Annotated in this window: 187 protein-coding genes and 1 tRNA gene (2 of these 188 only partly in view); 60 read left to right on the top strand and 128 right to left on the bottom strand. The window is 45.3% G+C overall.

All coding sequences use genetic code 11. The features are described 5' to 3' along the window. Both BMX95_RS07970 and BMX95_RS07965 read right to left on the bottom strand, forming a co-directional pair. Positions 1-1,065, bottom strand: partial view of a DUF885 family protein gene (locus tag BMX95_RS07970; RefSeq protein WP_081201627.1) — the 5' portion only. It extends 645 nt beyond the left edge of the window; only the first 1,065 of its 1,710 coding nucleotides appear in the window; its start codon is at positions 1,063-1,065; its stop codon lies beyond the left edge, outside the window. A 171-nt stretch (positions 1,066-1,236) separates the two neighbouring features. Beyond that, on the bottom strand, positions 1,237-2,169 hold the full coding sequence (locus tag BMX95_RS07965; protein WP_177193684.1) for a dihydrodipicolinate synthase family protein: 933 nt from the start codon (positions 2,167-2,169) through the stop codon (positions 1,237-1,239). 177 nt (positions 2,170-2,346) lie between these two features. On the opposite strand from BMX95_RS07965, the gene BMX95_RS07960 reads away from it, so the two are divergent. Both BMX95_RS07960 and BMX95_RS07955 read left to right on the top strand, forming a co-directional pair. Then, positions 2,347-3,225 carry an AraC family transcriptional regulator gene (locus BMX95_RS07960; RefSeq protein ID WP_081201624.1) on the top strand — a complete coding sequence of 293 codons (879 nt, stop codon included), beginning with the start codon at positions 2,347-2,349 and terminating at the stop codon, positions 3,223-3,225. A 640-nt stretch (positions 3,226-3,865) separates the two neighbouring features. Next, positions 3,866-6,103 carry a DUF5723 family protein gene (locus BMX95_RS07955; protein WP_081201623.1) on the top strand — a complete coding sequence of 746 codons (2,238 nt, stop codon included), beginning with the start codon at positions 3,866-3,868 and terminating at the stop codon, positions 6,101-6,103. A 759-nt stretch (positions 6,104-6,862) separates the two neighbouring features. On the opposite strand, the gene BMX95_RS07950 is transcribed toward BMX95_RS07955, so the two are convergent. Then, the gene (locus BMX95_RS07950; RefSeq protein WP_081201621.1) at positions 6,863-8,995 is read right to left on the bottom strand and encodes a hybrid sensor histidine kinase/response regulator; all 2,133 of its coding nucleotides are present in this window, start codon (positions 8,993-8,995) and stop codon (positions 6,863-6,865) included. A 76-nt stretch (positions 8,996-9,071) separates the two neighbouring features. On the opposite strand from BMX95_RS07950, the gene BMX95_RS07945 reads away from it, so the two are divergent. Next, positions 9,072-9,476 carry an Hpt domain-containing protein gene (locus tag BMX95_RS07945; protein WP_081201618.1) on the top strand — a complete coding sequence of 135 codons (405 nt, stop codon included), beginning with the start codon at positions 9,072-9,074 and terminating at the stop codon, positions 9,474-9,476. Continuing rightward, positions 9,473-10,168, top strand: a complete 696-nt coding sequence (locus BMX95_RS07940; protein ID WP_081201616.1) for a LytR/AlgR family response regulator transcription factor — start codon at positions 9,473-9,475, stop codon at positions 10,166-10,168. Before BMX95_RS07945 ends, BMX95_RS07940 begins: the two co-directional genes overlap by 4 nt. A gap of 897 nt (positions 10,169-11,065) precedes the next feature. Here BMX95_RS07940 and BMX95_RS07935 read toward each other — a convergent pair. The 5 genes from BMX95_RS07935 to atpG form a co-directional block, all read right to left on the bottom strand. Next, positions 11,066-12,469 (bottom strand): MBL fold metallo-hydrolase RNA specificity domain-containing protein, encoded by a 1,404-nt coding sequence (locus tag BMX95_RS07935; protein WP_081201613.1) that lies wholly within the window; start codon positions 12,467-12,469, stop codon positions 11,066-11,068. Positions 12,470-12,583: 114 nt separating this feature from the next. Then, a complete protein-coding gene (locus tag BMX95_RS07930; protein ID WP_081201610.1) occupies positions 12,584-13,060 on the bottom strand; it encodes a DUF4442 domain-containing protein in 477 nt (158 codons plus the stop codon). 62 nt (positions 13,061-13,122) lie between these two features. Continuing rightward, on the bottom strand, positions 13,123-14,337 hold the full coding sequence (gene lysA / locus BMX95_RS07925) for a diaminopimelate decarboxylase (protein ID WP_081201607.1): 1,215 nt from the start codon (positions 14,335-14,337) through the stop codon (positions 13,123-13,125). Positions 14,338-14,456: 119 nt separating this feature from the next. After that, on the bottom strand, positions 14,457-15,665 hold the full coding sequence (gene scpB, locus BMX95_RS07920; protein ID WP_081201604.1) for an SMC-Scp complex subunit ScpB: 1,209 nt from the start codon (positions 15,663-15,665) through the stop codon (positions 14,457-14,459). 9 nt (positions 15,666-15,674) lie between these two features. Continuing rightward, on the bottom strand, positions 15,675-16,556 hold the full coding sequence (gene atpG, locus BMX95_RS07915; RefSeq protein ID WP_081201601.1) for an ATP synthase F1 subunit gamma: 882 nt from the start codon (positions 16,554-16,556) through the stop codon (positions 15,675-15,677). Between the two features lie 524 nt (positions 16,557-17,080). Between atpG and surE the strand changes: the two genes are divergently transcribed. From surE to lpxB, 3 genes are all read left to right on the top strand, one after another. Next, positions 17,081-17,875, top strand: a complete 795-nt coding sequence (gene surE, locus BMX95_RS07910) for a 5'/3'-nucleotidase SurE (protein ID WP_081201599.1) — start codon at positions 17,081-17,083, stop codon at positions 17,873-17,875. Then, the gene (locus tag BMX95_RS07905; RefSeq protein ID WP_081201597.1) at positions 17,875-18,168 is read left to right on the top strand and encodes a hypothetical protein; all 294 of its coding nucleotides are present in this window, start codon (positions 17,875-17,877) and stop codon (positions 18,166-18,168) included. The genes surE and BMX95_RS07905 overlap by 1 nt, the downstream gene beginning before the upstream one ends. Positions 18,169-18,357: 189 nt before the next feature. Continuing rightward, on the top strand, positions 18,358-19,467 hold the full coding sequence (gene lpxB, locus BMX95_RS07900) for a lipid-A-disaccharide synthase (protein ID WP_081201595.1): 1,110 nt from the start codon (positions 18,358-18,360) through the stop codon (positions 19,465-19,467). 5 nt (positions 19,468-19,472) lie between these two features. Here the strand turns inward: lpxB and BMX95_RS34905 are convergent, their stop codons facing one another. After that, a complete protein-coding gene (locus tag BMX95_RS34905; protein ID WP_165758972.1) occupies positions 19,473-19,643 on the bottom strand; it encodes a DUF6728 family protein in 171 nt (56 codons plus the stop codon). Positions 19,644-19,976: 333 nt separating this feature from the next. On the opposite strand from BMX95_RS34905, the gene BMX95_RS07890 reads away from it, so the two are divergent. Further along, entirely contained in the window at positions 19,977-22,550 is a 2,574-nt protein-coding gene (locus BMX95_RS07890; RefSeq protein ID WP_081201591.1) for a zinc-dependent metalloprotease, read from the top strand. A gap of 83 nt (positions 22,551-22,633) precedes the next feature. Here the strand turns inward: BMX95_RS07890 and BMX95_RS07885 are convergent, their stop codons facing one another. The 7 genes from BMX95_RS07885 to BMX95_RS07860 all read right to left on the bottom strand — a co-directional run bounded on the left by BMX95_RS07885 (position 22,634) and on the right by BMX95_RS07860 (position 26,018). After that, positions 22,634-23,095 carry a hypothetical protein gene (locus tag BMX95_RS07885; RefSeq protein WP_081201589.1) on the bottom strand — a complete coding sequence of 154 codons (462 nt, stop codon included), beginning with the start codon at positions 23,093-23,095 and terminating at the stop codon, positions 22,634-22,636. A gap of 482 nt (positions 23,096-23,577) precedes the next feature. Continuing rightward, positions 23,578-23,973 (bottom strand): group III truncated hemoglobin, encoded by a 396-nt coding sequence (locus BMX95_RS07880; protein WP_081201587.1) that lies wholly within the window; start codon positions 23,971-23,973, stop codon positions 23,578-23,580. 97 nt (positions 23,974-24,070) lie between these two features. After that, complete coding sequence (locus BMX95_RS35435) at positions 24,071-24,382, bottom strand: hypothetical protein (RefSeq protein ID WP_242673158.1); 312 nt, start codon at positions 24,380-24,382, stop codon at positions 24,071-24,073. A gap of 26 nt (positions 24,383-24,408) precedes the next feature. Next, positions 24,409-24,837, bottom strand: a complete 429-nt coding sequence (locus BMX95_RS35430) for a hypothetical protein (protein ID WP_242673157.1) — start codon at positions 24,835-24,837, stop codon at positions 24,409-24,411. A gap of 9 nt (positions 24,838-24,846) precedes the next feature. Beyond that, complete coding sequence (locus BMX95_RS07870; protein ID WP_242673156.1) at positions 24,847-25,413, bottom strand: ATP-binding cassette domain-containing protein; 567 nt, start codon at positions 25,411-25,413, stop codon at positions 24,847-24,849. After that, positions 25,397-25,714, bottom strand: coding sequence for a right-handed parallel beta-helix repeat-containing protein (locus BMX95_RS07865; RefSeq protein ID WP_081201584.1), 318 nt, complete (start codon positions 25,712-25,714; stop codon positions 25,397-25,399). The genes BMX95_RS07870 and BMX95_RS07865 overlap by 17 nt, the downstream gene beginning before the upstream one ends. Next, positions 25,701-26,018, bottom strand: coding sequence for a nitrous oxide reductase accessory protein NosL (locus BMX95_RS07860; protein WP_242673168.1), 318 nt, complete (start codon positions 26,016-26,018; stop codon positions 25,701-25,703). Before BMX95_RS07860 ends, BMX95_RS07865 begins: the two co-directional genes overlap by 14 nt. Between BMX95_RS07860 and BMX95_RS35275 the strand changes: the two genes are divergently transcribed. The 4 genes from BMX95_RS35275 (at position 25,941) to BMX95_RS07845 (ending at position 28,757) form a co-directional block, all read left to right on the top strand. Continuing rightward, the gene (locus tag BMX95_RS35275; protein WP_207631623.1) at positions 25,941-26,228 is read left to right on the top strand and encodes a cyclic nucleotide-binding domain-containing protein; all 288 of its coding nucleotides are present in this window, start codon (positions 25,941-25,943) and stop codon (positions 26,226-26,228) included. The two genes, BMX95_RS07860 and BMX95_RS35275, sit on opposite strands and share 78 nt — an antisense overlap. Positions 26,229-26,254: 26 nt before the next feature. Continuing rightward, positions 26,255-26,353, top strand: a complete 99-nt coding sequence (locus tag BMX95_RS35810) for a hypothetical protein (RefSeq protein ID WP_081201581.1) — start codon at positions 26,255-26,257, stop codon at positions 26,351-26,353. 142 nt (positions 26,354-26,495) lie between these two features. Continuing rightward, complete coding sequence (locus BMX95_RS07850) at positions 26,496-27,047, top strand: YciE/YciF ferroxidase family protein (protein ID WP_081201578.1); 552 nt, start codon at positions 26,496-26,498, stop codon at positions 27,045-27,047. A 207-nt stretch (positions 27,048-27,254) separates the two neighbouring features. Continuing rightward, a complete protein-coding gene (locus BMX95_RS07845; RefSeq protein ID WP_081201576.1) occupies positions 27,255-28,757 on the top strand; it encodes an MFS transporter in 1,503 nt (500 codons plus the stop codon). An 83-nt stretch (positions 28,758-28,840) separates the two neighbouring features. Here BMX95_RS07845 and BMX95_RS07840 read toward each other — a convergent pair whose 3' ends face one another. From BMX95_RS07840 to BMX95_RS07720, 24 genes are all read right to left on the bottom strand, one after another. Continuing rightward, on the bottom strand, positions 28,841-29,578 hold the full coding sequence (locus tag BMX95_RS07840) for a hypothetical protein (protein ID WP_081201574.1): 738 nt from the start codon (positions 29,576-29,578) through the stop codon (positions 28,841-28,843). Between the two features lie 293 nt (positions 29,579-29,871). Beyond that, entirely contained in the window at positions 29,872-30,147 is a 276-nt protein-coding gene (locus tag BMX95_RS07835; protein ID WP_081201572.1) for a zinc ribbon domain-containing protein, read from the bottom strand. Positions 30,148-30,424: 277 nt separating this feature from the next. After that, positions 30,425-31,759 carry an MFS transporter gene (locus BMX95_RS07830; RefSeq protein ID WP_081201570.1) on the bottom strand — a complete coding sequence of 445 codons (1,335 nt, stop codon included), beginning with the start codon at positions 31,757-31,759 and terminating at the stop codon, positions 30,425-30,427. Between the two features lie 57 nt (positions 31,760-31,816). Next, complete coding sequence (locus BMX95_RS07825) at positions 31,817-32,473, bottom strand: bifunctional 4-hydroxy-2-oxoglutarate aldolase/2-dehydro-3-deoxy-phosphogluconate aldolase (protein WP_081201567.1); 657 nt, start codon at positions 32,471-32,473, stop codon at positions 31,817-31,819. A 43-nt stretch (positions 32,474-32,516) separates the two neighbouring features. Continuing rightward, positions 32,517-33,527 carry a sugar kinase gene (locus tag BMX95_RS07820; protein WP_081201564.1) on the bottom strand — a complete coding sequence of 337 codons (1,011 nt, stop codon included), beginning with the start codon at positions 33,525-33,527 and terminating at the stop codon, positions 32,517-32,519. After that, on the bottom strand, positions 33,527-34,927 hold the full coding sequence (gene uxaC, locus BMX95_RS07815) for a glucuronate isomerase (RefSeq protein WP_081201562.1): 1,401 nt from the start codon (positions 34,925-34,927) through the stop codon (positions 33,527-33,529). Before uxaC ends, BMX95_RS07820 begins: the two co-directional genes overlap by 1 nt. Before the next feature lie 68 nt (positions 34,928-34,995). Then, positions 34,996-36,651, bottom strand: coding sequence for a UxaA family hydrolase (locus BMX95_RS07810; RefSeq protein WP_081201560.1), 1,656 nt, complete (start codon positions 36,649-36,651; stop codon positions 34,996-34,998). A 2-nt stretch (positions 36,652-36,653) separates the two neighbouring features. Beyond that, positions 36,654-38,165 (bottom strand): tagaturonate reductase, encoded by a 1,512-nt coding sequence (locus tag BMX95_RS07805; RefSeq protein WP_081201557.1) that lies wholly within the window; start codon positions 38,163-38,165, stop codon positions 36,654-36,656. Between the two features lie 160 nt (positions 38,166-38,325). After that, on the bottom strand, positions 38,326-40,266 hold the full coding sequence (locus BMX95_RS07800) for a glycoside hydrolase family 88 protein (protein ID WP_081201555.1): 1,941 nt from the start codon (positions 40,264-40,266) through the stop codon (positions 38,326-38,328). A 108-nt stretch (positions 40,267-40,374) separates the two neighbouring features. After that, the gene (locus BMX95_RS07795; RefSeq protein WP_081201554.1) at positions 40,375-42,018 is read right to left on the bottom strand and encodes a glycoside hydrolase family 28 protein; all 1,644 of its coding nucleotides are present in this window, start codon (positions 42,016-42,018) and stop codon (positions 40,375-40,377) included. A gap of 467 nt (positions 42,019-42,485) precedes the next feature. Next, entirely contained in the window at positions 42,486-44,186 is a 1,701-nt protein-coding gene (locus BMX95_RS07785; RefSeq protein ID WP_242673155.1) for a RagB/SusD family nutrient uptake outer membrane protein, read from the bottom strand. A 27-nt stretch (positions 44,187-44,213) separates the two neighbouring features. After that, positions 44,214-47,486 (bottom strand): TonB-dependent receptor, encoded by a 3,273-nt coding sequence (locus BMX95_RS07780; protein WP_081201552.1) that lies wholly within the window; start codon positions 47,484-47,486, stop codon positions 44,214-44,216. 147 nt (positions 47,487-47,633) lie between these two features. Beyond that, complete coding sequence (locus tag BMX95_RS07775; protein WP_081201549.1) at positions 47,634-48,728, bottom strand: FecR family protein; 1,095 nt, start codon at positions 48,726-48,728, stop codon at positions 47,634-47,636. Between the two features lie 79 nt (positions 48,729-48,807). Further along, entirely contained in the window at positions 48,808-49,404 is a 597-nt protein-coding gene (locus BMX95_RS07770) for an RNA polymerase sigma-70 factor (protein ID WP_081201547.1), read from the bottom strand. 135 nt (positions 49,405-49,539) lie between these two features. Next, positions 49,540-51,144 (bottom strand): glycoside hydrolase family 43 protein, encoded by a 1,605-nt coding sequence (locus BMX95_RS07765; RefSeq protein ID WP_081201545.1) that lies wholly within the window; start codon positions 51,142-51,144, stop codon positions 49,540-49,542. Between the two features lie 130 nt (positions 51,145-51,274). Beyond that, complete coding sequence (locus BMX95_RS07760) at positions 51,275-52,270, bottom strand: pectinesterase family protein (RefSeq protein ID WP_081201543.1); 996 nt, start codon at positions 52,268-52,270, stop codon at positions 51,275-51,277. A 41-nt stretch (positions 52,271-52,311) separates the two neighbouring features. Next, on the bottom strand, positions 52,312-53,226 hold the full coding sequence (locus BMX95_RS07755; protein ID WP_081201540.1) for an alpha/beta hydrolase: 915 nt from the start codon (positions 53,224-53,226) through the stop codon (positions 52,312-52,314). Positions 53,227-53,340: 114 nt separating this feature from the next. Continuing rightward, positions 53,341-54,075 carry a rhamnogalacturonan acetylesterase gene (locus BMX95_RS07750; protein WP_081201538.1) on the bottom strand — a complete coding sequence of 245 codons (735 nt, stop codon included), beginning with the start codon at positions 54,073-54,075 and terminating at the stop codon, positions 53,341-53,343. Positions 54,076-54,260: 185 nt separating this feature from the next. Continuing rightward, positions 54,261-55,649 carry a pectate lyase family protein gene (locus tag BMX95_RS07745; protein WP_081201536.1) on the bottom strand — a complete coding sequence of 463 codons (1,389 nt, stop codon included), beginning with the start codon at positions 55,647-55,649 and terminating at the stop codon, positions 54,261-54,263. A 58-nt stretch (positions 55,650-55,707) separates the two neighbouring features. Continuing rightward, positions 55,708-57,321 (bottom strand): DUF5123 domain-containing protein, encoded by a 1,614-nt coding sequence (locus BMX95_RS07740; protein WP_081201534.1) that lies wholly within the window; start codon positions 57,319-57,321, stop codon positions 55,708-55,710. Positions 57,322-57,356: 35 nt separating this feature from the next. Then, positions 57,357-59,186, bottom strand: a complete 1,830-nt coding sequence (locus BMX95_RS07735; RefSeq protein WP_081201532.1) for a RagB/SusD family nutrient uptake outer membrane protein — start codon at positions 59,184-59,186, stop codon at positions 57,357-57,359. A gap of 26 nt (positions 59,187-59,212) precedes the next feature. Then, a complete protein-coding gene (locus tag BMX95_RS07730; protein WP_081201530.1) occupies positions 59,213-62,434 on the bottom strand; it encodes a SusC/RagA family TonB-linked outer membrane protein in 3,222 nt (1,073 codons plus the stop codon). 336 nt (positions 62,435-62,770) lie between these two features. Next, positions 62,771-64,591, bottom strand: a complete 1,821-nt coding sequence (locus tag BMX95_RS07725) for a RagB/SusD family nutrient uptake outer membrane protein (protein ID WP_081201528.1) — start codon at positions 64,589-64,591, stop codon at positions 62,771-62,773. A 20-nt stretch (positions 64,592-64,611) separates the two neighbouring features. Beyond that, entirely contained in the window at positions 64,612-67,827 is a 3,216-nt protein-coding gene (locus tag BMX95_RS07720; RefSeq protein ID WP_081201526.1) for a SusC/RagA family TonB-linked outer membrane protein, read from the bottom strand. A gap of 639 nt (positions 67,828-68,466) precedes the next feature. On the opposite strand from BMX95_RS07720, the gene BMX95_RS07715 reads away from it, so the two are divergent. The 3 genes from BMX95_RS07715 to BMX95_RS07705 all read left to right on the top strand — a co-directional run bounded on the left by BMX95_RS07715 (position 68,467) and on the right by BMX95_RS07705 (position 72,271). Further along, a complete protein-coding gene (locus BMX95_RS07715) occupies positions 68,467-69,510 on the top strand; it encodes a LacI family DNA-binding transcriptional regulator (RefSeq protein WP_081201524.1) in 1,044 nt (347 codons plus the stop codon). A 359-nt stretch (positions 69,511-69,869) separates the two neighbouring features. Beyond that, on the top strand, positions 69,870-70,553 hold the full coding sequence (gene rpiA / locus BMX95_RS07710) for a ribose-5-phosphate isomerase RpiA (protein WP_081201819.1): 684 nt from the start codon (positions 69,870-69,872) through the stop codon (positions 70,551-70,553). A gap of 278 nt (positions 70,554-70,831) precedes the next feature. Then, positions 70,832-72,271 carry an aminotransferase-like domain-containing protein gene (locus BMX95_RS07705; protein ID WP_081201522.1) on the top strand — a complete coding sequence of 480 codons (1,440 nt, stop codon included), beginning with the start codon at positions 70,832-70,834 and terminating at the stop codon, positions 72,269-72,271. A gap of 107 nt (positions 72,272-72,378) precedes the next feature. On the opposite strand, the gene mobA is transcribed toward BMX95_RS07705, so the two are convergent. The 8 genes from mobA to nirB all read right to left on the bottom strand — a co-directional run bounded on the left by mobA (position 72,379) and on the right by nirB (position 84,786). Beyond that, a complete protein-coding gene (mobA, locus tag BMX95_RS07700) occupies positions 72,379-72,978 on the bottom strand; it encodes a molybdenum cofactor guanylyltransferase (RefSeq protein ID WP_081201520.1) in 600 nt (199 codons plus the stop codon). 38 nt (positions 72,979-73,016) lie between these two features. Further along, the gene (locus BMX95_RS07695; RefSeq protein ID WP_081201518.1) at positions 73,017-73,304 is read right to left on the bottom strand and encodes an Rdx family protein; all 288 of its coding nucleotides are present in this window, start codon (positions 73,302-73,304) and stop codon (positions 73,017-73,019) included. A gap of 95 nt (positions 73,305-73,399) precedes the next feature. Then, on the bottom strand, positions 73,400-74,893 hold the full coding sequence (locus BMX95_RS07690) for a rubredoxin (RefSeq protein ID WP_081201516.1): 1,494 nt from the start codon (positions 74,891-74,893) through the stop codon (positions 73,400-73,402). A gap of 107 nt (positions 74,894-75,000) precedes the next feature. Then, positions 75,001-78,519, bottom strand: coding sequence for a nitrate reductase (locus BMX95_RS07685; RefSeq protein WP_081201514.1), 3,519 nt, complete (start codon positions 78,517-78,519; stop codon positions 75,001-75,003). A 57-nt stretch (positions 78,520-78,576) separates the two neighbouring features. Continuing rightward, complete coding sequence (locus tag BMX95_RS07680; protein WP_081201512.1) at positions 78,577-79,863, bottom strand: MFS transporter; 1,287 nt, start codon at positions 79,861-79,863, stop codon at positions 78,577-78,579. Positions 79,864-79,898: 35 nt separating this feature from the next. Further along, positions 79,899-81,449: an alginate export family protein gene (locus BMX95_RS07675; RefSeq protein WP_177193683.1), complete on the bottom strand. Its 1,551-nt coding sequence runs from the start codon at positions 81,447-81,449 to the stop codon at positions 79,899-79,901. 219 nt (positions 81,450-81,668) lie between these two features. Beyond that, positions 81,669-82,019 carry a nitrite reductase small subunit NirD gene (gene nirD, locus BMX95_RS07670; RefSeq protein WP_081201510.1) on the bottom strand — a complete coding sequence of 117 codons (351 nt, stop codon included), beginning with the start codon at positions 82,017-82,019 and terminating at the stop codon, positions 81,669-81,671. Positions 82,020-82,284: 265 nt separating this feature from the next. Continuing rightward, positions 82,285-84,786: a nitrite reductase large subunit NirB gene (gene nirB, locus BMX95_RS07665; RefSeq protein WP_081201508.1), complete on the bottom strand. Its 2,502-nt coding sequence runs from the start codon at positions 84,784-84,786 to the stop codon at positions 82,285-82,287. Positions 84,787-85,113: 327 nt separating this feature from the next. On the opposite strand from nirB, the gene BMX95_RS07660 reads away from it, so the two are divergent. The 4 genes from BMX95_RS07660 (at position 85,114) to BMX95_RS07640 (ending at position 88,237) form a co-directional block, all read left to right on the top strand. Then, positions 85,114-85,800, top strand: coding sequence for a Crp/Fnr family transcriptional regulator (locus BMX95_RS07660; protein WP_081201506.1), 687 nt, complete (start codon positions 85,114-85,116; stop codon positions 85,798-85,800). Between the two features lie 24 nt (positions 85,801-85,824). Next, entirely contained in the window at positions 85,825-86,568 is a 744-nt protein-coding gene (cobA, locus tag BMX95_RS07655) for a uroporphyrinogen-III C-methyltransferase (RefSeq protein WP_081201504.1), read from the top strand. A gap of 347 nt (positions 86,569-86,915) precedes the next feature. After that, a complete protein-coding gene (locus BMX95_RS07650; protein ID WP_090519335.1) occupies positions 86,916-87,533 on the top strand; it encodes a GNAT family N-acetyltransferase in 618 nt (205 codons plus the stop codon). 491 nt (positions 87,534-88,024) lie between these two features. Continuing rightward, a complete protein-coding gene (locus tag BMX95_RS07640; protein WP_081201498.1) occupies positions 88,025-88,237 on the top strand; it encodes a YtxH domain-containing protein in 213 nt (70 codons plus the stop codon). A gap of 147 nt (positions 88,238-88,384) precedes the next feature. On the opposite strand, the gene BMX95_RS07635 is transcribed toward BMX95_RS07640, so the two are convergent. The 10 genes from BMX95_RS07635 to BMX95_RS07590 form a co-directional block, all read right to left on the bottom strand. Beyond that, on the bottom strand, positions 88,385-92,209 hold the full coding sequence (locus tag BMX95_RS07635; protein WP_081201496.1) for a PKD domain-containing protein: 3,825 nt from the start codon (positions 92,207-92,209) through the stop codon (positions 88,385-88,387). Between the two features lie 570 nt (positions 92,210-92,779). Beyond that, positions 92,780-93,547: a polysaccharide deacetylase family protein gene (locus tag BMX95_RS07630; protein WP_165758971.1), complete on the bottom strand. Its 768-nt coding sequence runs from the start codon at positions 93,545-93,547 to the stop codon at positions 92,780-92,782. A 70-nt stretch (positions 93,548-93,617) separates the two neighbouring features. Beyond that, entirely contained in the window at positions 93,618-94,169 is a 552-nt protein-coding gene (locus BMX95_RS07625; protein ID WP_081201492.1) for a serine O-acetyltransferase, read from the bottom strand. A gap of 34 nt (positions 94,170-94,203) precedes the next feature. Next, positions 94,204-95,034, bottom strand: a complete 831-nt coding sequence (locus tag BMX95_RS07620; RefSeq protein WP_081201490.1) for a polysaccharide deacetylase family protein — start codon at positions 95,032-95,034, stop codon at positions 94,204-94,206. Between the two features lie 153 nt (positions 95,035-95,187). Then, a complete protein-coding gene (locus BMX95_RS07615; RefSeq protein ID WP_081201488.1) occupies positions 95,188-97,173 on the bottom strand; it encodes a polysaccharide biosynthesis protein in 1,986 nt (661 codons plus the stop codon). A gap of 289 nt (positions 97,174-97,462) precedes the next feature. Next, complete coding sequence (locus BMX95_RS07610) at positions 97,463-98,674, bottom strand: DegT/DnrJ/EryC1/StrS family aminotransferase (RefSeq protein WP_081201486.1); 1,212 nt, start codon at positions 98,672-98,674, stop codon at positions 97,463-97,465. A gap of 102 nt (positions 98,675-98,776) precedes the next feature. Beyond that, positions 98,777-99,406, bottom strand: a complete 630-nt coding sequence (locus BMX95_RS07605) for an acetyltransferase (protein ID WP_081201484.1) — start codon at positions 99,404-99,406, stop codon at positions 98,777-98,779. A 168-nt stretch (positions 99,407-99,574) separates the two neighbouring features. Next, positions 99,575-100,951 (bottom strand): DegT/DnrJ/EryC1/StrS family aminotransferase, encoded by a 1,377-nt coding sequence (locus BMX95_RS07600; RefSeq protein WP_081201482.1) that lies wholly within the window; start codon positions 100,949-100,951, stop codon positions 99,575-99,577. A 131-nt stretch (positions 100,952-101,082) separates the two neighbouring features. Beyond that, positions 101,083-101,691, bottom strand: coding sequence for a sugar transferase (locus tag BMX95_RS07595; protein ID WP_090519333.1), 609 nt, complete (start codon positions 101,689-101,691; stop codon positions 101,083-101,085). Beyond that, the gene (locus tag BMX95_RS07590; RefSeq protein WP_081201480.1) at positions 101,675-102,850 is read right to left on the bottom strand and encodes a glycosyltransferase family 4 protein; all 1,176 of its coding nucleotides are present in this window, start codon (positions 102,848-102,850) and stop codon (positions 101,675-101,677) included. Before BMX95_RS07590 ends, BMX95_RS07595 begins: the two co-directional genes overlap by 17 nt. 150 nt (positions 102,851-103,000) lie before the next feature. Here BMX95_RS07590 and BMX95_RS07585 point away from each other — a divergent pair, with 150 nt between their 5' ends. Beyond that, on the top strand, positions 103,001-103,999 hold the full coding sequence (locus BMX95_RS07585) for a GNAT family N-acetyltransferase (protein WP_081201478.1): 999 nt from the start codon (positions 103,001-103,003) through the stop codon (positions 103,997-103,999). 124 nt (positions 104,000-104,123) lie between these two features. Here the strand turns inward: BMX95_RS07585 and BMX95_RS07580 are convergent, their stop codons facing one another. From BMX95_RS07580 to uxuA, 21 genes are all read right to left on the bottom strand, one after another. Next, complete coding sequence (locus BMX95_RS07580) at positions 104,124-105,149, bottom strand: polysaccharide deacetylase family protein (RefSeq protein ID WP_081201476.1); 1,026 nt, start codon at positions 105,147-105,149, stop codon at positions 104,124-104,126. A 68-nt stretch (positions 105,150-105,217) separates the two neighbouring features. After that, positions 105,218-106,447, bottom strand: coding sequence for a hypothetical protein (locus BMX95_RS07575; protein WP_081201475.1), 1,230 nt, complete (start codon positions 106,445-106,447; stop codon positions 105,218-105,220). Positions 106,448-106,458: 11 nt separating this feature from the next. Beyond that, a complete protein-coding gene (locus tag BMX95_RS07570) occupies positions 106,459-107,622 on the bottom strand; it encodes a glycosyltransferase (protein WP_081201473.1) in 1,164 nt (387 codons plus the stop codon). An 18-nt stretch (positions 107,623-107,640) separates the two neighbouring features. Then, positions 107,641-108,732: a glycosyltransferase family 4 protein gene (locus BMX95_RS07565; RefSeq protein WP_081201471.1), complete on the bottom strand. Its 1,092-nt coding sequence runs from the start codon at positions 108,730-108,732 to the stop codon at positions 107,641-107,643. Further along, the gene (locus tag BMX95_RS07560; protein WP_081201469.1) at positions 108,729-109,928 is read right to left on the bottom strand and encodes a glycosyltransferase family 4 protein; all 1,200 of its coding nucleotides are present in this window, start codon (positions 109,926-109,928) and stop codon (positions 108,729-108,731) included. The genes BMX95_RS07565 and BMX95_RS07560 overlap by 4 nt, the downstream gene beginning before the upstream one ends. Beyond that, a complete protein-coding gene (locus BMX95_RS07555; RefSeq protein ID WP_165758970.1) occupies positions 109,921-110,706 on the bottom strand; it encodes an FkbM family methyltransferase in 786 nt (261 codons plus the stop codon). Before BMX95_RS07555 ends, BMX95_RS07560 begins: the two co-directional genes overlap by 8 nt. An 84-nt stretch (positions 110,707-110,790) precedes the next feature. Next, positions 110,791-111,657, bottom strand: coding sequence for a glycosyltransferase (locus BMX95_RS07550; protein ID WP_081201465.1), 867 nt, complete (start codon positions 111,655-111,657; stop codon positions 110,791-110,793). Positions 111,658-111,665: 8 nt separating this feature from the next. Beyond that, positions 111,666-112,652, bottom strand: a complete 987-nt coding sequence (locus tag BMX95_RS07545) for a glycosyltransferase (RefSeq protein ID WP_081201463.1) — start codon at positions 112,650-112,652, stop codon at positions 111,666-111,668. A gap of 71 nt (positions 112,653-112,723) precedes the next feature. Further along, entirely contained in the window at positions 112,724-113,617 is an 894-nt protein-coding gene (locus tag BMX95_RS07540) for a glycosyltransferase (RefSeq protein WP_081201461.1), read from the bottom strand. 35 nt (positions 113,618-113,652) lie between these two features. Further along, a complete protein-coding gene (locus BMX95_RS07535) occupies positions 113,653-114,546 on the bottom strand; it encodes a glycosyltransferase (RefSeq protein ID WP_081201459.1) in 894 nt (297 codons plus the stop codon). A 58-nt stretch (positions 114,547-114,604) separates the two neighbouring features. Further along, complete coding sequence (locus BMX95_RS07530; RefSeq protein ID WP_081201457.1) at positions 114,605-115,927, bottom strand: GNAT family N-acetyltransferase; 1,323 nt, start codon at positions 115,925-115,927, stop codon at positions 114,605-114,607. Beyond that, the gene (locus tag BMX95_RS07525) at positions 115,924-116,883 is read right to left on the bottom strand and encodes a hypothetical protein (RefSeq protein WP_081201455.1); all 960 of its coding nucleotides are present in this window, start codon (positions 116,881-116,883) and stop codon (positions 115,924-115,926) included. The genes BMX95_RS07530 and BMX95_RS07525 overlap by 4 nt, the downstream gene beginning before the upstream one ends. After that, entirely contained in the window at positions 116,880-117,587 is a 708-nt protein-coding gene (locus BMX95_RS07520; RefSeq protein WP_081201453.1) for a WbqC family protein, read from the bottom strand. Before BMX95_RS07520 ends, BMX95_RS07525 begins: the two co-directional genes overlap by 4 nt. A 2-nt stretch (positions 117,588-117,589) precedes the next feature. Then, on the bottom strand, positions 117,590-118,669 hold the full coding sequence (locus BMX95_RS07515; protein WP_081201812.1) for a DegT/DnrJ/EryC1/StrS family aminotransferase: 1,080 nt from the start codon (positions 118,667-118,669) through the stop codon (positions 117,590-117,592). Positions 118,670-118,794: 125 nt separating this feature from the next. Next, entirely contained in the window at positions 118,795-120,600 is a 1,806-nt protein-coding gene (locus tag BMX95_RS07510) for an ABC transporter ATP-binding protein (protein ID WP_081201451.1), read from the bottom strand. A gap of 17 nt (positions 120,601-120,617) precedes the next feature. Then, positions 120,618-122,978: a GumC family protein gene (locus BMX95_RS07505; protein ID WP_081201449.1), complete on the bottom strand. Its 2,361-nt coding sequence runs from the start codon at positions 122,976-122,978 to the stop codon at positions 120,618-120,620. An 11-nt stretch (positions 122,979-122,989) separates the two neighbouring features. Next, positions 122,990-123,826, bottom strand: a complete 837-nt coding sequence (locus BMX95_RS07500; protein ID WP_081201447.1) for a polysaccharide biosynthesis/export family protein — start codon at positions 123,824-123,826, stop codon at positions 122,990-122,992. Between the two features lie 43 nt (positions 123,827-123,869). Next, on the bottom strand, positions 123,870-124,868 hold the full coding sequence (locus tag BMX95_RS07495) for an SDR family oxidoreductase (RefSeq protein ID WP_081201445.1): 999 nt from the start codon (positions 124,866-124,868) through the stop codon (positions 123,870-123,872). Between the two features lie 9 nt (positions 124,869-124,877). Then, entirely contained in the window at positions 124,878-126,173 is a 1,296-nt protein-coding gene (locus BMX95_RS07490; protein ID WP_081201443.1) for a nucleotide sugar dehydrogenase, read from the bottom strand. A gap of 28 nt (positions 126,174-126,201) precedes the next feature. Continuing rightward, on the bottom strand, positions 126,202-126,702 hold the full coding sequence (gene nusG, locus BMX95_RS07485) for a transcription termination/antitermination protein NusG (protein WP_081201441.1): 501 nt from the start codon (positions 126,700-126,702) through the stop codon (positions 126,202-126,204). Between the two features lie 983 nt (positions 126,703-127,685). After that, a complete protein-coding gene (gene uxuA / locus BMX95_RS07480) occupies positions 127,686-128,852 on the bottom strand; it encodes a mannonate dehydratase (protein WP_081201439.1) in 1,167 nt (388 codons plus the stop codon). A gap of 149 nt (positions 128,853-129,001) precedes the next feature. Here uxuA and BMX95_RS07475 point away from each other — a divergent pair, with 149 nt between their 5' ends. The 5 genes from BMX95_RS07475 (at position 129,002) to BMX95_RS07455 (ending at position 134,795) form a co-directional block, all read left to right on the top strand. Then, positions 129,002-130,021: a LacI family DNA-binding transcriptional regulator gene (locus tag BMX95_RS07475; protein ID WP_081201437.1), complete on the top strand. Its 1,020-nt coding sequence runs from the start codon at positions 129,002-129,004 to the stop codon at positions 130,019-130,021. A gap of 102 nt (positions 130,022-130,123) precedes the next feature. After that, entirely contained in the window at positions 130,124-130,948 is an 825-nt protein-coding gene (locus tag BMX95_RS07470) for a rhomboid family protein (protein ID WP_081201435.1), read from the top strand. Positions 130,949-130,987: 39 nt separating this feature from the next. Further along, entirely contained in the window at positions 130,988-131,947 is a 960-nt protein-coding gene (locus tag BMX95_RS07465) for an alpha/beta hydrolase (RefSeq protein WP_081201433.1), read from the top strand. A gap of 420 nt (positions 131,948-132,367) precedes the next feature. After that, on the top strand, positions 132,368-133,240 hold the full coding sequence (locus BMX95_RS07460; protein ID WP_081201431.1) for an AraC family transcriptional regulator: 873 nt from the start codon (positions 132,368-132,370) through the stop codon (positions 133,238-133,240). Positions 133,241-133,259: 19 nt separating this feature from the next. Continuing rightward, positions 133,260-134,795, top strand: a complete 1,536-nt coding sequence (locus tag BMX95_RS07455) for a hypothetical protein (RefSeq protein ID WP_081201429.1) — start codon at positions 133,260-133,262, stop codon at positions 134,793-134,795. A gap of 90 nt (positions 134,796-134,885) precedes the next feature. On the opposite strand, the gene BMX95_RS07450 is transcribed toward BMX95_RS07455, so the two are convergent. From BMX95_RS07450 to BMX95_RS07400, 11 genes are all read right to left on the bottom strand, one after another. Further along, positions 134,886-135,497, bottom strand: coding sequence for a NanQ anomerase/TabA/YiaL family protein (locus BMX95_RS07450; protein ID WP_081201427.1), 612 nt, complete (start codon positions 135,495-135,497; stop codon positions 134,886-134,888). A gap of 150 nt (positions 135,498-135,647) precedes the next feature. Then, positions 135,648-137,069 (bottom strand): alpha-L-fucosidase, encoded by a 1,422-nt coding sequence (locus BMX95_RS07445; RefSeq protein WP_081201425.1) that lies wholly within the window; start codon positions 137,067-137,069, stop codon positions 135,648-135,650. A gap of 146 nt (positions 137,070-137,215) precedes the next feature. Further along, the gene (locus tag BMX95_RS07440) at positions 137,216-138,385 is read right to left on the bottom strand and encodes a glycoside hydrolase family 88 protein (RefSeq protein ID WP_081201423.1); all 1,170 of its coding nucleotides are present in this window, start codon (positions 138,383-138,385) and stop codon (positions 137,216-137,218) included. A 57-nt stretch (positions 138,386-138,442) separates the two neighbouring features. Then, positions 138,443-140,302 (bottom strand): alpha-L-fucosidase, encoded by a 1,860-nt coding sequence (locus BMX95_RS07435; RefSeq protein ID WP_081201421.1) that lies wholly within the window; start codon positions 140,300-140,302, stop codon positions 138,443-138,445. A 172-nt stretch (positions 140,303-140,474) separates the two neighbouring features. Further along, positions 140,475-141,653, bottom strand: coding sequence for an alginate lyase family protein (locus BMX95_RS07430; protein ID WP_081201419.1), 1,179 nt, complete (start codon positions 141,651-141,653; stop codon positions 140,475-140,477). A 124-nt stretch (positions 141,654-141,777) separates the two neighbouring features. Then, positions 141,778-143,922, bottom strand: a complete 2,145-nt coding sequence (locus BMX95_RS07425; RefSeq protein ID WP_081201417.1) for a glycoside hydrolase family 31 protein — start codon at positions 143,920-143,922, stop codon at positions 141,778-141,780. 57 nt (positions 143,923-143,979) lie between these two features. Next, a complete protein-coding gene (locus tag BMX95_RS07420) occupies positions 143,980-146,532 on the bottom strand; it encodes a glycoside hydrolase family 95 protein (RefSeq protein WP_081201415.1) in 2,553 nt (850 codons plus the stop codon). 89 nt (positions 146,533-146,621) lie between these two features. Further along, entirely contained in the window at positions 146,622-149,102 is a 2,481-nt protein-coding gene (locus tag BMX95_RS07415) for a glycoside hydrolase family 2 TIM barrel-domain containing protein (RefSeq protein ID WP_081201413.1), read from the bottom strand. A gap of 162 nt (positions 149,103-149,264) precedes the next feature. After that, a complete protein-coding gene (locus tag BMX95_RS07410) occupies positions 149,265-149,978 on the bottom strand; it encodes a hypothetical protein (protein ID WP_081201411.1) in 714 nt (237 codons plus the stop codon). Positions 149,979-149,987: 9 nt separating this feature from the next. Next, positions 149,988-151,502, bottom strand: coding sequence for a RagB/SusD family nutrient uptake outer membrane protein (locus BMX95_RS07405; RefSeq protein ID WP_081201409.1), 1,515 nt, complete (start codon positions 151,500-151,502; stop codon positions 149,988-149,990). Positions 151,503-151,522: 20 nt separating this feature from the next. Beyond that, a complete protein-coding gene (locus tag BMX95_RS07400) occupies positions 151,523-154,639 on the bottom strand; it encodes a SusC/RagA family TonB-linked outer membrane protein (RefSeq protein ID WP_081201407.1) in 3,117 nt (1,038 codons plus the stop codon). Positions 154,640-154,964: 325 nt separating this feature from the next. Between BMX95_RS07400 and BMX95_RS07395 the strand changes: the two genes are divergently transcribed. Both BMX95_RS07395 and BMX95_RS07390 read left to right on the top strand, forming a co-directional pair. Next, the gene (locus BMX95_RS07395) at positions 154,965-155,558 is read left to right on the top strand and encodes a hypothetical protein (RefSeq protein WP_081201405.1); all 594 of its coding nucleotides are present in this window, start codon (positions 154,965-154,967) and stop codon (positions 155,556-155,558) included. A gap of 133 nt (positions 155,559-155,691) precedes the next feature. Further along, positions 155,692-157,842, top strand: coding sequence for an alpha-galactosidase (locus BMX95_RS07390; RefSeq protein WP_081201810.1), 2,151 nt, complete (start codon positions 155,692-155,694; stop codon positions 157,840-157,842). Positions 157,843-157,877: 35 nt separating this feature from the next. Here BMX95_RS07390 and BMX95_RS07385 read toward each other — a convergent pair whose 3' ends face one another. The 9 genes from BMX95_RS07385 to BMX95_RS34440 form a co-directional block, all read right to left on the bottom strand. Beyond that, a complete protein-coding gene (locus BMX95_RS07385) occupies positions 157,878-158,345 on the bottom strand; it encodes a CYTH domain-containing protein (RefSeq protein ID WP_081201403.1) in 468 nt (155 codons plus the stop codon). A gap of 31 nt (positions 158,346-158,376) precedes the next feature. Then, positions 158,377-159,267, bottom strand: coding sequence for a tetratricopeptide repeat protein (locus BMX95_RS07380; protein ID WP_081201401.1), 891 nt, complete (start codon positions 159,265-159,267; stop codon positions 158,377-158,379). A 99-nt stretch (positions 159,268-159,366) separates the two neighbouring features. After that, the gene (locus BMX95_RS07375; protein WP_081201399.1) at positions 159,367-160,053 is read right to left on the bottom strand and encodes a DUF5063 domain-containing protein; all 687 of its coding nucleotides are present in this window, start codon (positions 160,051-160,053) and stop codon (positions 159,367-159,369) included. A gap of 54 nt (positions 160,054-160,107) precedes the next feature. After that, positions 160,108-162,168 carry a glucosidase family protein gene (locus BMX95_RS07370; protein ID WP_081201397.1) on the bottom strand — a complete coding sequence of 687 codons (2,061 nt, stop codon included), beginning with the start codon at positions 162,166-162,168 and terminating at the stop codon, positions 160,108-160,110. A 56-nt stretch (positions 162,169-162,224) separates the two neighbouring features. Next, positions 162,225-163,370: a glycoside hydrolase family 88/105 protein gene (locus BMX95_RS07365; RefSeq protein WP_081201395.1), complete on the bottom strand. Its 1,146-nt coding sequence runs from the start codon at positions 163,368-163,370 to the stop codon at positions 162,225-162,227. Positions 163,371-163,414: 44 nt separating this feature from the next. Continuing rightward, a complete protein-coding gene (locus tag BMX95_RS07360; protein ID WP_081201393.1) occupies positions 163,415-165,148 on the bottom strand; it encodes a RagB/SusD family nutrient uptake outer membrane protein in 1,734 nt (577 codons plus the stop codon). A gap of 24 nt (positions 165,149-165,172) precedes the next feature. Further along, positions 165,173-168,289: a SusC/RagA family TonB-linked outer membrane protein gene (locus BMX95_RS07355; protein ID WP_081201391.1), complete on the bottom strand. Its 3,117-nt coding sequence runs from the start codon at positions 168,287-168,289 to the stop codon at positions 165,173-165,175. 514 nt (positions 168,290-168,803) lie between these two features. Further along, positions 168,804-168,968 (bottom strand): hypothetical protein, encoded by a 165-nt coding sequence (locus BMX95_RS34900; protein ID WP_165758969.1) that lies wholly within the window; start codon positions 168,966-168,968, stop codon positions 168,804-168,806. A gap of 194 nt (positions 168,969-169,162) precedes the next feature. Beyond that, complete coding sequence (locus tag BMX95_RS34440) at positions 169,163-169,348, bottom strand: hypothetical protein (RefSeq protein WP_133053960.1); 186 nt, start codon at positions 169,346-169,348, stop codon at positions 169,163-169,165. A 41-nt stretch (positions 169,349-169,389) separates the two neighbouring features. On the opposite strand from BMX95_RS34440, the gene BMX95_RS07345 reads away from it, so the two are divergent. The 13 genes from BMX95_RS07345 (at position 169,390) to BMX95_RS07285 (ending at position 184,649) form a co-directional block, all read left to right on the top strand. Beyond that, a complete protein-coding gene (locus tag BMX95_RS07345) occupies positions 169,390-169,782 on the top strand; it encodes a LexA family protein (RefSeq protein ID WP_317043934.1) in 393 nt (130 codons plus the stop codon). Continuing rightward, positions 169,766-171,028, top strand: a complete 1,263-nt coding sequence (locus BMX95_RS07340) for a Y-family DNA polymerase (protein WP_081201384.1) — start codon at positions 169,766-169,768, stop codon at positions 171,026-171,028. The genes BMX95_RS07345 and BMX95_RS07340 overlap by 17 nt, the downstream gene beginning before the upstream one ends. Before the next feature lie 3 nt (positions 171,029-171,031). Beyond that, positions 171,032-171,523: a hypothetical protein gene (locus BMX95_RS07335; RefSeq protein WP_081201383.1), complete on the top strand. Its 492-nt coding sequence runs from the start codon at positions 171,032-171,034 to the stop codon at positions 171,521-171,523. 3 nt (positions 171,524-171,526) lie between these two features. Next, the gene (locus BMX95_RS07330) at positions 171,527-172,324 is read left to right on the top strand and encodes an SOS response-associated peptidase (protein WP_081201382.1); all 798 of its coding nucleotides are present in this window, start codon (positions 171,527-171,529) and stop codon (positions 172,322-172,324) included. 401 nt (positions 172,325-172,725) lie between these two features. Then, entirely contained in the window at positions 172,726-174,876 is a 2,151-nt protein-coding gene (locus tag BMX95_RS07325; RefSeq protein ID WP_081201380.1) for an NHL domain-containing protein, read from the top strand. A gap of 383 nt (positions 174,877-175,259) precedes the next feature. Further along, a complete protein-coding gene (locus BMX95_RS07320) occupies positions 175,260-176,516 on the top strand; it encodes a T9SS type A sorting domain-containing protein (RefSeq protein WP_081201378.1) in 1,257 nt (418 codons plus the stop codon). 101 nt (positions 176,517-176,617) lie between these two features. Then, on the top strand, positions 176,618-178,018 hold the full coding sequence (locus BMX95_RS07315; RefSeq protein WP_081201376.1) for an aminopeptidase P family protein: 1,401 nt from the start codon (positions 176,618-176,620) through the stop codon (positions 178,016-178,018). Positions 178,019-178,207: 189 nt separating this feature from the next. Further along, positions 178,208-180,607, top strand: a complete 2,400-nt coding sequence (locus tag BMX95_RS07310) for a T9SS type B sorting domain-containing protein (protein WP_081201374.1) — start codon at positions 178,208-178,210, stop codon at positions 180,605-180,607. Positions 180,608-180,635: 28 nt separating this feature from the next. Continuing rightward, complete coding sequence (locus BMX95_RS07305) at positions 180,636-181,295, top strand: alpha/beta hydrolase family protein (RefSeq protein ID WP_081201372.1); 660 nt, start codon at positions 180,636-180,638, stop codon at positions 181,293-181,295. A 106-nt stretch (positions 181,296-181,401) separates the two neighbouring features. After that, the gene (locus tag BMX95_RS07300) at positions 181,402-182,184 is read left to right on the top strand and encodes a hypothetical protein (RefSeq protein WP_081201370.1); all 783 of its coding nucleotides are present in this window, start codon (positions 181,402-181,404) and stop codon (positions 182,182-182,184) included. A 93-nt stretch (positions 182,185-182,277) separates the two neighbouring features. Further along, positions 182,278-182,772, top strand: coding sequence for a hypothetical protein (locus BMX95_RS07295; protein ID WP_081201368.1), 495 nt, complete (start codon positions 182,278-182,280; stop codon positions 182,770-182,772). Positions 182,773-182,889: 117 nt separating this feature from the next. Beyond that, the gene (locus tag BMX95_RS07290) at positions 182,890-183,345 is read left to right on the top strand and encodes an SRPBCC family protein (RefSeq protein ID WP_081201366.1); all 456 of its coding nucleotides are present in this window, start codon (positions 182,890-182,892) and stop codon (positions 183,343-183,345) included. Between the two features lie 128 nt (positions 183,346-183,473). Next, entirely contained in the window at positions 183,474-184,649 is a 1,176-nt protein-coding gene (locus BMX95_RS07285; RefSeq protein ID WP_090519327.1) for a hypothetical protein, read from the top strand. 33 nt (positions 184,650-184,682) lie between these two features. On the opposite strand, the gene BMX95_RS07280 is transcribed toward BMX95_RS07285, so the two are convergent. Continuing rightward, on the bottom strand, positions 184,683-185,249 hold the full coding sequence (locus BMX95_RS07280) for a hypothetical protein (RefSeq protein WP_133053959.1): 567 nt from the start codon (positions 185,247-185,249) through the stop codon (positions 184,683-184,685). A gap of 205 nt (positions 185,250-185,454) precedes the next feature. Between BMX95_RS07280 and BMX95_RS07275 the strand changes: the two genes are divergently transcribed. Then, positions 185,455-185,528, top strand: a tRNA-Ala gene (locus BMX95_RS07275). Between the two features lie 267 nt (positions 185,529-185,795). Beyond that, entirely contained in the window at positions 185,796-186,329 is a 534-nt protein-coding gene (locus tag BMX95_RS07270; RefSeq protein ID WP_081201360.1) for a hypothetical protein, read from the top strand. Between the two features lie 139 nt (positions 186,330-186,468). Here the strand turns inward: BMX95_RS07270 and BMX95_RS07265 are convergent, their stop codons facing one another. Continuing rightward, entirely contained in the window at positions 186,469-186,936 is a 468-nt protein-coding gene (locus tag BMX95_RS07265; RefSeq protein ID WP_081201358.1) for a pentapeptide repeat-containing protein, read from the bottom strand. 204 nt (positions 186,937-187,140) lie between these two features. Next, on the bottom strand, positions 187,141-187,500 hold the full coding sequence (locus tag BMX95_RS07260) for a winged helix-turn-helix transcriptional regulator (protein ID WP_081201356.1): 360 nt from the start codon (positions 187,498-187,500) through the stop codon (positions 187,141-187,143). 91 nt (positions 187,501-187,591) lie between these two features. Here BMX95_RS07260 and BMX95_RS07255 point away from each other — a divergent pair, with 91 nt between their 5' ends. After that, entirely contained in the window at positions 187,592-188,560 is a 969-nt protein-coding gene (locus BMX95_RS07255) for an aldo/keto reductase (protein WP_081201354.1), read from the top strand. A gap of 88 nt (positions 188,561-188,648) precedes the next feature. After that, on the top strand, positions 188,649-189,131 hold the full coding sequence (locus tag BMX95_RS07250; protein ID WP_081201352.1) for a YdeI/OmpD-associated family protein: 483 nt from the start codon (positions 188,649-188,651) through the stop codon (positions 189,129-189,131). A gap of 10 nt (positions 189,132-189,141) precedes the next feature. Here BMX95_RS07250 and BMX95_RS07245 read toward each other — a convergent pair whose 3' ends face one another. The 5 genes from BMX95_RS07245 to BMX95_RS07225 form a co-directional block, all read right to left on the bottom strand. Then, on the bottom strand, positions 189,142-189,756 hold the full coding sequence (locus BMX95_RS07245; RefSeq protein ID WP_081201350.1) for an ATPase: 615 nt from the start codon (positions 189,754-189,756) through the stop codon (positions 189,142-189,144). After that, positions 189,753-189,998, bottom strand: a complete 246-nt coding sequence (locus BMX95_RS07240) for a hypothetical protein (RefSeq protein WP_081201348.1) — start codon at positions 189,996-189,998, stop codon at positions 189,753-189,755. Before BMX95_RS07240 ends, BMX95_RS07245 begins: the two co-directional genes overlap by 4 nt. A gap of 52 nt (positions 189,999-190,050) precedes the next feature. After that, positions 190,051-191,901, bottom strand: a complete 1,851-nt coding sequence (locus BMX95_RS07235; RefSeq protein WP_133053958.1) for a tetratricopeptide repeat protein — start codon at positions 191,899-191,901, stop codon at positions 190,051-190,053. A 214-nt stretch (positions 191,902-192,115) separates the two neighbouring features. Further along, on the bottom strand, positions 192,116-192,553 hold the full coding sequence (locus tag BMX95_RS07230) for an organic hydroperoxide resistance protein (RefSeq protein WP_081201344.1): 438 nt from the start codon (positions 192,551-192,553) through the stop codon (positions 192,116-192,118). 37 nt (positions 192,554-192,590) lie between these two features. Then, entirely contained in the window at positions 192,591-193,379 is a 789-nt protein-coding gene (locus tag BMX95_RS07225) for a DUF1223 domain-containing protein (protein ID WP_081201342.1), read from the bottom strand. A gap of 157 nt (positions 193,380-193,536) precedes the next feature. Here BMX95_RS07225 and BMX95_RS07220 point away from each other — a divergent pair, with 157 nt between their 5' ends. Both BMX95_RS07220 and BMX95_RS07215 read left to right on the top strand, forming a co-directional pair. Then, the gene (locus BMX95_RS07220; RefSeq protein WP_081201340.1) at positions 193,537-194,538 is read left to right on the top strand and encodes a sensor histidine kinase; all 1,002 of its coding nucleotides are present in this window, start codon (positions 193,537-193,539) and stop codon (positions 194,536-194,538) included. After that, positions 194,535-195,299, top strand: a complete 765-nt coding sequence (locus BMX95_RS07215) for a LytR/AlgR family response regulator transcription factor (protein ID WP_081201338.1) — start codon at positions 194,535-194,537, stop codon at positions 195,297-195,299. The genes BMX95_RS07220 and BMX95_RS07215 overlap by 4 nt, the downstream gene beginning before the upstream one ends. 216 nt (positions 195,300-195,515) lie before the next feature. Here BMX95_RS07215 and BMX95_RS07210 read toward each other — a convergent pair whose 3' ends face one another. Next, positions 195,516-195,854 carry a winged helix-turn-helix transcriptional regulator gene (locus BMX95_RS07210; protein ID WP_081201336.1) on the bottom strand — a complete coding sequence of 113 codons (339 nt, stop codon included), beginning with the start codon at positions 195,852-195,854 and terminating at the stop codon, positions 195,516-195,518. An 89-nt stretch (positions 195,855-195,943) separates the two neighbouring features. On the opposite strand from BMX95_RS07210, the gene BMX95_RS07205 reads away from it, so the two are divergent. Then, positions 195,944-196,687 (top strand): glucose 1-dehydrogenase, encoded by a 744-nt coding sequence (locus BMX95_RS07205; RefSeq protein ID WP_081201334.1) that lies wholly within the window; start codon positions 195,944-195,946, stop codon positions 196,685-196,687. 51 nt (positions 196,688-196,738) lie between these two features. On the opposite strand, the gene BMX95_RS07200 is transcribed toward BMX95_RS07205, so the two are convergent. Next, on the bottom strand, positions 196,739-198,043 hold the full coding sequence (locus BMX95_RS07200; protein WP_081201332.1) for an acetylxylan esterase: 1,305 nt from the start codon (positions 198,041-198,043) through the stop codon (positions 196,739-196,741). A gap of 163 nt (positions 198,044-198,206) precedes the next feature. On the opposite strand from BMX95_RS07200, the gene BMX95_RS07195 reads away from it, so the two are divergent. Together BMX95_RS07195 and BMX95_RS07190 are read left to right on the top strand one after the other, a co-directional pair. Next, a complete protein-coding gene (locus BMX95_RS07195) occupies positions 198,207-198,722 on the top strand; it encodes a hypothetical protein (RefSeq protein WP_081201330.1) in 516 nt (171 codons plus the stop codon). A gap of 21 nt (positions 198,723-198,743) precedes the next feature. After that, positions 198,744-199,415, top strand: coding sequence for a hypothetical protein (locus BMX95_RS07190; protein WP_081201328.1), 672 nt, complete (start codon positions 198,744-198,746; stop codon positions 199,413-199,415). 3 nt (positions 199,416-199,418) lie between these two features. On the opposite strand, the gene BMX95_RS07185 is transcribed toward BMX95_RS07190, so the two are convergent. The 3 genes from BMX95_RS07185 to BMX95_RS07175 form a co-directional block, all read right to left on the bottom strand. Further along, the gene (locus tag BMX95_RS07185) at positions 199,419-199,718 is read right to left on the bottom strand and encodes a hypothetical protein (protein ID WP_081201326.1); all 300 of its coding nucleotides are present in this window, start codon (positions 199,716-199,718) and stop codon (positions 199,419-199,421) included. A gap of 543 nt (positions 199,719-200,261) precedes the next feature. Beyond that, entirely contained in the window at positions 200,262-201,587 is a 1,326-nt protein-coding gene (locus BMX95_RS07180) for a citrate (Si)-synthase, eukaryotic (RefSeq protein WP_081201324.1), read from the bottom strand. 181 nt (positions 201,588-201,768) lie between these two features. Continuing rightward, entirely contained in the window at positions 201,769-202,869 is a 1,101-nt protein-coding gene (locus tag BMX95_RS07175; RefSeq protein WP_081201322.1) for an LptF/LptG family permease, read from the bottom strand. A 257-nt stretch (positions 202,870-203,126) separates the two neighbouring features. Here BMX95_RS07175 and BMX95_RS07170 point away from each other — a divergent pair, with 257 nt between their 5' ends. After that, the gene (locus BMX95_RS07170) at positions 203,127-203,912 is read left to right on the top strand and encodes a carboxylesterase family protein (RefSeq protein ID WP_081201320.1); all 786 of its coding nucleotides are present in this window, start codon (positions 203,127-203,129) and stop codon (positions 203,910-203,912) included. A 144-nt stretch (positions 203,913-204,056) separates the two neighbouring features. Here the strand turns inward: BMX95_RS07170 and tgt are convergent, their stop codons facing one another. Next, the gene (gene tgt, locus BMX95_RS07165) at positions 204,057-205,196 is read right to left on the bottom strand and encodes a tRNA guanosine(34) transglycosylase Tgt (protein ID WP_081201318.1); all 1,140 of its coding nucleotides are present in this window, start codon (positions 205,194-205,196) and stop codon (positions 204,057-204,059) included. Between the two features lie 325 nt (positions 205,197-205,521). On the opposite strand from tgt, the gene BMX95_RS07160 reads away from it, so the two are divergent. The 3 genes from BMX95_RS07160 to BMX95_RS07150 all read left to right on the top strand — a co-directional run bounded on the left by BMX95_RS07160 (position 205,522) and on the right by BMX95_RS07150 (position 208,050). After that, positions 205,522-206,661 (top strand): glycosyltransferase, encoded by a 1,140-nt coding sequence (locus BMX95_RS07160; protein WP_081201316.1) that lies wholly within the window; start codon positions 205,522-205,524, stop codon positions 206,659-206,661. Then, entirely contained in the window at positions 206,631-207,281 is a 651-nt protein-coding gene (gene rsmG / locus BMX95_RS07155; RefSeq protein ID WP_081201314.1) for a 16S rRNA (guanine(527)-N(7))-methyltransferase RsmG, read from the top strand. The genes BMX95_RS07160 and rsmG overlap by 31 nt, the downstream gene beginning before the upstream one ends. Positions 207,282-207,405: 124 nt before the next feature. Further along, complete coding sequence (locus BMX95_RS07150; protein ID WP_081201312.1) at positions 207,406-208,050, top strand: response regulator; 645 nt, start codon at positions 207,406-207,408, stop codon at positions 208,048-208,050. Positions 208,051-208,417: 367 nt separating this feature from the next. Here the strand turns inward: BMX95_RS07150 and BMX95_RS07145 are convergent, their stop codons facing one another. From BMX95_RS07145 to BMX95_RS07120, 6 genes are all read right to left on the bottom strand, one after another. Then, entirely contained in the window at positions 208,418-210,439 is a 2,022-nt protein-coding gene (locus BMX95_RS07145; protein WP_081201310.1) for a M1 family metallopeptidase, read from the bottom strand. 298 nt (positions 210,440-210,737) lie between these two features. Continuing rightward, positions 210,738-211,193 carry a PepSY-like domain-containing protein gene (locus BMX95_RS07140; protein ID WP_165758968.1) on the bottom strand — a complete coding sequence of 152 codons (456 nt, stop codon included), beginning with the start codon at positions 211,191-211,193 and terminating at the stop codon, positions 210,738-210,740. Between the two features lie 250 nt (positions 211,194-211,443). Next, a complete protein-coding gene (gene rsmI / locus BMX95_RS07135) occupies positions 211,444-212,109 on the bottom strand; it encodes a 16S rRNA (cytidine(1402)-2'-O)-methyltransferase (protein WP_081201306.1) in 666 nt (221 codons plus the stop codon). Positions 212,110-212,180: 71 nt separating this feature from the next. After that, positions 212,181-212,426: a phosphoribosylformylglycinamidine synthase subunit PurS gene (gene purS / locus BMX95_RS07130; RefSeq protein ID WP_081201303.1), complete on the bottom strand. Its 246-nt coding sequence runs from the start codon at positions 212,424-212,426 to the stop codon at positions 212,181-212,183. After that, positions 212,423-213,187 (bottom strand): CDP-alcohol phosphatidyltransferase family protein, encoded by a 765-nt coding sequence (locus BMX95_RS07125; RefSeq protein ID WP_081201301.1) that lies wholly within the window; start codon positions 213,185-213,187, stop codon positions 212,423-212,425. The genes purS and BMX95_RS07125 overlap by 4 nt, the downstream gene beginning before the upstream one ends. Positions 213,188-213,215: 28 nt before the next feature. Beyond that, entirely contained in the window at positions 213,216-214,508 is a 1,293-nt protein-coding gene (locus tag BMX95_RS07120; protein ID WP_081201299.1) for an aminopeptidase P N-terminal domain-containing protein, read from the bottom strand. Between the two features lie 425 nt (positions 214,509-214,933). Between BMX95_RS07120 and pckA the strand changes: the two genes are divergently transcribed. Together pckA and BMX95_RS07110 are read left to right on the top strand one after the other, a co-directional pair. Further along, on the top strand, positions 214,934-216,538 hold the full coding sequence (gene pckA / locus BMX95_RS07115) for a phosphoenolpyruvate carboxykinase (ATP) (protein WP_081201297.1): 1,605 nt from the start codon (positions 214,934-214,936) through the stop codon (positions 216,536-216,538). A 180-nt stretch (positions 216,539-216,718) separates the two neighbouring features. Beyond that, positions 216,719-217,246 (top strand): DUF922 domain-containing protein, encoded by a 528-nt coding sequence (locus BMX95_RS07110; protein ID WP_081201295.1) that lies wholly within the window; start codon positions 216,719-216,721, stop codon positions 217,244-217,246. Here the strand turns inward: BMX95_RS07110 and BMX95_RS07105 are convergent. The 3 genes from BMX95_RS07105 to trpS all read right to left on the bottom strand — a co-directional run bounded on the left by BMX95_RS07105 (position 217,243) and on the right by trpS (position 220,471). Further along, on the bottom strand, positions 217,243-218,721 hold the full coding sequence (locus BMX95_RS07105; RefSeq protein ID WP_081201293.1) for an alkaline phosphatase family protein: 1,479 nt from the start codon (positions 218,719-218,721) through the stop codon (positions 217,243-217,245). The two genes, BMX95_RS07110 and BMX95_RS07105, sit on opposite strands and share 4 nt — an antisense overlap. 7 nt (positions 218,722-218,728) lie before the next feature. Beyond that, positions 218,729-219,364, bottom strand: coding sequence for a deoxynucleoside kinase (locus tag BMX95_RS07100; protein WP_081201291.1), 636 nt, complete (start codon positions 219,362-219,364; stop codon positions 218,729-218,731). 99 nt (positions 219,365-219,463) lie between these two features. Next, complete coding sequence (gene trpS / locus BMX95_RS07095) at positions 219,464-220,471, bottom strand: tryptophan--tRNA ligase (RefSeq protein WP_242673154.1); 1,008 nt, start codon at positions 220,469-220,471, stop codon at positions 219,464-219,466. A gap of 200 nt (positions 220,472-220,671) precedes the next feature. Between trpS and gatC the strand changes: the two genes are divergently transcribed. The 3 genes from gatC to BMX95_RS07080 all read left to right on the top strand — a co-directional run bounded on the left by gatC (position 220,672) and on the right by BMX95_RS07080 (position 222,413). Continuing rightward, entirely contained in the window at positions 220,672-220,968 is a 297-nt protein-coding gene (gatC, locus tag BMX95_RS07090; RefSeq protein ID WP_081201289.1) for an Asp-tRNA(Asn)/Glu-tRNA(Gln) amidotransferase subunit GatC, read from the top strand. Between the two features lie 9 nt (positions 220,969-220,977). After that, positions 220,978-221,685 carry an ABC transporter ATP-binding protein gene (locus BMX95_RS07085; protein WP_081201287.1) on the top strand — a complete coding sequence of 236 codons (708 nt, stop codon included), beginning with the start codon at positions 220,978-220,980 and terminating at the stop codon, positions 221,683-221,685. Positions 221,686-221,849: 164 nt separating this feature from the next. Next, positions 221,850-222,413, top strand: coding sequence for a cob(I)yrinic acid a,c-diamide adenosyltransferase (locus tag BMX95_RS07080; protein WP_081201285.1), 564 nt, complete (start codon positions 221,850-221,852; stop codon positions 222,411-222,413). A 35-nt stretch (positions 222,414-222,448) separates the two neighbouring features. Here the strand turns inward: BMX95_RS07080 and BMX95_RS07075 are convergent, their stop codons facing one another. Then, positions 222,449-223,102 carry an ABC transporter ATP-binding protein gene (locus tag BMX95_RS07075; protein WP_081201283.1) on the bottom strand — a complete coding sequence of 218 codons (654 nt, stop codon included), beginning with the start codon at positions 223,100-223,102 and terminating at the stop codon, positions 222,449-222,451. A 236-nt stretch (positions 223,103-223,338) separates the two neighbouring features. Between BMX95_RS07075 and BMX95_RS07070 the strand changes: the two genes are divergently transcribed. After that, a complete protein-coding gene (locus tag BMX95_RS07070; RefSeq protein ID WP_014221625.1) occupies positions 223,339-223,560 on the top strand; it encodes a DUF2795 domain-containing protein in 222 nt (73 codons plus the stop codon). Between the two features lie 241 nt (positions 223,561-223,801). Here the strand turns inward: BMX95_RS07070 and BMX95_RS07065 are convergent, their stop codons facing one another. The 5 genes from BMX95_RS07065 to BMX95_RS07045 form a co-directional block, all read right to left on the bottom strand. Then, positions 223,802-224,614, bottom strand: coding sequence for an enoyl-ACP reductase FabI (locus BMX95_RS07065; protein WP_081201281.1), 813 nt, complete (start codon positions 224,612-224,614; stop codon positions 223,802-223,804). Between the two features lie 47 nt (positions 224,615-224,661). Further along, positions 224,662-226,320 carry a DNA repair protein RecN gene (gene recN / locus BMX95_RS07060; protein ID WP_165758967.1) on the bottom strand — a complete coding sequence of 553 codons (1,659 nt, stop codon included), beginning with the start codon at positions 226,318-226,320 and terminating at the stop codon, positions 224,662-224,664. An 82-nt stretch (positions 226,321-226,402) separates the two neighbouring features. Further along, positions 226,403-227,893 carry a tetratricopeptide repeat protein gene (locus BMX95_RS07055; RefSeq protein ID WP_081201279.1) on the bottom strand — a complete coding sequence of 497 codons (1,491 nt, stop codon included), beginning with the start codon at positions 227,891-227,893 and terminating at the stop codon, positions 226,403-226,405. A 142-nt stretch (positions 227,894-228,035) separates the two neighbouring features. Beyond that, positions 228,036-228,791, bottom strand: a complete 756-nt coding sequence (locus BMX95_RS07050) for a zinc ribbon domain-containing protein (protein ID WP_014221629.1) — start codon at positions 228,789-228,791, stop codon at positions 228,036-228,038. 107 nt (positions 228,792-228,898) lie between these two features. After that, a complete protein-coding gene (locus BMX95_RS07045; RefSeq protein WP_081201277.1) occupies positions 228,899-229,996 on the bottom strand; it encodes a Nif3-like dinuclear metal center hexameric protein in 1,098 nt (365 codons plus the stop codon). 139 nt (positions 229,997-230,135) lie between these two features. On the opposite strand from BMX95_RS07045, the gene BMX95_RS07040 reads away from it, so the two are divergent. Next, on the top strand, positions 230,136-230,686 hold the 5' portion of the coding sequence (locus BMX95_RS07040; protein WP_081201275.1) for a hypothetical protein. The gene runs 25 nt beyond the window's last position; only the first 551 of its 576 coding nucleotides appear in the window; its start codon is at positions 230,136-230,138; its stop codon lies off the right edge, out of view.

The following is a 230,686-nucleotide window of genomic DNA, read 5'->3' as shown; positions in this document are numbered from 1 at the left end:
TGTAAAAAACGGATTAACCAGTTGCCGATCGGGCGTCATCATGATCATGCGCCAGGTTTCTTCTGCCACCGGTGGAATGGTAACCAGGTTGTTCTTTTTTAGGAAGTCTACCGATTCGTTGTATAGTTTCATAATGGCCTCGGGTTGTTTGCCCGGCGGCACATAGGTATTCTTTACTTTTTCCAGCGCTTTCTTCCAGTCTTTACCAAAACCCATTTCCTGGGAGGCTTTCAACATTTCGGCATCGCACCAGGCAAACTCTTTATTGGCAATGTCGATCAGTTCTTCGGGGGTATAGGGGATATATTCCAGCTGCAGCTGGCGAATGATCTCGTCTTTCCCGATGGGATAGCCGATAATATGACTGCCATCGTCTTTACCACCCGGCGCCGCTTTTGCCTTCTCCTGCCACAATTTGCCGTAGGCAGACAGGGCACTATCCAGGTGTTTAAAGCTGTCGGGGATCCACCAGGTATAACCGGGATCGTAACCACCATAAAAGTCATTCACGTTTTTCAATGCAGACTGTAATCCTTTTACAATGCCCTGCGCCCGGCGGATCAAATTGATGGTGATCGTACTGTCTTTGGTCAGTGATCTGGAAAGCTGGTGAATGCTTTCCGTGATGGCTTTCATACTGGTGGCCCATTGTTGGGCATCGGGTTGGGTACCGCGGCGTCGGAATTTTTCTATTTCATAGATCCCGGTAGAAAACGAGAACCAGTTGCCCAGCTGTTCGCATTCCTTTTTCTCTACTTCCAGCAGCCGCAGTTGTTCATCAAGGTTTCGTTTGAATAGAAGATAATCTACCCGGCTGCCGGTTGGCAGGTTGTCGTATTTCAACTGTTGAACCTGTTTCTCATAATCGGTGACCAGCGCTACAAACCGGTTTCGCCGTTCCGGGGAATTCTCAACAAAATAAAACCGGTTGAGGCTGCCCCGATCGGCATCGTATTGTACCATCAGGTTGTTTACTTCACTGTTTTGCTGGTACAATGTCTGTTGAGACAAAGTGGATGCTGAGGTAAATAGCAGGCCAAGGATAAGTATATGTTGTTTTCTCATAAGCGATTCTTAGTTCCGAGTTGCAGGTTTCAAGTTCAGCGTTCCGGTTATTGGGTTATTGAGTTATTGGGTTATTGGGTTCCTAGTTCGCGATTATCGGCCCCTGTTTCAGCGTTTTCATTTCTGCTGTCTGCTTCTCCCGCCTATTGCCCATTGCCTTTTTCCTACTGCCTACTGCCTACTGCCCACTGCCTTTACCAACTCGTCAACCTCCAGCTTTGGTCTGGTAGCAATACCTTCTTTAATAATCTTCAACACCCGATCCCGCTCCTCCCCTATCAGTGTTAACCGTGGTGCCCGTACGTATTCAGAACCAAGTCCTACCTGCGCTTCGGCGAGTTTGATGTATTGTACCAGTTTTGGATGAATATCCAGTTCCAGCAAAGGCAGGAACCAACGATAAATGGCGCGGGCTTCCTCCAGCATGCCTGCTTTTATCAATCGGTACACGGCAACGGTTTCACGGGGGAATGCGGTTACCAGACCACCTACCCAGCCATCGGCCCCCATCAGCAATTCTTCCATAGCCAGTGTATCTACCCCACACAATATTTTGTACCGATCGCCAAAACGATTGATCATGCGCGTAACATTCGATACATCGCGGGTCGATTCTTTCACCGCCTGAATATTTTCACATTCCTGCAGCTGGTCAAAGATCCCGAGCGTTACGTCTACTTTATAATCAATGGGGTTGTTATAGATCATAATAGGCAGATCGGTTGACTGTGCCACCGATCTGAAGAAAGTCAGCGTTTCGCGGTCATCGCTTTTATAACGCATGGGCGGTAATAACATCAGGCCTTTTACGCCCCAGCTTTTACCCAATGCGGCCAGCTTTATCGCTTCTTTGGTAGCGCCCTCTGCAATGTTCAATACCACAGGAACCGGTCCGGCTATTTCAATGGCCAGCTTCACCAACGTTTCTTTTTCTTCGGTAGTAAGGGTGCTGGCTTCGCCGAGGCTGCCGCCCAGTACTATACCATCCACGCCGGCATCCAGTTGCGACTGCAATCCTTTTTCAAACAATGCCAGGTCAAGGGTGTCATTGGCAGCGAACTTGGTTGTGAAGGCAGGAAAAATACCTTTCCATGATATACTCATTCGTAATAATTTTTAATAAAAGTATTATGAAACAGTTAGTATAGGATAGCGGGTTTTAATCAGTTTGTTACCAATTTTAACTTCTGTCCATTCACCACTTCTTTACCGATATTAACCTCCTGCGCGACACTCTGAGAAAAAAATGGTAATATTGGTTAAACCAACCAAACTACTGCAATGAAAGTTGTACAGTTCACCATACCTGTTTCGCAGGAGCATTCCATCATGGTTCAGGAGGATAAGTTACCACATTTTTACAATCACCTGCACCGCCACAATGAAACCCAGCTTACCTGGATCATAAAAGGCGAAGGCACGCTTATTGCCGGCACCTGTATGCAGCGCTTTCAATCGGGCGATGTATTTATCCTCGGCGCTAACCAGCCCCACCTGTTTAAAAGCGACCCCGACTATTTTGTAAAGGACAGCCAGAAAGATATTCACGCCCTTACTTTGTTTGTTGACCTGTGTGGACCCTTTGGGAAGATCCTTGAACTACCGGAAATGAACAACGTTAAAAAGTTTATGGATGCTACCTGCACCGGTTTACAGGTACCGGCTTCGCACCAACTGGATATCAGCAAAAAGATGTTACTGATAAAAGAAGCCAGGAACGGCATCAGGCTGGCATTCTTTATTCAATTGCTACAAACGCTTTGCCGCATTAAACAATACAAATCGCTTTCCAATACACAATCAGAAAGCGCCATTACCGAATCGGAAGGGCTGCGCATGAATGATATATACCAGTATACCATGGCGCACTATACCGAGAACATTACGCTTAAACAAATTGCCAACGTGGCCCACCTTACCCCACAGGCTTTCTGCCGGTATTTTAAAAAACATACCTTGAAAACGTATGTCACCTTTTTAAACGAAGTGCGTATCAATGAAGCCTGTAAGAAAATAGTGGGAGCCAATTTCGACAGCCTGGCGGCAGTGGCCTATCAAAGCGGGTTCAACAATGCTGTTACTTTTAACCGGGTGTTTAAAAAGATAACCGGACAGCCCCCCAAGAAATTTTTTACCGATTACATGCAGAAAGTGAACTGATCATTCAACGATAAGATAACAGTGCGTTTTACCTGCGTCGCATATTCATTGCATTAAAAAGTCCCTACAACGTTGCGGGGACTTTTTATTTTCATTTTATAGCGGCTGAGATAATACACAGCGCCCATAAAGTGATCACTATAATTTTCAGAAATAGCTTCAGATAGTTCCGGGAAACCGATTGTGTTAAGGCTTTCATACGATTATGGGTATTGTGTTTGGGATACTCTGTGTTGCCCAGGGAGGTTATTGATTGCAGGAGGGCCGAAAGTAAGAAGAAAGTACCATTTATGCAATTTTTCCAACTTTCGGATAGGCGTTTCCTATACACAAAAATATTAGTACCTGCAAATGCAGCAATTACTAATATGTAATGGTCTTATGGTGGGCAAATGAATACAGTATCAATACAATAGAAGCCCCTTTTTTCCGTTTCACAGTGCCTCAAAAGGCCATTCCAACACGATTGCACAACTGCCAATAACATAAAACATTACTAACCAGTGCTAAATTGAATTTTCGCATATATAATCCATTATTTTCCAAAACACACACAATTTTAAATTACCTTGCGGCGCTTTTAATGATAGCATTAAGCAATATAATTTAACCGCATAACTAACTCCAAACTCCCAAAGTCATGAAAAAAAGCCTTGCGCTAGGCCTGATAAGTTGCGTACCCTTGTTTGGCTTATCCCAATCAATTGTTGGATACCCTTACGACAACTATTCCGGTGTTCACGGCATGCTGCAAAACCCCGCTTCTGTAGCTGGCAGTAAATACAAAGTGAACATCAACTTCTTCTCTTTTGGTACTGTAGCCGGAAACAATGCCTATGAGCTGAAAAACGACAAAGTTAAAAAGTTCGACTTTTCAGACCTCAAAGAAAACGAGGATTACATTAAATCGGCCAATGCCGACAAAAAGAACCTCTGGTTCAATACCGAGATCCTTGGACCTTCTTTCATGTTCACATCCGGCAAAAAAAGCGGTGTAGGTTTGTATACCCGCGCACGCATGCTGTTCAATGAGTTTAACCTTAGCGATAAAACTTTCCGTTTTTTCGGTAGCGGCAATGATGGCATTTATGATCAGAATATTCAGGAAAGTATGCTGCAGGTAAAAGCGCATGCGTTTGCTGAAGCTGGTTTAACCTATGGCCGTATTATCTGGAGCGCTCCGCACCACCAGTTGAAAATGGGTATTACCGGTAAGTATGTAGTAGGCATTGCTGCCGCTTCTTACTATTCAAATAAACTGGCCATCAATATTGCCAAAAGCGATATCATCAACCAGCTTGAAGGTGATGTAAACGTACGTTACTCCAACAACCTGGATAATGTAGATGACCAATTCGATGATGTACTGAAACATTTATCGGATAACCACGGTCTGGGTTTTGACCTGGGCTTCAGCTACGAATGGAGACCCGAAAGCAGTGAGTGGTTGAGCAATGACCAAACCCCTTATAAGGTGCGGTTAAACGCCTCATTAAACGATCTGGGATCGGTAAAATATAAGAACTCTGAAAATGGTAACAGCTATGCTGCCAACGCCTCAGGTAAAACAACCGACGACCTGGACAAACAGGATGGCGAAACCTTTGACGAGTATTTTACCCGTCTTCAAAACCAGGGCATTCTCTCTACCAAGGCGCACGAGGATAATATGAAAGTGAAACTGCCTACCACTTTCCGTTTCGATGCAGACTACCACATTTACAGACGTCTGTTCATTAATGTAGCTACTATTGTAAACCTCATTAACCGCGACAAGAACCAAACCAGTGCACAATATCCTACCACGTTCACTGTTACTCCCCGGTTAGAGAAAAAATGGTTCAGCCTTTATACACCATTATATTACAATACACTCAACAAAAAGGCTACCTGGGGTGCAGGCATGCGTTTAGGCCCGCTGTTCCTGGGTTCAGGTTCTATCCTGAGCAACGTGTTAGGAAAACAAAACGTTTCCAATACCGATATTCACCTGGGTTTTACTTTGCCAATCTACCAACGTGTAAGAACGCACAAACACAAAAGCCAACCGAAACAGGAAGTTAAAGAAGAGCCCAAACAAGAAGTTAAGGTAGAAAAGGTTGTTGAAACACGCACCGATACAGTTGTTAAGAGTGTTGAAGTGGTTAAAGAAGTAGTGAAAGAAATCACACACGATAAAGACAATGACGGTATTGTTGATGAAAAAGATGAGTGCCCTGATGTTGCTGGCGAAGTAGCGTTGGCTGGCTGCCCCGACAAAGACAAAGATGGCGTTGCCGATAAAAACGACAAATGTCCTGATGTTGCCGGTACTGCCAAATACAATGGCTGCCCTATCCCAGATACTGATGGCGATGGCATCAACGACGAAGAAGATAAATGTCCTGCTGTAGCTGGTCTTGCCAAATACAATGGCTGCCCTATTCCTGATACAGATGGTGATGGCGTTAATGATGAAGAAGATAAATGTCCTGCTACGCCTGGTAAACCAGCCAACGGTGGTTGCCCTGAAATTAAACAGGATGTTGTGAAGAAAGTGGCTATTGCTGCCAAGGCCATTTATTATATGTCAGGTAAAGACATCATCCAGAAAGTTTCTTACCCTAAATTAGACGTGGTTGTTAAGGTACTGAAAGCTGACCCTGCCCTGCAGATCAGCATTGAAGGCCACACGGATAATACCGGTAAACCAGAAACCAACTTAAAGCTGTCTGCAAAACGTGCCGATGCTGTAAAGAACTACTTTATTAAAAAAGGCATCGATGCAAGCCGCATCACTGCACAGGGTTTTGGTGATTCAAAACCAATTGCACCAAACAAAACGCCGCAAGGCCGCGCTAAAAACAGACGTGTTGAATTGCATTTGAATTATCAATAAGCAAAACGCGCTTAGTATAAAAAAGCCCACCCGATGAATCGGGTGGGCTTTTTCTTTTTATCTCTACATCGTAAAAATTGATGTTGTGCGTTTGACTTATCTGTTTGGGATAGGTATAAAAAGTAGGCAGCCCTTAAGACTAAGGGCTGCGAGTCACATGAGAAAATTATGCAGCAACCGTAGTTGTTTCCGGGCGATTGCTGCGGCTATGTTTTACCCGGAAAAGATGTATGATAAGTTATTATCGTTCGGTATAAAACTGTTTAGGATAGGCGTTCAATGGGGTTCAGACTTGTTCTAAAGCCCGGTTGGTATTAACGCGGAATTAACCCGGTAAACGAACTGGTATTTATTTACAGCAGTAATTAGAATTGGAATGCAAAAAAACTGGCTTGTTACATGTTGAGAACCTGTAGATTGATTGGTTCTCTCCATTGCCTGAAACGGCTGCAAGCTATAAATGTTAGAAGAAACATTCATTTGAATCTTTCTCATGGCTTTGTTTTTTCGGCTAATACTGACTACGCTATACAATTGAACAGGTATGCAAGATACAAAGGTTGTTGAATATAATGCGAACGAATACAGCTACATTCAAAAATTACTTATCAATTTCATCAAAATCAGGCTTAGAAGTTATCATGGCGGTGTCTTTGTGACAAATTTGGCCCTTTTAGGGGAGTGATTTTCTATGGTAGTTTACCACTACCTATGTCTTCAACAAGTCCAATACCCAATTACCTTAACCATACAATAACATTAAGCCCGCAAAGCAGATACTAAGTATGAGATCTTCGAATGAAGCTCTTCCGGTCTGAATGGTTTATGTATAAAGTCTGTAAATCCTTTTTGCAACAGATCGGCCTGCATATTATCATATACAGCAGCCGTAAAAGCAACAGCCGGAATAGAAGTGTTTATTTTACGTATTTCCTTTAACGCAGTAGCGCCATCCATTTCGGGCATTTCCAGGTCAATCAGTAACAGATCGAAAGTTCCTTTTTTAAACTGGGCCAGCGCGTCACGTCCATTGGTTGCTTCACTAACTAATATGCCCCACTTGGTAAGAAATCTTTTGGCAATAGACAGGTTTACCGGGTTATCTTCTGCAATCAACAGGCGGATGCCTTCCAGTGAATCGAAGTTTTTGATATTATCCTCCATGTAGCGTTTCCGGTTCTCACAGATCTTCAGCTCAACAGTAAAGTGGAATGCACTGCCTTTGTTTTCTTCACTCTCCAGCAACAGGTCGCTGTTAAACATGTTCACGATACGCTTTGTAATTGCCAGCCCCAAACCGGTTCCTCCATATTTGCGGGTGGTGTTTACATCGGCCTGGGTAAAGCTGTCGAAGATCTCTTTATGCTTGTTCTTCGGAATACCGATCCCGGTATCCATAACAATAAACTGCAGGGTTGATTTAGCACTTGAGGAGAACAGCTTTCGCACCGCCATGGTAATGGTACCCTGGTGGGTGAATTTAAGGGCATTGGCCAGCAGGTTGCTCAATACCTGGTTCAACCGGGTTTCATCCGTATAAAATTCCAGGTCGAGGCGGTCATCGATGTCAACCTTAAACTCCAGCCCTTTTGATTTTATTTGTGGGGAGAATTGTCCGGCCAGTTTTTGCATGAACTCTTTTATGTTCACCGGTACATCAGCCAGCTCTACTTTACCGGCTTCCATTTTATTATAATCCAGGATATCGTTGATGAGCATCATCATGTGCTCTGAGGAGAACTTCAGGATATCGAGGTGTTGTACCTGGCTTGGCAGGTGTTCTTCCTGCAGCAACAGGTTGGAAGCGCCAATGATGCCATTCAGCGGGGTACGCAGCTCATGGCTCATATTACTGAGAAAGCGTGATTTTGTTCGGGCGGCGGATTCGGCTTTTTCCTTTGCCTTCATCAGTTCAAACTCGGCCATCTTCACATTCGATACATCCAGGATACTGATCTTGGTGTAGCCGGTATCTTTATAGGTGAAGGGCACTACACTCACAAATCCATAAAAGGTACGGCCTGTTTTAGCCGTGAGGGTCAATTCACCCTGCCAGGGAAGCGATTCACCCGATAGGGATTCCTTTATGGAGTTGAACTGTTTTATATGATGTTCTTCGAACCACATCTCAATATTCGTCCCTTCAATCTCCTGCTTATCCTTCACATCAAACATTTCAAGCGCACGCAAATTGCAACTGTTAATAATGTTCGACTGGCTGAAAATAATAAATACCCCATCGAGCGAGGTATTGAAGATGGTGTCACCGAAAGTCTTTTCCTGCAGAATGGCCACCTCATTGTCTTTATTCACCTGTAGAATGGAGTAAGAGAAAATGATGGTCATGGCCAGTGAAATAACCAGGTTACCGCTGTACAACTGCGCATACAGGGCCTCGTTGATGGTTTGTATGTTATTTACATACGGACACAATTTTACACAGGCCAGTGAGGCTATAACGGTAATGGAGTATACCGATAACAGTTCTTTAAAATTTCTTCTGATGCTCACCACAAACGTTAGTACGACGAAGTAAGGAAAATACAGCAGGTACTCCCCTGCCCGCAGCCCCTCCAGGTAACATATTACAATGAGATAAAGGTTTATATTTACGACCGCAATAATGCGGCCCGTTTCCAGCTTTCGTTTAGAGCCAAAATAAAACGCCAGCAGGAAAAAATAAGCGGAGGTAATATTTACTAACGCGCTTATATATAGTTTGTGGTAGAAGTAAGAGAAAACAGAAATGAAGTTCAACAACAGGGCCAGCAAAATGAACTGATTGAAGCGGATGATCCTTTTGCGCATATCCTTGGTAACCCCCTCATGCAGGCCGGTATGCACTATATCGCTGTAAATAGAGTAGACCAGATATAATATTTTCTCCTTCATAGAGTTATTGGATTAGACAAAAAGGATTTCAGCCCGGATAGGTAATTTAACGAAAAAATGGATAAACTATTTTCCAATGAACGGAGCAAATTTCTCTAAAAAATTCATTTTCAACGAAAATATTGATTCCGACTATCTCTATAGTCTGTATGAAGATGATTACCAGTATATAGAAGAGATCTTTCAAACAACACTGGCACATTTTAATGAAGATTTAAATTCCATTAAAGTTGCTTATCAAACAAATAATATATCTGAATTAAAAAAGGCAATACATAAAATAAAACCAACGTTTGGATTTGTAGGTTTGCCGTTAGTTCAAAATATTTGTAAGGAATTTGAAGATATTTGTCAAAAAGCAACTTCTTCAAATGATTTATCGTCAGAATATCAGCAAATTGTGGTTACATTAGCAGAGAGTAAGGAGCTGATCGCATCAGAGTACAATAAGTTGAAAGAATTCAATTCCAATTTTTTATGAAATGGACCTGTGTCATAGTAGAGGATTTGCAGGTAGCTGCCGATTATTTGGTCAAATGCTGCGAAAAAAGTGCGGTGTTACAGGTGAAAGGACATTTCATCAATGTGGAAGAGGCCCTGGACTACCTGAATAAAAATTCTGTTGACATATTGTTCCTGGATGTTGAAATGCCCGGTGCTACGGGTTTCGACTTACTTGATCAGCTGGCATATTATCCCAAGGTTATACTTACCACTTCCAAATCAGAATACGCATATAACGCTTTTGAATATAATGTAACCGACTTTTTAAAAAAGCCGTTTACCTATCAACGTTTTCAGGAAGCCCTGAATAAACTCACTGCACCCGCTGGTGATAACAATATTACCAGCACCGCTACCGATCATATCTTTATTAAATGCGATGGCAAGCTGGTACGCTTAAACAACGACGACATCCTGTTTATTGAAAGTATGGGCGATTATGTGAAATTCGTGACCGCAGACAGCAGGAAGTACATAACACACAATACGATCAAGAATTTAGAAGAAAAGGTGAACCGCCAGACCTTCATCAAGGTTCACCGGTCATACATTATAAATATCAATAAGATAGACGACATTCGGGAGAATGACCTGTTTATCAAGGGGAACGAGATCCCCGTGAGCAAGGCCCACAAACCTGACGTATTAAAGCGTTTAAACATCATATAAACTTCATCGAAAATTTCTTCCTGTTTACCGGCATAATGCCCCCAAATGGCTAATAATTTTCTCTTTGCCAGTCTTCCTGACCATCTTTGTTCTAACACAGACCCGAAACACAGAACCCTAAATATATCTGTAGAAAGCATTTATTGTGACGGTTATCAATAATAAACCCTATCCTTAAAACGGAAGAAAAGTGGAATCCTTACACTCTTGAAAACTAGTGTGATTTTAATCTCCAGCCTGCTCATGATACGGATTTCATTAAAAAAGTTGCCGGGCCCCTAAAAAGGCCCGGTTTCTTTTTTATATACACCCACCTGATGTTTCCTATTTTGATCTTAATATTAAGGTAACATTAATAACCAGCTCAATAATATAAGATTAGCAATTAAGAGTACAACGTACACATATTATAGATTTGCCACATTTACCCAAAGTTTTCCACTAAAAATCGAAGCTTTCAATTTATTAGTCGAATAAAGTTGACCCACGGGTTAAGAATAGCCATCTTTGTTACAAGATCGTAATTCCTATAAAAAACCGAAAGAACCCGAAAGGGTGAATCCAGTCACAGGCGTCACGGAGCCTGAATATCCAGAAAAACCAAGTACCCGTTTTGTCCAACAATCCATGAAAACCAACAACAACAAATCTCCTCGAGAAAAAACCCTAAACGTCCAGTTTCGATGAAAAAACCAGGTATTTAAGATCCATTATCTGTAAGGAGAACCCTAGAAAATCTGAGCCTATAGATGAATTAAATTTTACTTAGAGACTACCCAAAGATTATTGAATTGAAAAAACCGCCCCGTGAGGCGGTTTTTAGTTTTTGCTCTATGTTCTGAGTTCTATGTTTTGAGTTGCCGCGTCGCAGTTCTCTGCCCTCTGCCTTTTCATCTTCTAAGTAAGTCCTATCTCATAATGCTGCTCCGGTATCTCCACATCTGCAAACCCTTTTTTTATCAATCGCTGCCTGAACTGTTGTTGTACATTATACTCGCCATGTACCAGGAACAGCCGCTTTACCAGCTTGGGGTCCTGATTGGCCAGGAACTGGCTCAGGTCTTCATAATCGCCATGGGCACTCATACTGTGTATAGCCCCTATTTCAGCGTGTACCTCATGCAAAACGCCATAAATGTGCACTTCCTTTCGGCCCGACAATAACCGCCCACCCAATGACTCTGGTTCGCAATAACCAGTCATCAGGATGGTGTTGCGGCTATTTTCAATATTGTTACTGATGTGGTGTTTTACCCGGCCGGCTTCCGCCATACCACTGGCAGAAATAATGACGCAGGGTTCATTACGGAAGTTCAACATTTTTGACTCCTGCACTGTTTTTACAAACTTCAATCCTTTAAAACCAAAGGGGTCCGAGTCTGTTTCCAGCACATGCTGAATGGTTTTATTAAAATAACGGGGGTAACGTTTAACCAGTTCCGTTGTTTTTATGCTTAACGGGCTATCTACAAAATAATCCAGCTCGGGCAGGCGCCGTTCCAATTCCAGCTGGTTTAAATGATACAACAGCTCCTGTGTACGGCCCACACTGAACGCAGGAATGATCAGCTTACCCTTCTTTTGCAAACAGGTCTTTTCTATCCATTGTAACAGCTGATCGGGTGTGGTAACATTCAGTTCGTGCAGGCTGTTGCCGTATGTAGATTCCAGGATGATGTAATCGGCCTGGGGAAACTCGGCGGGTGAACGCAGGATCACATCGCGGTACCGGCCCACATCGCCACTGAAGGTTAAATGGGTAATCTTGCCATTCTCATGTATTTTCAGGTTTACGGCTGCACTGCCAATAATATGACCGGCATCGGTATACATCAACTCAACATTTTCATCGATCTTATGCCAGGTGCCGTACTCCACTGCCTGCAGGTGTTTGAACGAGTTTTCCGCATCCTGCGTGGTATAAAGCGGTTGTAAATAAGGTTGTTTTTCAGCCGCTCTTTTCTTGTTCAGGTATTTTACATCGTCTTCCTGTATTTCGGCAGAGTCGAGCAGCAATATTTCGGTAAGCTCCTTGGTGGCTGGCGTACAAAATATTTTACCGGTAAAACCATCGCGGGTAAGCTTGGGAATAAGGCCACTGTGATCGATATGGGCATGCGATAAAATAAGAACATCGACATCAGCGGGTTCAAAACCCCAATTGCGGTTCAATGCATTGGTAGCCTGTCCCAACCCCTGGAACATTCCACAATCGAGCAAATACTTCCGGCCATTGCTTAACGTGAGCAAGTGCTTTGACCCTGTTACGGTACGGGCAGCACCATGAAAAGCGATCTTCATTTAAATAGTTTTAAGTTCTGAGTTTTAAGTTCAAAGTTCCAGGTTCAGCGTTCTGGGTTGCCGCGACGGCGTGTGGCGCGCAGCGGTGTATTGCTTACAGCTTAAGGCTTACAGCTATTTCCTCACTTTGAAGGACCATGTTATTAAACATTCTGCCACTTTTTCCCCCTGCTCGTTAACCCCTGTTGAGGTGGTTACACAGGTTTGCGATTCCCCGGTGGCAATGGCCTTTTCAATAACCCCCAACAACATAGCCCCATCATTACATACAAAGCGGGTTCGCCCCGTTGCCTTCTTGAAATAACTGGCTTCAAACTTTACCACCAGCATACTCACAGGCGGCTTTCGTTTATAAACATGCGCCATAGCCAGTGATCCCGAACTCATTTCAGCCGCCATGGCCAAACAGGCAAAGTACGTAGACCGAAATGGATTTTGCGAGAACCATTTATACGGAACCGTAACTACGCAGTGCTGCTCATCTATTTCTTTTACCCGCACTCCCGAAAAGAATGCTGCCGGCAGTTTGGAAAAGAGATACAGCCTGAATAATACCGGGTTCTTTAATGATTGTATGAATTTATTTGGCATGGAGGAAAGGTTATCAGAGAATGAATGTAAAAAAAATCCCGACGGTAACCGTCGGGAAATCCTTATAAAACTTCAATTTGATTTTTTAACAGGTCTTCAAACTCATCGCGTCTGCGAATAAGGTGCGCCTTGCCATCTTTCACCATTACTTCGGCAGGTTTCAGGCGGGAGTTAAAATTGCTCGACATTTCAAACCCGTACGCACCGGCATTGTAGAACACCAGGTAATCGCCTTCCCGTACTTCATGCAGCTTGCGGTCCCAGGCAAACGTATCGGTTTCACAAATATTCCCTACTACGGTGTATATTCTTTCAGGCCCGTTGGGGTTGCTGATATTCTCAATATGATGATAGGCCTCATAGAACATAGGGCGAATGAGGTGGTTGAACCCGCTGTTCACCCCGGCAAATACGGTGGCAGGCGTTTGTTTTACCACATTCGTTTTAACTACAAAGTAACCGCACTGGCTTACCAGGTATTTACCGGGTTCAAACCATACCTGGAGTTTTTTACCGGTTTCTTTTTCAAAGTTCTTGAAAGCCACAGCCATTTTCTGCCCCAGGGTATTTACATCCGTTTCCGGATCATCGGGCTGGTAAGGCACTTTAAACCCGCTACCAAGGTCAATAAACTCCAGGTCGGGGAAGTGTGAAGTGATCTCGAACATAACATCCAGACCTTCCATGAAAACGCCAATGTCTTTGATCTCACTACCGGTATGCATATGTACGCCGGTCACTTTCATTTTGGCGGTTTTTACAATGCGCTCGATGTGCCTGATCTGGTGTATAGAGATCCCAAATTTGCTGTCTACGTGCCCGGTAGAGATCTTGAAATTACCACCGGCCATAATATGGGGGTTGAGCCGGATGCAAACAGGATAGCTGCCGCCAAACTTGTTGCCAAACTGCTCTAAAATGGAGATGTTATCGATATTGAGATTTACGCCCAGTTCCTTGGCTGCAACAATTTCCTGAAAGTCTACACAATTGGGCGTATACAGGATATTCTTAGGATCAAAGCCTGCCTTCAGGGCCAGCTTTACCTCATGAATGCTCACACAATCAACCCCGGCGCCGAGGCTGTTCACATATTTTAAAACATTAATATTGGTAAGTGCCTTACAGGCGTAGTAGAAACGGGCGTTGATCTTTTGAAAAGCGGTTTGCAGCTTTTCATATTGCTCTTTAATTTTTTCGGCATGATACACATACAGGGGTGTACCGTATTCATTCGCCAACTGGATTAATAACTCTCGGGATAATTGCTGTGACATAGTATGCGAATATATGAATAAGTTGACAAGTTAATAAGTTGACAGGGGTGACAGCGTTAAAACAAAAAGGCGCATCCATTTTTTAATGAATGCGCCCCGTTTATATAGTTCTTTTGCTGTTATTTCTTTTCTTCGTCGTCCCCGTCTTTTTCCTCGTCATTGTCTTCGCCGTCCTCTTCTTCGGTTTCTTCCTCTTCATCGGCCAGTTCTTCGTCGCCTTCTTCATTCTCCTCGTCTTCTTCAGCTTCTTCTTCAATTTCATCCTCTTCTTCATCGGCCAGTTCTTCGTCGCCTTCATCCTCTTCTTCACCATCCTCTATCTCATCCTCCCCAGCATCCCCGCCATCCCAGTCCTGACTGTCCTGGTTTTCTTCAATCAGTTCGCCGTTGTCGTCAACCGCAAAAGAGACGGAGTCATCTGCCCCTTCTTCTTCTTCCTCGGGGGTAATATAGGGTTCTTCGGCACCTTCTTCATCGAATCCTTTTTCTGCAATTTCATCCAGCACTTCGCCGGCTTCTTCATCCAAAGCTTCTGCTTCTTCAGCTATTGCATCTTCGTCGGTATCCGGTTCGTATGCATCATCGCCGGCTTCTACATTTTCATCCGCCGATTGCATTTCTTCTTCTGCACCTTCGACTCCTTCTTCGTCGAATGTTATTTCGGTTCCATTTAAATGAACGCCATTTTCTGAAGGAAGAATGCCCTCTTCGGTAGCATTGCCTTCGGTGGGTGCGGCACTGATTTCGCCACCTACAATAGTAGGCGCTACAATACCGTCATCGGCGAGTACCTCTTTCAGTTTTGGCAGATCATCTGTTGTGTTCAGGCCGAAATAGTCCATAAAGTTTTTGGACGTACCATACACCAGCGGGTGACCGGGTTGGTTTTCGTTACGGCCTGTTATTACGATGAGGTCTTTTTCGAGTAATTTCTGAATGGCGTAATCGCTGCTCACCCCACGGATAGCCTCAATTTCAGACTTGGTTACCGGTTGTTTGTAAGCAACGATACTCAGGGTTTCCAACGCTGCTGTAGACAGGCGTTTCAGGAATTTATCACCGTTTAACTGGGCAACGGTTTTATGAAAATCCTTTTTAGTGAGGAACTGCCAACCACCGCCGCTTTCGCGCACCTCAAACGGATAGAACTCGGCCTTGTATTTTTCGAGAATACCTTCAATGGCCGCTTCAATCTGATCGAGCACGATCTTATCTTCCATAAAGCCAAAGGCCTGGTTGATGAGATCAGTGATCTCCAATGTAGTTAAAGGCTTTTCACTGGCAAAGATCAACGCCTCTATATGGGGTATCAGGTTGGAAATTTCCATTATTAAATTTTAGCCTTGTAATGCAGCAGCTCCGCTCACGATCTCTGTAAGCTCGGTAGTGATGGCTGCCTGGCGTGCCCGGTTGTAAGATATTTTATAGTTCTTCAATAACTCGTTGGCGTTTTCGCTGGCTTTATCCATGGCAGTCATACGGGCACCGTGCTCAGAAGCATTGGCATCGAGCACTGCTTTGTACAATTGTGTGTTCAGGATCTTTGGCATCAGCTCGGCGATCAACTCGTCTTTAGCAGGTTCAAAGATGAAGTCGCTTTTCTTGGCACCTTCTTTATTTTCCACTTTCGGGATAGGCAGGAAGCGTTCCAATGCAAAACGTTGCATGGCTGCATTGCGGAATTCGCTGTACACCAGTTCAATTACATCAAACTCTTTTGCTTCAAACGCTTTTACAGCGGCCTGGGCGGCAGCCTGTACGTTTTCGAAATTCAACTTCAGGAACAGGTCTCTGAAAGTATCGTTTACCTTGTATTTATTTTTCTGGAAGAATTCAGTTCCTTTTTTACCAATGCCCCAAATGGTCAGATTGCCTTTGGCATTCTGAGCGGCATATTTTTCCTGGATGGTATTGCGGGCCAGTTTAATTACGTTGGTATTGTAAGCGCCGCACAAACCACGGTCGCTGGTAATAACGATCAACAGCACTTTCTCTACAGGACGCTCAACCGCCAGGCTTGTACCTGTATCGCCTTCTGCGCTGCTTACAATGTTACTCAGCACTTCCTGCAGTTTGCGTGCATAAGGACGCATCTGAACGATAGCATCCTGCGCTTTTCTCAATTTGGCAGCACTTACCATTTTCATTGCCTTGGTAATCTGCTGCATATTCTGGGTTGCCTTGATCTTATTACGAACTTCTTTTAACTGACCTGCCATGTTGCAAAGTTGATTAGTTGATTTCTACCCGGCTATTTACCTCTATAACAAATTAACAATCAATGAAATAGAGTCAATAAACAGACCTGTAGTTTTAATCGGCTGCAAAGGTAGCGGAAAGCAGGCAATATTCCACGTCCTGCGTAAATTTTCCCCTCAGCCTCCGAAAGTGGGAAGATAAGCCGTAATGTAATGCAGACGCTGGTTACAAGTTCAAAGTTGAATGTTTAAAGTTGAAAGTTCCGCGTACTGGGTTCCTGGTTTTAAGTTCTGAGTTTTTTGTTAGTTGGCGCTTCCGCGTCCCGGCTGTTTACCGCTTCCCATTTGCCGCGTCGTGGCTTTCTGCCCTCTGCCTTCTGCCCTCTGCCCTTTTTCTACATATATATAATCTTCCAGCTATAAAAGCGTTCTAAGTAACCGCTGCGGGATCAGGAAAAGCAGTGACTGGCGGTACTTACTGTCAGGTACTTATTTCGTGTATTTAACGGATTTGATAGAAATTTTCAGCATTTTTGTTATAAGATATGGCAAAAAAGAAGAACGCAGCTAAGACCAAACCGGTTATTCTGATAACGAATGACGATGGTATAACAGCGCCGGGTATACATAACCTGGTTGAAGCAGTAAAGGATCTCGGTAAAATAGTAGTAGTAGCCCCTGATAAACCACAATCAGGCATGGGTCATGCCATTACTATCGGACAGCCCCTGCGCCTGAGTGCCGTATCTACATTTTTTGACGGAGTGGAAGCCTATCAGTGTTCGGGCACCCCGGTCGATTGCGTAAAACTGGCGGTTGACAAGATCCTGCACCGCAAACCCGATCTGTGTTTAAGCGGTATCAACCACGGCGCCAATCACTCCATCAATGTTATTTATTCAGGAACCATGTCGGCCGCGGTAGAGGCAGCTATTGAAAGCATTCCCTCCATTGGTTTTTCGCTGCTCGATTACAGCATCGACGCCGATTTCACGGCCGCCCGCCAATATGCCCGGCTCATTGTAGAGCAGATGTTGAAGAAAACACCGGAAAAACATACGGTACTGAACGTGAATTTCCCCCCGGTAGCACCTGAGCTTATAAAAGGCGTTCGCATTTGCCGACAGGCCTATGCGAAATATGAAGAGGATTTTGTTGAGCGTAATGACCCCAATGGCCGTAAGTATTACTGGCTAACCGGTGAATTTGTGAACTTCGATAAAGGGAAAGACACCGATGTGTGGGCCCTTAAAAATAACTATGTGAGCGTTGTACCAGTGCAGTTTGACCTTACCAATTATCAACTCAAAGATAAGCTCGAAAAAACCTGGAAACTGTAATGTTCAAGAAAGACAACCTCCGTTTTGGCATGTTACTGGGCTTTATTGCCCCTTTATTAAGCCTTATAGCCTATTACTTTTGGAAATTCTATCCCTATAGTATTAGCGATTGTTTAGGATTTATAGCATCCAACAAAAGCCAGATCACCGCTATTTCGGTGCCCTGCCTGGTGCTTAATATTGCCCTGTTCACCCTTTACATAAATACCCACCGCGATAAAACAGCAAAAGGTGTTTTTGTTATCACTCTTATATATGCGATTGGGGCTATACTGATAAAATTTATTTTGTAGTAACGTGTATTATTACGAACAATATTGCAGTTACAAGTTTCAGGTTACAGGTTGCAAAACAGCTGACAGCAGTTGTATTTTCCCTGTAACCTGCAACATGTAACCTGTAACCGGCATATCGTAACAGGTAAAGACTTGTTAACACGTCAACCCTGTCAACTTTTCAACTCCTTCCCTTACCTTTACCCCATGCGTTATTACATTATAGCTGGTGAGGCTTCAGGAGATCTGCATGGAAGTAATCTGATAAAAGAACTTAAAAAAGCCGATACAACAGCCGAGATCCGCTGCTGGGGTGGCGACAGAATGCAACAAGCCGGTGGACAACTGGTGAAGCATTATCGTAACCTGGCATTTATGGGCTTTTATGAAGTTGTTAAAAACCTGGGCACCATTCTGCGCAACCTGCAATTCTGCAAGGATGATATAGCCAAATACAAACCCGATGCCCTTATCCTTATCGACTACCCCGGTTTTAACTTACGCATAGCCGAATGGGCCAAACAACAAGGATATAAGATCATTTACTATATCTCACCGCAGGTATGGGCCTGGAAGGAGAACCGCGTTCATAAAATGAAACAATGCATTGATAAAATGCTGGTGATCCTGCCTTTTGAAAAAGACTATTACAAAAACAAATGGAACTGGGAAGTTGAATATGTGGGCCACCCGTTGATCGAGGTGGTGGAAGAAGCACAATTACAACCAGGTAGTACACCATTAGCCGATAAACCCATCATTGCCCTGTTGCCCGGCAGCCGTAAACAGGAGATCCTGAAAAAGCTGCCTATTATGCTGGAAGTAAGCCGCATGTTCCCCGCATACCAGTTCATAGTAGCCAAGGCACCGGGCCAGGAAGATAGTTTTTATGAATCCGTGCTGGCCACTTACCCCAATGTATCCTCGGTACGTGACGCCACCTATAATCTGTTGTTGCAATCCCGTGCCGCACTGGTTACCTCAGGCACGGCCACCCTGGAAACAGCCTTGTTCGGCGTTCCCGAAGTGGTTTGTTATAAAGGCAGTAATATCTCTTACCAGATCGCCAAACGGCTTATTAAGGTAAAATACATCTCACTGGTAAATCTTATAATGGATAAGCTGGTGGTAAAGGAATTAATTCAAAACGACCTTACCCCGGGCAACCTGCGCAAGGAGCTGGATGACCTGCTCACCAATGAAGCCACCCAGCAACAATTACGGGCAGACTATGCCGCATTGCAACACCTGCTTGGCCAGGGTGGACATGCGTCGGCAAGAGCAGCTTCTATTATTGTGGAGTACTTAACCCCCTAAACCAACTACTTTTTCATCATCACCAGCTTTACAATAATGACGATGATCGCAATAAGGAACATAAACAGGGAGATCCTGTTTATGCCGTGCATATAGCGCATCCAATTGGAATTGGGTGCGTTCGGGTCGCGTTTCTTCAAATAGAAATATTCCTGTAATTGTCTCCAGACTCCCATAATTAATTCACTGGTTTTTAGCGGTATTGTAAAGGTACGGAAAACAGCTGTAAGCAGTAAGCCGTAAGCAGTAAGCGAATACAGGCTTAAACCCAAAGGTTAAAGGCGGAACACACCTGCAAGCCAGTACACTCCAGCGCGGCCCTGGCTAAGCTGAGACCGATTGCCGCGCAGCGGTGTATTGCTTAAAGCTTGCGGCTTGAGGCTGTCTTCACCTTACCATAGCCGTCAGACAGCCCAGCTGTAATTCCATCCCTAAATTCCCGCTTCCATCCTAAAAGCGTCGGGCTTACCTAAAAGCATCAGTAAATTGATAGACCTAAAAAAACTAGTATGAAAAAAGTACTGATGGTCCTTATCATCTCCCCGGGTTTGTTGCTAACTGCTGCCCGGGCGCAGGATAAAAAAGGGGCCGCTGTGGCGCCAACCCCCACCACCGATACCGCCAAAAAGAAACCTGCCGGTATCACCGATAAAATAAAAAGCAGCCGTAAATACGATGGCCTGTTCACCCTGTACCAGGACACGGTTACCGGTACGGTTCAATTATATGTAAAGAAAAACCAACTGGGTAAGGAATATATTTACCAGAGCTTTTCCATCAATGGCCCTAATCAGTTATTCCTGAACCAGAGCATGCACCGGCAAACCCTGGTTTTTAAAATAGAAAAAGCATTTGACAAGCTGGAGTTCTCCCGGGTCAATACCCGGTTCTGGTACGACCCCAACAACCCGGTAAGTAAAACGGCTACGGTCGATAAACCCGAAGCAGTCTTCCTGGTTGAGAAAACCGTATCGGAAGATGCAGATGGGTACCTGATCAGCGCCGATGGATTGTTCATCAGCGAAAAGCTCGATCCCGTAAAACCCCTGTTCCCTCCCGGCATTCCGCCAACCGCCATTTTTAACCTGGGTAACCTGAACCCCGCCAAATCGCGTTATACCGCCCTTCGTTCTTTTCCCAGCAACAGCGATATCGTAGTAGACCTGGCTTATGACAACCCGGCTCCTTATAACAACGGCACCACAGACATTACAGATGCCCGTTATGTACGCGTTCGCATGCAGCACAGCCTGATAGAAATGCCGAAAAACGATTTCCAGCCCCGGCGCGATGACCCACGGGTTGGTTACTTCTCTCAAATGGTAACCGACCAAACCAGCATCAGCCCGGTTCCTTATAAAGACATTATCCATCGCTGGTACCTGAAGAAGAAAGACCCCAATGCAGCCCTGAGCGAACCTGTTGAACCTATCATTTACTGGATAGAAAATACCACCCCCGTCGAATATCGCCAGGCAATCGTTGACGCCGGTTTAAAATGGAATGAAGCATTTGAAAAGGCCGGCTTCAAAAATGCCGTTCAAATGAAAATAATGCCCGATGATGCCGACTGGGACCCTGCCGATATCCGTTACAATGTGATCCGCTGGGTTTCTTCTGCCCAACCTACCTATGGCGCTATTGGCCCCAGCTTTGTAAATCCCAAGACCGGACAGATCATTGGTGCCGACATTACCATTGAATGGTTTTCGGGCAGCGCCACACCCATTCTGGACGAATTATTCAAATCAGCTGCCACAACAGGCACCCTGCAGTTTGCCGGCATGGAGCCACAACACGAAGCTTTTTGCTCCCTGGCCAATGAACTGAAAAGCCAGCTGCTAACCGGTATGACTGTACTCGATGCCACGAATGCCAGCCCCGCGGAACTGGGTGAAATGCACAAACAGTTCCTCACCTACCTGGTTATGCACGAAATGGGTCATACCCTGGGGTTGAACCATAATATGAAAGCCAGTCAGATGTTATCACCTGCTGAAATAAACAATACCGAGCTTACCCATCAAATTGGTTTAATTGGTTCTGTAATGGATTACCCTGCCATCAACATCGCTGCAGACAGAAGCAAACAGGGTGATTACTATACCACCAAAGCTGGTCCCTACGACCTCTGGGCCATTGAATATGGCTACACCCCATTTAACGAAGGGGAAGAAGCTGCTGGCCTGAAAAAGATCATTGCGCGCAGTACCGATCCTAAACTGGCCTTTGGAAACGACGGCGATGACATGCGCGCACCCGGTAAAGCCATGGACCCGCACGTAAACATCAACGAGCTCACCAGCGATGCCATTGGTTATGCAGAAGAACGCTTCAAGATCGTGAACCAGTTAATGGGTAAACTGGTACAGAAATATACAAAGGATGGTCAGTCGTATGCTGAATTACGTACCCGCTATGGTACCCTGCTTGGTCAACGGTTTAGCATGGCATCGGCTATCAGCCGCTATGTAGGCGGTATTTACATCGACAGGAGTTTTCCCGAGCAGAAATCAACCAACAAGCCTTATACCCCTGTGCCGCTGGCTACACAAAAACGCGCCATCGACATGATGAACAAGTATATCTTTGCACCCGATGCATTTGATGCCGATGCCCAGGTATTCCCTTACCTGCAGCCTCAGCGCCGTGGCTTTACCCAAAGTAATTCGGGCGACGATTTCAAGGCTACTGAAAATATCCTGTATTTGCAAACCAGCAGCACCCTTTCACACCTGCTGCATGGCGCCACCCTCCAACGTATTACCAACAGCCGTTTATATGGTAACCAATACAGTGTCGCCAGCATGATGGGCGATTTGCAGAAAGGTATATTTAATGCAGATATTACGACCAACGTAAATGTTTATCGCCAGGACCTGCAAACCTATTATGTACGCCAGCTAGTGTCCATCATAGATCCCAAGAACCAGCAGTTTGAAGATGTATCAAAAGCAGCTGCGTTGTACACGTTAAAAAAGATCAAAACACAACTAACCACTGCCGTTTCAACCAACGATGAAACAAAAGCGCACCGTGCCAACCTGGTGTTCCTGATCCAAAACGCAATAGAACCTAAATAATAAAAGGCCACCTACGTAAATAAAAAAAGTCCCGTAAAAAACGGGACTTTTTTATGCTAACATCAAAACAACACAATCAAACATTACTTAAAAAACCTGGCCAGGGAAACTGCTTTTTTATTTCTACTCATTACTTCTTTCAAACCTTTTTCAAGTGTACTTACCTTATTGCGGGGCTCTTCATCACTCAGGGCCATCGACAGATCGCAATACCCGCTTTGCAGATTAAATATCATGATCAATACGATCACCTTCTGCCCCCAGAAATTAAACGCATTATTATGCACCAGTTCAATTGATACTTCCTCTATATTTTCATCGAACAACTCGTATCCATAATCCTCTATGGAACGCAATTTTTCTTTGCCATGCTCTTTTTGAATAGTGACCGTGATAAATGCGCTCAGGGGCTTTTCTCTTCCCTTTTCGAGGTTTAACAATAGAATACGGGGAATATTCCGGTTGATATAATTTTCTAATCGAAGAAACAATGCTTTGTCAACGATATAAGGTCCGAGGTGTTTTTGCAGACTGTAGCGTTGCATAGCTCAATTAGTTTTGAGGTAATAAAATTTTTGCTATGCTAATAATCAGAGGTCCGTATTACATATTAAATATATGAAATATCTATGCTGTACCAAAAATTAAATACTCCTAATAAAATAGGATGGGTTATTTATCAATAGGTATTAGTCCCTAGTACCGGTTAAACAATACGGCGATTCTGTCGAAACAAGGTAGTCGAAATTTGTAAACCACCTGCATCGTATGTTACTTTTACATCAGCAGGCAAGCAATTAAAGCGTACCTCAGAAATCCCTAAACTCTATCAGAACCCTTTGAAAATAGACCGTAAAGAACCGACCCTGGAGTTCCCGATCTAAGCCCGTTTGACCTCCGACACCCTATGTGCTTACAAAACCCTTTCCGAAATCCAGTGAAAGACCAGTAAATACTTCGCCTCCTGGAAACTGCCAAAAAGAGATTGCCTCCCGACCTGTCGGGAGGTTTTTTTCTAAGGGAGCCATTACATGATAGACCTGGGATCGTTGGAAGGATGCACTTTTACCTGCATCATGGTAGCAATGGACCGGGCCCGTTGTTTTATCAACTCGGTTTTATCGCCCTCGAACAATTCATCAACGGTGGTTAACCATAGCTTTAACCAGTGTTGAAAATGATCGGCAGAAAGCGGCGATTTCTGGTGCAGCTGTACATGGGCCGCCATAGGATTCCCTTTAAATCCACCAGTTTGAAAAAGAATGTTTTCCCAAAAATCATACATGCGGGGTAAATGCACTTCCCAGTTCACCTTTGCCACATCGTTAAAAAGATAACCAATGGTATCATCGGCCCGCACTTTTGTATAAAAAGTATCTACTAACTGTTGAATGTCGGCTCTGTCTTTTATATCTGGTTTCATCTGTTATTTTTCATTGTTTTTTTTGGTAGATGGAACTTACCATTCCAAATTTTTCATTGCAATTTTATATAATATTGAAAATTTTGGAATGGACGTTTCATAAGTCCTTACGGTTAAATTTTCTTACTGACCACCAAAGCGGCGTTATTGCCCAGCCCAGCATGATGTCTATTGTTGCTACTATACCCCATTGATTACCAAAGAAATCCTGAAATATAGCACTGGTGGCACCCATTAAAGCCGAAATATCGAGTTTCAGCAGTATCAGAATGCGCGCCAGGTCAACAGGATTTAAACAACTAAATACCACCATTGGTTTTTCCATTGGGTAATCCATGAGCTGGAACAACAGGAATAATACAATGCCATCAAAAATAAGTGTAAAATAGAACCATAATAAGATCGCCACCCCAATTCCTTTTGCTTTATCGCGGGTTAATACCGATGCCAGCAAGGCAATGCCACAAACACCATGGTCAGCAGCACTCCCATGGCGGTCATCGTCAATCCGGTATCGCCGGGAGCGTAAATAAGGACCGGAATGCCACAACCAACCAGGAACGCCATGCACACCGAAGAAGCCAATCCGGTAAAGATGCTTAACCAGATATTGACGCGCCGCAAAGGCTGCGACACCAGCAGTTCAATAAATTCGGCGGCATTATAGACATAGATGGTTGAAAACACGATGCTTACCAGGGGCACAATGATCAACACCAGGTTCAACAAACTCAAAATGCCTTTGGATGGATTGTCTTCCAGGTTGAATACACTCAGCGAGATCACCGCCAGGAAAATCGTATAGGCAATGATGATGCGGTTACGCAACAGATCGAGCAATACGTATTTAATGATCTTTTTCATGGTGGTAGTTTAAATGACAGAGGTCTGCATTACACGCGCAATGGCGCGTGACAAAGTTTTTTCACCCGTATCCAGCTGCAACTGATCGAGCGATTTATGAAATTTCAGTTTACCTTCTTCCATATAGATCACTTCGGTAATGATATCATCTAAATCGCTTAGGAAATGCGAGGTGATCATTATCAGTTTGCCCTGCTGTTTTTCCTTCCTGATCTTTTCTTTCAATATTTCAGTAGATAAGGGATCGAGGCCGGCTGTAGGTTCATCAAGGATCAATACGTCCGGATTAAACAGAAAAGCCAGCGAAGCGCTTACCTTTTGCCGGGTGCCACCGGAAAGCGTACCCATTCTTTTATGCAGCATGCCATCGAGTTTAAACAAATGGATCAACTCTTCATCCAATTGCACGGCATTTTGTTTTCTAATGTCTTTCATCATATCGAGCACCTGCGCAATCGTCATATTCTCGGGATAACGGCCTATCTGGGGCATATAACCTATAGCAGAGCGGTACTGCCAGTTATGGGCAATGTTCCTTTTATTGAACGTGATGAACCCGCTATCGGGTACTACCATTCCCAATAAACACTACGCCATCGCTTTTGATGGTCATGATCTCGTATTTCTTTTGTCCATCCAGCACCGGATAGTCAATGCCTTTTATGTACAGTGATTTATTTACTATAATGGTTGGTTGCCGGTAGATGCCTCTTTCAACCATGATCGTATCGCCGGGCCCTGCATTGTTCATGGCCTCCTGAAGCCATTTCAATGGTCCGGCCGGGCGAACGACCCAGGTTTTGGCAGTAGCTATGATAGTAATTAGTACCAGGCTTACAACCAGACAGCCGTTTTTCATATAGTTATTGAATCTCATTCCATTGAGCATTTGTTCCGTTTACCTGTTGTTTGGCTTGTTGTCTGTTTGCTTCATTTACAAACGCAGCGGTATTACCGCCCATTGGGCTATGTAGCTCGTTGCCTTGCAGCAGGAAACTTTCGTTAGCCGGAACAAACTTCTTTTGAGCGGTATAATCAAGCAGGAAAATGCCTGCTACATTGGTTTTTTCTGTAGATCCGGATTTCAAAAACGAGGTGATGCAGTGTATGTCATCAAACTTAAACACCTTCCCTTTTTTTGTGATGACCTCACCGCCAAACCGCTGATCGAGGATGGTCATTTTACAAAAGTCGCAGGCAAATCGAATTTTCTGCACCTGCTAAAAGATAACCAGGAATTGCATTTCGCATTCACTAAGTTATTGTCTGAACGCATGCGGTTCAAATTAATGACCATTCGCGAGCTGGCCTATTATAATCCCGAACACCGCATCAGCACCCTGCTTTCTCAAAGAACAACAAACATACCTGTCCGAAATGCAAACAAATAAGACTAACCAGGCAGCAGATAGCCGATATGACGGGACTTCGGGTAGAGACTGTTATCAGGGTCATGCGTCATTTGCATAACAAAGGTGAACTGCTTATAGAGAAAGGGAAAGTATACACTCCTTAACAGCCTGAAGGGGAATTGGTAACACAACACTGATCCACAATTTGACGGGAATAATAATTGCAGCCATACAACAAGCAAACACTGTTAAAAGAAAAATCAACCCGACCCTTTCCATTAATTAAATACCTAAAATACTTTTTCTATGGCAATGCAAACGAACACAGGAACCCAGCGCACTATGGCTATGTCTGACTCTAAACTGCATCAGTTCTTTTTACAACAATTACAGGATGTATACTGGGCAGAAAAGAAGCTGGTGAAAACCTTACCCAAGCTATCTGATGCCGCTACTTCCCAGCGGTTGAAACAGGCTTTTAATGATCACCTGGAACAAACCATTAACCATGTAACCCGCCTTGAAAATGTTTTTCGCCTGCTGGGCGAAGAACCCAAAGCATTGAAGTGCCCTGCCATGGCAGGTATTGTTGATGAGGGTTCCGACATCATCGATGAAACTGATGATGGAAGTGCCCAACGCGATGTAGGTTTGATTTTTGCAACACAAAAAGCTGAACACTATGAAATAGCTACTTACGGTGGTTTGGTACAGTTAGCCCGTACCATGGGCCATGATGACTGTGCCGAATTACTTGATCAAACACTGGCAGAAGAAAAAGTATGTGATAACTTACTTACAAAGATCGCAGAGGAAGATGCCAATGTGAAAGCAAGCACCGAAAAGTTTGACAGTTAAATAGTAACAATCAATCGTCGGCAATTATATAAAGGGTGTCCGCCAAATGGTGGATGCCCTTTTATTATTCCCCACATTCTTAAAGAAATTATAAATAATAGTTTTACCTCATACTAAGTATCTACCCGTAATAATATCCACAGATATAATGCGTTTCTTTGTAGTGCGTTATTATTGCAATTAATTGCATCCAATAAGAGGCGTGTGATGAAACTTTTACCATCTGATCAATTAACCAACAACCAGGTAAAGTCCGGGTTGCATTTGATATTAAAGGATGGTCTTGCTACAGAGACCATGAATACGTTAACAGCAGGTACGTTCCTGGTTGCCATAGCCTTATACATGGGCGCCTCCAACGTGCAGATCGGGGTACTGGCGGCTTTACCTACTTTCACCAATATATTTCAACTGGTTTCTGTTTGGTTGGTCCAGCGTTTCAACAACCGCCGCGCTATTACTGTTACCGCCGCCATTTGCGCACGCATTCCCCTGCTCGTCATTGGCATTATTCCTTTACTATTTTCCGACATTGCCAGCGTTTCGGCACTTATCTTTTTATTGTCGTTCCAATGCCTGTTTGCTTCAATTGCCGGTGGCAGCTGGAATTCCTGGATGCGCGATCTTATTCCACAACAAATACTGGGCAGCTATTTTTCACACCGCAGCCGCCTGATGCAGATCCTGAATGTTACACTCAGCCTGTTTATTGCCATGGGCGTTGATTATATCAAGGCACACTACCCCGCGCATGAGATCACGGCTTATGCGGGTATGTTTATATTCAGTGGCATTGCCGGGATGTGGGGTGTATATGCCCTGGCGCGTACACCTGAGCCCAAATCAAAACCTATTCAGGATAACATTGTAAAACTGTTCAGCAAACCGCTTACTGTTCATAATTTCAGAAAGCTGTTGGTCTTCAACTCCTGCTGGATCTTTGCTTTTAACCTGGTAACGCCCTTCTTCTCTGTATACATGATGAAAACCCTGGGGCTGCCGCTGTTTTATGTTATTACTTTAAATATCGTTAGCCAGGTAAGCAGTATTACTTCTATAAAATTGTGGGGAAGGTGTTCAGACCGATTTAGCAACAAAACCATCATTCGCATTTGTGCACCGGTTTATATTGGTTGCGTTATGCTTTGGTCGGTGGTGGGTGCTATGAGCCCGATAGTACTGTTGCCTTTGCTGGTGATCATGCATGTGCTGATGGGCGCTTCCAACGCCGGGATTACCCTGGCGCTTCAAAATATTGGTTTAAAGCTGGCTCCTGCCGATGAAGGCATCGTATACCTGGTTACCAAAAATATTGTTACCGCCGTATTTTCTGCTACCGCTCCGCTGGCGGGTGGTTTACTGGCCGACTTCTTTACCAGTCATTTTGTGATCCATTTATTTGGCCGGGGACAATGGAACCTGTTGTTTATGTCCGGAGCCGCCGTTGGTCTTCTGTCTATGAAGCTGTTAAAGACCGTTCAGGAAAATGGTGAACTGGATAAGAGGTTACTGGTAACGGAGCTGCAGCATAATTTCAAAAAACAACTCCGCAACTGGCACCACATGCCGCTCTTACGCCGCTGGTTCTACCTGCGTACTGCCATTGTGTTGAAAAAAGGATTATCACTTGAATTTGATGATCTTATTCAATTCAAAGGCTATAAAGAAAGACAACAAAACATAGAGCCAATCAGACAACAAAACAGTTGATCGTCGTTCTATTCCCCTCAAATAAAAAACTCCCGGCATAAAGCCAGGAGCATAAAGCAACAAGTTAACAAACAAACTAAACTTTACAGATCGATTCCCAGACCTGCCTGTGCATTTACCGTACTCATATTACTATTTCCAATTACGGGTACAGCGTTAGAGTAACTGGGCATACGAGCGGGCATTTTGGCTGTTGCATTGAAAGAGTTAACTTCTAACTGCACATGCAGGAACCTGGTCAATTTATATTGCAGTCCTACCCCGGCCTGATAACAAAATGCCCACTTGAGATCAACTTCACTGTACTTCGACTCACTTAAAAAGACCCCGCCTACATCATAACTTTTACCGGTAAATGCCGGAATCGCTGATTTGCAGCCACCTGCCAATAATTTAGCTGTTACATTTAATTTATGGGCCGGAGTTAATGGTATAACAAAAAAACCGCCGCCCATTATATTTATCGCTTTCCAGGTTTCTGCGGTTATTTGGAAGTCGGCAGGCCCGTCGCCATTGGGCAGTGATCTGATATATTTACCGTAGCCATCCCAATCCTGTTTATGTTCACTATAGCCTGCTGATACCAACACTGCTATTGACCGGTTTAAATAATAACCTAGCGACAGGCTGGCGCTTACGCCGGTTTTTGCAAGACCGGGTGGGTTCTTTAAATTGAAGATATCAAAGTTCTTATCGCCGAATTTACCTACCGGAAAAGAAGGACCAACTGAGATTTCAGTGAGGAAGTGCGGATGATTTAACTGGGCATGTAGCAAGAGGGTGGCCAGCAGGAAACCTGCCAGCAGTACTGTTTGTTTCATGGTATTTTTTAATAAGATTTATACAGGACTGATCCTGCAACCTTTTCCCTGCCCATGTGGTTTTATTGCCTTATTGACACACACTAGCTGTATCCCGTTGCAGCACCTGCATAAAAATCCCAATCCCCTGGGTGCAATGGCCATAACCATAGAACCGCGGGCGTAACTGTTCAACAGCTCTGCTACCAGAAACTGCACAACTAAATCCATTGCCATTCACGCAGGAACAGCACACGATAATTTAATGGGGTAAAAAATTGCTAAGCAAGATGGTCATGTAAACGCCTTTGCCATTATTCAACAGCCAGGGGATGCGATTTCCAGCGCTCCAGTTTGTGGATGTTACGGGTATAAAATCCGGTCAGGAAACCGGGATAGCCGACTTCTTTTAATTTCCCCTTTACCCGTTCCTTCATATCATCAACTGTAATGTTGCTCGCTGTGAATTTCCCATCCAGAAGACAGTGACTGCAATACATCGTGCTTCTGGTTCCGTCTGCATGAGTGCCACCAGCATCCCGTTTCATAGGCGTACCGCAGGATTGACAGCATTTGTAGGCTCTTTCCATAACAGTCGATTTATTGAATGAATGATTATTTCTAATTTACAAAATATTGGCGAAGGATGAACAGTAAAATGCAATTGTTTCCATTTTTTTTGAATATTATCAGTGCGTGTGTCAAAATTTGCCCCTATTGCGGCGTTTTTACGCATTTTTTTACGACTTGCTCAAAATTCAATGTTAATACGTTTAATACGTTATAGCAATAAAAAGCCCCCAAAAAAACAAAGCGTGCCACGGTTTGGGACCGTGGCACGCCTGTTAAACAATTATAAAGTTATTTTTACAGTTCTACTCGTTTCATCTTTGGCACCAGGAAGTGCATAATCAGCCAGGCCAGCAGGTAAGCGCCACCGCATACCGCAAACATGATGTAATAAGCTACTTCAATTTTTCCCAGGTTGCGATAGTAAACAAACATGTTCTTTTGTACCGCTGCTGATAACAGGATACCGCCCACGGCACCAAACATACCGCCAATACCAGTTACAGAACCGGTTGTATGCTTGGGGAACATATCGCTCACAGTGGTGAAGATGTTGGCGCTCCATGCCTGGTGAGCTGATGCCGCGATACCGATCACGATAACGGCCAGCCACATATCTATGCCACCCAGTAATTGTGCAAATATGATGGGGATAACAAAGAATGCATAAATAAGCATGGATGTTTTACGGGCCTTGAACGGCGCCCAGCCCTTGTCAATGAGTCTCATTGGTAACCAGCCACCGAACACACTACCTATCGTTGACATAGAATATACGATCGCAACCGGTAATGATACAGCTGTTCCCTTTAAACCATACTGGCTGTTCAGGAAATCGGGCAACCAGAAGAGATAGAACCACCAGATGGGGTCGGTCAATAATTTACCGATGGCGAATGCCCAGGTTTGGGGGAAGCTCAATAATTTGATCCAGGATACGCTTGGTTTTACCTGCTCCAGGGCAGGTGTTTCGTCTTTATCGCTATGGATATAATCGTATTCTGCCTGAGAACATTTCTTTTGTTTCTTGGGTACTTCATAATAAATGAACCACAGGATCAGCCACAGAAAACCCAATGCACCGGTGAGGATGAACGCCCATTGCCAGCCTAAGGTAACTACGATGTATGGAACGGCTATCGGTGCAACAATGGCTCCTACATTGGCCCCGGAGTTGAAGATACCTGTTGCCAGTGCTCTTTCTTTTTTAGGGAACCATTCGGCCACAGTTTTAATGGCAGCAGGGAAGTTACCGGCTTCAAACACCCCTAAAAATGAACGGGCAACGCCAAAACCAAACACGGTGTTTACCGCGGCATGGGCAACAGCAGCAGCACTCCATAAAAAAGTAGCCACAGCATATCCCATTTTGGTACCCATTCTGTCTATAATGCGGCCGGCCAGCAATAAACCAACGGCATAAGCCACTTTAAAAGCGATCTCCACATTGGCATAATCGGCATCGTTCCAATGCAGGTCGTTGGTAAAAGTTTCTTTTAATAAACTGATAACTGCCCGGTCAAGGTAGTTGATCGTGGTGGCAAAGAACACCAATCCACAGATCGTCCACCGGTATTTTCCAATGGATTGTTGGATCTCAGGTCCCTTTGTTTCTATCGCTATAGCTTGCATGTCAGGTCCTTTTAGGATAAAACGGCGTCCCGACGCGTCGGGATGCCGTTTCAATTTTTATTTGATGTTGTTTAGTATCGCCAGAACGTCTTTCGTCAGCTTTGTCAGTTTATCGTATTCTTTGTTCTGTAAAACATTTTTACTGATCAACTTGCTGCCCATCCCTACTGCACACACGCCATTATCGAACCATTCCTGAATGCTTTCCTTAGTGGTATCTACACCACCGGTTGGCATAAACAAAATACCGGGGAATAATTCTTTAATAGCTGAAATATAAGAGGGTCCTACCACACTGCCCGGGAAGATCTTCACCAATTTAGCACCATTCATTTCGGCGGTGAACACCTCTGTCGGTGTTAAACAACCGGGGATCCATAACAAACCGGCATCCTGCACCACTTTGGCTACCGGTGGAAATACGACAGGACTAATAATAAAATCGGCGCCGGCATTAATGAACAGCTCTGCATCGGCCACTGTTTTTACCGTTCCAATACCCAACAGCATGCCGGGCATGGTTTCGTTCACCACCTTGCGCATCTCTTTAAAGTTGGCTATGGCTTCGGCTCCACGATTGGTATACTCAACGGCTTTGATACCGGCTGCATACAATGCTTTTAACACCTCAATGCTAACTTCCTTATCCTTGTTAAAATACAGCGGCAACATTTTCTGTTGCGTGATCTGATTTATTATATCCTGTTGATTCATCTGTTCTTATTATTTTTTGGGGCCAGATGGAACTTACGTTTCATCATGCTTTTTTAATAGTGGCGGTTATATCGGCTACCGATTTATTGGTAGCGTCACCTTTAATGAACAATTTCTGAAATGCAGCAGCGGTTGCAAACTCCACAATCTCCTGGGCTCTTTGTTCTTTGTAAAAGCCATAGATCAAACCAGCCATATAACAATCACCGCTACCTACTTTATCAACTACTGTTTCGGTGGTGTAAACCGATGAAACATGCAATTGCGAATTGGTGTATAAAGTGGTATAATATAAAATGCCATTATGATCGAAGCGGAAGGTATTGGCCACGGCTTTGCAGCGTGGGTATTGCTTTATGATCTGTTGCGATGTTACCAGCGCCTGCTCCAGGTACATTTCTTTTGTATCTGTTGTAACCAGGTCGGGGTGAACAGGGATCTGCAGCATTTTTTCGGCAGCCCATACATTGCCCATGATCAGGTCGCAGTAAGGGGCCAGCCGCATCATTACTTCATGCACCGGTACGCCATATTGCCACAATTTGGCCCGATAGTTCAGATCGATGGAAACCGTAATGCCTTTTTTATTACATACCTGCATTACTTCTTCACATACAGCTGCTGCATCGGCATTCAGTGCCGGGCAGATAGCACTAACATGGAACCAGCTCACTCCTTCGAGGATCGCATCCCAGTTGATGGTGCCTATTTGCAAACGGGCAAAGGAAGAATCGGTACGGTCGTAAATAACACCGGCATTCTTTACATCCAGGCCCTGTGGCAGGTAGTATAAACCGATCCGCTGTCCGCCATATTGAATGGCCGAGGTATCGATATTACTTTGCTGCAGGGACTTTACTATCTGTTGTGATAAATAGTTATCGGGTAAACCGGTCATGTATTTCACCGGTATATTCCAAAGGGCCAGGGCACGGGCTACATTCAATTCAGCACCACCTACGTGTACGGGCATCGATGCATTTGCCAACCATTGACCTTCAGTATCGGGCGATAACCTTAACAGTAATTCGCCAAAGCTTAACACATTGCCCATTACCAGTTGAAATAGTTTTTAGCGTTGTTAAAACAAATGTCCTGGATCACCTGGCCTATCCAATCGATATCGGCAGGTAATTCGCCATTCTCTACGTCATCGCCGAACATGTTACACAACAGGCGGCGGAAGTATTCGTGGCGGGGGAATGACAGGAAACTTCTTGAGTCGGTTAACATCCCTACAAACTTGCTCAGCAGTCCCATGTTGGAAAGGGCGTTGATCTGTTTGGTCATGCCATCTTTCTGATCGAGGAACCACCAGCCTGAACCGAACTGTACCTTTCCGGCTACGCTGCCATCCTGGAAGTTACCGATCATGGTAGCCATCAGCTCATTGTCGGCAGGGTTCAGGTTGTACAGAATGGTTTTTGCCAGTTGGTTGTCTGTATCGAGTTTGTTCAGGAATTTAGACAACTGGCGGGCTTGTGAAAAGTCGCCGATTGAATCCCAGCCTGTATCAGGTCCGAGTTGTTTCAGCATGCGGCTGTTGTTGTTACGCAGCGCACCCAGGTGGTATTGTTGCACCCAGCCTTTTTCCCAATCCCAGCGGGCAAACTCAACCAGCATAGCTGATTTGAATTTCAGGTTCTCTTCCTGAGAGAGCTCTTTACCGCTTCTTATTTTATCGAATGCGTTCTTAATTTCTGTTTCAGTATAGTCTTCCGCATAGATCTGCTCCAGACCATGGTCGCTTACTGAGCAGCCCATGGTAGCGAAGAAGTCGTGCGTTACTTTCAAGGCCTTCAGGTAATCGGCATAGCTGCCCACTGAGGTGTTGGAAGCAGCTTCTACTTTACCTACATATGCATTAAAGTTAGCGGCATCGTCCACATTCATGGCCTTATCGGGGCGGAATGCGGGTAATACTTTTACTTCAAAATTATCGGCTTTGATCTTTTTATGGTACTCAAGGTTATCGATGGGATCGTCGGTAGTACAAACCACCTTTACGTTCATTTTTTTCAGCAGGCTGCGAACGGAATATTCTTTTGTTTGCAGTTTGGCTGTACACTCATCGTAGATCTTTTTGGCGCTTTTTGCGTCCAGGATGTCGGTTACACCAAAGTAGCGTTGCAATTCCAGGTGCGTCCAGTGGTATAATGGATTGCGTAAAGTATAAGGAACGGTGGCGGCCCATTTTTCAAACTTCTCAAAATCGCTTTTACCACCAGTCACATAATCTTCATTAACACCGGCAGTACGCATAGCGCGCCATTTGTAGTGGTCGCCATACAGCCATACCTGTGTTAAGTTCTGGAACTGGGTATCATTGGCAATTTGATCGGGAGGCAAATGGCAATGATAATCTATAATGGGCATTTGCCTGGCAAACTCATGATACAGCTTTTGCGCAGTGGGTGTTTGCAATAAAAAGTGCTCGTCAACAAACTTTTTCATTGGTGAGTGATGAAATGTGAAAAGTAGGCATGCCACGGTTTGAAACCGTGGCATGCCTGTTTATAATATTATAATGATACTCCTCTTTTCCAGGGGATGAAGTCATCCTGACCATGACGAACCGCACTGATCTCCAGTTCTCCGCTGGCCACTTTTATCACATAATCCAGTATGCGCTCACCTGCCTGCTCAATGGTTTCTTCACCTTCAATGATGGTTCCGGTGTTGATGTCGATGATATCGCGCATTTTGTTATACAACACGGTATTGCTCGATAATTTAACTACCGGTGCAATGGGGTTACCTGTTGGTGTTCCCAAACCGGTTGTGAACAATACGATATTAGCACCGCTGGCTACTTCGGCTGTGGTCGATTCCACATCGTTACCGGGTGTGCACAGCAGGTTCAAACCTGGTTTTGTTACTTTCTCAGGATAATCCAGTACATCGGTTACGGGTGAGGTACCACCTTTTTTAGCAGCACCGGCCGATTTAATGGCATCGGTGATCAACCCGTCCTTGATGTTACCGGGTGACGGGTTCATATCGAAACCACTGCCTACGGCTACCGCTCTTGCATTGTAAGTCTTCATCAGACTTGAAAATCTTGTAGCGATATCTACTTGTACGCAACGGTCGCTGAGGCCCTGCTCTACTCCGCACAGTTCAGGGAATTCAGACAAAATAACTGAACCGCCGAGGCCTACCAGCAAATCCGAAGTATAACCGATAGCGGGGTTGGCTGAGATGCCGGAGAAACCATCGCTGCCACCGCATTCCAAACCGATTGTAAGCTTGCTCAATGGCGCTGGTTCGCGTTTGGTTTGATTGGCAATAATGAGCCCTGCGAAAGTGTGTTTGATGGCAGCAGCCAGCAGATCAGATTCAAGCCCGATCTTCTGTTGTTCCAGTATGTATAAGGGTTTGCTGAAATTAGCATCCCGCTTTTTGATCTCTTCTTCCAGGATAGACACCTGTGCATTCTGGCAACCCAGGCTCAGTACGGTAGCACCGGCACAGTTGGGGTGCGTAATGTAACCAGCCAGCAAACCGCACAATGCCTGTGCATCCTGACGGGTTCCACCACAACCACCTTCGTGGTTCAGGAATTTGATACCATCTACGTTGGGGAACAAACGCTGTGCATTCTCTTCGCTGGCGCTTGTACGTATATCGGCGCTCAGAATGTCTTCAACGCTTTTACCCGTTTTGTACAACTCGATGAGTTGTTGTGCCTGGTATTTGTATTTTTTGTTACGGCCATAACCCAGGTCGCGTACCAGTGATTCCTGTAATACGTCGAGGTTACGGTTCTCACAAAATACCATGGGAATAACCAGCCAGTAGTTGGCGGTCCCTACTTCGCCATTGGGACGATAGTAGCCATTAAAGGTGCGGCCTGCAAACTTCGATACATCTGGTTTTTTCCAGTCTGTATTGCGCTTTTCGCTTATTTCGAAGTCGTTTGCTGCGTGTTTTACGTTACCGGTTGAAATAAGACCGCCTTTTTTAATGGGCGACTGTGCCTTTCCAACCAATACACCATACATGATGATGGAATCGCCAGCCTGCAGATCGGCTGCTACAAACTTGTGTTTGGCGTGAATATCATCTGTCAATGTATATTCCTGTCCATCTAACGTTACGGTTTCACCTTTCGATAAATTGGTAAGTGCTACTACCACATTATCTGCTGCATGTACTTTTAAGACCTTTTGATTCATATTTATGCCAATACTTTTTTGGTCTGATGTTGAATTGTTTTAGCTGCCCCGTTTTCCAGTAATGCGGCCATGTTGTCTTTTACAGCCTGGGCAAAGCCAGGGATGGCGCTCAGGTCGGCTCCCCACAGGTTGGTATCAGCCAGTACCTCATCGGCCAGCTGGGCTGGCTCCAGTTTGCTCCATTTTTCAAAGAAATAAGGAGCAAAATCGTCCTGGATATGGTACTCTTTTCCCTGCCACTCGCCGTAGAATTTGTCCTGTTTCTTATTTACAGGCTTCAAAAATAACAGATAAGCGGCAAAACCAAGCGCAATATTCTCAGGCACTGTTTTTACCCGTTCTGCATATTTCAGGATCACGGGCACATTACGCATCTTCATTTTTGAAGTGTATTGCATGGTAATGTTTATCCAGTGGTGTTCGATATTGGGATTGGCGAAACGATCCAGTACTTTGCTTCCAAACGTTTGGGTAACGCCCTGTTCTACATCATATGGAATTCCGGTAGCTATCTCATTTAACATTAAACGGCTGATAAATGTTTGCATGGCCGCATCGTCCATAGCCTGTTTCACAGTGCCGAAGCCAGCCAGGTAGGCCAGTCCGCACGACAAAGTATGCGTACCATTCAACATACGTAATTTCAGTTCTCTGAACAGGTTGATATCGGGGGCAATCACCACGCCTTCATCCACTGAGGCAAAAGTCAGCACTGATTTAATGTGCTCACCGCCCTCGATGGCCCAAAGCCGGTATACTTCGCTCATGGTAAGCAACTCGTCTTTGTATCCAAACTGTTTTTCCAGGTTCTCGCGGGTAGCGTTATCGGGTTTACCGGGTACAATTCGGTCAACCAGGGAGCTGCAGAAGTAGTTGCAGTTTTCCAGCCACTGAATGAAAGTGTCATCCAGACCATTCAAATGCGCCAGTTCCAGTACAATAGATTCCAGCTTTTTACCATTATCGGGGATCAGTTCGGTGGGAACGATCACCATACCGCTTTGGCGGCTGCCGTCGAACGCTTTGTAGCGCTCCAGTAAAAATGCCAGCAGTTTACCGGGGAAGCTAACGGGCGGCAGGCGATGGATATCGTCCTGTACCAGTTGAATACCTACCTCGGTAGTATTGGAGATAATGATCTGCATGTTGGGGTTGTGGGCGCATTGGAGAATTTCGCTCCACTCGTCTTTTGCGCTCAGCACACGGCTGATAGATGAGTTGATGATGTTCTCAACTACCGTTTTACCACCTTCCAAACCACGTACGCATTGAGTATATAATCCATCCTGTTTATCAAATGCTGAAGAATCGCTGTCGGTTGACTTCACCACTACCACCCGGCCATTGAAAACGCCCTGGCGGTTGGCTTTGTCAATGAAATAATCCGGTAAGCCGCGCAATAATACGCCAGTACCAAACTGCAATACTTTTTCAGGGAGATCAAAAACTGAATCTGCAGGTGCTTCTATATCCTGCGCACTGATATTTTTCAGGTTGTACCTCGAAAGGATCATACTCTACGCTTTAATTTTTATAATTCTTTTTTGTTATTCGTGGGCTCAAAAATGACCATCCCATAAAAATGCACACTATTCTTCAAAATTCTGTCCTGCACTTCCCTACCACCTGCCAGCCATGCACCCTTTAGTATGATGACAACCAGCCGGTAATGTATTACTTCTTTACGCCTTGCTGCAATACCCATTTAGCTAATTCATAAGCTGCTTTGGCATTTTCATACTCCGCGGGTATTTTACGGCCATCGGTATACTCGTTATACAGCCAGGGATCACCTACTGCAAACACGGTTCCCTTGCCTAATTTGGCGGTCGCCATCACAATATCGTTATCTGCTTTTACCAATGGTTTGGCAGGCGTTTTTGTTTCCAGGATGCTGATCTCCTTCAGGTAAACCTTTTTGGTTTGTTTGAACACCTCGTTGCCCGCGGCAATAGATACTACCCCTGTTTCGTACTGGCTGCCCTGTACAAAGTTGCGGCCGCGGTTACTGAAGGTGATGCCGAATGCGTTGGCCAGTTTATTGAAATGAACCAGGTCGCAATTGGCACTGTCGTTAGCCATTAAGATCAATACGCCGCCTTTTTGAACCCAGGCAGTGATCGCCTTCACGTGTTCTTCGTTCACATAATTGGGGTTCTTGTTATCTTTCAATCCATCGGGATCACAAATGATGTATACATCGGTTTTAGCCAGGTTGGCTGCTGTAGGTGCCGCTTCCAGCGTACTGAGTTTGGCGCCGTAGCTGCTGAAGATATCCCCCAGTAAACTAAACCCGTTGTTGCTCATTTCATTCCAGGTATAGTGGGTGGGGTATTGAAACCCGTTCAGTTCTTTTTTGTCTTCGTGGTTGAAGTAATAGTCAACCGTAACCGTTTTGCCTTTGCCGGGCATTTCGGCTGGCATGTTTTCCATTTCAGCACCAGCCAGTAAATACGCACCGATACCTTTCCAGTCGTTCACAATTACCGGTTCACCCATATAGTATTCAAAGCTGCCGTCGCGGTAAGGGTTACCACCCAGGCCAGATACTTTTACAGTGCCTTTTAATTGCACTTCGCCTTTGTCGTTTTTGTCAACAAATGTTTTTACAATTCCTTCGTATCCTTTTTTGGCGTTTGCCCAGTAAGTAGCGGGCAGGTAGCCTTTGCGAATGCCTTTGGCTATGGTATACACCAGCATGCTTGATGCGGATGCTTCCAGATAGTTCTTTGGGGTAGTTGGCATATCAACTATATCGTACCACAAACCGGTTTTGGCGTCCTGTACATTGATAACGGCTTTGGTAAAGCGGTTCAAAATGCCAACGAGGGTATCGCGGCCGGGGTGATTGGTGGGGAAATAATCCAGTGCATCTACCAGTGCCATTCCGTACCAGCCCAATGCGCGGCCCCAGAAATGCGGAGAGTTACCGGTTTGTTTGTTGGCCCATTTTTGCTCTTTCGATTCGTCCCAGCCATGGTACAACAACCCGGTTTTGGGATCGCGTGTATGCCGCTCAATGGCTGCAAACTGGCGGGTAATATCATTGAAAGCGGTATCTTCTCCAAACAGCATGGCATACTCGGCGTAAAAGGGCTGGCCCATATACAAACCATCGAGCCATACCTGCCAGGGATACACTTTTTTATGCCAGAAGCTGCCTTCTTTTGTACGGGGGTGGTTTTGTAACTGGCTGCGTAATAAATCGGCCGCTTTTTTATACTTCACCTTTTCGGTGGCGCGGTATAAGGTCAGCAGCAGTTTGCCATCGTTTACATTATCGATATTGAATTCATGGGGATCGTAGCCTCTGACAGTACCATCTTCATTCACCCATGCATCCATACTTTTTTGGATGTATTTGAAGTAGGTGGCATCGCCGGTTGCTTTCCACAATGCTTCCATTCCTTTTAATACAACGCCCATATCGTAGCTCCAGTGAGCAGGCTTTTTAGCCAGGGTATCGTTCCACCAGCCCATTACAGAAGCTGCCATTCCCTGTGACCAGTTCTGTTTTGCTGTAGTAGCTACTCCCGACACGGCTGTTCCCTGTTGGGCATAGCTGTTCACCGTTACTAGTGTACTAATGGCAATCAACGTACGAGAAAACTTCATGTTAGTATTTTTTTGTTGCAAGTCGCAATTTGCAAGGTTCAGGTTGCAAGAGCCCAGGGTGTGCCACGGTTACATGTGCACGGCAAACGAACCGTGACACACCTTCTTTTATTTTATGGTTACATTCTGTGCCGATGCGCCAAATTCATACTGGATCTTTTCTTTGGCTTTTGAAGCATCGGTATTTTGTATGTTAATATTCTTTGTTCTGTCGCCAGCCACGCGGAATAACAACTCAGCATCTTTTTTATAGGTCAGTTTATCAAAAGTGAGGCGGTCGCTGTTGATGATGTCTACCACCGGATTGGTTTCCTTGCTCAGGATGGTAACATTTTTAAGGGTAATGCCCGATGCTTCCTGAATGTCGATGCCTTTGTCGGCCTGCAGCATCATATTTTCGAGGTGTACCTCTTTTACATGCATTTCGGGAATACCGCGGATGAAGATGCCTTTGGCCGCGCCGTTACAAACCACATTCTTTACTACAAAGTTCTGGAACTGAGGCGTTGCTTCTGTTACGGGCAGGGTTTCTACTTTGGGCAACTCGCGTTTTTCACCAGCCAGGGCAACAGGGTCAACCGACATATAATACATATCGAACAGGATGGCCTCGCCGGGAATATCGATCATCTGAATATCGTTGATGTAGATATTTTCAACAATGCCACCACGGCCGCGGGTTGTTTTAAACCGCAGGCCTATATCGGTGCCAATAAACGTGCAATTGTCCACCCAGATGTTGCGGGCGCCACCGCTCATTTCACTGCCAATTACAAAACCGCCGTGCGCATGATATACCTTACAATCGCGGATGATCACATTTTCGGTGGGCATACCTCTTTTTCTGCCGGCTTCATCACGACCGCTTTTCATACAAAGGCCATCGTCGCCTACGTCGAATGAACTGTTCTCGATCAAAACCCGGTTACAGCTTTCTACATCGATGCCATCGCCATTTTGTGCAAACCAGGGATTTTTTACGGTAACGTTTCTTACGGTGAGGTCTTCACTCATAAGCGGGTGCAAACACCAGGCTGCCGAGTTTTGAAAGGTTACACCTTCTAATAATACCTTTTTGCATTTGGTGATCACGATCAGGTTGGGACGCAGAAAATCTTTTATGCTTTTATAGAATTCCGGTGTTTTGTCGGGTGTTATTTCACCGGCGTTCTTCATTTTAGTAGCCTGTAACCATTGTTCACTGGGGTACCAGGAATTGCCGTCGGCACTTACCACCCCACCTTGTGAGGTCCATTTTTTCCACTGGCTTTCTGTGAGCTTTTCTTTTCTTACCTGGCGCCAGGCTTCGCCGCCGCCGTCGATAACACCAAAACCGGTAATGGCGATGTTGGTGGCATTGGTGGCCGATACAGGGCTCTGGTTACGCATTTGGGGAATACCCTCCCAGTTGCCTTCTACCAGCTGGTACTGGTTAAAATCTTTGGTGAATTGTAACATGGCCCCTTTTTTCAAGTGCAGGTTCACATTACTTTTCAGAACGAGGGGACCGGTAAGCCAAAGACCGGCTGGCACAACCACTACCCCACCCCCTTTTTTATTACAGGCATCAATGGCGGCATTGATGGCCTTCGTGTTTAACGTTTGACCATCGGCAATTGCTCCAAATTTGGTAATATAGGTAGAATCTTTTTTGAAACTGGTTTGCTGGATAACCGGTAGTTTTTGGGCCATTAAGCCGGTTGAACAAGCCATTAAACCTAATACTGCTGCTGCTTTAAACCAATTGTTCATTACACGATGTTTACTTCAAAAAATTTTAAAATGCAAAGGTTTTGGACCCAGCGGGACCAACCCGTTGATTTAGCGATTTGCGCGTACGTTTGCAGTAGTTTTTGTTTATGGAAAAGGTAATAAAATTTGCAATATGTATGCTGCAAGGCAATCGAATTAAGATAGAAGTTACAGGCTACAAGTTGCAGGATACAGGGGAAAAACGGTCCCTGAAGCCTGAAACCTGCAACCTGTAACTCGAAATACCTGTTTTTCAAGGGCAAGTGTACACAGATATTTAAACCCACCGAAACGAATATGGATTTTTATTTACGCAAACGTTACCGGCAACGATAACATACCCGGCGGGAAATAAAATGCTGGCAATCAACGTAAAATTACCCAGAACCATACCCCTTTACGCGACTGCCAGCAAAATTGTGAAAGAAACCTCCTGTAGTAAAACCTGGCTTGTGACTCTTTTACTGCTATTGATAACCCTGATTTTGGGTGAATTCGTTCTTATTAGTAACTGCATCTATTTGTGATTGCGGAATTGGCCGCACTGTATGGTACGCCTTTATGTATTGGGCGGCATCGGGGTTTAGTCTGGTAACCCGGTCCATTAATTTATTCGTCCGTTTCAGGTCGAACCAGCGCAATTGTTCACCACACAGCTCGCGTGCCCGTTCATCGAGGATGAAATCGAGGGTAACCTGGGCGGGTGTGATCTGCATGGCAGCCTCATGGCCTGGAATGGCTGCCCGGGTACGCAAGGTGTTCAGTAACCCTGCTGCTACATCGGGCTTGCCGAGGTTGAAATTGGCCTCGGCCGCAATCAGGTACATTTCGGCCAGCCTGATCACAAATACGTCACGGGCACTTTGGGCCTCATTAAACGAACCACGGGTGGGGTCCATGAACTTCTTCAGCGAGATATAGAACTTTCTGTTTGTTGGAACACCAGCGGCATTGTACACCCGCGAAATATCGTAAGTAGTATAATGTTTGGCATTCATCGAAGCGGCCGTAAGCGTACTTTTTGAAGTATAGCAAACGGTATCGCCCAGCTTGAAATCGAAAGTATCTTTTGTATTGAAAGAGTTACCGGCAGTACGGGCTTCTTTATTGCACAACCAGGCCACCTGGAAGGAAGCCTGGTACCGGGCATCGTCGTTTTCATTGAACAGGTCCAGCAAAGCCTTGGTGGGCATATACCGGTTAAACGGACGGCCATTGGGGATATCGCGGATCAGCAGGCTGGTATTCACCTGATCATACACCTGCGTGAATAACATATGACCGTTGTTGCTTCCACGGCTATGGCCACTGGGATAGGCAGATGAAACCAGGTCGTTATTGGCCAGGTTGCTTGAATAATCAATGGACCAGATCACTTCCTTGTTCTTCAAATTGCTCATGCTCCACAAATCGGCGAACTTAGGCAGCAACATATAATCCGGATTCTTAATCAAATCATCTGCCATGGCAGCCGCTTCTGCGTTCATGCCACGGGTTAAATACATCCGCGCTAAAAATGCTTTGGCCACAGGAATAGTAGCCGTAGGCCGGCCGTAGTCAGTAGCAGTAGCCGGTAAGTTCTTTACGGCAAAATTCAGGTCTTCAAATATCTGGGTGTAGAAAGTTTCAACCGGTGTTTTGTTGGCGGTTGATTCAATTACTCCGGGTGCTGTAGCCTCGGTTGTAAAGTGTACACCGCCCCAGGTTTCTACAATATGCCAGTAATAGAAGGCACGCATAAAGCGCAATTCAGCTTCGCGTTGTGTTTTTTGCTTTGCTGTATAATCCGGGATGCCGCCAATTTTGGAGATACCCGTGTTACATAAATATATAGCTGCATAAAAATTATCCCACTCCAGGTTCAATGCCGTTGTGTTACTACCCTGCAGGTTATCATACCGGGATAATTGTGGGAACACGTCGCCCGTACCATTGGTCCAGATGTCGGTACCCATTTCCGATAACCCATATCCTTCTTCTTTTCCATACCAAAAACGGGTATAGGTATAAGTAGCATTCACCAATGTTTCAAAACCTTTAGCAGTTGTATAAGTAACATCGGGTGTTAAACCGGTAGGGTTATATTCTGATAGCTTTTTATCGCACGCCGTAAATACCAGGGATCCCGCCAGCACGAAACCCATGACTTTATTTATACTGTTTTTCATTTTAATTATATCTAGAATGAATAAAGTTTAGAATTCAATATTTAACCCGGTAACCAACAATTTGGTCAATGGCCGTTCGAATGAACCTTCACCTTCCGGATCATAATCCTTTTCTTTGGCAAATGTGAAGTAGTTCTTGGCGCTTACATACCAGCGTAAATTGCTGACATGGAACTTTTGGGTAAATGTTTTGGGAAGCGTGTAACCGAGGGTTATGTTCCTGATCTTTACAAAAGAACCATCCTTGTAACCGAGCGTGGTAGCAAATGGCATGGCGGCTCTTGAAATATTTGCATTCGGGCGGGGATAGTCGTTTGTTGGGTTTTCCGGTGTCCAGTAGTTGACGTTGGCGCCATTTTCAATAGCGTTTGGTTCAAATTTGTTGGCATAATCCGAAACAAAGGTTTGTCCTATCCGGGCGAATACATATACATTCAGGTCGAAGTTCTTATAGCTGACATCATTGCTGAATCCAAGCGTATAATTGGGCACCGCTGAACCTACTACAGTCCTGTCATACGTGGCATCCAGTTTACCATCGGGCTGGCCTTTATCACCACTCAGGTCGGCTACACGAATGTCGCCGGGTTTATAACCAAAACTTCTGGCCAGTGCAGAATCGGCTGTTTGCCAGATGCCTTCTTTTTTAAAGTCATAGAACGATCTTACGGGTGAACCGATGAACAGGCCACCAGCCACATCATTTTTACCATTCAACAGGTCAGTAATACGTTCTTTATTACGGGTGTAAGAAATAGCGCTTGACCAGGTAAGGTCTTTGGTTTGTACATTCACGGTGCGCAGCGAAACTTCTATCCCATTGTTACGGGTTTTACCCACGTTCTCTACCACTCTGGTATGGCCCGATGAACCCGGCAGCGGGCGCAGCAACAACAGGTCACGGGTTTTTGAATCGTAATAATCAACACTGGCGGTGATCCGGTTCTTGAACAAACCGAAGTCTAACCCGATGTTCTGCGTACCTGTCAGTTCCCATTTCAGGTTGCGGTTACCGTTTTGCGGGTCAAACCCATAGGCCAGCATACTGATATCGTTGAATGAATAAGGTATCAGGATTAAACCTGTGGTAGTAGAGTAAGGTTTAACGGCTGCATTACCGGCTACGCCATAACTGGCGCGTAATTTCAGGTCGCTGAATATACTCTGCTCCTGCATAAAATTCTCATCGATTATCCGCCAGGCTACTGCCGCAGAAGGGAAGAATGACCAGCGGTTCTCTTTCAATAACACAGAGGAGCCATCGGCCCGGCCGGTTAACGTTAACAGGTATTTTCCTTTATAACCATAATTCACCCTGAAGGCGCCTGATACCAGGTTGTTGCCGATGTAATTACTCCAGATACCCAAATTCAACGGATTGTTCAACAATGCATTCCAACTCTGGCCCGGGATAAGCTGCCCTGTTCCCTGCGCATAAGAGCTATCCTGTTTGCTGGAAATATAACTGGTAACAGCGGTGAGGTCCAGGGAATGATCGCCGAACTTCTTATTCCAGGTAATGATGTTTTCCCAAATAAGATCGGCCTGGGTGGCATTGGTAATTTTTGCAAACGACCCGGTTGAGTTAAAGCGGGTAATGGTGTTTTCACCCAGGAACGAACCATTGCGGGAGCTACCGTTGGTTATGCCCAGGTTCGAACGCAAGGTAAGGCTGCTGAAGGGTTTCCATTCTGCATAAGCAGAAGATAAGATGCGGGTAGTATTGGTTTCATTGATATATGCGCCTGGTTGTTCTTCCAGCAGCGGGTTTACCTGGTTGGCATTACCCGGCAGCCTGATCAGTGAACCATCAGCCGCATATGGAACGTAGTAAGGTATTACTTTGTTAGCTACGGTCAATACGTTATCGGTACGTCTGTTTTCATCGTAATAAGTTAGCTGGCTTTGCAATCCTACTTTAAACGTTCCAATAACAGTTTGATCGATGTTCAGGCGTAACGTATAACGACCGGAGAAATCATTGTTCAGTAATCCTTTTTCTTTAAAATAATCGAATGAGAAGAACACTTTTGTTTTATCACTACCCGAGGCAACATTCACCCCGTAATCCTGCTGGGAACCGTCTTTTAATAAGAGGCCGGGCCAGTAGGTTGAAGTTCCGTCTGTTGCTGCTGTAAAATCTGCCTTAAACAGGCTGGCATCATCTGCCGGAGATTTCCAGGTACCGGCAGTGCGGGCGCCCTGGCGTTTTAACTCGGCATATTGGGGACCGTTCATTGGAACGGGATAACCTGTTTCCTTATTCACCCCATAATAAGCATTGGCCGCCACTCTTACTTTTCCACTGGCGCCCCGTTTGGTGGTAATGATGATTACACCATTGGCACCGCGGGATCCATAAATAGCCGTGGAAGAAGCGTCTTTCAACACTTCCATCGACTGAATATCGTTGGGGTTAATATCCTGAAAGTTTGCATATTGGATCCCATCTACTATAAACAGCGGTGTATTTTGTGCAAGGATCGACCGGTTACCCCGTACGGTTACATTCACGTTTGAACCGGCGCCGCCACTGGTACGGGTGATGTCTACCCCGGCCACTTTACCCTGTACGCTTTCCATTACGTTGCCTGCTGCTACTTTTTTTACTTCATCGCCTTTGAGTGATACTACGGCTCCGGTAAGGTCTCTTTTCTTTACGGTACCATAGCCGATCACTACAATGTTCTCGAGGCTCGATGCGGCAGAGGCCATCGACAAATTGACCTGCGTTTTGTCGCCCACTTTTATTTCCTGGGTATCGAATCCTACATACGAGAACACCAGTACATCGTTATCATCGGCAGTGAGGGCGAACACACCCTGCTCATTGGTGGTGGTGGCTTTTGTCGTTCCTTTTATGGTTACCGTTACGCCTGAGAGCGGCGCTCCGTTTGGGTCGGTGATCTTTCCCGTTATCTTTCTTTCAGCGGCCTGGCGGGCAGCGTCTTCATTGATCACAATGAGGCCGCTGGCCATAAACCGGTAGGTCAATATAGTTTGGGAGAATAAATTGTCGAGCGCCTGACGAATGTCTACATTCTCCAGGTTGATGGTCACCTTTTGTCTGATGGCCGACAATTGATTATTGTACAGAAACCGATAGTTGGATTGCTTCTCGATATTAACGAGGATGCCGGCTATTTCAGCATTCTTGTACCGGAGGTTCAGTTTATCCTGACCGAATCCCCGGGCCGACACCTGCAGCACACCAACAAGTAATAAGAAAGTAGTTATTTTCATAACAAGCAGCGCATTGGAAAGCAACGGGCTTTTTATGCCCGTTCTAAAACTTTTCATACATTAGTATTATTATGGGTTAAGAAATCACTTCCCCGCCCGCCTGCCAGCGGGTTGTGGAGAAAACACATCAGAACAATTTTAACCTGTAATACGCGGAGAATGCTGCCAACATTCTCCGTTTTTTTGGTTACGTGGTATCCATATTTATTTCGTCGATTTTATAAATACTTCATTGTTAACTATTCTTACATCGAAGGGAACCGCTTCTTTTAAGGCCATAAATGCCTGCTCCACGGTTTCATTTTGCAGGGAACCATTGAACACCAATTGACGGGCAGCTGCATCATCAAAATATACCTTGATATTGTACCATCTTTCCAGCTTCTGGGCCAACTGCTCAAAATTGTCGCCACGAAATTCGAGCCGGTTGTACACCCAGGCGGTTTCAATATGTTCACTTTCCTTTATGGTACTGTCGATGTGAATGATTTGTTTTATAGCCGGCTGGTTAGTGGCCGTTACCGCTTCTTTGGCTGTTACCCCTTCGGTACTGCTGGCGGGTAATACAATTTTTTCATTGGGATGCAGGTAAACAGGAGCGGCCTTTGCATCGCCCTTCCGGGTTATTTGTACCAGTCCCCTGATGAGGGTGGTTTCAATTGTTTTTTCTTCCGGATACGATTTTACGTTAAAGGCGGTTCCCAGCACCCTGATGTCGATAGCACCGGCATGTACAATGAATGGCTTTTTCTGATGTGTGGTAGCAGACATCACCTGTACCACATCGAAGTAAGCTTCACCTTCGAGCGTGATCTCGCGTTCCGGCCCATTGAAATTCGCATATACAATACGGGAACCGGCATTCAGCCAAACGGTAGAGCCATCTGGTAAAATGGTGCGGGTTTTACTTCCTTTGGGTGCCACCACTTCATTAGCGGCCAGGCCCTGCTGTTTGTTATTCCAGGTTACCAACAACCAGGCACTTACTGCCAGCGTGGTAACGATAGCTGCCGCCCAATATAGTTTACGCCGTTTTTTAATATGTACTACCGGGGATGCAGGCTGCTCAATGGCGGCTTCTGCTTCGGCCAGTTGTAAAATGCGGTTGAGTTTGTCGCTGGTGACAGGTTCTTCGCTTGCAGGCGCATTTACCGACCATAACTGGTGCAGTATATCGTATTGTTGCATCAGCTCGGGATGCTGTTGCAATAGTTCATTCAACTCTTCTTTATCCTGTTCAGTAGCATCGCCGCTCAAATTGCGAGACAGTAAGAACCAAATTCTTTCGGGTGTTTCCATTTGCGCCGTTGTTATCTGTAAGGACAGGCGTTTGGAAAAAGACCATTAAGTGTTTTTAAAATATTTTTTAGGGGAAATATTATCGTGAGGTTGTATTTCTCTCTGCCTTCTGCCCTCTGCCTTCTGACCTTTTACTGACTTGCAACTCGGTACATATCTTCTTAATAGCGATGGCCATTTGAACATCGACGGTATTGAGGGAAATATTGAGAATTTCGGCTACTTCACGGTGTTTGAGGCCGTCTTCCCGAACCAGTTTGAAGATCATTTTACAACGGGGAGGTAAATTTTCTACTGCCTGGTGCATGCGTTTCATCATTTCGGCAGTGACCAGCAGGTTATAGGGATCGGTAACAACCTGACCGGTTTCTATATCCAGGTCATCGAAAGGCGCCTTGATCAGTTCCGTAGCTTTTTGGGAAATGGCATTCAGGGCCCTGTTCTTTACTGCTACATATAAATATACGGTGAGATTCTCTACTTCGTTTATGCGCTGGCGATTACTCCATATTTTCACAAACACATCTTCCACTATTTCTTCTGCCAATTCCGGCGAACGGGTGATTACGCGGGCAAAATGATGCAGTCGTTTACTGAATAATTTGTACAGCTCCGCCAGACATTGTTCGTTTCCGGCATGGATACCCTGTTGAATATGTGGCAGGCCAATGGTCATACTTTTTCAATATGCAATCAATCGGGGTTAAATGTAGGCATTTTTTATTTATAATGAAAGACCTGTCAGGTGGACTTTGACATCTTGATAATTCAAGCTAATGCAGTCCACCTGACAGGTCTTTTACATATTATATTATTCAACTCTAAACCAATCTATATCTGCCCAACCTGCATCGTTGGTGATGGTGGTGCGGGTACAGAACAGCCCCACCTTGGCGCCGATCCATCTGCCAGGCACAGCGGAAAACACCTCACCGGCGGAAGTAAAATGCTGTCCATCTTCACTGTACGAGAAATTACATTTGGCGCCGTTGCTTACCTGTACGCGTAAATAAGTAGTGGCGCCGGATATTTTTCCAATCATCTTTTCCTGTTCTGGTTTACCGCCTTCGGCTTTATTACAGATCACAAAGGAAAGATAAATGCCATCTTCTTTTTTGGTCAGTCCAATAAAGGCATAATCAGATCCCATCACGATCAGTCCGGTTTTTTCACCAGCCAGCCGGGGTTTAAAATCCAGCTTAACGGTTGCTGTAAACTCAGGGGCCGGGAATTTCTGCATCAGCACGTTGGGCACAAACCACATGTTTTTGGTTGAATCGGGTACCATGCCAGAAAATAAACGCAGGTAACCATTTCCGGGAAAAGCCCAGAAGGGTTTGGGATTGGCCTGCCATTGCCATTGCAATCCCATTTTGAGATCGTTAAATTCGTCTGATTCCTGCGGCGTTTGTACCGGGTATGTTTTTCCAACATTCGGCTTTTTATATGTTGCTACCGGCTCGCCTTTTCCATCGCCATCTTTGTCTATACCGATCACGGGCCAGTTATTCACCCACTTCATCGGTTGCAACAACACTACCCGGCCGTATGCTTCCAGGTCCTGAAAATGCAGGAACCAGTCTTCACCGGTTTGCGTGGTTACCCAGGCGCCCTGGTGCGGGCCATTGATAGCAGAACTGCCCTGGTCCATCACTACTTTTCTTTCGTAAGGACCGTATACATTTTTCGACCGCATTACCAATTGCCAGCCGGTGGGCACACCACCTGCCGGGGCAAAGATGTAATAATAGCCATTGCGTTTATAAAACTTAGGACCTTCCAGTGTGGGGTCGGTATCGTGCCCATCGAAAACCAGTACACCGCCATCCAGTACTTTGGTACCCGTAGCATCGAGCTGTTTTACCACTAGCACACTTTTTATACCGGCGCGGCTGCCTGCATAGGCATGAACGAGGTAAACTTTGCCGTCATCATCCCACAGCGGACAGGGATCTATCAATCCTTTGCCGGCTTCTACCATAATGGGCTCCGTCCAGGGACCGTTGATGTTTTTTGATTTCAACACATAGATACCGAAATCGGGATCGGGATAATAAATGTAGAACTCACCATTGTGATAACGGATGGACGGCGCCCAAACCCCATTGCCATGTTGAGTTTTTGAAAAATGCTCGAAGGGCGGCTGGCGTTTTAAGGCATGGCCAATGATGGTCCAGTTTACCAGATCTTTTGAATGCAGAATTGGCAATCCGGGAACTCCATCAAAACTGGATGCTACTAAATAATAATCGTCGCCCACCCTGCATGCATCGGGATCGGAATAATCGGCATACAACACCGGATTTTTATAGGTGCCGTTTTTGTTGTCAGCCACCCATACTTTCGATACATAGGGTTGTTGAGCAATGGTGGTTAAACTTAAGAGAGATAAACTCAGTACAAACAGTTTCTTCATTTATGTCGTGTTTCGTCAGTTGTCTATGATGAAAAGCAAAGGGCAAAGGGCAGAAGGCAGAGGGCAAAGATGAAAGGCAGACAAAACTCAACGCGGCCTCCCCACCCACATTTTCAACCCTGTTAACTAATCAACGTGTCAACTGCTCCTGCGGAGCCCAGTCACCAAAGATATTTTTCAGGGTATACTCCTTCGCTTCCTTTTTGGTTAGCTGATGCGACCAGCCAACGCGGTCGGTTGTATTGGCGCCGGGGCCACTGCTTTCGTACTCTGCATAGAAGGCTGTTTTTTCATTCTCGGGATTGCGCCAGTTGTCCCAACCAGCGGCGGCAATGTGCTCACCCATTTTTGTATTGATGTAAACGGTTCTTGCATGCGGGCGCCAGGGACGGCCCAGTAATACTTTATGCGCAGCTGTATCTGCAATGAGCGTGCAATCAAAAAACACAAATCCATATGCCTGCCGTGGGGTGGTAGAAGCGGCTGTGATATAAGAATTCATCAGGCTTTTGATGGTACAATTTTGAAACACCACGGTGGCCGGTCCGAAAATAAAATCGGTGGTACCTTCTATAAAACAATTTTTATAATACTGGCGGCTGCTATCGATACCAACATACAAGGTATCCTGGTTGCCCAGTAAACGACAGTTCAGGATCTCGCAACGATCGCCTTCAGCATGCAGGGCAACCGCCTGCCCAACCCGGCCTGCTGTATTTTGTATAGTAAGATTTTCAGCCCTGAAATCATTGCCTTTTACTATTACGGTGTAAGAATTAAAAGTGCTGTATTTATCGCGACCCGATGCGGTATCCCGGCCATGCGGCAGCGGCTTGCCACTGAAATCGTCATTGGTGATGATGGTGCTATCGCGGCTCTCCCCTACCAATGCAATGTTTGTTTTCCATGACGGCACTACCAGTTTTTCATGATAAACTCCTTTTTTGATAAAGATGATTACACGTTTCTGGGAAAAATCGCGCATGGCATTTACGGCTTCCTGAATAGTTTTATAGTTTCCACTCCCATCCTGTGCAACCGTTAAATACTTTGGATACGTTTGTTGCTGCGCAAAAGAATAAATAACGGGCACGAGTAAAAATAAGAGAAAGCAGATTCTTTTCATCCCTTTGTTATTGAGTTTGTATGTTATTGAGTTCGTATAAGCTATTTCACAAATCCCATTTCCATTAGCCAGGCTTCACATAAAGCGGTCCATTGCTGGGTAGAACCGGGATTATTGCGCAGGGCAATGTTGTGCGCGCCCTGGGGAAATACATGAAAGCTGGTGGGAATATTTTTGTCGAGCAATGCCTGATAGAACATCAGGCTATTACGGGGATCAACTGCTTTGTCATTGAATGCATCTGCAATAAAGCAGGGCGGTGTGGTGGGTTTAACCTGCAGTTCCATGGAATATTTATCAATCATTTCCTTTGAGGGATTGGCACCCAGCAAATTTTCAGCACTGCCTTTATGGGCGTATTTTCCTAAGGTGATCACCGGTGATACCAGGATGGTAAAATCCGGACGATAAGAAACATTATTTAATGAATCGCCGATGGCGGCCACATCATCAGGGGTATTGCCGAGCCAGGCCGCCAGGTGGCCGCCCGCCGATACGCCCATAATGCCAATTTTGTTTGATTGTAAATTCCATTTACCGGCATTGGCACGAACGATGCGCAGGGCACGTTCTGCATCCTGTATTGGCCCCAGTTCGCGATGTACCAGGTCTGGTGAAAGTGGCAGGCGGTAATTCAATACAAAGGCAGTAATGCCCATCGTATTAAACCACTTGGCCAGTTGAAAACCGCTTATCTGAAATGACTCATGGTGATATCCGCCACCCGGACAAATGATGACGGCGCATTGTTTATTTTCCTGGATAGAGGGGAAGAAAGCCGTCATACCCGGCGTACCTACCTGAAACAATCGTTCGTTGTTGATACTGTCCTTTAATTTCATGCCTTTTGTATTGGGCATTTTGCCGGCAGGCCACAAAGGAATAAACTCCTGTGCCTGTGCAACCAATGAGCCCAGTACCAATGCAACTAGTAATGAAGTGAGCTTGACATTCATATGGCCTGTTTTGATAAAATTAACCCTTAGCGAGATAAAGACGCAGCACCTCTTTATATAGTTGCTTTCGTACTCGTGAATCCGCAAAGGGCAGAGGGCAAAGAAACCCTTCAATTACTTCCTTATTCTTTCTGCCAGTTCAAGATTCAAGCTTCTGATATTCTTTAAAACGATCTGGGCAATCATGCGGGCGCCCAGTTCGCTGAAATGGGTATTATCTTCTTTGCCCTGTGGATAGTTAGGGTGTTCCCCCGGGGCCAGTTGATTGAACAACAACTTCGATTTTTCTACGCCCCACTGCTGGTACAAGGCCTGCCCTTCTTTATCCAGGTCAATCAGCGGCACGTTGTTTTCTTTGGCCACGTTGCGCACAATTTGCGCATATACATCGTGCGTGCCTGTAATGTGACCAGCTGAATCGAAACTTCGGCGGGCCACGGGTGTCAGCAATATCGGATTTACCTTTTTGCTGCGGGCATCGGTAATATATTTAACCAGGTTGGTTTTAAATACTTCTTCTGTGGTGTAACTCTTTTTTGTTTTTACCTCATCATTGTGCCCGAACTGCACAAATACATAATCTCCTTCCTGCATGGCATCTACCACCGGCTGCCAGCGGCCTTCTTCCATAAATGTTCTGGTACTTCGGCCGTTCTGTGCGCGGTTATCTACTTTTACCGTGGAATCGAAGAAATAAACAAAGGGCATTCCCCACCCCGTTTCCGGGTAGTATTTTGTTTCTTTTATCGACATCGTTGAATCGCCTATCAGCCAAACCGTGATCTTCTTTTTGGGTGGCAACGTAAATGCAGCTAACAATACTAATCCAATGGCAAGAATCCTTTTCATCTTTGTTTATTTTGTGATTTCAACAGGGCAAAGAAAGGGCAAAGGGCAAAGGGCAGAAGGCAGAGGGCAGAGGGCAGAGGGCAGAGAGAAATACAACCTCGCTATCAACCCTGTCAACCCTATAAACCCCGTCAACCTGTTAACTTGTTAACTTGTCAACTTGTTAACTTGTCAACTTGTCAACCCTACTTAACCAACCCATTCAAATACACCTCTATGTTCGTATAATTTTTATCCAGTTTATAAGCCGATGCATCGCCGGCATCTGCAGGATTCAATGCATGTTTTGTTTCCCATGCATCGGGCATGCCATCCTGATCTTTATCAGGTACCGCAGGTAATGACTTCAACGCCGGCCATGCGTTTACAGTGGATTCAAATGCTGTTCCATGTGCGTAATGGCCCTGTACATCGACAAAGCTACCGCCGCGTTTTTTTACCTCATTGACGATCCGCGCGTCGAGGGTATCTCTTTTTAAACTACAACCCACCTGCTTCAACACCAACTCATAGGCTTCTTTGGCTTTTTGGGTGGTGACGGGCATAGCTACAAAAGGCGCTTCGGCTTTTGCCAGGGCCGGATCATCGCCCTCCTTTTCACCCAAAAAAACGCCCTGCCAGTTGTTATTGGTCACTTCAGTTGAACCATCCATAAAATTCCCTTCTAAAAAATATTTCCCATAGGGCAATTTGGTATTCCGCCAGGGGTTCACTATCCGGTACATTACATTCTTATTGGTATTGGGACCGTAGCGATAGTAATTGTTAACCATATTGTATGTGCCGCCTTCACCGGCATAGGCGCTGTTAATACCCCAGTCGTAGATCACATTGTTACGAAAATCAACCTTCTCTTCGATACCCTGGCGATTGCCATTGAACCGGGGATTGCGGCTGTTGCAATGGGCAAACAAATTGTGGTGGCCCGATAAATGTTTGCCACCCCAGATGCCACCATAACCATGGTGCTCGTAATCTTTATCGCCCTTTTCAAAATGGTAACTGTAATTCAATGGTTCCGCAATAAGGTTCCATTGCAAGGTGGTACTGTCGCCATTGTACACCGAGAAAACCTCATCCGTGCTCCAGCTTACTGAGCAATGGTCCACAATAATATTCTTGTGCCGGGTGCCGCCAAAAGCGTCGTCGCCCCCATTGCCATCGACCATACCGCCGCGCTGGTTTTTATCACCCATCCGGCACCGCAGGTACCGCACAATGATGTTATCACCAGCCAAACCCACTGAGTAATCGGCCAGACAAATACCATCGCCGGGCGCCGACTGCCCGGCAATGGTTATGTTTCCTTTTATTTCCAGTTTCGATTGTAAATGAATGGTACCTGAAATGGCAAATACCACCACACGCGGTTCATTTGCTTCCACTGCATTCCGTAAACTTCCGGGGCCATTATCATCGAGGGTGGTCACCACATACACTTTTCCGCCCCGGCCGCCAGTAGTATACTGACCATACCCTTCTGCACCCGGGAAAGCAATGGTTTGTGCTTTGGCTGAAAAAAACATGGATAAACAACAAAAAACTGTACCAATAACATTTATTCTCTTTATCATACGCAAATAGTTCTTACAAAACTGCACCAAAAATACCAGTCCTGGTATTTTTCAATTGTTAATATCTCCACCTGGGGTCACCGCTGCTGGACCTGCCCGTAAAATTCACATCCTTAAAGATGAAATTACCCGCGGCGGGATCTACAAATAGGTCATTACTGGTTATACCGGAATTAATGATACTTGAAAGTGGGGTACCCGTAAATACCGCATCAGTTGTTTTATAGGTATTCTGGCCTACTGATGGGGCCGTTACTGAGCGAATATCACCTGCCGCGGTAGGTAAGACTGTTTTGCCTATTACATTATTGGCAAACGAGAAAGCACCTGTAATAGTGAAAGTGTTATAATCTATCAAATAGCGTTTATCGCCGGTGGTATTATAAAATGTATTATTGTCCACCTGAGCCGATGCAGAATTTATAGTAGTGACCATATTGATCACACAATAGCCTATATTATAAAAAGTACTGTTTGTAACAACAATATTATTAAACTTACCAGCAGAAGCACCATTGTGAATAAAGGCATAGTTGCCTCCGTTCCCTACATCATATACAATACATTTATTTACTGTCAATTTCTCAATATTGATTGGATTGGCTCCCTGTAACCGTATCGGAGTGTTAACCATATTATGGATAATACAATTCTCAAAATTGATCTCAGCTGTAGTAGTTGTTGTACCCTGGTTGAAGAAATAGCTTCTTTTGGTCAGTGCGGGATCCCCATTCTGATAACCGGTAACATCGAGGTTTTCGAATTTTATAAGGCCGCCACCATTAACGGGCAGGGTTACCTGGCTGAAAGAAATGACGGGCCGCTGTGGTCCTGGCTGTCCCCAAATGGTAAAGGAGGCATTGTCTGGCAGCAAAAACGTCGAATTGCTGTTATATTTTGTTCCCTGCTGTAAAACAAATATAGTTCCAGGTGCAACCGGAGTCTTTAACATAGCAGCCAGGTCGTCGGTTGGCTGTACCTGTATTACATTAGGCCCGGTTGGCGTACCGGCAAATGTGGTAAAAGACAAATATCCCTTTTGCGCCGGCCCAACAAAAATAGCCGCATCGTAGGATGTTTTTGGCAATAGCCCCGCAATGGTTTTTATACCTGCAGCCTTGTCTGTTGCATCCAGATTCACCTCTATGGGAGAACCGGTAGCAGGTGTAAGCGTTATTTTAGTAACACCGGGATTCACCAGCCACCTGAGTGTAACTTTGTCTTCCGTAAGCTCCCCATCAAAAAACGGTCTGAAGTACTGTTCACCTCTGAGCGGGGTCATGCCACTGCTGTGGTACCAATGAGATTCTTCACTGTTTCCGTAAGCCAGTGTTTTTATCCGCCCATAGTATTTTTGTCTTACCGCCAGTTGCCGGTCGTTTACAGTTACCTGGGTATTTTTTGTATTTATTGCAAATTCAGGGGCTGCCGAAAACAGGGAGTCGCGCGACAACTCCAATGTATATTCCACCTCTTTACCTGAAGTAAATAAGGCTGGGCGCCAGGAAAGGGTTGCTATGGTATCGCCGGCGGTTACAGAAATATCGATGGGCATAAACTGACGGACCAGTTCGTTGCTGGCATCTTTCTCTTTTTTGCAGGAGCTGATTGCCTGTGCAAACAAAAGCACCGGAACAATCAACTTTATTAAATTGTATGATGAGTTATTCATTTCAATAGTTTTTTATCACGGTTTAAGGTGTGTTATTAGTAACCCCAGTTTTGCGCCATGTTGTAGTTGGTACCTGTTGACGTGTTGGGTATGGGCATCAATTCCTTTTTCTCTGCCTCAAAATACCGTGCATACCCTTTTAAATTACCGGTGATGTAATCTTCATTTACCGCAGTGCGCCAGTTTTTGGTAGTGTAACCGGAAGGGGGATCACTTTTTCCTATACCGGGGGTGAACAGGGCCTGTGAAATAGGCATACCGCCATTGAAATCAAGTGTCTTCACTTCTTCTGTTGAACTTACCAGGTTGTAATTGGCCGGTTTGGTATATACATACAGGGGTAAACTGGCATAACGCCCTACTCCATTCATGAAGTCGCGTAATTTGGTCTTTGTTTCTTCGATCCTGGAGCCCAATAAATTCCAGCGGATGAGATCGTATTTACGAATGCCCTCGCCACCAAATTCCAGCAGACGTTCCTGTACAATGGCATTAAAGAACCCATCTTTGTCCGTGGGGGTTGTGCCCATACGGCTTTCAAAACCAACAAAGGCACGTCTTCTTACGCGTTCATAAGCAGTGATGGCATCGGCCGATGGACCGTTGTTGATCTCATTGTCGGCTTCGGCATACATCAATAAGATATCGGCAAAGCGCAGAATAGGCCAGTTGATTGCCAGGTTTTGTGAAGGACCCGAAATGGTGGTCCATGATCTTCTGAACTTACCATCGGTCATAGTACCGGCAGGGTTCATCCACTTTTTGCTGTTTGAATCAATTTCAAAAACGTTGATGGTCACATCGCGGCGGCAATCCCCAATGGAGTCAAACTCGTAGAAATAAGTAGGGATGATATTGATACCACCGCCACCACCGCCGAACCTTGATTTGGCATCATGGCGAAGGCCGTTGTAATACCCCAGTTTGCTGTCTGTAGAAGCGTTACTGCCATAAGCGCCTATCTCAAATATCAGCTCATGCGCATCATCGAGGCGGGCAGCAGTATGCAGGGTTTTAAAAATGTTTTCATAAACGGGGTTCAGCGAGTGTTGTTCGGGATGCGCCATGATGTCCTTACACTCATCATAGGCGATCTGATAGTACTTTTTATAATCAGCGCGCCGTTCATTTTTATGGGTATCGCCGCGCAGGGAGTAACCACCGCGTGCCAACGCAATCCTGGCTCTTAATCCTTTTACGGCTCCTTTCGTTAACCGCAGGTTCTGGTCGGGGGATTGCGTGCGCCAGGGAACATATTCAGCCGCCAGTCTAAGATCTTCTAACAATACGTCATACAACGTATCGGTACTTACCCTTGGCAAATATAAATTGGGCACATCTGCAGAAGGTTCAAACTGGGCCGGCATATCGCCCCAGTTGCGGATGGCTTCATAAAAGAATTGCGCCCTGAGTGTTAACGCCTCGCCCAATAACTTTTGCAGAGTGGCTTTTTGCACATCGGTACCATTTGCATACAAGTCTGATTTGGGAATATACTTGATACAGATATTGGCCCGCTCAATACCCTTGAACAACTGGTTGAAAGGTTCTTTCAGGTCAGCGTTGTCGGAGGTTGCGCCATAAGTACTGATACCCCGGCGATCGTTGGCATTATAGTCGCCAGAGGTTTTCATATCATCTGCCGACTGGGGGAACAAAGTAGCAATACGGCTGCCATACCCGTTATCGCCGATCAGCATGGCATAAATACCAATAACGGCAGAGTTCATGTTCGATACACTGCTGAATATAGATTCCTGTGTTAGTACTGAGGGCGAATCGGTATTCAGATATTTTTTACAGGATCCTGTAAATAAACCAACGAGGGCTACAGCAAATAATATATTGATAGTATTCTTTTTCATCTGTACAATTTTTAAATGCTTTCCTATTAAAAACCAACGTTTACACCAGCGAGGAAGAACCGGCTGCGGGGATAGGCCGCATAATCGATACCCGGGGTAAGCGGGTTGCTGCGCCGGGTATTGGCTTCCGGATCGTACCCGGTATATTTTGTAAATGTGTACAGGTTATTCACCGTTGCATACACCCTGAAGCGGGTAAACACTTTTGTTTTGTTCAACAGGCTCTGCGGCAGCGAATACCCAAACGTAAGGTTACTGATCCGCAGAAAAGAAGCATCTTCAATGGCGAAGGAATGCAGGAAGTAATTACCTAATGAAGGCGTCCAGTATTTGGCATTCACATTCATTTCATTTAACGTAGCCGGATCGGTTACCCGTTGACCATTCTCATCAAACAATTTATACCGGTCGTTCATAAGCGACAGCATGTTATTGTCTTTATACTGGAAAGTAGTGGTAAACTCCAGTTTGTTGGCATTGTATTCTTTATTACCAACCGACCAGTTTACAAAAACGCTCAGATCGAAGCCTTTGTAAGTAAACTGCTGGTTCAACCCGCCATAGAACCTGGGTTGGGCATTGCCCAATACAGTTTTGTCACTTTCCCCGATGAGGGAATCTTTTGAATCGGATAATTTTTTTAGCTTCAGATCACCAGGCTGCGGATTGCGGTTACCCAATGCAGCTCCACTGCTATTGGGTACCCCGGCTTTTAAAGTATAAGCTTTGGTGGAGGAGTTATAATCAAAATCATCAGGTGTATAAAACCCATCGGTCACATAACCATAAAACTGGCCGATCGGTTTGCCCACTTCTACTTTAAAATCATACATGTCGTTCACCCAGCCGGATCTCACCAGGTATGAATTCAGTGGATTGCCCAATGGATAGTTCCCCAGGCTTATAATGGTATTTTTGTTCGTCGAAATATTAAAGGCCGCATTCCAGCTGAAATCTTTGGTATTCATGATGGTGCTGTTCAATTGCAGTTCAACACCGGTATTACGGGTTTTACCCACGTTCTGGATCTGATCTGTATAACCGCTGGTAACGGGTACTTTCACACTCAGCAGCAGGTCGCGGGTATTGTTGTAATAATAATCGATAGAGCCATTAATACGGTTACGCAAAATGGTAAAGTCAAGCCCCACGTTTCGGGAAATGGTTGTTTCCCATTTCAATCCGGGATTGGCCAGGGCAGGCGGTGCCAACCCCGGAGTTACAGCTTCTTCAAATGCGTAACTGCTGGTATTGGTTCCGAATGTAGTTCTGAAAAGATCGTTGTCGATGCGGTTGTTACCCGATGTACCTATACTGGCCCTTAACTTCAGGAAAGTAATGGCAGAAAAGTTCTGCATAAAGGGTTCCTGCGAAATGGTCCAGGCTGCAGCTGCTGCGGGGAATGCGCCAAATGCGTTTTTATACAGGAATTTATTGGAACCATCGTACCGCAACGTACCTGTTACATAGAATTTGTTCTTATAATAATAGTTGGCCCGGCCGAAATAAGAGACCAGGCGGGTTTCGTTTTGTGAAGTAGTGGGCGGGTCCTGAATGCCTCCTGATGGCGGCATTGCTTTTTGAATACCCTGGAATGCCTGATCAACCGTAAGGTCAACAGGGATCCATTTTACGGTGCTGTTAAACGTATTTGATTTGGTTTGATACGTTTCCTGTCCAGCCAGTACATCAAACTTGTGATCATTGATGGCTTTGGTATACGTAATGGTGTTGGAGTTGGTGAGGGTAAAATTGTCGCCGGTGTTGAGATTCACCACAGGCATATTGGCGTTTGAACGCGCTACGCTGGTCACTGCTCCGTTGTAAATATTTGTTCTGGCATTGCCCCCGGTAACCCCTATTACCGTTTTGGCTGTAAGACCAGGGATGATATCATAACTGAAGTAACCATTTACATATACATCGTTGCGATAATCGTATTTCAACTCGTTATGCGCCAGCATCACCGGGTTAGTAAGGTTGGTAAGCGTGTTGTAATTCGGATCAAACTCATCTACTGTGTTATTGCCTTCTTCACCGGGGGCTATAAATGGTTTATACCTTACTGCATTGCGCAAGCGGTTGGTGCCCTGCGAACCGGTACTTGATGTACCTACGCCATCAACACGCTGACGGCTGTAGCGCGCGTTAAAGCCCATGCGTAATTTATCTGTGGCGCGGTGATCGAATTTAAAAGAAGCCAGGGTCCTTTTGAAACCCGATTCCAGCATGATGCCATCTTCTTTTGTATTACTGAGCGTTAAGTTAAAGGTAGAAGCTTTTGAACCGCCTGTTACGCCAACCACATGGGTATTGTTCATCGCATTACGGCCAAACACTTCATCCTGCCAGTCGGTAAATGGCATGTTCTTATATATATCCAGATCTTCCCAGCGGCCATATGTTTTTTCAAATGCAGTACGGTCATCGGCACTGCCATTGTAACGCTGGTATTGATACATGATAAACTCATACGGGTTCATTACATCCAGCTTGTTTACGATCTTGCGCACCCCGGCATAACCATCATAGGTTACGCGGGTTTTCATATCCCTTCCGCCCTTGGTGGTGATCACTACCACGCCATTGGCGCCACGGGCTCCATACACCGCTGTTGAAGCCGCATCCTTCAGCACGTTTATGCTTTCAATTTCCTGTGGTGAAATGATGGAGAGCGCATTCTCGAGTGGAATACCATCTACAATGTACAGGGGTGAGTTGTCCTGTGAAATGGAGCCGCCGCCACGCACCCGTATCAAAATGTCGGCACCGGGCCGGCCTTCAGTAGTGCTTACCTGTACACCTGCCAGGCGGCCGGCCAATGCTTCAGCCACACTGTTTACCGGTACATCTTTCAGGTCTTTTGACGTTACGGAAGAAACAGAACCGGTCAGGTCTTTTTTCTTGGCAGTACCATAACCGATCACCACTACATCTTCAAGACTGTTGTCTTCTTTTTGCAGTTGAATGGTAATGGAATTGATGCCGTCGGCAGTAGTCTCCAGCTGTTTATAACCCAGGTAGCTGAATACCAACGTCACTTTTCCCGATTCTCCGGGAACGGTAAAAATAAATTTACCGGTACCATCGGTTGTGGAACCATTGTGTGTGCCTTTTACCAACACACTTACACCGGAAAGAGGCGAACCTTTGTCATCGGTGACTGCTCCTTTAATTTGTCTTGATTGTGCGAATAGAAAAATGGGCAAAATGAGGGATAGGACTACAAACGTAATTCTTGTGGTCATATGGCGGTTTCGTTTTGGGGTTATATATACAGGACACTCGTTTAGGCTTTTGCTTGTATATATTAGTTAAATAGCAATCGTATGGAAACTGGTTCCAATCTCAATGATAGTGAGGTATTTTTTAAAATGGTAGTTTCCCCATGCATTTTTCTATGCAATCGTTCCCGGCTTCGCCCGCCGGAGCCTTAGCGTAAGGAGGGCTCATTGCCTTTTGCTCCGGCAGGCAAAGCAATGGGAAGCTCGGGAAATTCAAAAGCCCCTGATGATATTCATCAGGGGCTTTGAATATGCGTTGATCGTTAAGCGTTACACATTCAGCTTAAGGCCTTTAGCCTTTTAATAATTTGGATTCTGCACCAACCTTCCCTGATAGGAATCTATAGTTGCCTGATCGAAGGGAAACAATTCACTTTTACCGGCAACAAAGAGATAGCCTACGCCCGCACCTATTGGTTTACTGTCGATAATATTCTGCGATAGATTGGCCCGCCAGGCCAGCGCCGTATAGCCACTACCGGCTGGCGGTGTTTGCTTCGGTCGCCAGAATGGTTGTGCATTCGCAGCCGGATTAGTGCCCCCGTAAATTTGTATTTCCTCGCCATTGTTCTTCCAGTAAACAGAATCCGGTACATAGGTATAAGGACCAGTACCTGTTCTGATCTGTTCAATTTTCGCTCTTGCTTCTATCAGTTTTGCGGACAACAGGTTCCAGCGCAACAGATCATATTTGCGAATACCTTCATGGCCAAATTCAAGATAGCGTTCATTGGCTACTGCATTAAAGAAACCAGTTTTATCTGTTGGCGTAGTACCAATTGAACCTACATTACCGCGGTATGCTCTTTTTCGAACATCTTCAAGCGCTTTGATAGCCGCTGCCGATGGACCGCCGTTTATTTCATTATCGGCTTCTGCATACATCAGAAGTACATCGGAGAAACGGATCACCACCCAGTTGTAACCAACATTCAATGCGGTGCCCGGCAATAAAGGCACCCGCCAGTCGCGACGATACTTACCGGTATTCAATTCATTCAAACGGCGCAACGCTTTTACATTGTTTGCGGCAGCAACGCCGTACCAGGTAATGGTAACATCGCGGCGGGTATCAACCGAATCGAAGGCATAAAAATAGTTGGGTAACATAATAATGCCACCGCCGCCTGCGCCGTAACGCGAGTTGTTCGATAAATTAGGCCCATCATAATTCCCCATGCGGCTGTCGCTGTTGCCGTTACCACCACCGGCGCCTATTTCAAACAGGATCTCACCCTGTGGATCAGGTGTAAAGGAAGTAACGTTGCGCCAGATGTTTTCAAAGTTGGGGTTAAGGGTATGCTGATCGGGCCGCGCCATCAGCTCCTCACATTCCTTCTTAGTGATCTGATAATATTTCAGGTAATCGTCGCGGCGCTCCATCTTACCATTGCTGCGCAGGGAATAACCGCCTCTGAACAAGGCTATTCTTGCACGCAGAGCTTTCGCAGCACCTTTGGTGATGCGTTCATTGCGGGTAACTTCGGTACGCCAGGGCAACAGATCGATGGCAGCGGCCAGGTCATCGAGTATTTTATCGTACGTGGAATCGCGATCATTCCGGGGCAGGTACAGATCGGTTTGTTGATACGAAGGGATCATCGGCGCCGGCACATCGCCCCAGATCCTGATCAGCTCGAACAGGTATTGCGCACGCAGGGTAAGTGATTCGGCATACAGGCGACGCAATTCTTTTTTCTCTGCATCGGTACCTTCACTGTACAACTTCATTTGCGGGATCTGTTCAATACACAAATTCGCTCTCTCCAGTCCGCGGTATAATTGCCGGAATGGATTGGAGATCTCTGTATTGGTCAGTGACAACTGGTAACGGCCAATTCCCCGCCGGCCATTGTCAATATTCCCGCTTACAATACCTTCATCGGAATCGTAAGGGTAATACATGCTGATGCGAATGCCATAACCATTATCGCCCTGTAAATCGTCATATATCCCAATAACCGCCATGGTGGCATTGGGGATATCGGTAAATACTTCAGGTACCGTGTAACCCGACTCTGGTTCTACTTCAGTATATTTTTTACAACTATTGGTAAACGCTATTATGGTAACTATGGTGGTAACGGCCATTAATTGATACAAACGGGTATGCTTCTTCATACGTCAATCGTTTTTTGTTTTTAGAAAGTAACATTTAAACCAAACACCCAGGTACGGGAACGGGGATAGGCAGCAAAGTCAACACCGGGTGTTAACGGGTCGGAACGCCGTGCCGTAACATCAGGATCAAACCCCGAATAACTGGTAAGGGTGGCCAGGTTGTTCACCGTTGCAAACACCCTGAAGGTGGTAAGCTTTATTTTATTGATCACCGTTTTTGGCAGCGAGTACCCTACTGTAATATTGTTGAACCGCAGGTACGAACCATCTTCGATGGCCCAGGAGTGCAGCCACCAGCGTTGCACGCGAACGGGCGTCCATATTTTAGCGTTCTCATTCAAGGCTGCCAGTTCTTTGGGATCAGTAACCCGTTGCCCGTTTGCATTGATATTGGTGAACCGGTCCTTCATAATATTCAACGTATTCAGGTTGGGGAAAGCCCCATCGGTCCACTCAATTTTATTGGCATTGTAAATGTCGTTACCATATACAAAGTTCACAAACACGCTCAGGTCAAAACTTTTATAAGTGAACTGGTTGTTCCAGCCGCCGGTAAATTTGGGATTCGCATTGCCTATTACCACGCGGTCATAATCGGCTGTTATCTGTCCGTCAGGTTCCCCATTTGGACCACTGATGTCTTTCCATTTTAACATGCCCGGTTGTGCAGTTCCATATACGCCGTTATTGGCAATGTTTGCTTTTAGTTTATAGGTTTGGGTGGCGCCATCGAAATCGAAGTCATCCACTTTAAAAAAGCCATCTGTAACAAAGCCATACATTAACCCGGCCGGTTCACCCACTTTTACCAGGTAATCATCTACCCCATCACTGCCCTGCCAGCCTGAGTTACGGGTCATCTGGCTTACACCGCCCAGGCTCTCTACTTTATTTTTATTGAAGGAGATATTGAAGTTGGTATTCCAGCTAAAATCTTTTTTCGAAATGGGAATGGCACTTACCTGAAATTCTATACCCCGGTTGCTGGTAGCCCCCAGGTTTTGTAATTGCGTTGTATAACCCAATGTAGGCGGAATATTCACGGCAAGTAACAGGTCTTTGGCCGTATTCTTATATACATCTACCGTAAACTGCAGGCGGTTGTTGAGCATGGCCCAATCCAGCCCAAGGTTCATAGTGGTATTACGCTCCCATCTTAAATCGGGATTTTGCAAGGCAGTTGGCGCTACACCGGGTTGTATAATATGGTTGAATGCATACTGACCGGTTACGCCATACAACTGCAGGTATAACAGGTTATCGATGCGGTTGTTTCCCACCGATCCATACCCGAAACGGAGTTTGGCATCGTTCAGCCAGGAAAGGTCTTTCATAAATGCTTCCTGGCTAAACCGCCACGATACCGATCCTGAAGGGAAGACAAGCGTTCCATTGTCTGAACTGAATTTTGAAGAGCGATCGGCACGCAGGCTGAAGGAGGCCGAGTATTTATCATCGTACGAATAACTGGCCCGGCCGAAAAAAGAAGAGATGCGGCTGGGTGGTTGTTTAAAAGTAGTAGGCAATGGTTGTGCAGACCCCGGTGGCGCAGAGCCGGCGCCCATATTCTCCAGTGCTTTTTCTGCAGTAATATCCGACGGGAAATAGCGCGTTTCAAATGTACTGTTGCGCACCCGCTGGTCTATTATTTCCTGTCCTGCCAAAATGCTGATATCATGATGTCCTTTGTAATCGTTGACGGCATATTGCAGGGTATTGGAGTTGCTGAACGTATTGTTGTACTGCTCCCCTACCGATGCGGTGGGCAGCGAAGCAAAGTTGCGGGCCGTGGCCGTGATCTTACTAAAGAACTGATCGGTTTCCACAACGGCATTATCAAAACCAAAAGTAGACCGGAAGCTCAGGTTCTTTACAATGGTATAATTAAAAAACCCGCTCAGGTAAGTGGCCTTTGTATATTGACGCCGGTATTCTGCCTGGGTAAGCAGTACGGGATTGGTAGCCCCACTGGAAGCCAGGTAATACGCATCGTCGAAATCATCGATATCAGGGACTGCTCCACCAGAAACAGAAGGGAAAAGGAATGGCCGGTAATTGATGGTATGCCGCAGCCGGTTGGTGGCGCGGGTTCCACTGTTGGTGGTTCCGGCACCGCGGATGGTTTGATCGAGATACCGCGCATTGAAACCTATTTTTAATTTTTCCGAAGCTTTGTGTTCCAGTTTAAAATTAACCAGGTAACGATCAAAACCCGATTCCAGCTGCACCCCATCTTCCTTGTTACCGGTAAGACTTAAGTTATAAGTGGTGTTCTCGCTGCCGCCATTTACCGATACATTCTGATTACTGTATTTTGCGTTGCGGCCAAATACTTCATTCTGCCAGTTAACGGCCGGCATATCCTTATATACATTCAAGGTATCCCAGGTGCTGCCATAGGTTTTAACAAAGCTGGTACTGTCGTCTCTGTTACCCCGGCTTCGTTCATACTGCCACACTACAAAATCATAGGGGTTCATTACATCCATCATTTTAGGCAGTTCGCGCCAGCCAAAGGAACCATTATAAGAGATCTGTGTTTTACCGGGGCGGCCGCCCTTTGTAGTGATGATCACCACGCCATTGGCAGCACGCGCACCATAGATAGCGGTAGTGGAGGCATCTTTCAATACATCTATGGAAGCAATATCCTGGGGCGAGATCACGCTCAGGGCATTCTCTACCACTACCCCATCGACAATGTACAGGGGTGAATTATCCTGCGTAATGGAACCGCCGCCGCGTACGCGCACAATGATATCGGAACCGGGTGCCCCTTCCGAAGCAGTTACCGAAACACCCGCCAGGCGGCCCTGCAATGCTTCGGCTGCGGATGACAGCGGCACATCTTTTATTTGTTTGCCGGCCAGGGAGGAAACGGAGCCGCTTACCTTACTGCGCGGAACGGTTTGATAACCGATCACCACTTCCTGTAAAGTGGTGGCATCGCGTTCCATTTGTATGGTCATTTCTTTTTTATCATCTGCGGTTATGGTTATGGGTTTTAAACCCACACTCGACAGGGTAAGACTTATTGTACCCGCACCGGTTACCGGTATGGAAAAATGGCCTCTCACATCGGTCAGAACGGTGCGGCCTCCTTTCACCTGCACGGATACGTTAGGCGCCGGTGCGCCCCGGTCGTCGGTGACCGTTCCGGAAATGGTTCGTGTTTGGGCTAAGAGAATAAATGGAAAGAATAATAGCAGTGCTAGTAGTGGTTTAAATTGGTTCATATGGCGACTCTTTTGGTTTGAAAACAGCTGTAAGCCGTAAGCCTTAAGCTATAAGCAATACAGTTATTGGAAAAAGTATACGAGAATCATTGAGCAGTTCCGGGTTTAAAGTTTTAAGTTTAAAGTTGGAAGTTCAGCGTTCACAGATCTTAGTCTTAGTTTTTAGTTCTTTGTTTTGGGGCATGCGGAAGCGTGTGTCCGCCTTTGGCGGCGGCGCACAACGGTGTATAGCTGTATTAGGCTTTCAGCTTTTAGCTTAAGGCTATTACAGCATAGCAATACCACCTGCATACAGCTCGTAGCTGCAGCATGTGCTTAATTGCCAACAACGGCAATGTCTGTCTGCGAAATGTAACAATTAAGGTAAGTACGGTAATCAGATCAAATCCCTCGCTTCAGGTGCTAACTTCCAGTCAGGGAATTCCGTGAAAATTTGAAGCAAATATCAATACCAGTGATCAACATGTATAAGAAAATGAAAATGTAGCCTGCGAATATTAATCCAATTCTAACGAGATATTTTTGAATAAATCGTTTTCTTTAAGCCTTTTTCTATGCAATCGTTCCCGACAACGATTTCAAAATAGTAGCACCCTACTAAACAAAAGAGTATTTTTTTCGGTATTTTGCTGCCACACCGTGAAATTTGAAACCGTAACCATAAAAGATATTGCCAGGGCGCTGGGACTTTCAACCTCTACCGTGTCGCGTGCATTGCGTGGTAGTTACGAAATAAGCCCGGAGACAAAGAAACTGGTACTCGAATACGCCGAGAAGATCAACTACCGGCCGAACCCGATCGCTTTGAGTTTAAAAGAACGCAAAAGCCGGTCGATCGGGGTGGTAGTGAGTGAGATTGCTAATACGTTTTTCTCGCAAGCGATCAATGGTATTGAATCCATCGCCTACAACCGGGGGTACCACGTTATTATTTCCCAAAGCCACGAGTCGTACGAACGGGAAAAAGTAACCATTCAACACCTGGCCTCGCGCTCGGTAGATGGATTGCTGGTATCCCTTTCAAACGAAACCATTGACCTTTCGCACCTGAAACAGCTGCACGATAAAGGCCTGCCCATGGTTTTCTTCGACCGCATCACCGATGAAATAAACACCCACAAGGTTACCGCCAATAATGTAAAAGGTGCTTTCGACGCTACCCAGCACCTGATCAATAAGGGATTTACCCGCATTGCGCACATCACCAACTCTCCCAACCTGAGTATCACCAAAGAAAGGTTGCAGGGCTACCAGGAAGCGCTGAAAAAGAACAACCTGCCATTCGATGAAAAACTGGTGCACTACACCCTGCACGGCGGTATGATCTATGAAGAAATTCAGGACGAGATCCAGAAAATGTTCACCGCCCGCCAAAAACCGGATGCTATTTTAACGGCCAGCGACCGCATTACCACTTCCTGCCTTACCGCCCTGAAAGCCGCCGGCAAGAAAATACCCGACGATATCTCCGTCATTGGTTTTACCAATACCAATATTGCCGAACTGTTCAATCCACCGCTTTCGGCCGTACGCCAGCCGGCCTTCGATATGGGACAGGCAGCCACCGAACTGCTGATCTCTATTATCGAAAGCAAACGCCCGGTTACCGAGTTTGAAACCCGGATCCTGGATACCGAGCTTTTTACCCGGGAATCATCGGAACACTTCCCCCCGACCACCTAACTTATTCATTATTAATCAGATTCAACTTTTGCCCCCCGGGATTGCACCAAATTTTCCTGAGAAAATGGTCCGTATCCTAGGAATTCAATGTGTTTTCCCAGGATTTTACCCTATTTCCCCAGGATTTTGATATGTTTTTCTGGGATTTTAGCTTGTTTTCCCAGGATTTCACCCTGTTTTCCCAGGAAAATGATATGTTTTCCCGGGATTTTAGCTTGTTTTCCCGGGATTTTGATACGTTTTCCCAGGATAAAACGGCGCAGTCAGGTTCTCCTTATATACTTTTCAACACCTCACCCTGGCTGGAACATTTTTTTAATCCATGTTCAAATAACAATTATAAAAATTACCTTCACCTTATGCTTACGCAGGACGAGATCAAGCAGTTAGTAGCCAATCAGGCTGCTCAACTGGTTCAAAATAATATGACCGTTGGTATTGGTTCAGGCTCTACAGTTTACTGGCTTATTATGGAGCTGGGTAAACGGGTAAAAAAAGGCTTGTTGTTCCAGGCTATTCCCACTTCTAAAAAAACAGCAGCCCTGGCAGCCCAGCAAAACATCCCCCTCGCCGAACTGAATGACGTAAATGCGATCGACCTCACCATCGATGGCGCCGATGAAATTGATCCCAATCTGCAAATGATAAAAGGCGGTGGGGGCGCCCTGCTTCAGGAAAAGATGGTAGCCGCAGCTTCCCGCGAACTGCTCATACTGGCCGATCATTCCAAACTGGTGCAACACCTGGGCAATTTTCCTTTACCACTGGAAGTAATTCCTTTTGGCTGGAAACAGGTGCAACGCGAGATCCGCGAAAGCTACCAGGTAGAGGCCGTGTTGCGCATGCAGGATGATCAACCATTCATTTCCGACCATGGCCATTACATTCTCGACTGCCCCTTTCAACAAATCGAACACCCCGATATTCTAACCTACGAGCTCAACGGCATTCCCGGTGTCGTCGACAATGGCTTGTTCGTAAATATGGCAGATCTGGCATTGATAGGCTTTCCGGATGGAAGAACGGAGACGATGCATAAATAAAGTTCCGGGTTTAAAGTTTAAAGTTTTAAGTTCAAAGTTTAAAGTAGGGTTCAGCATTCATGAACTGAGTTCTCAGTTTTTGGGTTCAATTTTATATTTCTCTGTTTTTCATTCATCATTCTTCATCTTTCAGATTGGGCTGTATTTCGGCTGTTTTCTTTCTGCCCTCTGCCCTTTTCCTGCCTTTCCTCTCTGCCTTCTGCCCTCTGCCCTCTGCCCTTCTTCCATAAAACAGATTCAATTTTCGTAACTTCGGCTATATCAGATTCCCACCAATCATGCAAAAGAACAAACTAACCGGCACTGACCATAAGTACCTGCAGATTGCCGGCAGCCTGGAACAGATGATCCATAACGATATTCTGAAGATCGGCGACAAACTGCCTTCGGTGCGTATGTTGAGCGATGAATATGGCATCAGTATGGGCACTGCCTTTCAGGCCTATTACTACCTCGAAGGCAAAGGACTGATAGAATCGCGGCCCAAATCGGGTTACTATGTGCGGTTCAACCAAAAACGTTTTCCCGCCTTACCAGCAGCGGCCAAACCCGAAGCTGTGGCCGAAACCATCAGCGTTGATGAAATGGTAGCAGCCGTTTTTAAAAAATTAAGCGCTACCGATATTACCAACCTGGCGCTGGCAGCACCGGCTATGGAACTGATCCCCGCTGCCAAACTGAATAAATCGCTGGTACATGCATTCCGACATTCGGCCAGTAGTTGTCTCAATTACGAAGATGTACAGGGAAACCTGGAACTGCGTAAACAGGTTGCCCGGATGGCGTTTAACTGGGGCGGTAAGGTCAATGCCAATGAGGTGGTGATCACGGCTGGTTGTATGGAAGCGCTATCATTATCGCTGCAAACAGTTACCCGTCCGGGTGATACGGTGGCCATTGAATCGCCTACTTTCTTTGGCATCTTCCAGGTAATGCAATCGTTGGGCTTGCATGTGATTGAAATACCAACCGATGCCGTTACGGGAATCGATCTGAACTACCTGGAACAGGCAATTAAACAATCGAACATCAAGGCTTGTGTGTTTGTGCCCAGCTTCAACAATCCACTTGGCTGTTGTATGCCCGATGAAAATAAAAAGGCATTGGTGGAACTGATCACCAAACACCGCATTCCATTAATAGAAGATGATATTTATGGGGAATTGTATTTTGGTCAACACCGGCCCCGCTGTTGTAAAACTTATGATACCGAAGGCTGGGTAATGTACTGTTCTTCTGTTAGCAAATCGCTGGCACCCGGCTACCGTATTGGCTGGACGATCCCCGGCCGCTTCAAAGAACAATTCATCCGGTTGAAAATGCGACACACCATCAGTGGCGTTACCCTCACCCAGCACACCATGGCGCATTTCCTGGGCATTGGCCGGTTCGATTATCATTTGAAAAAATTACGTTCAGCCCTCCATACACAACAGCTTCGGTATGTTCAGGGCATCATCGATCACTTTCCGGCCGATACTAAAATATCAAGGCCACAAGGCGGATTTGTATTGTGGCTGGAATTGAATAAAAAAGTGAACACCTTTCAATTGTACCAGGAGGCTATTAAATACCAGGTTTCCGTTGCGCCGGGTAGAATATTTTCCATGCGCGACCGCTACAGCAATTATATGCGTATTGGATATGGGCAGCCATGGAATGATGCCGTGGAGAGAGGAATTCGTATACTAGGGAGCCTTGCGAAAAAGTTAAGCTAAGGAGGTCATGCAGCGGCAATTGTGAGTAGTCAGTAGTGAGTGGGTTTCCGATTTTTCAGACAACTGCACTTTAGCGAGCCTACTCACCACTCACTATTCACTACTCACTAAGCTGGTGGATGCTCAAAAAACATCTCGATATCGGCATTGGAATTATAATTACGGAAAACGTGCTGTGAGCGCATGGGTAAACGCAGTGTTACGCCTTCGTCGAAGATGGCCTGCAGACTATAATTTTTCAGTCGCCCGATCATAATGCGACCGGCTACTTTTTCCAACCCGGTGCGGGTATAGATACCGCAAAAAGGCTGGGCAAAGTCCACATCCTGGTATACATAAAAATCTGACTGATTATCGCGCATGTATTCCTGCAACAGGAAATGAATGGTACCGGCATCGAGGTCGAGCATATCGCAGGCCAGTAACAGCAGGTCCTTATCGGGATATTGCTGGTGAACGCTGAGCAGCCCTCTGAGCGGGCCTTCTACGTCGGCATTGTCAACCACCAGCAACTCGGGAGAGATCTCTTCAACATATGTGTGCACCTGGTGCTGATTTACCGAATATACCACCGGCAGGTGAAACATAGCCAGTTTTTCATGCATATGTTTGGCCCAGATGGTATTACGAATCGGCAACAACCCCTTGTCGGAGCCCATACGTTTGCTTTCGCCACCACATAATATTACACCTAACAAGTTATCCATACTATATATACTTACCGGAAGGTGATCAATCAAAGCAATCAGTCCTGTACTTTGCGGTCTGCATGACCCAGGCTTTTGCCGGGGGCCACTACATCACGTACCAATTGCTTCACTTCTTTAATTTCAGGGAAACCGCCCATTTCTTTTCGATCAAAAACCTTTTGCTCCCCGATGCAAATAGTATACCGGCCACTTACCTCGCTGGGTTTTAGCAACACACCCTGCAATTCATCTGCAAAGGTGGTCAACAACTCCTGTGCCATATACGCAGCCCTGAGTAACCATCCGCATTTAGGACAATATTCTATTGTTACAGTAGGTTTCATGAAACAAAGATAAGGGTTCAGTGCCACCGGGAAAGCTAACCTAAGTCACATTTTGGGGAAGAAAACAGATTGTTAAATATGGATATTAACTATTGTTAGTTTATGCTTTTTGCCGCTTCGCCCTGCACCGCCTCGAACTCCGTTTTCGGCGATTCGCAAACCGGGCACAGATAGGTAGCCGGCAACTGATTGAACGGGGTACCGGCGGCAACGTCATTTATACTATCGCCGTACTGCTCATCATATACGGTAAAGCAATGCCGGCACTGGTGTATAACGGGTATGTTCACCACTACTTTTGTTGCCGTATCCTGTACTACTTCCTGCCGGTAAACATTGTGCAATATTTTATCGGCTTCGGTAGTAAGGTCATAAAAATATTTGCAAAGCGAGATCAGGTAGGCGCCCAGTTCTTCTTTCTGCACCCCCTTTCTGAATAAAATATATTCGCGCGAGTTGGGGTTGAAATCTTTGGTGTACATGATATCGTACCGGTTCATGGCCACACTTTTATTACGGCTTGCATTCTGCTGCTTGGCTATCACAACCGCCCCAAACAAACCAAATAAGCCGGACTTCGATTTGGTTTTAATGGCAAAACTAAGTCCGTGCGTACGTACATCGTCTTTATCGAACTGACGAATGATGTATCGTTTCAGGTTCAGTCCTTCTTCACTCAGGTCTTCTATCTGCCAGTTCAGTTCATTGGCGGCATGGTGTACATTGATGCGGTACGTGTTCAACACATACTCCCAGGCCGTACGATCGTTTTGTGCAATACCTTTTATGATAAGCGATTTCCAGGGAGTAACATACAACTGACCTACTTTGGTTTTCAAACACAGCGAAGCAATATCCTTCAAAAACGAAACGGGAAAACATTCATCGCGCCGGTAAATACCCAGCCAGGTTTTTTCGCCATAGCGGTTAAAGCCTTCATAATAAGGCAAGGCAAATTTCGGGATGGCCAATTCGTTGGTAAGCGGCTGCGTCACGAACAGCTGTTTACTATGCACCATTTCATACAGGGCATCACCATCGGTCAAAGCGGGGTTGGCAGCAATTGCTTCTTCCAGCAGCCAGGTCATGCGGGGAATATCGTCGGAATAGATCAACCCTTTCCAGCAATAAATAACCGTGGTCTTTGGAAAACGTACATATAAGTACCAGTAATTATTTACCGGTGATGAAATGAAATTGATATTACCGGTAAAGAAGGGAATAAAACTCTGGCTGGCATCAACCAGGTTTAGTTTCATTTTTGGCCAGTAATCGAACAAACCCAGAATGTCTTTATACACGCCCTCGCTTAACCAGTTGGCATTTTGAAATACATCTTCAGCCACATAGGAGGTAAGTATATTAGCGTATTCATCATGATTGGCTTCATAAAAAACACCCAGCTGGTCCAGCTCTTTACGAAACTCTTTTTCGTTGGAGCTATCGGCCACGAAATACAATTGCTGGCGGTTTCCAAACTGTACCTGGTCTACCCCACATCGTTCTGCAGCTTCCATCCACGTATGCAGGTCACCGGCCGCCATAATACCGCCAGGAAGATTGATCTTTATATGATGGTACTTTCGCATAATGAGTTCTTCGTTTTAATTGTTGCAGGCCCCCCTCCTTACCTCCCCACGGTGGGGGAGGATGCCTAATAAAGATTTCATGTTTGACGCTTACCCTTTTTAACCTGCTACTTTGCAAGTACATTACTCGTCACTCCTGCCAAAGTTTCTTCGAGTATCCTTTGTACTTCTGGCCTACACGATCCACAACCCGTACCCGCTCCTGTTGATGAACACAATTGTTTGAAGTCGGTACAACCTTCATTTATTTTATTTTTCAGGTTATCGCTGCCCACATTGTTGCAACTGCATACCAGCTTGCCCAGTACCGGCTCGGCTTTTTTACCACTGCGTAATAGTTGCAAGCGTTTTTCATTCAGCTCAATCTTATTGGCAATTAGCTCCCTGAATTCCTGGAACTCCGTTTTATCACCGATCAAAATAGCACCTACCAGCCGGTCCTGGTGGATGATGCATTTTTTATAATACCGTTTTGCTTTATCGAGGAAAATGATCTCTTCGTAATCTTCATTCGGGCATTCGGGTATACCAATGCTGCACAGATCAAAGCCATGGATCTTGATAATGTTCATGAACAGCGTGCCCTTGTAGTAACTGGCAATATCGCCCTGCAGATAGTGGGCAACCACATGCGCCTGTTGTTCAGCCCCGGCAGTAATACCATATAGGATGCCTTCAAATTCGGCAATTTCTCCAATGGCAAATACATTTGGATCGCTGGTTTGCAGCCGCTCATTTACAATTACACCCCGTTGACAATGCAGTCCGGTTTCTTTTGCCAGCTCTATATTAGGCACCGTTCCAATGGCAAATACCAGCGCATTACAATCGATCACCTTTCCGCTTTTCAGGCGAACACCGGTCAATTCAGTGCGGCCATAGAACAACTGCACTTCATCATCATAATAAATATCACAACCCTGATCAACCATTTCATCGTGCAGGAACTGGCTTCCCAATGGATCGAGCTGGCGATCCAGGAAACGCGAAATGCGCTGGATAATGGTAACTTTTATGCCTACTTCGCGTAAAGATGCCGCCAGCTCTAACCCCAGCAAACCACCGCCTACGATCACTACATGTCCATCGGCAGGTACGTGGTTTTTAAATTCATCGGCATCGGTACGGCTGCGCATGGTGAAAATGCCTTTTAAAGCAGGCACATTACGAGGCATATTTGCCCGGCTGCCGGTAGCCATCAACAACACATCGTAATAAGTGGTGCGACCGGTTGAATCGAGTACACATTTGTTCTCCCGGTCTATTTTCTCTATACTGACGCCTTTGTATAACCTGATATTGTATGACGATTCTTCCGATTCTTTCATTTTGATCAGCTGCTCCCAGTTTTGGGTACCACTGATATAATCGGGCAACATGACGCGGTTGTAAAAAGGAAAATTCTCTTTACTGAAGATCACTAGTTCATCTTCCTTATTCAATTCGCGGTACGATTTTACAAACCCAAAGGCACCGGCACCTGCCCCAATGATCACAATCCGCTGACGGGGCTTTTTATAGGGTGCTACCTGAACGGCACAGAATTTAAAATCCGGTTCTTTTGAGATGGGATCTACCTTATCGCTGGTAACGTTATTCGCACGGTTCAAATCGCTGTTCAGGATCTTGCCCCAGTGCATGGGAATGAACACCACACCCGGCTTTATCGTATTCGTCACCTGGGCCTTTACCCGTACTTCACCCCGGCGCGAGCTTACTACAGCGATGTCGCCATCTTTTAAATGCAGTTGGCGCGCATCATCGGGATGTATTTCCAGGAACGATTGCGAAATATGTTGTTTCAGTTTATTCACCTTACCGGTTTTACTCATCGTATGCCACTGATCGCGGATCCGGCCGGTAGTGAGAATAAAGGGAAAATCGCCATCCGGTTTTTCACTGGTATTTTCATCGGGAACCGGGTGAATGATGGCTTTGGTGGAGGGGGTATAAAATGTTTTGTCGGTAAACAAGCGTACAGTGCCCTGGCCTGTTTCTCCTTTCGGATACGGCCATTGCACTGACCTCCTGTTTTTTATTAAACCATAATTCAATCCGCTGATATCGATGTTAGTGCCTTCCGTCAATTGCGCATGTTCGTCATATATGGCCGATGCATTGTCGTAATCGAAACCCTGGTAGCCCATTTTTTTGGCAAACCGGCAAATGATCTCGGCATCGGGCAATGCTTCACCGGGTGCATCAACAACCTTGTTCAAATAAGAAATGCGGCGCTCAGAGTTGGTCATGGTGCCTTCTTTCTCCGTCCAGGTGGCAGCAGGCAGGATCACATCGGCATATTTCAGGGTCTCAGGTTTGTTACTCATTTCCTGTACCACCACAAATTTGGCTTTCCTCAAACCTTCTTCAGCTGCCCGCACATTGGGCAAACTGATCAGCGGGTTGGTGCAAATGATCCAGATCGCTTTCAATTTGCCTTCATTCAATGCATCGAACATCTCCGTAGCCGTTAACCCGGGTTTGGGCGAGATTTGTTTTCCGCCCCAGAATTTTTCTACCTCCTCCCGGTGTTTGGGATTGGCAAGCACGCGATGGGCCGGCAACAGGTTCGATAACCCTCCTACTTCCCGACCACCCATTGCATTCGGTTGACCGGTCAATGAAAACGGACCAGAACCGGGTTTACCAATATGACCGGTAATGAGGTTGAGGTTGATCAAACTCAGGTTCTTGTTTACACCAACTGCACTTTGATTAAGACCCATCGTCCACAAACTCATAAAGCCTTTGGCATTCCCAATGTGCTGTGCTGCCAGAATAATAAGGGCTTTGTCTATTCCGCAGATCTCAGCTGCTTCAGCCAGCGTTCTTTGAAAAACGATCTTTTTATATTGTTCGTAACCCTCGGCATGGTTCTTTACAAAATCAAGGTCTACATCCCCATTCTCGATCAATAAACGGCCAATAGCGTGGTTCAGGGTGATATCAGTTCCGGGATTCAATTGCAAATGAACATCGGCCAGGGAACAGGTATCTGTTTTACGCGGATCGGCCACAATGATCTTTACATGCGGATTGCCCGCTTTATGCGCCTCTATCCGGCGCCATAAAATAGGATGACACCAGGCCGGATTGGCACCGGTTATAAAAAAACAATCGGCCAATTCTATATCCTCATAACAACCAGGCACACTGTCTTCGCCCAGTGCCATTTTGTAACCCGCCACCGCACTGCTCATACACAGGCGCGAATTGGTATCGATATTGTTACTGCCAATAAAACCTTTGATCAGTTTATTGATCACATAGTACTCTTCGGTAAGGCATTGCCCCGATACATAAAAAGCTACAGAATCAGGTCCATACTTATCAATGAAAGTTTTGAATACAGCCGCTGTACGGTCCAGCGCATCATCCCACGATACCCGTTGCAGGGGCATGTTCTTGTTATAACGCATTTGCGGGTACAACAAGCGGTCGCTTTTATCATTTACGGTATAATGCAGGTTCATCCCCTTGCTGCACAACATACCCTTGTTCACCGGGTGATTCTTATCGCCTTCAACCGTAATGTTCCCCTTCTTATCTTTATTTACCACTATACCACAACCCACCCCGCAATAGCTGCAGGTAGTAGTCACTGAAACGGGATGCTGATTATTCATACTAATGCTTTTGATAAAACCTATTCTATTGTCTTAAGAGCATACACGCATTACCTGCTAGGCCGCTACTACTGCCGGTTCCAGTTCTTCTTTTGCTTCTCTCTTACGGAACCGGGTAATAAATATTACAACTGAAATAACGATCACAATAATGCCTATGTAACGGAAGGCTTCTATATAAGTAATAGATTCCGATTTAAACAAAAACCCGAAGGCCATACCACCCAGATTGCCACCAGCGCCCACAATACCAGCAACCAGACCCACATTTTTATCGCTTATAAATGGTACAATACCGTAAGTGGCGCCATTGGCCATTTTCAGGAACAGGGCAAACAATAACATGGAGGCAATTGCCAGCACCAGCGTTCCAGCCTGGGCAAACACCAGCAGTCCCAGTCCTTCCAGCATCAAAACAGAACCCAACAACAAACCCTTGCCACGCATTCCATACTTGTTCCCCACTTTATCTGATACAATACCACCCAGTGCGCGGGCAAAAAGATTCATAAAGCCGAAGATCCCTGCCCAAAATCCGGCACTGCTTTGATCCAGCTTGAATGTATCTACAAAATGTAAGGAGGCTACGTTATCGAAGGTGATCTCCATGCCGAAACACATACCATATGCAAGTGCCAAAGCCCATACGCGCCAGTCGCCCAGTATCGACCAATCGGTTTTGGTTTTTGCGCTACCCGTACGGCCAATCTCTTTATAGTTACCGGCAGGCGTATCTTTCGTAAACCTGTAATATAAAAATGCAATGATGAGCATCATTATACCCGGTACTATCATGGCTAAACGCCAGGCGTTGTGCGGCGTATAACCAAAGCCAACGATAGCGGCAAAGATCAACGGCATAACCATGTTTGTAACACCGCCACCCAAATTCCCCCAGCCACCGGTAACAGCATTGGCTGTACCTTTTATTTTTGCGGCAAACATCATAGAGGTATGAAACTGGGTAATTACAAATGAAGCGCCGATGACACCAATTGCCAGGCGGAACAATAGAAAGGTGGTATAATCATTTGCCAGTCCTACCAGGAAAACCGGGATAGAACCCACCAACAGCAACCGTACTGCAGTAATACGCGGCCCCCAGGTGTCGCACAACCGGCCAATGACCAGGCGCGCAACAATGGTAGATGACACGGAAGCAATAATGATATTTCCAATCTGTGCTTTTGTTAATCCAAGATCGGCACGTATTGTTGGCATCAGCGGAGCCAAACCAAACCAGCCAAAAAAGCAAACAAAGAACATCAGCCAGGTAATGTGGAATGTTCTCATTTGAATGCCGCTGAGCGAGAAAATTTTCAGTTTATCGAGTGGTTGATTCATATTTTTTAGATTGAAGTGGAGGGGGGCTCCCTAATTTATTTGCTGCTAGATTTAAAAAAATCCGGACGTATATTGATCATCAGGTACGCCCAGTTGGCATTGTGCCTTGCCTGGTCCATAGTGGTTCTTTTTACATACTCGGTACTGTTGTTTGCCTTCATGTATGAGTACCCGAGCTCCAGTGTAGTGAACTTATTGAGTGAATAATTGGCGATGAAATCAAATTCGTAGCCTAAATTCTTATCGATATTCGCTTTTTCGGGATCAGCTGCATTCGCCATATTCTGCGCCAGCATAAAATTGTGTGCATCGAGGCTTACAAAAAATCTGGTGGCCTGGTATTTCACTTTAAAGTAGGCATCCTGCAAACCACCTACAGGCGAACCTGTTCCTACGTAGTAGTAATCCATATAGCCCCAATGTTTATGCGGCGTACCATACAGGGGGTCGAAACGATGCGTTTCGTTGGCCGGTGTTGTTGCACTGTTTCCTGATAAATAGTCGTAACCGGGACCAAAGCTGAATTTACCTTTTTGTAAAGTGAGCGAGGCGGTGTAATGGGAAGCATTCAGGTCTTTTCCATCGCGGTCTTTACCACTTTGAAAATAAGCGCCTACCTGCCAGAAATTTTTCAAAGCGGTTGCGTTGCCAAAAGAGCCATTGATCATTAAACCGTATGTAAGCCGGCTGTTCACTCCTTTCACATCGTATCTTCTGCCATATACAAAACCGTTAGCATCGCTGCCGGCAGAATCGAGCCGGTATTTTGCGAAATCATCTTTAAAGAAAAGCCCTGCGAATTTCACCTCTCCAAACTTGCGGCTTATATACAGCATCTGGAAGCTTTTATATTGCTGGTTCATGCCATTGGTGCTTACATTATTAGCCAGCACGGGTGCACCCGCTTTGCTGCTGGCAGCACCCACGGCTCCATTGGGCGACAGGGGTAACATACCCGCCGGTGTGGCCACCAGTTCACCCAGAGAGTTGGTAACATAGGGAGGAACGTTGCCTGCCACATAGCCGGTTCCGGTATAACCAAATGCATCGGTATTTTGATTGAACCCGGCGCCCAGGTCAACCTGCCAGCCATGGTGCATTGCTTTTACCAGTAATGCATCGTGGCGGCGGCCTTGTTGCAACCAGTCCAGGTCGCCCAACAACCGCACATCATCATATATTAAAGCCTGACGGCCGATCTTAAAAGAAAGATTGTCGATACCCTTTGTCTTTATGGTGGTATCAGCCACATTCATAAGCGTTACTTCTGCCCAGGCTTCATGCACCATCAGTTTGTTTCCATCGGCATTATTAATGGTAGAAGCATCCTGTCCCCATACCCGTACATCCTGAACAGAAAAGTTGAAGTTTATCCGGTCCCATTTGTAGCCGAAGGTTAAGCGGGCCCGTTGAGAGGTTAAAAAAGCAGGGTCAGTACCTTTTGCATTAAGTGTTCCATAGCCATCACGCACTTCTGTACGCGTACGCAACTGCCCCGTCAGGGAAAATTGCGCAACGCCGTTGGTGGGTCTTCCCAGGAAATACACAATGCCGGTTACTGCCATGAAAATTAATTTTTTCCTCATACTTTTGTTTTGGTTTTTTAAAGATGATCCATTCGTTTGATGTGATTTACTTTCCCCCGGACAGACTGCCATCTGCCGGGGTTTTTAATCGGCTGCGTCGTTTTTCGATCTTATCATGCAGTGAATTTTGGTTACAAAATTGGAAGAAAATATGGCGGGCAATTATTACCAAAGTCATAAGCAGGCAACCGTTAGAACCATCAACCAAAACATATTTCGTTATTCTTCAATTCCTATATATACCAGGTCATTTTCAATTTTAACCGGATAGGTTTTTAAATCGCCGCAATCATCACCACTCAAACATTTTCCGGTGGAAAGGGAGAAGGTTTTTTTGTGAAAGGGACATGCCACTTTGGGTTCGCTGTTTTGTGTGCCTATCATTCCCCGGCTTATGGCCATTTGCATGCGGTGCGGACACATATTTTGTGTGGCATACCACTCACCCCGACGACTGAAATTGAACAAGGCAATTTGATCATCGTGATACTTTACACAAACACCCCCGTTATCAGGCACATCAGTGGTACGGCAGGCTAAAAACCAGGTAAGTACGTTTTCTTGGATCATAACATGTCATTGAGTTTTACAAAAAAGAGTCCCTGTTCAGCTCTCGCTGATCAATTTTTCTTATGGCATTAAATGGGGAAATAAAAACCCGCTGCATTTTTTTGATGCAGGCAAACAATCGTTAGAATACGTAGCCGCAGCCAGTCAATAAACCGGTCGGCCACATAGCAAGTGTGTGTGAGTGTTTTAGTGTATCAGAAGAAATTATCAGAAGAATGGCGGCCCCGCGGCCCGGCCAACAGATGATGCGTGTTGTTTGATTATGCTACTTCCACTCCTTCGCTTTTTTCTGCTCCCGCATGGGTTCAAAAGTGATGGAAGGATCTTTTACTTCGGGTGCATTTACAAAATGCGAGAACCGTTTGCGGATCTCAGGATTTTCCACTGCTTCTTTCCATTCGCATTTATAATTGTCTACCAGCAATTGCATTTCTGCTTCCAGCTGGCCGGCAATACCCAAACTGTCGTTTATTACCACATTTTTCAGGTAATCGATACCCCCTTCCATTTTGTTCAGCCAGGTAGCTGTTCGCGTTAATGGATCGGCTGTTTTTATATAGAACATCAAAAAGCGATCGATGTATTTTATGCAGGTTTCCGAATCAAGATCGGTGGCCAGCAACAGGGCGTGTTGTGGTTTTGAACCACCGTTTCCGCACACGTACAGGTTCCAGCCTTTTTCCGTAGCGATGATCCCGAAATCCTTGCTTTGCGCTTCGGCACACTCGCGGATACAACCCGATACGGCCGATTTCAATTTATGCGGTGCGCGCAAACCGCGGTATCTTTCTTCAATCCGGATAGCGAAGCTAACACTGTCGTGCAAACCAAAGCGGCACCAGGTACTGCCCACGCAACTTTTTACCGTACGCAATGCTTTACCATATGCATGACCGCTTTCAAAACCTGCAGCGATCAGTTCACTCCAAATAGCGGGCAGATCACTTACGTGCGCACCAAACAGATCGATACGCTGACCGCCGGTTATTTTTGTATACAGATTGTATTTCCTGGCCACCTCCCCTATTACGATCAGTTTTTCAGGCGTAATTTCTCCGCCGGGAATACGAGGTACTACAGAATAGGTACCACCTTTTTGAATATTGGCCAAAAAGCGGTCGTTGCTGTCCTGCGCAGTATCGTTTCCTTTTGCCAGGATCATTTCATTCCAAAGACTGGCCAAAATAGAAGCTACCGGTGGTTTACACAATTCGCAACCATCGCCTGTACCCAGTTTATTCAACACTTCGTCAAACGTCATGAGCTTATGCACCTTCACCAGGTCGTATAGTTCCTGACGGCTGTAATTAAAGTGTTCGCATAAAACATTGCGTACATATTTTCCCTGCGATTTAAGAGTATGCGTGATAAGGTCTTTTACCATGGGCACACAGCCACCACAACCGGTACCGGCTTTGGTACATTTCTTAACAGCATCCATGGTTTCGTTGCCATCGCATACCGCCTGGCAGATATCGCCTTTTGAAACGCTTTCGCAACTGCAGATCAGCGCGTCGTCGGGCAAACTGGTTATACCTGCTCCGCCTTCGCCGCCAGATCCGCCACGGGCGCCCAGGATCACATCTTCAGGATTGGGCGGTAATACCACTTTATTCTTGGAGGTTTGCAGCAGCATGTTGTATGCATCTGCATCGCCCACCAGGATACCGCCTAATAAATATTTTCCGTCGTTTGAAATATTGATGCGTTTGTATACACCCTTCATACTGTCTTCCAGCACAATGCTGCGTCCTTCGGTATGCGACACAAACGGATCACCAAAGCTGGCCACGTCAACCCCTATCAGTTTCAGTTTGGTGCTCATATCGAAACCGGTGAACGATTTGTCGCCGCCCATCAGGTTGGCAGCTACCACTTCGGCCATTTCATAACCGGGTGCCACCAGCCCATAGATCATACCACCATGCAGCGCACATTCGCCAATGGCAAAAATGAATTGATCGGCAGTTGCCAATTTATCGTTCACCACAATTCCACCGCGGTGGCCTGTTTCCAAACCAGCCAGTTTTGCCAGCTCATCACGCGGCTTGATACCGGCTGAGATCACCAGCATATCAACATCCAGTTTGGTATCGTCTGAGAACTGCATACCATTGATAAACTGATCGCCCAGGATCCCGGACGTGTTCTTACTTGTATGAATGGAAAGCCCTAAAGATTCAAGCTTTGCTTTTAAAATGTTGGAACCGGCCTCATCAATTTGCCGGGGCATAAGACGGGGAGCAAATTCAATAACGTGGGTATTGGTTACGCCCAGGTCAATCATGGCTTTAGCCGCTTCCAGGCCCAGCAAACCGCCGCCAATTACTGCACCGGTCTTTGCTTTTTTAGCATAGGCGGTCATCAGTTCCAGGTCCTCGATAGTGCGGTATATAAAAACACCTTCTTTTTCAACACCGGGGATAGGTGGTACAAAGGCTGCAGAGCCGGTGGCCAGAATCAGATAGTCGTAAGATTCAGTAATGCCATGGTGAGAACGAACGGTCTTTTGTTCGCGATCTATATAAGAGATGGGATCTCCTAAATACAGTTTAATGTTTTTTTCTTCATACCAGTCAAGACCTGCCATGGTGAGGTCCTCGGCTGTTTTACCGGCAAAGTATTCACTTAGATGAACACGATCGTAAGCCGGACGGATTTCTTCCCCAAAAACAACAATTTCAAATTGCCCTGATTGGGCTTTGGCTGTAAGCTTTTCACAAAACTTGTATCCAACCATTCCATTGCCGATAACTACAATTTTCATAATCTGCGGTTTTAAGTGTCAGTTAATTCGCAGGCAATCGTTACATTAATTTAAATCACATATAAGAACAAGATGGCAATTCACTAAATTTCTATCCATTGTTTTGTGATCTCTGTAATAAAAATACGCTCTTTTTGTTGTAATTTTTACTCAGTTCTCAAATATAGATAATATATTTATTTTACTAATGTTTAATTATATAGATTTTTGTCTCACTTTTGAGGTACGAACCAGAAAGCATTAAGTCAATCATAAGCTATTGCGATTTTGCGAACAGGTTCGGCCCAAAAAGCATACATTAATTATTATTACATATAATTTTTACCGGTGAAACGAAACAAACAGGGTTGTGATCTGAAGAGCTGCTTTTTATGCAGATTGTGTTCAAAAGAATGGCTGCCGGCTGTTGACGCCCATCGCCAGAGCTTTCATGTAAATAAAGGCGAACTGCTTTTTACCGAAGGCACCGAGGTTACCGGCATCTACTTTATATATAAAGGAACATTCAAGGTTCATAAAAAATGGACGGAAGATAAGGAACTGATCGTTCGCCTGGCCCGAAGCGGCGCCATACTGGGTCATCGCGGCTTAGGTAATGATGTTTTTTATCCTGTGTCGGCCACTGCATTAGAGCCGGGCGAAGTGTGTTTTATCGACATTGGCTTTTTTCAATCGACTTTGAAAGTAAACCCACAATTTTTATATGAACTAATGATGTTCTTTGCCGGTGAATTGAAAGAGTCGGAAAAAAAGATGCGCAACCTGGCGCACATGCCGGTTAAAGGAAGAATTGCCCAGGCCTTGTTATCTATTCAGTCAACCTTTGGCACATCACCTGACGGTTTTCTGGATATCAACCTGAGCCGTCAGGACCTGGCTTCGTATACCGGCACTACTTATGAAACAGTATTCAGGCTCATGAACGAACTGGTGCAGGAAGGCAGCATAGCCTTATCGGGCAGGAACATTTATATAACAGATGCCGATAAGTTACTTACATATACCGTTCAATAATCTCTTTATTAAAATTATTCTTTAGTGGCAGCATTAACTGTAGAACCCGAATTAATTGTAGCAGGCGCCGGCGCAGGCGATCCCGAACTGATCACCTTAAAAGCATATAAACTTTTACAGGAAGTACCGGTTGTGTTATATGATAACCTCGTCAATAAATCATTGCTCGATTATACCAAACCTGGCTGCGAAAACATTTATGTAGGTAAACTTCCTTATGGCGATTATACACCGCAGGAACAAATACATGAACTCATAAAAGAGAAAGCCTTTTCAAAAGGCAGGGTGCTTCGGTTAAAAGGCGGCGATCCTTTCATTTTTGGCAGAGGATTCGAAGAGATATTGTACGCACGACATCATGGTATAAAAACAACGTTCATCCCCGGTATTACCAGCATGCAGGCCAGCGGTTTTTATGACATTCCTTTAACCTTCCGGAACATCAGCGAAAGTATTTGGGTAGTTACCGGTACCAGGAAAGATGGTTCTTTATCTGCCGATCTGCAACTGGCTATACAAAGCAAAGCCACCGTTGTAATTTATATGGGCATGAAAAAACTGCCTGAGATCTCCAACATATACATCGATAAAGGTTATGGCGATATGCCTGCGGCTATTATTCATTATGCTTCGTTGCCGTATCATAAACTTGTCAGGGGCGCAATCAAAGACCTGCCACAACTGGCAACAGAACAACACATCACTCACCCGGCACTTATTATTATTGGTCCCGTTACCGATACTGCATTACTGGCCGGCACTGAATAACCACTAATAAACCTATAATACATATTAACGGTTATCATATATCGTTATACATTACGACAAATTCATACTTCAAATCGTAGTTTATTACAGGATTCCTGTCAAGGATGCATAAGCTAAGTACTTCTCTGTATAATCAGCTATATGGTGAATAGTATTCACATAAGATTCACATTTTTTCTGTTGTCACGCACCAGCGTTTCGGTGTTTTAAACGAGGTATTCTGTCACAAGTAGCAACAGGAAGAAATTTAGCGATACTCGCCTTAAATTCTTCTGAATTTTATACAAGGGCTCTGGTTAGGCACTCTCCAGGTTTCCGGCTAAAACTACCGGAAGCTATCATTAGTTATGCAAATAACATGCTCTACACCAGGTATTACAGGCGGGAAGGATGGGTTCCTTTCCTCTACCTGCCTGCACCCGAAGAATGAAATAGTTTATACCAAACTCTTTCCACATTCTTCGTATACATTATCGTTACGCCCATTTAGCATTCCCCGTGATATGCCCGCCATTTATAGCTGGGCATGGAAACTGAGCCGTGCGGCCAATACCGTGGCAGCCAGTTACCTGTATGCAGGCAGTTCCGACTTTGCCCGCTCTTTTATGGTTTTGCTGAATAACCGGTTGGCGCTTTGCCAGGTCGATATTTGCTCCGCTGACAAAGACGGGTTATATGATACCTTTCCAGATTCATCTGGCAGTTATGTTATTCGACTATTGATGAATTCCAATAAGAAAACAGTTCGCCCCTTACATCTCAAAGCCCTTCAAACCTGTTTGGAATATTTCTTTTTATTCCCGGAGATCAAACAGATCATCGCTGAACCCGAAGCCGGGAATAAAATGTACAACGAGATCTTGTTAAAGGCCGGATTCAGGCACCAGGAACAGGTGTTTAGTCAATATACAGTATGTAACCTATTAGTTTGTACAAGACAAAGCTTTATACCAGAAGTCCATTAACCTTGTCCCAACCTTGTCCTAACCTTGTCCTAAAAACTAAGAGCTAAAAGTGAGTAAAAGAGCTGTCAAGTGCTTTCCATAAAACCTCTTTACACTCTTTTGCTCCTTACCGCTCTTGGTTTACAACCTTGTCCAGTATTGCACCTTGTCCTAAGTTAAACTTGTCCTATAGCGCAACCCCACTAATTCTCCTTAGTTTGCTTGCCTTATCCTTCAATACCTTATCCACCCATGGAACCATGGGCATCAAGCAGTCTAAAAGAATCATTAAACCCAGGGAGGGAATCAATGTTGGTTCCCTCCCTTTTTTGTTGGTGCCATTGTATTGATTGCCGGCACCCGTAAACAACGTAACCCGTTGTTCCCTCAATGGGGATTTTTATGGACAGTAGCTCTTATATACATTCCTATTAGTCAAATCATTAAATGCGGAACAGGATTTGAAGAAGATACAGTACAACATATCTATTACTTATTTAAAATTTATAATCATGACTACAACAACTAAAGTTATTCTGGGCCTGGTAGGCGCTGCTGCTGTAGGCGCTGCAGTGGGAATGTTATTAGCTCCTGAAAAAGGAACTGACTTAAGAAGAAATATTAAAGATTCTGCCGGCAAATGGTCTGATAAACTGAGCGACATGTGGCAAAATGGTAAAAAAGCTGCCGAAAAAGCCTCTTCTCGGATGCAAACCGAAATGTAAGATTCCGGTTTCAACACCGAAAGACCATATCCGGGCAGGCCGTTGGCCTGCTCTTTTTTTGTTCCTATCTGTCGGAAATAAAAAACCCCCTTCTGGCCTCTCCGCCAGCTGGTGGGGAGGTTGGAGGGGGGCTGTTTAAAATCTGGATTACTGTTTTACCAGTCTAACTATCACTTTTATACTTCCCTGCCATACTATTGCTGTATATGTTCCCGGTCTCCAATAGGCACCCACGGTAACATTGGCCACATTGCTAACATTATAAATGGAGGTTACATAACCACCCGTTGAATCGTAAATGTGAATAAAGATGGAATCCGTATTCGCACTGGTGATCATCAATGTGAACGTAGTAGTGGAAGGATTGGGCTTCACTTTTACAGTTAAGATACCCAGGTCTGGTGGCGGCGGCGGTGTTTTATCGGCAACTACCTTCACCGTAACCGTATCAGTAGCCATTGCCCCTTTATCGTCGGTAACCTGTAGCTGGAATAAATAAGTACCTTCAATGAGGTTGTTAAGCATCGTGGTGGAAGCAGACGGGGTTGACAAACCAAAGGTTGGCGGCCCACTTACTTTCGACCATTTGTAACTAACGATCCTGCCGTCTGAATCGGATGATTTCGATCCATCCAACAGCGTGCTGTTCTTTGGAAGGGTCATGGTAACATCAAGACCGGCATTGGCACCAGGCGGCTGATTGCCTGGTGATGCTACAGTATCTTTTACCAGAATCGTAACAGTATCATTGGCCGTAGCATTGCCGTTATCAGTTACTGTTAACCTGAATACATAAGTGCCAGCTACCAGATTTTTCGCCTGAGTAGTGGAAAAACCCGGAGAGACAATCAGGGATGTATTAGGCCCGCTCACTTGTGACCAAACATATTTGGTAATACTTCCATCAGGATCCGTTGATTTGGAACCATCCAGAGTAGCACTGTTTACCGGCAGGGTAATTACCTGGTCCTGGCCAGCATTGGCAGCGGGCGCCTGGTTGGCCGGTGTAGTGGAATTACTTACGATTACATTCACATCATCAGAAGCAGTGAGGCCCTTATCGTCTGTAACCGTTAAGCGTAACACATACGTACCCGCAACCAGTCCGGTCACTAAGGTTGATGCAGAACCGGCGTCGTTAAAATTAACATTGGAAGGCCCGCTTACTCTTGACCAGGCATATTTTACTATAGTGCCGTCGGGATCTTTTGATGCGCCACCGTTCAGCTGAGCGCTGCTGGTAGGCATTTTAATATTGATATCACCACCCGCATTGGCCACAGGCGCCACGTTAGCCGCCTGCACGGTGATGGTTACATCATCTGAGGCAGAAGCGCCTTTATCGTCGGTAACTGTTAATCGGAACACATATACACCCACCGCCAAACCGCCTACCGTTGTTGTTGCGGCTGCCGGGTTGGTAATGCTGTATTGCGAAGGACCACCGATTTTTGTCCATGCATAGGTTTTGATGGTGCCATCAGTATCTTTCGAAGCTGCACCATCCAGGGTTACTGTGTTGTTGCTGGAGGATACAATGCTGTTATCAGCGCCGGCATTGGCAATTGGCGGCTGATTGCTGGCAGGTGGTGGTTGTGTACCAATGGGATCAGAAAAGAGCTGGTCCATAGGAACATACTCCTTTTTTGTACTGGCACTTGTCCAGTATAAACCCATTCCTTTACGGTCATCTGTATTAAAGTGTTCCAGTTTGATATCATACTTCTGGCCGGCCACCAGGTTAACGGCGGTTGCATTTAACTGGCCGGGATACATTTCTTTCCAGCTGTCGAGGATCAGTTTGCCATCCACCCACAAACGTACCCCACCGCCTGTTTCTGCAGTGAAGGTATACGCTTCGGTATACTGGGCCATTACTTTTCCCGACCAGCGTACAGAGTAAGTATTGCCGGTTATTTTATAATGCACACCCAGCTGCGTCCAATCGAGGAAGCTTACGTTGTGATCGGTTCTGGTAAATACCAGCTTTGATAAATTGGCGTCAGAAAAATACTCGCCTTTCAACCCCCTTCCGTCACCCCAGATGGAGGCAGCAAACGGAGCAATATTAGCTTTACCTGATTTTGAAAGCATATAGGGCGTACCGCTAACAGGCTGCACCCTGATATTTTCAGCGGAGCCTGCGAGGGAACTCAACAGATAATCTACTGCGCTGGCTAACAAAGAAAGCGCGCCACCCGCTATGCCCGATGTTGTACATTGTATTACATCCAGGTCTTTTGTTGCCACTGGCGAGGCATTCATGATACCTGCCTTTTTGTGGCCGGTAATGGTGCAGTTCCTGATGAACACGGGTCTTTCGCCATCCAGCGGACCTTCATCCAGCACAATGGCGTAATCAAGACCGGCGGCATCGATCACCATATTCTGGAATTTCAGGGCGTTGCTGTTGCCTGATGATGCCTTGATCGTTATCTGGCTATTGTAAACATAACCACCCGTGTACAGATAGGTGTTGGTATACGCGCCGTGGTAAATGCCCAGGCCACAATTATACACAATGGAGTCCCTTACAATGTGGTTCTTCAGGTTGTTCTGCCAGGAAACCAAACCTGCATGGCAGTTATGGGCTATATTATTCTCGAATTCCCAAACGCTTTCAATCAATCCTTCCATCCAGTAATAAGCGCCGCCGGCCCTGAAGTCGCCGGTTGTGCCTATACAAACGTTGTTGTTACAAACGTTGTCGTCGCCGGGTCCCAATAAGAACCCGCTGGATGCAAAGGTGGGTGCGTCTTCAGAATCTACATCGAGCGCTTCGTGAATGAACTTGCTGATGGCTACCAGGTTTCCATCCCATACAGTGCCATGCGTAAAGTCAAGCACGTCCCACCAGAAGGCAATCTCCATTCCATTATAGGCAACGTTGCCTTTCAGTGTGATACCGTTCGAAGAGTGTGGAACATAACAGTGGCTACCGGTGTCGCGAATAACACAACCTTCAACCATCGTGCCTACAGTACCGTTATCACAATGGTGAAAGTGAATACCATATCTTCCTGGAACAAATTCAGCGGTACTGTCGCCACCCCGGTTTTTGCGGGGACCAATGTACCTTACCTGAATGTTCGAAATTGTTTGTGGTACGGATGAACGAATGAAGATGTGCGTTCTGCCGTTGGCAGTTCCTTCAATGCGCACATTTCTGGTGAGGTTGATTACCTCTGCACTCCACATGTTGTTGATTTGCGGATGCGCACGCAGGGTCCCTGCGCTTAAGGTAATGGAGGAACCTGAAATACTTTTAATAGTCCGCTCATCAAAGCCACTTAGATAAGCGTTACCCACAGTAGGTGACTCGGTTGGAGCGATGCTGATCTCATCTTCAACCTGCCAGCCTGCTGGGGAGCTGTTTAAATTAATGGTAGTGGCGCCCAGGGCAACGCTGCCGGCCGCACGAACAAACGCAGTTTTCTTAGTTCCTATCAAATCCAGAATACCCGAACCCATAGCCCATAAGCCAACATCTGTAGTCAATACATCCATTCCGCCACCAACGAACTTGCTTTCGTTGATATTAATAAATTGTAACTTTTGAATTACACTGGCAGAAGAGGGACGCATCGTTAATTTTCCTTCTACTACTACATTGCCTGTAGATTGTAACGTAGTGCTTTTGTTGCTGTCGAACTGTAATGTGGCTCCGCTGCTTACAGCTACGCCTGCATAACTAGCAGTGGTTAAGTCATACGTAACTGTATGCCCTGATGAGATGAGTGGGATATCTGTAGGCACGGGTAATTTTCCACCCCATGTACCCGGATCAGACCAGCTGCCTGATTTTACTGTGGAGATAGAACCTTCAAGTGCGAATGTTTGTCGTGGCGCACACTTAACTACGCTGGCACGGATTTCTTGCTTCTTCGCCCCCAATTGGGCAGTAATAGCTACTCCGGTAGCAGTCAAAGACGCATCACGGAGGAACTTCCTTCGAGTAGTGTTGTGATTCATAGGGATATTTTTACGTTTTTCTTAAAGAGTAATTTCACGAGTAGCTCAACAAACATGATGCCCAAAAAAACAAACACTAAAAGTTTCATAAAAAAATAGACTTAAGTCAAACACATTGTCCATTTTAGAATATGACACCTTTTTTAAAATATTCATCCTCACAGAACTCACTACTGTATTGGCATTTATTATAAACTGCACACAATAAAAAAAAGTATGACCGGGAATTTTAGATTTTTAAAAATAGTAATCATGGGTATGCCAGCAACGGAAACATACTATTTCATTATGGAATTATTACTAGTTTTCAATAAGCACTTGTACTTAGTTAAATGTGGAAAACAGCTGACCTGGAAGAATCTGAGAAATTAAGGATGGAAAAGGAATTGTACGATGGTTGAGAAAAACGAGCAGCAGGTGAAGTGGCAAAAAATAAAAAAGCCAGTCCCATTAAGACTAAAACTTAATAGAACTGGCAGACATATATACTATAAAGAAGAAGAAACCTAAAACAGATGCCCGTTACCGATAATTGTATTAGAAACAATTTACCACACGGGTCTTTTGAAGTTATTTCATGATGCTTTCGAAACGGTTGAAGATCTTAATGAAACCCCACACCGCTACTTTGAATTTCCAGAAGGGAAACAAACCGCTTACGTGAATACGGCTGATGAAGTATCTGTTTTGCAGGGGCTGTTTATCTACCCAATTACTTACGCGGAAAGCCAGGCGTACATCATGCTGCTGCAGCAGTTCAAACAAAGCCTGACGCTTGTCATCATTCGTTTGGCTGTAGGCACCAAATGTATAAGCATGACAGGGTTGAACGGGTATGCCCAGTTCCTGCAGCCTGTCTTTTGTTTTTTTAAGGTCTGTTGCTATTTCCGGCAGGCTCAGTTTTGAATAGCTCTGGTGACTGAAAGTATGCAGGCCGAATTCCACCATGTCTTTACTCATTTCCAACGCTTCCTTTACCTGCATAAACTCCCCCATGGGGTTGGGCACCAGGTGTTTGTTATCCGGAGACTGAATAAAACCAGCTACGAGGAAGATGTTCGCCTTAATATTATATTCTTTCAGCAGCGGGTATAAAGCTGTGTAATTATCGCGGTAGCCATCGTCGAGCGTGATCATAACCGGTTTGGCCGGCAATGGCTTTTTTTGTTCTATATGGGCCAGTACATCACTGATGAAGAGGGTGGTATACCCCTTTTCGTTCAGGTAACTAAAATGCCTACGCAGTTCGGCCGTGTTCACGGTAAGGAAATCAAAATCGTTACCGCCGCTTATTTTGTGGTAATTCAAAACCGGTAATCCGCCAAATGCAGATCCCATCTTAATTATATATAACGCCGCAATTACTATTAATAACGCTATTATTAAATATACTACCATTATCAGTGCATCATTTAACCGGGTTATTTACATATCCTTCTACCGCATTCTCTTTAGGTATTATTTCAAGCGCACGATTACTTAAAACCAGGCTATTGGCCGGAATATCTGAATTAATATAGGAGTTGGGGGCAATCAGCACGTTGTCGCCTATTTTAATATTACCCACCAGTACCGAACCGGTACCGATCCATACATTATTTCCAATAACCGGGCTGCCTTTCATTTTACCCCGGTTGGTTTGGCCAATAGTTACCCCATGTTCCAGGTTGCAGTTATCGCCAATTACAGCCTTGCCATTCACCACTATCATTCCAAAATGGCCCAGGTATAACCCCTTCCCTATTTTGGTGGTAATGGGGATCTGAAAGCCATATTTGTATTTATAACGCTGGTATAACATGCGGTAAAAAATACCGGGAAGGGAATATTTCTTATGGCTGGCGCATTTCCTCAAAACATAAGTGTACCTAAAACCGGGTACGGCGAGACCTTTAAAAAACGCTTTTCTGTCGTTCCTGCCAAAGTACCGGTAAAGGTCTGACCTGATCAACTCGTCCATTACCTCGTGTTTTCAATTTTTAAATCGGGATACGTTACTTCATTATGCGTTCAAAACGCTTAACTATTCTAATAAAACCTATGGTGGCCATTTTAAACTTAAACAGGTCGTAGGAACCGGTTACCGTTAGCCGGTTCAACAAATACGGGTTCATGCCCTGCATGGGAAACTTATTCAGCCGGTCGCCTACTTTAAAGGCATAGCGAACCCCATATTTCTTCAGGATGCCAAACACGGCTTTCTGTTTTACAGGCTCATGCGACATATGCGCAGCAAATGAATAGGCAAAGACCGGCTGGTAAGGAATACCCAGGTAATCGAGCCGTTCTTTGCTCAGGCGCATATCTTCATCGATTTCCTCCAGCGTCATATGGTGATAGCTCTTGTGATACATGGTATGCAGGCCATATTGAACGCGTTCACTGCAAAGCTCTTTGGCTTCTTCCACCAGCATAAATTCCCCTTCGGCCCGGGGCCCCAGGTTATCGGGCGTTTGTACAAAGCCCGCTACTATAAAAATATTGGCCTTACAATTGAATTCTTTTAATAAGGGATACAGGTCGGTGTAATTATCCCTGAAACCATCATCGAGCGTGATCATGATTGCCTTGGACGGCAGCGGTGTGCCTTTTTCCAGGTGATCGATCATATCACTTAAAAAGATGGTAGTGTATCCCTTTTTTGTGATGTATTCAAGCTGCTCGCGCATGCACGAAGCAGAAACAGTTAAAAAGTCGGGTTTCTTTGTACTGCTGATCTTGTGGTAAACCAGCACAGGCAATCCCTTATAAAAAGGTCCTGCATATAAATACATCAGGATGAAGGCTACAACCAGGATTGCTACTGGTATTATCAGGTATACCATGGAACGGGAATATTGAGGTTAATTAATTGCTGACGACGCTCACAGGAATAACACCCACGTAAAAAAAATGAACAGGCAACAACCATCATAATACATTGCTTCTCGGGTTCCATCAATATACTATGGCTGCTGCCTGTTATCATGGTTGGTGTTTCAATCGGCGGCCGTTGCTGTAAAGGCCTTATTAAGTTGTAGATCAAGTTTTTCGTATTGAGAATTCTTGCTCTTGAATTCCGGTACCAGCTCTTTCATCTTTTTCACAATTCCATAGTTATCTTCCAGCCGGCCCATACTGATCAATTCTTCAATATCTCTTACAACTTTATGTGAGCAAGGTATGATCTTGGCAATTTTGATCTTCTCGTGGTGCGTTGGCAGTGTTTTCTCTTTTTCATTCAATAACTCTTCATACAATTTTTCGCCGGGACGTAAACCACTATATACGATCTTGATGTCTTCATCGGGTGTTAAACCAGCCAGGCGGATCATCTTCAACGCCAGGTCAACGATCTTTACCGGTTTACCCATATCGAATACAAAGATCTCTGAACCTTTACCCATGATCGCCGCTTCCATTACCAACTGAACTGCTTCGGGGATGGTCATGAAATAACGGGTGATCTCCGGGTGTGTTACAGTAACCGGTCCACCCTGTTGAATTTGTTGACGGAACCGGGGAATTACCGAACCATTGGAACCCAGCACGTTTCCAAAACGGGTGGTAATGAATTTCGTTTTGGTGCCGTTTGCTGCATTTTTATCCTGGCCGTTGATGAGACCCATAATGGTCTGATCTACCAGGTTATCGGCAACCGTACTCAACGACTGCACATACATTTCAGCGATCCGTTTGGAGGTACCCATTACATTGGTTGGATTTACCGCCTTATCGGTTGAGATCATTACAAACTTGTGTACGTTGTACAGCACCGACAGGTCAGCAATGATCTTTGTACCCATTACATTGGTAAGAATGGCTTCAGACGGGTGTCTTTCCATCATGGGCACGTGCTTATAGGCAGCAGCATGGAATACAAAATGCGGGCGGTATTCGCGGAAGGGGATCTGCATACGGTTGCGATCGCGAATATTTCCTATAAAGATCTTTATATCGGAGCCGGGGAATTTCTCTTCCATCTCCAGCTGAATTTCATGCAAAGGTGATTCTGCCTGATCGCACAGGATCACTGCTTCCGGACCGAACGACAATACCTGGCGTACAATTTCAGAACCAATGGAACCAGCCGCACCGGTGATCAGAATTCTTTTACCACTTAACTCACCGGAGATTTGCTCATTGTTGATATTGATGGGTTCGCGTTGCAACAGATCTTCGATCCTCAATTCCTGAATTTGTTTCAGGCTCAGCTTGCCATAGATCCATTGGTCAGAAGGGGGAACCGTTAATACTTTTATCCCGAACTGTAAACATTTTTCAATCACCACTTTTTTATCCTTGCTATCGAGCTGTTCGTTCATCAGGATCAGCTTATCGATCTTCTTCTTTGTTTTCAGTAAAGGCAGCTCCCTGATGTGATAAACTCTCTTCTGCTGAATGGTTACGTTTGCTTTGTTGATATCGGTCTCTACAAAACCGGCAATTACGAATTTATTGGTGATGCTCGATTCAACGGCCTGTTTAACCAGCATGGCTTCGGTATCACTGCCAAGGATCAGCACATTTTCCTTCAACACAATGGCATTATGTTTTACATAATAATAAAAGCCACGAACCGCAGAACGCAACATCATATGCAGGGTACAGCTGATAAAAAAGTTTATCAACAACACACCCGGAATGTTCAGCGAGTTAATATGATATTCTCTGTTTACAACGAATACAACAGCAATGGGATATAACACACCGGTGATAAGTACCGCCAGGGAAATCCGCATCATGTCGTATACATTCGAAAAGCGCAGCATGCCCGTGTGTATGCGCATGAAATAAAACACCGGCAACGACAGTGCGCAATAAAGAATGGTATATACAAAAAAGTGCCCGCGCAATATTGCGGAGAACTCAAATTGTTTTATGACAAAATATGATAACGTAAATGAGAACCCGGTAATAACCAGGTCTATTATCAATATTACCCATCTGGGTACAGGCCTGGAGAATGACAGAAACTTCTTCATGCTATTAGCAATAAGTTTACAATGTTGATTGTTCCTAACACGTGGATTTTCCAGGAAATAAATGGAATGACCATGTGCGTTATGCAATGGATGGCCAAGCGAAACATGGATATTACGCAGGAAATATGGATCCGGGGTTAACCTGAATGCACAGAAAAATGGATTGTAAACTCTAGGAAGTTCAAAGGATTACCACTACAACAACAACAGGCGGATTTTTACACCAGGATATTGATCAAAGGAGGCTAATTATAGAAGGACAACAGCTGGATTTGAAAATGAGGACATTTCATAGGAACGTTGCGAGGGCTGTAACTAAAGCGAAAGTTACGCAACTAATTGGATTATTCGCAATATTTTTGGATGATTTTTTCACTTTCACCACTTCCCTGATGCGCGCCACCACTCGGTTTAACTCAGTATCAGTTAAATTTGAACCCGATGGTAAACAAAGCCCTTTATCGAACAGACCATCGCTTACCCCATTGCCATAATACGGGTAGTTTTTAAATACCGGTTGCAAATGCATAGGCTTCCATAACGGCCTGCAATCGATATTATCTTCATGCAAAGCGTTCTGAATATCAATAACTGAATACTGATCACTGTCAACCAGGATGGTTGTTAACCAATGGTTGGAATAATAATCTTTACCCGGGTCGGTAATAAACGCTATTCCTTTTATATCCTCCAGGGCTTGTTTGTAAAAGTCAAAATTGTACCGGCGCCGGGCAACCCGTTCAGGCAGTACTTCCATTTGACCACGGCCAATACCCGCACATATATTACTCATCCGGTAGTTATACCCGATTTGTGAGTGCTGGTAATGGGGGGCATGATCCCGGGCCTGGGTAGCTAAAAATCGGGCCTGCTTTATATATCCTTCATTGGCCGATATAAGCGCACCACCACCTGAAGTGGTTATTATTTTATTCCCGTTAAAGGAAAGAATGCCCAGATCGCCGAAGGTACCTACAGCTCTCCCCTTGTATGTTGAACCCAATGCCTCGGCAGCATCTTCCACTACTGGTATCTGGTACTGGCGGGCAATGCTCATGATCTCATCCATTTGAGCAGGCATACCATACAAATGCACTACAATGATCGCCTTGGGCTTTTTACCATTTTTAATACGGTCCTGTATAGCCAGTTCCAGGTATTCGGGCGACATGTTCCAGGTGGTTTCTTCACTGTCGACAAATACAGGTGAAGCTCCCTGGTATACGATAGGGTTGGCGGAAGCTGAGAAAGTCAGTGACTGGCAAATTACTTCGTCACCGGCTTTAACGCCCAGTATTATTAATGCCAGATGCAAGGCTGCTGTTCCGGAACTCAATGCTGCCACATGCACATTATTTCCCAGGTACGCTTCCAGGTCGTGCTCCATACCAGTTACATGAGGGCCCAGCGGCGCAATCCAGTTTGTAGCAAATGCTTCCTGAACATACTCCAATTCCTTTTCTCCCATATGCGGGGACGACAACCAGATTTTCTCTTTCATTGAATGCAACTTAAATTGGCAAAATAAAATGCTTTTGCAGATAAAACAAGTTCAGCCAATCAGGTTATTTAAATATTATCTACAAACTATTTTTTTCTAAAATCATACCGGCTCATTCATCTTAATGATCCGGCCGGGATTGCCCACCACCACTGCATGATCCGGCACATCCCTGATTATAACAGCACCCGCACCTATCATTACCCACTTACCTATGCGAATTCCCTGTTTTACACAGGCGCCAATACCCACTTGCGTGCCCTCTCCCACCTGCACATCTCCTGCCAGGGCAACATTGGGTGATATATGTACAAAGTTGTCCACTACACAATCATGATCAATGGAACAATTGGTATTTAATATAACATGTTCTCCTATGACGCTGTGCACATTTACCGAAACATTAGCCATTATCACAGTTCCCTGACCAATTGAACTACGTGGTGAAATCACTGCTGACGAATGAACTGCATTGGTAAATTGTACCCCATTTAATTTTTGAGCTACTATTTTTCGGATGCGGTTACTTCCTATAGAAATGATAAACTCATCTTCCGGTACTACTGCAGCCTGCTGCAAAGTATTATACACAGAATAATCCAGTAACGTTTTTACGTTCGGATTGTCATCAATCAATCCATTGGGAATCCGGCCCTGGCTCTCCAGTACTTCACAAATCACCTTCGCATGGCCACTTGCGCCATACAATAATATTCGATTGGTAAACGACATAAGTTGATAAGGGCAATTCTCAGAAAGGATTTTAACAGAAATAGTAAACAGTACTCAATTAGGTAAATACAAAGAAAGGCATCAAATATGTGGCGTAAAAATACACACTTATATTTGATGCGCAATATTATAATTGGGTAAACCCTTATTTTTTTAATCAAATTACCACTAAGCGGTAAACCGATAATACCGGCCAGCCTTGCGTTTCACAAAGCCTTCGGCATAGCTGTATGTCTCTTCATCATCGATTTCCCGCTCATCGGACATTGTGGCATTCTCTAACCCGCCCATCATAATCATTACCGGGAATAATATGGAACGAAGCAGCGTTTTCACCGGCCGCAGTTCTTTAACTGACTCAATAACTGCTTCTGTTACAGTTTTGCATTGATCGTTGGTCAGCTGAGGATAAATGGGAAGTGATATCTCGTTATTATATAAATTATAAGATGCAGGATAGTCCTCGATCTTATAACCAGCCTGCTTAAACACAGTAAGCATAGGCAATGGTGTAAAATGCACATTTACAGCAACAGACCGGCCTGATATGCCTTCAATAATTTTATTGCGTTCTTCCTCATTACCGTTCTTGATACGTAATGGATACAGATGATAAGAAGAAGCACAGCCGCTTTGCTGATACGGCGGACAAATAGCCCAATCGTATTTTGAAAAGATGTTGTTATAGAAATCAAATACCCGCTTTCTTTCAATCAGCAACAGGTTCTCATATTTTTTAAACTGCGCCAATGCTACTGCGGCCAGTACATCGGGCATGTTCATTTTAAAACCAGGATAAATAACATCGTATTGCCAGGCGCCGGCCTTTGTTTTTGTAAAGGCATCTTTTGTTTGGCCATTCAAACTCCAGATGCGAAGCGTATTATACACTTCTTCGCTATTAAATGGCGCCGGCAGATTAATGGCAATAACACCCCCTTCGGCAGAAGTAATATTTTTTACGGCATGCAGCGAGAATACAGTAATGTCGGCACAGGAACCTATGGGCTTGTTCTTGTATGTGGCGCCCAGCGCATGGGCGGCATCGTCCATGACCATGATGCGGCCCAACTGGTGTTGCGCATCCGATGCCGGCCGGAATTTCTTTTTTATGTCCTCCTCATTCACGATGCTGTAAATGCCATCATAATCGCAAGGCCAGCCTGCAAAATCAACTGCAATGATCGCTTTTGTTCTTTCGGTAATGGCCTCTTTTATTTTTTCGCAATCGATATTAAAATCACTTCCTACATCCACCATAACCGGCCTGGCACCTACATGCATTACAGCCAATGCCGTAGCGCAATAGGTATAGGCTGGCACAATTACTTCATCGCCTTCTTTAATACCATACCAATGTAACATCAATATCATACCCGATGTAGCTGAGTTAACAGCCAGGGTATGATCAATATTGCAGAACAAAGCCATTTCCATTTCCAGTTCTTTTGTTGCAGGGCCAGTGGTCAGCCAGCCGCTTTGCAAAATAGAGGTGACCTCTTTAATTATATCATCATCGATATAAGGGGGTGAAAATCGAATCATAATCAGAGCAACTTAGGGTTTATAGTGTTTAATCGTTCATAAGTTAACCACGTAATAATAAGTTACGATTATTTTAGCAGAATAACCGGGTAATACAGAGGAATATTTGGAGGAGGGATCAGGTGAAACCTTTAGTTTCCCTGGAACTTGGTCATGGTTACGTGGCCTTGTTGACTAACGCCTTCACTTTTAACAACCTTCATAATAGTAAAAAGGACAATCTTACAGTCTAACCGAAAACTTACATGATCTACATACCATACATCCAGTTCAAACTTTTGCTGCCAGCCAATAGCATTGCGTCCATTTACCTGTGCCCAGCCGGTGATGCCGGGCCGCACGTCATGTCTTCTTTTTTGAGTAGTGCTATATAAAGGTAAGTATTCCACCAACAAAGGACGTGGACCTATTAAACTCATTTCGCCTTTAATGACGTTGATCAATTGCGGAATTTCATCAAGTGATGTTTTCCTGATGAACTTTCCAATAGCGGTCAAACGTTCCGCATCTGATAATAAGTTGCCCGCTGCATCCTTCCTATCGTTCATGGTTTTAAACTTTATCAGTTTAAATATGCTTCCGTTTTTACCGGGTCGTGGCTGTACAAAGAAAGGACTGCCCTGGTTGGCGATATATAATAAAGCGGTAACGAGTATAAACAGCGGCAGTAGTAAACTGAATGCGATCAGGCTTACTACAAAGTCGAGGCATCTCTTAAAAAAATTACGATACAATTGCATGAGCTTTTAAGTGGTCGTGATATTCTTTTAACAACAATTCCCAAAGGTATTTCTGTTCGTAGCGGTCCACGATCATCTTGCGTGCATTGGACTGCAAAGTAAGATATAAAGAGGTATCGGTCAATAGCCGGTTCATGGCATTTTGCAGGTCCGGTACACTCTTGGCCGGAATGATCAGCCCATTTCTACCGTCTTCTATAATCTCATTACACCCATTGATGTCGGTCACTATAGAAGGCAGATTGAAGCAGCCGGCCTGCATGGGCACATTAGGAAAACCTTCGCGGTACGAAGGAAAGGCAAGCGCCTGGCTGATCATCAAAAACGGCCTGATGTCCTGCTGAAACCCGGCATGAATGATCGACTTATCTGTTTCAATGATGGTGTGTGTAGCCGGAGCCAAAGGATCGCGTTCCGGTTCATACGGCCCCACCAGCAGCAATTTAATATTCGGGTGTTTTCCCTTTACCTCGCTGAATGCTTCTACCAGTTCTTCAATCCCCTTATCCTTTACCAGCCTGCCTACAAAAACAAACACAAAGTCTTTATCGGTTAGTCCGAATTTCTTTCTCAACTCACTGGCCGTTTTACTCAATTCTTCCCCCGGCTGAAAAAAACGGGTATTGATGCCATTGCTGCTTCCATTGCCGAGCACCTTCATTTTTTGTTCCCTGCAAAAGTGATTGTCCAGAATGAAGCCGGCCAGCACTTTCGAATTCGGGTATACATGTGTGGCGCAACTGTAGGTAAGCCGTTCTACAAAATCAAGCACCTTTCTTTTCATCCCGGTATTTTCCATCAATGGCATACCGGCTACGGTGTGCATGCGTACAGGCACACCCGCCAGACGGCTGGCCATCATACCCAGTAACCCCGCTTTGGGTGTATGCGTATGCACAATAGCAGGCTTTTCTTTTTTCAACAATCTGTATAACTTCCACAATGCTTTAATATCTTTCACGGGAGTAATAGCCCGCGTCATGGGTACAGGAGCGGTTCGTACGCCCTCACGGGCACCAACCTGCTCCAGCATTTTGTCGGGCGAGGAAACTGCAAGTACTTCAAAATGATCAGACATATACCGGAGCTGGTCTTTAAGTAACACACTTAAAGACACAGGCACGGTAGTTATCCGGATCAGTTTATTCGATGATTTCATGTTATCTGTTTGTGTATGAGGTTCGCCAATTCGGGTACGCTATAAAGATTGCTTACCTTTATACAGCTGCAATATTGTAAAGAAGAAAAAATGTTCGTAATTTATTTTTCAATTCGTTAACCCGGCTACAACAATCATAATCTACTTACCATGCAAATACGACCCGCCACGCCCCAGGACAAACCCGCAATGATAGAACTATTAAAAAAATCTCTGGGTGAAGGGCTTATACCCAAATCAGAATTTCTGTGGAACTGGAAACATGAACAAAACCCCTTCGGCCCTTCTTTCGTATTGCTGGCCGAAGAAAACGGAATGCTCATTGGGTTAAGAGCGTTTATGCAATGGCAGTGGAAATGGAAAGACACTACTTATAAAGCCATTCGGGCCGTAGATACTGCTACCCATCCTGATCACCAGGGAAAAGGTATTTTTAAAAAGCTGACCCTGCAACAATTGGAACTGTGTAAACAACAGGGCGTACATTTCGTATTTAATACGCCCAATGATCAAAGCAGGCCTGGTTATCTAAAAATGGGCTGGGTGCAACAGGGCAGAATGCCCTTGAAATTTAAAATAAGAAACCCGGTAGCATTGGGCCTTGCGCTTGCCTTCAAAAAAGGGAAAGGCGTTTCAACCACCGAAGATCCCACACCTACCCAAACCTGGGACCCCAGGGTGTTTGCTTTAATGGATAAATATGTTCAGAATACCGAACAATTAAATACTGTGTTATCCGCTTCGTATATCCGGTGGCGCTACGCCGACAACCCGCTGTTCAGCTATAATTATTTTACCGACTTCGAAAACTTCCTGCTCATCGGCCGCATCAAGCAACATTCTTTTACCAGAGAGTTGCGCCTGGTAGACTGTATGTTATTTAATAACCCTTCATCAAACAGGCGCATCAACTCCAGCATCAGCAAGGTGGTTCTCCCCTACTGCAAAAAACATAAAATACAGGTCATTTCATTTTCAGGACAGCAATATCAATCACATCAAGCTGCTCTTAACTGGATGGGAATAATACCTGTTCAGCACCGTGGTCCCATTGTTACCTTAAGAGATTTGAACATGAATGAAAAATTTCCCGAATTACTGGACATTAAAAACTGGGGCTATTCTCTGGGCGATATGGAACTTTTTTAATCGTTCCGCTGCCAGGTTTGGTAAGCCGGGAAAGTCCGACTGTTCTTTATTTTAAGGGAAGAAATCCTACACCAGGCAGGTACATATGTGGCTGCCTGGTATTAATCTTTTACATGCAGTAGTCTTATTGTAATACTTTGTCTGCCTGTTTTACTGCTTTGGGCGCTGCTTCACGTACCAGGTATTGATCATACTCGCCCATATTCCAGCTCGTCATCCCATATTTCTGCTGGCATTTTTTAAATTCTTTCAACAGTACTTCCAGGCTTTGTAAATTCTGTTCGGGATAATCACCAAAATTTTCGGGGTGCCACCACAGGTGATAGACTTCTTTTTTCTGTGCCGCAATGCGGATCTCCTGGCACGACCTGCGCAAACGCATTTTATTGGCCAGCTCCGATTTCGGATTCCAGGGCCGTAAGAACCGGCTTGCCGGCAATTGCAATGGTTCACCCGGTGTAACCTTTATTTTACTTAAAGGATAAGAAGTTCTTACTCCACCTACCTGTATATACGCATCTGCAGTACGGAATACCCGGCGCATGAAACCAGCGCCGCCATTGGTAACCGGCGACCAGAACCACCCATCGGGATTGGAACGAACCGTTTTGATCCCATTATCGTAACAGATCTTCAGGTACTCGGGGTTGAACTGGTTACGCGGAAATACCAGCGAACGCATAGGCGCTTTGAATTTTTCAGCTGCTTTAACCGCTGCTTTCAAATCAGCGTCGAAGGCCATTTTCTCCCGTTGTTCTTCCAGGCAATAATAATGGCTGAACGTATGGGTGGCCAGTTCCTGTCCCGGGTACTTCATGATCATTGCTACTTCTTCCGGTGCAAAATGCGCCCATTGATATTGTGAGTCCATTCCATGCTGACGAACCCATTTATACGCTGAATATTTTTCTACCGCATAATCAGGTTCAATGGAAGGCCTAAAGGTTTCCCATTCCTCCCGGTTAGCAGCAAACAAACTACCAACCGTTGCCCAGGTTACATGCACATCGTATTTGCTGAACAGTTCCAGCATTTGCGGAACTATACGCAATGTATTTTTATAATTGGCTTCCCGCTGCTGCCGGTCTCTTTTATCAAAAACACCCCAGTGCAATTCAAAATCGAGTGATACGGTGAATATACCTTGCATATCTCAGTTTTAAGTTCTAAGTTTTTAGTTTAAAGTTCCGGGCCTCGCCCGCCCCCACCTCCTACTTCCTACCTCCTACTTCCGGCTATCGCCAGTTTCACATTTTTAACCGGTGGCGTTTCCTCCTTCGCTTCCATCGCCTTCCTCCTCTTCATTACCTGCAGGTCTTTTTTATAATCGAGGAACATCACGATCACAAACAACAAAAAGTACATGATCATACTTTTTTGCCGGATGATGATGCCCATATTCGACATGGTGTTGGACAAAGCAAACGAGGTGGCTATAAATGCAACTGCAGTTGTCTTTAACAAGGCGGTGCCTTTGCGCAGGAATTTTATAAATCCTTTCTGGAACAATTTGGCAGTAAGTGCCAGGTACAAAACATTTTCTACCGATACCAGCAACCCCATGCCGCCCGGTGAATCAACAAACAGGGGGCGAAACCAGAAGGTAAATAATTTCAGTGCAAGCGGGTAATTAGAGATATCGATACCCGACCCTGCTTTCGACAACTCGTACGAGCGAACGGCTGAAAACTGGTTAAAGCTCTGCAATACGTTGTCGCCATCTATCTTTGAGAAGGCCATGATCTTATCGTACAATAAAACCATTGCGCCTATACTCGCTCCAAACACCAGCAGTTTTTGCCATACCGGTACTTTTTGCCGGCCGGTAAACATCCCCACCACAATACCAACAGCCATAAACAAAAAAACGTGCGGGCGTACATGATAAATGATCAGCAACCCTAATATCAGTTGCAACTTGCGGGTCTTTAACTTACTAAGGCCATACATCGTCATGCCCAGTCCCCAGAAGATGATCGATCCTTTACCCAGCGAAACAGTCCAGAAGTGCATGTTGGGCAGAAAGAACAACAGCGGGATCAGCTCCATGCCCCAGATCTTATGTCGGTACTTCGTATTCTCTTTAAAATACACATAGAAGTATACGAACCCCCAATACCCCATGTAGGCAAACAGCACAAACATCATTTCGAAAGTAAAGCCCAGGTAATTAACGAACGGGTAAGCCGTAAAATCAATAAAGGGCGTACCTGTATCGTATGCGCTGAACCAGTTGGCATAATTCTGTGCCGCCCGCAGGTAGTAGTCCTGCGAGTCGGAACGAGCAAACAACTGGAAGACGTAATAAATGATGCAAAACAGCACATGGAACCAGTACAGGTTCTTCATTAACCCCACCTGGAAGAAGGGCAAACGCCGTTTCATCATTTGCAGTAACGGCAACGTTATTGCATAAAACAGGATCACTAAAAGTATTCCACCTATCACAGTCCTGAGTTTTATTTTGTAATCAAATCGTTGTAAATGGTCTCCAGCTCGCCCACCATTTTTTTCATGCTGAAAGCGTTGATCACTGTTTCTCGGGCAGCTTGTTTCATGCTGGTTACTTCGGCGGGTTGTTGTATCAGGGCCAATAAACGCTCCACTAGTTGCATGGGTTCCTGAACCGGTACCAATACGCCATTCTCACTATCCTTTATTACTTCAGGTATACCACCGGCGGCAGTACAGGCCGGCACACAATTCATACTCATTGCTTCCAGCAGGGCAATGGGCAGTCCTTCAAACTCCGAGCTCATCATAAAAATATCCATGGCGGCGAAGTACGGACGGGTCTCGGTTTGTAGTCCGGCAAAAAACACATATTGATCAGTACCGAGTGTTTTTGCTTTGGCGTGGATCTCTTCCTTCAATGGACCATCTCCTACAATTATAAAAAAAGTGTTGGGGTCTTTTGCATGCACCGCCTGCGCAATTTCCAGCCAGGTGCCCAACCGCTTTTGTGCCCTGAATACACAGGTAATACCAATTACGGTGGCGGTTGGCGGAATATTAAATGCTGCGCGGATATCGTTGCCTGTGTTTTGGGTACGGGAATACTTAAGTGTATCTGTACCATTGGCCACTACCTGTACCAGCGGTTTTGCTTTTCCATAATTTGTTTTAATGGAGTTGGCCACTTCTGCTGATACGGCTATAACACGTTGCTGACTTCCAAAGGTAAATTTGTTTAACAGGTAGGTCAATTTATGATAGCGCTCCCATTTATTGTGTTCGGTATAAACAACCGGCACCCCGGTCATTCTGCCTACTATACGGGCAGCCATACCAGCCCAGGGGAGATGGCAGTGGATGAGTTGGATATTATGTTTGCGCACATACGCCGCTATCCTGCGTACGGCCAGTAATATTTTAGCATTGTTCTTTGCGGGGATACAAACCACTTTCCCACCCTCTTCTTCAATGGCCGACACCATCTGGTTCTTCCAGGGCAGAAAGTACATATAATGAAAGTCGTATTTCTGTTTATCGTGCTGACGCAAGGTTTCGGGCAATAACATCTCTGCTCCGCCTCGGCCCAGTGATTTAATAATGTGCAATACCGGAACGGGTTGTTGGTCCTGGTACGTTTGACGGATATATGTTTTGTTCAATGTATCCATGTTTTTGTGGGGGGGGTCTTATTTCTTTATATCGTTATATACTTCCAAAAATTTAGCAGCTATGCGGGTATTCAGGTACTCGTTCATCACCAGTTGCCAGGCGTTTTGCACCATTTGTTCATTGGCCGGCGTTTTATCTATCGCTTTCAGCACATTGTCAACAAAGGCTTCTTCATTGCCTTTTGACACCAGGTAACCCGTTTTATTGTTGATCACTACTTCGGGGATGCCGCCCACTTCATAAGCCACCACCGGGGTTTTACAATAAAAGGCTTCCAGTATTACACCAGGCAATCCTTCAATGATGCTGGGCAATAACAAGACATCGGCATTCTTTATAAACTGCATGGCATCATTGCGGAACCCGTAAAAATGTACGTGTTGTTCGAGTCCTTTTTGTTTTACCAGTTCTTCTATTTGCCCTTGCAAGGGCCCGCTGCCCACAAAATGTAAACTGGCACCAGGTTGTTTTTTCAGAATACCTTCAAAGATCCCGATAAGGCGAACATGGTTCTTTTCATAAGTGAACCCGCCTACATGCACCAGTACCGGTTTCGATGCGCCGGGCAATACATTTCCTTTTCCGGCATCGTTCAATTCAGCTTCTTCAATTCCAATTGGCACGGTTACTATCCGCTCTTTGAATTGCGGGAACAGATTCGCGAAATCTGATGCGGAGGTCCTGCTTACAGAAACAATCCGAGTGGCGTATTTAAAGAAAAAGCCATTCAATAGTTTAGCCGGGGCAGATTTTATGTACAGGCTAATGGTACTGGCGTTTCTAAAAACAATGGGTTGTTTCCATTTGAAGAACAACTTCGAGAACACCGCATATTTTAAAGTATCGCCTGCATTGGCCTGCACCACATCGGGCTTTTCCTCTTTGATGAGCTGTGCCAGGTTGCGCCAGGCTTTTATATCCCACATGCGTTTTTTGGGTGAACCGTTCAGGTGTTTTGTTTCACCGCTAAATGGCAAAGGCGCTTTACCCGGAAAAACAAATACCAGCATTGCTTTATCGCCTTTTTCGTTTATGTGGGTACTTAGTTGAGAGGCAAACATTTCCGCCCCGCGCAATTGGGGTTTCTGAACCAGTTGAAGTATTGTCAATTTTTTACAATGATCATGTTGAGTAAATAATTTTCCAGCTTACCGGCTATTTTCTCCAGTTCAAAATTTTGCCGGGCATGTTCATTCGCTTTTACGGCAAATGCGTTGGCTACTGCTACATTATCCTTGAACCACAACAAAGCCTGTTTTATACTTTCTACCGATCCCTTTTCAAAAAAGTAACCGGTTTCCAAATGAGTGATCACTTCTTTATTTACGGCAATATCACTGGCCAGCACCGGCAACCCGGCAAACATGGCTTCTACAATGGCACCGCTGAACCCTTCACTGTGCGATGGAAAAACAAAACAATCATACTCATTTATCAGCGTTGGTATCTCGCGGCTTCCCAACAACACTACCTTGTTCTGCAATCCCAACTCATCGATCAGCGCTGATAACGATTCGCGTGCCGGGCCCTCACCGGCTATGTGTAACACAGCGTTGGGGCAGGCGGATAAAAACTCATTGAAAGCCAGTATCAGATCGCGCTGGCCTTTCACCGGTACCAACCGGCCAACGTTTAAAAACCTGAGTGGCTTTCCCGGTTGTACCAGGGGAACATGAAACCGGAATAGATCACTATCCCGGCCTCTGTTTATTACTTCAATTTTATTGAGCGCAATGCCTAATGCTTTTGCATTGGATCTTTTTACTTCTGCTGAGTTGGCAACAAATCCCTTACAAAACCGGGCCGTTGTTTTATTGGCCCATTTAAAAAACGACACCGCCATTTTTGCCTTTACAGAAAGGGCCGTGTTGTAAGTATCGGAATAGAGTTCACTCACAAACGTGCCTATAACCGGAATATGGCTGAAACGGGCAACCAGCCGGGCAATCAGTTCTGACCGGGTTAAGTAGGCTACAATTATATCCGGCTGTTCTTTTTGAACAACTGCTTTTAATTGTTTGTAAGCCTCGGTAAATCCGTATTTCTTTTTCAGTCCTACTGAATAAACAGGAATGTTGTGTGCGGTAAACTTTTGTTTTAACAGATCGCCGGCATATAAGTGGCAAACCACCGGCTGCATATTTTTAAACCGGATGGCATTGGCAAAAAGGCTTTGTTCAGCACCGCCGGTTTGTAAGGTATCTATAACAAATAATACTTTTTTACTCATGCGGGTTGGGGCGTCATTGTCTACGGCAACAGTCACGTTCCTGAAATCAGTTCCGGTAATAGTATCGCTATGCATATTCTACAACCTCTTGTTTGGTATCGGTAAATGTTATTATTATATCTTCTCCTTTGCAAAAAATATCAAAATCCCTGCTTGAGATCGCTTTAAAAAAGGCGGTAGCGCAACCGGGCCGGAAGGCATCGTGCAACTCAATTACTATACAGCGTACTTTAGGCAGCCAGTTTTCGTAATTATGGGTAAACAACTCTTTCTCGGCCCCTTCAATATCGATCTTGAGAATATCGATCGTTTGTAAATTATATCGGTCAATGATGTCGTCCATGGTAATAGCATCTACACTTCCCACCTGTTTCTGATTCCCTTCTACCGTTCTGAAGCCATATTCGCCCAGGCCGCTATCAATGATACCCAGGTTCTTTTGGGAGTGCCAGATGGCATTTTGCAGGCAATCGACCTTTGGATAGGTCTTTACATTTTTTACCAGCTGGTCGAAGTTTTTCTTTTCAGGCTCCACCGCAATAACATGGGCATGGGGGAATTTCGATTTAAAGTGCATCACTGAAAAACCAATATTCGAACCCAGGTCAATAATGGTATTAACGTTCTTATTGGTGATCCTGGGAACGTTATACTGTCCAAATACTGCTACGGCCCGAAAAACCTTGAAATCACTGGAGTGCTTTCTGATGTGATAATGCCGTCCTTTCCATTTTACTTCATATTCTTCTCCCGAGGCGCTCATGGCTAATCCAATCATTAGTGATTTAACGATGCCAACTTTGTAAACATAACGAAGTGTCGTAACTACCTTTTTCTTGAACTGTGAAGTCATATGTTTCTTTTTTTCTAAACGATTCAGCATTCGGTAGCCGGTTCCTGGGTTCTATTACAGTGTTTTGGGGGTTTTAACAGGTTTTTACTTTACAAATTTCAGTGTACCGGGGTCCAGCGTTCTGCCGCCAATTCCCCTGATGCCATGCCAGATGCCCAATAAGCGGAATTGCACCCTTTTAAAACGGTCTGGCGCCAGGATAGCTGCTGTGAGCAACAGTTTCACCTGGTGGTAGAGATAAGCAATGAACTCCAACAGGGAGAAATGCTTTTTAATAATGAACGTATGATTGCGGGCCGAATAATAGTTGCGCCATAAGGTGGCTTTGGTAAACTGTCCGCCGCCGCCTAGCAACTGGCGATCATCGGCCCCGTTCTTCAGCACCCCGATCCTGTAGCCGGCCCTTCTGATGCGGATGGAATATTCCTGGTCGTCGCACATCATAAAGAACTCTTCGCACAGGGGGCCCAGTTGGCGCACCACATCCGCTTTTATAAGGGCCCCGTCAATCATGGCATAATCTATTTCCTGTAACCGAACGTTGGGATCGGCATGTACCTTGGCACCCATTTTAAAGTTGGCGCCATGCAGGCCCAGCATCACAAACGGGGTTTCTTCTATGCTTTCAACCAGTTCTTTCAATGCATTGGGTGCATAGAAAGTATCATCGTCCAGGATCCAGAAATAATCATATGCATTACGGGTTAGCCCATACGTCATGGCTTTTGCAATGGCGCCGGCCGAGCCGGTATTGCTTTCCATGTAAATGCAATGAATACTATTTTTCCCTTGCAGTGTTTGCAGGTATTCTTTTGTTCCATCTGTACTATTGTTATCAACGATAACAATTTCAGTGGGCGGCACCGTTTGGGCCAGTATGTGCGCGATGGCCGTCTTTAACGTCTCGAGCCGGTTATATGTCACTACAATTGCGCAAACCCTTGTATTCATAGTATCCTTTAAATTACATTAAGACTAAGTTCCAGGTAATCAAAAACATCAAGTACATGCGTAGTGATCACTGGTATATGAATAGCCAGTTTTTTCGACTTCGCATACTTCAATGCCTTTTGGGTCGTAAACTTAAGTGTGCCGGGATCTAACGTTCTGCCTCCCTTGCCTAATATTCCATGCAAAATGCCCATCAGTCTGAAGCGTACGCGTTTGAAGCGGTCCGGGGCAAGAAGTGCGGCGGTGATTAACAGTTTGGATTGTAGCAGGCAATAACCAAATAAATTTACGAAAGAGAAATGTTTCTTTATGATAAATATGTGGTTGCGGGCAGAATAATATCCACGCCACAGGGTGGCACGGGTAAACTGGCCGCCGCCGCCCAGGTACAATCGGTTGTCGGCACCATTTTTCAGCACGCCGATCTTATAACCTTTGCGTTGCATACGTACCGAATACTCATGATCGTCGCACATCATAAAAAACTCTTCACATATAGTACCTACATTTTTAACCACTTCTGCTTTTATCAGCGCACCGTCGATCATGGCGTAGTCTACTTCCTGCAAACGCACATCGTCCTTCACCTGTATTTTCCGGCCCATTTTTATGTGGGCGCCATGCAGGCCGATCATAGAGAATTCGCTGTTCCCGATGTTCTCCACCAGGTCCTGCAAAGCATTGGGTGCATAAAAGGTATCGTCGTCCAGCACCCAGAAATAATCATATTTATTATGCGTATTGGCTAAGCCGAATTCCATGCCTGCGGCAATGGCCCCGGCTGAACCGGTGTTATTATCCATATAAATGCAGTGGATATTGTTTTGTCCATCTATCGACTGCAGGTATTCAATAGTACCATCGGTACTGTTGTTGTCCACTACAACAATCGTTGCAGGTTTCAGGTGTTGGGCCAGTACATGGTCCAGGGCCGTTTTAAGGGTATCGAGCCTGTTGTATGTAACCAATATGGCACATGTGTTCGAAGACATCATTCGGGAGATTTTTGGGTTTAATATTCTCGTTGGCCGGTGGTCTAATGGTGGTCGTATTGATGCATTGTCTTTTATATTCTTTTATACCATCTGCTCAGTCCGTAATCACGCACTGCTTTGAACGTGTTTTGGGTAACCAGTCTGCCATACCGGAAACCGTATTTATAACTTACCAGGGTTTTTGCAATGGACACGAACAGGATGGAAAAGAAAGCCAGGTAATAACCGTTTTTAACCATCACCCGCATCGAATTGCGGATGCTGTAATAATCCCGCCACAATACGCTCTCTTCTTTTTTCCGAACGGTAGCCGTCTTTTTAAAATTCAACCGGTTCCATTTCTTCCGCAGATCAAGGAACAAACCGGAATGCACGAGTATTTTATAACCGGCTTTTTGCTGTGACAGATCGTGATCGAGGTCTTCAAAGCCAAACCACAATTTCGGGTCAGGCACAATTCCTTTCAGCACGCTTTCGCCTTTGATCACTTTTATCATACCGCCGCCGATAGTATCCACTTCCAGGTATTCGCCTTTTTCCAGCTCTTCATTGGTGGTTCTTATTACCAGCCCGGTGCGTTTGTTTATTTTATGTCCCACTACACCCACCTGGCCACAATTTCCCTCGTAGGATTCTCCCAGCTGAAGCAGTTTTTCGAGTGTATCTCTTGTGTAGGGCGGATCGTTGTCATCGGCCCACAGTACCCATTTATAACCTTCCTGAGCCAACGTTTGCAAACCTATTTTGCCACCACCGGCAAATCCTGAATTATGCCCCACCTTCAAATGCGCTACCCCCGGATATAATTGCGCCAGTTTGTTTTTGGTATCGTCGTTGTCATTGTTGTCAACAACGAGCAACTTATCGGGTGGCCTCGTTTGATCGAGTATCTTCTGAATGGTGTCCATCAAAATATCAGGACGGTTATACGTAACAATAAAGGCTGCAAACGTTTTCTCGGTCATATGGTGTTTCTTTTATGGGTTTAATTTTCTCAAGCTTAAATAGCCTGCTTGTAATACCTTCTTAAACCATAATCACGAACCGCCTTGCAGGTATTTTTCATAACCAGGCTGCCATAGCGCAAGCCATGTTTAAAGCTCAGCAGGCTTTTTCCAAATGATACTAGCAGAATTGATAAGAATGCCAGGTAATGGCGGTGCTTTTTCATAATGAACAATGCATTGCGAATGCTGTAGTAATCCCGCCACAATACTTTTTCATCTTTTTTACGGGCAACCGTGTTCTCCACACGCATCCGGTTCCAGCGTTCGCGGCAGCCTAAAAACAGATCGCTGTGTACGAGTATTTTGTAACCGGCTTCTTTCTGCGACAGATCAAAATCAAGGTCTTCAAACCCGAAGAACAATTTGGGTTCCGTAAGAATGCCATCCCGGATGGATTTTGCATTTACGATCTTACATTGTCCGCCGCCAATGGTATCTACTTCTATAAAGGAATTTGTGCGCAATTCTTCGTTGGTTGCCCGTTGCAGCAATCCGGTGAATTTATTGAAACGGCTGCCCACCATCCCCACCTGGCCACATCGATCCCCGAATGTCTCACCCAGGTGTACCAGTTTTTCAAATGTATCCGGTGTTGGCGGGGGATCGTTGTCATCGCCCCAGAAGATCCACTGGTATCCTTCCTTAGCTAATGTTTCCAGGCCTACTTTATCGCCACCGGCAGGACCTGCATTGTACCCCATTTTGATGTAAGCCACTTCCGGATATAACTCATCCAGCTTTTGCCTGGTTTCATCTGTAGAACCGTTATCTATCACCAGTAATTTTTCAGGGGGTAACGTTTGGGACATGATCTTATGAATGGTATCCATTAAAATTTCTGCACGGTTGAATGTAACCACAAATGCAGCGAATCTCTTAGTATTCATAATATTTCTTTAGGTGCGTAGATTTATAAAGTCTTTTCTTTTACAGATAAGATTTGAGTTATAAAAAAAGTATCTTAATGCTACTCGTTAGTTTACCATGTTTGATCAGGTTCTTCGCAAACTTTTTCTTTTCGCGCCACATTGTTTTTTCAATCTCCTTTTTCTGGTCCTCATTAAACAACGCCGACCGTTTCATCAACTTCCTGGTTTCAATGGAGCCTTTGTATTTCTCTTCCATGCTTCTGCCACTGAAAGCACCGCCGGCATGTTTACGATAATTTCCGCCTATAAAATCCAGCTCGGCGAGCTTGCCGTATTTCGACAAGGCAGCGAACAGGAACAGATCGCCATAGGTAACATGAATGAAATCTTCATGCGTAACCGGGATACAATTGCGAAAAACAACCGACATGGTAGGAATGTGCTGATAAAAAATGCTCTTCCAGTCAAACACCCTGAAGTCGCCGGCTTCCTCTCTCAGCACCTCGTCATTTTCCGAAACTGTTCTTACTTCGTGAAAGCACAGTACAAACTCCCCATTCGCTTCTAAAAAATCAACCTGCTTTTGCAGTTTATGCGGATCAGTCCAGTAATCGTCGCCTTCACAAACAGCTATATATTTTCCGGTTAGGCGAGGCCAGCAGAACTCATACGCATTTCGTTGCGGGCCTACATTCTGTTGGTGATAAATAGGTTTTATTATACCCGGATGCTTTTTTTCAAATTCCTGGATGATACTACGGGTATCGTCGGTTGAACAATCTTCGCCAATGATCACTTCAAAGGCAAAACCGGTTTGCTGCATCATTACGCCTTCGAGGCACCGGCGAATATATTTGCCGTGGTTATAGGTTGGGATGCAAATGGAAACCAGGGGCGTTGTTTGTTTTGTAACCTGTTCAAACTGCTGGCGGGTGTATTTGTATTGTACAAACCCGTTTTCCAATTCAGCTCCCTGTTGCCAGCCCATTCTTGTTACATTCCCTATCCCTGGATTATTCTTATGCATTTCAAGATTCACCTGTTGCAGCCCCAGCTGCGTGAATCCCTGTTCAAGCGCCAGCCAGGCAGATTCATAAGCCCGGTTCTTACCCCAGTACCGTATTTCCCCAATGAAAATGTGTAACAGGGCCTGGCCGTCTTTTATATCGGTAAAGAATACATTTCCTATGTAGGTATCATCGTCACACAAACAAATGGCAAATCGTTTTTCATTTTCCCTGCGCAGTGCCGACGCCAGCCATGCTCTTTCAATGTCAGGAGTAATGTATTTGTCGGGCCGCTTACCGGTAAACCGCCATATTTTGGGATCATTGCGCCATTGGTACGAAGTGAGTGCATCTGCTTCGCGCAAGGGCCTTATGTATACATTGTAGCTCATTTGGCAAGTTGAATAACAGCTGCCATGCTTTGCATGTCCGTTTCCTGGTAGCGGTGGTCAACTGGCAGGGGCAACAAGCTTTCTGCCAGCTTTTGTTCCGTTTCAAACCCATATTTACTTCCTTCCTTTACTTCGGCCCAAAAGGTGGGCACATAAATTCCATTGCTGTACAATTTTTCCCGGTCTGTTTTATAGGGGGTAATTAACGGATAAACCATGGGCACGCTCTCGGGATCGGTAATAATGGCAAACTGGTTTAGGTTTTTGAAAATGTAGTGTAAACTGTTGAAGTTGGCCCTGCGGGCAGCCATCACTTCCTGGTAGTTTATATGAGATAACAGGTATTGACTAATGGCAGACATGCCGGTTATTTCAGGGCCGCATAGTGTTTCGTTCTCCTGAAAAGCAGCATATCCTTCCTGCACCTGCCCATTGAACCGCTTTATCAGGTGATCAACTACATACGCTTCGTTGTTGCCTGCTACTGGTTGAACCGGAATAGCATCGGGCGGGTATAAATACGCGCCGTCCGGCACCCCAAAAAACTTTCTGCATGAATTAAAGTACCACGAACGGCCATTTCCTTTTGTAAAAAATGCCTGGGTGCAGTCTACGATCAGCTGACTGCCATACCTGGTCGAAAGTTTGTTTACCGCCGTATTCTTTAACCCAAAGTAATTGGTGTATAAAAAAAACTCGTGTTTTCCCAGTTCAGGTAGCGCAACCGGTTCCAGCTTATCATCGATGGCATAATATTTATATACTATACCCGCGGACTCAAACGATTGCAAAACCACTTTACACGTGTAATAAGGAATGTAAACCAGCGTTGGTTTACATTCTTTTAATATGAAGTGCAAAGCCGATCGGCCGCTTTTGAAAGTATAAGGTACCTCGTGGTACGAATACCCGCCTTTATTTAACTCCAGGCCAAAATATCCTCCCACTGGTTTCATACAAGCTGATAATCGTTTAACAGGTCTTTAATTGCTGCCGGTTCGTTGAACATCATCACATCTATGATCGACAGGGCGGATTCAAAATGTGGTCTGCGCTGGTTATACGCTTTTAACCCCGGTTGCAGAAATTGTAACTGAATGTTGCTGGCTTCAAACTTACCGGCATCAAACAGTTCCCTGCCACCCGGTGGGTTAATGTACGTTGTTGCCCGCAATTGCTCACACATTCTCAACGCCCACTCCCCTGCATCCCTTACCTGCGAATAATCAAATTTCATTTGCGACGACACTTCTATTTCCAATTCCAGCCCTATATAGTCACAGGTGGTTTTCAGGCAATGGCCATTCATACCGGTGATGGTATCCTGATGTGTCGAAAAACAATCCCCGATCAGGGCGCGGACCGCCTTGTAACAGGGGGCCGTTTTTTTATAATGTTCAATTTGCCGGAGTATTTTGTCTTTATGGTTATCCGCATCGGCCGGTTGTATTTCCCTGATCAGTGATTCCCTGGAATGCGCTGCCAGCGGCATAATGATGTATTGAAAACCTTCCCCGGGTTTTAAGATCCGGTTCCGGTTGATCCATCCATGGCGGATGTACTGTACATCATCGAATAAAATGAACCGGTCGGCAGCGTGGATCAATTGAAAATAGCCGATGTACGGATAAAAGTACGGTTGCATAATAGCTGCCTTCATTGCTAATGATTCTGTGTTCTTAATAATACTCGAACGATCATATGCATCTCTTCTTCTGTAAGCTCGTGATGCATGGGTAAACACATAATACGCTGCGCTATGCACAAACTATTGGCGCATTCATATTTTTCAACGAACCGCAGCGTATGCAATGAAGGATAGAAGTAGCGGCGCGGATAAATGCCATGGCCAATCAAATGCGCCTCCATTTTCTTCAGCACCGTTTCCGATGGCAGAATGATAGGGAAATACGCATAATTATGACAGGCATTTTTGTCGATGGCCTGCATTTGCATATCGAGCCCTTTCAGCAATTCGGTATAATGCAAATACTGCGCTTTTCTTTTCCGCAGCAGGTCATCTACGTACTTCAAATTTGCCAGACCCATGGCCGCATGAAATTCCGAGTTCTTACCATTAATGCCTACGCAGGCAAAATCTTCAGGACCGTTAAAGCCAAAATTGCGCATGTACGCCATTTCCTTTAGCAGATCGGCATCCTGGGTAAAAACAGCGCCACCTTCTATGGTATGGTATAATTTGGTGGCATGAAAACTGGTAATGCTGATATCGCCATACTGAAAAACAGATCTTCCTTTGTATTTCGTGCCAAAGCAATGCGCAGCATCGTAAATAACTTTCAGGTTGTGCCTGGTTGCTATTTCCTGGATGGCATCGATATCGCATGGGTTGCCAAACACATGCGTAGCAAGAATGGCGGAAGTTTGTGGCGTAATGGCTGCTTCAATTAATGCCGGGTCAATGTTAAGGGTGTGCGGGTCGATGTCTACAAAAACCGGTTTCCATCCTTCCCACAAAATACTACTGGTGGTGGCAATGAATGAAAATGGCGTTGTAATGATCTCTCCTTTTAACCCGAGCGCTTTAATAGCTATTTGCAATGCAGACGAGCCGTTGTTCACATACAACATGTGCGGCACATTCAGGTATTGCTTTAACTGCAGCTCTAATTCATTGACAAGCGGACCGTTGTTTGTGAGCCACTGGCGTTGCCAGATGCCCCTGATGTAGCTCTCATATTCTTCGAGCCGGGGCATAAATGGTTTGGTGACTGGTATCATGGGGGTTCTGATTACTTTATTGATGGCTCGAACAGGTGTCAGAAAAATCCAGGTTAACGTGATGTATAGGCACCGTGACATGCCCGTCTGACTTTATTTTTAAAGAGCGATCAACTAAGCAACAACTATATCCCCTGTAGTGAAACCATTTTTTGAAAGCGGGATGATTTGTTTACCATTTCTTCGAATGAACCGGAAGCAGTTACCGTTCCTTTTTCGAGTAAATAAATGGTATCTGCTTCTTTTATGGTAGATAAACGATGTGCGATCAATACAATGGTATACGTACCCCGTAACTGTTCAATATTCTCCTGAATGATCTTTTCTGTTTCCGAGTCAAGCGCAGACGTAGCCTCGTCAAAGATCAGCACCTCGGTGTCTTTGTACAACTCGCGGGCAATGGAAATGCGCTGACGCTGGCCACCAGAGATCAGGATCCCGTTATCACCCAGCCGGGTTTGTTCTTTCTCCGGCAACGCGTCTACAAAACCGCCGAGGGAAGCCATCCGCAACACTTCTTTAAAGCGTTTTTGATTTTCAGGTGTAGGCTCGGCCCAGAAGGTGATGTTATTGAAAATGGTATCGTTAAATACTACAGGCTCCTGTGAAATATAACCCACTTTATCGCGATACGTGTTGAGGTTGTATTGCGACATAGGCAGTGCATCGATGTACAACTCTCCGGTATCGGGCCGTATTAATCCGGCAATCATATTGGCCAGGGTTGTTTTACCCGCACCGCTTTCACCTACCAGGGCAATGGTCGATTTTTTCTTTACTTCCATATTAATGCCATCCAGCACCCGAAGGCTGTCGTACGACAACGACACATCCTTCAACTCGATCTTGTCCTGAATGGTCTGGAATGAAACCGGACCATGTACTTCCTGCAACCCTGCCATTTCATTCGTTAAAGAAGTAACGGCGTTGATACCACCGCTGTTCTCGATAAAGCCCTGCCAGTAGTTCTGCGTCATTACCAGGAAGCTGAGCGCGCGGTAAAACAGCAACAAGCTCAGGATAATGCTTCCCAGGCTGGCGCCCATCCAGTTCAATTGCGCAAAGATCACCATCATAACTATTATAACGATGATGGGCTCTTTAATGCTGGTAGCAATGGCCGTCATATGACCGATCTTCCGGTTCAACCCTTCCGCCTGATTGATCACATTCTTTAACTTCTTTGAATACTGGTTAAAGGTGTTGGTCGATTTCAGGTATTTGAAATAATGGGTGGTTTGTATAAGAAAGCTGTTGAAATCGCTTCCTTTCTTCGACAACTCGTTAGAGGCCCGCTTGGTAGTTTTATAAATATTGTTGTAGATCAGGTTGGACAATACCGCGCCAACGCAAACCAACACCGCAAACTGATAGTTGGCCAGGAATGCCAGGAACATATAGGTCAGCAACATCACCGATGCCTGGGCCGCAGTAAAATAAAAACTGAACGACTGAAACAAACGCTGTACCTCGGTGGTGAGCGTGTTCTGGATCTTTCCCGAATCTATTTTCAAAAAGGCGCTGTACGATAACCCTTCCAGGTTATTTACCAGCTTGTAGCGAACTTTCTTAATGAACTTTTCGCGTAAGCCGGCATAAAACTTCATCTGGAAGTATTTCATAATGCCCTTAAATACAAACAGGGTAACCAGCGCCATCAGAACAGTAGTCACGGTTAATTCAAATCCCATCTTGCGAATGAGATTGATCATGTGCTGTAACTGTCCCATCGACTCTGAATGGTCGGCAGTTGTCTGAGCGGTTTGTCCTTCGCCCACTGCTTTTAACAGGGGAATGAACATAGCCAGGCCCATACCATCCAGGAAGCTGATCAAAATGCTCAGCCCCAGAAAGAACAGCAACTTGTGCCCAATGATGCCGTAGTAGTATTTGAAATAAGTATAGAAATTATTTTTGAGCGAGAATTTCATCGGTCGTTTATTTTGCTTTACGCTATCTTCAATTTTCTGTCTGAACTTTTCTTCTTCTTTTTCGATTTCCCCATTTGTCCGTACTCGTAGCCATAACCATACACATGCTGGAAGCCGTAACCAGATTTAATGCCGTTTATGATCAAAGAAATATGCGGCAGTTTTTGGTCCTGGTGCAACTCGTTGATCAATTTCAACGATGGCCGCACGGTATACTTATGTCGTAATACAAAGAAGGTCAAATCGGCCAGTTTACCCAGGGACAATGCATCGGAAACCGCTTCAACCGGCGGCGTATCCATTACAATGTAATCGTAATGCGCCTTCAGGTAATCGAACAACGATTTCATGCGTGGGTTCAGAATGATCTCGCCGGGGTTCAGCGGCAAAGGAGTACCGGCGCTGAGGAAGGTCAGATTTTCGAGTTCAGGCACTGATTGCAATACATCGTCTATCTGTACTTCACCGCGTAAATAATTGGTGATGCCTATCGATTTTTTAAACCCTAACCGTTCTGACAGGCTTGGGTTGCGAAGGTCAAATTCCAGCAGCGCCACTTTCTTACTGCTGATGGCCAGTGAGCTCGCCAGGTTCAGGCTTACAAAGCTTTTTCCTTCACCACTCACACTGGAAGTAACCATCAATACTTTCTGATCAGGACCATACCCCATGTAAGAGATATTCGTACGCAGGGTCCTGAATTGTTCGGCAATGGGCGACACGGTTTCTTCTGCAATTACCAGGTCGGCCTTGCTGTCATCGAGAATGATCTCACCCGCAATAGGCAGCGAAGTAATGCCGTGTACGTCTTCGCGGGTCTCGATCTTATTATTCAGCATAAACTGAACTACTATGATCAATACCGGCAGCAAAAGACCCAGTATAAAACCCATGGCATACACCATATAGGGTTTGGGGTTCACGCTTCTGCTAACGTTCCAGTCAACAATACGGGTACCGGCAATCCCTGCAGAAGCATATTCCATTTTCTTGTCTTCTATCTTCTGTTGCAGGAAGGTATACAACTGATCTTTTACACCTAATACCCGGTTCGTCTGGTTCAGGTCTTTTTCTTTTTCCGTCATCCCCTGAAAGCGGCCGGTAGCATTTTGCTCCTGGGAAGCAATAAAAGCATTGCTTGTTCTGATCTGCTGGCGAATGCTGCTAAGGCTTGTTAAAATGCTGTTCCTTGCATTGGCCAGTCCTGAATTGATATCAGGCAGGCGGATATCCTGAGGTGTCCCGCGGTCGAGGATCTCCTTTTTTCTAACCACCAGTTTATTATATGCATCTACAAAAGCGCTCAGGCTGGGATCGGCCAACGCGGTAACGTTGGGGATGATCTGCTCCTGACCGCTTGAAAGAATGCTGTTCTCTACCTGGGTCAACAGGTTTTCCCTTAACTGGTTCTCCCCCTTTCTGCTATCGAGGGTTACCAGGTTACCCAGCAACTGGTTGGCCGATGTAGGCACATCGTTCACCTTATTGGTAGCCTTGAAGTCTTTTACTTTATTGGCTTGTTGCGCCAGTTCTGACGACACGGTGCCCAGGCGGTTTTCGAGAAACTCGATCTCCGTACGCAGGGCTTTGCTTTTGAATTCGAAGTTGGCTTCATCATAATTATGCAGCAGCACTTCTACTATCTGTTTGGCCCGTTCGGGAATTTCATCTTTTACGGTTATCTGCAACATGGCCATACCACCCTTGGGCACAGCCGTAGCTGAAACCCGGGAGGCATATTTCCCTACAGCGCCGTCCCGGCCGGGAAAGCGAAGCAGGTAAATACCTTTACTGACGGCAACGAAAGGTTTGGGCTCAATAGTGATGGTATCGTGTTTAAATACCAGGGGCACATTGTAATAGCCTTTTACCACTTCCTTTTCCAATTGCAGTTTATAGCTGTCTTCGCTCACCAGTAATTTATAAACGGGTGTAGCTTCGTCGATATCCCAGCGTTTTAACTTAATGGTAAAGGGCAATGAATCGAGGTGCAATTGTTTATCGAGCACGCGGCCTTTTGTCATTACCTCCACATCGAGGTGCAGCGAGTCAACTACCTTTTCGATCAATGCAGCAGCTTCCAGTTTAAATATTTCACTATTTAAATCGGGGGCTGCCTGGGCAGCGGCAGCCTGGCCTGAGCCAAAAGCCGATCCACCCAATATATTTGATTTCACTTCGCTCGGCGACTGCACCTCAATAAAGGTAGACACCTGGTACAACGGGGTTGTATACCGTATATACACGAAGGCGGCAGCTAAACAAACGCCGGCAGATAAAATAAGCCAGTAATAGCTTTTTGCCAGTTTACCGAAAAGTCGTTTTGCATCAAAACCACCTTTAGCTTCTTCTGGCTCGTCGTGATACTTCTGCTCCATAGCTGAAAGTTTTATTTGGTTGTATTGTGAATGGTAAAGCCGAGAGTTACTACCGAAATAACGATGGTGAACAGGGAGGCAACCAGGCCAGATTCTTCTTTGAAGATAGAACCTGAACGTGCCTGCACATAGATCACATCATTTGGCCGCATCAGAAAAATATCCGGATCTTCCAGCACACTGGCCTTTCTTAAATCGAATTTCCTGATCGTTCTTTTTCCGTTGTAGTCACGATACAGGCGAACATCGAAGCGTTTGGCACTGTGCGGCAGATCACCGGCGGCGGCCAGGGCTGTGAACAACGTCGCATGTTGCGACGGTATCACAAAAGAACCCGGGGTCTTTACCTCACCCAATACAGTTACCTTAAAAGAAGTGAAGCTCACTTCTACCAAAGGCTCTTTCAGGTATGGGCTTACTGCACTGTATAATTTTTGTTTTGCCTGACTGATAGTTAAGCCTGACAGCCTAAGGCGGCCAACAACCGGAATTTCTACTTCGCCTTCTTCATTAACCACATAATCGGCACCGGCGGTGGCGCCTCCGCCCCCACCTGCACCACCTACACCAACCGCAGCTGCGGCCACGTTGGCGGCTCCGGCCATAGTGTGTTTATTGAAGTACGCGGCGCTCTCCTGGTCCCGTACAATAAAATTGATATCGAGGCGGTCGCCCCGTTCAATAATACGTTCTGGCACAGGCATTGCTTTCAATTCATATGTTTCCGCATCAGGCAGATCATTGAAGTAATTTAACTTCTTGCCGGTACTGCAAGAAGTGGTAAGCATAATAATAACAAACGCTACAACGCTGCACGCAAGTGCAGGATGCAAGTGGTTTCTATTCATTTGTACGTTATTTTATTAATGGCGCATTAACCAGGAGGCCGGATTATGAAGTTACTTTCAGGTAAGACGACTGCTTATACCACTCTACGGTGGTTTGTAATCCTGTTTGAATGGTTACTACAGGCTTGTAACCGATCAGTTGTTCAGCCTTGCTCACATTGGCCAAGCTGTGACGCACATCTCCTTTGCGCTCTTCCCGGTAACGGGGCGCCAGATCGATGCCGATAAAATCTGTTATGTGTTTCCACAATTCGTTCAGCGTGGTTTTATCACCTACGGCTATGTTCACTACTTCATGCGTGTTCACTGGCGCTAACGCAGCTTTGATATTTGCCTGCACCGCATTTTCAACGAATGTAAAATCGCGGCTGGTCTCGCCATCTCCATTGATGAAGGGCGCCTCGTGGTTCAACGCACTTTGAATGAACAAAGGAATAACGGCTGCGTATGGCCCACGAGGATTCTGACGGGGCCCGAAAACGTTGAAGTAACGCAACCCGATGGTATGAAAATCGTACGTACGGCTGAATACCGATGCATACAGTTCATTTACATATTTGGTAACAGCGTATGGCGACAGCGGATTACCTATTTTATCTTCTACCTTGGGCAAACCCGGGTGATCGCCATAAGTGCTTGAGCTCGCGGCATACACCATTCTTTTAACACCCGCATCCCTGGCCGCTACCAGCATATTCAAAAAACCGCTCACGTTCACTTCATTACTGGTAATGGGATCATTGATGGAGCGCGGCACAGAACCCAATGCGGCCTGGTGCAACACATAATCAACCCCGTCTACTGCGCGGCGGCAGGTATCCAGGTCCCGGATATCACCTTCTATCAAACTAAACTCCGGACGGGCTAAATAAGGTTCAATATTCTCCATGGAACCCGTACTAAAGTTGTCGAGCACCCGCACTTTACCAACGCCATGCGTTAATAAATATTCAACAATGTTTGAACCTATAAAACCAGCACCTCCGGTTACCAGGAAGGTAGCCTTGCTAATATCCGCTGTATGGTATTTCTGATTGTACATAATTAATAGTTATAAGCGTGCATCAACTAAATCTTTTCCTAAATGGGCTTTCACATCAAACAGCACACACTGGTCGCTGCATAACTTCTTGATGGTTTCATAACCAAACTGTTTATGCGCTACCGCCAGTATCACCGCGTTGTATTGCGACTGGGTGGCCGGTAATTCCTGTACGGTCTTTACGCCATACTCATGCATTACTTCATCGGGATTGGCCCATGGATCATATACATCCACATCTACGTGGTAGCTTTGCAGGTGGCGGATGATATCGATCACCTTGGTATTGCGAACGTCGGGGCAGTTTTCTTTAAAGGTGATCCCTAATACCAGGGCTTTGCTGCCGTAAACCGGAACACTTTTCTTCACCATCAGTTTTATCACTTCACCGGCTACATACGCACCCATGCCATCGTTCAACCGGCGTCCGGCCAGAATGATCTCAGGATGGTAACCCACTTCCATAGCTTTTTGTGCCAGGTAATAAGGGTCAACGCCTATACAGTGACCACCCACCAAACCGGGGCGGAATGGTAAAAAGTTCCATTTTGTTGAAGCGGCTGCCAGTACTTCCTGGGTATCGATATCGAGCAGGTTGAATATTTTGGCCAGTTCATTGATGAAGGCAATGTTGATATCGCGTTGTGCATTCTCAATTACTTTAGCTGCTTCCGCAACTTTTATAGAAGGCGCCATGTGCGTGCCTGCTACTATGATGCTGCTATAGATATCATTTACAATTTTCGCAGCTTCGGGGGTTGAACCGGAGGTTACTTTTTTAATTTTTGTAACGGTGTGTTCTTTATCGCCGGGGTTGATACGCTCGGGTGAGTAACCGGCAAAAAAATCTTTATTGAAGGTAAGTCCCGAAACTTTTTCCAGAATAGGTACGCACTCTTCTTCCGTTACACCGGGGTATACAGTTGATTCATATATTACAATATCGCCTTTCTTCAATGCCCGGCCTACTGTTTCACTCGCTTTTACCAGCGGGGTCAAATCGGGGCGGTTATATTTATCAACCGGTGTAGGAACGGTTATGATAAATACGTTGGTGATCTTAATTTCTTCCAACTGATCGCTCACCCACAAGCCGGCTGTATTATCTAACTTCTTTTTAAGTACCTCAGCAAGTTGGTCACTGCTGATCTCCAGGGTGTGATCGTTACCAGATCTCAGTTCGGCTATACGTGCTTTATTGATGTCAAAGCCTACGACAGGATATTTTTTTGCAAATTCAACTGCCAGGGGTAATCCTACATATCCCAACCCGATTACCGTTAAGTGATACTGCTTCGCTTCCATTCAATATTTCATTTAGATGTTAGTTATTTTATTGCGAACCTTTTGACAGGTTATTTTTATCAATTGCTACCAGGGCAAAACCCAATGAAGGCAACATCACTTTTACACTTCGGTTATTCACTTCCATCACGTGGCCGGTTTGTTGCTCCAGCGGACCGTTAATAATAGTTACTTCATCATGTATGTTTACATCAATTCGCTCTACCTGTATATGCTCGTAATTTTGCAGGAACTGCTTCACTATATCAATTTCTTCATCGCGAATTACTGCTGGTTTTCCCTGGAATGTTACGAATCCGATTACGCCATCTGTTTGAAGTACGGGAATGTGTGCTTTGGGCGCAAGGCGTACGAGTACGTACGATTTGAATAAGGGCTCGAATATAATCTTTTTCCTATCGCTCCAGTTTCTTTCGATCTTTTGAATCGGACAATAATTCTCAATTTCTTTCAGGCCCAGCAGATCTGCTACTTTCTTCTCCCACCGGGGCCTGGTGTATAAAGCAAACCAACGTAAATTTGTATTCATTTTTCCGGTTATATACGTTTCAACGCAAAGCTCCCGCTTCCCTCAGTCACACGCGCTACTGAGAAACAAAAAAATTTAAACTCAAAATCCAATAAAAGGCAATAGCTACATGACCATCCCTTCTGCGTTTGTCACGAGAATATCAGATCGTAATAGGCTATTGAGGTCCAATAAATCAAAAACGGTACACAAGTAAATAGTAAACCAGAGGCTATTCGAAAGGATTGGTTCAGAGGCTTTCGAAGGAAATCGGGCCAATGGGGTGATTCGAAAGGAAAATCGGGTAACGACCGGTAATTACAGAGGATGTTGGACGATCAGAGGTTAATGAAGTCGCTCAAAAGTAGAAAGTTTTTTGATATTATGCAATATCGGCCGTCTATTTTTATATACCATAATGTGGTAATTTCTAAAATACCCAGTCAGCTTTACAATGAAATAGATACCTATCAATCAATTAGTAATACGTACATATTGTTGGTTTACCGGCACCTTATTAATAAACTGTAATCATTGGTATAACATTAAGGGCAGAGGGCAGAAGGCAGACAGAAACAGCCAAAGGCAGTAGGCAGTGGGCAGTAGGCAGTAGGAAGGAAGGCAGAAAGTTGACCCGACTACGCCCCGACTACGCCAAGGCTCCGGCGGGCGAGGCCGGTTAACAGGTTAATACGTTAACACCTAAAAGGAATCCCCTCCTGGGAGAGCTTGTCCCGCTTTGCGGGTGGCAGGTGTGGGTTTAGGTTCCAAATAAAAAAGCACAAGACCTCAAAAGAGATCCTGTGCCTTGTATCTTGAGTATTTCTGCGTAGCGTTGTACCAGCTTATAGCTAAATGCTTACAGCTTGGGGCTGTATTTGGCTTTTGGCTGTTTTTTGTCTGCCGTCTGCTTCGTCCCCCGAAGCCTTGGCGTAGGAGGGCCTATTGCAGCTTTCGGCTATTCCCATTGCCCATTGGCTGCTAGCCCACTGCCTACTGCCCTCCTACATCGACCTTCCTATCCCCAACTCCAATCCTCTCAATTCCGCCAGGCCGCGTAAACGCCCAATGGCCGAATAACCGGGGTTGGTCTTTTTATTCAGATCATCCAGCATTTGGTGGCCGTGGTCGGGACGCATAGCCAGGTTAACCTGCCGCTTTTGCATTACCAGAACCAGGTTTTTCACTACGCTGTACATGTCTACGTCGCCTTCCAGGTGGTTTGCTTCGTAAAAATTACCGTCTGCATCGCGCTGGGTGCTGCGTAAGTGAATGAAATTGATGCGGTCGCCAAATTGTAACACCATAGCGGGAAGGTCGTTATCGGCGCGTACGCCAAAGGAGCCGGTGCAAAAGCAAAGGCCATTGCTGGTATTGGGCACCGCTTCGAACAACTGTTGTACCTGTTGGGCGGTACTTACCACGCGGGGTAAACCGAAAATAGCATATGGGGGGTCATCGGGGTGAACCACCAGTTTTACGCCCACCTGATCGGCTACGGGCGCTACCTGTTGTAAAAACTCGATCAGGTTTTGCTGCAGTCTGCTGGCGTCTATGCCTTCGTAGGTATCGAGGGCGGCCTGAAACTGTTGCAGGCTGAAGCTTTCTTCACTTCCGGGCAAACCAGCGATTACATTGCGCTGTAACAGGTTCTTTTCATCGTCCGACATGCCGGCCAGTCGCTCTTTTGCTTTGGCCAGTTCATCGGCAGAATAATCCTTTTCTGCGCCGGGTCTTTTCAGCATGTACACGTCAAATGCCACCATGGCAGCTTTTTCGAACCGGAGGGCTTTACTGCCGTCTTCAACGGTGTAGGCCAGGTCGGTGCGTGTCCAGTCGAGCACGGGCATAAAATTGTAGGTAACCACATAAATGCCGCAGGCTGCCAGGTTGCGAATGCTTTCACAATAGTTGGCAATGTATTGTTTGTAATTTCCCTTTTGTGTTTTGATGTCTTCATGCACAGGAACGCTTTCTACCACCGACCAGGTTAATCCGGCGGCTTCAATGGTTTGTTTGCGTTTCAGGATCTCTTCTTTGGTCCAGGCGGTACCATTGGGTACATGGTGTAATGCAGACACAACACCAGTACAACCAGCTTGTCTAATATCAGCCAGACTAACCGGATCGGAAGGGCCGAACCAGCGCATAGTTTGTTCAAATTGATACATAAGTAATTGTTTAGAGCGCAATTTTTACAAGGATACAATTTGTAATGAATACATACTTCAGAATAGTTAGCAATTTCTTTGCAAACGATTTCGAAAAATGTTGCAAAAATAGCCCGTAATTCTCAATCTTTGCAAGGGAAGCCGCCTATATGGATCAAGTGAATTTAAAGAAGTTAGCGAAAGAATTGAACCTGGCCGTTTCAACGGTTAGCCGCGCTTTGCGCGACAGTCATGAAATCAGTTCGCAAACCAAAGAACGGGTGCGCGAACTGGCCCTGAAGCTTGGGTTCCAACCCAATCCCCATGCCAGCAGTTTACGCCAGAACAAAAGCAAGACAATTGCCGTCATCATTCCGGAAATAGAAAATAACTTTTTCTCCCAGGTCATCAATGGCATTGAATCGGTAACGCCCAGCAAAGGTTACCATGTGCTCATTTACCTGTCGCACGAAGATTACAACAAAGAGCGCGATATTCTACAACTGCTGCGTAATGGCCGGGTAGATGGCATTATGATCTCGGTATCGAATACCACCAGCAATTACGATCACATCGATGCCTGGCGGCAGGCGGGCATTCCCGTGGTACTTTTTGATAGAACCAGTGAAGAGCTCGATGTGCCCAACATAATGACCAACGACGCCGAAATGGCTTTCAAGGCAACGGAACATTTGTTGAAAAGAGGTTGCAAAAACATCGCTTTTTTGGGAATGGCAGGCAATCTTTCCATTTCAAACCGGCGCAAAGTGGGCTACCTTTCGGCACTGGAAAAATTTAAAATAGCTACGCCACCCCAGATCGTTGAACTAACATCGAAAGATTATACCAACCGCGAAATATTACGAAAACTGTTTCAGGACCAGCCCCGCCCCGATGGCATTTTTGCTGCCATTGAAAAATTTGCGGTAAACACGTACGAAGTATGCAAGGAAATAAACCTGCATATTCCGCAGGACGTGAAGGTGATCAGTTTTTCGAACCTGCAGGCGGCCGCCTTATTCGACCCTGCGCTTTCTACCATCATTCAACCAGCGTACGATATTGGCCGTGAAGCAGCCAGCATTTTGTTTAAACTGATAGAAAAGAAGATGCTGATGCCCTACGAGAAAAAAATGATCCTGCCTTCGCAGCTAATTGAGCGGGCTTCTACGGCTGTTACCGGTCAATAAACGCGCTATTACCCTTTTGTAAAGCGTACAGTCCGTAATTAACAATTATTTGCAACCTTCGCTTATCGTTAGTATGTTTATTACAATGAACTTATTCATATTATGAACGGAATTGCAGGATATATCAGTTGGATAGTTATCATCGTAACCGGTGTAGTTTCCTACCAGGGGTTTAAAAACCATTTCTTTTTTGAGAAATACGAATTTGGGGTCGACAAGGTTCGATTGTACAAGGATTATAAAAGACTCGTTACCTCTGGCTTTTTGCATGTGAACTGGATGCACCTTATTTTCAATATGCTGGGCTTGTTTTTCTTTGCTGATTTGCTTGTCGGCGCACTGGGGCCATTGGGGTTTTTACTGGTGTATTTTGCCAGCATGGTAGGCGGCAACCTGCTTTCCCTGCTGATCTATAAAAACCAGGGCGATTACACGTCCGTAGGTGCTTCCGGCGCCGTAAATGGCGGCATTTTTGCCATCATTGCACTGGATCCCGGTATCAGGATCTTTTTCTTACCCGGCTGGCTGTTTGGCCTGCTGTACATTGGCCTTACCATTTATGGGGTACGTTCAAAAAGAGACAACGTGGGGCATGAAGCGCATTTGGGCGGCGCCATGATCGGTATGCTGGTGGCTATCGCCTTGCAACCAGCTGCACTGATTGAAAACTGGCTGACTATTTTAATCATCGCGGTCCCCACCCTGGGGTTCATTTACCTGATCATAACCAGGCCGCACATCCTGCTTATCGACAACCTGTTTTTCAATATGCACAAGAACCACTACTCGGTAGATCACAAATACAACGAGCGTAAATTCAATCAGCAACAGGAAATTGACCGGATCCTCGACAAAATAAGTAAACGGGGCATGAATAGCCTGAGCCAGAAAGAAAAACAAATGCTGAGGGAGTACAGTAAGAAATAACCACTCCGCCACAGATTACCATACCAAGATAAACCGATTATGAAAAATTTCAGGCTTGTGCCTTTCCTGTTCCTGCTTGTAACGCTTCCATTTATGGCGGCAGCAGCTATCGATACCACTTATACGGAAACAAATGTTGTACTGCATACGGCCAGCGGCGATATTTCCGGCACCTTAACCATTCCAACAGGTGCGCCGGCCAAAATGCCGGTGGCTCTTATCATTGCCGGTTCGGGCCCAACAGACCGTAATGGCGACAACCCCATGATGAAAAATGAGGGCCTGCAAAAACTCGCCTATGGCCTCGCTTTCAACAATATTGCTTCGCTGCGGTTCGACAAACGCGGTATTGGCGAAAGCAAAGCCGCCGGAAAAACCGAAGCCGACCTGCGGTTTGAAGATTACATAAACGATGCCCGCGGCTGGATTGAATGGCTGAAGAAAGACCAACGCTTTTCAAAAGTATTTGTAGCCGGCCATAGTGAAGGGTCACTCATTGGCATGATCGCTGCACACAACACCGCGCATGGGTATATTTCCATCGCCGGCGCTGGCCGTTCTGCCGATAAAATACTGAAAGAACAACTGGCAGCCCAGCCACCGGTAGTAAAAGACTCCAGCTACCCCATTATCGACAGCCTGGTGCTGGGAAAACAAGTGGCCAATGTGCCCAAAATGCTGTTTGCATTGTTCAGGCCCAGCGTTCAGCCTTATATGATCTCCTGGTTTCATTACGACCCACAGGCGGAGATAAAAAAACTCACCATCCCCATTCTAATTCTCCAGGGAACCAACGATTTACAGGTAAAAGAAGAAGACGCTAACCTGCTGGCAAAATCGAACACCAAGGCACAAATATTGTTGATAAAGAACATGAACCATATCTTCAGAATAGTGGAAGGCGACAGAAAAGCCAACCTGGAAACCTACATAACTCCCACACTGCCCATCAGCGACGAACTGGTAAAATCCATTTCGGAGTTCGTAAACAAGCATTAAGATAGCTGTCAAATCCCTTATTTACTGGCTTCGGATATACTCCGGAGCCCTGATATCTTTATTTCAGATATAGCGAAGTCTCGTACATGTTTCGTATATGTTCCGTACATGTCTCGTATATGTCACGTCTCTTTATAGGTACGAGACATGTACGGAACATATACGGAGATTGAATGGAACAACAGCGAGATTAGGCTAAATCTGACAGGAATCTGGCATAAATCAGATCAGAACTCACACCGGAGTTTGCCAGGTGTCGACGCGACTGTTTTATGAATTAGAAGGTTGCAAGACGCAGCAGGAAAATCTGCATATGTTACGGAAACGTTAGCGTAGAGTTTTTTCGCCACTGCTAAAAGTTAAGCTAAATTACCCCTGATTGCAGTATTTATTGCCATTTGAAGTAAAAGCAGCTTAATTATGAGGCCCCAGTTATTAAAAGTATCCAAAGAGATCCGCCATTCTTTCAGCGTTCGTCAGGATCTTGTTCCTTACATCAACAACCGCTGGCACTACCACCAGGAAGTTGAACTGATCCACTTTAGAAAGGGTGAAGGTACCCAGTTTGTAGGTGACAGCATCAGAAATTTTAAAAACGGCGATGTGGTAATGGTAGGTTCAGGTTTGCCGCATTACTGGCGTTTTAATGACAATTATTTTAATGAAAAGGAACCCGCCGCAGCCGACATCAGGGTTTGCCATTTCAACGAAAACTTCTGGGGAGAACAATTCCTGCAACTGCCGGAAAACATCAAGATCAAAAACATTCTCGAAAAAGCAAAACGTGGCATCCAGATCACTGGTAAAACCCGGATAGTAGTGGCCGAATTCCTGGATGTTTTGTTACATACCGAAGGACCGCACCGCATTTTACTGCTCACCCAGGCCTTAACAGCCATTGCAGAATGCCCGAATTTACAGGCCTTGTCGAGCATCGGGTTTAAACACGAACTGCCTGAAAACGAGAACGACCGCATCAACGCCATTTACGATTTCTCCCTGCGGAATTTCAAACGCCCCATTCAGTTAGATGAAATTGCTTCTGTAGCAAATATAAGTCCCAACTCATTTTGCCGGTATTTCAAATCAAAAACAAGCAAAACCTTTTCGCAATTCCTGATTGAAGTGCGGGTAGGCTATGCCTGTAAATTACTGATCGAGAACAAAATGAGCATTAAACAACTTTGTTTCGAAAGCGGGTTCAATAATTTCACCAGCTTTCACAAATATTTTAAACTCATCACCGGTAAAAGCCCCCTGAGTTACCAGAAAGAATTTATCCAAAAACAGTAAATCACGCTACATTATTGGTATGATCAAACACCCTCGACAACTGCTTGTTGTATCGACCGCTATTGTGCTGGCTGCAGGTTTTCAACCCCCAGCCGGTAAATGGGAATCGAAATTCGTTACCCTAAACGCCAATGGCACCTTACAATACCACCCCGATGAAAAAGGAAATATCTTACCCGATTTCAGCCGTGTAGGTTATTACCAGGGCGACCAGCCCATCCCCACTGTTCCCGTGGTAAAAACCATTTCAGCGGGTGAGGATAACAGCCAGGCCATTATTCAGGACGCTATTGACGAGCTTTCGAAAAAAGCACCTGATAACAATGGTTTTCGCGGTACCATCTTATTGAAGAAAGGTGTCTACAAGATCCCCGGTACCATTCGCATTGCCGCCAGCGGCATTATTCTGCGCGGCGAGGGCGATGGAGAGAACGAAACCAAACTAATTGCCACCGGAAACACCCAACGCTCGCTCATCATGGTTAGTGGAACCGGAAATATAGAAGAACAGCCCGGCACCCGAGTTGCTATCACCGATGCATACGTGCCTACCGGGGCTACTTCCTTCCAGGTTGAATCGGCCGCCAACTTTAAAACAGGTGATAAAGTCATTTTGTTCCGCCCCGGTACTGAAGCCTGGATAAAAGACCTGAAAATGGATGTCATCGATGCACGCGACGGCACCAAACAATGGCAACCCAAAGAATATGACCTGCGGTACGAACGCATCATCACTAAAGTACAAGGCAATACCATCACCCTCGACAATCCGGTGGTAATGTCGCTGGAAAAGCAATACGGCGGCGGGTTTATTTATAAATACAATTTCAATGGCCGCCTGTCGAAAGTAGGCATCGAGCAATTGCGCTGTGAATCTACTTACGATAAAGACACGTCGGAAGACCATGGCTGGACGGCTATTCAATTCAACAGAATCGAGAATGGCTGGGTGCGGAACGTAACCTCCCGTTATTTTGGGTATGCCTGTGTTCACCTGAACGACCTGGCCAAATGGATCACCGTGACCGACAGCCGCTGTCTGGATGCCAAATCGCAGATAACCGGCGGCCGCCGCTATTCATTCAACAATGACGGGCAACAAAACCTGGTTATGAATTGCCAAACCACCGAAGGCCGTCATGATTATGTTACCGGCGCCCGCGTTTGCGGACCCAACGTTTTTTATAACTGCACCGCAAAACAAACACATGCCGATATCGGCCCGCACCACCGTTGGGCTTCAGGCACCCTGTACGATAATATTGTTACCGATGGGGAAATAAACATCCAGGACCGTGGCAACTGGGGCAGTGGTCATGGCTGGTCTGGCGTTACGCAAATATTGTGGAACTGCACCGCCAAACGCGCGGCCGTTCAAAGCCCATGGGCCGACGGAAAAAACTATTGCATTGGATTGAAAGGCGACAAATACGACGGCAGATTGAAAGGACGTCCGGATGGGGAGTGGGAAGGGCAGAAGAAAGACGGTCTTGAACCAGGATCACTTTATATAACCCAGTTGCGAGCGAGAAAGGCAATGGGCAATGGGAAATAGGCAATGGGAAAACAGTTGAAAGTTGAAAGTTCAAAGTTCCGATAATCAGAAACCTTGAACTTTCAACTTTGAACCTTAAACCTAAAACTATTAAGACGCAGCTCTTACTTTAATCACCAGTTTCTTCACTACCTTATTTCCCCCAGGTGTAATGTTAGGTCTGTGTGCTTCGCCGGGGAAAAAGATGATAAAGGTGCCACCGGGTATGTTGTAGAATTTTCCGGGGGCGGTATAATTGGCTACATCTCTTGTTTCATCATATGGTTTGGTGGTAGACGTTACTTCCGCCACAGGCCATTTACCCATTCTTTCCTCTCCTACCAACACACACTGTACATCGATGTATTTGCGGTGCGATTCCCAATTGGTTTTATCGAAATCTTTGCTGGGATCTTCTGTTACCGATGCAAATACATTATCGCCATCGATAGGATATTTTCCTTTGGCTATTGTTTGCAGGTTTTGCTCTTTCAAAAAGGCAAACGCTTTATCCCAATACGCTTTATTGATGCGGTACTGACGGGCAAACTCTTCTTTGTTGATTGACTTATGCGGCTTCAGCGGTGCCCCTTTCAACCACTCTTGCTTCTTGAACCATTTTTCCGCTTTCTTTTTTGTAATCACCGTATCGGCCCCGGACTGGGCATTAACAAAAGCAAAAGAAAAGGCGACTAATAGTACAGACAAAAATCCTTTTTTCATATGCGGGAATTATAGCTGTAAATATAAGCAAATGTGCCACCCCGCTAAACGAGATGGCACATTTTAATACGAAGACCTGATTTGACCTGTCAGGATCGCTTAAACCAACTGATAATTTTAAAACCCTATGGCGAACCTTACAGGTCAACCTTACAAACCACTGGTGCCCGCGCCGGTAAAACGCTTGTCGGCCACTGCGCCTTTTACCTGCAGTTTAATTACCGTGGCAATTTTATCGGGTGCCTGTTCCGGTACTGTAATTACCAGTCCATCTTTTGAAGCGGCAGTAGCCAGCTTTTTATTACCGGCTAATAAAGTAGCCGAGGTAACCGGTTGGGTCAATCCTGATACTACCAGTTTTTTATCGGCAGGCCAGTTAAACACGCTCAGGTATAAAGTGGTGTTTCCGTTCTGTTCTTTTTTTGTACAACGTCCCCAGGTGAATGTGGGAAAGGGGCTGGCTTTTGTACTGTAAACTGCTTCGCCGTTTACTTTCATCCAGTCGCCTACCTGTTTCAGCCGGGCGATGCTTTCATCGGGGAAAGTGCCATCGGCCCTGGGACCAATATTCAATAAGTAATTACCGCCCTTTGAAGCAATGTCTAACAGATTTCTGATAATCACTTCTGTGCTTTTCCATTCGTGGTCATCTTTTTTGAAACCCCAGGTACCGTTCATGGTCATGCAGGTTTCCCAGTCTTTACCATCCAGTTCGCTTTCTCTGGGGATTCTTTGTTCCGGTGTTTTATAATCACCAGCAAAGTTGGGACGCTTTAACCGGTCGTTGGTGATGATGTTGGGTTGCAGCGCCAGGGTTGCATTTAATTTCCCGGCAAACTCATCGGTCATACCAGTAGGGGTATCCCACCACAGTACGGCCACATCGCCATAATTGGTGAGCAGTTCTTTTACCTGCGGCACGGCTACTTCATCAATGTATTGCGCCATGGTTTTGGTGGTTTGCGTAGGGTCCCAATGACCCTCATGCGCGGCTGTATAGGCATCTATTTTGGTTGAATCGGGATTGTCCCAGCCTTCGCTGGCAGCTTTGCGGGAGGCGGCGCCACCCGGGTTGTTCCAGTCCTGCGCCTGGGAATAATAAAAGCCCAGTTTAATACCATATTTGCGGCAGGCTTCTGCCAGGGGTTTCAACAGGTCTTTGCCATAGGGCGTTGCATCTACCATATTCCATTTGCTGGCGTTTGATTTAAACAAAGCAAAACCATCATGGTGTTTGGCGGTGATCACTATGTATTTCATACCGGCATCTTTGGCCATTTTTACCCAGGCATCGGCATCGTATTTAACCGGGTCGAATTGCTTTGCAAATTCCTGGTAATCGGACACCGGTATTTTCCCGCGGTTCATGATCCACTCTCCTATGCGTTTAATGGGCTGGCCATTGTAATAACCGGCTGGCACGGCATACACGCCCCAGTGAATGAACATCCCAAAACGGGCTTCGCGCCACCACTCCATTCGCTTATCGTGCGATTCCTTTGCCGCTGTTTGTGCAAATGACGTTTGCACCAAACAACATAACAGCACCCATGCAGCAACTACTTTTTTCATATTAGCTTCTTTTTATGTGCAACTAACGAAATATCACTTTAGCAATTCTCCCTACTACCTGCATTTTATTAAATTATATTAACCGATTGCTGGTTACCGGTTAGGGCCTCCCCCCTTCCCCCTCCAATAGAGGGGGGTATCTTTCCCTACTTCGATCTCAGCAACGCTTCTAAATAATAGTAATCACCATAGTTCAGCGGAACATCCACTTCACTATTAGCTGGCTTAGAACCGGTGCTGTGTAACAAAATAAAGCCTTTATTCTCACCTATGGGCGAACGATAATTGTTGGTGAGGTTTTGCAGGATGGTATTGGCTACCGTGAGGTATTCTTTTTTATTCTTGCTGTATTTGGCCAACTCGTACAAACCGGAGGCAATCACCGCTGCGGCAGAGGCATCGCGTGGTTCATTGGGAATGCCGGGCGCATTAAAATCCCAGTAAGGAATCTTATCTGCCGGCAAATTAGGATGGGTTAAAATGAATTTGGCCACCTTCTCTGCCTGCCGGAGATAAACTATATTTTTTGTTTCGCGGTAACACATGGTATAACCATACAAGGCCCAACCCTGCCCACGCGCCCAGGCGCTTTCGTCGGCATAACCCTGGTGTGTGTTCTTTTTTACCACATTGCCGGTTACGGTATCATAATCCACTACGTGGTAGGAACTATAATCAGCCCGGAAATGATTCTTCATAGTAGTGTTGGCATGGCTTACCGCTATTTTATAAAATGAAGAATCGCCGGTGAGCCGGGTAGCGGCAAACAACAATTCCAGGTTCATCATATTATCGATGATCACGGGATAGCCCCATTGCTCTTTGTGATGGTCCCAGGAACGGATACAACCCACCTTTGGATTAAACCGGGTTGATAACGTTTTGGCCGACTGAATGATCACCTCTTTATACGCAGCATCTTTGGTAAGCTGATAGCCCGTGCCGTAACTACAGTAAATTTTAAAACCCATATCGTGGGTGCCGCCATTGAGTTTTTCTTTTTCTTCCCTCGCAGTAAAGTCCGTTGCGTTTGTTTTCCACTCCGGTTTATGGGTGAACGCATACAGCATCCATAACTCACCGGCAAAGAAACCACTGGTCCAGTCTTTGGCGGGAACCAGTTTCAGTTTTCCATTTTCCAGGGTACGGGGTGATACCAGCTCGGTATTGCCGCCTCTTGTTTCGGCCACACTGGTAAGCATTACCTGGGTTTGTTTTTCGGCATCTGCAAAAATGGGCGCCAGTTTTACCTTTTGCGCCTGTGACAGCAATCCTATAGTCAGCAAAGCAATTGTTCCAGCAAATTTTTTATGCATTCTTATAATTTTGTAGTTAATCCGTGCCACGGTTTGAAACCGTGGCACGGGTCCTGATTATTTAGCTATCAACGGTAACTCCAGCAATTTCATCAGTTCTCCTTTGTCAATAGAAACTGGTTTAATGATCAGTTCGTGTGTACCGGCGGGTAATTCAATAGTATCCATATTATCCAGGGTAAGCACTTTTGTATCGGAGCCGCTGCCGGTTATTTTTATTTCTTTTGAATGGTTGCCGGTTTGTAATACAAACGTGCCGCCATTGCCTTCACCAGCAAGATATTTCATATTTATGGTAAACGTGGCCGGTTTTGTAGTGCGGAATGTCCAGCTTAACCATTGGCTGGCTGACTTCCAGTTCTGTACATAATACCTGCCGGTTTTGCCATCGCCGTAGCTGAATTTCTCCCCGTGCAATTGTGCATCAAATGCCAGCAAACGCTGTTCCGGAATGTTGGCAGAAAATACCCTTATTGAATCTGCTTTTATGGTTGCCTTTAGTTCAAGTGCTATTACAGTGTTCAACGTATCGGGCATTTTTGCCGGCAGACTGATCACCACATCATTTGCATTTACCCTGGTTGCCGTTAACGCTTTCTTATTGGCAAGCAGGTATACTTTAGCCCATTCACTCTGCAGCCCACCTACATACAGTTTATTATCTGCCGGCCAGTTGAACACATGCAAATAAAGGGTGTTGCCCTTCATCGTTGATACACCCCAGCTTTGCAAAGGGAGCGAACTGGCTACTGTTCCATAAATGCTCTCGCCGTTCTTCTCCATCCAGGCGCCAATGCCTTGTAAGATGGTCAGGTCTTTGGTATCGAAGGCCCCATCGCCTTTTGGACCAATATTCATCAACAGATTGCCGCCACGGGAAGCCGATTTCGCCAGCAACTGTACGAAGGCGCCAACAGGCTTGTGACTGTTATCGAATTTATGATAGCCGTACGATTCGTTGGTGGTAGGGATCGCTTCCCAGTCTCCTGTGACGGGGAAAAACTCCAACGGACGGTCGGCAGTATTTTTATAATCACCAAAACTTACCTCTGCACTTCTGGCCAGCCGGCCATTTACTACCACATGGGTATCGGCTTCGCGAATGGCTTTCAGCATGCGGATGTTTTCTGACAACGGTAATTTGGAAGGGGTATCGAACCACAAAATATCGGGATGGTATTTTGCCAGCAGTTCTTTTATTTGCGGGATCGCTTTTTCGTTTACATATTTCTGTGCTTTGGGCAGCAACTCAGGATGTACGTTAAACCAGTTTGCTCCACCGTACAACCCCTTATCTCCACCGGGATTGTTATACTCCCAATCGTTCCCCGGCGCATCGGGATGCTCCCAATCGAACGCATGCGAATAATAAAACCCGAATTTAATCCCGTATTTATGACAGGCTGCCGACAACTCCGCCATGGGGTCGCGCCTGAATGGGGTCTGCTGCACAATGTTGAAATCTGAAACTTTAGTGTCGAACATCGCAAACCCATCATGGTGTTTGGAAGTAATGATCATGTACTTCATGCCGGCCTCCTTTGCATGACGCGCCCAGGCATCGGCATCAAATAACACGGGATTGAACTGATGCGCTAATGTCAAATAATCTGCACGGGTAATTTTTTCTTTGCGCATCAGGTGTTCTGCATAGCCATCTACTCTCTTTCCCTTCCATTCGCCACCGGGCAATGAATAAATGCCCCAGTGAATGAACATGCCAAAACGCGCCTGTTGCCACCAGGTTATGCGTTCGTCATGATTCTTCATGGAGGCAGTCCACCAGCTGCTTACCGCTTCGTCAATTGCCTGCTGGTCACGTTGACGGCCACGATTGAACATCTCTTTGTCTTCATCGCCCTGGGAGAATGTTCTTAGTGTTATGAAGAAGGATAGTATAATTAGTTTATTCTTCATTTTGAGTTTCTTAGTTCTGAGTTCTCGGTTTTCGGCCTCCCCCCAACCCCCCTCCGGTGGAGGGGGAGCTGTTAGCCTCGCGACTAAATTCATTATTCCAAATTTTAAGATCTTAATTCTCTGTTTGGGTTCGGGCTGTTTTTCCACTGCACATTGCCTACTGCCTACTGCCTTACAGCCAGATCAACGGATGCCTTACCGGTAAATTTCTAATTACCTCTTCTACCTCGGGTGCATGGTCGAGTTTTTTCCAGGTGTTGAACCAGTCATTGTTGCCGTAGGTATTGGCGCCGAAGAGTAAGAAGGGTTGGGCTACGGGCCAGTTGTCCCAATACATTACATCGGGCTTTTTGGGCCATTTGCTTTTATCGGCAATAAAAGGATACAGGTACTCTACCCCTTTGCGGATATTGCGGCCATCGGGTGTGTTGTAGTTCCACAGGTTGTCTTCTTTGGTTGAAAGGATCTGGCAAATGGTGGTCATGGCATCGAGGTTAAAGATCGAATAGCCATACGGTTTTGTTCTGCGCAGCTCCTGGGGAAAGCTGCCATCAGCCGCCATCTGATTGGGCAGCAAAACGGTTTTGTACCGGTCGCGACAAAACTGCATCAGCTTTTCATTATGGGTGAACTTTGCAAAACAAGCCGTTTGCATTACCCAGCACGTTCCATGATTATTAGTGGCATTCATTTCATCTTTACCATATTGATGGGTAGTTAACCATTGCAGGTATCGTTCAAACCAGTTTCTGATAGCTGCCAGCAATTGACGGTCCATTCCTTTTGCATTTTCCATATCTGCCAGTCCCTGCACTACTTCCATCAGCTGAATGGTATCGATAATGCCTATACCTCTGCCGGTGAAGCGGCCCTTGATAGCCTGTGCATATTGCAGGTTGGGATTCATCATAGTGGCCGGATCCACAAACCAGGCTTTACAATGTTGCAATGCCTGTTTTACATATTTGTCATCGTGGGTAAGCTCATACGCAGAGGCCAATGCGCCAATGATTTGACTTAACCGGATCATGGCCAGTCTATGCTCTACAAAATTAACGGGATTGGTCATGCCATCGCGTTGCACATAGGGACTATCGGGCGATTGCGGATTGGGCCACCAGTAATCCCCCTCTGAAAAGAAATCGTGTTTACCTCCGGCGCTTCTGGGCGAACTTTGAGCCGTTACCGTAACCGGTTGTTGTTGCAGGGCCCAACCTGCCTGCGCCAGGATCTGTTTACGCAGGGTTTTCATTACTTCCCCTTTGTAGTCGGGTTTGGTGTCTGCTTTCCAATGAATGTTTGTTATGGCGATGCAGAATGCCCAACAAATGATTATTCGGTTAATATTCATGATTAGTATTTTTTACTTGAAAGGCAGTAGGCAGTGGGCAGTAGGCAGTGGGGAATACAGGGTTGCCGATTGTTCGGAAGTCTAAATAATCGCGAACCCACTCACTACTCACTACTCACTGCTCTCACTTCGTCATATATTCAAACGTTACATTACCCACTGTATTCGGTTTTCCCTTTAGTGGTGCAGAAATGGAACCTTTCCATTTACCTGCCTTGTCTTTTTCAACTTTTATTTCGCGCCAGCTGTAGTCGCCTTTTTCATAATTATAGGTTTCGCCATCATCGTCGTACAACAGCCAGGAACCGGGTTTATTCCCATAATAGCGAACCGTTAGATCCACTTTTTCCCCCGCGACGGGTGCATGTAACATCGGTTTCATCATTGGAATGATAGCCCCGTCTTTTACATAGACCGGTATTTTATCCAAGCCGGGTGTTACAGTTATTACTTCGCCATCACCAGCAAAGGCGCCGGTATAGAAGTCGTACCACCTGCCTTTGGGCAAAACCACTTTACGTGTTTTTTGTCCCGTGAACAAGGGCGCTACCAATAAATAATCACCAGCCATGTATTGGTCCCTGATCTCTTTTGATACGGCTTCTGCATACGGGTTATCTTCCAGGCTGGCACTGCCATTTTCCTTTTTTGATTCGGGTACAAAACCTTCTTCCAGGCTCATAGCCCTGAAAGGCGGGATTCCCTGAAAATGATACCGCGCAAATGCGGTATACCAATACGGCATCATTTGCATGCGCAATAAAGCCAATTGCTTTACCGGCTCAGCCACATCCTCATACGACCAGGGTTTGGTACCGCTGGCCCAGGCATTGATCATAGCCATGGGTGAAAACACGACTGTTTGAAAACGGCGCAGCCATTCTTCCGATGATTTAGAGGCCCTTGCTTCGGGCGTCCATAACACGCCGGCAAAACCGCTGTTGATGAGCGCCGTTATAAAATCTTCGTGGTTGTAATAATCGTTGTAGATAACATAAGGGAATGAAGCGCCACCCGCATTGGAACCCCGCACCAGTCCAAAGGTCCTTTTATTCTGCTGGTGATACAATTCAGCACTGTACCGTTGAACCAACAACCCAAAGGTCTGGCGCATTTGCTCGGCAGTTACCCCTGATGGAAAGGTTGCCACATCGGGCCACAGGTAATAATCATAACCATCCACTTCATCGATCTTATATCCGCTCACGCCTATATTGACCTGGTTATTTTTCAACTGATCGAAAAACAGGGTACGGCCCTGCTGTGTCGTAAAATCAGGCACCAATCCATTCCATACTGTGTGCGATCCACTGTATGGAACAATAGCTTTATAAAATGGCGCCTGGGGTGATACATAGGGATTGGTCCAAAGATTTACCCGGATATTTTCTTTTAACAGATCCTGCACAAAACCAGCCGGATCGGGATAACGCGTACTGTCCCAGGAGAAGCTACAGGGATAGCTTTTGCTTTGCCAGCCGGGTTCCAACCCAATAAAATCAAGCGGAAAGCCTTTCTCCCGGAATGCGGCTACTTCTTTTTTTACTTCGTCGGCCGTGTATAATGTTTTTACCCGTTGTGTGAAACCCAATCCCCAGCGGGGTGGTAAACAACCACCGCCATTAAACAGGTTGAAGCGGCGAACGGCATCCAACGGGGTTGGCCCGCCGAAAACATATACCTCTACGCCAGCTGCCGGCACCAGTATTTCCACTGCATCTGAATAAGGCCGGGCACTCCAGCTTTTATCGGTATTCCGGTCTTTGGCAACAGGCGCGTTTTTACTGTCTGCCCGGACTGCAGTTCCGGCATAGATATTTAAATAGCGGGCAGAATTAATAAACACGCCATATCCTTTTGATGAAACATAAAAGGGCGATGGTGCATGGGTCCTGCCATTGTCTTTTCCGCCATAATGATCCACATGCAATTGCAAAATCTTACCCCGTTGGTGTACGGTTTGAAAATTCAACCCAAAACCATACAGCTGTTCGTCCTGTTGCAAAGGGAACCGCAGGTAAGTTTTACCATCCACCACCTTTATTGAAATATCGCTTTGTTCTAATGGAAATCCGGCATGAGCAATGGTTGACAACGCTTCTTTATTGGGTGTGGCGCCTGAAGCTTTTAACAGGTCATAATTTTCAGGCACCCCTGCTGCGGCCTTCCATACACCCGGGGCTGTTTCCGTCCAGGAGAGTTGGGCGTAGGAGAGAGCAGCCTGGAATACAAGTGCCACTATTAATGCTATTTGCTTTATATTTTTCATATGGCTTTTTTTGTGAGTGGTGAGTGGTTAGCAAGTTCACTCACAAATCACTATTCACTAATTAACCGGTACTATAGTATACGTCTTACCCTTCTCTGTCACAAAATCAATACCATACCGCTCTCCCACTTTTAGTTCCGTCAGCGTCGCCTTCGGCTCCTTTTCATAGGGAGGTTGGCCGTAGGAAGTATTTAACGGGTTCATATTGTTGCCTTTTGATTTGTTCGAAGTGACTTCGACTTCTTTAATAGGTTGTAGTGCACTAATGCGGCACAGTCCGCCCGAACCGGAAGTGATGGTAGCTTTTACCAATTTCCCTTCTTTCCAATCCATGGCAACGGTAAAATTGCCGCGTGCTTTTATTCCTTTTATAGAACCGCTCTTCCAGGCATCGGGTAAGGCTGGCAATAAAGCCAGCTCACCATTATGACTTTGCAGTAACAGTTCGGTTATACCGGCGGTAGCGCCAAAGTTGCCATCTATCTGAAACGGCGGATGCGCATCGAACAAATTGGGATATGTGCCGCCGCCACTCATGGCATCTCTTGTTACCGTAGGATCGATATACGTGAAGGCATCACTTAAGATCTTATAGGCATGGTTGCCATCCTGCAAACGCGCCCACCAGTTTATTTTCCAGGCCATAGACCAGCCGGTACTTACATCGCCCCTAAAGATCAATGATTGTTTGGCCGCTGCTGCCAGCGCTGGTGTAGTGGCCGGATTGATCTGACTGCCGGGATACAAACCAAACAAATGCGATAAATGCCGGTGTTTATCATTGGGATCGTCCCAGTCTTTGAACCATTCCTGCAACTGTCCATACTGCCCAATATGAAAGGGGTATAGTTTCTCTTTTGCTTTTATTACCTGTTCACAAAATGCTTTATCTGTTTTCAGAATACTACCTGATTTTATAACCGCGGTGAACAACTCCCGAATGATGCTCATGTCCATGGTAGTAGCCATGCCCACCTGGTATTCCTTACCCTTTATCTTCATGGTGTTTTCGGGCGAGGTAGATGGATTGGTAACAAGCAATCCATTGGCAGGATCGGTTACCAGCCAGTGCAACATAAACTGCGCAGCGCCTTTCATCAACGGCCAGGCATTTTTCAGAAAGGCTTTATCACCAGTGTATAAGTAATGCTCCCAAATATGTGTACTTAACCAGGCGCCGGCCATTGGCCAGCAGCTCCAGCGGGGCATGCCCTTCGGGTCCCAATCGAAACCACCGGGTGGCGATGTTTTTGCCCATAAATCGGAATTATGATGCACTACCCAGCCTTCAGTAATATTATAATTCACCTTTGCCGTTTGCGCACCATTTACTGCCAGCTCTTTTAAGAAATCGAATAAGGGCTGATGGCACTCAGATAAATTGGTATTCTCTGCCAGCCAATAATTCATCTCAGTGTTGATATTCGTGGTATAGTTACTGCCCCAGGGTGGTTGAACGTGATCATTCCAGATGCCCTGCAAATTGGCGGGCCGTGATCCGGGTCTTGAACTGGATATTAGCAGGTAGCGGCCAAATTGATAATACAGCACCTGTAATTGTTGATCGGTGGGGTTCGAGGCATATTGTTTTAACCGTTCATCAGTTGGCAGCTTTGCAACGCCATTGTCGGCGCTCAATTTTAGTTCAACCCGTTTGAACAGGGACTGATAATCGCGGATATGCATCGCTTTTAACTGTTCGTACGAAAGCGCTACCGCCTTTTGCAGATTCGCCTTTGCTTCAACTGCCGGATCTTTGCCTTCCAATCCCGGTGATTTATTAAACCCATTAAAGCTGGTTGCTTCCGATAAATAAATGGTGACGGTATTGGCGCCGCTTACGCGCAATTGATTGCCGGCTTGAACTACGTTGCCGCCTTCGGTTTTTATTTTCACATGTACTTCGAAGTTCATGCCTTCGCCATTCGCCGAATCATAAATTACCTGTTGCGGTTCGTAGTCGCGGTTGGCTACAAATTTAGGGGCTTTGCCGCGCAGCACCAGGTAATCAGCAGTGGAAGTACTTACTTTGAAATGCAATTTACTTGTGAGATCCAGCACGCCGTCTATGCTGCCTTTTTTATCGGCGGTGATCCGCATCACCAGCACTTTGGCCGGATAACTGATAAAGGTTTCGCGTTGGTATTGTACGTTGCCTATTTTATATCGAACGGTTGCCACGGCATTGTTCAGGTCCAGGTTGCGGTTATAAGAAGCCGGCAGGGTATCTTTCGATTGCAAACGCCACCACAGATCGGCCATAGGTAAATAACGGGCTGAATAAGGGCCCTGGATTTTTTTCCATAACGCAGCCGCTTTTTCATAATCGCCTTCAAACACAGCCTGCCGCACCTGGGGCAATACCGTTGGGCCATTGGGATTGTTACCCGCTTCGGGATAACCCGACCACAAGGTATTATCGTTTAACTGCAGCCGTTCGGTACCTACGCCACCGAAGACCATCGCCCCGGTTTTTCCATTGCCCAATGGCAAAGCTGCTTCCCAGGCCACGGCCGGTTTATTGTACCACAATTGCAAACCAGCATCGCGCTGCTGTGCATACAAGGTTGTAGTGACCAGGAAAGAGAATATCGTTAGTGTAATTTTCATATGTCATATTTCGTGAGACCTGTCAGGTCCAATTAAGCCTAATACTTGTTCAAGCTCAAATGATGCATCCGCCAAAGGCGGACAAGCTCTTACAGGTCTTTAAATACGGTCTTTAAGCCTTCGCTTTTTGCACCTATCATCGATTTACCACCATTGGTTTGTACGCGGATGATGGCGCGGCCATTATATGCCTGAACCAATCTTGAACCGCTTGATGTGCCCTGGTTATCGATGAGTTTGCCATCGCCAGCCAGGCTAAAGCGGATCCAGTTGGCAGCATCCAGACAAAGCATGCCTTTATTATCTAACAGTTTTACCTGCATGGTTGCTATACCGTTTGCCTCGCTGATCTTTTCCAGCATCAGTCCTGCAGGCTTGCCCCATTTCTCTGTTTGGTATTGAAATCTGATGGAATCTCTTACTTCCACTTTCCCAGTACGGGCAATCACCTTTACTTCCTGCGCGCCGCCTTTTAATGCTATGTTCCAGCGCAACCCTGCTGCGGGGAAATCCTGGCTATTGCGTTTTTTGATTCCGTAGCTTTTACCGTTCACAAACAATTCTGCTTCGGTACAGTTGGAATATACTTTTATCATTTTCTCTTCATCTTCATTTCCCCAGCGTACCGGCCAGGAATGACCGTAAATATGCACCATTGGCCGGGTAGTCCAATAAGATTGAAATACGTAGTAGGCTTCTTTTTTGGTGAGATCGCGTTCTACCACGCCTTTCTGGTTCATATAAGGAACAGGATTATCGGGCCGTACAGGGGTTGAGAAATCCTTGAAGGGCCATTGTGCTGTACCGGTTAACCAGGGCATGTTTTCCTGTTCTTTCAGGTGCCAGTCAACCAGGTTGCAGAGGTAGGTCTCGCTCCAGTCGCCATCTTTCGACACCCGGGCAGCACCGCCATACAGGCTTGCATCGCCCGCCCGCTCATCGGCACCTCCGCCGGTTTTTACTGATTGCAACGCTTTATCGGGACTTTCTGAATGACGGCCGGCATGACTATCGCCACCCCATTCCACATGTAAAAAATGAGTTACCTTTTTGAATTCCTCTTCTGTAGCCTGTTTATATTCGGTAAACAAACCCCGGTACCAGCCTGCCCAAATGGAGGGAGAATATACATCAACGATATCTTTACAAAAATCGCAACGGCGAATGGCTGTTTTGCGCGAAAGGTCCAGGTGATGCGACAGCTCATTCAACTCCTTCATGAAACTCCTGATCTGTTCTTTATCAAACTCAGGAAAATCACCGGGCCAGTCGTTCTCATTTCCCAATCCCCAGATGATGACTGCCGGATGGTTGTAATGCTGCTCAATCATATTGGTGAGCATGCGGCGCGCCTGTTCTTTGTATACAGGTCCACCGAGGCCACCACGGCACCAGGGAATTTCTTCCCAAACAAAAATGCCTAAACTATCGCACAGGTTTAAAATAATGCGTGATTGCTGATAGTGCCCCAGGCGTATAAAATTCACCCCCATCTCTTTCATCATGATCATTTCCTGGCGCATCATATCTTCTGTCATGGCAGCTGCAACACCAGCCTGGTCTTCGTGGCGATGGGTGCCGCGTAATAACAGCCGTTGTCCATTCAACATAAACGGACCATGATCAACAAACTCGAAATGGCGGAAACCTATTTTCTCCTGCTGCACATAATTGCCTGCCGCTGTGGTTATTGTTGCCTCCACTGTATACAGAACCGGTTTTTGCGGAGACCACAGCTGGGGTGTTTTCAGGGTGAAGTCCGCCAGGTGAATGTCGCTGGTTAAACTGGTTAGTGCTACCTCTTTTTGCTGAACTGGTTTACCGGTGGGGTCGATCAACTTAATAGTTACACCAGCACTCCCGGCCCCCTCCCGGCCTCCTCCGCCAGCTGGCGGAGAGGAGAAATACATTCTCGCGCTTACATTTACACTTCCTAATTTTCCGGTTTTATCAACTTCTGCTTTTGCAAATAATTTATCAATGGCTATTAATGGCGTATATACCAGGTTGAGGTAACGGTAAATTCCGCCATACACGTTAAAATCCGATAAATCGGAAGGGATCATCTCCAGGTCCCTTGAATTATCGGACCTTATAGCAATGGGGATCTTACCCTTGAACTGACTTTGATATACAGCCGTTTTTTTAAAGGCTGCCACCGCATCGGTGATATCTACCGACCATTCATCGTAGCCACCGGTATGCGACCCTACTTTGGTAGTGTATACATAAACATCTGTTTTCTGGCCGGCGCCTTCAAAAAACAGCAGGGTGCGGCCTGTGTTGTATGGATTATTGATATCGAGCTGGGTACGGTACCAGGCAGGTCCCTGGTAATAATTTACATCGGGATCAACGGCATCTTCCGCATTTACACAATGCGGCAGCTGCACAGATTGCCATAAGGGCACGCTTTCCGGGTTTCCTTTTCCCACCGGCCGCATAATTTCCCATATGCCGCCTACATCCTGTTTTAAAAACTCCCAATTACCTGTTAAACGGGTCGATTGTTGGGCACGGGCTGATACATTTACGATCAGCAATAAAAGCAACCATTTAAGTCTTTGCATTATGCGCTATTTAAAAATCCAGCGAAAGATAAGTAAGAACATTGCCACTCTTTTCAGATTGTACGCAATCGTTTCCGGGTTGCACCTGTTTCGTTAAAAATACTGGCCCGGAACTTCAGCGTTCAGGGCCAGCATAGCATTTTTTAATATATATTACATATTCTATTCCGCCGGTACGGTGGTTGTCAAAAAACGGTCAATCACATGTATGGTACCATTCGTAGCCAACAGGCTGCTGGTACGAGCATTGATCACATTATTCAATACAATGGGAAAATCGGATGTATTGGAGGGTGATGAATTCAGCACCTTTATTTTCATCGTAGAGCCATTATTAGGTGTAAACGAAGTTCTTGTAACACCGGCCGGCATGACGGACAAACTTCCCGCCGGCGCCTGTGTATTTACCTCTATATTGTCAATACCCGGAATGGTATAGTGATCATACTCGCCATCTATTAACAGGTACAACAAATAATTTTTCACAAATTCTTTTGGATAGTCGCTCCATTTCGCAGCCGCCTTGCCATTGACCAGGTTAGCGCCAAAAAAGCAATCGGGCTGTACCACGTTTTTATCCAGTCTTCTGATCGCATCGTTGTGCAACAGGATGAATGTTTTGCCGGTTTGCGCATACACATTCATGTCTATCTCGGCATATTGAATACCCTGCAGCATCAACCGGAAGATGGTATCGGAAGGCGCTGCTACCGCATTGGCCCGGTTGTTCAGGTATTCCTGGGCTGTCAGGTTGAGATGCGGATCGAGTGAATGCGGGTCTTTCCTGTAATCGGTTTGGGCTTTATAACATCCCACCAGTGAAAGGGAGGCTACTATACTGGCGGCAATGATCAGTTTATTTATAATGCGGTTCATATAATACAATTAGTTGTAAGGTAAATTTTGTTCTATGGTTTTGTTATCTTCGATCACCTGGCGGTGAATGGGCCACACCAGTTTCCTCATGTCGTCCCCAAACCCAACAGCTGGTGCTCCATATCGCTGCTGGCGAACGATCAGTACTGTGTCCATTACTTTTTTAACATGATCGGTACGTACCAGGTCGAACCATCTTTTTCCTTCGGCAAACAGCTCCAGCTGCCGTTCTTTCAAAATTGTATCTTCCATATCAGCCTCAGCAGCAACAGCCGGGTCTGTAATAAGATAGGCCGGTAACCCTGCCCGTACCCGGATAAAGTTCAGGTACTTCAGCGCATTGGACCTGTCGCCGGTTTTATTCAAAGCTTCTGCATATGATAAATAGATATCTCCCAGGCGATACATGGTGAGGTAAACATTATAACTCCTTTGATCAGGCGCGCCACTTCCGGTTGGGAAAGAAAGTCCTGCGAGGTTGTAATATTTTGTCACCTTATCTATGTGACCTAACCCCAGCAATGTATCTATTGATTTGGCCACCCTGGTATCCGTTGGGTTTGCTTTCCAATTGGAGTGAAGTAAAGAATCTATCCGAATGGGGTTGTTGTTGTTACTGATAGATACGGGTAAACAGGCGCATTCATTTACAAGCTGGTCCCAATGGATGCTCCAGATCGCTTCATTGGTTGCAGTAGGGTTAATAAATAAATTCTTCCAGGTACTGGTTGGCTCCAGGTCTGCCCCCGAAGCACCGTTGTATTTAGTCCCCTTGGGGCCCTGGGCTATAAATACATTTTTCATCCACGTAATGGCATTCGCATAGTCTTTTTGCCACATATATACATCAGACAGTATAGCTGCAATGGTGGCCTCGCCAATATTCCAGACAATTGGTTTTTGATTTTTTTGAATGAGGCCATATGCCTTTTGCAGGTCCGGAATGATCAATTCATTGATGATCTTATCTTTCGACTCTCTTGGCACGCTTGCATTTTCTGCAATGCTTTCGTAGGGTTCCGTTCTGATAACGGCATCGCCCCAGATACGTACAATATAAAAATAACACAAAGCGCGCATGGCATAACACTGCGCCAGGCTGTTGTCGCGGAACACATTGGTTACATTGATATCGTATTTCTGTACCAGGGGTATATTCTTGATGGCGAGATTGGCCCGGTTAATGGTGCGGTATAAACCAGACCAGTCGGAAGTAAAGTTGCCCGAAGTAAGCTGGTTCAAGGACAGCTCGGTAATAGCTGAATTGGGATATTGCGAACGGTCGAAGTTATCGCTGCGGCCTTCGCCCCAATAAAAATAATTACCGTTACCTGATCCATCGCCCGTCATTTCATCCTGTAAAGAGGCATACATGCCAGTTATGGCGGCATTGATATCTTTTTGCTTGGTAAAATAGTTTTCAACTGGTACCTGCGAAAGCGGTTCTTCGGTTAAGAATTTCTTACAACCGCCTGCTATTATAAGCGTACTTAAATAAAAAAGTATATGGGCTGTGCGTTTCATGATTGCAATAATTGAGCAGTTTAAAAATTAAGGTTCACACCAATTCCTACTTCCTTTCTTTTGGGGTATTTACCACCGTCTTCACCGATATTCAACCCGGAAGAGCTGAATTCAGGATCGTACCAGCTGTAATCGGTAAAGGTGAGCAGGTTACTGCCGTACACGTATATTGCCCCGCCACTTACTTTACTCAGCTTTTTTAACTTATTGCCCAATGCATACGTAAGCCGTAAACTCGACAACCTGATAAACGAACCGTTCTCTATATACAAACTGTTGTAACCATTGCTGATGCTGCCGCGCGTGTCTTTGCGGGCAAATAAAGGATATTTGGAAACATCGCCGGGCTGATGCCAGGAATACAATGCCGCATCCCATACAGGTGGTGAATAGGTTGATGAATTCGCATTCTGGTCATTCCGCACTTTGTTATATATGTCATTACCAACCTGTCCGTTCACCAGTACGTTCAGGGTAAAGTTTTTATAAGTGAAGGTGTTGGAGATCCCAAAAAAGTAATCCGGCAATGCGTTTCCTGCTATTACTTTATCTTCTTCGTCGATGATACCATCATTATTTACATCACGCCATTCCGTATCGCCCCCTTCCAGCTTAAACCCAGCGCGTGATTTGCTATACACGGTACCGGTATAGGACTCGCCATTGAGCAGGTATGTGCCATCAGGCGTTCCGTTTGCACCTAATACCGGGGTTAGTTTTGCTCCATCCTTAGAATAGGCATTTGATTCGTTCCATTGGTATACCCCCTCATTCTGCCATACATAAAAATCTCCCAGGCGGCCGCCTTCCCGGATAAGCCATTTGTTACCTGAAATAAATGAGGTGTGGTTGGCCAGTTCCTGAATACGGGCATCCTGGAAAGAAATGTTACCCATCAGGTTCCAGGAAAAGTTTTTGGTATTCACAACATTACCGTTCAATGTAAACTCCAGTCCACTGTTTTTAATAGTACCCAGGTTTACCGTCACGCCATCCAAACCGGTTTCGTTGGGCAGCCTGCTTGTGTATAATAAATTGGAGGTAACTTTTGTATAATAGTCTACTGTTAAGTTTAACCGGCCCTTTAAGAAGGAGAGGTCCATTCCAAAATTCGAAGAGGTGGTACCTTCCCATTGTATGTTGGGGTTACCCAGTGTAGCACTCGGTGCAGCAGCATTGGCGCCGTTGTAATATTCCTGACCAAAATTCATTAAGAAATAGGATGCATAGTCGCCAATGGCATCATTACCGGTCTGTCCAATACTAAAGCGCAATTTTCCGTCTGCTAACACACCCCTTGTCCAGTCCATAAAAGATTCGTCGGAAAACCGCCAGGCGGCTGATCCGGAAAAGAAGTTACCCCATTTGTTGTTGTTACCGAACCGGGAAGATCCGTCGCGGCGCCAGGTACCTTGTGCAATATATTTTCCCTGATAGCTATAGCCCAGCCGGCCAAAAAGCGACGCATCCGAGTGTGCAGTGGCAGAGGTGCCGGTTCCATCCAGCACAACACCGCCAGCATTGGAAGTGAGGATCGTTTCACTGAGGTAATTTTTCATCCCGATCCTAAACCCGTCTCTGCGTCGCCTGTCGGCACTGAAACCAAGCAATCCAGTTATGCTGTGATCGGTACCAATTGTTTTTCTGTAGTTCAGGTAATTCTGGAACTCCCAATAAAATTCTTTGTTGAAGGTATTGCTTCCGGTGGCATCCCCTGTTCCACCCGACGTTAATGAACTTGGCGTCAGCTGCCGGTTGGTCTCATTGTCGAGCTGCGCATTGAACTGGCTGGTAAATTTCAAATTGGGAATGATATCGTAATTTATTTGTGTATTGATCTGGGCCGTGTAATTATTATCCAGGTCTATATTATTCAATGCATAAGCCACCGGGTTACGTTTCGATTCCACATAACTGGCCAGCTGACCATCTGGTCGATAGATACTCGTCCAGGGATTTCGTTCAAATACCTGTCTCGCGGATGTACCTACCGGGATCTGGTTACCCGTTTGCCAGGCAAAGGCCAGCGTATTGCTGATAGATAGTTTTGAAGTGGGTTGATAAGTGATGTTAAACTTTGACTGTATTCTCTTTATCCAGCTATTAATCACTATGGATTTATCATCGGTATAATTTAATCCGGCATAGTAAGTCATCCCTTTCTGACTGCCGCCGCCTAAACTTATTGAAGCAACCTGTTTATTGGCAGTTCTAAACAGCAGGTCCTGGTAATCGTTATCTGCATTGAGGTAAGGGTTCACCGAATCGACATTTATCCCGTTGTTGCCATCACCGCGCATTTTGCGGTAATAGCGCAATTCATCGGCACTGGTGGTACGCAGCTTATGCGCTAACTTACCCATCAGGTGGTAATAATTTACATTGATGGCAGGTTTGCCTTCTTTTCCGCGTTTTGTTGTAATTAAGATTACGCCATTTGCGCCACGTGCGCCATAAATGGCGGCTGAAGAAGCGTCTTTCAGGATCTCGATATTTTCGATATCTGCAGGATTAACAAAATTGCCGTTGTTGCTGATGATGCCGTCAATTACATACAACGGGCCATTTCCCGATGCATTGATGGTAGAGGCGCCGCGCACCTGTATGGTGCCCTGTCCGGCGGGGTCGCCGTTGTCGTTGGTGACCAACACACCGGCAGCCTGTCCCTGTAAAGCATCAAACAGGGTTACCGGTTGTCTTTGTTCAATTTGTTTGGCACTGATTGAAGATATGGCGCCGGTAAGGTCTCTTTTCTTTACCGCTCCGCCATAACCAATAACGACCACTTCATTCATGTCGTTTAAACTTTGCGCCAGCGTAACGTTGATGTTGGTTCTGCTTCCCACTGCCTGTTCAGAACTTCCATAACTTACCAGTGAAAATACCAGTACCGATTGCGCATTGGGCACATTCAGTGTATAGGCGCCTTTATTATTGGTAACCGTACCGGAAGTAGTGCCTTTTACCGATACACTTACTCCGCCGAGGGGAGCGCCTTTGTCATCCTGTACCACACCGTCAACCTTGATGGTTTGGGCGTGAACGGAAATCAGGAAAACACATTGAAATAATAGCAACAGCAGGCATACGCGGCCCGGGGAATGGACCGCTTCAAAAGAAATGGCTTTCTTTTTCATACAGCAGTTAGTTTTTTACAATCCATGCCCTGTCAGCAAGCGCATGGAATGTCGTCAGTTTATACAATAGAGTTTAATAGTGCAACCACTTGCAAGTAAACAACTATTTAGTATGCTGAATTTTGCTAAATTCACAATGTGGTAAGCTATATTAACATTTGATAATCTTTTCAATAAAGGATTTATCCTGGTCTTAATCAGTTAACTTTAGATAGAGAACAATTGACATGCGGAGTTAATTCAACACTCTCCGACTTGTTTTTCTGTCAGTTAGCCTCTTTTTTCCGGGCATAATTTTTTAAGCATTTTCAATAAAACTCCGGTTATGGCAAAAGCAAAAACACCTAAAACAAAACGCTCTGATGAGGAGCTGAACGATATTTCCGCTAACCAGGAACAAACCCCGCCCAAGGATGGCACTGCCAGTAAAATAAGAAAGGAAAAGCTGGCGCAGGATGAATCCTATATCGAGATCCCTGATGTATCCGATATTCCCGGTCAGGAAGGAATTGTAAATGCCGGCGTACCCGGCGCCATGAAGGACACTACCGCTTCCTCCGATGACGAAGAGGGTGTTCGCCGTGGAAGGGATATCTTTAATGAAGATGACGACGAAGTACAGATCGTGATGGGCACCGAAGCCGATGTAACGGAAGAAGACCTGGAAATGCTGGGCGATCCCGACCAGGACCAGGATATGAATGAAGATGAATTTGTTGATAAAGAAGGGCTGGACAATACCGATTTTGACGGCGACCCGTTAAATGAGGCTTCCGTGAGTGAAGTAAGCAGCGGCGACGACCTGGATGTTCCTGAGGAGGGAGAAGATGATCCCAAGAAAACCGAGGATGACGAAGAAAACGATTATTACAGCCTGGGCGGGCCGGATAACGATGCATTAGAAGAAGAAAAGGATTAAGCGTAGGCCCTTCCCGGTCCTGAGTTTCAAGTAAAATATGTGTTTATAACAATTAAGGTGAATCAAACACCAATCGGTGGGTGGTTCACCTTTCTGTTTAGCTGCATCTTTGCCTGTAAATGACCCAGGCATTATGAAGTATTCTTTATTGTTGCTATTTACGCTGTTTTCGCTGGTAGTGCTGTCCCAATCCACCCCTCCCATCGTAATACAAACAAAAAACACCAGCCTGGTATTTACCATTGGCAAAAACCACCGCGTGTATCAAAGTTACCTGGGTGCGCGGTTAGCAAATACAGCATACGATCATATTTCGGGTGGCCAGGAAGCTTATATGACCGCCGGGATGGAAAACCTGTTTGAGCCTGCCATCCGCCTGGTGCATGCCGATGGCAACCCTTCCCTTGAATTAACGTACGCCACGCATACCACCAATCAAAAAGACAATGTGACTACCACCCGCATTGTATTGAAAGATTCTGTTTATCCCGTGGAAGTGACACTACAATACACTGCTTATTTTAATGAAGATGTTATTACCGCCAGCGCCACCATTCAACACCACGAAAAAAAGCCGGTGCGGTTGACGCATTACGCCTCTACTCTTTTACACTTCAGCGCCGATAATTACTGGTTAACGCAGTTTCATGGAGAATGGGCCCGGGAAGCGCAAATGGTGGAGGAGAAACTAACTAATGGCATAAAGAACATCGAGAGCAAGCTGGGGACCCGCGCAGACTATTATCAAACGCCGGCTTTTTTTCTATCGTTGAACAATCCCGCTACCGAAACCAGCGGTGAACTAATTGCCGGCACCCTTGCCTGGACCGGCAACTTTCAATTTACCTTTGAAGTGGATCAACGAAATCAATTGCGGGTGCGTCCGGGTATAAATCCCTATGCATCGGATTACACGCTGAAACCGGGTGAACTGTTCACCACACCCGATTTCATATTCACTTATAGCAGCCAGGGTAAAGGTGAGGCCAGCCGTAACCTGCATCGCTGGGCGCGCAACTACGCGGTACTGGATGGCAATGGCCCGCGTCTCACGTTACTAAATAACTGGGAAGCCACTTATTTTAATTTCAATGAAGATAAACTGACAGATCTGTTCGATGGCGCTAAACAACTGGGCGTTGATATGTTCCTGTTGGATGATGGGTGGTTTGGCAATGCCTTTCCCCGTGACAACGACAAAGCCGGCCTTGGCGACTGGCAGGAAAACAAAACCAAACTACCGCATGGCATTGGCCACCTCGTTAGCGAGGCAGACAGGAAGGGCATTAAATTCGGTATTTGGCTGGAACCGGAAATGGTTAACCCCAAAAGCGAACTGTATCAAAAACACCCTGACTGGATCTTACGCCTTCCCAACCGTGCCGAAAACCTGTCGCGCAACCAGCTGGTGCTCGATCTTACCAATCCGGTTGTACAGAATTTTGTTTTCGGCATCGTTGACAGCCTGCTTACAAAAAATCCGGGTATTGCTTATATCAAGTGGGATTGTAACCGCCCGATGTCGAATACCTACTCACCTTATCTGAAGGAAAACCAGTCACACTTATTTATCGAATATACCCGCAGTTTTTATAAGGTGCTGGACCGCATCCGCGCGAAATATCCGCACCTGCCCATTATGTTATGTTCCGGTGGTGGCGGCCGCACCGATTTTGGCGCCTTGAAATACTTTACTGAGTTCTGGCCAAGCGATAATACCGATGGGTTAGAGCGCGTATTTATCCAGTGGGGGTATTCTTACTTCTTTCCAGCTAACACCATTGCTGCACATATAACCAGCATGGGAAAAGGGCAATCGCTTAAATTCCGCACTGATGTGGCCATGTCGGCCAAACTGGGTTACGACATTCGCGTCAATGAAATGACGCTGCAGGAATTACAATTCAGCCAGGAGGCAGTAAAAAACTATAAACAACTGAGTGATGTCATTTGGTTTGGCGATCTGTTCCGCCTTATTTCACCGTATGAAGAAAACCGATCTGTATTGATGTACGTGAACGACAAAAAAAGCAAGGCCGTTCTTTTCAATTATAATTTAACCACCCGCCGTAAAGACCTTTTCACCAGGGTACCATTGCAAGGCCTCGATCCTAAAAAGAATTACCGGTTCCACGAAACCAACCTGTTCCCCGGCACTAAAGCCAACAACCCTGATAATGACAAAGTGTTCACCGGTGAGTATCTGATGACCATTGGTTTGAACCTGGCGCCCGGGAGGGCGTTGGCGTTGACGAGTAATATATTTGAGATAACCGAAGAATGAACCGGGATGGTGGGATTATTTAATCAACTATCTTACTACCAGCTCTTATAAGGCTTCTTCGCCAAATTTGAATTGGAATACTTCTTTTCAGAAGTTACTTCTTCACTTATCCATTCCGGGCGGGAGAAGGACTCGTTTTCATCATCGAGCTCTATCTCTGCTACAATCAGCCCTTCATTGTCGCCATGGAACTCATCTACTTCCCACAGCTTGTTATCATAGGTAATGAAGTTTCTTATTTTGCTTACAACGGTGTCACAAAAACCATCTAACAGCTGTTGGGCCTCATCAACAGGAATGCTGTATTCGAATTCGGGGCGCGAAGCGCCTACGGAGAGTCCTTTTATAGTTAAGAAGGCTTCGTTGTCAGTAAGCCGTACGCGGATCGTTTTTTCGGGATCCGATACGATATATCCCTGCCGGTACAATGACCGCTTTTCTTTTTTTACCTGGTTCCATTTTTCTTTATTGACCAGGAACTTTCTTTCTATCTCGATACCCATAACCCAAAAATACTACATTCTTCCTATCTGCTTAATTTTTCAGTTCTTTCAACTTCTCCATGGCGGCATCCCTGGTTTCCCTGCCTCCTAATTTTGCAGTGAGTTCAAAATATTTTATGGCGTTGGATTTATCGCCTTTTCGTTCATACATAGTAGCGATGTTGTTGAGAACGATCGCATCTTTAGGCATGATCTTCTCGGCCCGGAGTAACGATTCCAATGCCTTATCATAATTACCTTGCAATCCATACGTAATAGCCAGGTTGGAGAGGCTTTCCACATGCCTGGGATAATATCGCAGAACGGTTTGGGCAATCTTCCGCATTCTGCCTATCTGATCGTCACCCGCATCGTATAACTGTACTACGTATTCCTGAATATTGCTCAGGAAAAAACGTTCCGGGTTTTCCAGTTTTTTATTGTCGGCCCAGGTCCACTGGCTTTTTAATTTATTACCCATTTCAATGGCCCTGATGATCTCATTGGTAAAGCGTTCATAGTTTTCGATCTGGCCCAGGGCATAGATCTTTCCAAAACGCATATCTAACCGGGTTGTATAGGTATTTATTCCTTTGTCGATGTATTGAAAGGCTTTTTGCAGCAGGGCGCTGTCGTAGTCGAAGTCATCAGAAAGAAAACCAACCTGGGAACCGGCGCTGTCTGTCAGTGCAAGGGATGCATTTCCATTTCCGGAATCTGACAGTTCCACCATTTCCTGGCGGCTGGCCTGGAAATAATAATTGAAATAAGCCACATATAATTCTGCATCGGTGGGATTTTTCAGCTGCCATTGCTGCAACAATTGCCGTTGCGCAGCGGTATCTTCTTCTTTTAACAACTGATAGAATTCTCCTTTATAATTTTGTGCAAAGGATTGTCCTGCAAGGAGAACTAATAAAAACAGCACTATTTGTTTTGGCATTGTCGGGTATTGGGGTAGCCAAATCTACAAATAGCGGTTAAAAAAACTTATTAATTTTTACCAATGGGTGTTCTTTGTCGATAAGCGACACTTTATTTGCTATTTACTCTTTTGAAGAAAGTAATGAATGGCGCAGATGGCATTGGCACAGTGCCCGCTCCAATGCGCGTCGAAGTTCCACTTAAAATCCCAAACCGCATTTTGTTTGGCTTCTGACGAGTTCATGCCATACAACAACAAGGTTTGTTTCAGGTATTTATAAATGGCGCCCAGGTCTTCATACAGATCACCGTATACAATACCCGCATCCTTTTTTTTGGCAGTAGGATCGAATACATACCAGTAATAGCGGTAGTCCCATAATCTGTCGGCTATAAAATGGAGGCTTCGTTGAAATTCAAGTTCGTCGAGCTTTACTTCGATCTTCTGATCGCTTTTTTCTTCCATCAGGATCATGCAATTGCCCAGGTTATACAGGGCCAACAAATGATTTTGTGATTGAAGAATAAAATGGCGGGCTGTTTCTGCTTCGTGAGATTCAATGAAGGAACAATATCTTTTAGCAGCATCGATGAAGCTGGTAAACTCGTTGGTGGCAATAATTTTAGATACTAGTATCTTATCAGATAGTGGCAAAGTGTTCTCAATAGCTGTTATTGAATAATGGTTGCTATTGGAATGTCCAAAAATGATGCCTATTTGTTGTACATACGACACTAAAAACCGGGCTGTTATTGTAACCCAGCCCGGTAGTTGTGTTTTTAAACGTACGACCGTACATTTCATCACAAAAATTCAGTTAATACACGCATATAAACAGTAATTATACTGTATTATAATTTATAGTTGTATGATGCGGGCGGCACCCTCTTTGAGGGCATATGCTGTTTCTTTCTGGCCCTTTTTAATAATTACATTGAGTTTACCGGCTCCTGCCCGCTTCACTACAATGTCAAATACACTTCCAAATGAATGAATGTTCCGCAAGGCCATCTGGTTCCAGCCATTGGGCAACCGGGGTGCGCATTCGAAGCTGTTAAAACCGGTAGGACGCATCCCAAACAAGCCTTCGGTATAGATGCGGCAATACAAACCACTCTCGGCCGATAAATGCCGCTGGTTACCTTCAGGGTAGGCTTCGACCGCATAGGGCACATGCTCTCCCAATAACCTCCGTTGTGAATAATAATGCAGGAATTCCATAGCCTTCTCCGTTTCACCGGCTGCCAATACGCCACGCAATGCATACAGCGTGCTGCGGTCCCAGAACGTTCCATTGCCAGCCAGCGAAGCCAGTCCGTCTGCCGTCCACAAACGGGGAGAAAATAATGCAGCAATGGTTCCTTCCTTTCTTTCGAACAGTCCAACTATTAAGGGCGAACAGATCCAGGCGCGCAGCGTATCATTGCCTTCGTAATATCGATAGGTTTCGAACCCTTCCACATTGGCGCCAAAATACCGTTCTATATTTTTCCGCATGGTTTGCGCTTCCTGCTCATACCGGTTGATTTGTTCTTTCGACACCTGCAATTGCTTTCCCAACAATGCAGCGGAGTGCAACGCATCATAATACAATACACTGGTGTTCAAATTTGCTTTGCCTGCCGGAAAGCGGTTTTCGAGTTCATCGGTGTTGCTGGCCACTACTCCCTGTTCGTTTACTTTTCTTTTTAAATACTCCAGACACCATTCAATCAGCGGCCACAACACTTTGGCTGAATCTGTGTTGCCATACGTTAATGCATAGCGTGATGCGCCATAAGCGATCATCGCCATATCGCCTCTGTCTTTGGCTCCATGCCAGGTGGCATCGCCTTCGGCAATAATGGAACTGGGAATTGGTTCGTACTTTTCGTTCATGTACCTGGCAAACCAGCGATACGCATTCATGGCCGATTTATTTCCAGCTTCATCGCCCAGGAATGCAAAAAATGGATTTACATATTCGGCCTGATCATTTGCCCAAATGGCGGCATAATACCGCAAACCACCGGGGCCATGTAAATACCCGCCTTTTGTTTTATAAATGCTCTCAGTGGCCCGGATCTTGGCAAATGCAAAGGCTGTATTTAAAACCGGATCGGGAGTTTCCAATTGCAGCAGAGATTCAATATTGTTTACCCGTTGCAGGCGGCCCCTAAAAGAAGCATTCACATCAACCGCTGGCAATGGATTGTTTTTATCTGCTGCCTGGTATAAAATGCCGAACTGCACCGAGTCGCCGGGTGCTACCGTTTTCAATCCTTCATTGGCGGTAGTTACTATAAAGCTGTGTGGTACAGGTGTGGTCCTTTCACTGGCCGGACGCACTTCCCGGTACAAATATTCCATTTCAATTTTTATGGGTTGTTTACCCGTATTGGTAAACAACCACTTCTCCAATGCTACCGGTTTATCTACCGAAGGGAAAAGTGTGCGTTGTAAGGTAACGGACCTGTCTTTTCCTATTTCACTGTTTATTTGTAAAATGCCTTTCTGCCTGATGCTTGTTACTTTCTCAGGCATATCGGGAGCTACTGCTGCATTGTAAACACCGGCCTTTAATAATCTGTCGTTGATGAGGAACCGGGGCAAGTCGCCATCGTTTATGTTGTAGGTCATACTGGCAATGGTACGTACCGGCAACAATCGAAATGTAGGGAACACCATGGTGCGGTCTATAACCGGTTGTCCTTCGCTATTAACACCATACTGTACCCACATCGACACTTTTTCGCCACTCATCTCCACATGGTCGTTATGCGGCAGGCGGTTGTCGATGGGCCATTCAATACTTCCATCGGGTAATATTTTCCAGCGGTCCTGTTGAACAGGCAGGGGCGATTGTTGGGCCACCAATGATAACGAGATAAAACAGGACCCGAGCAAGCAGGTCCTGGTAAGCAATTTATTGAAGTTCACGACACAAGTTTTTAAAAAGTTAAACAGCGTTTCGACTGCGCTCAGGACGCTCAGGGTTATCGTAACAACGCCGTAGCACACCATAACACCGGAGCCTGACCGTGCAGGTCGCCTATATTACGTTTGCGGTCGAGGTAGTATTGCCGATCGTTCTTTTTATTAGTGCCTTCACACACTTCCCGTACATCATCATTACTGTCGATATAAGTGATCAGTGCCAGCCAGCCTTTACGGGCGGCGGGTCCATACGTAGCAGCATCGAGCCACCCATTTTTAACCCCGGTGATCATGGCAAAGGTGAACATACCGGTGCAGGAAGTTTCGGGCCATGATTCGGCATCATCTATCAACTGCCGCCACATACCGTTTTCCGCCTGGTATTTCAGCAGTGAAGCCATCATGGTTTTGTAACCTTTCATAATACGTTCCCGGTATTGACTTTCCTTCGGTAATGAACGCAGCAACTCGGCCATGCCGGCTGCCATCCAGCCATCACCACGGCCCCAGAAATAAGGTACATCGGGTGCATGATAGAAAAGTCCATTCGGCTTCTGCAATGAATCCAAATACAGCACCATTTCCTTCGCCGCTCTTTCAATGTATTTTTTATCATTGGTGGCGCGGTAGGCTTGTGACTGTACTGCTGTGATCATAAACATATCATCGATCCACATGCGGGTTTGCCAGGAAAAACCGCGGTTTAAATAATCCTGTGATTCGGGTTTTACATGCGGGCCCTCCGGATTGTCCCACTGTTTATCGGCAAAACGTTTTCCTATTTCAAGATAGCGGTTGTCTTTTGTTTGCATATACAATTCAAAGGGCACTGATCCAAATACGGTGGCATCCACATGCACCGGTTTTGGGATCAGGGTATCCTGCGCACCGAACATAGGATCGAAACGTTGTACCAGTTTTTGTACAAGCTGTTTATCACCGGATTGTTTTGCAAAGGTGAGCGCTCCATACCAGGTACAGGTTTCGGGATAGGTAATTGTTCTTGGTGGGGTGGTGCGGCCAAAATTGGTATGTGGTGTAAGTACAAAATGTTCCGCCACTCTTTTTCCCACTTCCTGTGGCGAGGCGCCGGCAGGCCATTTGGTGAGATCGGCCATGGCCTTTTTGGATTGTGCTTCACAGACTACCGGGTGTAATTGCGCCATTCCCAGCGCCAATATCAGGCATTGAATCGTTTGTTTCATTTACTCGTAAGTTTGAATATATTGTTTTAAAAATCAACTTCCACCTAGTTCCATAATGGAAAATACAAACTATTGTTATACGGATCGCCTGTTGTAGTGGCATCTATTTGCGCCTGAGGTATGGGTCGCAATACATGCTTTTCAATTATGTTGGCAGCGGCTTCTTTATTATGACTGCGTACCCGTTGTAATAATTTTCCGGTGCGCACCAGGTCCCACCACCGAACGTTTTCACCACAAAGCTCGCGGGTACGTTCATCCAGTATAAAGTCCAATGACAGGTCAGACGCAATGATATCCATGGCCGTTGCATTTCCCGCAGGGTATGCAGCCCTCTCCCGCACCGCATTGATGTAGGTAACAGCATTCGGCAACCCCAGCATAAAGGCTGCTTCTGCGGCCACCAGGTAAGTTTCTGCCAGGCGGAAAGCGATCACCGGCCGGACAGACGGCGAATTAAGATCGGCCCGTTTGGTATCGAAATATTTCGTGAGGGTAGCAGAAAGGGTGTTATCGTAATTATCAGGAGGGATCAGCAAATAACGACTGGCGGCAATTTCTGCTTTCGTTTTACTCACCCCAGGCATGTAAATGGCAGTATCTCCTAATTTAAACTTTGGTTGTCCTGCCACTGCATTTGCCGGCGCCCCGGCTGGTAATGGATTTGGCCAAACCGGATATCCTTTGGGATCTGGATTGTTGGCATACCATACTGTTTGAAACGTTTTGCCGTACCGGGTATCGTTCACCCTTTCTTTAAAAGCCGTATCGGTTAACCAACGTGTAGGGATACACCGGATATACGGACGGCCATACGGCGTACTGCGGATCATACCCGGTCTTTTCTCATACTGCCCTACCCACATGTGATTTAAAACATTATCGGCGCTGAAGGTACTTATACCGTTGCTTGAGCTGATGCCACTGTTATTGGGACCATTATAAGCCAGGTTTGCGGTATGTTGTACCGTCCAGATCACTTCCTCATTGTCTTCATTGCCTTCAGCGAACACCTTACTAAAATCCGGTAATAGATTCAAACCTAACGAAGCCCTGTTGTTGATGATATCCACGGCGGTGTTGTAGGCATTCTGATAATCATCAGCCTTTTTCGCAGCAGAGCCCGCCCGGGTAAGGTATACTTTCGCCAGCACATGTTTGGCAGCTACGGCGGTCGCTTTCCCGCTTAATACGCCATTGCTTTTAGGACTTGCCGGTAATATCGCTATGGCATCTTTCAGGTCCTGAATAATGGCGTCGTAAATACTGGCCAGGGGGTCACGTTTTGCTGCAGTTGTCGCTTCCGACTGAAAATGCAGGTTCAGGGTAACATCGCCCCAAAACTGTGCGAGCATAAAATAGTAATTGGCCCGCAGGAATTTGGCTTCCGCCACCAGGTTGTTTTTAGTAGCTGCCGGCAGGTCAACTTTATCAGCATAATCAATAACACCATTACAGGTATTGATAAAAACATAAGCTGCTTTCCAAAGCGTGGTGATGGTACCATGTGATGATGTATAGCTATAAAGGTTGATATCGCTGTTGCCATCTACACCCCGCTGAAACTCATCGGTCCCTATTACCGTAGCAGTAAACAATTCCTGTGCGCCCCAAAAATTGCGCATCCCTGCATAGGCAGCATCCACTCCCGCCTGCAAACCCTGACTGGTTTGAAAAAATGCTGGTACCAGTATGGAGTTGGGCTCTTCTTTCAGTTTTTTATTACAACCGCTCATTCCGATGATGAGACCGCTGCAGAATAAAAATATCTTTTTCATATAGCTTGTTTTGGGTGGTGAAAATTAAAACGACATATTAATCCCGAAGATCATCGACCAGGTAGGCGGTGTATCAATGCCCACAGTTCCTGAACCCTCAGGATCTATACCTCCTGCCCGCCGGTATGGCGAAAAAAGAATGAACGGATCTGCTACAGTTGCATATACCCGGAAGTTCTTTGCGCCTATGCGTTTTATTAATGACTGATCAAGATTATAACCCAGGCTTATGCTTCTGATCTTTACAAATGAACCGTCGAAATAACTCAGCACCGAACGGTTCAATGGATTGGTAGCCGCTGAATTTGCTTTGGGATTCCAGGGCTCGTTGTTCCCGGGTGTCCAGTAATGTGTTTTTAAATTGTTGTATGTGCCCTGATAAGTGTTTACAAAATTGCCTCCATATAAACTGCTGTTCATAGTATAGCCCCATCGTGCAAATGCCACTACTGTCAAGTCAAAACCGCGGAACCCAAAACGCTGGGTAGTACCACCTTCCCATTGGGGTTGACTTGTTCCTACAATTATGCGGTCGTAAGTGGCATCTATTTTGGAATCGGGTTTACCATCGGGACCGCTGATGTCCGCCACGCGAATGGTGCCTATAACTGATGAGTTACCAGATACCGACAATCCCAATGCTTTTGCTGCGGCAGTATCTGCTGCCGTATTCTGCCAGATACCCACTCTTTGATAATCATAATACACATTCAACGGCTGCCCAATAAACCAGCCATTAGCAGCGTCTTTTGTTACCCCTCCTGACAGCTGGGTTATTTTACCCCGGTTCACGAAGAAATTGAAATCACTCGTCCAGCTGAAATCTTTACGGGTTTGTGCCTGTATGTTAGTAGTATTGATGTGCACTTCAATACCTCTGTTCTCCGTTTTACCAACATTGGTAACTATTGGATTTGGAATGCCCGATGTTGGCGGCAATGTTTGCGGCAATAACAAGGAGTTGGTAAATGCTTTATATAACTCCACGGAACCGGTAATACGATTTCCCAGCAATCCGAAGTCGACACCGAGGTTGGCTGTTTTCGTATATTCCCAGGTAAGCGTATTATTGACTGTAGACGTTAAATAAGCGCCGGTAACCATGTTTGAACCGTAGTTATATACCAGTCCTGATAATTGTCCCAGTGTTTGATAGGCATTGATCGACTGCTGCCCCACGCTTCCATAACTGGCCCTTAATTTCAGGTTGCTGATAGCCGGTATATTTTGCATGAAGTTTTCGCGGCTCACATTCCAGGCAAAGGCTACTGACGGGAATGAGTGCCATTTATTCCCTTCGGCCAGGCGGGATGATCCGTCGGCACGAATTGTCAATGTTAACAGGTAACGGTCGTTGAAACTATAGTTAACCCTTCCCATGTAGGAAAGGATATCGGCTTTTGAAGAACTGCCTGTACCTTTTAAGTTTGACCCGTAGGTTGGATTGAAATATCCAAGGTAGTCGGCCAGGATATTGGTGTTATCAAACTGGTTCGTTTTAGAGCTCACCTCCTGCAGGCTGTACAACCCGGTGAAATTAAACTTATGCTTTTGCGCAATAGTAGCATCATAGATCAACAGGTTTTCCAGGGTATAATTATTCGATGTTTCGTTCCGGTTAGAGGAAGCCGAACCGCCCTGGTTGATCCGGAAATTTGTTTTGTCGGAATAAAAGTTTCCATACACATCCGATCTGATCTCGGCCCCGGCATTCAACCGATACTTCAGTCCTTTAAACAAATTCGCTTCCAAATACAGGGTGGTGAATGTTCCCAGGCGTTTTCTGTTTTCCACGGCAGCACCGGGAATCAGATCGGCCAGCGGGTTCCACACCTGGTTGGCGCTTCCGGGCACATAGGTATTCAATATATTACCGGCACTATCATAGGGCGATGCCAATGGGCTGGCACGCAGCGCTTGCGCCATAGGGTTGGCGCTTTCCCCTTTTCGTACGGAGTAGGTGTTCAATGAATTCAATCCTACTTTGAATATTTTTCCCAGCTGTTGATCAACACTCAGTTTTACCGTATATCGCTCAAAGCTTTGCCCGTAATAAATACCGGTCTGGTTAAAGTAACCACCCGAGATCGCGTATTGTGTTTGGTCTGAACCGCCAGTAACTCCTAACTGGTGATCGGTGATCATCCCGGTTTTATAGATAAGACTTTGCCAGTCGGTATTCCGGCCTGTTTTTATCCCTTCTACTTCGGCGGGATCAAAAACCCCATTGGTCAGGAACTGCGGATCATCGAGCCCGGTGTATTTGCCCGGGTTGGCAATGATGTTAGCCCATTTTTTCAGATCTGTAAATTCAGCGGCATTCATAACCGGAAACTCTTTTGTTAGTTTACTGGTACCCACATAACCACTGTAGGTAAATACGGATTTGGCGCTTTTGCCGCGTTTGGTGGAGATCAGGATCACGCCATTGGCGCCGCGTGAACCGTAAATGGCTGTAGAGGACCCATCTTTCAATATTTCAACCGAGGCTACATCATCCTGGTTCAGGTCATTGATACTGCCGTTAAATGGAATACCATCTACAACGATCAGCGGGTCGTTGCTGGCGCCTAACGACCTGGTGCCCCTGATCAAAATGTTTGGCGTAGCGCCTGGTTTGCTGTTGGCGCCGCTTCGTTGAATATCTATCCCTGCGCCCTGCCCCTGAATGGCAGCGGCCAGGTTGGAAGAAGGAATGTCTTTTATTGATTGTTCATTAATGGAAACAATGGAGCCGGTAATATCCGATTTACGCCGGGTACCGTACCCTACCACAATGACCTTATCCATTTCAAGTTTGTCGGCGGTTAAGGAAATATTCAGGCCTGACAGTTCCGTGGTACCTACTTTCACCTCCTTATTTACGTAACCAACCATGGTGATGGACAGCGTGCTTTTAACTGGCGCTGAAATTTGAAAGGCGCCATCTGTTGTTGTGGTGGAACCCATAGTTGTTCCTTTCACTACTACAGATACGCCCGAAAGCGGTTCGCCGGCATCGTTTTTAACGGTCCCTTTTATTATCACCGTTCTTTCCTGTGCCTTCAGCGGGAAGGAGAAACATAGCAGGCATACCGTGATAAATGCACTGTTTTTAAAAAAGGTATTGCCGTACCTTTTTTTGTTTTGCAAGTGTAGCATAGCAATCGTTTTGATTTATAAATGGCTATTTTTCCTGATGCAACTAACAGATTATAACAACAGCCCGTCTATAAGCAAATCGCTATTCATTCAACTATTTTGGCAGAATGATCTTTGATGAGCAACTGCATAAATAAGCAGAGGCGGTTCAAAGACCGCCTCCTGTAACTAACTAACTAACTGTAAAGAAACATACTATTGCTGCGTAACCATATAAGGATACCTGCCGGCACTCAAATTACCAACTACTCACACTGGCCTTTATATAGTTTTTAGCATTGTATTAAGTTATTTTAACAACCACCCATCCAACAATATAAAGGGCCGTCCCTATTCTATAGGAACAGCCCTTATACCCCTCCGGGCTACTAATCATTTTGGACTTGGGAGGAGCAGTGTTGCAATTGCTTTCGGCCGCCGAAGTCTTCGAAGACGCAAGCTTTGGCGAAGGTTAACCGCCTACACGCCTGGTTGCGGATTCGGCGACTGAAGAAGGACTACCGGTTGTGCGTTTTCAAAATTGCCGGTTAAGGTTTTTTTTGCCACCACGTTTGTCGTTCCCGAAATGTTGTGTGTGCGCCAAGGTAAAAATCGTCTTATAATCTACATCCAACAGATCACTGATCTTGTATAATTCGCCTAACGTAAACTGATCAACGTTCGCAATCAAACGAGTCATTCGGTTATTGTTTGTACCCAGGTCGTGAGCCATAATAGTTTTAGGCACATGGGTAAAGATTTCCTTGAATTCGGTTATGTGTTTTCCTTCAATCAGAATTTTTACAGCTTTATATCGTGGATCTCTTTCCATTTACCAAAGAAAAAAACAAATTCATATTGAAATTTCATAAAGGATGCATTGTACTTTATTTGTTATAAACAGTTCTTTTTTGTACTGCTGTTATAACTAAATTCGTTACGATCGATACAGTGTCCATTCTTCCTGCATTTGTTACCAAAACCGCTCAGCACCTGTATCTTACCCAATTCATCCCCTGATATTAGTTTTAAAAAGAAGTAGTGGTCCACTGAAGTCATAAAGTTTTCCACTAAATTCATTAGTACAAATTTACTAAAACTATTAGTATTTTTGGTGTGTCATCAAACAAATAATTATGGGCTTCCCGTCTCCGGCCAAAGATTACCAGGAGGATGTGATTGAATTGTCGCAATACCTGGTTCAGCACCCTACCGCCACTTTTTATTTCCGGGTTTCCGGCGATAGCATGGTCAATGCCTGTATGCCACATGGTTCCCTGCTGGTGGTTGACCGGTCGCTGAAACCCGCCAGCGGCATGATCGTACTGGCGGTGGTCAATGGGGAATTTACTGTGCGTCGCATTGTTCAAACCCGTAAATCGCTGGTGTTACACCCCGAAAACCCGGTTTATAAACCATTGGTAGTCACAGAAGAAATGAACATGCAGGTATGGGGCGTGGTAACCGCCGTGGTAGTGAAGTTTAAATATGATAATAATGATCGCATTGGTTGACTGTAATAATTTTTATGCATCGTGTGAGCGGCTTTTTCAGCCCCGGCTCCAAAACAGGCCCCTGGTTGTGCTCAGCAACAACGATGGTTGTGTTATTGCCCGGTCAGACGAGGCAAAGGCGCTGGGTATTGAAATGGGAGCCCCTTCCTTTTTAATAGAATCCATTCTGCAACAACACAACGTATCGGTTTTTTCTTCCAACTATACTTTATACGGCGACCTCAGCGACCGGGTTATGACCACCCTTTCGCAATTTTCCGATCAGCTGGAAGTGTATTCCATCGACGAGGCGTTTTTAAACCTGTCCTCCTTCCGGCATCATAATTTAACCGACTATGCGCAAATCATCCGCAGTACGGTACTGCAGCATACCGGTATTCCTGTTTCCATTGGCATTGCACCTTCCAAAACACTGGCAAAGATGGCCAACCGCCTGGTAAAGAAAAGAAATAAACGGCTGGGTGTGTATTGTATCGACACCATGGAGAAAATGCAATTCACGTTGCAGAACACACCCGTTAATGACATCTGGGGTATCGGCAGTCAATATACGAAACTGCTCACCCGCAATGGATTCATCACAGCCTGGGACCTCAGCCGCGCTCCGGAAGAATGGGTGCGGAAAAATTTATCGGTAACAGGGCAGCGGATGTATCATGAATTGAAAGGCATTTCCTGCATTCCTTTTGAAGAAATGCCGCCCAAAAAGAAAATGGTTTGCGTGGCCCGTGGGTTTGGAAAGGTATTGAACGACAAAAACGAAGTAATGGAAGCCCTGGCCAACTTTACGTCTATGGTAGCGGCTAAACTGCGCAGTGAGCAGCTGATGACCAATACCATTCAAATATTTGTGCAAACAAACGCCCATCGCGCCAACGAGCCGCAATATTTTCGTTCCCTCAGCATTCGCCTGCCTGTTGCTACCAACAGCACCAACGAACTGATCGCCCATGCCCGCCAGGGGTTTGAAACCATTTACCGCCCTGGTTATAATTACAGTAAAACAGGTTGTACAGCTATGGAATTGGTACCGGCCACCGAGGTACAGCGTAACATTTTCGATACCGAAAACAGGGCACGGAATTCGCAACTGATGCAGGTGTTGGACAAAGTGAACAGATCGTTTGGCAAGAATACCGTGCGGTTTGCCTTGCAGGGGTTCAGTGCGCGGTGGAAGCTGCGCCAGTTGAAATTATCGCCCTGTTATACCACCCGCATCGAAGAAGTATTGACCATAAAAATCTGAGCTATGCACAATCCGTTTGTTTTACTGACAACCCGGTTGCTGGAATCGCTGATAAAAGCGGACAACACTTTTTTTGTGCGTCAAACCTATCCGCGTGGTAAAAACCAGCTCGATCCCCTGAACAAGGCCGCTTTTTTATTTACCCACTATACTGATTACAGCCGCGCAAAAACTCATTACGATACGCTGGACAATGATCCCAACAGGTTTTTATATAATATAAACGAGCGGGAGCATTATGATAAAATGTTCATTGCCGCCAGCCAGCCTGAAGGTTTTCATATTTATAGTCCGGTGGTACAAAAACCCTGGAAACCTACCGCGCCTATTGCCGCGCGGATCCGTAACTACATCAATCAAAAGATGGGCTGGAATCCCGGCCGCAGCGATGCCGTGAAGGCCGATCTTTTTGTTCAGTTTGGCGAACTTTTCATTACCTTAAAGTTTGGGATCCATGAGGTAAAATTACCGCTCGCTGACATTGAAAACTTTTGATGCATGTGTTACGATATTTCCTTTTCGTCGAACATTCAGTTGATAACAGATTATTTGCCCGACCTGATAGTGGATGGGCAGCTTAATTTTGATTTTGACATGGCCATTCACGTAATGGCACAGGCCTACCGCAAATACCCGGTTATTATTAATGATGGCGGCGCCTATAAATTAATGCCATTCGAATGGGGCGTTATTGCCGATTACATGAATACCCCTGAAAAAATAAAGCAGAGCCGGCAATACATGTGCAATGCCCAAAGTGAAAAGATCATCAATGATAAAAAGTCTTTCTGGCGAAGGATCCGTTCAAAAAGATGTCTTATTCCGGTGACCGGCATTTTCGAGCACCGGGAAATAAAAGGGTGGAAAAATAAAGTGCCTTATTTTATTCACCTGACAGACAGACCCATGTTCTGCATTCCCGGTTTATATCATTACGCTCCCATTCCCGATGTGGAAACCGGTGAAATAAAAGGAACTTTTACACTTATTACGCGGTCGGCCAATTCCGTGATGAAACAGATCCATAATGGCGGGCCCAATGTGTTCCGCATGCCGATGTTCCTGCCCAAAGAACTGGAATTAAAGTGGCTGCAATCCGATTTAACGGATGAAGGCATACAGGAGGTGCTTGATTTTGAAATGCCTTCCGAGCAACTGGATTACTGGCCGGTATTCACCATCCGGTCTACCAAACCACGCCCTGACAGTAAGGAAAAAACAGCCCCGTACGAATGGCCAAACCTGCCGCCATTGGGCATTGACGAAAGTACGGAGCAAAAAAGCCTGTTCTCATAGTAAAACTACTGCATCCTGTATTTGAAACAATAATATTAGTAATTGCCCGTTCTTTAGTTCTCACTACCGGGGATTGAGGAAACGCAATGTGGATAAGCCAGCAACCGAAAAATGAGTACCAGAACAGAGAATTTAGTGTAACCCGGCCTGTCAGGTGAACAGTGTGGAACATATCGGCGAAGTAAGTAAGGTAAAATTGATTGCGATGCCGTAATTCCCCTCCCCTCCCCAGGCTTTTCCACATCTGTTTTGCATGATTGTTACGATAGCAAAAACACGAAGTAAACCGTAGAAATATACTGTTGATATCCTACTAAGATTGATATTGGCAGAATTGAAAACTTTTTATATTTTTTCAAGGACTATAACTTAACTGTTATTAAACTAATCCTTTTAATCCCATGAAACTCAACCAGATCGTATTTAATGGCCTGCTTCTGTTTGCAAGCAGTTCTGTAGCGTACTCACAAACAATTACTACTGTAGCCGGTGTTGTAGGATCTCCCGGATATGGAGGAGATGCCGGTCCGGCCAACAATGCCCGGTTTAACCAGCCAAGGGCGGTGGCCACCGACAACGACAACAACCTGTACATTGCGGATATGCGTAACCACGTTATCCGTAAAGTAAATTCCAATGGTATCATCAGCACCGTAGCTGGTAATGGTACTGCCGGTACAGGCGGTGACGGCGGGCCCGCCACTGCAGCCCAGTTAGCCCAGCCAACTGGTATGACCATCGATAACGATGGCAACATCTACATCGCTGACTTTAACGCCTCTGTAATTAAGAAAGTAACCACCTCAGGTATCATGAGCATCTTTGCCGGTAACGGTACTGAAGGTTTTAGTGGTGACGGCGGTCCTGCTGCGCAGGCAAAGCTGTATCGCCCTACTGCCGTTGCTGTTGACAAAGAAGGTAACCTCTACATTTCAGATGCTTCTAACAAAGTAATCAGAAAAGTGAACAAACAAGGGGTTATCAGCACCGTAGCAGGGGTTCCCGGAAGAGCCGGTTACGCTGGTGATGGCGGTCCTGCAACAAAAGCGTTGTTAACGCAACCTGGAGGTATTGCTGTAGATTACTCTGGCAATATTTATATAGCTGATCCTTCTAACTCAGTGGTACGTAAAGTAAACGCCGCTGGTATCATTACCACTTTTGCCGGAAACGGTACTGCTGGTTACAGCGGTGATGGCGGTCCTGCCATCAAAGCTCAGTTCCAGATGGGTTCACCCCAGGGTTTGGCTGTTGACCCCGCTGGTAACGTATATGCTTCTGACTATCAAAACCACGCCATCAGAAAGATCAATGCAAAAGGTATCATCACTACCATCGCTGGTACTGGTGCACCTGATTACGCTGGTGACGGCGGTCCTGCTATCCTGGCGAAGATCTGGTACCCAATCGGTATCGCTACCGATGCTGGTGGTAACGTATTCATCACAGATAGCTACAACAACACCATCCGCGAAATAGTATCATCCTGTAACGCTCCCATGCCTTCGTTTGAAACACAACCCGCCAACAAAAGCGCTTGTGCCGGTGGCAGCGTAACATTTACTGTTGCCGCTAACAATGCCGACAACTACCAATGGCAGGTTCAAACAAATGGCGAGTGGGCTGATATAGCAGAAGGTGGTAATTACTCAGGTGCTACCACAGGTACACTTACCGTTAACGGTATCACTGCCAAAATGAACAACTTACAATACCGTGCTGTGGCCAATAACGCCTGCCGCACCTTGTTCTCCAATAAAGCAGCCTTAACTGTTTCAGGTGGTGGTGTATTACCAACCCTGGCAGTTGCTCCTGCACTGAATGGTATGTGTGCTGGTTCTCCTGCAACTTTCAATGTGAAAGTAACCAATGGCGGAACTGCTCCCAGCTATAAATGGATGGTGAACGGTAATGAAGCTGGTGCTACCGGCCCTTCTTACAGCAATGCTTCTTTAGTTGATGGCGACAAAGTAAGCGTAGTAATGGCAAGTGCTGGCGGTGGTTGCGGAAGCGCTCCCATCTCTTCAAACGTAATTGAAGTGAAAATGGGAACTGCTCCTGAGATCAAATCAAACACAGAGATCAAAATATTCGAAGGTTTCAGCGCTAAATTAACTGCTACCAGCGGTGGCACCCCCATCACAGGTTACTCATGGACACCTGCAGCTGGTGTAACTGGCGCCAACACAGCAAGCCCAATTGTAAAACCTGCTAAAACCACTGTTTATAAAGTATCTGGTACAAACGCCAGTGGTTGCGCCGGAACAGCTGACGTTACTGTAACTGTAGTTAAAAAGATCGCCATGCCTAAAGCTTTAACGGCTGGTACTCCTTTCGCAATCCCTGCAGTTGACCCTGCCTTCACGCTCACAAGCTTCGTGATAACAAGTGCTGCCGGTGCAGAAGTTTTCAGAACAACCGATATCTCCAAGGGTTGGGACGGAACTAACAAAGGCGCGAAAGTTGCCTCTGGCATCTACACCTACACTATCACCGGAACTTTGCAAACTGGTAAGGTTAGCGTAAAAGGAACTGTTTCAGTAGTTAAATAAACTTTCTGGGATATACATAATAAAAAAGGGTGGACCGGTTGATCCACCCTTTTTTATTTTACATACTGTTGAAAATCAACCCTTCTTCATTTCGCACTTATTCCAGATCAAGATTCAGATATTTTCCGGCCCAACACTTGCATAATTAAAAAAACGTGTTAATCTTTGTATTAACAATTTCACTCAAGTATTCGTACCCAATCTTCCTACTGAATAAGCCTCCGGTTTCATCTATCATCATCCTTTCTAGTAATCCTGTTTATCTGTAAATAGATATTTACAGCTGAGCATTCTAATATATTCCAATCTCCCCTGCAAAAATCAATTTACCTCCAATTCCTGTGGTCCTGGTTACTATTTGCTTCACCCTTTCAAACCACAGTATGACACAATTGTACCCCGCTATTAAAAAAATAGCTTTATTAACCGCTCTTATAACATATAACGTTGTGGCTAATGCGCAATCGTTAAACTTCAATAACCCTACCGTTGAATCGGGCACATTCCAGCAGGCAGGATGTGTTTACCGTTTTTCGTCGGTTACAACAGGAGGTCTTATCGATGCATTGGTAAAAGTAGACAGCCTGATCAATGTAACACAGGTTGGCATAGATGCCACTCCTTCTGGTTCTTCTTCCACTGCCCTTCAACCACAATTAAGTTCTTTGGGTGGCATAGGTTATCATTATGCCGTGTTTACGATCACGTTTGTAAACAAAGGTACAACAGTACCCACGTCCGTATTTAATTTCAGCAGTGTGTTTATGGGTATCGACGGTAGTAACCAGATAACGGAGTTCAATGCGATCACCGTTGACAATCCTACCTGGCAATACGTTAGCCCTACGCCCAAAGTAGTAGTTACTCAAAATGGCAATACGATGTGGGGCACAGCCACCGATTCCAAACCAGCGGGCGGCCAGGGCATCGATGAACACGATTCTACCCAAATGTTCAGGGTAAGCACGCCTTCCACTTCGAGCGTAACCATGCGGGTTGGTTATTATCAAAATCAACATGGCTGGAGCGGCAATGACCTGTTCAGCCTGAACATGCGAGGCAGCGAGCTCCCGTTAACACTTTTACCAGTTACCCTGGTAAGCTTCACCGCCCAGCTCACCAATGAAAAAGTATGGCTGACCTGGAGCACCCAACAGGAGGAGAACATAAGCCATTACAGTATTGAAAGAAGTTATGACAATAAGGAATTTGGGCAGACAGGGCTTTTGTTCCCGGCCGAAGATCCTTCCATAATCAATAACTATTCTTACAAGGACCCCCTCAATAAAATAGCCGCATCCGTGATCTATTACCGGCTGAAGCTGGTTGATAAAGACGGGAAATACAAATACTCCGAAGTAAGGACCGTACGCATCGGAAGCACTAACAATGGCAGTGCCAGGCTATCCACCTGGCCTAACCCGGTAGTGAACGAGTTACATGTTTCGGTTCCACCCAACTGGCAAGACCAGGCTTTAAAATGCCAATTGCTGAACTCGATGGGCAGTATAATAAAATCATTCAGCATACAACAAACGGCCACAATAGGCATGGCAGATGTACCAGCTGGCACCTACTACATTAAAGTGGCTAATGGTGCAGCATTCATTACGCAAACAATAGTAAAATCAAGAAATTAAAAATAGTTTTTAAGGGTACGATCAATAACGCCGTTCTGTGTCTACAGAATGGCTTTTTTATTTTTGGGTCAGGCCATCTTCGTAAATTCGAAAAAAAATACATGAACCTACCTGCATTCGACCGTTCAGTATATATACAACGACGTCAACAACTGCAATCAACCTTGTCAACCGGCCTGGTTTTATTGTTAGGCAATGAAGACAGCAGCATGAACTATAAAGACAACTGCTACCCCTTCAGACAGGATAGCACCTTTTTATATTACACAGGGCTTGACCAGCCGGGGCTGGCTGTTATATTTGATCTGGATAACAACAAGGAAATACTGTTTGGTGAGAATGCCAGCATCGACGATATTATCTGGACGGGCCCCCAGCCCCTGGTTCAGGAGCTGGCCGAAACTGTTGGCATAGCCACAAGCGATAACCTGTCAAAACTACCCGGCCTGTTGGCGGAAGCCCGCAAAGCACAACGACCTATACATATTTTACCACCGTACCGGCCGGAAAATAAAATAAAGCTGGCTGCCCTGTTACATTGTTCTATAGAGCAGTTACAACAGTTTGTATCAGAGCCATTGATCCGGTCGGTTATAGCGCAACGTGAAATAAAATCAGCACCCGAATTACAGGAAATGGACAAAGCCTGCTCTATTTCAGCCGATATGCACCTGGCGGCTATACAACATGCCCGCCCCGGTATGAAGGAGTATGAACTGGCCGCTGAAGTAGAAGCCATTGCCCTGGCCAATTACGGACGCCTCTCCTACCCCACTATTCTTACCATTAACGGGCAAACCCTGCACAACCATTATCATGGCAATACCATCCAGAACGGAGATATGGTGCTGGTTGATGCAGGTGCAGAGACCACCGGGCATTATGCCGGTGACCTTACCCGCACCTTTCCGGTAGCCGCAACGTTTACTACCCGCCAGCGCGATCTATACAATGTGGTGCTGGATGCACTGGAACACGCTATTGCCTTACTTCGCCCTGGCATTCAATATAAAGAAGTACATACGCAGGCCTGTATTAAACTTACAGAAGGGCTAACGGCTGTTGGATTAATGAAAGGCAATGCCCAGGAAGCGGTGGCAGCCGGTGCGCATACCATGTTCTTTCAGTGTGGACTGGGCCACATGATAGGCCTCGATGTACACGATATGGAAGACCTGGGCGAACCCCTGGTAGGATATGATGACCAGTTAAAGAAAAGCACCGAATTTGGCTGGAAATCGCTTCGGCTTGGCAAAACGCTTAAAACTGGTTTTACACTTACTGTTGAACCCGGTATATATATTATTCCTGAATTAATTGACCGCTGGAAATCAGAACAAAAACACACCTCGTTCATCAATTATGATGTGCTGAACGATTACCGTACCTTTGGAGGCATACGCATCGAAGACAATTTTGTGATCACAGAAAGTGGCAGCAGGAAACTGGGTAAATCACTGCCCAGGAAACTGGAAGACATAGAAGCGTTGCGCAAGGGATAGATCAATCAGCCAAACCAGAAAGTAGGGAACTCATCAGACCGGGTTGCAAATGAACCAGCAACCCTAAATAGCTATTGTCGAAAACTGACTTTAGTTGAAATTAACATTTCGCTAAAGCAGCGCTGTAAATAGAACTCAGATCATAAAGAGCCGGGCAATACCAATTATACCCGGCTTTTTATTCTTGCCATGAAACATAAGCTATGCCTGATATTGCTCCTGTCGTATGCGCCGGTTGCTTTCTCCCAACCTGCAGGTAACTATTTTAAAGCCCTGGATACTCCCAGGTTCATTTTCCAATCGGCATTACGTACAACCGCTGCTACCGAGGTCTGTAATAACCATATCGATGACGATAATAACGGCCTTGTAGATGACCAGGACTTCACCTGTTACTTCGCAGGAGCAACACCCAACAACTGCAAACCGAACTCCATTATATGGAGTGTTTCCGGCAGCAGCGATCTTTACTGGATAGATCTGAACACAGGCGTTCAGCATGTTATTGGAAAGTTACCGATGCTTATGCTCGATGTTACCTGGGCCTCGAATGGAAAGTTATATGGACTGACAGGCGTTTCTCCTTACCTGTGTGAAATAGATCCCAATACAGCCGCTATAACCCCGGTAAATAACTCACTACCAGGGAATATGAGTGGCAACTCCATGACGGCAGATGGAGCCGGGAATATATATGTAACCAAAAGTCTGGCGTCGCTGGAAATTTTAAAATACAATATTGCAAGCAATAGCGTATGTACGGTGGCTGATCTGAAATACCTCAATCTGACCCCTGCCGGAGATCTTACCTTTTTAAATGGAATGCTTTATCAATCCTGCGCTTTGAATACTTTAGTAAGTATCAACCTCGGAACCGGCGAAGTAAAAGCGCAGAACTTTACCGGCAACAATAATCCACTGGCAGCTTACTTCAGTATTGTAGGTATGCCTGATGGAAATTTGTATGTGGCTGACGGCGATGCAATTCGCCGGGTCGATCCTGTTACGCTGGATGTAAGCCGTGCTTCGGTTGTCCCACCTGACATAAGGTTGATGTCATATGGATTTGCAGCTTATAACGAACTCTGCCAGGCGCCCACCTGCCTTGGCAAAACAAGTATCGAAGCGGCTGGCAACCCATCCTATTGCAATACGATTGGCGTATTACTAAAAGGCAAAGTAACCCCTATTCTCTGCGATGTTAGTATAACGGGCATTTCCTGGACAACCGCCAACGGCACCATTGTTCCCGGTGATAAAGTAAAAGCGCTTGATCCCGGTAAATATTACCTCAATTATCAAACCGCCTCCGAAACCTGCAACCGGGTGGATTCGTTCACGGTTCAATATGCACCCAATGCGCCATTGGCCGTAGATACCAGCTACCAATTGCCGACAGCCTGCAATTGCAATGGCTCCATAACAGTAAAAGCCGGATGCGGAAGTGGCAATTATCTGTATACCTGGAACACTGGCGCTACCACGCCCACGATAAACAATGTATGTGCCGGCACGTACAATGTAAAAGTTACAGATGCAGGTTCAGGCAGGGATACTACTGTTGTTATTATTTTCCCCGCATCCCCTAATGGGGTCCACGGGTATAATGTCACAGCTATAGGTGACCATTGCAATCAGCACGATGGCAGCCTGAGCATTGGTAATATCCAGGGCGGAACGCCGCCCTTTCAATATGCCATCAATAATCAGCCTTTTAGTAACACCCCCCAATATACGCAGCTGCCTGCAGGCAATTACAGCATTACAGTAAAAGACGCGGTCAACTGCGCATTACAGCAGCAGGTAACCATTTCTCCGGTGCCAGCGCCACAAAAATTAGCCTATACCAGAAAGGATGCATACTGTGGCTTGTTAACCGGCACCATTATAATCAACAATGTACAGGACGGCTCGCCGCCATATACCTTTTCTGTTAACAATGGTCCCTTCAACCCACAAACTACTTTAGCCAACCTGCCACCGGGGCCGGGCACTGTAATAGTTAAGGACAATTATGGCTGTACGCTTACTGAGCCCTTCACCATTTTTCAATCGGAGCAGTTACGAATTTCCATCAGCCCCAAAGACACCAATATCTGCGCTAGCCAGCCCGTTACTTTCAAAGCCACATTATTGAGCAACAGTGCAGGGGTGAGATATAGCTGGAATGGGTCTGGCAATACAGGCAATGTATTTACCACACCGTTTTACGACCATTCAAAAATGATTGTAGCGGCTACAGATAATACGGGTTGTACCGCCACCGACTCAGCCACCGTTACGGCCCCTTATTGCGATTCTGTCTTTGCCAAATGTGTACTGTTCCCCAATGCCTTTTCACCCAATCGCGATGGATTGAACGATAGCTTCGGTCCACACCTGAGTGGTTGTGAAATGAAAAGTTATCAGCTGTCGGTTTATAACCGGTGGGGACAACTGATCTTTCAAACAAAAGACCAGTCAAAAAGATGGAATGGCGGTGTCAATGGACAAATGCCGCAAATCGGTACTTATATCTACACCTGCCAATGGCAGGATATAGTTGGGCATTTTCACAACCACAAAGGCGCCGTTGTATTGCTAAGATGATCTACCTTTAGCGCAGAAATCAGCTAATATGAGTACTAAACGGATCACGATACCGGTTTCGGACACAATTGGAAAAGTTACCGCCGCTTATGATGTACCAGCCAATGCCACCTGCCTGTTATCGCTGGCACATGGCGCGGGCGCCGGTATGGACCACTCTTTTATGGTTTCGTTGTCTGAAGCCTTATCGGCCGCTGATATTGGTACCATGCGTTTCAATTTTCCATTTTCGGAGAATAAAAAAGGCCGTCCCGATACGCCGGCTGTTGCCCATCAAACCATTGAAGCGGCTATAAACAAAGCACGGGACTTGTTTCCCGACCTGCCGCTGTTTGCAGCAGGTAAATCATTTGGTGGCAGAATGTCTTCGCAATATTTATCAACCCACCCTGAAGCGGAAGTGACAGGGATCATTTTTTACGGTTTTCCCTTGCATGCAGCCGGCAAACCATCTATTGACCGCGCCGAGCATTTAAAAGCGGTGAAGGTACCCATGCTCTTTCTACAGGGTACAAAAGATACGCTGGCACAATGGGACCTGATAGAAGAGGTATGCGGTTCGCTCAAGAAAGCCAAACTGGTGAAATTGGAAGGGGCTGATCATAGTTTCAAAGCGGGCAAACAGGACACCATGAGCTTATTGGTAAAGGCCACCAGTGAATGGACCAGCAAAATACTAAAGAAGTAATTTTAACAGTAAACCTGTTTACAGTTAACTGTTAAGCATTCCCAAACCATTTTATTTTTTTGTCTTCCCGTTACCTTACACAGGCATTCAATCATTCTTTCACAGAATGGAGAATTCCTTTATTCATAGAACAGATGCGCTGATACTTTGCCTGCTTTTGTTTGTTGCCATGTTGTTTATGGTCCAGCTGGGTCGAATAGCCGGTAAGAAATGGAAACAGGAAGAGAGCGAAACCAAAGGTATAAGCTTCCTGCTTAATGCAATATTTGGTTTATCGGCCTTTATACTCGCCTTTACATTTGGCATGTCTGCCTCACGATATTCAAACGTCCGCGATCTAATAATTGAAGAAGCCAATAATATCGGTACGGCGTTGCTTCGTTCAGACCTTTATACCGACAGCGTACAGGATGCCTTCCGTGCAGATTTCAAAAAATACATCGATGCCCGCGTTTCTTTTTATGACCATGTTGCCGATGCGGATCTATTAAATAAAGCAAGGCTGGACGCTGAAAATGCCCGTATAGAATTATGGCGGCGGGTGGCCCAACAATCAAAAGGCCCCAATATGATCATTCCCTCAAACAATATGATTCCCGCGCTGAATAGCATGTTCGATATTGCTACAACAATAGAGATGACCTTATATGCCAGGGTGCCTGATCTCATCATATATATGTTGTTCATACTTGGACTGGTTACCAGTTTTATTGGTGGTTATACCAGTAAGGACATAAAACAAAAAGACTGGATCATTATTATAGCATTTGCTTTATTCTCCTCCATGGTTACTTATATAACACTCGACCTGGGGCGGCCTATGCGCGGTGTGATGAAAGGGAATATTGGCAAGCAGGCCATTATCGACATACGTAAAAGCCTTCGGTAAAGATCCATTTGTTTGCTGGCTATTTAACCGTTACATGGCTTTATTTGCATACTATTCGATTTGTGTTTTGTAGTTTACATCAAAATTCAGAATATGAAAAAGCCTTCTATTTATGCTGCTGTTTTCATTTTGTGGCTGCTGACCCTTTCTTCATTTGTGATGGCGCAAAGTAATAAAGAAGATATCGACATTATACAGTCGGCTTTTGGTAAAGACAAAAAAGACCTGGTTAAAGATTATATGGAACTGTCGGCAAAAGACAGTGCTGCCTTTTGGAAACTGTATGATGAATATGAAGATAAGAGAAAGGTAATTGGGAGAGAGCGAATAGATCTTATTGAACAATATGCAAACGGTTATCAAAACCTCGATAATGCGAAAGCTGAAAAGCTGGCTACCGGCATATTAAACAACGATGCAAAATACAATACACTTCACCAGACCTATTTTAAAAAATTCAGCACTATAATGGGTGCCAGAAATGCCGCCAAATTTCTACAACTCGAAATGTATGTGCAAACCTATGTGCGGGCAAATGTGATGCGTGAAATTCCTTTAATAGGCGATCTTGATAAACAAAAACAATAAAAAGTAACTTCCGTCATTTTCTCTGCCGCTTTAAAGTTCGCCTCCGACCAGTCGGGGGCCTTCTTGTTATAGGAAATTGAAGGCACAAATTTTGATGCGCAAACCATAAATTATGTTATGAAGCTACCTGTTACAGCTACGGCCGAGGGGTTATTTTCAGTACCGGCCGAACGTGTATTCGATGCGTTTCTCGATACGAAAATGATTGGGCGTTTTATGTTTGGCCCGGAAATCAGGGAGGAAGAAATTGTAAGCCTTGAAAATGAGCCCTGGGTTGGCGGCAAGTATTCCTATGTAGTTCGCAGACAGGGAAAAACCTTCAGCCACACGGGTGAGTTTGTTGAAGTTGACCGTCCTAACCGGCTGGTATTTACCTGGGGAGTAAAAGAAGAGGCTGCCAGTGATCAATCGCGCATTGTTATTGAGATTGCACCGGTAATAGAGGGCTGCGAACTAACACTGACGCATGAAATGCCGCGCGGCCAGGAAGATTTTGTGGAGAAAAGCAAAGAGGCCTGGGGCAGGATGATAGATAAGCTTACCGAAATACTGGACCCGCAATTGCAAGGTTAGGGAGTGTTGAACCGGTGCCAGATATATCGGTTTATGATATAAGTTACAAAGTTGTTACATTCCTGACTACAACAGGTATTTATAATAATCTGCAATAACTTTATATCTATCAAACAACGTTTAGTCCCATGTCAGAGGGAACAAAAACGGCTTACTGCCTATTCATAGTTTCGGGTCTGCTACTATTGACCACTACCTGCAAAAAAAGAACAGGTCAGGATGGCGATGAAAATCATACACCTGCTTCGAATGTATATATTCTTGGGTCAATAGGCGATTCTGTTGTCTATTGGAAAAACGGAGTAGCTCATAGCCTGGCCGGTCAGTCGAAAGTGGCATATAATTTTGGCAGTTCTTCCCTATCTGTTTCAGAGAACGATGTATATATTGCCGGATTCAGGTTCAATAATATTTCGAATTTCAGCACCTCTCCTTTATACTGGAAAAATGAGGTCCCTACAGCTTTACCAGATACATCCCGCGACGGTTTTGCCAGTTCCATTTTTATTTCTAATAATGACGTATATGTTGCAGGTATTGGCAATTACTTCAAAGATACCTTTCATGTTCCCTATACCACGCCGTCAGCGGTATATCCGAAGATTGGAAATATGGCAACCATCTGGAAAAATGGAGTGGCCGCGCCCTTGCCCGGCTTTAACACTATTGGGCTGTCAGGTGGCGGCCAGTATGGAGTTAGTATGTATGCAGATTATGTAAGCGGCCTGTTTGTTTCGGGAAACGATGTATATGTAGCAGGAGGCAGCCGCTTTTCAGGCAACAATGCAAGTTACTGGAAGAACGGAGTGCTTGTTGATCTTTCCAAAGAAACGACTTATGAGGCTGCAAATGGTACCCATTGTTATCCAACCACTACATCTATCTCAGTTTCGGGAAACGATGTGTACGTTGCCGGTTATCAACTGACCAGTACCTATAACTCATTAGCTTTATATTGGAAAAATGGGGTACCAGTTTATCTCAGTACCGATTCAATAGGTGGTAGATCGGCAGCCAATTCCATATTTGTGTCGGGCAATGATGTATATATTGCCGGTCAGCAGGTTATCAATAACTATTCCCGGGCTATCTACTGGAAAAACGGCGTACCAACCACCCTTACAACGGGAGCTGTTTCATCTGTCGCCAATGCTGTCTTTGTAGCCGGAGACGACGTATACGTTGCTGGTTATCAATGGGCCCCCGGAGCTTCTACCACTGCAGCCTATTGGAAAAACGGGGAGGTTGTTAACTTGACTGATGGGACAAAAAATGCGATCGCCAATTCGATATGTATACAGTAAATTCCCGGGCCCTTTGAAAATGTGAAGAATCAATTAAGGAGCTACGTTCGTTTTTCCTATTTTCAAACTGTTTATGTACACCTGAAAATCCCGCTCCGGAAGACTATCGTTTATAAGGTCAAAAAATGTGTTGTATTTAGTAAAGAAGATCTCCTGTTTTAAAATTTTCTTCTTATCGTTTTCACCAGCAAATATTACCCGAAGGCCTTTTACATCTGCAATGGTGATGGAATTCCTTGATTGCTGAACGCCTTCTTTAAGCTGATCCATTGAATATTGAATAAGGGTGTCAATTGGCCTTACATTCCCACCATCTATATCATCCATCCACAAGCTACAGTTCATAGTATTCCTTGGCCATGCATCTACGTCTTTAATAGGCTTTCCAATACACATGGCATTTTCCATATGCTCTGAAATATAGTTTTTTGAATACTTATAACCAACCACGAAATCATCCACAGTGTCAGTATAAGTGAGCCATTGGGGATCGGTGTTTTCTTTAATCTGCGGACCAGGCTTTATTTCGGCTGTGTTTTCCTGGATTTGTTTGCTGTCCTTTTTGTTAGGTGCAGAACAGGCAATAAAACACAAAGTCAATAATGATATTATGAGAAGTTTCTTAAGGATTATAGGTGATATACTGGTGGTATGGGTTAAAAATTACAGGCGTTTGGTGAAGATAAAATATTTGGTTGAATTTACAGATAGCCCTATATTTGCAAACTCAAATTTTGAGGAATTAGCTCGGTTGGCTAGAAAGTCCTGATACGTCGGGAAGGTTACAGTTCAACTACGATATTATGGGGAATTAGCTCAGTTGGCTAGAGCGCTTGCATGGCATGCAAGAGGTCACCGGTTCGACTCCGGTATTCTCCACTCTTTCAAAGGTCTGCGTAAAGCGGGCCTTTTTTGTTTTACAGAACTTTATAACGAAGGGGAAGGTCACGGGTTCGACTCTGGTATTCTCCACGTATTTCAAAGGTTTGCAACAATGCGGGCCTTTTTTTGTCTTCGGAACTTTGAATGGAAGTATAATCGTAGATTTAAATTGTCCCCCCAGACTATGAAATGACGAATTAATCAAATGCAAACCTGGTACTGAAAACACAATTCTTAAATTGCAATTATTTATTATTTAGCAATATGTGCCAATATATTAATGTTGTTTTATCAGCAGACCTTAAAACTGAAATGATAAAACCCTTATTTGCCAAACACGGACTTGGCTACAATCCTTTTCAAAATCAGTTCATTTTCCAACAACTCAAAAAGAACGTACAGTTGGTAAACACAACAACCAAACAGTGTGACTGTGGTTCTATCATCGGTATTGAAAGCCATCCGGCAGGTAAGGGTATTCAGCCCAAAGATATTGAACGGCTAAGGCGTAAAGGATGGAGTGAAACAAAAATAAAGAACTGGATTGCAGACAAAACAAAGACTGACTTTCAAGCTCAGGACCGTGAAAAAGAACGCATTCAATGGATGGTTTTTTTACATGAAGCCATAAACGAATACATGATCGGAATGGTCGGACTTTATATACATTGGTACGACAACAGCATATTTGACGAAGAGATAATATTTAAAGACAAAAAGAAAATATCTCTTTCAGAATTACAAGTCGACACGTTGGGTAAATTGAGGTACGATATTTTGTATGAATTTATACCGTAACAGCAAGTTCATTGTGGCAGCGATTTTGACAAACGCGTAATCCAACCAACAGCAGTCCATAAGCCGGTATATAACCACTACGGGGTTGTGTGAACCTTAGCTCAGCCGGTTTTTATCCTTCCATGTATCGTACAAAAGCTTATTTCCGATTGTCAATTGCGTTAAGCAGATCCTCAACTGCAAATCCATTAATAGTCATTCCTTTGATATTACAGCTTGTCAGCTCAACATTGCTAAGATCGCAATTCTTTATACGCGCATTGCTCAAATTGCAGTGGTTAAACTGGCTGCCATGCAGTTCACAATCCTCAAAACGCACAGGACGCATGGTACTACCTGGCACGTGCATAGGATGATCTTTGGGCGGCATCCCGATATTGTGGATATAGGCTCCGCCCAATTGAGCGCCTTCTATTTCCAGGTCACTGAGGTTGGCATTGGCAATTTTCATATTGCTAGCGTTAACATTGATGATGGTGGTACCCGCCATCATCATATTTTCCAGATGACTGTTACTCATACAACCATTAATGAATCGTGAATTTTCCAGATTAAAATCATCTGCCTCAATCTTTTTTGTAGCGCTGTGTATGGCAAGGATGTCCATAAGAATAGTTTATAATAAATATAATTCGTTGGGGTGTTACTACAAATGTAAACAGCTCTCCTTGGAATCAGAAGGGGATAAAGCGACATTTTGAAGGGGCAATTGCGTCTTAATCTACTTGCCTGCCATGTCATCCTCTTCAGGCAGATCTTTAGCTTATAGCGCGCCGGCTGGCAGAATAACTCTATATACACACATTTCCTCCTATCCGATTACCCTTGCCTGAAGCAATGGTTCCAACGCTGCACGATGTTCCTCACCCCACTGTGCTGTTACTTCTATTACTGGCAGCAATGTTTTACCTAACTGAGTAAGTTCATATTCCACCCTGGCCGGACGCTGATCATAGATGGTTTTGGCAATGATACCCAAATCCGTTAACTGCTTCAGTTGCGTATCCAGCAGCCGGCGCGAGGCTTTTGGTATACGTCTTTGCAACTCTCCAGGCCTTTTAATTCCTGAATAAATACACCAGATAAGGTTTAGTTTCCATTTACCATTCAGCACCTCCAGGAACACATGAAGCCCACACTCCAATTCTACAGGTAATTTCTTTTTGTACATACAGCAAATTTCAGCATTTTCTGTGAGGGAATAGATACGGCTTAATTCAGCCGTACTTGACTTATTAATATTACCCCCAGAACTTTGTTCAATGAAATACAAACTTTTTGGAGCAAACACCGGTTTGCCTGCAAGCGAATTGATATTAGGCGCGGCCAGCTTAGGCACCCGAAGAGGGTATGGTGCCTCTGCGGAGGATATCCCAAAGATATTGGCAGCCTATGCTGATGCAGGCGGTAACTTTTTTGATATAGCCGATCAATACCAGCTTGGAGAAGCAGAGGAAATTGTGGGCAGATTTACAGCATCTAACCGCCACAACTATATTATCTGCACGAAGTATACCCGCAGCAGTGAAATAAATCCACTTCCGGCCAATGAAGGCAATCATTGCAAAGCTATGCGCGGAGCTATTGAAGCCAGTTTAAAACGACTGAAAACAGACTATATAGACATTTACATGCCGCACTACGATGATGGCAGAACCCCGATAGAAGAAATAGCCAGGGGCCTGGAAGACCTTGTAAAAGCCGGCAAAGTGCTGTATACCGGACTGGCCAATTTTCCAGCCTGGAAAGCAGCGGCTATCGCAACAACTATACCACTTACCGCACTACAGATTGAATATAACCTGGTACAACGAACGGCCGATCGAGAGCTATTAGGAATGGCCAGACACTTCGGCCTGGGCACTATGTTATATTCACCTTTAGCAGGAGGGCTATTGACTGGAAAATATCGTAATGGAGCTACCGGACGACTGGCCCGCTCCACTTCAGATAACTATGAAGAAGACTTAACCACTAAAACAATCATTGATTTACTGGAGGAACTTGCAGCAGAAGTGAATGCTACTCCCGGTCAGATTGCACTAGCCTGGGCACTGAGACAAAACGCATTTCCAATAATGGGAGCTCGAACGCTTGCTCATATAGCAGATGGACTTAAAGCGATAAACATCCACTTAAACCACGACCAGCTTACCCGTTTAGATAATATTAGCGCTGTAAATCCTGGCTACCCGGGTACACTCCTCAAAACTGTTCAAAAAGCTTATTAAAACGTGCGGACCTTTTTTTTTAGAGAATTTGTTTGTCCATAGCGAGTCGCTATTATACGCTATTTTAGCAGTATAACACCACTTACCTATGCATAAATTCAGGGCGGCCATAGAACTCATTGGAATTAACCCCTTTGTATTTGTGCCTGAAAGAATATTAAAACAGATCTTCATACAGGCAGGGAAAGAATCCGGCTACATTCCCATTAAAGGAACGGTCAACAATAAAGCCTATAAACAAACGCTGGTAAAGTACAAAGGCGCCTGGCGGTTATACATCAACACAACCATGCTTAACAAATCGCCAGAAAGAATTGGAGAAAAAATTGACCTTTGTGTTGAATTCGATCCCGCGAACAGAACCATCAAGCCTCACCCCAAACTGGTGAAGGCTTTAAAAGAAAATACCGCTGCTAAAAAAGTGTTTGAAAGCCTCCCTCCTTCCAGAAAAAAGGAAATTGTAAGGTATATCGCTAATTTAAAAACAGCTGAAAGTGTAGAGAAGAATGTCAAAAGGGCTATTGACTTTTTAACCGGGACCGGCAATTTTATCGGCAGAGAAAAACCGTAGTGACCTATTCCTATAATGAATCACGTAGCCTGGCTATAACCGGCTCAGCCCAGGCAGGGCAATCCTTCATCTGTAAATACACTTTTCCTTTTTCAAGCCGCAAAATTTCGCAAGGAATAACGATTTCTTCAATTGAAGAAATCCTATTATCAAAAAGAGTAACTAAATCAAACTCGGCTACATGCTTATACAAATTTTTAAAGCCAAATTCATAATTGTATCGAATTGAGTCTTCGGATACTTTATGTCCACCTCCTGATACTCGATAATCCACCCTTTGTATAGACTCTTCTAATGAATTTAGTCCCATAAATATCAGGTAAATATCGTATCCGGCATTTTTAAACTCCCTGGCAGTCTTCATTGGGTCCGGCGAACTAAAGTTGGTTTCGAAAGCATAATTTACACGGGCAGCTAATACTTCCCGTTTTTGCTTTTCAAAAATATTCTCATTAATAAACGACCACAGCGCTTCACTACCCGTTTCCGGATACTTTTTTATTAAAGCTGTCATGTGTTTATCCCCATCAAAAACTTCGAGATCTGTTGTCGTTAACTTTTTCGAGAAAAGACTTTTCCCTGAGCCGTTAGGTCCTGCTACTATAAATAGAACAGGCTTACTCATTGTTGTATGACCTTAATTATTTTTACTGCTGAGTTGGAGGAATCCTGTTCTATGAGAACAGTGTGGCCATTGGGATACTTATGTATGAACATATTGGGCTTTATGCATAATTCGTTTCGATAAACGACAGGCAGATTCATTGCTTTAGCTTTTTCCATTTCTTCTTCCAAAGCTTCTTTTAACCTGCTTTCTTTTTCTTCAGCCGTTAATTCAAACCAGTATTTCTGCCCTTTTGAATCCATAATCAAAAATAACAAATTTCCTCCATTTCAACCGGACCTATAACTTACTGACCTACAACGCACAACTCTTTATCAATCCACTCGTCAGCGTGATCTTTTTGGTTTCGCTCTCCTCATCTATCTCCACAAACTTTTCGAAGCGGGCGCTTCTCTCTACAGTATAATTTTCCGTGTGATAATAATTGGTTGTTTGCATTACCGGACCATTTTGATAGCTGTTGGAACCATCATATACTTTGGCCGTTTTTAACTGATTGAAGTTATGGATTATCTGAACGAAATACTTTCCTGGTTTCAATCCTTCAAACACAAACCGGCCTTCCGCATCTGCTACCGCTTCTATCCGGTATTTATAAGCTTCGTCCGACATATACACCCAGGTTGTTTTACCTTCTTTCTTCTCCCGTAAATCGTACCACTCCTGCAGGTAAGGCGTAACCGGCATCAGGATCACCTTGGCACCGGCTGCATCAAATCGCAAGCCATCATATTTTGAACAGGCACGGCCTTTAATCGTAGCCAGTCCCCGGCTCAATGCAGCCTTCGCAGCTGCGGGATCAAACGTACTGCCGGGATACAGGATCTTTTTACCCGATGTACCACTTGCAGTAATCGTACCTCCCAGGTCGCTGTACTTTTTCCGGTCGACGTTTGCCTCTTTTGTTTTACCAAGCGCATCATAACAGGCTGCCCGGTTATTATAAGCATCCATATTATTGGGATTGAACTCGATGGCTTTTGTATAACAGGTAATTGCATCATTAAACTGTTGCTTGTTATGATGGATAAAACCCATATACATAAAACCGTAAGAATTGCGGGGGTCCAGCTCAACCACTTTTTTAAAATCCACCAAAGCTTTATCATCTTCTTTAGTGCTGTAATAATCCTCTCCGCGCGCCTGGTAAGCAAAGCTGTATTTAGGGTTCAGCTCAATAGCTTTGTTATGGTCTTTGAATGCCAGGTCCGTTTGCTGTTTTATCCGATATACATTTCCCCTCAATACGTAATAGTTGGCTTTTGTGGGAAGCAGCTCAATGGCCTTGTTGTAGTCGACCATGGCCTGATCGTATTTCTGTTGATCATAGTAAACATTACCCCGGTTGCCGTACACATCCGCATCTTTGGGTGTTAATTCAGCTGCTTTGTTGTAATCGGCTATTGACAGATCATACTTCTTTTGGATCCTGTAAATAACTGCGCGGTTAAAATAGGAATCTCCTGGCAGGGGATCGTATTTAATATCCTTTGTATATTCAGCAATGGCCTGATCGTACTGCTGCTGATTGTGGTAGATAATTCCACGCAGATAATACGGGTAACCATATTGCGAGTTGATGTCAACGGCTTTTGCCAGGTCGGACATGGCCAGGTCATTTTGGTTTTTGTCCATATACAAACTGGCACGCTTCGCGTATGCCCGTACATAACGTGGGTTCAATTCAATGGCTTTGGTAAAATCGGCCACAGCATCATCGGTTTTTGATTGTATGCTCTCCATCGACGCACGCATGAAGTATTCCATCCCCGATTTGGGCGAGCGCAGTAAACCCAATGCTTTTTCAGCCTGCTTTTTTGCCTGCGGCATATTGCTCTGTGCCTTGTAACACTCGGCCAGTTCTGCCTGAAACAACGCATTACCCGGACTAAGCTTTATGGCCTTCTCCATATCTGCCAGTGCTGCTGCGGAATTGCTTTCGTATAAAAGTCCGCCTGCATGTACCAGGTAAGCCAACGCATTGTTTTTATCGGCGGCAATTACGTCAGCAGCGGTATTTTTCGCCTGCTTAAAGTTGCCTTCCATCCATTGCGTTATAGCTGTTTCAGCAGTTTGACCATACGAAGAAGAGACAGCGCTGCCTGTAACCAACAGCATTCCGAAAAACTGGGATAATCTTTTCATGGGCTTGAAATGGAGGGCAAAATAAATAATGAATTCCCTCTTTTCCAGCACAATCACATTAATTCAATAAGATTACCTGATTACCGGGATAAATTCCCTACTTATTTACCGGTAGGCCTATATTTCTAATAATTTTTTAATTTCTTCCCCAAACAAAAAGGGCCTCCCGATGTATCGGGAAAGCCCAGTTGTATAGCCATGAAACCCTATCTCCTTAAACCAGATTGATCGTTACGTTGATATTGCCACGGGTAGCTTTTGAGTACGGACAGGTTGCGTGTGCCGTTTCTATCAATTGTTGCGCTGCTTCGGGTTCCAAACCGGGCAGACTAACATTTAACCGTGCCTGTAACAGAAAACCTCCACTGGCCGTACCCAGGTCTACTTCCGCAGCTACGGCCGTATCAGCAGGTAATTTGATGCGCAATTTATTGGCGGCAATGCCCATAGCACCAATGAAACAAGCTGACCATCCTGCAGCAAACAATTGTTCCGGATTTGTTCCTTCTTCTTTTGTACCCGGCGTTGAGAGTTTTACATTTAACCGGCCATCTGAACTTTGCGCCGCGCCATCCCGGCCACCTGTTGTATGCGTTTTACCGGTATATAATACTTTTTCCACCTGCGTTGCTGTGAATGTTAACGTTTCCATTGTTATAAGTTTTTAATTGTTTAGTAATGTGATAGTATTAATTCATTTTGGCAGCAGCTGTTATATAGCCATTGTCTTTATTTTGAACAAAGCCGATCAATTCCCACTCTTCCTGTTGCAAATTTTCAGGCAATTTGACGGTAGTGCTTTTGCCGGAAATATCTGCAGGTATCAGCTCGCGAACAATTTGTACATGCGATAAATGACGGCCTTCATTTTCACCAGCCTTTACATTCGAACTTGCCTTTTTCTGTACCAGCGCCAGGTATAACGTTTTATCTTTTGTTGAACCGGTTACTTCATACGCCACCTGTACTTTATCACTATCTACCCTACCCTTTAAGGTGAGGGCGTTATCTGTTCCCCTGTTCAGTGAAGCATCGATCGCTTTTACAATCGACCGCTCATTAGAACCTACATACTCACTCACGCCATTTACCACTACCTGCGGCGTATAGATCGTTTCCAGGTTCATCCAGTCGGAATACTGACGTTGGCGGGAAGTGAAGGCAGCTGTACTGAATTTATCTTTCCAACCCAACTGGTTCCAGTAGTCCACATGAAAGGCAACCACATACACCGGTTTGCCGGCATTTTCCACCTGTAGTTTTTCCATTAACTCATCAGCCGGCGGACAGCTTGAACACCCTTCCGAAGTATACAGTTCCACCAATGCAAACCCTTTGTTGTCACCGGTAGCCAGTTGACGCTCCTGTTTCTCGGCAGCCGGTGTTTGACAGGCCACATCATTTAATGAAAGGGAACATACCGCTACTCCTGAGATGGCTACACAGCCTGCTATCTTCTTCATTTTTGTCCAGTTCATATAATTTGTTTTAGTGCGTTTTTTAATTGTTCCACAAATTGACGACAAACCCGCCAGATAAAAATCGACAAAAGGCCCAGTTAGGCGAATTGGCACCTGAACCGGGCAATTAAGGCCGTCAATATTCAGCCATTTAATTTTACTTTTGAACCATCAAATGAGCACAAAAAACTTCAACATCTCCAATAAAGTCATCTGGTTAAGTTCACTGGTTCTTGGCCTGCTGATGGCTGTTCCAAAAATTGCGGAACGGCCTTTCAACCTGTATGAAACAGTGGTCAATTGCAGCGTTACCGCGCTGTTTGCCCTGTTCGTATGGTATTACAATATCTATACGCTGCCAAAGTATACCCACCGGGATATTGCCAAAGGCTTTTCGGTAACCCGCCTCATCATAAGCCTGGTTACGGGTATAGGCGTTATGTTCTTACTGGCACTGTTGCAACAGGAGTTGATCGCGAACCTCGATTTTGGTCCTAACATGTTAATGATAGAAGTAAGAGGTGTACTGGTGAATGTTACCTTTTACATGTTCATTCACTTCCTGTACCAGAATTACCTGCACCAAAAAGTAAGCATTGAACTGGAGCGCACAAAAATGGACAACCTCGCCGCCCAGTATGAATTGTTAAAACAACAGGTGAACCCGCATTTCCTGTTCAATAGTTTGAACACCCTGAAATACATGGTAGAGAGTAACGACAGGCATTCGGTTGATTTCATTTTAAAGCTGAGTGACTTTTACCGTTTTACCCTCGAAAGCCGTAAGTGCGATCTGATCCCTGTTTCGGAAGAATTGAATACGCTGGAAGCCTATATTTTTTTGCAAAAGGCCCGTTTCGAAGACGGGCTCGATATTTCCATCAACATCGACAAGGCCCTGTATGCATCGAGCATGCCACCTTTTACCTTACAGCTGTTGATCGAAAATTGTATCAAACATAATATTGTGTCGTTGGAAAAGCCACTGAAGGTACGCATCTATTCAGACAATCGGTTTATCATTGTCGAGAACAGGATCCAGTTAAAAAGAACAAAAGAAGCTTCTGCCGGTGTAGGCCTGGAGAACATCAAACAACGATATTTACACCTGTTAGATAAACAGGTGATCATAGAATCTGGTGATACAAACTTTACCATAAAACTGCCCGTTGCATGAGAATCGTAATCATTGAAGACGAAATAAAAGCCGCCAAATCACTGGCCACCACCATTGCGGCCATCCGCCCCACCGCACAGATTGTTGCCAGTTTACAAAGCGTTGAAAGCGCCGTGAACTTTTTTACTTCCAATGAGCAGCCCGACCTGGTGTTTATGGATATTCAATTGTCTGACGGGCTGGCTTTTGAGATCTTCGAGGCCGTTCAACTCCGTTGCCCGGTTGTATTCTGTACCGCCTTTGGCGAATATGCACTGGACGCCATCAGGGCTAACGGTATTGATTATATCCTAAAACCATTTTCAAAAGAAGAAGTGCAGAAGGCATTTGAGAAAGTAGATAACCTGAAGAACTTTTTCCAACAAAACACCCAGCCCGACCTGAGCGGCTTGCTGGCTAAAATAGGTGCCGCCAATAAAGGCAAGGAAAGCTTCCTGGTGTTTAAAGACAACAAATACATCACCGTTCCAACAGAGCAGATAGCTTTTATCTATATCCGGTACGATACCACTACCATCATGACCTTTCAGAACCAATCCTTTCCGCTCACACAATCCCTGGAAACGGTACAGGAACAATTATCGCCCAAACAGTTTTACCGGCTCAACAGGCAATACCTGGTAAACTTTAAAGCCATTAAGGAAGTAGAGCATTATTCTGCCCGTAAATTGTTTGTAAAGCTGGTATTGCCCACCCCCGACGAGTTATTGATCGGCAAGGAAAAAACAACGGCCTTCCTGGAATGGATGGGAGAACGATAAAATACAAGGCAGAGGGCAGAGGGCAGAAGGCAGAGGGCAGAAAGAATACACTTCTACGCGGTACTCACCGCGACGCGGTTACCGCTCAGAAACGTGAGACGTGAGACGTGAGACATGAAAGGGTTCCCGATTTTCAACTTGGGACTGTATTTCCTACTGCCTACTGCCCACTGCCTACTGCCTTTTCTTTCTGCCTTCTGCCCTCCGCCCTCCGCCTTACTCCTTATTTTTCTGAATAAACTTGCGGTGGTCCCTTCCCCAGTTTATCATTTCCATAATGATGTTGCCAAAGGTGCGGCAGTATTCTGTTGGCTCATATTCTACAGTTACCGGTGAATCGTCGTACACCGTTCTTTTAACCAATTTATTCATTTCCATTTCCTTCAACTCTTTCGACAGCATTCTGGTGGTTATTCCCGGAATGCTGCGTTCTATTTCCCTGAACCGCCGGTTCCCATTACAAAGTGAATTGATAACCGGAATGCGCCATTTCCCCCCAATAAAATAAAGGGTATCCTGTAACGACTTCAATTCTTCTGCCTGGTCTCTTTTCATGGTTGTTTAAATTGCTGACTGGTATACTCTATGATACTGGTAACAAAAGTATACCAATCACCCGATACCTTTGTAAAAAATATTTAACTATGGAAAAGTTTAGCAATAAAGTAGCAATAGTGACCGGTGGCAACAGCGGTATCGGGTATGCAACCGCAAAAGACCTGGTAGCTCAGGGCGCAACTGTCATCATCACCGGACGCCGTAAAGAAGCCATTGAAAAAGCAGCAAAGGAAATAGGCGCCATTCCGTTTGTGGCCGATCAGGCAAACATAACAGATACTGAAGAGTTGTACAAAGTCGTTCAACAGAAATTCGGTAAAGTAGATATCCTCTTTATCAATGCAGGTATTGTGGGCTCTTTAGGTTCTATTGAAAACATGAGTGAAGAAAACTTCGACAACGTTATGGGCATTAACTTCAAAGGGGCTTATTTCACGTTGAGCAAATTCATTCCCCTGTTGCCTGAAGGCGCTTCAGTGGTGATCCTGTCTTCCATTGTAGCGGCTACGTATAACCCAAACAGTTCAGTATATCAGGCCAGTAAAGCAGCCTTAAATTCAATAGCCAAAACTGCTGCGGCTGAATTGGCCCCCAAAAGGATCAGGGTAAATATTGTAAGCCCCGGCCCAACACAAACTGAAGTATTGACTAAAATAGGGCTGGATGAAACTGCAGTACAAAACCTTCATGATCATATTCTTAATACCATTCCGCTTAAAAAAATCGGCACCGCAAAAGACGTTGCCAAACTGGTTACTTATTTAAGCGATGAGGGTGCTTCGTTTATAACAGGTTCAGAGTTTGTTATCGATGGCGGACTGACATTGTAAGGAATATATTTATCAAACAGGTCTACCCAACGGCAGACCTGTTTGATAAAATCATTTTACCAACTGCTTTTTCATCCAGTCAATAGATTCCTGGTTGGTTTCTTCAAACCGCCAATGACCGGTAATAGGTGTATTAACAATTGTTTTGGGTGCTTTGATGGTATTCACCGCAGCAAAAACCGATGTGGGCGGACAGGTATTATCATTGAATCCCCATGAATAAAAACCCGGCGCCGTTATTTGTCGCGCAAAGTTTACCACATCATAATAACCGATGGTTTTTAATTTTTCGGGGGTATCATTAACGGCCTGGCTGCGGGCATTCAGCAGATGCGGCCATCCGCCCGCTCTGTTATGCAAATAGCCGGTCATATCGCAAAGGGCCGGATAAAAGGCAGCCAGACAGGTTACCCGTTTATCAAGGGCCGCAGTGACAATAGTTAGCGCCCCACCCTGGCTTCCGCCCGTTACTACCACATTTTTTCCATCCCACTCAGGCTGGCTGCATAAGAAATCGATACTTCGCACACAACCCAGGTATACCTTTTTGTAATAATAATTTTCGTAGTCATCCAGCTTATCGGTCATATAGTCACCAAAGGCATTGCTGATGTTGCGGTACGTGTCAACATCCAACATCGGCGAAATGCCATGGATCTCGATACTGAAACTAATAAACCCCTGTTCTGCATAAGCCAGAGAAGGAAGTATGCTTTTTACCCCGGCTCCCGGTGGCGTAAAAAGCACCGGGTATTTACCGGCCGCTTTGGGCTTGCACAAATACCCATATAAGCGTTGTCCCTTTTTGTAATTCTGCAGGTTCACCAGGAATACTTCAACCGATGGCGTTGCGTATTGCGGCAAAGGCGTTATTATAACGTCCATCGGTACTTTATCGGCCTCGGCTTTTGCCTTGTCCCAAAACTGGTTAAAATCTGCAGGCAGGGCTACCGTGGGTGCTATTTTATCGGGTGAATACGCCACTTTTATCAGGTCGTTATAGGAGTGGCCCCCGTATTCGGTTCTGACCACCAATTGCCTGAAACCCGGTTCTTTGCTGGTTCCCAGGTCAATTTTTCCCTGGCCGTCTTTCAAAACCAGGCTTCCTTTTTTATCGGCCGGCAACATTTCGGGGCCCATTTCATAACTAACGGTGGCATCTTTTAAGGGAACGCCATACCTGAAAACACTTACCTGAACAGCGGCAGACTGATTCACTTTATAATTCCAGTCTACAGCATCGGGGGTAAGTACAAACTCTATTAATTTACGGGGTGCTGGGGAATTCTGTGCCCTGGCGGTTACAGTCAATAAGACACTTATCAGAGAGGCTAAAAATACGTGGCTCGCTTTCATTGTGTATAATTCCGGTTAGTCGTGAAGGAATGGCTGTAAATTACGTTAAGCCAGGGCTAAATCACATCATAAATATCCATAATACAGCAGTAACGTTATGGATTTCCTCGCACAATCAGTATCTTACGCCCGATTTACCCGGTATCCTAACCTGATTTAAAAGATGAAAAGATTTGCTGTTATTCTATTAACTGCGCTGGTGTTTGCTCATTGTGCCGATAGCGACGGGGCCAAGGATAGCAAACCAAAACCCAGTACTCCTAAAAAAACCGAAAAAAAGGCGGCGGTTAAAACCACGCCCGCTACCCCTGTTTTCACCGGTCCCAGATTGGAATTTCTTAAATCGATCCCCGGTTCCATTGATGGCTGTGGCGAATTTTTTACCTACGACACCTGCAAATTAAGCGACGAAAAGTATGTTTTCCTCTCCGACATGGGCGATTTCGCACTGATCAGGATCAAAGGAAAAGACATCGAACTTAAAAAGAACAGGCGTGAGTCGAAACAATTAACCGCCATCAGCTCCATTGAAGTGTACTATGCCGTAGGCTACAAAGTAATAGTGCGTAAGAAGGAAGAAAAGGTGGTAGATGAACTGTATACCTATTCCGGCACCATACAAATTATCAGTAAAAAAATAAAAACTACGTTTAAAGTGCGGGGCGAAGGTGGGTGTTAGGTTAGCAATAATACTACCGTTATGAAAAAATTGTTCTTCCTGGCAGGTTTGGTCACCCTGTTCAGTTGCGATCAGCCCAAACCTATACGATCAAAAGGCGGCACACCCTATAACGGCCGCTTTAAGGATCTGTTTGCCCAATTTTTCAATATGGGACTCGACACCCTGGAAGTACATTCGCCCGATACCACTACCAGCGTATTCAATGGCCGCATCATCGATAGCGTGAGCGCCCAACTGTTTCCGGCAGAAATGGCGCAGCACCATACCAGCGAGAACCCGGAGCTTTTCGCCATTTATAAATTCATGCTCGATAGCGCCCGCATGGGCTTATTGGCCAGAACCCCTTCCGAATACGAGCCATCCTCCATTAAATTATTCCTTTGGGACAAAAGGAAAGACAGCCTTACTTCCTATATGGAGCTTGGCGAAACCTGGGGCGATGCAGGCGATTACCTGTACAAAAAAAGCTGGCTGTTCAGAGATACCAGCAGCAGGCACATACAGGCATTGATTGAGGTATTTCAGGGTCAGGACAACAGTGTTGACAACCCGAAAGACACCACCCGCGACGAACGATATCTTTATACCCTCATAGACTTTGCAAAAAATGGTTTGGATACCATTTTTATGGACGAAGAAAAACTGCCCGCAAAATACAGTGTGCTTATTAAAAAGAAGGGGCCGCGGTAATAGCTAGTCTTCCTTGTGATTTTTAAAATAATCCTTAATTAAAGCCGTATACAGTTTATTACGGGTAACGTTCAGGCGTACCTGGGCAGCGCTGGCTAATTCTTCATTGGCCATAATTCCTTTTGCCCGGAAATGAGCCTCATACATCTTTTCCTGCACCTGTAATTGTTTGTCGGTAAAGACAACATTACTCATATTAGGATACTTGCTCATAACGGTTTTATCCCCGTATTGCTTGAATACAATTTCCTTGTTCAACTGCCCCGAAAGCAGCCTCAACAGCACATTTTTACTAATAGCCATAATGGTAGTTTTTGTATTCTAAATATACTTAAATAATACCTTAAGGTCAATTTTAGGGACCTTCTATCTTTAGGCTTTTTTAAGGTATTTTTAGGGTTTTCCCAGGCTAATCCCAGGGTTCAAACCCAAGGATAACCCTAAGATGACCTTAGGAATACCCCAGGATGACCTTAGGATGAAAGAGGGCGAAAATTAAGTTAAGACGTTGACAGGTTAACACGTTGATAAGGGAAGAAGAGAGTTGATTAGGTGGAGAGAGACAGGAAGGAAGTTGATATGTTGACGAGTTAACAGGTTGACGAGGGAAAAACAAAGAGCAGAGAAAGGATTGAAGGAACAATAAGTTGAATTCTTGTGCGAGGTTGTATTTCCCCCCTCCACCGGAGGGGCAGGGGAGGCTTTGCTGAAAAGTTGACGAGGTGGCCTAAATATCGCGAGGCTTGTCATTGCCCATTGCCTATTCCCCATTGCCTTCCGCCTCTTAATAACAAAAAGGCCTCACCTTTTGGTGAAGCCTCATATAAAGAATAATGTGGTTCTTAACTAATCTCCCCAGATATCGTCTTTGCCATCGAGCCAGGCTTTTACCAGGTCGGTAGTTACTGATTTGGGGCGCTCCAGTGCAAAGCCGAGGGCTCTGTCCCAGATAAGGCTGGCCAGTACACCCAGTGCACGGCTTACGCCAAACAATACGGTATAAAACTCGTATTCTTTCAGGCCATAGTGAACCAGCAGGGCACCGCTGTGTGCATCCACATTCGGCCAGGGGTTTTTCACCTTACCCAGTGATTCCAAAATTGGCGGTACTACATCATAGATATTCCAAACGATCTGAACCAATGGATCTTCAGGGAAATGGCGTTTTGCAAAATCCATTTGAGCAGAGAAGCGGGGATCGGTTTTACGCAATACAGCGTGACCATAACCCGGAACTACTTTGCCTGAAGCAAGGGTATTTTTTACGTAGGTCTCTATTTGTTCTTTGGTAGGTACTTCTGTTTTCAGTTCCTGCTGCATCTCCATGATCCATTTCACCACTTCCTGGTTAGCCAGGCCGTGTAAAGGACCCGCCAGGCCATTCATACCTGCAGCCAGGCTCAGGTAAGGATCACTTAAAGCAGAACCTACCAGGTGTGTTGTATGGGCCGATACGTTGCCCCCTTCATGATCGGCATGAATGGTCATGTACAAACGCATCAGTTCTTTAAAGCTTTCATCTTCAAAACCGAGCATGTGCGCCAGGTTACCTGCCCAGTCGAGCAGACCATTCGGTTGAATATGCTGGTTGTTATGATATTTACGGCGATAAATGTAAGCAGCTACGCGGGGCAAACGGGCAATCAGGTCCATGGAATCATCGAACACGGCATCCCAATAGTCTTTCTTGTTCATGCCTTCTGCATAGCGGCGGGAGAAATTACTTTCAGTTTGCAGGGCCATAATACCCGTTACAAACATGGTCATGGGGTGAGCGGTTACTGGCAGTGCGTCAATAGCAGCAAAAACGTGATTGGGAACATGTGAACGGCGCTGCCAGCTGCTGGTGATATAGGCTACCGCTTCTTCATCGGGCAACTCGCCTATCAACATCAGGTAGAAGAGTCCTTCGGGTAAAGGTTCGGTACCGCCATTGTGTTTTGGTAAATTCTTTTGTAAATCGGGGATCGAATAACCTCGAAATCGGATCCCTTCTTTAGCATCGAGCAGTGAGGTTTCTGACACCAGGCCGGTGATGCCGCGCATACCCTGGTAAATCTGGGACAATTGAACTTCGCCGATCTTTTTAGAACCATTTTGCTTTAACAGCTCTTTAACCTCGGCCGCATGAGCTTCTGCTTTTACCTTAAACCGATCTTTAAGTATTCCCATGATGCAGTATGATTATTTGAAAATTTGAAAGTAAATCACAACATATATATAATTGTGAGGGAGAAACTTTGGCTAAAGTTATAACAAACCCTCTCAAAAGAACAAAATTAATTCAGCAATGATTACTATTGAAATAAACAACAATTGTTGGTCTATATTAATGTTTCTTTAATGCATACATTTATTTTGGAGCAATACGATACATCCAGACTGCAAAAATTGAAAATATAATATTAGGCGTCCAGGCTGCCAGCATGGGCGGAAAATTCCCTTTCGTTGAAAAGGTCAGTGAAAATTTATCCATCACCACAAAGAAGGCTGCGGCAATAATACCTACTGCCAGATTAAATCCGCTTCCACCGCGTGTTTTGCGGGAAGCTACCGATACGCCGATCAATGTTAGAATGAATACAGAAATCGGGTTAGCGTCGCGCCGGTAACGTTCTACTTTATAATCGTTCAACCCTTCCGCCCCGCGGCTCTCCTCGCCCTGTATATAGCGTTTCAGTTCGGGGGTGGTCATTTTATCCTTCAGGTATTTATCGAACTTGATCTCGCTCGGCTTCAGGTTTATTTTCAGGGTCATTTCAGGAATGATCTTCGTGATCTCCTTTACCCCTACGATCTTCCGTTCTACCGCATTCTGAAGCTTCCAGGTTCTTTTTGCGGTGTCCCATCTCAGGTAATCGGCCCGCAGGTTATAGATCATTTTGTAACCATCCAGGCGGTCCATATAAAAATCGTTGGCCGATTTGGAAGCAGTATCATAGTTGCGCATGCCGGCAAACGTATTGCCATCTACCCGGAAATAATAATTGCGGGTACGTTTGGCGGCTTCGCCCTGCTCGTACGAGCTTTTATTATCGATATAATTTGCCTGAAAATTGGCGCGTATCAACATGGCTTTGGGGATCCAATACTGGGTAGCCACCCAAAAAGTACCGCCCAGCAGCACGGCCCCTAAAAAGTAAGGACGTAACATCCGGTTGAACCGGACGCCGCCAGCCAGAATGGCTATCAGCTCACTTTTCCCCGCCATTGATGAGGTGAAGAAAATTACCGCGATGAACACCATCAGCGGAAAGATCATGGAGATGATGAAGGGAACGAAACCTAAATAATAATGAGTAATGATCTGGCCGGTTGACAACCCCGATTTCACGAAGTCGTCTGCCTTTTCACTGGTATCGATAGCTACGGCAATTACAGAGAAGATCAACACCATGAATACGGTGGTGGAAATGAACTTCTTTAAAATGTACCAATCAATTTTTTTTATCATTCGGTAGCACGCAATGTACGGCGCGACAAATGTAGCAACAAAAGGGCAGTTTGCTAACCCCCGGCATTAGTTCTTAGTTAAACTTTAGGAATCAGCTAAAATAGTAACTTCCCTGAATGAAAGTAAAGGCAGAGGGCAAAGGGCAGAAGGCAGAGAAAGAAAAGCTGCAAGCGATACACCTCTGCGCGGAACTCCGCGTCGCGGATCTCTGCCTTCTGCCTTCTACCCTTTCCAAAACTTACTAACGAAAATACCATATGTACAAACTCACATTAACATTACTACTGGCGTTTGCCATGACAAATTTACCGGCCCAGTTTCAACAATCGTATGAAAAGAAAGAATTCATCAGCGGCGGCGACACCCTGCGGTATCGCATATTGTACCCCCTTAACTACAATGCCAATAAGAAATACCCGCTGGTGCTGTTCCTGCATGGAGCCGGTGAACGGGGCAATGACAATGAGGCCCAGTTAATACATGGCGGTAACCTGTTTGCCGATTCAGCCATGCGCCAAAAATTTCCAGCCATAGTAGTATTTCCGCAATGCCCGCAGAATGACTGGTGGGCGCGTATAATCCACGACCCCAATAAAAAAGATTCTCTGGGCGCTTTTGGGTTCGTAAGCGATCAACCTATTGGTACAAGCCTTGGCCTCGTAAGCCAGCTGCTCGATACCCTGGCTGCCAGTGGTACCATCAATACCAAAAAGATGTACCTGGGCGGATTGTCAATGGGCGGCATGGGCACCTTTGAATTACTGTGGCGTAAACCCAATTTCTTTGCTGCAGCCATTCCTATTTGTGGAGGCGGCGATCCGCAAAAAGTAACGACCTATGCCCGTAATTTCCCCATCTGGATCTTCCATGGAGGCAGCGATCCCGTTGTGCCGGTAAGTAATTCACGCCTCATGAACAATGCCCTGAAGGCCGCCGGCGCCAAAGCAACATATACCGAATACCCCGGGGTAGGACATAATAGCTGGGATAATGCATTCGCAGAACCGGAGTTGTTGAAGTGGTTGTTTAAGCAAAAGAAGTAGGAAAGGGCAGAGGGCAGAAGGCAGAGGGCAGAAAAAAATACAAAAGCCGGCAACTTGTACAGGTTGCCGGCTTTTGCTATCTATATTGATTGCTCAAAGTTCGCGAGGTTATCTCTGCCTTCTGCCCTCTGCCTTCTGCCCTTCTTACAATCTCGTCTGCAACCTTACCACCATCTCATTCTTCCAGGAAACAAAATCCCCTTGCAGAATGTGGTGTCTTGCCTGGCGTACCAGCCATAGATAGAACGCCAGGTTATGCACGCTGGCAATGGTGAGGCCCAGAATTTCTTTTGCCTTGATCAGGTGGCGCAAATATGCTTTGGAGTAGTAATTGCTCACCAAACAGTCGATGCCATCATCGAGGGGTGAAAAATCGTGCTCCCATTTCTTATTATCGATATTGATTACGCCTTGCGAAGTAAACAGCATGGCATTACGGCCATTGCGGGTAGGCATTACACAGTCAAACATATCAACCCCCAGGGCAATACATTCCAGAATGTTCCAGGGAGTGCCCACGCCCATTAAATAACGGGGCTTATGTACGGGTAAATTATCGCAACACAAACCGCACAGGTCGTACAACATGTTATCGGGTTCGCCCACACTCAATCCGCCAATGGCGTTACCGGTTGCTTCTTTTGAAGCGATGTGTTCGCAGGATGCCTTGCGCAGATCGGTATAAGTACTTCCCTGTACAATGGGAAACAGGTTTTGGGTATAGCCGTATTTGTCGGGAGTTTCATTGAAACGTTTAAAACAACGGTCGAGCCAGCGATGCGTCAGGTGCATCGATTTTTCTGCATACTTATAATCGCTGGGGTATGGCGGACATTCATCAAATGCCATTATAATGTCGGCGCCAATGGTTCGTTGTATATCCATTACCGCCTCGGGCGAAAACATATGTTTCGACCCGTCGATATGTGATTGAAACAATGCCCCCTCTTCTGTTATTTTACGGGTGCCGGCCAGGGAGAACACCTGGTAACCGCCGCTATCAGTTAAAATAGGTCGATCCCAGCCATTGAAACGGTGCAACCCTCCTGCTTTTTCCAATACTCTGGTTCCCGGGCGTAAATACAGGTGATACGTGTTTCCCAGTATGATGGATGCATTTACTTCCTCTTTCAACTGTTGCTGACTCACTGCCTTTACACTGCCAACGGTACCTACCGGCATAAAGATAGGCGTAGCAATTTCACCATGATCGGTGACAATATGTCCTGCCCTGGCTTTTGACTGGTTATCGGTATGTTGTAAAGTGAATTGTAATGCGGCCATTTGTTCTTAAAAATTAGCCCGCAAAGATAATGTGTTGCATCGGGTTTAGAAAAGCAGCGGGCAGAAGGCAGAGGGCAGAGGGCAGAGAAAAATACAACCGCAGCACGCATAACTTCTGAAAACAAAAGCCGTCAACTTGTACAGGTTGCCGGCTTTTGGTATTTATACTGATTGCTCAAAGTTCGCGAGGCTATCTCTGCACGCTGCCCCACAAGTTTTCCGCTGAAACTCTTATCAGATGGGTACAACTTCAAATTAAAAACTCATTAGTTTATCCTATTTTCGTGCAAAACCTTCACGGACCGTGCCTAAATTAATTTCTCTTATGGGCGAGATACAAACATTTTTCATAACCTGGTGGCCTTGGATCCTGTTTTCACTGTTTTGTCTGGTTATTCTGATCCAGTTAATTTACTATATCGCATTTTTCAGGCGCGTGGCTTTTTTCAAACCTGCCTCAAAAGAGAAAACGCAAACCCATGCAGTGAGCATTATTGTGTGTGCCCGCGATGAAGCGAATAATCTTACCAAATATTTACCCGGCGTGCTGGTGCAAACCTATCCTACCACACATGAATTGATTGTGGTGAACCACAACAGCCAGGATGAAACCCGATACCTGCTCGATGAGTTTAAAAAAACTTTCAAGAACCTGCAGGCCATCAACCTTGAACAGGAAGCCCTGGGTATTCCTGGTAAAAAATACCCGTTGTCGATAGGCATTAAAGAAGCCAAACACGAAATATTATTATTGACCGATGCCGATTGTGTCCCTGCTTCAGAATTCTGGTTACAAAAAATGCAGGAGGCTTATCATGATGGGGTAGAGATTGTGCTCGGTTACGGTGCTTACAATAAAAAACCCGGCGTTCTGAACAAGATCATTCGTTTTGAAACGTTCCATTCGGCCCTGCAATACATGTCGTATGCGCTTGCAGGTTTGCCCTATATGGGAGTGGGTAGAAACCTGTCGTACAAACGCGAATTGTTCTTCCGCCAAAAAGGTTTTTCAAGCATCAACCACGTAGCCAGCGGTGATGACGACCTGTTCATTAACCAGGTAGCTACCAAACACAATGTGAATGTGGTGCTCGATCAGGAAGCATTCACCCTGTCGGAACCCAAACGCAAATTTGGCGACTGGGTTCGCCAGAAGAACCGCCACTACAGCACCAGTAAATTCTACAAACCGGTTCATAAATTCCTTTTAGGATTATATTCCACCTCTCACTTTTTTCTGTATCCCCTGTTTGTTTTATGCCTGTTGTTCTTCGACTGGCGTTTGACTCTGGGCGTTTTTGGCGTCCGCTTCCTTTGGCAGGCGGTAGTTTATTACAACGCTATGAAAAAGATGAATGAAAAGGATCTTTTTTACTGGTGGTGGATTTTAGATATCTGGATGTTCATACATTATTTCATCTTTGCTCCTTCAATATGGAGAAAGCCCAACAAAAACTGGAACTGATCACCAAATATTTCGGTGATTTTACCCCTGTTCAGCTTCAACAATTCGCCGCTTTAGACGAACTGTACAACGACTGGAACAGCAAGATCAATGTTATTTCGCGTAAAGACATGGAAAGCCTGTACGAAAAACACGTACTGCATTCCCTGGCTATAGCCACTGCTTTTGAGTTTAAACCCGGTTCAACCATTGTTGACCTGGGCACAGGCGGTGGTTTTCCGGGTATACCCCTGGCCATCTTTTTTCCTGAAGTAAAATTTCTACTCGTAGACAGCATTGGTAAAAAATTAAAGGTAGTAGATGCAGTGGCCGCAGCACTGGAACTAAAGAACGTTACTACCCGCCATACGCGCGTTGAAGAGATCAAAGACCGAAAGTTCGATTTCGTGGTATCGAGAGCGGTGGCGCCATTAAAAGACTTATGGCAATGGTCGAAGCCCCTCCTAAAGAAACCTTCGCCCAACAGTGAAAATCAAAAACCAGGGCTTATCTGCTTAAAAGGCGGCGACCTGGCCCAGGAGATCTCCGAAAGCGGTTGCAGACCCCGTTTAATGGAAGTACATGAGATCTTTGGCGAAGAATACTTCAAGGAGAAGTATATGTTATATGTTTCGCTGTAAGCCAATGGGTTTTGTTTCTACATCTTTAGCTTTCAATCAGTAACATTCAGGGTTTTTATTTACAGCAAATAAAACTACCTTAAAGTGGTATTTTACGTTTCGGCAAAAAACTGAACTTTGTACCATGATGGATATTACCGTATGTATCGTAGACGATACAAAAGATATTCGATCTGCACTGGAACAGATCGTAACGATGTCGGAGGGATACCGGTTAGTGGGAAGTTGTTCAACCGCTGAAGAAGCGCTGGTGAAAATTCCCGATCTGAAACCGAATGTGGTGTTGATGGATATCAACCTGGGTGAAGGAGAAAGCGGCATCGATGTGGTGAAGCAACTGAAGGCAGATTATCCTGAGATCCTTTTTATGATGTGTACGGTGTATGAAGACGACGAAAAGATCTTCGAAGCATTGAGTGCCGGCGCCAATGGATATATTTTAAAGAAAACAGCCCCTCATAAATTACTGGAAGCCATCAGGGAATTACAGGAAGGCGGCGCTCCCATGAGCAGCCAGATCGCCCGTAAAGTAGTAAACGCTTTTCAACAAAACAAAGCAGGCGCAGAAGCTACAGATAACACCCTCAGCGTTTTATCGAACCGGGAGAAAGAAATTCTCGAATTACTCGCCAAAGGCATGCTGTACAAAGAAATTGCCGCCAGTTTATTCATCAGCCAGGAAACAGTGCGCAAACACGTATATCATATATACGAAAAACTCCATGTCAATAATCGCGTTGAAGCTATTAATAAGTTCTTTGGTCGCTAATTTCGGAGGAGGTAAAGTCGCATAAGCATTTTAGCACAGCAAAAATTACCCACAAAGTAGTATTGTTTAAATTCTAATACGAGACTAGCTTTGCATCTGGTTGTGCCACATCAAATACTTACATGCCATTTTACCTTCCTGTGCTCTGTTTATCAATAACCTTATTTGAAAGGGGGCCGTTCATTCAAGGACGGCCTTTTTAATTATTACCTGTTTAGTTACAACAAAGGGGCAGTCCGCCATGGCGAACAGCCCCTTTGCTTTTAAATTTTATGAAGTAAGCCCTAAGAAGTATGAAATATGAAATTCGTGGGCTTCGTACTTCCTACCTCTTACTTCTTACCTCGCTTATATCAGCTATTCCTTGTTACCAGGGAATATCCAGTTTATTATTCTTTCTATCTACATCTGCCATTCGCATGGAGGGATCAATTTCAATGATCTTTAAATCGGTGATCTTGCGATTGATCTCGAATGTATACTGCGGGTTTGTCCATTTCCAGGGTTCATATACATTGCGGGGGATGGTAGCATCTTCCACCGGCTTTTGGCCAAACATCAAGTACATAGGTACATACGCCAATAACTTGCTGCCATCTTTGAAAGTAACCAGTACATCAACAGGCATGGGCATGTTTCCTATGCGACGCATCCTGATCTTTGTTTTACCACCTTCTTCCCACAAACTATCAATACCATAATCGATTGTTTTGGTAGTATTCACAAAATACTCGCGGTACCAGTCGAGCTTTATATCACTCGCCTTTTCTGCCACGCGAATAAAATCATTTACGTTGGGATGTTTAAAATGCCATTGGTTGTAATAATCGATCAGAATCTTATCGCGCAACTGGGCGCCAACAATGTATCCCAGCTGTTCCATAAACACCTCTCCTTTTGAATACGAAGCCAGGCTATAGGCAAAGTTCGTTTCAAAATGATCGGCGTGGGTGGTCAGCGGTTCTTCCAGCCGGCTGGCTACCAGACCGAAATAATTATCATAAGCATCTGCGTGTGGGCTTTCAGCGGTCAGGTATGATTTGCTTTTTGTAAGTGAATCAACCAGCGTTTTCTTACGCGGGCCTGTACCTGCGGTATTCTCTGTTACTGCTGAACCGGAAACTGTTTGGTAATAATTGGTTACCAGCGATTCGGCATAACTGGTAAAACCTTCATCCATCCAGGCATATTCCGATTCATTGGTGCCCATCATCCCCTGGTACCAGCTATGCATCCACTCATGAAAGGCGGTGCTTACACTGGGGCCAACGATCAATGTACTCATGGGGTATTCCATACCGCCATCGCCGCCATGTATAAACGTATATTGTTTGTAGGGATAAGCGCCGAATTTCTTTTCAATAAACGGCAACACAATTACGGCTGCATCGGCAATGCGGTTCCACTCGGCATCGAACCATTTAATATAGGCATCGGCATTGGCGTAATCCTTTTTCTTTTCGGGCGGTAACGCTTCGTATGTTCTGCGCAGCAAATCTTCTTCGCGGTTATAGATCACGTGAATGTCTGGCCCGCCGGCAATGGTGCGCGTTAAATGTACATACTCCGGATCGGCAGCCCACATAAAGTCGTGCACATTGGGGGCTACAAAACGCCAGGTCAACGTAGGACCAGTGGGCGCCATTATCCTTACATTAGGCGCCTGGTAGCCAAACCCAACCTGGTTGGGATTTTGTAAATACCCGGTTCCACCGATCATGTATTTTTTATCGATAGTGATGTTTACTTCATAATCGCCCCAAACACCATAGAACTCGCGGGCTACATACGGCGTGGGATGCCAGCCTTCATAATCGTATTCACACATTTTAGGATACCACTGGCTCATGGAATAACGCACACCCGTATTCGGGTTATCGCGGCCACTGCGCCTGATCTGTAAAGGCACCTGCGCTTCAAATTCCATTTCAAACACCACTTTTGCTTTGGGAAGAATGGGTACAGACAGCGGTACTTCCAGAATGGTTTCTTCCACCGTATACTTTTGTACAATGCCGTTCATTTTTAACGACAGCACTTTCTGATAACCTATTTCTTCAGGTTTCAGGTCCTGAATGCGGTCTTTTACACGAGGATCCCAGTCGGCCCGGCCATTGGTTCTTTTTTGACCCAATGCACGGCTGCGGTTATCCATCATACTATTGGGTTGAAAGGCATTCCAGTATAAGTGATAGAATACTTTTTTAAGGGTATCGGGAGAGTTATTGGTATACTCTAACCGTTGTTTACCGGTAAACCGGTTGGTAGTTACGTTCATGGCAACGTCCATCGTGTATTTCACCCGCTGTTGCCACCTGTCGGGTTGCGCCCAGGCCACCACTGCTAAAAGAGTACAAGTCGTCAGCGTATAAATCCTTTTACGCATCATGTGAGTTTTATTTTAATGAGGTTTTCGAGTGCGGAAGGTAGTCAAAAAAGAAAAATGTTAATTAGTTATACTTTATAACCGGTTGCTGTTACATATTTGTATATAACCTTGCCGCTTGATCAAACACAAGATTTTCGACAATAAACGTCCTGAATTGCCTTTTTATAATAATATGTAATAGTTTTGAGCGCATTCATTTAGAATACATCTTTCCGGGTTTTAGCAATTCAACAGCATAAACAGGAATCCCCCCGACACGTCGGGGGGACTTGTTTTTATAGCAATGTTTTTAACTATACTACAGGGTAATATTATCTCTCAGTAACCGGCCGGTGCTATCGAAAAACAATTGTTTTTTCTGGATATCGTTTTTCTGAATATCGAGGCGGTATTGTGTTTTGGCTTCGCGCAGGTCTATTTTATATGCTTGTTTTATATTCCATTCTTCAGCATACTTACTCTTTTGAAAGCCGTCTTTAACGCCACCGGGGATGTTAGCGTCTTCTATTTTATTTTCGGTGCTTTGCCAAAAGCCTTTGTTGGTAAACTTTGCTTCGTAGTGTACTTTATCCTGATCGAAGGCGGCGGTAAAACCGCTTAACCGGTCGCGCCATTCAACATTCAGGGCGGAGGGGTATTTCTGCCGGAAAGCTTCGGTCACTTCAGCCGGAACTTTACGCACCTGTGCATCAGCGATATTATATAGGGAGATAGTAAAACACAGCGCCAGGCAGTAATTAATGAATTTTTTCATAACTAAATGCATATTTATAGGTTACCATGCAAATTTCAAACCTTGTTGCCATACATAAAACAAAAAAATAGTTAATAGTGAAGCGGGAAGGGCAATGGGCAGTGGGCCTTGACGCGGCCCTCATACTCCGCCAGCGGGCGAAGCCCAATATCACCGCTATCAACTATATCAACCTGCAACTGCATAATACTTATGCCATACTTCAATCCCTTATCAACTTGTTAACCTGTCAACGTGTTAACCTGTCAACTCACTCCTTCCCTGCCAACACAATAACTATCTCCCCTTTCACTTCTTTTTTCTGAAAATGTTCAACCAGCTCCTGCAGGGTACCGTGTGCATTTTCTTCATACATTTTAGACAGCTCACGGCTTACACTGCATTGGCGGTCGGCGCCAAAGTATTGAACAAATTCCTGCAGGGTTTTAAGCAGGCGGTGCGGTGATTCATAAATGATCATGGTACGGTCTTCTTCGGCCAGCTTCTTCAACATGGTTTGCCGGCCTTTTTTTGGCGGAAGAAATCCTTCAAATGTAAAGCGGGTCATGGGCAATCCGCTGTTCACCAGGGCGGGAACAAAAGCGGTAGCGCCGGGAAGACATTCTACTTTTATACCTTGTTTAATACACTCCCGAACGAGCAGGAAGGCGGCATCTGAAATACCGGGGGTACCGGCATCTGAGATCATCGCCATCTTCTTACCTTCCTGTAACTGGCTTACCAGGTGTGGCACTATCTGATGCTCGTTATGCATGTGATAAGTGGTAAGCGGCCGCGTGATCTGGTAGTGGTTCAATAATTTGCCCGATGTGCGTGTATCTTCAGCCAGTATAAGATCAACCTGCTTCAACACCTCCAGGGCCCTGAGCGTGATATCCAGCAAGTTACCTATGGGTGTTGGTACTATATACAGCATAGTTGATAATGCGCTAATATGTTGATGTGCCTCTTGTAAGAGGCACATCAACATATTAGCTTATCAAAACATTAGTTAATTACGATTTCGAAATACTCCATTACCGGATTGGCGAGTAACTTTTTGGAGGCTTCTTCGGCAATTGCTTTTGCCTGATCAGGGGTGTTGGCTTCAACCTGCAGGGTGATGTTCTTTCCTACCCGTACATCCTGAATATTACCCAATCCCAGATTTTGCAATCCACCCATTACGGCTTTTCCTTGCGGATCGAGCAATTCTTTTAACGGCATTACCTTCACCTGAACTGTATAGGTCATGTTGTAGCTTTATTTTTGAACGCCAAAGATAAGATGATGTAAAGAATAAACACAACCGGCACTGCCATCCATTTTAATAATATGCCGGCTATTATGGCTGCTGCCAGCAAAATAATCTTGGGCAGATTGCTTTTTACGGAGAAATTTTTAAATTTCAGCGCCATCAGCGGCAGGTTGCTTACCATTAAATAGCTCAACACCACAATAATACCATACCACACCCAGCGATTCTGTAACAAACTGGCCATATCTGCATTCGAATACCAGTAAATGAGTGGCAATGAAGCAACCAACAACCCTGCTGCCGGCGTGGGAACGCCTTTAAAGCCATATTGCTGGGAATCATCGATATTGAACTTGCCCAGGCGGAAAGCAGCTGCACAGGGTATCAGCATTGCAGGCATTAACAGTATAACAGGCGCTTCAACCCCATCGGGCAAACCTGCATAACTCAACCGCAGAAACTGGTACACGATCATACCGGGCGCCACACCAAAGCTTACCACATCGGCCAGTGAATCGAGTTGTTTGCCCAATGGCGATGTGGCATTGAACAGGCGGGCAACAAAACCATCTAAAAAATCCACCACAGCGGCCAGTGCTATGAATAAGGACCCCAGCCATATTTTTTCGGGAATTTCCAGCAACTGTGTCCCCTGCTCATCACTTACTATAATAATTCCATTTTGCAATATGTAGATGATCGCAATACAGCCAAAGAACAAATTGAGTAGAGTGAACAGGTTTGGTATGTGTTTCATGCTTGCAAATTAGCTTATTCTTTTTCGTTTATTTTTTCTTCATCCAGGCTTCAATATCATCTGCCTTAATGGGAATCTTTGCCATCAGGTCTTTGTTGCCGGTTTTGGTGATCCATACATTGTTCTCGATACGGATGCCCATTTGTTCCTGTTCTATGTAAATACCCGGTTCAATAGTAAATACCATCCCCGGTTTAATGGGTTCGGTACGTGTGCCCAGGTCATGTACATCGATCCCTAAATGATGCGAAATGCCATGATATAAATACTTGCGGTAAGCGCGGTTGTCCTTATCCTCATTCTTCACATCGCCGGGGCTTAACAATCCCAGCTTTACAAACACTTTGGTAGCTTCCGCTCCTACTTTATCGGTATAATCAACGATGCTGATGCCTGGCTTCAAAATGCTTTTCGCATAGTCATGCAGGCGTAAACAACCATTGTACACGTCTTTCTGCCGTTTGGTGAACTTTCCATTCACGGGAATTGTACGGGTTAAATCGGCACAATAACCACCGTATTCGGCGCCAAAATCCATCAACACCAGCTCGCCATCTTTACATTCCTGGTTATTGAATACATAATGCAGAATGCGGGCACGGTCGCCACTGGCAATGATGCTGCTATAGGCCGGTGCAGTGGCGCGCTGTGACAAAAACGAATGCCAGATCTCCGCCTCTATCTCATATTCCATTACACCCGGCTTTATGAATTTCAGCAGTCGTTCAAACGTTTTTTGGGTGATATCTATTGCCTGTTGCATTACGGCAACTTCCTGGGGCGATTTAATGGCCCGCAGGTCTTTCATAATACGGGCGCTGCGTTTGTACTGATGCAGCGGGAATTTCTGCCGCATTTCTTCTGCATAGCGGTAATCACGTACCGGTACCCAGTTCGATTTGCGGTCGTTTTCGTTTGTGTTCAGATAAATGGTATCGGCCAAATGGATCCAGCCCTGCAATACCGCTTCCAGGCTGTCGAGCCAGATGATGGTTTGAATACCCGACATTTTCCTGGCTTCTTCTGCCCGCAAACGCCTGCCATCCCATTTCTCTTTCATTTCATTGGGGCGCACCAATACCAGCACTTCGCGAAGTTTTGGATCGGGGTTACCAGGAAAAAGGATCACCATGGTATCTTCCTGGTCAATACCGCAAAGCCAGTACAGGTCGCTGTTTTGTATGAACCGGTGAGTGGCATCGCCATTGGTTGGCAGTTCATCATTGCTGTTGAAGATCGCAATCGCGTTTTTATCCATCCGGGCAACAAAACGTTGACGGTTCTGGATAAAAATGGCAGGATCGAGTGGCAGATATTTCATGTAGTTAAATGTTTATAATAAAGAGCACTTTTATTGATCCGGTAAAAATAAATGAAAACGGTCAACTTAAAGCAGTAACCGGTTACCCGATGCCGGTTATGGGCAAAGAGAACAGCCTCTAAATCATTAACATGCAATTACTGTTCAGACAGCTGTAGTCAACAAACGGTTTGAACCGGTAACTGAAAACCGGGAAACCGGTACCCAAAAACTGATGAATAAACAGGTAAAAAAATCAGGTTTTAGTACCCATTCAGCAAAACCGCATGAGCAATCAATGCGATCTTACCCTAACAATCGTTAGGTAGATAATTCCCAATAAACTACCCATTGTATTAGAAAATATTCAAAAATGTATCGAATACCGCCATTGGCGTGAATAAATTTTAATATTATCTTTGACGCTCAAACAAACGAACGCTTGTATGTCATTATCAACTATTGCAATCCCAACGAGAGGACTTGAGGAGCTGGGGCTTCAATCAACCAACACATTGCATTATCAGTTAAGCGCTGAAGAGTTAGTGCATGACAGTTTACGATTAAACCAGGGCGAACTGAACAACACAGGTGCGTTGGTAGTAAAAACAGGTGAATTTACGGGCCGTAGTCCGAAAGACAAGTTCATTGTTAAAGATGAGATCACTGAAAATTCCGTTCACTGGAATGATTTCAACATTCCACTGGAGGAGAAATATTTTCACTGCATACGCAAAAAGATCCTTGATTATTTGAATGCTCAGCCCGAAGTATGGGTGCGCGATTCCTATGCCTGTGCGGATCCCCGCTATCGCCTGAACATTCGCGTAGTTAACGACAACCCCTGGGCCAACCTGTTTGCCTATAATATGTTTATGCGCCCCGAGGAAGAAGAACTGGACAACTTCAACCCCGACTGGCATATACTGGCCGCACCCGGTTTGCACCTGGATGCGCAGGAATGTGGCGTTCGTCAGCACAATGCAGCCGTGATCAGCTTTAAACACCGCACCATTTTAATTGCGGGCAGCGCCTACACCGGCGAGATCAAAAAAGGCATCTTCTCTATTCTCAACTATATTTTACCCCACGACAAAGGGGTGCTTAGCATGCACTGCTCCGCTAATATTGGTCAGGATGGCGACACCGCTTTGTTCTTTGGCTTAAGCGGAACCGGTAAAACCACCTTAAGCGCCGATCCCAACCGCAAACTGATTGGTGACGACGAGCATGGCTGGACCGACACAGGTGTATTTAACTTTGAAGGCGGTTGTTATGCCAAATGTATTGACCTGAGCCCTGAAAAAGAGCCGGCCATTTATGCGGCTATCCGCAATGGCGCTCTTGTTGAGAATACCAGCTTCTTCCCCGGCACCAATGAAATTGATTTTGCCAACAAGACCATCACCGAAAATACACGCGTATCATACCCATTACATTATATCAGTAATGCTATAGAACCTGCTGTGGGTGGCATACCTGAAAATATCTTCTTTTTAACCTGCGATGCCTACGGCGTGCTGCCCCCGGTAAGCCGGTTAACACCTGCCCAGGCCATGTACCAGTTTATTTCAGGATATACGGCTAAGGTAGCAGGAACAGAAGCAGGTGTTACAGAACCTAAATCTACGTTCAGCGCCTGTTTTGGGGCTCCCTTCCTACCACTGCACCCTGGCCAGTATGCCAGTATGCTGGGTGAGAAACTGAGAAAACACAACGTGAAAGTATGGCTCATCAACACCGGCTGGACGGGCGGCGCATATGGTACGGGTAACCGCATGAAACTGTCGTATACCCGCGCTATGATCAGTGCAGCCCTGGATGGTAAACTCGACAGCGTGGAATATGAAATGAACCCGGTTTTCGGCGTAGCGGTTCCTACCAGTTGTCCGGGAGTACCCGAAGCAATCCTGAACCCACGGAATACCTGGGCCGATAAAACTGCTTACGACAAAGCAGCCGAAAGTCTGGCTAAACAGTTCATTACCAATTTTGAGAAATATGCATCAGGGGTGACGCCCGAAGTTTTGGCGGCGGCTCCAAAAATATAATCGACGTTTTTTGTTTTAGTTTCAGATTTTTTAATGATATTAGAACGCTTTTTGAGAAAAAAGCATTTCGGTCTCAACGATTACTTTGCCATAGAAAAGGTTGTCTCATAAAATGGGACAACCTTTTATGTTTTTATTTCAATTGATTTGAATTAAGTTGCTGTTGTTTTTGTAGCATTTATGAGCAAAGCCGCGTTGTCATTATTATTTGTGTGTATCACCGTTATACAGGCGAACAACCTGATTCCCTGGAACGCCTCCCGCAAACTTACCTGGAGCGATTTCAAAGGCAATCCCGATCTGCATTCCTCCAACGCTGCCCTTACCAGCAGTAATATCAATATAGAATACGGCTATGACGAAAAAGGATTTCAATATTCTATTAGCTGCAGCTTCGACAAAAACCGTTCGTGGGTACGTATAAAAAACAATGAAGTGCTGGCCCATGAACAAGGCCATTTTGATATTGCAGAAATAAATGCCCGCAAGTTGAACAAGCTTATGAAAGCTTACCACTTCAACGCCAAAACCGCCCAAAGCGATCTCAACAAGCTGTATGAAGATGCCATGAAACAGCACCGGTTACAGCAAACCCAATACGATCAGGAAACAGATTATTCGCGTAACAAACCCAGACAGGAGGAATGGCTGACAAAGATCGATCAGCAATTAAAGGAAACGGCGCCTTTTGCCAACTACCATAATTAACGAACAGTGGAATCTTTCTTAAGCGGGATCTGTTGGCCAAACATAGTATTGAACAACAGGGGAAATTGATTTACATTACTTACACTATCATACCATAAATGGTAATCCTTGTTGGGAAGATAGATGGCATTGAAATTCGTAAAGCCAAAAAATTTACCCGGCAACTTATTGGCCTCGCGATACCCATGATCGCTCATCACCATAATCACCGCTTTACCCTGCGTGGCTGTAAGCAACTGATCGAGGTACTGCATCATCCGTTTATTGGTATACACCAGGTATTGCAGGTACAACCCATCGGTTCCTGCCGTTTTATTGTCTTTTACTGCGTTGTAGGTATTGGCGAAATTGCCGGTACTGTCGTAGATAAATGGTTTATGCGGCATAACGAGGTGGAGGTAAGTAAAATCGGGCGATTGTTTTTCTGCTGCGGTCAGCGCACCCTGCATTTGTGCTTCATGAGCAGTCACCAATCGCTTATTCAGCCAGTTCGCTACGCCGCTTAAATCAATATAATTCTGCGGTTCCCCATAAATGATCCGCCTTACAAAACAGGAATACAACATGCGAAAGGTGATCAATTCTATACCCCGGGGAATCATACTAAAATAATAATCGGGTTCAATACCACCTACTGTAAAAGGTGTATAATCATGAATGGTGTAGTGGAACTGTTTAAAGTAGTCAACTACGGCATTGTGATTTATCAGCCCGATCATACTTTTATAAGTATCCTCTTTATGATGGGCTAATTCTGTTTTTTGAAGGTACCGCATATTGAGCATGGAGGCCATGGAAAAAGCGGTGGAGGAATAGTTGCTGCTGGAACGGGTATTTACATGAAACCCTTTTTGTTTTAAGAACGATTCAAAGACGCTGTTGTCATAATGATAATATTCCTGTAAACCAGATGAGCTCAGGTATTCATCCAGGATGATCAAATATACATCTGGTTTAGCCGCAGTATCGGCCAGCGGCTTTATGGTTTCTGTTATTGCAGGCGTTGAAGCAGGTTTTACCGTAATGGCCTGCCATAGTATTGAACCGGTATCGAACAACGTCAGTATTAAAAATACCAGATTTAAGTAGCCATTTAATTTAACCGGTGATCTTTTGTATTTAAACAATGCTATAAACGTACCTGCACTTAATAGTACCACTACCGGTAATAACCGGGGAAACAGAGACCACTTATAAAGCGATGGATGAACCGACAGCGCGTCCTGAACGGCATAAAAAAAGAGGTACCAGAAAAACAGCACCGTTACCAGCAAAGCGGCTTTATGTGCATCGCGGTACATTTTACGAAACAGGAAGAACAGCAGCCAGGCTACGGCACTTAATTCTACGATCAGTAATAACAACGATGGAATGGGGATGAAGCCTACAAATTCACTATAGCCATGCAGTACAAAAAACAGCACCAGCCACTGGAAATTAAAAGGGGCTTTCAGAATTTGTTGAAGCTTTTGCATATAGCTGTTAGAACAAACCGTACAACTGGGAATCTATCTTGCGAATGATCTCGCCAAGGTGTTCATCATTTTCAGGAAACTTGTTCTTATCTATATCAATTACAAGCAGGGGGCCTTCTTTGTAGCCATCGATCCATTTATTGTAGAAGTCGTTGAGACGTTTCAGGTAATCGAGCCGGATATTCTCTTCATATTCGCGGCCCCGTTTCTGTATTTGTGCAACCAGCGTAGGTACCGATGCTTTCAGATAGATAAGCAGATCGGGTGGTTGCACCATTGTTTTTAAGGTTTCAAAAAACATGAAGTAGTTATCGAAATCGCGCTTGCTCATTAACCCCATTTCATGCAGGTTAGGCGCGAAGATATAAGCATCTTCATAAATAGTGCGGTCCTGCACAATGGTTTCGGTACCGCGGTGAATATCGTTCAGTTGTTTAAGACGGCTGTTGAGGAAATAGATCTGCAGGTTAAAACTCCACCGGGGCATATCATCATAAAAATCGAAGAGATAGGGATTGTGGTCTACGTCTTCAAACTGGGGTATCCAGCGATAATGTTTACTGAGCAGCTCGGTGAGCGTAGTTTTGCCCGCACCGATATTACCCGCTACAGCAATATGCTTCGGTTTCTTTGTTTTTGCCATTATAATAGAGTTCTATCCCGTTTCGTCCCCAATTGTGAGGACAATCAAAAATTTAAGATATTAATTCTTTCCGGTTTTAAGCCTGTTGCCCGTTCTTTTTTAATAATAATTCAACCCAATGGCCTGGCGAACCACCTGCAAAGTAGCCTGTGCGCTGATACGGGCTTTTTCAGCTCCCTGGATCATCACTTTTTTCAGATAGTCGGTATCCTGCTGAATGGCTTCGGCTTTTTCGCGTATAGGAGCGATAAAGTTTACCATGTCTTCGGCCAGTTGCTTTTTCAGATCACCATACCTGATGGTACATGCGTTATAGTCTTCTTCGAACTTCTGAACGGTATCTGGCGTGCTTACCAGCTTCATTAACAAAAAGATGTTCTCGATGTAATCGGGCTTAGGTGTGTTAGGTTCGGTGGGACCGCTGTCAGTTTTGGCCTTCATCACTTTTTTGCGGATCTGATCATCGGAATCACTGAGGTATAGGGTAGCGTTTTGGTTCTCACTTTTACTCATTTTGCCACCGCCATCCAGACTGGGCACTTTAACGAGTTCACTGCCATAATTAAAAGCCACCGGTTCGGGGAATACTTCGCCATAATGATGGGCAAAACGGTTGGCAATATTACGCGCCATTTCCAGGTGTTGTTCCTGGTCTTTACCCACCGGTACCAGTTTGGCACGGTGTAACAAAATATCTGCAGCCTGTAATACCGGGTAGGTTAACAAACCGGCATTTACGTTGTCAGGGTGCTGACGCACTTTGTCCTTAAAGGTAGGCGTCTTTTGCAGCTCCCCTACCATCGACATCATATTCAGGTACAGGTAAAGTTCTGAAGTTTCATAAACATGGCTCTGGCAGTACAGGGCACATTTATCGGGATCGAGGCCACTGGCCAGGTGCTCGGCCAGTACGCGGTGTATGTTGGTCTTTAATTCCTTTGTATCAGGATGGGTGGTCAACGAATGCAGATCGGCCAGCATAAAGAAGCAGGTATATTCTTCCTGCATGCGCACAAAGTTGCGCAGGGCGCCAAAATAGTTACCCAGGTGTAAATAACCCGTTGGGCGGATGCCGCCCATGACAATCTCTTTCTTAACACTTTGCATAAGGAGGGCGAAGATAAGGAAAAGGGTTATTTACCAGGTCTATTCTTTACTGATAGCTCATTCACAACCAGTTGCAGATTTTGGGTAGCCAGTGCCCGGTAACCCCTTCATAATTAACCATTCACCACTTATAACTACCTTTTGCCTATTGCTTATTGTCATTTGTTTATTGACCAAAATAATCAGCTATTTTTGTTTGCATGGAAGTAAATGACGCATTGGTACAGAACCTGGCCAACCTGGCCCGACTGCAGTTTAACGAGCAGGAAAAAGAAATAATAAAGAAAGACCTGCAACGAATGATTCATTTTGTCGACAAACTGAATGAAGTGAATACGGAAGGGGTGGAACCGCTTTTACATATGACCGATGCCATCAATATATTACGCGAGGACCAGGTAAAAGGCTCCATAACCCGCGAAGAAGCCCTTAAAAACGCACCCGACTCAGACGGTACGTTCTTTAAAGTGCCCAAGGTTATTAAAAAACAGGAATAAACTGATTCTATGAGTTCAATCATTCATCTGGAAGGTATTCGTAAGAGCTACTTCATGGGTAAACAGGAATTGCAGGTTTTGAAAGGCATTGACCTGGATATTCATAAAAATGAATATGTAGCCCTGATGGGACCATCCGGTTCCGGCAAAAGTACCCTGATGAATATTCTTGGCTGCCTGGATTCCCCATCGGGCGGCCAGTATGTTTTGAACGGACAGGACGTAAGTAAAATGGCCGACGATAACCTGGCCGATGTGCGTAATAAGGAGATCGGCTTTGTATTTCAGCAATTCAATCTGCTTCCCCGGCTTACTGCACTGGAAAACGTAGCCTTACCACTGGTATATGCCGGTGTTTCGCGAAAGGAACGGACTGAAATGGCCATGGAAGTGATTAAAAAGGTGGGGCTGGAAGAAAGAAGCCATCACAAGCCCAATGAATTATCGGGCGGTCAGTGTCAGCGTGTGGCCATTGCCCGCGCCCTGGTAAATAATCCTTCGCTTATCCTTGCTGACGAACCTACAGGTAACCTGGACACTAAAACTTCCATAGAGATCATGCAGATCTTCGGCGAAATACAAGCTGCCGGCAACACCGTGGTACTGGTTACGCATGAGGAAGATATAGCGAATCATGCACACCGGATTGTGCGGTTACGTGATGGGTTGATCGAGAGTGATAAGGTGAAGGTGGGTATTGGCGAGCTGACAAGTTGATAAGTGAGTGGTGAGTTGTCAGTAGTGACTGGGCTCGCGGATTTTCAGGAGTCTGGCAATGTCGGGATTTCACTCACCAATGACCATTCACAATTGCCGCGTCGCGGTTCTCTGCCTTCTGCCCTTTTTCACCATTGCCTGTTACCTAATCAACATTAACAATCATGGCTCAAAAGATATATACTAAAACCGGAGACAAAGGTTCTACCTCATTAATTGGCGGAACAAAAGTGCCTAAATCACACCTGCGTATTGAAGCGTATGGTACCGTTGATGAATTAAGTTCATGGATAGGTTTATGCCGCGATCTGCTTACCGAAGAAGCCGCCCGCAATTTACTGGCGGAGGTACAGGACCGGTTGTTTACGATGAATGCCTCCCTGGCCTGCGATCCGGTTAAAGAGCCTAAAATGCGCATTCCCGATCTGAAGGAAGAAGATATTACCCTGCTCGAAAAGGAAATGGACCGCATGAATGAGGTTATACCGCCCATGAAGAGCTTTATTCTGCCCGGTGGTCATCCGGTGTTATCGCAATTGCACATAGCCCGCTGCGTTTGTCGCCGGGCTGAGCGTTGTTGCGTACGCCTTGACCAGGAAAGCGAAGAAATAGAACCGGTCATTCTGAAATACCTCAATCGACTCAGCGATTATTTATTCGTGCTGGCCCGGTATACCGGCCATCAGATGAATGTAGAAGAAATTCCCTGGAAACCCAGGATCAATTAGCCAATGACATTATAACCGGCACGTATATGTTATCCCTATTGCACAATTTTGCCATCCTTCATGTGCAATAATCTGTCGCTCATTTGGGCCAGTTCTTCGTTATGCGTAACTATTAAAAAGGTTTGATTGAACTGCTGGCGCAGGGTAAAGAACAGTTGATGCAGTTCGCGGGCATTGGCCGAATCGAGGTTGCCGGTTGGTTCATCGGCAAAAATTATAGCAGGTTTATTGATGAGGGCGCGGGCCACAGCTACCCGTTGTTGCTCGCCACCCGATAACTGATTGGGTTTATTATCGATGCGTTTTTCCAATCCCAACATTTGTAATAACGATAAAGCATGGTCTGCCACTTCTTTTTTGCTTCGGCCGGCCATCCAGCCGGGTATACAAACATTCTCCAGGGCGGAAAATTCGGGTAAAAGGTGGTGAAACTGGAACACAAACCCCACATGCTGGTTGCGAAAAGCCGCCATCCGCCTCTCATTCAGGAAATTAATGCGCTCATTTCCTACCACCACCTCCCCTTTATCGGGCTTGTCGAGGGTGCCTAAAATGTGTAACAACGTACTTTTTCCCGAGCCGGAAGGCCCTACAATACTGGCAATTTCGCCCTGTTTTATTTCCAGGTCTACTCCCTTCAAAACCCATAACTGGCCATAATATTTTTGAATATTTGTCGCTGTTAACATGTGTTGTGAATTACTTCTAATATGGGGTCAAGATACTACAAACCATTGGCTTCCCGTTCATAGTATCCGTTTGGGGAAACTTTTTAAGAATTCCTTCCATTATCTTTCAAAGATAGATTTGGTTTTTTCGTCAGGAGGGTTACTTTTGCGAAAAATTGAGGGGTAAGGAATCCATGTTCTCCCTCCCTTGATTCGGTAACGTTTCGTGGATTTAAAACTTTAAACAGGATAACCACATGTTTTGGACATTAGAACTTGCATCCTATCTCGAAGATGCACCGTGGCCTGCCACCAAAGATGAGTTGATTGACTACGCGATCCGTAGCGGTGCACCCATTGAAGTGGTAGAAAATCTTCAGGAACTTGAAGATGAAGGTGAAATTTATGAAGGTATTGAAGACATCTGGCCGGATTACCCAAGTCAGGATGACTTCTTCTTTAATGAAGATGAGTATTAAAGCCCATGGCTAAAAAATAGTGCAAACCGGTCGCTGTAAAGCGGGCGGTTTTTTTTGGCCTCTGCGGGGCACCCCGAAGTAAGATGTAAGAGGCAGGAGGTATGAAGTAAGACGTGGGAAGAACTTCCTGTGCAACCTGCAGGGCAATAGCAAGCAAAAAAAGAGGGCCAGCCACCCATTCAGTGTGCTGCCCTCTCGTGAATATCTTATTTCTTATATCTTAATTCCTATTTCCTGCATCCTAATTCCCCATTTGCTCAATAACAGCCGGTGTAACTCCGGTAAAGGAGAAACCGCCGTCATGGAACAGGTTCTGCATGGTAACCATCTTCGTCAGATCGCTGAACAGGGTTACGCAATAATCAGCACATTGGTCAGCTGTAGCATTACCCAGCGGGCTCATTTTTTCAGCATAGGAAATAAAGCCATCAAATCCCTTCACTCCACTACCGGCGGTTGTTTGCGTAGGAGATTGTGACACGGTATTGATACGTACTTTTTTCTTTACGCCGTAGTGATAGCCAAAGTTGCGGGAAACGCCTTCGAGCAATGCTTTCGCATCGGCCATTTCGTTATAATCAGGGAATACACGTTGTGCAGCGATATAAGTCAATGCTACCACGCTGCCCCAATCACTGATGGCATCCAGGTCCCAGGCCGTACGCAGCACCCGGTGCAACGACATAGCCGATATATCTAAAGTCTTTTGATTAAATCCGTAGTCTATTTCGGTATAAGGCTTGTTCTTACGAACGTTCAGGCTCATGCCAACTGAATGCAATACGAAATCTATTTTACCGCCAAAGTGTTTCATGGCGCCTTCGAATAAATTCTTCAGATCGTCCATATTGGTCACATCAGCGCCAATAACAGGCGCGTTTACTGCTTCCGCCAGCTTATTGATCTCTCCCATCCGCAGGGCCACCGGAGCGTTGGTCAATACCAGCTGAGCACCTTCCTCATGACAACGCAACGCTGTTCTCCAGGCAATCGACTTTTCATCCAAAGCGCCGAAAATGATTCCTTTCTTTCCTTTAAGCAGGTTATATGACATAGAATTTTGATTTTAAATTTAGGAACGGCAAATTAACATCATTTCCATTAATTCATCACCATTTCACGGGCGTTTTCCAATGCAGCAGCAGTGGGCTTTTCGCCACTTAACATTTTAGCGATGGCGGTTATCCGCTCTTCCTGCGACAGTAATTTGATGTTCGTTTTAATGGAATTGCCCTTGATATCCTTGTAAACAAAATAATGGGCATCTGCCTTTCCTGCAATTTGCGGTTGGTGGGTTATGCTGAACACCTGGCGTTTGCGGGCCAGGTCTTTCATAATGATACCAACCTGTTTGGCAGCCTCGCCTGAAATACCGGTATCTATTTCATCGAAGATGAGCGTGGGCAGATCGAGCGATTGGGCCACCAGCGATTTTATGCAAAGCATCAGCCTGCTCAATTCACCACCCGATGCCACTTTACGTATGGGCTCAAAGCGGTTGCTTTTATTGGCATCGAACAGGAATTCAATATCATCCTGTCCGGTTATCTGCAGGTTGGCCAGTGGCGTTATATCTACCTGTAATCGCGCATTGGGCATACCTACCTGGGCTAATAATTTATTTACTTTATCCTGCAGGGGCTTCACCTGTTTAATCCGGTTGGCCGTTAGCTTTGTTGACAGCTCTATAGCTTTTTGCATTAATTGCTGGGCTGTTTTTTCTTTGCTTTGAATAGCCTCATCGATATTCAACACCGCCTGCAATTTTTGCTCCAGGGAATCTTTGATGGCCAGCAGTTCCTGCGTAGTATGCACGGCGTGTTTCTTCAACAGTTTGTAACCGATTGAAATACGATCGTTCAGCTGCTCTATTTTCTGCGGATCGTGTTGTACCTGGTCGTTTATACGCTCCACTTCATCGGCAATATCCTGCAATTCTATTTGTGCCGACAACAACCGTTGCACCAATGCCGGCATACCGGGATGGTTATCGCTGAACGCACTTAACTGATTGTATAATGATTTCAGCTGTTGCACTATGGGCGACTCGCCTTCGCTTAGTTCATAAGCCACTTTACCCAATGCGGTCTTTATGCCTTCTGCATTACTCAGCAGTTTGAGGGTTGCATCGGCTTCTTCCAGTTCATTTTCTTTCAATGCCGCCTCATGCAGTTCATCAAATAAAAACTTGTTATAGTCGTATTCTTTGGTGAACTGGTCTTTCTGTTGTTGTAACTGGGTAAGCTCGTGTTGCGCCTTTTGGTATTGGGTATAAGCGCCCTGGTATTGTTGCAATACATCACCGTGTCCGGCCAATGCATCCAACACCTGCCGTTGAAAATCGCGTTCCCCCAGTTCCAGTGTATCGAACTGGCGATGCAGGTCAACCAGCATAGAGCTTAACTGACGGAGTTGTTCCAGGTTAACGGGCGTATCGTTTACAAAGGCCCTTGATTTGCCATTGCTGCCTATTTCGCGGCGGATCACCAGTTCGTCTTCCACATCGAGGTCCTGCTCGCGTAAAAAGGCTTTTACGGCTTTCTTCTCACCAATTTCAAAGGTGCCCTCCACAAAGCATTTCTTATCACGGCTCTGTAATACCGATGTATCGATGCGGTCGCCAAGGATCAATGACAGAGCGCCCATTAAGATCGATTTACCGGCACCGGTTTCCCCGGTGATTATATTCAGCTTTTGCGAGAAGTCGATCTCTATCTCGTCAATAATAGCGTAGTTCTGTATGAAAAGTTTTTTAAGCACGGTACTTACTATTTGAACGTAACAAATATAATTGCGATCATGGACTTTATATAACCCGGTTTTCCCCAAATACAGCTTACAGCTATTCCTTACAACGCGCAATGCCCGCTTTTGCTTTGGCATCGAGCGAATTTTTAAAATCGTGGTCCTTCATACTCTGGCAACGCTGAAACCAGTTGATAGCGGTTTGTTTATCGCCACGTTGCTCAAATATATACCCGATCTGCAGGGCTGCCCGCGCGGCAAAATGTTCTTTGCGTTGCTCGCCCAGCTCAATAGCTTCTTTATAAAATACGATGGCGAGGCTGTCGTTCCCAATGTCATCATACAACCGGCCGGCCCGGTAGGCAAATTCGAGTTTTTCTTCTGCCAGGGAAAAATTTCCCGTGTTCTTGCCTTGTAGCAAGGCAAGGGCCTGCCGGTAATACCCGCCATCGTTCAGCATACGCGCCTGCAACAGCAACTTATTGGGCCAGCTATTCGTAGTGGCTTCTTTCTGCGCCTGCTTATCGGCCTCCGAATCGGTGGTGCCTTTCGTCAGGACCTTCTGGCGATAAGCGTGTGCCTTTGCCTCATCTCCCTGCAGGTAATAATGCCAGCTTAATTTTTGTAATACATCCTTAACATAGAAGCGGCCTTTAAACGTATTGATGAAGCGCTCCAGGTAAGGGGCGGCAGCCGGGTCAAGGTGATGAACTTTGGCATAACCCATTTCCATATCCCATACGGGCATAGCCAGGTAAGCGCCGCTCATATTTAACCCGGTTATAATTTCTTCGGCTTTTTCGGCCTGCTGACTATTGCGGTTTAAGTTCGCTGCCAGGTAGGCAAACAGATGGTTATTCACCACATCAAGGTGCTGCTGATCTATAAACTGAAAAACACCGGTTTTGTCGTTCTCCACATAAAATTTCAGGTAACAGTAGTAAAAAATGGCCTCATCGCGAAAAAGCGCCGACCACTCATCGCTACCCTGTAAAAAGGTATTGATCTTGCCCATGCCCTTTTTTATGTTGCCGTTGATGCCCAGCAAATTGCTTAACCATTTATAACCATCAGGGATAGTGCCGGCAGCTGCCTGCATAGTACCTGCATACAGGCTATTGGGTGCAAAGCGGGGAAACTGTTGCTGGTTGTTCTTTACCTGTAAAAACGAACGGCGAAACTCCCACCCTGCGTCCCAGTTGTTACCGAATTTTACCCTTACTGCCGCCCATTGGAAATGGATCACTGAACGGGCAAATAACAGAAAGGGGGAGTTCTCCGGTCCTTCATCCATCAGATCGAGGCGGGTATCGCGGTTAGGCAATCGCTTTTTGAACTCCGCCGGGTCTTCATTAAAGAACAGGGTAAAGAAGTCGATATAATTTTCGAGAAAGTAAGGGATGAGGTTGTTGGGGTGCTGGGTCTTTTCTGCATTTAACAGTTGCTGCCCGTTATTCAATTTTAGCTGAATGATTTCATGATAAGCCTGTTTGCATCGGTCGTTAAAATCAAATACTTTTTGGGCCTGCATAGGCACAGATAGTAAAACCAGTAATGCTGCCAACCAGGTTGGCCTCAGGCTAATCATGGCTGCAAGATACAGAGTTAAGGCACAAACTCATGCCTACACTATACCTTCGGCGCCCAAAGCAGGGCACAAGTTAGTCACGTAACGAAAAAAGCCCCTCCGATGAATCGGGAAGGGCTTAATAATTATGTTGAGGAAGTTCTTATTTTACTTCAACGCTGTCGAACAGGTCGCGGTCAACCAGGATACGGCCGCAGTTTTCGCAAACGATGATCTTTTTACGCTGCCGGATCTCACTTTGACGTTGAGGGGGGATAGCGTTAAAGCAACCACCACAGGCATCGCGTTCAACCGGTACTACACCTAAACCATTACGGTAGTTTTTGCGAATACGATCGTATGACAGCAACAGGCGCTCTTCTACTTTTTCGCGGGCTTCAGAAGCCTGTTTGTTCAATGCTTTCTCTTCTTTTTCGTTGGTGGCGATGATCTTTTCCAGCTCACCTTTCTTGGTGCTTAACACGCCTTCTTTGGTAGCGATGTTCTTTTTAGCTTTATCCAGCACTACTACTTTTTCGGCGATCTCTTCATTAGCATCGCGAATGTGTTTTTCGGCCAGCTTTATTTCAAGCTGTTGCATTTCAATCTCTTTATTGATGGCCTCAAACTCGCGGCTGTTCTTTACGTTCTCGCTTTGCTTTTCGTATTTTTTGATCAGGGCTTCAGCTTCCTTGATCATGTTTTTCTTCTGGTTGATAAACTCCTGTATGCCGTTGATCTCTTCCTCAATACGAACCTGGCGGGAATGCAATCCCTGAATTTCATCTTCCAGGTCGCTCACTTCCATTGGCAACTCCCCTTTCAGGATCTGAATCTCGTCGATCTTCGACTCAACCTTCTGCAATCCAACGAGTGCGCTTAATTTTTCTTCTACAGAGTAATCTTTAACGTTAGCCATAAAGAAATTTATAGTTTGTTGTTTATGGTAGCAGGTCCCCGGCTTCACCGCCCTGATCATTTTTCGTCATTCACTTCAACGATCCCGACTTGTCGGGATCGGCAGGATCACACAAAATAATGTACAGGATTGGTTTTTAAAGCCGTTTTAAGGACGGCAAAGGTAGGAAATTTTTCCTGCAAAACCCCAGCCAGTAAATCTATGGTAAATTGCTCACTTTCAAAATGACCAATATCAGCAATTATCAGCCGGCCGTTGGCATCAAAAAACTCATGGTATTTCATATCCCCGGTTATGTAAACGTCGGCCCCTACCCCTAAAGCCTTGGAAACCAGGAAGCTACCCGCACCCCCGCACAGGGCGATCTTTTTAACCGGCTTCCCCGACAGAGCCGTATGGCGGATCAGGGGCAGGTCAAATGCCTGCTTCAACTGCTTCAAAAAGGCCGCTTCGGGCATCGCTTCCGGCAGCTCGCCTACCAGTCCCGACCCTATTTCGGGATGCGTATTGGCCAGGTTCACCACATCGTACGCCACTTCTTCGTAAGGATGCGCTGTACGCAAAGCCCTGATAAGGTTGTTTTGCAGGTACGCCGGAAATATGACCTCCATCTTAAGCTCCTTTTCATAATGCCGTTCACCCGGCTGGCCCACAAAGGGATTGGTTCCCTCGCCACCTTTAAAGGTACCCGTCCCTTCTGCCCCAAAACTGCATTCATTGTAATTTCCAATATGGCCGCCTCCGGCTTCAAACAGGGCTGCCCGCACCTGCTCCACCTGTTCCACAGGTACAAAGGTGTACAGCTTTTTCAATGTGCCCTCTTTGGGCGACAGGATCTTGCGGTTCTTCAATCCCAGCTTATCCGCCATCATACCGTTCACGCCGTCTATTACATTGTCTAAATTGGTATGAATAGCATAAATAGCTATATCATTTTTAATAGCCGTTATTATGGTCTTCTCTACATAATTCCTACCCGTGATCTTTTTTAAGCCACCAAAAATAATAGGGTGATGCGCCACTACCAGGTTACAACCACGCTGTATGGCTTCATTCACCACTTCCTCTGTTGCGTCGAGGGTACAAAGAGCACCGGTACAGACCCAGCCCGGGTTACCGGTTAGCAATCCGGCATTGTCATAACTTTCCTGTAACGAAGGTGGCGCCACAGCTTCCAACAAAGCAATAATATCAGCGATTTTCATAATTCAGTAGGTTGTATCCAAAGATAGGCGAATCCCGGACCCCGGTATTGTCAAATATTTTTCATGACATCAAGGCATGTTAATTGCAAGGGATTGGGTACCTTAAATGAATAATTGTCGCTAACCACAACCTATCTATATGCGCGGAACCTGGATAATTTTACTGATCATGGTCATTATTGGCGTAGGCATGTACTTTTGGTTTGGACGTAAACCAGCTCCAGCCAGTTATGATACCATTGTTTTTAAAAACACAGATGATTCTATTGTAAAAAAAATGCAGGTATACCTGGCCGATGACCCCAAAGAAGTGATGTATGATAGTGTGTGGATCCTGTCGTCGGATTCAACCCCGCTGAAAAAAGTGCTGGACGGTGTTACCCAGGATACCATGAGTAAGCAATACGGCAATATTACCCTGTTCCTTACGTACGATCATAAATCCTTTTATGACCTGGAGATCTCCAAACCCAATCCCAAACTATCTTACAACTATACTTTCGAAATTGAACCCATGAGTGACAGCGATACACTGATCATAGATGGTCTTATTACGCCCCAGGAAGGCGATGCCATGCACTTTGCCAGTCCCATGATGGAAATGTATTCGAAGTTTGTTGTTACTTATAATCATAAATTACCCCCACCACCACCCGATTCAACGTCCATCAAAGGACATGATGCGAATAA

The organism is Niastella yeongjuensis (genome assembly GCF_900110245.1).
GTDB lineage: Bacteria > Bacteroidota > Bacteroidia > Chitinophagales > Chitinophagaceae > Niastella > Niastella yeongjuensis.
This window is presented reverse-complemented; position numbering and strand designations above follow the sequence as displayed.

Coding starts and splice junctions, on each gene's coding strand:
- BMX95_RS07540 (WP_081201461.1), bottom strand. CDS start 113,617: ATGACCGAGAAAACGTTTGCAGCCTTTATTGTTACGTATAACCGTCCT.
- BMX95_RS07965 (WP_177193684.1), bottom strand. CDS start 2,169: ATGAGTATATCATGGAAAGGTATTTTTCCTGCCTTCACAACCAAGTTC.
- BMX95_RS07890 (WP_081201591.1), top strand. CDS start 19,977: ATGAAAAAAGTACTGATGGTCCTTATCATCTCCCCGGGTTTGTTGCTA.
- BMX95_RS07905 (WP_081201597.1), top strand. CDS start 17,875: ATGTTCAAGAAAGACAACCTCCGTTTTGGCATGTTACTGGGCTTTATT.
- BMX95_RS07110 (WP_081201295.1), top strand. CDS start 216,719: ATGAGCAAAGCCGCGTTGTCATTATTATTTGTGTGTATCACCGTTATA.
- BMX95_RS07305 (WP_081201372.1), top strand. CDS start 180,636: ATGAGTACTAAACGGATCACGATACCGGTTTCGGACACAATTGGAAAA.
- BMX95_RS07580 (WP_081201476.1), bottom strand. CDS start 105,149: ATGCAAGGTATATTCACCGTATCACTCGATTTTGAATTGCACTGGGGT.
- BMX95_RS07075 (WP_081201283.1), bottom strand. CDS start 223,102: ATGTTAACAGCGACAAATATTCAAAAATATTATGGCCAGTTATGGGTT.
- BMX95_RS07255 (WP_081201354.1), top strand. CDS start 187,592: ATGAAATACAAACTTTTTGGAGCAAACACCGGTTTGCCTGCAAGCGAA.
- BMX95_RS07220 (WP_081201340.1), top strand. CDS start 193,537: ATGAGCACAAAAAACTTCAACATCTCCAATAAAGTCATCTGGTTAAGT.
- BMX95_RS07375 (WP_081201399.1), bottom strand. CDS start 160,053: ATGAAATGTACGGTCGTACGTTTAAAAACACAACTACCGGGCTGGGTT.
- BMX95_RS07495 (WP_081201445.1), bottom strand. CDS start 124,868: ATGTACAATCAGAAATACCATACAGCGGATATTAGCAAGGCTACCTTC.
- rsmG (WP_081201314.1), top strand. CDS start 206,631: ATGGAGAAAGCCCAACAAAAACTGGAACTGATCACCAAATATTTCGGT.
- BMX95_RS07675 (WP_177193683.1), bottom strand. CDS start 81,449: ATGAGGAAAAAATTAATTTTCATGGCAGTAACCGGCATTGTGTATTTC.
- BMX95_RS07160 (WP_081201316.1), top strand. CDS start 205,522: ATGGGCGAGATACAAACATTTTTCATAACCTGGTGGCCTTGGATCCTG.
- BMX95_RS07290 (WP_081201366.1), top strand. CDS start 182,890: ATGAAGCTACCTGTTACAGCTACGGCCGAGGGGTTATTTTCAGTACCG.
- BMX95_RS07245 (WP_081201350.1), bottom strand. CDS start 189,756: ATGAGTAAGCCTGTTCTATTTATAGTAGCAGGACCTAACGGCTCAGGG.
- BMX95_RS07225 (WP_081201342.1), bottom strand. CDS start 193,379: ATGAACTGGACAAAAATGAAGAAGATAGCAGGCTGTGTAGCCATCTCA.
- BMX95_RS07385 (WP_081201403.1), bottom strand. CDS start 158,345: ATGGGTATCGAGATAGAAAGAAAGTTCCTGGTCAATAAAGAAAAATGG.
- BMX95_RS07425 (WP_081201417.1), bottom strand. CDS start 143,922: ATGAAAAATATAAAGCAAATAGCATTAATAGTGGCACTTGTATTCCAG.
- BMX95_RS07515 (WP_081201812.1), bottom strand. CDS start 118,669: ATGATACCAGTCACCAAACCATTTATGCCCCGGCTCGAAGAATATGAG.
- rsmI (WP_081201306.1), bottom strand. CDS start 212,109: ATGCTGTATATAGTACCAACACCCATAGGTAACTTGCTGGATATCACG.
- BMX95_RS07760 (WP_081201543.1), bottom strand. CDS start 52,270: ATGAAAAGAATCTGCTTTCTCTTATTTTTACTCGTGCCCGTTATTTAT.
- atpG (WP_081201601.1), bottom strand. CDS start 16,556: ATGGCAGGTCAGTTAAAAGAAGTTCGTAATAAGATCAAGGCAACCCAG.
- BMX95_RS07560 (WP_081201469.1), bottom strand. CDS start 109,928: ATGCATAGCGATACTATTACCGGAACTGATTTCAGGAACGTGACTGTT.
- pckA (WP_081201297.1), top strand. CDS start 214,934: ATGTCATTATCAACTATTGCAATCCCAACGAGAGGACTTGAGGAGCTG.
- BMX95_RS07860 (WP_242673168.1), bottom strand. CDS start 26,018: ATGACCATCCTCGATCAGCGGTTTGGCGGTGAGGTCATCACAAAAAAA.
- BMX95_RS07950 (WP_081201621.1), bottom strand. CDS start 8,995: ATGAAGGAGAAAATATTATATCTGGTCTACTCTATTTACAGCGATATA.
- BMX95_RS07360 (WP_081201393.1), bottom strand. CDS start 165,148: ATGAAAAAGATATTTTTATTCTGCAGCGGTCTCATCATCGGAATGAGC.
- BMX95_RS07585 (WP_081201478.1), top strand. CDS start 103,001: ATGCAAATACGACCCGCCACGCCCCAGGACAAACCCGCAATGATAGAA.
- BMX95_RS07145 (WP_081201310.1), bottom strand. CDS start 210,439: ATGATGCGTAAAAGGATTTATACGCTGACGACTTGTACTCTTTTAGCA.
- BMX95_RS07555 (WP_165758970.1), bottom strand. CDS start 110,706: ATGACTTCACAGTTCAAGAAAAAGGTAGTTACGACACTTCGTTATGTT.
- BMX95_RS07315 (WP_081201376.1), top strand. CDS start 176,618: ATGAACCTACCTGCATTCGACCGTTCAGTATATATACAACGACGTCAA.
- BMX95_RS34900 (WP_165758969.1), bottom strand. CDS start 168,968: ATGACTCGTTTGATTGCGAACGTTGATCAGTTTACGTTAGGCGAATTA.
- BMX95_RS07210 (WP_081201336.1), bottom strand. CDS start 195,854: ATGAAAAGAGACCAGGCAGAAGAATTGAAGTCGTTACAGGATACCCTT.
- BMX95_RS07475 (WP_081201437.1), top strand. CDS start 129,002: ATGGATCAAGTGAATTTAAAGAAGTTAGCGAAAGAATTGAACCTGGCC.
- BMX95_RS07955 (WP_081201623.1), top strand. CDS start 3,866: ATGAAAAAAAGCCTTGCGCTAGGCCTGATAAGTTGCGTACCCTTGTTT.
- purS (WP_081201303.1), bottom strand. CDS start 212,426: ATGACCTATACAGTTCAGGTGAAGGTAATGCCGTTAAAAGAATTGCTC.
- BMX95_RS07455 (WP_081201429.1), top strand. CDS start 133,260: ATGATCAAACACCCTCGACAACTGCTTGTTGTATCGACCGCTATTGTG.
- BMX95_RS07325 (WP_081201380.1), top strand. CDS start 172,726: ATGAAACTCAACCAGATCGTATTTAATGGCCTGCTTCTGTTTGCAAGC.
- BMX95_RS07405 (WP_081201409.1), bottom strand. CDS start 151,502: ATGAAACGCACAGCCCATATACTTTTTTATTTAAGTACGCTTATAATA.
- BMX95_RS07935 (WP_081201613.1), bottom strand. CDS start 12,469: ATGAAGATCGCTTTTCATGGTGCTGCCCGTACCGTAACAGGGTCAAAG.
- BMX95_RS07120 (WP_081201299.1), bottom strand. CDS start 214,508: ATGAAATATCTGCCACTCGATCCTGCCATTTTTATCCAGAACCGTCAA.
- BMX95_RS07415 (WP_081201413.1), bottom strand. CDS start 149,102: ATGCAAAGACTTAAATGGTTGCTTTTATTGCTGATCGTAAATGTATCA.
- BMX95_RS07355 (WP_081201391.1), bottom strand. CDS start 168,289: ATGCTACACTTGCAAAACAAAAAAAGGTACGGCAATACCTTTTTTAAA.
- BMX95_RS34905 (WP_165758972.1), bottom strand. CDS start 19,643: ATGGGAGTCTGGAGACAATTACAGGAATATTTCTATTTGAAGAAACGC.
- uxuA (WP_081201439.1), bottom strand. CDS start 128,852: ATGTATCAATTTGAACAAACTATGCGCTGGTTCGGCCCTTCCGATCCG.
- BMX95_RS07150 (WP_081201312.1), top strand. CDS start 207,406: ATGATGGATATTACCGTATGTATCGTAGACGATACAAAAGATATTCGA.
- BMX95_RS07810 (WP_081201560.1), bottom strand. CDS start 36,651: ATGAATCAAAAGGTCTTAAAAGTACATGCAGCAGATAATGTGGTAGTA.
- BMX95_RS07335 (WP_081201383.1), top strand. CDS start 171,032: ATGCACAATCCGTTTGTTTTACTGACAACCCGGTTGCTGGAATCGCTG.
- nirD (WP_081201510.1), bottom strand. CDS start 82,019: ATGATCCAAGAAAACGTACTTACCTGGTTTTTAGCCTGCCGTACCACT.
- BMX95_RS07310 (WP_081201374.1), top strand. CDS start 178,208: ATGAAACATAAGCTATGCCTGATATTGCTCCTGTCGTATGCGCCGGTT.
- BMX95_RS07070 (WP_014221625.1), top strand. CDS start 223,339: ATGTTTTGGACATTAGAACTTGCATCCTATCTCGAAGATGCACCGTGG.
- BMX95_RS07545 (WP_081201463.1), bottom strand. CDS start 112,652: ATGATGTCTTCGAACACATGTGCCATATTGGTTACATACAACAGGCTC.
- BMX95_RS07510 (WP_081201451.1), bottom strand. CDS start 120,600: ATGAAATTCTCGCTCAAAAATAATTTCTATACTTATTTCAAATACTAC.
- BMX95_RS07505 (WP_081201449.1), bottom strand. CDS start 122,978: ATGGAGCAGAAGTATCACGACGAGCCAGAAGAAGCTAAAGGTGGTTTT.
- BMX95_RS07265 (WP_081201358.1), bottom strand. CDS start 186,936: ATGGACATCCTTGCCATACACAGCGCTACAAAAAAGATTGAGGCAGAT.
- BMX95_RS35430 (WP_242673157.1), bottom strand. CDS start 24,837: ATGAAAAAGATCATTAAATACGTATTGCTCGATCTGTTGCGTAACCGC.
- BMX95_RS07410 (WP_081201411.1), bottom strand. CDS start 149,978: ATGAACCGCATTATAAATAAACTGATCATTGCCGCCAGTATAGTAGCC.
- BMX95_RS07615 (WP_081201488.1), bottom strand. CDS start 97,173: ATGAAGAAGTTTCTGTCATTCTCCAGGCCTGTACCCAGATGGGTAATA.
- BMX95_RS07600 (WP_081201482.1), bottom strand. CDS start 100,951: ATGATTCGATTTTCACCCCCTTATATCGATGATGATATAATTAAAGAG.
- BMX95_RS07445 (WP_081201425.1), bottom strand. CDS start 137,069: ATGAAAAAAGTAGTTGCTGCATGGGTGCTGTTATGTTGTTTGGTGCAA.
- BMX95_RS07595 (WP_090519333.1), bottom strand. CDS start 101,691: ATGCAATTGTATCGTAATTTTTTTAAGAGATGCCTCGACTTTGTAGTA.
- BMX95_RS07685 (WP_081201514.1), bottom strand. CDS start 78,519: ATGAATAATCAGCATCCCGTTTCAGTGACTACTACCTGCAGCTATTGC.
- BMX95_RS07125 (WP_081201301.1), bottom strand. CDS start 213,187: ATGAAACACATACCAAACCTGTTCACTCTACTCAATTTGTTCTTTGGC.
- BMX95_RS07465 (WP_081201433.1), top strand. CDS start 130,988: ATGAAAAATTTCAGGCTTGTGCCTTTCCTGTTCCTGCTTGTAACGCTT.
- BMX95_RS07695 (WP_081201518.1), bottom strand. CDS start 73,304: ATGAAACCTACTGTAACAATAGAATATTGTCCTAAATGCGGATGGTTA.
- BMX95_RS07755 (WP_081201540.1), bottom strand. CDS start 53,226: ATGAATGTCAAGCTCACTTCATTACTAGTTGCATTGGTACTGGGCTCA.
- BMX95_RS07745 (WP_081201536.1), bottom strand. CDS start 55,649: ATGATAAAGAGAATAAATGTTATTGGTACAGTTTTTTGTTGTTTATCC.
- BMX95_RS07460 (WP_081201431.1), top strand. CDS start 132,368: ATGAGGCCCCAGTTATTAAAAGTATCCAAAGAGATCCGCCATTCTTTC.
- BMX95_RS07200 (WP_081201332.1), bottom strand. CDS start 198,043: ATGAAAGCGAGCCACGTATTTTTAGCCTCTCTGATAAGTGTCTTATTG.
- BMX95_RS07590 (WP_081201480.1), bottom strand. CDS start 102,850: ATGAAATCATCGAATAAACTGATCCGGATAACTACCGTGCCTGTGTCT.
- BMX95_RS07085 (WP_081201287.1), top strand. CDS start 220,978: ATGAGTTCAATCATTCATCTGGAAGGTATTCGTAAGAGCTACTTCATG.
- BMX95_RS07420 (WP_081201415.1), bottom strand. CDS start 146,532: ATGAAAATTACACTAACGATATTCTCTTTCCTGGTCACTACAACCTTG.
- BMX95_RS07650 (WP_090519335.1), top strand. CDS start 86,916: ATGCAAATAACATGCTCTACACCAGGTATTACAGGCGGGAAGGATGGG.
- BMX95_RS07080 (WP_081201285.1), top strand. CDS start 221,850: ATGGCTCAAAAGATATATACTAAAACCGGAGACAAAGGTTCTACCTCA.
- BMX95_RS07880 (WP_081201587.1), bottom strand. CDS start 23,973: ATGAAACCAGATATAAAAGACAGAGCCGACATTCAACAGTTAGTAGAT.
- BMX95_RS07055 (WP_081201279.1), bottom strand. CDS start 227,893: ATGATTAGCCTGAGGCCAACCTGGTTGGCAGCATTACTGGTTTTACTA.
- BMX95_RS07140 (WP_165758968.1), bottom strand. CDS start 211,193: ATGAAAAAATTCATTAATTACTGCCTGGCGCTGTGTTTTACTATCTCC.
- trpS (WP_242673154.1), bottom strand. CDS start 220,471: ATGCAAAGTGTTAAGAAAGAGATTGTCATGGGCGGCATCCGCCCAACG.
- lysA (WP_081201607.1), bottom strand. CDS start 14,337: ATGTCACAGCAATTATCCCGAGAGTTATTAATCCAGTTGGCGAATGAA.
- BMX95_RS07180 (WP_081201324.1), bottom strand. CDS start 201,587: ATGGGAATACTTAAAGATCGGTTTAAGGTAAAAGCAGAAGCTCATGCG.
- BMX95_RS07440 (WP_081201423.1), bottom strand. CDS start 138,385: ATGCATAAAAAATTTGCTGGAACAATTGCTTTGCTGACTATAGGATTG.
- nirB (WP_081201508.1), bottom strand. CDS start 84,786: ATGAAAATTGTAGTTATCGGCAATGGAATGGTTGGATACAAGTTTTGT.
- BMX95_RS07380 (WP_081201401.1), bottom strand. CDS start 159,267: ATGCCAAAACAAATAGTGCTGTTTTTATTAGTTCTCCTTGCAGGACAA.
- BMX95_RS07250 (WP_081201352.1), top strand. CDS start 188,649: ATGCATAAATTCAGGGCGGCCATAGAACTCATTGGAATTAACCCCTTT.
- BMX95_RS07525 (WP_081201455.1), bottom strand. CDS start 116,883: ATGAAACCAGTGGGAGGATATTTTGGCCTGGAGTTAAATAAAGGCGGG.
- BMX95_RS07690 (WP_081201516.1), bottom strand. CDS start 74,893: ATGCGAAAGTACCATCATATAAAGATCAATCTTCCTGGCGGTATTATG.
- BMX95_RS07550 (WP_081201465.1), bottom strand. CDS start 111,657: ATGAATACAAGGGTTTGCGCAATTGTAGTGACATATAACCGGCTCGAG.
- BMX95_RS07870 (WP_242673156.1), bottom strand. CDS start 25,413: ATGGTAGTACCCGATAGCGGGTTCATCACGTTCAATAAAAGGAACATT.
- BMX95_RS07050 (WP_014221629.1), bottom strand. CDS start 228,791: ATGGCTAACGTTAAAGATTACTCTGTAGAAGAAAAATTAAGCGCACTC.
- BMX95_RS07930 (WP_081201610.1), bottom strand. CDS start 13,060: ATGCCAAATAAATTCATACAATCATTAAAGAACCCGGTATTATTCAGG.
- BMX95_RS07740 (WP_081201534.1), bottom strand. CDS start 57,321: ATGAATAACTCATCATACAATTTAATAAAGTTGATTGTTCCGGTGCTT.
- BMX95_RS07570 (WP_081201473.1), bottom strand. CDS start 107,622: ATGGATACATTGAACAAAACATATATCCGTCAAACGTACCAGGACCAA.
- BMX95_RS07720 (WP_081201526.1), bottom strand. CDS start 67,827: ATGAACCAATTTAAACCACTACTAGCACTGCTATTATTCTTTCCATTT.
- BMX95_RS07795 (WP_081201554.1), bottom strand. CDS start 42,018: ATGAACAATTGGTTTAAAGCAGCAGCAGTATTAGGTTTAATGGCTTGT.
- BMX95_RS07610 (WP_081201486.1), bottom strand. CDS start 98,674: ATGAAAGAGAAAATCTGGTTGTCGTCCCCGCATATGGGAGAAAAGGAA.
- BMX95_RS07780 (WP_081201552.1), bottom strand. CDS start 47,486: ATGAAAAGTTTTAGAACGGGCATAAAAAGCCCGTTGCTTTCCAATGCG.
- BMX95_RS07490 (WP_081201443.1), bottom strand. CDS start 126,173: ATGGAAGCGAAGCAGTATCACTTAACGGTAATCGGGTTGGGATATGTA.
- BMX95_RS07765 (WP_081201545.1), bottom strand. CDS start 51,144: ATGAAGAAACTGTTTGTACTGAGTTTATCTCTCTTAAGTTTAACCACC.
- BMX95_RS07800 (WP_081201555.1), bottom strand. CDS start 40,266: ATGAAGTTTTCTCGTACGTTGATTGCCATTAGTACACTAGTAACGGTG.
- mobA (WP_081201520.1), bottom strand. CDS start 72,978: ATGGATAACTTGTTAGGTGTAATATTATGTGGTGGCGAAAGCAAACGT.
- BMX95_RS07635 (WP_081201496.1), bottom strand. CDS start 92,209: ATGAATCACAACACTACTCGAAGGAAGTTCCTCCGTGATGCGTCTTTG.
- BMX95_RS07960 (WP_081201624.1), top strand. CDS start 2,347: ATGAAAGTTGTACAGTTCACCATACCTGTTTCGCAGGAGCATTCCATC.
- BMX95_RS07825 (WP_081201567.1), bottom strand. CDS start 32,473: ATGAATCAACAGGATATAATAAATCAGATCACGCAACAGAAAATGTTG.
- BMX95_RS07640 (WP_081201498.1), top strand. CDS start 88,025: ATGACTACAACAACTAAAGTTATTCTGGGCCTGGTAGGCGCTGCTGCT.
- BMX95_RS07840 (WP_081201574.1), bottom strand. CDS start 29,578: ATGAAACAAACAGTACTGCTGGCAGGTTTCCTGCTGGCCACCCTCTTG.
- BMX95_RS07365 (WP_081201395.1), bottom strand. CDS start 163,370: ATGAAACAAACGATTCAATGCCTGATATTGGCGCTGGGAATGGCGCAA.
- BMX95_RS07885 (WP_081201589.1), bottom strand. CDS start 23,095: ATGCAACGCTACAGTCTGCAAAAACACCTCGGACCTTATATCGTTGAC.
- BMX95_RS07805 (WP_081201557.1), bottom strand. CDS start 38,165: ATGATCCTTTCGAGGTACAACCTGAAAAATATCAGTGCGCAGGATATA.
- rpiA (WP_081201819.1), top strand. CDS start 69,870: ATGCTTACGCAGGACGAGATCAAGCAGTTAGTAGCCAATCAGGCTGCT.
- BMX95_RS07535 (WP_081201459.1), bottom strand. CDS start 114,546: ATGAATACTAAGAGATTCGCTGCATTTGTGGTTACATTCAACCGTGCA.
- BMX95_RS34440 (WP_133053960.1), bottom strand. CDS start 169,348: ATGAATTTAGTGGAAAACTTTATGACTTCAGTGGACCACTACTTCTTT.
- BMX95_RS07530 (WP_081201457.1), bottom strand. CDS start 115,927: ATGAGCTACAATGTATACATAAGGCCCTTGCGCGAAGCAGATGCACTC.
- BMX95_RS07395 (WP_081201405.1), top strand. CDS start 154,965: ATGGCAAAAGCAAAAACACCTAAAACAAAACGCTCTGATGAGGAGCTG.
- BMX95_RS07260 (WP_081201356.1), bottom strand. CDS start 187,500: ATGTACAAAAAGAAATTACCTGTAGAATTGGAGTGTGGGCTTCATGTG.
- BMX95_RS07820 (WP_081201564.1), bottom strand. CDS start 33,527: ATGGGCAATGTGTTAAGCTTTGGCGAATTACTGTTAAGGTTATCGCCC.
- BMX95_RS07045 (WP_081201277.1), bottom strand. CDS start 229,996: ATGAAAATCGCTGATATTATTGCTTTGTTGGAAGCTGTGGCGCCACCT.
- BMX95_RS07285 (WP_090519327.1), top strand. CDS start 183,474: ATGTCAGAGGGAACAAAAACGGCTTACTGCCTATTCATAGTTTCGGGT.
- BMX95_RS07170 (WP_081201320.1), top strand. CDS start 203,127: ATGTACAAACTCACATTAACATTACTACTGGCGTTTGCCATGACAAAT.
- BMX95_RS07730 (WP_081201530.1), bottom strand. CDS start 62,434: ATGACCACAAGAATTACGTTTGTAGTCCTATCCCTCATTTTGCCCATT.
- BMX95_RS07520 (WP_081201453.1), bottom strand. CDS start 117,587: ATGAAGGCAGCTATTATGCAACCGTACTTTTATCCGTACATCGGCTAT.
- BMX95_RS07940 (WP_081201616.1), top strand. CDS start 9,473: ATGAAATGGACCTGTGTCATAGTAGAGGATTTGCAGGTAGCTGCCGAT.
- BMX95_RS07835 (WP_081201572.1), bottom strand. CDS start 30,147: ATGGAAAGAGCCTACAAATGCTGTCAATCCTGCGGTACGCCTATGAAA.
- BMX95_RS07625 (WP_081201492.1), bottom strand. CDS start 94,169: ATGGACGAGTTGATCAGGTCAGACCTTTACCGGTACTTTGGCAGGAAC.
- BMX95_RS07205 (WP_081201334.1), top strand. CDS start 195,944: ATGGAAAAGTTTAGCAATAAAGTAGCAATAGTGACCGGTGGCAACAGC.
- nusG (WP_081201441.1), bottom strand. CDS start 126,702: ATGAATACAAATTTACGTTGGTTTGCTTTATACACCAGGCCCCGGTGG.
- BMX95_RS07340 (WP_081201384.1), top strand. CDS start 169,766: ATGATCGCATTGGTTGACTGTAATAATTTTTATGCATCGTGTGAGCGG.
- BMX95_RS07865 (WP_081201584.1), bottom strand. CDS start 25,714: ATGAGATTCAATAACTATATGAAAAACGGCTGTCTGGTTGTAAGCCTG.
- BMX95_RS07470 (WP_081201435.1), top strand. CDS start 130,124: ATGAACGGAATTGCAGGATATATCAGTTGGATAGTTATCATCGTAACC.
- lpxB (WP_081201595.1), top strand. CDS start 18,358: ATGCGTTATTACATTATAGCTGGTGAGGCTTCAGGAGATCTGCATGGA.
- BMX95_RS07230 (WP_081201344.1), bottom strand. CDS start 192,553: ATGGAAACGTTAACATTCACAGCAACGCAGGTGGAAAAAGTATTATAT.
- scpB (WP_081201604.1), bottom strand. CDS start 15,665: ATGGAAATTTCCAACCTGATACCCCATATAGAGGCGTTGATCTTTGCC.
- BMX95_RS07945 (WP_081201618.1), top strand. CDS start 9,072: ATGAACGGAGCAAATTTCTCTAAAAAATTCATTTTCAACGAAAATATT.
- BMX95_RS07435 (WP_081201421.1), bottom strand. CDS start 140,302: ATGAAGAATAAACTAATTATACTATCCTTCTTCATAACACTAAGAACA.
- BMX95_RS07850 (WP_081201578.1), top strand. CDS start 26,496: ATGGCAATGCAAACGAACACAGGAACCCAGCGCACTATGGCTATGTCT.
- BMX95_RS07300 (WP_081201370.1), top strand. CDS start 181,402: ATGGAGAATTCCTTTATTCATAGAACAGATGCGCTGATACTTTGCCTG.
- BMX95_RS07750 (WP_081201538.1), bottom strand. CDS start 54,075: ATGAAAAGGATTCTTGCCATTGGATTAGTATTGTTAGCTGCATTTACG.
- BMX95_RS07620 (WP_081201490.1), bottom strand. CDS start 95,034: ATGGTATACCTGATAATACCAGTAGCAATCCTGGTTGTAGCCTTCATC.
- BMX95_RS07845 (WP_081201576.1), top strand. CDS start 27,255: ATGAAACTTTTACCATCTGATCAATTAACCAACAACCAGGTAAAGTCC.
- BMX95_RS07320 (WP_081201378.1), top strand. CDS start 175,260: ATGACACAATTGTACCCCGCTATTAAAAAAATAGCTTTATTAACCGCT.
- BMX95_RS07100 (WP_081201291.1), bottom strand. CDS start 219,364: ATGGCAAAAACAAAGAAACCGAAGCATATTGCTGTAGCGGGTAATATC.
- BMX95_RS07500 (WP_081201447.1), bottom strand. CDS start 123,826: ATGAATAGAAACCACTTGCATCCTGCACTTGCGTGCAGCGTTGTAGCG.
- BMX95_RS07775 (WP_081201549.1), bottom strand. CDS start 48,728: ATGGAAACACCCGAAAGAATTTGGTTCTTACTGTCTCGCAATTTGAGC.
- BMX95_RS07770 (WP_081201547.1), bottom strand. CDS start 49,404: ATGACCATTGGCCTGCCACATATTCAACAGGGTATCCATGCCGGAAAC.
- surE (WP_081201599.1), top strand. CDS start 17,081: ATGGCAAAAAAGAAGAACGCAGCTAAGACCAAACCGGTTATTCTGATA.
- BMX95_RS07190 (WP_081201328.1), top strand. CDS start 198,744: ATGAAAAAATTGTTCTTCCTGGCAGGTTTGGTCACCCTGTTCAGTTGC.
- BMX95_RS07785 (WP_242673155.1), bottom strand. CDS start 44,186: ATGAAAAACAGTATAAATAAAGTCATGGGTTTCGTGCTGGCGGGATCC.
- BMX95_RS07295 (WP_081201368.1), top strand. CDS start 182,278: ATGAAAAAGCCTTCTATTTATGCTGCTGTTTTCATTTTGTGGCTGCTG.
- BMX95_RS07680 (WP_081201512.1), bottom strand. CDS start 79,863: ATGAATCAACCACTCGATAAACTGAAAATTTTCTCGCTCAGCGGCATT.
- BMX95_RS07235 (WP_133053958.1), bottom strand. CDS start 191,901: ATGAAAAGATTATCCCAGTTTTTCGGAATGCTGTTGGTTACAGGCAGC.
- BMX95_RS07215 (WP_081201338.1), top strand. CDS start 194,535: ATGAGAATCGTAATCATTGAAGACGAAATAAAAGCCGCCAAATCACTG.
- BMX95_RS07240 (WP_081201348.1), bottom strand. CDS start 189,998: ATGGATTCAAAAGGGCAGAAATACTGGTTTGAATTAACGGCTGAAGAA.
- BMX95_RS07400 (WP_081201407.1), bottom strand. CDS start 154,639: ATGAAAAAGAAAGCCATTTCTTTTGAAGCGGTCCATTCCCCGGGCCGC.
- BMX95_RS07390 (WP_081201810.1), top strand. CDS start 155,692: ATGAAGTATTCTTTATTGTTGCTATTTACGCTGTTTTCGCTGGTAGTG.
- gatC (WP_081201289.1), top strand. CDS start 220,672: ATGGAAGTAAATGACGCATTGGTACAGAACCTGGCCAACCTGGCCCGA.
- BMX95_RS07450 (WP_081201427.1), bottom strand. CDS start 135,497: ATGAAAAAAGGATTTTTGTCTGTACTATTAGTCGCCTTTTCTTTTGCT.
- BMX95_RS07175 (WP_081201322.1), bottom strand. CDS start 202,869: ATGATAAAAAAAATTGATTGGTACATTTTAAAGAAGTTCATTTCCACC.
- tgt (WP_081201318.1), bottom strand. CDS start 205,196: ATGGCCGCATTACAATTCACTTTACAACATACCGATAACCAGTCAAAA.
- BMX95_RS07430 (WP_081201419.1), bottom strand. CDS start 141,653: ATGAATATTAACCGAATAATCATTTGTTGGGCATTCTGCATCGCCATA.
- BMX95_RS07725 (WP_081201528.1), bottom strand. CDS start 64,591: ATGAAGAAGCATACCCGTTTGTATCAATTAATGGCCGTTACCACCATA.
- BMX95_RS07735 (WP_081201532.1), bottom strand. CDS start 59,186: ATGAAAAAGAATACTATCAATATATTATTTGCTGTAGCCCTCGTTGGT.
- BMX95_RS07270 (WP_081201360.1), top strand. CDS start 185,796: ATGTGCCAATATATTAATGTTGTTTTATCAGCAGACCTTAAAACTGAA.
- BMX95_RS07185 (WP_081201326.1), bottom strand. CDS start 199,718: ATGGCTATTAGTAAAAATGTGCTGTTGAGGCTGCTTTCGGGGCAGTTG.
- BMX95_RS35810 (WP_081201581.1), top strand. CDS start 26,255: ATGACGGGACTTCGGGTAGAGACTGTTATCAGGGTCATGCGTCATTTG.
- BMX95_RS07705 (WP_081201522.1), top strand. CDS start 70,832: ATGCAAAAGAACAAACTAACCGGCACTGACCATAAGTACCTGCAGATT.
- BMX95_RS07065 (WP_081201281.1), bottom strand. CDS start 224,614: ATGTCATATAACCTGCTTAAAGGAAAGAAAGGAATCATTTTCGGCGCT.
- BMX95_RS07195 (WP_081201330.1), top strand. CDS start 198,207: ATGAAAAGATTTGCTGTTATTCTATTAACTGCGCTGGTGTTTGCTCAT.
- uxaC (WP_081201562.1), bottom strand. CDS start 34,927: ATGAAAAAGTTTGTTGACGAGCACTTTTTATTGCAAACACCCACTGCG.
- BMX95_RS07330 (WP_081201382.1), top strand. CDS start 171,527: ATGTGTTACGATATTTCCTTTTCGTCGAACATTCAGTTGATAACAGAT.
- BMX95_RS07605 (WP_081201484.1), bottom strand. CDS start 99,406: ATGTCGTTTACCAATCGAATATTATTGTATGGCGCAAGTGGCCATGCG.
- BMX95_RS07105 (WP_081201293.1), bottom strand. CDS start 218,721: ATGCAAAAGCTTCAACAAATTCTGAAAGCCCCTTTTAATTTCCAGTGG.
- BMX95_RS07830 (WP_081201570.1), bottom strand. CDS start 31,759: ATGCAAGCTATAGCGATAGAAACAAAGGGACCTGAGATCCAACAATCC.
- BMX95_RS07630 (WP_165758971.1), bottom strand. CDS start 93,547: ATGGGATCTGCATTTGGCGGATTACCGGTTTTGAATTACCACAAAATA.